Source organism: Seohaeicola nanhaiensis, assembly GCF_042654245.1.
GTDB classification, from domain to species: Bacteria; Pseudomonadota; Alphaproteobacteria; order Rhodobacterales; family Rhodobacteraceae; genus Seohaeicola_A; species Seohaeicola_A nanhaiensis.
This window is the reverse complement of the sequence record NZ_JBHSGI010000002.1, coordinates 441,574-670,833: the sequence shown is the minus strand read 5'-3', so window position 1 is coordinate 670,833 and position 229,260 is coordinate 441,574. Positions and strand designations below refer to the sequence as shown.

Below are 229,260 nucleotides of genomic sequence, written 5' to 3'. Positions count from 1 at the left end.
ACCCGCCCGATCAGCGGGACCATCCTGTTCCTGGCCCTGCTGTTCGTGGTCTGGACTTTGTGGGCTCCGATCACCTCGCTGCTTTCCCGGGTGAGCAGCTGGTGAAGCCATTCGTCGCCGTCCGGGCCATAAAAGGTCAGTCCGAACATCTTCGCTGATCAGGATGAAGAAGACGAAGATCGTCAACCGGCCGCGGCCGAACTCATCAAGGGAGCCATTGGTGGGAATGGCCCGATCCCGCGGCCACGGTTGAGTGCCCACATGCTTGCCGACAAAAACCCGCTCAGCATCCCTCAGCGCCAGTTCAAGCACATCCGGATCGACCAGCCTGTCAGAGAACAACAGGTCTGCACCGTGAAGGCGTTCAACCGCGCAATCACCCATTCATGCTCAGGAATGAGACTGAGGTTCCTCAAGCAGCTCGACCTCAATGAACGCGAATTCACCGTCGCTGCCATTGAACACATCGTGCTCCACACCGGCGCTCCGGAAGTAGGGCACGCCGGTTTTCAATTGGGATTTGGAAATATTCCCCTCAGCATCCGAGATTTCGAGGATGCCGTCCTGAATGGGAACCACGATGTAATCGTATTCGTGCCGATGCCACCCTGTATTGTCGCCGCGCTTGGCAAAGCGCCATTCGGTCACGCGCGTCCGAGCGTTTTCGACAAGCAGTGTGGGCTTTGCAGCCCCTCCAGTTCCGTCCGTGCACATCCCGTTTTCCCTCTATTTTTTCTGAAGTTCATATTTTTCAGGAGATGGCCATGCAAAAACTCGACCCTTCACGGCCGACCCCGGGAATGAGGATACATGGAAGCATGGCTAGCTCGCCCGGTGCGCAGCGTGATCTGCGAAGGCATCGTTCACTGCGTCCAGAAGAATTTGAGCTTCGGCCTGCTGAAGCACCATAGGCGGTCGGATCTTCAGGATATTGGCCCCTGGGCCAGAGGCGCTGATCAGCACGCCGTTCCGGCGCAGGTGGTTGACGACGCAGGCTGCGAGCGCCGCATCGGGAGCGTTCGTGTCCGGGTCGCTGACACATTCCACCGCGAGGAACAGACCGGCTCCGCGCACCTGGGCTATTGTGGCGTGGTGACGTGCGATCGCTTCCAGCCCGCTCTTGATAAAGGCGCCGGTGTGGCGGGCATTTTCCTGCAGCCCTTCCTCGTGGATGATGTCCATCACGGCCATACCTGCGGCGGCGGCCACCGGGTTGCCCCCGAAGGTATTGAAGTATCGCGCCCGCATGCCAAATTCCTGCACCAGTTCGGGCCGCAGTGCCAAGCCGGAGACGGGATAGCCGTTGCCCATCGGTTTGCCCATAGTGACCATGTCGGGTACGAGGTCGTGGCGCTGAAAACCCCAGAACGTGTCGCCTGTTCGGGCAAACCCGGGTTGGACTTCATCTGCGATGAACAGCCCGCCCTCGGATCGGATCAGGTCCACAGCGGGTTTCAGAAACCCCGCCGGGTCGGGATACAGCCCGTCGCTGGAGAAGATCGTATCGACAAGAAACGCCGCCGGTTCGATGCCATCGGCCCGCATTTCGGCGATGGCCTGTGCCAAGCCGGACGCCAGTTTGGCCCCCTGTTCGCCGGGAGAAACGCGCAGTCCGTTCGGCGCATCGATCAGGCGGACACGGGACGTGCGTGGCACGAAATCCCCGAGGGACGGTGAAAGTTCGGAGACCGACTCGGTGACGCCGTGATAGGCGAGCCGGGTAATGATCACCCCCTGCCGGCCGGTCACACTCCGGGCGATGCGCAGCGCCAGGTCATTCGCCTCGGAGCCGGTGCAGGCAAACATCATGTGCCCCAGCGCGTCGGGCATGGTGGCCAGAAGGCGTTCTGCATAGGTGACGATACCGTCATGCAGATAGCGGGTGTGGGTGTTCAGAACCGCGGTTTGCCCGGCAATGGCCTGTACAACGTGCGGGTGGCAATGGCCCATGGATGCGACGTTGTTATAGGCATCGAGATACCTGCGTCCCTGCTTGTCCCAGAGCCAGACACCTTTCCCTTCGACAATGTGAAGCGGCTCTTCGTAGAACAGGCGATAGGCCGGACCAAGCACCTTTTCGCGCCGGGCGATCAGGGCGCGGTCCTCGGGGGGGAGGCGATCGGCGCCGGATGGGTCGAAGGCATTGATCATGGTCATGTGATCTGTTCCGGGTGCAGAGAGGCCAGGACCGCAGGGTTGCCCGTCCGGTCCAGCGCGGTAAGTCCGCGCAGGGATGCCGCTGCATTGCGGCGGATGTAGGCAGCATTCTCGGGATAGCGGCGCGCGCGCCATGCTCCGACAACCAGCGTGGTGGCATGGCGCAGTCGCATCAGGTCGGGCAACAGAGCGAATTCTTCTTCGGTCAAGGGCAAATGGCTGCAGTATCCTGCTACAAGGCGGGCGACGGCGGCCATTGGATCCGGGCCGTCCTGCACATGATACGAACACGCCACGGCCAGGTCGCAGACAATTGGCGTCCGCACGATGTCGCCGAAATCGATCACCCCGGTCAGGCAGTTTGCGGCCGGGGTGTCGACCAACAGATTGTGGGGGTTGAAATCATTGTGGACCACCTGAGCGCGGAGGTCTTTCAGGCGTGGCGCGACTTCATCCTCGAACTGGTCGATCAGGCGCGTCAGGCGCTGGCGCAGATCAGTCTCCTCTACCGCATCAAGCATCGGACGCAGCCGGTGCGCCTGCTTTATGTCCCAGAGCAGAACGTGGTCGCTTGCGGGATGGCTGAACCCCTGCAGGCCGATGGTCAACCGCGCCAGCAGAGCCCCAATGCGAAAATGGAGGGCAGAGGCGGCCTTGGCCGAACTGAGCGTGGTCCCCTGGAGGAAGGTGAGCAGGCGCACCACATGCTCCCGCCCGTCGGACAATGTGACCAGTTGCGATGGCGCTCCGTTTCGGGCGGGAAGGACATGCGGTACGGGAAGGCCTGGATCGACCTGCGCCAAATGCATCAAGGCGGCGGTCTGCATCTCGGTTACCGCTCGATCCTCGGCGGCGTTGGTGATCTTGAGAAGAACCGGCGGGCCGCCCTCGGGCGTGATGCGGAAATTGGCATCTTTCTCTGCGTTGAGCCGATGCACCTCGCCTCTTACATCGAAAAGATCGTTGGCCAGTTCAGCCGCCTGTTCGGACGATATGTTCAGTGCGGCATGAGCCAGAAGATCGGACTGCACGTCCGGGATTACACCTGGAGGAGGACTCATCAGGACTCCACCGGTTCGACGCCGCACCATTCGGCGATGAACAGCGCCATGGCAGTCGTGATACGCTTGACCGACGACAGGCTTACGCATTCGTCGATCCCATGAATGTTGCGGGACACCGGGCCGTAGCAGAGTGCCGGGATCTTGTTGTAGAGCGCGTAGACGCGGGTATCGAGGTAGCCTGCCGTCATGAACGACTTGAGCGGGGAACCGACGGCGGCCTCATGGGCCCGGCCAAGCACGGCTTCCGCGTCACTGCCCGGCTCCAGCACATAGCCTTCGGCAAAGAACCCGTTGAACACCACCTGTGGCGGGTTGTTTGACAGGAACGCATCGCCCTGGGCGAAGGCGGCAATACGGTCCTGGATTTCCCGCGCCGCATCCTCGGCGCTGCGACCGGGATAGATGGATACGCGGCAGTCGATGTTGCACCAGCTGGGCACGGACGAGGCCCAGTCGCCGCCTTCGATCTTGCCGATATTGAGATTGATGGGGTGATCCTCGGCCTCGAAGTGGGGATGGTTGACCTTGTCGGCGTTCCAATCGGCTTCCAACTTGCGCAGGGCGGCCATCACGCGATTTGCGCCGTCGATCGCGTTGGCGCCTTCGCCCATTTCGCGCACATGCACTGGCACTCCGCGAACCTGCACCTGGAACCAGAGCACCCCGGTGTTGGCGCGCACCAGCATTTCGTCCTCGGGTTCGGGGATCAGCACCGCATCGGCGGTGTAGCCTTGCAGGAAGGTTTGAAGCGCGCCGTTGCCGGTGCTTTCCTCTTCCACGACGGATTGCACGTAGACCGTGGCAGCGGGTTGAAGACCGATGCTGCGCAGCGCATCGAGCGCGAAGATATTGGCGGCGGCTCCCGCTTTCATGTCTGCCGCGCCCCGGCCAAACATCCAGTCGCCGGCAATCTTGCCGGAAAAGGGCGGGTCGGACCACATGTCCGGCAGGCCTACGGGAACCACGTCGACATGCGCCTGAAGGATCAGCGAGCGGCCGCTTTCCTTGCGCGGCCGGTGGATGCCCACCACGATGGGGGCATCCGAATGGTCGTCCGAGAATTTCGAACCGCCCTCATGCGCAGCGATGGCAGTCCGGTCCATTCCGAAACGGTCCATTGCCAGGCCGCGCTTGCGCAGTTCCGAGAAAAGGAAATCCTGTACCGGATGCTCGCGCCCGCGCAGCGATGGCATCCTGACAAGCGCCTGCGTGAAAGCGACCTGGTCGTCAAACCCGTCCGAAACGGCTGTCTTGATACGGTCGCGCAGGGCAGGGTCGAGTGTCATGAAAGGTCCTTTGGACTGTCGTGTCAGATCACGGCTTCTATCAGGAAGGGGCCGGGTTCGGACATCGCGTGTTTCAGAGTGCGCATGAAGTCCTGCGCATCCTCTACCCGGCGTGCCGGAACGCCCATGCCCTTGGCGAGCGCCACGAAATCCAGCTCGGGCCGGTCGAGGTTGAGCATGCTCAGCGCGTCGGGGCCCGGTTGGGCGCCGACATTGTGCAGTTCGGCCTTCAGGATGTCGTACGCACGGTTGGCGAGGATCACGGTGGTCACGTTCGACCCTTCGCGCGCCTGCGTCCACAGGCCCTGCAACGTGTACATTGCCGATCCATCGGCCTGAAGCGTGATCACCGGGCGGTCGGGGCAGGCGATGGCCGCCCCCGCCGAAAGCGGAATGCCGATGCCGATCGATCCTCCGGTCAATGCCAGCCAGGAGTTGGGCGCCGCGCTGTCGCCGGACGGAAAGATGGTGCCGCTCGACGAGACGGCTTCGTCGATGACGATTGCGCCTTCGGGGAGAGTGTTGGACAGGATGGCGCCGATGATCTCGGCGGTGAGCTTTCCCGCCTGCGGTACGGGCGGCGGTGCCGCGTCGCGCGGGGTCACGGGGCGTGCGCCAAGCCGGTCAGCAAGCGCTGCGATGGCTTCCGGGCCATTGCCGTCAACATCCGCGAGTACCGTTATCCTGCAGGTTTCGGGCAGCAGCAGGCTGGGTTTGCCGGGATAGGCAAAGAATGCCACAGGTGGTTGGGTTTCGACCAGGATGGCGCGGCCATATGGGGCAAGCGTCTCAAGCGCTTCGTTGATCGGGTAGGGGATCTTCTTAACCGCCACCCGGCCGTGGCCACGCTCCATGCGCCGGTTCGCGGACGGGGCGAGAATATCGGCCCCGGTCTTTTCGGCGATGCCTTGCAGGAGCGCCAGCGCGACCGTGTCCTCGAGCACTGAAAAGCCAGCGATGATCACCGTCCGGTCATCGCTTTCCAACGCGGCGATGGCTCCGGACACCGCATCTTCGTCGAGCGGCGCTGCTGCCGCAGGTGTCACCGGCTTGGCAATCTTTCCGCCCGCATCCCATCCGATGTCTGCGGGTGCGATCAATGTGGCAATCCGGCCCGGCCTGCCCTTTGCGACCGCGAGGCCCTCCATCGCGTCGGCGGCAAAACTTGCTGCATCGCGGCCGGAACGAACCCAGTCGCTGAAGGGTCTGCAGGCACCTTCCACATCGGCCGAGAGCGGCGCGTCGTATTTCTGATGGCGAAGGGCATGATCCCCGACAAGGTTCAACATCGGCACCCGCGCTTTGCGCGCGTTGTGGATGTTGGCGGCGGCATTCGCAAAGCCGGGCGCGAGGTGCAGGAGGGTCACCGCCGGTTTGCCGGCCATGCGGGCATAGCCGTCGGCAGCGGCCGTCACCACGCCCTCGAACAGTCCGAGCACACAGCGCATCAGCCTGGTGCGGTCCAAAGCGTCGACGAACTGCATCTCCGAGGTGCCGGGATTGGCAAAACATACATCGACACCTTCGGCGTGAAGGCTGCGCAACACGCTTTCGGCGCCGTTCATGTCGTCGGGGTTCGAGGTCATCGAATTGCCTCGCGGAAGGTGGTGAGGAACGCGCGCGCGTTGTCGGACAGCGAGGGTCCCAAATAGCCCCCTTCCTGCACCAGCACGGTGGGCAGCTTCATTGCGGCCAGGCGCCGGGCCATCTCGGCAAAACCTTCCGGGTAGACGGCGACGGCGGCCAGCGGATCGTCGGCGGCCATGTCGAAGCCCAGCGAAACCACGAGCGCTTCGGCCCCGAAATCACGGATTGCGGACAGGCCCCTGTCCAGCGCGGCCAGGACATCGCTTTCGCTGGCACCCTTCTCCAGAAGAATATTCATCGAGGCGCCTTCACCTTCCCCTTCGCCGGTTTCGTCGGCATGGCCGAGATAGAACGTGGGATAGGTCCTGGGGTCCGGATGGAGCGAGCAGAAGAAGATGTCGCCGCGTTCGTAGAGGATGTCGAGCGAGCCGTTGCCGGTGTGCACGTCCACGTCGATGAGTGCCACTTTTCGGAACTTGCGCGTCAGATGATGTGCGGCGATGCAGGCGTTGTTAAAGAAACAGAAGCCGTTGGCGCCGTCGCGCATGGCATGATGTCCGGGCGGCCGGCACAGCGCATAGGCAGCGCGTGCGCCGGACAGGATCTCTTCGGCGCCTTCGATGGCGGTTTGGGCCGACCAGTATGCGGCATCCCAGCTGCCTTCGGTCAGCGGAGTCGAGGTGTCGGTCATCCACCAGCCCATCTGGCCGTGAATATCCTTCGGTTCCTTCCCGCGGCGGCGACCTGGATGGGCTGTAGGAATCGCAAGCGCATCCGGGCCGGCGTCGGCGACAAAACGGGCGTGGGCCGTAGGCAGGAAGTCGACGTAATCGGGGTCGTGCACTGCCTTGATCGGCGCCAACCCATGATCGCGCGGGGCGCTGATGCTGAAATTTTCGGCGATCAGCATGTCACGAAGCAATTCCGCCCGGCGGGGTTGTTCCTGATGTGGCATTGCAGCGCCGCGTCGGAAATAAATATTGGGTGCATGACCCAACTGGCGGGCATCGAAAAAGGCTTTCACGTTCAGACCTTCCCTGACTGTTCTTGGAAGTCGCGGCAGGCAGATTGATGTGCGCGCGATCAACTTCACCATCGCAGTTTTAGTTTGCGGCATCAACTCACATGATGCATGATGCATCAAAATTAGCGGCATAGGTCGTTCACCGTGAATGCGGGGGCCGAGGCGAACATGAAAGAGATCAGCAAGGACTCGCTGGGTGACGCGATCTATCGGCGGGTGTGCCAGGACCTGATGCGCGGCAAGTTGCGTCCGAATCAGAAGATTACAATTCGCGGGCTGGCTGACGCTCTGGGTACAAGTTCCACGCCCGTTCGGGATGCCGTGCAGCGGCTGCTGCGTGACAACGCGCTGGAACAGCGCACAGTGCGAGACGTGCGTGTGCCAGTGCTGTCAGTTGATGAATATCTCGAGATCTCGCGCATCCGCGCTGAACTTGAGGGACTGGCCACAGAGCGTGCCGCTGTGCTCGCGGGGGAGAAAGATGTTGCGCGGCTTCAACGCCTTGTGGAGCGGAACGCCGAAGCGATTGACGCCAGTCGGTGGTTGCAGGCGAACGAGCTGAACCAGCAGTTTCATTTCGCGCTTGCGGAAATCGCCAACATGCCGGTGCTGTTGAGCATGCTGGGGCAGCTCTGGCTCCGAATGGGGCCATTGCTGTCGGGCTATTACTCAACGGCGACGCAGGATATGGTCAAACGTCATCACATCATCGTCGCCGCTTGTGCGAACGGTGACTCCGAGCGCGCCCGCGATGCCATGCGGGAAGACATCATAACCGCAAGAGAGGGGATCGTCGCATATATCAAAACGCTGAACTGAGCCCGAAGCGAGCGTGACGACTCGTGAGCCTGGCACCGACTGCTTTGTCTGGTGCGGGTAGGGGCAACCGAATTCAATCAAAACCAACGACAGGGAAGATCAATGCTAAGAGAACTCAAGATTGCAATTGCGGCCGTGGTGGCGAGCTTTGTGCTGGTGGGCCCGATGGCTGCGCAAGACGGCACGCCGCAACCTGGCGGCACGCTGAACGTCGTTATCCAGCCTGAACCGCCAGGGCTGATGGTGGGTCTGGTTCAGAACGGCCCCACGCAGATGGTTGCGGGCGATATCTATGAAAGCCTGCTGCGATATGACTCGAACCTCACTCCGTCCGGGCAGCTGGCCGAGTCCTGGGAAATTTCGGAAGACGGCAAGACCTACACCTTCAAGCTGCGCAAAGGGGTCGTCTTTCATGACGGAACGCCGTTCACATCGGCGGATGTGAAATTTTCGATGGACACGTTCCTGCGGGAAACGCATTCCCGCATGCGGACCTACATGCAGCATGTCGAGAGCATCGATACGCCCGACGACCATACGGTTGTCTTCAATCTGAAGCAGCCCTTCGGGCCGTTCATCGGCATCTTCGAGCCTGGCACCGCGCCGATGATTCCGAAGCACATCTACGAGGGCACCGATTTCGCCGCCAATCCGGCGAACAACACGCCGATCGGCACAGGACCGTTCAAGTTCGACGAATGGGTCAAGGGCAGTTACATCCACCTGGTCAAGAACCCGGATTACTACATGGAGGGCAAACCCTATGTGGACGAGGTTTACTACCATGTGATTCCGGATGCCGCATCGCGTGCGGTGGCCTATGAAACCGGCAAGGTCGATGTGTTGCCGGGCGGGTCTGTCGAGAATTTCGATGTGCCGCGCATCCGCGACATGGAGAACACCTGCATCACCGACAAGGGCTGGGAGTATTTCGGTCCGCTGTCGTGGCTCTGGATCAACCTGAACAACAAGCCTCTGGACGATGTGAAGGTTCGCCAGGCGATGATGCACGCGCTGGACCGGGAATTTGCCAAGGACGCACTTTGGAACGGTCTGGGCAAGGTGGCCACCGGTCCGCTGTCGTCCTCGACGCGGTTCTATTCCGACTCTACGCCGGACATCTCCTATGACCCGGAAAAGGCGAAGAAGCTTCTCGCCGAGTCGAGCTATAACGGCGAAACCATCCGCCTTCTGGGCCTGCCCTATGGCGAAACCTGGCAGCGCTGGGCCGAAGCGGTGAAGCAGAACCTGACCGAGATCGGGATGAAAGTGGAACTGGTGCCCTCGGACGTTGCGGGTTGGAACCAGAAGGTCAGTGACCGCGACTTTGACCTCGCCTTCACCTACCTCTACCAGTACGGCGATCCGGCCCTTGGTGTCTCGCGGACCTACATGAGCACCAACGCCAAGGCCGGCAGCCCCTGGAACAACGTGGCCAATTACCAGAACCCCGAGGTCGACAAGATGTTCGACGAGGCGGCGCTGATGGCCAACCCGGACGACCGAGCGGCAGCCTACAAGGCGATCCAGGATAAGATCGTCAGCGACGTGCCCAACCTGTGGTTGCTCGAGTTGGGTTTCCCAACGATCTATCGCTGCAACATCAAAAATCCGGTCAACACTGCCTTTGGCGTGAATGACGGTTTCCGCGACGTCTGGATCGAGAAAGCGAAGTAAGCGCGACCTGCCCAACGGATCGGGCCGCCCGCGCGGTGGCCCGATCCAGGACAATAACAGCTGACAAGGCGGGACAGACAGCGTGACACGGTTCATCCTCGCAAGGCTGATCAAGGCGGGATTCATCCTCCTGGCCATCCTGATCTTCAACTTCTTGCTGATCCATGCCGCCCCTGGCGACCCGGCCGCCGTCATGGCGGGCGAAGCCGGCGCCGCGGACGAAAAATTCCTCGCGGACCTGCGGGAACGCTTCGGACTGGATCAGCCTCTCTACATCCAGCTCTGGACCTATCTGCAGGGCGCTGTGCAACTGGATCTGGGCTTTTCCTATCGACAGCAGATGCCTGTGGCCGAGCTGATCGCCGACAGGCTGCCTGCCACCCTTCTGCTGACCGGAGTGGCGTTCCTGCTCTCATTGGTGCTGGGTGTGGTGGCTGGGGTCGCCGCATCGGCGCGGCAGGGCAGCTGGGGCGACACGATCATCTCTACCCTGGCGCTGCTTTTCTATGCCACACCGCTCTTCTGGGTGGCTCTGATGGCGTCGCTGGTATTCTCGGTATGGCTGGGATGGCTTCCGGGCTTCGGTTATTCGACGGTCGGTGCGAATTATACCGGGCTTGCGCATGTGCTCGACGTTGCCAAGCACCTTGTCCTGCCGGCGACAACCCTCGGCCTGTTCTTCACCGCCATCTACATGCGCATGACCCGTTCCTCCATGCTTGAGGTCAGCCGTCTCGACTTCGTCAAGACGGCGCGCGCCAAGGGGGTGAAGCGCCGGGTGATCCTGCGTCGACACATCCTTCGCAACGCCTTGCTGCCGGTGATCACGTTGGCAGGCCTTCAGGCAGGTCAAATCTTCGGTGGTGCGATCCTGACCGAAACGGTGTTCGCCTGGCCTGGCATCGGGCGGCTGATGTTCGAAGCCATCAACCAGCGCGACTACGCCGTGATTCTTGGCGTCTTCTATATCTCGGGCGCCATGGTGCTGCTGTTCAACCTGATCACCGACGTCTTCTATGTCATCATTGATCCCCGCATAAGGCTCACAGGATGAAAGAGTTCTGGACACGTTTCCGATACAACCGCGGGGCAGTGATCGGGTTGGTCATCCTTGCCGTGGTGATCGCAACCGCGATCGCGGCACCCTTCCTGTTCCCGACAAGCCCTTGGAAGATGGTTCAGCGCCCGTTCCTGCCACCCTTAACGCAGGACGGCTTGCCCCTGGGCACCGATGCGCTGGGGCGTGACGTCCTGGCGGGGCTTGCACATGGCGCCTATGTCAGCCTGCTGGTCGGACTGGTCTCGACCGTGGTCGCGCTGGCAATCGGGGTGCCGGTGGGGGCCCTGGCCGGCTATTTCGTCGGACGGGTGGATGATGCGCTGATGCGCTTTACCGAGTTCTTCCAGACCATCCCCAGCTTTGCGCTCGCCATTGTGCTTCTGGCCATTTTCCAACCCAGCCTGATCTTCGTCATCATCGCCATTGCAATCGTGTCCTGGCCGCCCGTGGCGCGGCTGGTTCGGGGGGAGGTGCTGAGCCTGCGCACGCGCGAATTTGTCGAAGCGGCGACCCTCCAGGGCCTTGGGAACACGCAGATCATCCTGCGGCAAATCCTGCCCAACGCGCTGCCGCCGATCATCGTGCTGGCCTCGCTCATGGTGGCGCAGGCGATTCTGCTGGAAAGCTCGCTGTCCTTCCTTGGACTGGGCGATCCCAACATCATGTCCTGGGGATACATGATCGGTGCCGCGCGTACGGTGATCCGCACGGCCTGGTGGCTGTCCTTCCTGCCGGGCATGGCGATCCTTTTGACAGTGCTGGCGCTGAACCTGATAGGCGAAGGTTTGAACGATGCCTTGAATCCCCGTCTGACGAGGAAATCCGAATGAGCCTTCTGAGCATCCGCGACCTGTGCATAGCCCTGCCCGAGGGGGCAGACCGGAAATATGCCGCGAAAGATATCAGCCTTGATCTGGCCCCCGGCGAGATCCTGTGCATCGTGGGCGAAAGTGGTTCGGGCAAATCCATGTCCGCGAATGCGGTTATGGGGTTGTTGCCGCAGGGTGTGAAACCTGCCGGGGGCACCATCACCTTTGATGGGCAGGACGTGCTGGGCCTGTCGGAACAGCAGATGCAGGACCTGCGCGGCCGACGCATCTCGATGATCTTCCAGGAGCCGCTCAGCGCGCTCAACCCGCTGATGCGGGTCGGAGCGCAGATCGCGGAAGTGTTCGAGGCGCATGGCGAGCTTACCCCGCAGGCGCGGCGCAAGCGGGCGTTGAAGCTGCTCGAGGAGGTCGGCTTGCCCGACCCCGAATCCACCATCCGGGCCTATCCGTTCCAACTGTCGGGCGGTCAGCGTCAGCGGGTGATGATTGCGATGGCGCTGGCGCTGGAACCCGATATCCTGATCGCCGACGAACCCACGACTGCGCTGGATGTGACGACCCAGGCCCAGATCCTGAAACTGATCGAGAACCTGCGCCAGTCGCGCGGCATGGCGGTCATCTTCATCACCCACGATTTCGGGGTGGTGGCCGATATTGCCGACCGCGTGATCGTCATGCAAACCGGTGAGATCGTCGAAAGCGGGCCTGCGGACGAGGTGCTTCTTCGCCCACAGCACCCCTATACCCGCGCGCTGATCGACGCCATTCCTAGGCTGAACCAGCATGACGATGCAGAACAGCCGGCACGTCGGCCGGTGATGAGTGTCGCGGGGCTGAACAAGACGTTCGTCGTCGGGTCGGGAAAGCTTTTTGGCAAGCCGCGCGTCGTGAAGGCGGTGCGCGACGTCAACTTCGAACTCTACGCCGGTGAAACGATCGGGATCGTGGGGGAGAGCGGTTCCGGCAAGTCGACGGTGGCGCGGTGCCTGACCCGGCTGGTCAACCCGGAGGAGGGGCGCGTGATGATGGATGGTGCAGATATCGCCCATATGTCGGGGGCCGAGTTACGCGAGAAACGCCGCAGCCTTCAAATGATCTTTCAGGATCCGTATTCTTCGCTGAACCCGCGGGCTCGGGTCTCGCGTATCCTGACAGAGGGTCTGATCTCCTACGGGACGCCTCGATCCGAGGCCCTGGAGAAGGCCCGCAATCTCTTGGGATTGGTCGGGCTCGACCCTTCCGCGATGAACCGCTTTCCCCATGAATTCTCCGGCGGGCAGAGGCAGCGTATCGGCATTGCGCGGGCGCTGATGCTGGACCCATCTATCATCATCGCGGATGAAGCCGTGTCAGCGCTGGACGTGTCGATCCAAGCCCAGGTTCTGGACCTTCTCGCTGATCTGAAGACGCGGTTGAACCTGTCGATGCTGTTCATCACCCACGATCTGCGAGTCGCCGCGCGGATCTGTGACCGCATCATCGTCATGCAGAACGGAGCCATCGTGGAAATGGGGCCAACCGGAAAGGTTCTGCACGACCCCGATACCGACTACACGCGCAGCCTGCTCGACGCGATTCCGGGCCAGGAGTATGAACGCGCGCTCGCGGAGGCTGGATAACTTGGGCATCGAGGAGCAGGGCCGGAAAACTCTTCTGCTGACCGGGGCAAGCCGGGGAATTGGCCATGCCACCGTAAAGCGGTTTGCCCGTGAAGGTTGGCGGGTGTTGACATGTTCGCGGCAGCCTTTTTCTCCCGACTGCCCCTGGCCGGGCGGTGAGCAGGATCACGTGCAGGTCGACCTGAGCGACCCCAACAAGACCATGGAGGTGGTTGAGCAGATCAAGAAGCGGCTGGACGGCGCTGCGCTGCATGCCCTGGTCAACAACGCGGGCATCTCTCCCAAGGGTCCGGAGGGCGAACGGCTGACCACTCTCGACACCGACTTGCGGACGTGGGGGCAGGTGTTCCACGTCAACTTCTTTGCGTCCATCGTGCTGGCACGGGGGCTTCAGGAAGAGTTGTCGCGAGGGCGCGGATCAATCGTAAATGTCACCTCGATTGCGGGGGTGCGGGTGCATCCCTTTGCTGGCGCGGCCTATGCCACCTCCAAAGCGGCTCTGGCGGCATTGACGCGCGAGATGGCGCATGATTTCGGGCCGCTGGGGGTGAGGGTGAATGCCGTGGCTCCGGGCGAGGTCGAGACTGCCATCCTGAGCAAGGGCACGGACAAGATCGTGGAGAAGCTTCCCCTGCGCCGCATGGGTCAGCCCCACGAAGTGGCAGATGCGATCTATTTCCTGTGCTCCGATCAAAGTTCCTACGTATCGGGGGCGGAACTGGAAGTGAACGGGGCCCAACACGTCTGAGCGCTGCATGGGGCCCGTCGCTTTTGCAGGCGGAGGGCACGCCAATCACAATGGCCCGGATCAAGCCTGTTGACAGCAGCAGCTATGCGTCAGTAAAGTTTCATATATGAAACGGTGCGGGGCATGTTTCCGATGCAGGTCTTCTGGTCCGAACACCAGTTGCGCCACGAGGGCGCGCGATTCCTGAAGGCAGGACGGTTGATCGCCAGCCCAGAATCCCCCGCACGGGCGCGATCGATCCTTGCTGCATTGTCTGACGCGGACTTCAGGATCACCGAACCAGAAGACCATGGACTCGAACCGCTCATGCGGGTCCATTCAGCCGCCTATCTCGAATTCCTCCAACGTATTCACTCCCGTTGGATCACGGCTTTCGGTCATGATGCTGCGGTCCTGCCCAACGTGATGGCGGGAGTTCAGCGAAACCATGTGCCGGAGAGCCCGGTGGGCGCGCTGGGCTATTACGTGGGGGACCTGGCGGCAGAGATACGGGAAGGCACCTGGGCGGCCAGCTTTGCATCGGCGCAATGTGCGGTGGGGGCTGCCCGCTATATGGTAGCAACCGGAAATCCCGCATATGCGCTTTGCCGCCCGCCGGGGCATCATGCGGGTGCGGCGCGGGCCATGGGGTTCTGTTTCCTGAACAATGCGGCCATCGCCGCGGAAGAACTGCGCCAGCGCTTCGCGAAAGTGGCAATCGTCGATATCGACGTGCATTGCGGAAATGGCACGCAAAGCATTTTCTATGAACGATCAGATGTGCTTACCGCATCGATGCATTCAAATCCGTCACACTACTACCCCTTTCACAGCGGGTATGAGGACGAACAGGGCGCGGGCGAGGGCAGGGGCGCCAATACTAATGTCTGCTATTCGGCGGATGTGGATGACGCCGGATTTCTGGAGGCTTTTGCCAGGCTGACGGATGCAGTCGAAGCCTTCGCGCCGGAGGCGATCGTTCTGGCGCTGGGCGTGGATGCGCTGCGGTCCGACCCGCATGGTGGCCATCACATAACCCCTGACGCCTTTGTCGAAGTGGCGGCGCGCCTGCGCAGTTGGGGCCTCCCCACCATTTTCGTGCAGGAGGGCGGCTATGACAGCGATGAACTCGGGCCGACTGTTGCGCGCGTTCTGAGAGTATTCTCCGATGAATGAACCGACCCTGCTTATCCTGTCGGTCGGCGAACTGGGCACCAACGTGCTGGAGGCCGCGGCCCGCTCCGGACTGTTCGGCCGGATCATCATCGCCGGTCGCGATGGCGCCAAGGCCGGGGCGCGTGCCAATAGTACGATGATCGGAGCAGGCCTCGAGCGCCATTATCCTGTGATCGAGGGCATGGAGCTGGACATCAACTCCAACACCTTCGTTCCCCGGATCCGATCGATTGCGCCCGATATCGTTTTTACCACCGCCTCGTTGATGCCGTGGTGGCGGTTGGAAACGTCGAGCGCCCCGCGCCTGCCGTTCGGTGGATACTTGTCCCTCCACCTGAGTGTGATGAGCACATTCCGTGACCGATTGGCCGAAGCCGATCTGAACGGTATCTGGATCGGGGCATCCTATCCGGACGTGGTCAATCCGATCCTGCACCGCACCGGGTTTGGCCCGCTCTGCGGTATCGGCAACGTGCAGGAACCGATCCCCAAGATCGTCGCCGGGCTGAGCAGGCGACTGTCGTTGCCGCCAGATCAGATCAGGGTCAAACTGGTTGCGCAGCATGCTTTCGAATATGCTGTGCTGTCCGACGAGGTAACGGAAAATCTGCCGCCGTACCTTTTGCATGTCGAGGCAGGGGCGCGCGATGTTACGGAACAGGCCCGTCAGATACTGCTGGAACCGTTTCCCTTTACCTATGACCTGTTTTTCAATCGGATCACCGCGTCGGCCGCCATCGAGGCGTTCCGGGCGATACTCTCGCCCAAGCCTGCCGCGGTGCATCTGCCGGGCGTCAACGGGCTGATCGGTGGGTATCCGGTTGTGGTGCACGGCGGCTGCGCACGGCTGGACCTCCATTCCGATTGGACCGAGGCCCAGGCGATCGACACCAATTGTCGATCGCTCTGCCATGACGGGATCGAGGCGATCGACCCGGACGGGACCGTTCATTTTGCCGAAACCACGCAGAAGGCCTTTGTCGCGCTGCTCGGTCGCTCGGTTGCGCGTCTGGAGATCGGGGGCGCCGCGCAGCAGGCCAACGATATTCTCAATGCGCTCTGATCCCCCCTTCATGTTCAACCGAATGAGACATCAGCCATGAAAACCGACGCCTCTGCCCAGTTCTTCGACCGCGCCATGAAAGTTCTGGTCGAAGGATGTTCCTCCGCCTCGCGGGGACCGCTGAATTACAGCCCGCATCCGGCCTACTTCCGTAAAGGCAAGGGCGCGCGCATGTGGGATGTGGACGGGAACGAATTCATCGATTGGCAACTGTCTTTCGGCTGCCTGCCGCTCGGCCACGCCCACCCGCGTATTGTCGAGGTGATCCGCAGCGAGGTGGAAAACGGCACCCACTTCGCCACCGCGCTCGAGATCGAGGTGGAGGTGGCTGAAATGATGGTCGGCATGCTGGATCACGTGGACAAGGTTCGCTTTGCGAATACCGGGACCGAGGCCTGCATGACTGCCGTGCGCATGGCGCGCGGACTGACGGGCAAGCGCAAGGTGCTGAAATTCGAAGGCCACTATCACGGCTGGTACGATGGGCTTCTGGTCAGCTCGAACCCGCAGCCGGTGACCACGCTGGGGCATCCGAACGATCCCGTCCGCATTCCCGACAGTTCGGGACTGACCCCGGGGTCCTGGGAAGACACATTGGTGGCCGTCTGGAACGACATCGACGCTCTGGAACGGGTGCTGAAGCGCAGCGCTCATGAGATCGCCTGTGTCATGATGGAAGGGGTGATGTCCAACATGGGCGTCATCCCTCCGAAGCCCGGCTACCTTAAACAGGTGCAGGACCTGTGCCGCCAGTATGACGTGCTGTTTTATCTGGATGAAACCGTGACCGGCTTCCGCCTGGCGCCCGGTGGCGCGGCGGAACTCTATGCGCTTCGGCCCGATATCGTGACCTACGGCAAGGCATTGGGTCAGGGATTTCCAGTCGCCGCGATCGCAGGGCCATCACATGTCATGGACAGCATCGAGTATGGCAAGGTGCTGCATTACGGAAGTCAGAATGCGCCGCGACTGGGACTTTATGCGGTGAAGGTCATGCTTGAAGAAATGACGCGGGATAACAATGCCGGTTTCCGCAAGCTGACCGCTATCGGCAATCAGATGACCGAGCGGCTGAACGCAGCCGCGCGCGATGCCGGGCAAAACATGGTGGTGCAGAATGCCGGGTCGATGTTCCATCCGGTCTTTACTGATCTGGAACGGATTGACGGTTACCGCGCCTTCTGTGCCACGGCCGATCTGGCAAAATACTCGACCTTCGCGGCCGGGATGCGCGAACACGGAATCTTCTTCACGGGCAACAAGATCCTGCACAACCTCAGTTGCACGGCTCACACACAGGCGGACGTGGATCGGACAATCGAGGTTGCGACCCAGGTGCTGCACGAGATGCCGAATTAATACAAAACTGCGCTTACTCCAGCCAGACCCAGAGCAGCTTTGACAGTTCCGAAGTTCGGTTCACCACCAGGTGCGGCTTGTTGCTGTCGAAATAGACTGCGTCGCCAGGCCCCATCGCAATCCGCTCATTTTCGCCACACGTAAAGTCCACCGCTCCCGCCAGGACATAGAAGAACTCTTCGCCCTTGTGCGCGGCCGGGGCCTTGTTGCTCCTGCCGTCGGAGGTCACGGTCGTGACGAAAGGCACCATGCGCCGGTTCTGCAATTCGGAGAACAGAAACTGGAACCGGTATTGGGCGTCGTCCATCTCGATCCCCTGTCCGGTCCTCGTCAAGGAAAGGCCGATCTGACCTGGGGTGCCACTGGACAGCAGGACGGAGGTGGGAAGGCCGAGGCCCTGCGCGATTTTCTCCATCATTTCAAACGTGGGAGAGATCAGGCCGTTCTCTATCTTGGAGACGTTCGATTTCGACACACCCGAGGCTTTTGCCAAGCCGGAGAGAGACAGATTGGCTTCGGCCCTCAGCGTCTTTAGACGTGCGCCGATATCGAAGCGTGCAGAGGCTGGGTCGACACCCTCCTGCGTCGCGCCCACTGGCCCGCCGCCGAGCAATTCGCGCAGTTTTGATAGATCTGGCATGACGCTTCGTGCCGCCGAGCGTTTGGAACATATACCGTCAGCCTATCCGACAGCTTGTCCGGTTGGTAGCCGTAACGCCGAAGTCGGCTTGTTTCCATTTAAGAAAAAGAACTTCTCGGTTCTTCAGTTACTCCTCTCCAACTTTCTCTGGGAGGATGCAATTCCGTGCTACAGAACGACAAAGGGAAGCGCGGTTGATCCTCTCCAAGCGGATGATCCCCGGTTAGACCTTGAAAGGGCAACGGGCTGCAAGGCTTTATGCTGAGCAGCAGGTTTCGCCCCGCCCGAGCGTCGCTTATCCATTTGCTCAGAGACCACCCTCCAGCCTGCGCGGACTTCGGGGACAGACGACCTTCACAGATTTGCATCCAAAAAGCGTATCCCTCTTGCGCCCGCCCCCCGCTTTCCGATATCCCCGCCGGCGGAGAGGTGGCCGAGTGGTCGAAGGCGCACGCCTGGAAAGTGTGTAGGCGGGGAACCGTCTCGAGGGTTCGAATCCCTTCCTCTCCGCCAGACCCCGATTTTACCAGACTTCACGCAACCCCACAAAGCGGCGAACTTGCCTTGTTTTACTGGCGTTTTGGCCTCAAGCCGTTTGCACTGGCGTTCTTTCGATGGTGCCCATATTCTTACGTTGAGTGGTATGGAATGTGGTATCTAACATGGCAACGCTTACGGGAAAGCTGACGAAGAAGCTGGTCGAGAACGCCGGACCCGGACGCCACGGCGACGGGAACGGCCTGTATCTGGTGGTTGATCCCTCCGGCGCGCGGCGCTGGATTGTGCGCGTTGTGGTCAAGGGCCAGAAGAACCGTATGGGCGCACCCCTGCGCACCGACTTTGGCCTGGGCGGCGCGGATATCGTCACTCTGCATCAGGCGCGCGAACGGGCCTTGGAGTATCGCCGGATGGCCAAGCAGGGCCTGAACCCCCGATTCAACGCCCGGCAGGAAATACCGACCTTCGCCGAGATCGCAGAACAGGTGCACATCGACCGCCTGCCGACATGGAAGAACGCCAAGCACGGCGCGCAATGGATCAACACCCTGCGCGACTATGCCTTCCCCAAGATCGGCCGGATGCCGGTGGACAGCATTGGACAGCCCGAAGTGCTGATGTGCCTGTCGCCGATCTGGACCGAGAAGCATGAAACGGCAACGCGGCTGGCCCAGAGGATCAAGACGGTTCTGGACGTAGCCAAGTCCAAGGGCTTCCGCTCTGGCGAGAACCCGGTGACCGAGATCAAGGACGGCAAGGTGCTGCCCAAGGTGACAAAAAAACCCAAGCACCATGCGGCGATGCGCTGGCAGGACGTGCCCGCCTTCTTTGCCGATCTAGCGACCCGTGACGCGATGGCGGCAAAGGCGCTGATGCTTACCTGCCTGACAGGCTCGCGCACAAACGAGGTTCTGGGAATGCGCTGGGCAGAGATCGACGCCGACGCGCGCGTCTGGACTTGCCCAGCAGAACGGATGAAGACTGGCGAGGATCACAAGGTGCCCCTGACAGACGCCATGCGGGCGATCATCGAACCGCTGCGCGCAATGCAGTCCGACTACGTCTTCGAAGGTCAGAAGCGCCACAAACCGTTGTCCAACATGGCCATGCTCATGCTCTTGCGGAGGATGAGCGTCGAAGGCGTGACGGTTCACGGGTTCCGCAGCACCTTCCGGGATTGGGCCTCCGAAGTCGCCAACGCGCCGCGCGAGGTCGCCGAAATGAGCCTGTCGCACCGAATCGGTTCGGACGTGGAACGAGCGTATGCGCGCTCGGACTTGCTGGAAAAGCGGCGCGGCCTGATGGAGCGGTGGTCGAATTTTGTCACCGGCAATTCGGGCAAAGTGATTATTCTGGCCGAAAACAAAGGAAATTAATGCAGAAAGGTCGGTTGCGGCTGACCTTTTGAGCGGCAGTCCTACCCCATCATCGCCCTTGCCCCGCGAAAAGGTGCGTGCCACCCTGCCTTTATGCATCCTTTCTTGGTCAATCGCGAAGAAGTGGAAGAGCAGCTTCACCAGATTGTAGAGGTCATGCTGGGTGAAGCAGGCGTCCGAGATTATCAGCGCCCGATGCAGACCTTGTTGGGCCAGTCCGGCCCATTCGAGTATCAGCCCCCCAATGAGCATGACAGCAAGGCGTCTTTTCAGGCAGAACTGAAACTGGTCAAGGACCTCCTAAGGCATCTGCTTGCGCTTCAGGGACTTCTTGGCGTCGCCGCAAGCCAAGCGGATAGCAGCGTTGAAGCCGTCAGAATGCGTGTAAACATTGACTACAAGTTGTTTCGAAACGCACCGCGCGCATTCATTCGAAATCCAGTAGATTTGGTAAGGAAAAACATCGCCGATTCAGGTGGTTTCAACATCCTCGGTCCGGTTCTCGCGGACTATCAGGCCGCACTCGCAGATCGTCTGACAGAGTTAAAAAATCAGCAGGAAAAGTTCTGGAACCTAAAAGGCCGCGCCCCCGATCACTATGCGCGGGTGATAGCTTTGCATCTGGCGCGGCTCTATTCCTCCCATACTGGCCGTTTCCCGACCCTGGGGACGTCCGGTATAACGGGCGATCCGTCCACCGCTTACAGTCGCGCACTCAAAGCGGTTTTTTCCACGCTTCAGATTGAAACGCGGGTCCGAGGCCCGGCGTCTTGGGCGTTGAACCAATTGACCGAGGCCGATCTTGTCCGCCCGAAAAGTCAGTATCCCGGCACCCTCCCCCGTGGGATATCGCTCGGGCACTAAAGCCTGTTTTGACATAGGAGCTCGCGCCAAAAGCCCCGGGCAATAAGACCTTTTCGCACGCACCAATCTCCATTTTTACCGATCAGTCCCAATGTGATCGAAGTCCGTCACCTGCAACCGCACTGCAAAAGACGGAAATCGACACATGACAAACCTCTTCGACCAAAACCGCAACTACGTCCTCGGCGACCCAGAACTTGAGATCATCGGCGACCGCGACAAGCTGGCCCAATGGCGGCACAAGCGGACCGGCCCGGCCTTCTACAAACTCGGCCGCAAGATCGTCTATCGCGGCGCGGACCTGAACGCCTGGGCGGAGGCGAACCGGGTTGATCCCCGCAAAGGGGCGAACGGCTGATGGCCCGGCGTGTCAATGCCCGCCGGGTCAAGGTGCACCGCACCTACACCCTGGCCGAACTGGCGGACATTCTGGGCGTGACCATCGGTACAGTGCGCCGCTGGTGCAAGGATGGCCTGCCCTGTTTCAAAGACGCGCGGCCGTTCATCGTCCGGGGCTGCGACTTCAAGCAATTCCACGCTGACCGCCTTGCCCGCAAAACGACCAAGCTCAAGCCGCTGGAAGTCTTTTGCCTCGGCTGCAAAGCCCCGCGCCAGCCGCAGGCGGGCCTTGTGGATTTCGAGCATATGGACACCTCTCGGGTGCGCATCATGGCGATCTGCCCGACCTGCGAGGGCATGGCCCGTCGCATCATCGGCCGGCAGGATTTGCGGAAATGGGGGGTGAAATTCGGTTTCGCCACCAACATGCAGGAACACGCCTAAGCGAACCCCGCAACGTCAACTTAAACGATCACATCAGAGGGGGCCGGGATAATGGCCAAAACTACAGTCTCAAACACACGCATGAAGCACCGCTATCTGAAGTATCTGGTTCAGGCCCGAGGGCGGGACGAGAAGACGCTCGACAAGGTCGCAGCGGCCCTCTCCGACTTCGAACTGGCGCTGGGCGGAAAGGACTTCAAGCAGTTCAATCGCGGCTGGGGCGAACGGTTCAAGGCGCATCTGTCCAAGGCGCGCAGCCAGAAGACCCGGAAACCGCTCAGCCCGGCGACCATCGACGCCACCTTGGCGCAGGTCAAAGGCTTCATCCTCTGGCTGGCGGATCAGCCCGGTTTCAAATCCCGGGTCCGCTATTCCGACGCCGAATACTTCAACAACACCCTGAAAGGCGCGCGCATCGCCCATTCGGCGCGGCCCGTGCCTTATCCTTCTATGGAGCAGGCCTTCCACGCCTTTCAGGCCATGCCGCAGGGCGACAAATACGAGCGGCGCGACAAGGCGCTGTTTGCCTTCTTCATGCTCACCGGCGCGCGCGTTGGTGCCGTCGCAACCCTCATGCTCAAGCATGTCAACCTGTTTGATGGGCACATCTTCCAAGACCCGCGCGAAGTGGCCACCAAAAACGGCAAGCCAATCGACACGTGGTTTCTTCCGGTGGACCCCAGCTATCGGGAGTGTTTCGAGCAATGGGTGACCTACCTGCGCGAGGTCGAATTTTTCGGCGACACCGAAGCGCTGTTCCCCAAGATCGAGATAACCTGCAAGGACGGCAGGTTTGAGCGCACCGGCTTCGCCCGCACCGGCTACGCCAACAGCGGAAAGCTCAACTTTATCATCCGCGAAGCCTTCGCACGGGTTCAGCTGCCCCAGTTCACGCCCCACGCCTTTCGCAAAACCCTCGCCCGCTACGGCGACGCCCTGTGCGGCACGCGGGAACAGTTCAAAGCCTGGTCGATGAACATGGGGCACGAACACATGGCCACGACCATCGACAGCTATATCCCCGTCTCACGCGACCGGCAGGGCGAACTGATGAGAGGTTTAGTTGTCTCTCCTTCCGCGCATCGTGGCACTAATAAGCGCTGAAAAGGTTCTATAAAAAAACATTGGCTCAAGTCTCTCAGGTCCTGTCTCTTCCTAGAGACTTACTCTCTCTTCAGAGATGAGTGTCGAAAAGTGACCCAAGGTAATCAGCTCATATGACCGGCAGCGCATCTTGACTGACTGAAGGACGCTCGAGCGGAGGACGGCTCCATCGGACGATCCGCAATTTACATCTTGCGGGGCGTGCTGCTACACAAGCCGCAAGAACAAATTTTAGGGCGTTGGAGAGATGACACTGAACGGCGCAGTCGCGACATTAATGGAAGCGGACAGCGCGTTAGCCTTCAGAACGATCAGGGCAGAGCTTCTTGACGAGTATCGCCAGGATCACAATTACCCTTGGATTATTGGCTATTCGGGCGGCAAAGACAGCACCCTTGTTGCGCATCTCGTTATTGAAATGCTCATGGGCTTGCCACCAAGCGAAAGAAATCGCCCCGTCCATATTGTTGCCAATGATACACTGGTCGAAAGCCCGCTTGTCGTTCAGCATATAATAGACAGCGTTCAGGAGATCGAAAACGCCGCCATTGCTTTCGGCTTGCCTGTTCTCACCAAAATCACTCGGCCTGCGCCCGATCAGTCATTCTGGGTGAATTTAATCGGTCGCGGTTATCCGTCGCCAAACCGCTCTTTCCGTTGGTGCACGGACCGGATGAAAATTCTGCCGACCAGCCGCTACATCAAGAGCAAGGTGGATGAGGCCGGACAGGTAATCCTGCTCCTTGGCGTGCGCCGCTCGGAAAGCGCGACGCGCGCGGCTTCGGTTGGCCGCTACGACAACGGCGAACGCCTGAACAAGCATAACGACTTGGTCGGCTGCATGGTCTTCCGGCCTATTGTCGAGCTGCACACCGATGATGTCTGGGAGTTTCTGGCTCTCCATGAACCCCCTTGGGGCGGCTCGCACCTCAAGCTGATCGGTCTTTACCGCGAGGCCAGCGGCGGCGAGTGCCCCGTGGTCACGTCCAAAGAGGATGCCCCGTCCTGCGGCACCACTTCCTCGCGCTTTGGTTGCTGGACTTGCACGGTGGTCGAGAAGGATCGCAGCTTGGAGGGCTTTGTCGAGTATGGCTACACTGAGTTCGGACCCTTGCTCGACTTCCGTGACTGGCTTGTCACCATCCGCAATGACCCCGAGCGCCGTCAGGCGCGGCGGCGTGACGGGCGGATCACAATCACGGACGGCGGCACCTTCATCCCCGGACCGTTCACCTTCCAGACGCGGGCTGAAATCCTCGCCAAACTGCGGACACTGGAGGAAGAAACCGGACAAACCTTGATTTCAGAAGAAGAAATCGGCCTCATTCACGATATCTGGGCGGCGGAGCATGCATCTTACGCGACTGCCAGGCCCTTGAGCGTCCGTGAGGTGAGGAAGGAGAAATAAGATGCCTCGTAATGTTGTAGTCCTGCTCGACAACGCCGATGGACGGGCGATGATCAAGGATGCCTGCAAGGCAAACGGCCTTCTCTTCTCGGAATTTGTAGAGCTGGTGCAAGAGGAGGTCGAGCAAACGGGCAAGCAGCGCCGCGCAGGCCTTTGGGACTCGTTTGACGATATCCTAGACCGCATTCAGGTGGACGAATAACCGCGCATGTATATTTCTCAGATCACGCTCCGCGACTGGAAGGCCTACACGACATCGAGCTTCGATTTTCCCAGGCCATCGAACGGCAAGAATATCATCCTGATCGGCGCGCCGAATGGCTATGGCAAGACGAGCCTCTTTGAAGCCATTGTGCTCGGGATGTTCGGGCGCGACGGCCTACCGCTGATCGCGCGCTCGCCGTTTTCGGGCGGCGACAAAGAGCGCTTGGCCACATCCTACAAAAACTTCCTCGAAAAAGCCCTCCACCGTGGCGCAACGGCTGCGGGGCGCAATTCCTGCTCGGTGAAGCTCGTCTTTGTCGATGATGACGACGAACCGCTGGAAATCCAGCGCATCTGGCACTTCAACGATTCCGGAGTCTATCGCCCGCAAGATGAAGAGGTCCACATCTTCCAAGGCTCGACACGCAAGGCGGTCGGCCCCGGTGCCTTGCAGGGCACGGAGCGCACAGACTGGTTCCGTGACTACATCGCTGAAAACCTGCTGCCCTTCACGCTTGCCCATTTCTTCATGTTCGACGGCGAACAGGTGAGCGTCTTGGCCGAGCGCGAGATGTCGGCGCAGGTGCGCGCTGGCATCGAGGGCCTGCTCGGCATTCCGGTGCTGAAAACGCTGGCGCGGGACTTGCGCTCTTATGCCGAAGTGCGCCGTAAGGACTCGCCGAATGTCTCGGACAAGACGATTGAAAAGCTTGAGCTGGAGCGCCACCAGCTCACCTTCGAGCATGAGAAGAAATCCGAGCGCTACACCGAGGTCGAGCCATCGCTGGCCGAGCTTAAGGAAGAGCGCGAGCACCTGACGCGCGAGCTGGCCAGTTTCGGGGCGGGCTCGCAAGCCCTGCTGCAAGAGCAATTTGAGCAGATCAAGAATTATGAGCGCGCCATCGAGCAAGGCCGCGCGCAGCTCGAAGAGCTGATGATGAAGGATATCGCTCTGGCGCTCTCCGGCCTAGGGCTTCGCGAGGCCCTGAAAGCCCGTCTTGCCGGTGAGGGTGTACGCGAGCGCTGGGAGAGCGGGCGCAATCAGGGTGACAGCAATCTGGAGCGCTTCATCAGCGCTGTCGATAGCGGCATGGAAAGCATCGATCCGGCGCTGAGCAGCGCTCAGCGCGGCGCGGTACTGGATAGCGCCCGCAGTGCTTGGGAGAAGCTCTGGTTCCCGCCGCCGGATAACTGCGCGGACGACTATTTGCACCCTTATCTGAACGAAGTCGAGCGGGCGAAGGTGATCGACCGTCTCGATGAGCTGGACGAGCTGGGTGCGCCTGCGATTGTCGAGCTTCTGAATATGATCGCTTCGAACGAAGAGGCGCTCCGGCGCTTGCAGGAGGAAGTGACGCGGACGGAAGCCGTTGCCCCGCATGTGGATTCCAAGCGCGAGCGGCTATCGCAACTGAACGGGGAGATTCAAGGCCTCGATCAGGAAATCGGCGCGCTGAAGCGCGAGATGTCGGCGCTGGAAGCGCAGATCAACCAAAAGAACACCGAGCTGACAAAGCTGGCCGGACAATGGGACCAGGCCAAGCCTTCGGTGCGCCGCGCGATGCGGGCTCTGAAAGTGGCCTCCATGGTCGATGAGATTGTGGCCAGGGCCGTGCCTAGCCAGATCGAAGCGATAGCCTCGGCCATGACTAAGGCGCATCGCTCGATGGCACACAAGAAAGACCTCGTTGAGCGCATCGCCATTGACGAGAATTGCGATGTGAAGCTGCTGAACACGGACGGGATGGACTTGCGGGGCTACGACCTCTCGGCGGGCGAGAAGCAGATATTCACCCAAGCCCTGATTTCTGCGGTCTCATCGGTGTCAGGGCGCGGCTTCCCCATGGTGGTCGATACACCGCTCGGGCGGCTTGATATCGAGCACCGCAAGGGCGTGCTGAACCATCTTGTCCAGCGTGAGCATCAGGTGATCCTGCTCTCGACCAATACAGAAGTGGTGGGCGAATATTTGCGGGAAATCGCGCCGCATGTTCAAAAGAAATATCTGGTCCATTTCGAGCGGGTCGGCGATATAGGACAGTCCACTGCGCGCCCCGGCTACTTTGAAGAGACGGAGGCGCGGGTATGAGCCTGTCTCTGGTTGAAGTTGCGGGCGCGAATTTCCGCACCGATGAGCAAAGCGATACACTGAACACCGCCTTTATGGGGCGGCTCGGTATGAGGAAGCGCTATCTGCCAGCGCGTCTTGCGATCTCGCGCTCACTGGCGATTGCCGCTCAGCCGCCGCTCCTGAGCGATGAGCTTGACCCCGGCAAGGTCATCAAGGGCGATACACTCTTCGGCACGGGTACTGCGCTGTCGGTCTGGGTGGCGCTGATCGCGCAACGGGCTGGCCAGCCTGATCTGGACGTGCGGGGGCTGATCGCGCTGGTCGGCGCGCATTGGAAGCGCGGCCTTGGGCATCTCGATAAGGATTGGGAGCAATCCGGCCAAGACGTGACCAAGTTCATCAAGCGCCTCGTGGAAGTGGCCGAGCTGCCTATGGCAGCCGGATCACTCCCCGGCGTCGGCGGCACGGTCTCGGGCGCGACCTTCTCCAGCGGCCAGATCGAAGTGCCGATTGGCGAGATTGGCGAAGACGCCACCACGAAGGAGAAGGTGCTCTGGAACGTCAATGGCAAAGGCGGCTCTCCCCATAGCGCGATTATGGGTGGCAGCGGCTCGGGCAAGACCGTCATGGCGGCGGCTATGCTGCGGGCCGTGCGCGAGCAGGCATCCGTGCCGATGCTGGCGTTCGACTTCAAGGGCGATCTCTCAGACTTCTCAGGCACGCGGGGACAAACGCCGCTCGGCGAAGCCTTCGAAGCGCAAGTCATCGAGCCGCCGCGCATGCCGATCCCGCTCGATGTGCTACGGCTCACGGCCCGCGACCAGTACGGCATCGATGAAGCGGCGCTGCGTTTCCGCGAGTCTTTCTCGCGTCTGAAAGGCAGCCGTCTAGGCGACCGTCAACGATCTGCCGTCCATGAAGCGGCCAGCCGGGCGCTGATGAGCGAAGAGCCCTGCGAGCTGCACCACATCAAGGACCGCCTGCTGGAGGTTTATCAGGAACACGAGATGAAGGAGGACGGCGCAACGGCCAGCATGGAAGAGCTATGCCGCTTCCCGCTTTTCAAGCCAATGCTCTCCCCTGCCGAGTTCTTCCAGAAGAGCTGGATCATCAAGTTGCCGCCTAACGTGCCGGAAGACAGCCGGACGATTGTGGTCAATCTGCTGCTGGACGCACTGGATCAGTATCTGAACAGCCTCGTCGATGCCGCAAGCAGTTCGGACGGGGCGCGCGGCCTGCGCATCATCTGCATGATCGATGAAGCCCACCAGATTCTGAGCACCAAGCTGCCCTCCCTCTCGCGGCTCATTCGGATGAGCCGCTCGAAAGGCGGCGCGATCATGCTGGTCTCGCAATCGCCGGACGATTTCTCAGGCGAGGATGATGACTTCCTCGATCAGATGGGGCTTGTGGCCGCGTTCTCGACCAATGCCAAGCCCGGCAGCGCAGCGCGCGTGCTCGGCAAGGGTGTGAACCTGACCACATTGCAGACAGGCCAAGCCTATATCCGGCGACGCGGCGATCTGGCTGCGCGCAAGATCAAGGCCTGGTAGCCCAGATTAACTCTTGGATAAGGTAGCTATCAGCCAAACTGCCCGGAGAAAGCTCCAAATAACCTTCTTGGTTGGCTCGAACAGGCGTTCTTTTGGCCGCTCACCAGCGTTGTCCGGGGATTAACGTGGGTTGGCTTGAGTGCTTTGTCGGACAATCACGCATAAAGCATTGCGTCGAGGATACCGCGAAACGGATGTGAGCAAAATGCCTGCCGAGCAAGTGTCAGTTCTCCGAAGCCGAAATGCTCATGGCTACCCAGCGGATGTTGTTACGGCCTAACAAATCTGACTGCTCGTCCAGCTTCTCGGCCTTTAGCGAGGCTGCTGCGAGTTGGTCTTGTAGCGCCTCCACCGAGACACGGTATATGCCGCGCGTAGGCTCGGACGGGCCAATCCGCAAAGTGAGGTAAATCTGTCCGCCTGGTTTCAGGAGGCTGGCCAGCGTTTTGAGGGCGGGTTGTCGCTCATCTGGTTTGACGTGCATCCAGACAGCGCTAAGCATGATGAGGTCGAAAGTCTCGCCTGATGCGCGAGTTTCGGCTAGCATTGGAAGACTGTCCTGACGCCACTCAATTTTGGGCGAAGGATGGAGCCGCCTGCCGATTGTTTGCATGGCTTCCGAAGGCTCGACGGCCACGATCCGGTGGCCTTTCGCTGCAAACCAAGATGCATCGCGCCCAGTGCCCGCGCCGACATCAAGCACGGCAAGCGGACGGTTCTCGAATTGCCTATTGATGATGGTGAGCAACGCCGGGTGTGCGGTTTCCAGCGAAAGTGTCTCGTAGCCATCCGCGAGGCTGGCCGCATGTTGCTCATAGTAGGTCAAGGCTGGGTCTCGCGGCATGGTGCCAAACACCTCTCCTCGGCTGGTCCAGGCAGTTACGATCAATAGAAACAGACTTAGGCACGCTGCGAGGCATAGCATGAATTGGAACAGGGAACGAACAAGGAACGGCTTGCTATACCACTGCTTGCCCTTGGCGGAGACGTAGCCGGCTGGATAGGTTTTCTCCAGCCAGTCCAGATGCTGCTGCATAACGAATCGCATTCGCAAAATAATAATGAAGAGCGCGCCGTTTCCTGTCGCAGCCAGAAATAGCAGTGCCAACTGGAAGATCAGAAAATCCTCCACTCGCGAAACGCCGAACCACAGTCCACCTGTGAGCGTCATCGAGATTAGCGGAATTTGCCACATCTGCTGGTTGAGGGAGCGAAACGAGGCGTGATTCTGGTCGAAGGCCGCCTTGCGCATCTCGTGCTCAAATTCTTTCGGTGCCAAAGGTGCCTTTCCATGCTGGCTATTCTCGGCCCGAACACTAGCAGAACGCGGTGCAAGAAGCCAACTTGAAGCACTTGTGTTGACGGGGCGGGAGCAGCTCAAGCTAACATACGTCGCTGAGCGTGAAGGTGAACAAAACGAACGGCGACTACCTACAAATCCGAGATACCGAGTACGCGCGCGACGGTGGCATGCGCTCTGATGCCGATGCGGGATGGTTTATTGGAAATGCCAGAGCAATTGATTGGGGAAGGTAGCTCGAAGGAATGCAAAAGTTCACCACCAAAATCCACGTGGGGTATTTTTTGTGGTATGAGTTTCAAAATATTGAAATTTGTGTATTTTTTACAATGCATTAAGAGCCTATCAAGGCGGACTTCCTCTCCGCCACGCACCTTCGGGTCTTCCTTACATTCTGATGTTGCTCCGATTTCTGCCGGCAATTCCAGCGGTTTGCGACGCAGGTCAGTCAGCAGAGACGCCTTTCAGAGCAGATGAACGGCGCATTTCCGGGGCCAGTCTCTGCGGTCCAAATTCGGAGAGCGGGTTTTCTGTGCCGATCAGATTATCAGGGAATTTACAGGGAAAAACGAATCCTGAGCAGGGTTCTTGCCGGAGGCACAACCGTGCGAACGGCAGCGTCGGAGGTGAGAGCAAGACCCTGCAAAAGTGTTAAGGGCCGTTCCTTGGGGGAGAACCGGCCCGATGGTTTTGTCAGTTGAGATGGCGCTCAGTCTGCCAGCACCCGCAGAGCTTCTCCTGCTCTTCCCAGTCAAGCGGGAGGGAGCGGGAGAGCAGGCGCTTCAGGGTCAGGTCCGGCGGCAGGGTGCCGGCAAGGATGGCACCCTGCAGGCGCGGGGAGAGGAAGGCGAGCTGGGAGCGGGTGCGGATGTAGGATTCGGGGCGCTGTCAAGGGAACCTGACTTGAGGCGGAGGGATGGGCTGGGTAGCCTTTGGCCATGACCCAGCGCTCACCGTTCCGCTCCTTCAGCGTCGCCGCCGTCGCCGGAGATCATCCGGCTGGCGGTCATGATGTACATCCACTTTCCGCTATCGCTACGGAACGTCGAGGATCTGTTGCACGAGCGCGGCGTCGAGGTCAGCCACGAGACGGTGCGGTTTTGGTGGCACCGCTTCGGCCCGCTGTTTGCTTCGGAGATCCGGAAACGGCGCTTTGAGGGGATGCGGTCGAGCCGCTGGCGCTGGCACTTGGACGAAGTCTTCGTGAAAATCAACGGCGAACGGCACTACCTTTGGCGGGCGGTCGATCACGAGGGCGAGGTGCTCGAGAGCTTCGTGACGAAGACCCGGGACAAGAAAGCAGCGCTGAAATTCTTGAAGAAATCGCTGAAGCGGCATGGCCGCGCCGAAGAAATCGTGACCGACCGACTGCGGTCCTATGGTGCCGCCCTCGACGATCTCGGTATCCGGGACCGACAGGAGACAGGACGCTGGGCCAACAATCGTGCGGAGAACTCGCATCAACCGTTCCGAAGGCGCGAACGGGCGATGCGCCGCTTCCGCCGCATGCGAACGTTACAGTTGTTCGCCGCCGTCCACGCGTCGGTTCACAATCTCTTCAACCAGGAACGCAACCTCTCTTCCCGCACCATCTTCAAGCAGAACCGTGCCGCCGCTCTCGACGAGTGGCGCGGTCTCTGCGCGGAATAGGGACGCCTTCCTCCTGCGATGCGGAGACTGGTTCGCATTTGTCTGCCAGCACCCGCATGCATATTGTGGTCAAAGAAATGGTTGACTATCATCGGAGCCGCCTTCGTGTTGGCACCAAATTCAACTGCCACGAAGGGAGCAGAATTGTCGCAAGGGGCACGGTAACTAAGCTACGCGCTGTTTCACCCTAGCGGCAGCAAAGTCCGCCAAGCAGACCTTCTGCCGCCGAACCATGCCGCACAGTTTCATGTACGACGGCTTTGGGGAAGCTGTGTCGCAGCAACAACGACCTAGCGAAGATCGGCTTAGGGACGAGAACGTCTGAGCAGCCTTACTGGGTCGAGGTTCTGCCTGCGGCCCTCCAGTGTCCGTTGCGATACGTCATCGGTCGCAGGTGTCGCGAGAACAGGGCGTTTCATTGACGGGCCTGTTCCGAATGGGGGGAAGGGGTCGGTGCGAATGGCGGTTTCTTGCTCTAATCCCGTCAACTTTCGATCTCGTGCTGTCTCTCGGGTAGCGCGGGTTCAGTGTAAATTCGGCACTCGAGCGTTGACACACAGGTGACACGATCGGTAATTCCACCTCTGAACGGTTTCCATTCGGAATGAATAGGGAATCCGGTGATGCGGCCAAGGCCGCAAAATCCGGAGCTGCCCTCGCAACTGTAAGCGACCGTTTCATCTCGTGCGGCATCTGCCGCGGCCACTGCGCACGAGGCGTGGGAAGGTGGGGTGAAACCATGGTCGTGAGCCAGGAGACCTGCCGTTCCGGAACTGCATGCGCAGTTCTGACCTCAAAGCACAACCGGGCGAGGTGTCCGGGAAGGACGTGGCATGACCAATACACTCACCGTCGCGCGCGGCGCGGCGATCCTGCTTGCATTCATCACATCGGTGCCCCTGGCCCATGCGGAATCGGCCCCGGCGTTTGACGTCGAGATCGAGAATTGCGGCCGCACGGTGCATTTCTCGGAACCCCCGGAAAGGGCAGTTACCGTGGGGCAGGGCTTTACCGAGATCATGCTTCGGCTTGGCCTGAAGGATCGTATCGTCGGGACGTCGCTCTGGTTGGGACCGCTGCCGGAGGATCTCGAAGCGGAGGCGGCGAATCTGTCCCGGCTGTCCGACAATTCACCGGCCTTCGAGGCGGTCCTGAAGGTCCGGCCCCAGCTTGTCCTGACCGAGTGGAGCGACGATATCAACGATGACGGCGGCCGCGTCGGCAGCGTCGCCCAGTTCCGGGATTTCGGGATCGAGGTTTACACCGCCGCGTTGGAATGCGCCAAGGTCACGCCGACATCCGGCGACGGCGACGGCGCACGCGATCGGCCGTGGAGCGTGGACCTGCTGGAGCAGGATATCGCCGATCTCGCGCGGATCTTCGATGTCAGGGAGGCGGGAGAGGCGCTGATCGCCGTCAACCGCGGCCGGATCGAGGCCGCGGCGGCGGATGCGGCGACCCTTCAGGCGAAGGATGTCTCGGTTCTGTACTGGTTCTCGTCCCCCGCCGATGTCGAGGGCGAAGCCTATGTCGCCGGTCAACTGGGAGCGCCCGGTTGGATTTCCAATGTCGTTGGGGTGCGCAACGTCATTGTCAGCAACGACGAATGGCCCCTCGTGGGCTGGGAGACGATTGCCGCGCTCGATCCGACGGTGATCGTCCTGGCGACGATGGACCGGCGCAGGCAACCTGCCGACGACGTGGAGGTGCGGCGCCACTTTCTGATGACCGATCCCGTGGCCAGCCAGCTTACCGCGGTTCGAGAGGGGCATCTGATCGAGATGGATGCGCAATCGATGAACCCGACATTGCGCTCTGTCGACGGGGTCGAGACACTGGCCGAGGGGCTGCGTGCCCGCGGCCTGACAGAGTAACTCCCTTGCGCGGTGTCGTTAAGACCACCCCGGCGTTGCGGCGCCGGGGTCTGGGTCTGTTCCTGAGTGGCGGCGCCGTGGCGCTGCTGCTGTCGGCATGGGCGGCAATGACCATCGGCGATATCGAGACCACGGCAGGCGATGTGGCCAAGGTCCTGGCCAACCGGCTTTTTGGAGCGACATATAATGTCGATCCGGTCAGCGAGGGCGTTGTCTGGCATTATCGGCTTAGCCGCACGGTGGTGGCCGCTTGTGCGGGCGGCGCGCTGGCGCTGTGTGGCGTGGTCCTGCAAGCGCTGTTGCGCAACCCATTGGCCGAACCCTATCTGCTGGGCATCTCCGCAGGTGCCTCGACGGGGGCGGTACTGGTCATCGTGCTGGGCTTCGGGGTTGGCGGGCTGGGGCTGTCGGGCGGTGCCTTCTTCGGCGCGGCTGCTGCTTTTGCCTTCGTCATGATCCTGGCGCGAGGGGCAGGCGGTGGTGTTGACAAGGTCATCCTGTCGGGGATTGCCGGATCGCAGCTGTTCAACGCGGCGACCTCTTTCATCGTCACCACCTCCGCCAGTGCGGAGCAGACCCGCGGCGTCATGTTCTGGCTTCTCGGCAGTCTGGGCGGCGTGCGGTGGCCCGATGCCCTGCTCGCGGTGCCTGTACTGGTGCTGGGGGTGGCAATCTGCCTGTCCAAGGCCCGGGCGCTGGATGCGTTTGCCTTCGGCGAGGATGCGGCAGCTTCGCTTGGCGTCGAGGTCATGAAGCTGCGCATCGGCCTGTTTGCCGTGACGGCCTTGCTGACCGCGGCCGTGGTCAGCGTGGTCGGTGCGGTGGGCTTTGTCGGTCTCGTTGTGCCTCATGCGGTGCGCTTCGTCGTCGGCGCGGACCACGAGAGGTTGATCCCTGCGTCGGTTCTGTCCGGCGCCGTGTTCCTGGTTCTGGCGGACATCCTGTCGCGCGTGATCGTACCCGGACAGGTCCTGCCCATCGGCGTCGTGACCGCGCTGATCGGTGCGCCAGCCTTTGCGACGATCCTCTGGCAGTCGAGGCGGCGGTCATGACACTGGAGGGCAGGGACGTCACGTGGAAGGTGGATGGGTTGATTGTGGTCAACGGCGTCACCCTTTCCGCGCCGAAACACGGCATTCTGGGTCTGGTGGGGCCGAATGGCTGCGGCAAGTCGAGCCTGCTGCGGCTTCTGGCCGGGCTGCGCGAATGCCAAGGCGGGGCGGTGCTGCTGGACGGGGAGGTCATGGCCAGGGCGCCCCGGAAGCAGGTCGCGCGCCGTATCGCCTTTGTCGCCCAGCACGCCGAGACGCAAACCGCGCTCACGTCACGGGATGTGGTCAAGCTTGGCCGGACACCTCACCGTGGTGCCTGGGACGGGTGGAGCGACGCGGATGAGCTGGCCGTGATAGGTGCGCTGCGGCAGGTGAGCATGGAGCACAAGGCCGAGCAGGCATGGTCCACCCTGTCGGGCGGCGAACGCCAGCGCATCCAGATCGCGCGCGCACTGGCGCAAGAGCCGGAAATCATGCTGCTTGACGAGCCGACGAACCATCTCGACATACGCCATCAGCGCGACCTTCTGCGCCTGTTGCGCAAGCTCGAATGCGGAACGATCATCGCGCTGCACGATCTCGACCACGCGGCGGCCTATTGCGACAGGATTGCCGTCATGGAGAAGGGAAAGGTCATTGCGCAGGGACCGCCGGACGAAATCATCACGACGGAAATGATCGCAAGCGTGTTCGGCGTCGATGCCATCGTGCATCTGCGCAAGGACTCCGGCCGTCCACGGGTAGAGTTTTGCCTTTGACGCATGTGCAGGGATGGGAGTGGGCAAAACTTGGGGGTCATGCGGCTGCTCTCTGGTAAACGCCGGATAGTCGACCATCGAGAACGGCGGCGCGGACAACGGCCACGCGGTGGGCTCCCTTGGGCGGCCACCTCATGCGGCGGCGCTTTCCCATGCGCGTGTTGCCGATGTCGTCTACACAGCCCTCGGCCCGAGATGAAGAAATCGGAAGACCCGCGCGGTACCGCCGACCATAGTCGGTCAGGCTGTCCATGTTGTTCGCAAGGTGGGAATACAGATCCCGACACTGGGCTTGTACGCTTTGGGCTGCTTCAGCCGCCTTGCGCTCATCTGTATTCAGCCGCTCACAATCGACCATCAACCATCGCAGACTGGTCGTGGCCGTCATAACTTTCCCATGCCACAGGTACCATCGCAGCGTTTCGGCCGGACGCCTGAACAGTACCGGAATGCCGGAGAAGCCCCCGATCTGCAGCAGGCCCTTTACCGCGTTCTCGACGCGCTGAATACGCATCGAGATATGCCACCAGTCGAGGATGTGGCGGACCTTTCCACCGACGGCGTCGCACACGAGGTTTGGCAGGGCGGGCTCTCCGTCCGAAATCATCGTGACCACCTTTCTATGATCCCAACCGACAGCTCTCAAGTTCTGGCGAAGCTGGCAGGCTGGCGACAGCACCGCCTGCTGAACAAGGCCGAAACGGCGGCACTTGTTGTGGCTTTCGATCTTGCCGACCTCAACATCGAGGTGTCGTTTCTGATATTCCGGTCTGCATCGGATATGTGCGCCGTCCACGAAGACCGTCACCCCGGGCGCATCTTCGGTGGCCTCCGCGAGCACCGGCTCAGTCAGTTCGCTCTCGCAGATGTCCCGGGCGACTTTGCCAAGACGGTTCCGCACCGACGTGTTCATCTGCTTTGCACAAGGCAGAAAGATTTCCAGGATGCGCGCCGCTTCCCGGAAGGTATGTCGTGCCCCGAATTCAGCCTGAAGGCGTTGCAGTTCCGGGGTCGAGCGATCCGGGAAAAGTGAGCGAGAGGCGAAAGCGTCCCGCCCAGGACGCCGTCCGACCGAGTATTGCAGCCGCAGCGGCGAATGCGCGGGGCTTTGACCCGGAACCTGCCGAATAGCGTTTCGAGCACCCTCGACCGATAATCATGGATGGCCCGGACCTGATCGCAGTCAGCGCAGATCCTGCCGGCTTCAGAATTTTCTTCAATCTGGTCGAGCAGGATCGCATTCTGCAATTGTCCCAGGATCGTCTTCGCATCTTCGAGCAACAACCCAAATCCCTCAGGCTGCGTGCGCCGAAACGGGCGGGATAAACGGCCGAGACGATGCGTCCTTGTGGTACCGTTCTCAAACGTGGTGTCAACGATAATCCGCACGTCCATGGCAGTTCCCCTCTCAATGAACCACCAGCATACAAAGACACCCCCACGTTTTGCCCACTCCCTCGTCAGAATCGCGTGCGCGGCATCCGCCATGATCGCGGGCGTTCTGGACCGTGCGATGTATTCCGCACCGACCTCGAACTCAACCGCAGCGGTGGCGATGGTGGTGCGGGGCCAGAGCGTATTCACCGCAATCGGCATGCCGCGAAATTCCTCGGCCAGCCCCAGTGACATCAGCGTCATGGCATACTTCCTCGTCGTGTAGGGGATGTATGGGCCGAGCCACTTGGGGTCGAGATTGAGCGGTGGCGAGAGGCTCAGGATGTGTGTTTGATCCGACGCTTTCAGCCAGGGGAGCGCAGCCTTGGCCGTCGCTAGCAATGCACGCGTATTGATTTGATAGACCAAATCAAAACGGCGCATCTCGATCATTTCGGCAGGCTCGAGGCGGATCGCTCCTGCGTTGTTTACGACTGCATCGATGCCTCCGAATGACTCCGCGGCCCTGCTCACGGCGTCGGCAAGTGCCATGTCATCCCGAACGTCGACCTGCAGGGCTAGCGCCCGCCCGCCTGCGGTCTCGACCTCTTTTGCTACGGTATGAATGGTGCCTGGAAGTTTGGGGTGAGGCTCCGCCGACTTGGCGGCGATCACGACGTTGGCACCTTCTCGCGCGGCGCGCAACGCAATCTCTCGCCCGATGCCGCGGCTGGCGCCAGTGATAAACAGAGAGCGTCCGGCAAGCGATGCGGTCATGCGGGACCGTCCCCGGCGTTGAAGAGCGGCGCTGTCAATGCATCCATGGCTGCCCCCTGTAAGCTAGATTCACCTGAATTTTCTTAGGATGCATGGCGCGCGAGCGTCTTGTGTGGAGAGGCTGTCGTTCTGCTTTCTCGGACCTCCCGGAGTGCGGAGCATGAGAGGTCAGACCTCGTCGAAGTCCGGAGCGCGTTTCGCTGCAAAGGCGCTGATCCCCTCCGCCGCCGCGGGCCTGAGGGCGAAGCCGTGGAAAGCTTCGTCACCAAGACGCGGCACAAGAAGGCCGCCTTGAAATTCCGGCGCCGCGCTGAGGGAGATCGGAGCGGCTGATCGCCAAGCAACTGGCCGCTGGCTGAACAACAGGGCGGAGAACCCACACCAACCATTTCGACGAAGGGAGCGGGCGATGCTCCGTTTCCGGCGGATGCGAAGTTTGCAGAAATTCGCATCCATCCATGCTTCGGTCCACAACCTTTTCAACCAGGAACGCAGCCTCACCTCACGAGCCCATTTCAAGGCAAACCGCGCCGCCGCTCTCGCCGAGTGGCGCGGTCTCTGCGCTGAATAGAGAAACCTTCCTCTTGTGATGCGGAGACTGGTTCGCATTTGTCTGCCAGCACCCTTGTGGCCCTTCGCGGGCTTGCTGGTGTTGGGCTTCTGGTAGATCGGCATCAGACGCATCATCCGCCGGATGCGCTTCACGTTAACGGCGTGGCCCTCGTTCTGCAGGTGCCAGGTCATCTGCTGGACACCGTAGAACGGGGTTTTCAGAAACTGCCGGTCGATCAGCAGCATGAGCGTCAGGTTCATCTCGGTCTCGCCCAACGGTGCGTAGTAGAACGACGACCGCGAGATCGACAGCAGGCGGCATCCCGATCAGTATCAGATGCCTGATATGGCCTTGGTCGATCTGTTTTTTGCCGGTCGGTTGTCCGAGAACAGCCCGACCATTAGGCTACGGTGGACGGCGCGCTTAACCCATACTTGCTAGCGTGGACTCTCGAAACCAACTTACACTTGAGTGGAGGCTCACCAATGCGACGTGTTCTTCCGTCACTACCATCACTGACCGTGTTTGAAGCCTCGGCAAGGCACGGCAGCTTCACGCGGGCGGCCGAGGAACTGAACATGAGCCAATCTGCGGTCTCCAAGCGAATTGCCGGGCTCGAGGATTGGCTCGGCGCGCAGCTTTTCGAGCGGGTACGCCAGCGGATCGTGCTTACCGAAGCCGGTCAGCACTACCTGGAAAGGGTGCGTGAGGCACTCGAGATCATGGAAGAGGCGACTATGGAGACGCTTGCATTCCGACCGGGTGGCGGCACGCTGAACATCGCCACGCTCCCCTCGTTTGGAAATCATTGGCTCCTTCCTCGACTGCCTTTATTCGCAACGCGGCGGCCCGAGATCTCGTTGAACGTCATTTCCCGGAACTGGCCCTTTGACATGGTGCAGGAGAACGTCGACGTGGCGATTTTCTATGCCGAAGCGCCATGGCCAGGCGGTCCATCGATCCGACTGTTCGGGGAAGAGATGGTCCCGATTTGCCGATCAGGCCTGATTGCACCTGAAGACACGGCTCGCCTGAGCGAATTGCACCTGCTGCATCACCGGGCGAGACCGCGCGACTGGCAACGCTGGTTGGAGCTGAATGGGTTGAGCACCGAGAACGCCTTTCGCGGGAGTCGCTTCGAAACCTTCGACATGATCATCCGCGGCGCACGCCACGGATTGGGGGTCGGCCTCGTGCCTCGATTCATGGCCGAGGAGCATGTAACAGCCTGTGAGCTCGACTGTCCGTTTTCAGCGAGTATGCCCACCACGGGCTCCTATTTTCTGGTGTATCCTGAGCGTAAGCGCCTCGATCCTGCGGTCTTGACTTTTCGCGACTGGTTGGTTCAGGAAGCAGAACGGCCCACTCGCCTGAATGGTCATTCCCTCAAGGAATGAATTCACGCCCATTGACCCTTTTGGAGCGGCCACGACGTACCTTAGCCTGAAGGTACAAGACACGGCCCCTAGCTGCGCGTACTGCACTCCATACGCGCAGCAGTGGCGCCGAAAAAATGTCCTTCTCGACGTCCAACTGGAGACCAAACATGCCCCGTATGAACCAACGCCTGCCGGGTCGCACCTTGCTCCTTGGTGCGAGCACCGTTGCCCTGTTTTGCTGCGCTGCTGCGGCCTCGGCCCAGACCACCATCAACCTCGGGCGGACAACAGACGCCGATAGGTATGATCCCCACCGGTCGACTGCGCTGGCAGCCGCCGAAGTGCTCTATATGATGGGCGATACCTTGGTGACACTGAGCCACGACCTCCTCACTATCGAGCCGGCCCTGGCCAAAAGCTGGGACATTTCGGAAGACGGTTTGACATATACCTTCCAGCTGAAGGAGGGCGTGACCTATTGCGACGGGCGGCCATTTACGGCGCAGGATGTGGTTGGAAACATGGAGCGCTGGCTGACCCCGGACGGACCGTATGTGAGCCGCTGGAAGGCAGGGGATGTCGAGAGCGTCACCGCACCCGACAACCTGACCGTTGTCTACAAGCTCAAGTCCCCGAACTCGGGCCTGCTGTTCCAGATGGCGCAGTTCAACTTCATCATGATCGATCCCCAGCAGGCCGCATCGCTGGGCGAGGACTTCGGCGTCACCGCCTTCAACGGCACCGGACCATTCTGTTTCGACAGCTGGGCGCCGAACGACAGCCTCGTTCTGACCCGACACGAAGCCTATGATTGGGGCACGCCGGCGTTGGGCAACACAGGACCGGCCCAAGTGGACCGGATCGTTTGGAAAATCATCCCCGAGGAGGCAACTCTTGCGGCCAGCCTTCAGGCGGGCGAGATAGATGCGTCCTATTCGCTTCCAGCCTGGTCGATCGCGCAGTTCGCGGCCGATCCGACCATCGAACTGTTTCAGCCAATCGCGAGCTTCCGCACCCACTATGTCGGCATGAAGACATCGCGCCCGTTCATGGAAGACGTAAGGGTGCGCACCGCAGTTAGCCATGCGATCGACCAAGCAGCGATTGCCGAGGCGATCTTTTTCGGCACTGTCGAACCCACCTTCTCATACTACGCTGAAACCGCGCTGGACTTCGACCCCGCGACGGACACGAGCGCCTTTACTTACAATCCCGACAGCTCTCGCGCTCTGCTGGAAGAGGCCGGTTTCACGATGGGGGCTGACGGCTTCTGGGAGAAGGACGGGCAACGGCTGACGCTGACCTATTATGGCTTCAATACATCCCGTGAGCAGGCTGAGGCGATCCAGGGAGACCTGCGCAAGGCTGGGATCGACCTTCAGGTCGAACTCTACGATTCCACGGCAATCTGGGCCAAGCTGCGCGAGCAGACATATGACCTGTTCCAGATGGACTATCCATATCTCAATGCCGGCGACGCATTGAACCTCTACTTTGGCTCGGGCTCGATCCCATCGCCCAATCGAATGATGTGGAACGATCCCGAAACCGACCGGTTGCTTGCCGCCGGAAACGCTGCGATCAACGACGATGCACGGGCCGAAGCGTTCAAAGCGTTGGGCCGGCGGCTGCACGAGGCGGTGCTCTGGAAGCCGCTCTTGCTTGAAAAGCCGACGGTCGCTGCAGGATCGCGCCTGCAACCGTTCCAGCCCGCAGGGATTTCAGGAGCGGCCTTCGGTAACGGCTTGAACCTCGCAATCAAGTGACCACTGCTCAGAACAGGTTCTGCGGCCCCTTGGAGGGGCCGCGGATCGTGGGAGATCTTTGGCGATGACCAACACTCTGCTGCGTCGTCTCGGCGTCTCGATTGTGGTGCTTCTTGGGGTCTTGCTCATCGGTTTCACGATGTTGCAGGTGATCCCGGCGGATCCGGCCGTGGCCATCGCAGGACCACAAGGCACCGAAGAAGAAGTAGAGGCGATCCGTCGCCACCTCGGGCTGGACCAACCGGCTCCTGTCCAGTTCGTCTATTATCTCCAGCGCATTGCCGCGGGTGATATGGGCCGCTCGGTCATCAACAACGCCCCTGTCTTCGACGAGTTGTTGCGCGCTCTCGGTCCAACGATCGAACTGATGGCTGTTGCAATGCTCTGGTCGGTTCCTGTCGGACTGACATTTGGAATTCTTGCTGCACTCAATCGGGGCGGGGTTCTGGATCGAATTGTGATGGCAGTTTCGGTCATGGGTGTCTCGGTTCCGGTCTTCTGGGTGGGACTCCTTATGATTCAGTTGGCAGTGCAAACCCGCGCCTTTCCGATCCAGGGACGCGGCGGACCGTTGTGGACGTGGGATGGACTTTCTCACATCGTGTTGCCTGCAACAGCGCTCGGGCTGATCCTTGTCGGCCCGGTCGCGAGGATGACGCGAACCGCTCTGGCCGAAGCCTTGTACGCCGACCATGTGCGCACGGCACGCGCAAAAGGCGCGTCCGAAGGCCGGGTCGTCGTTCACCATGCCCTGCGGACGGCCCTGCTGCCGATTGTAACGCTCATCGGGCTGCAGGTCGGCACGCTGATGGGCGGCGCCGTCGTGACCGAGACGATCTTTTCCTGGCCCGGGGTTGGTCGGCTTGCAGTCGGGGCGATCGTTGCCGGGGACTATCCGATGGCACAGGGCGCCATCGTGTTTCTGGCAACAGCTTTCATTCTGGTGAACGTCCTCGTCGATATCCTGAATGAACTGGCTGATCCTCGCATCAGGAGCCGGACATGACCGATGTTCAAATGGCCGATTCAGGAGGAAGGGTTTGGCGACCCGCTGTCGTCATTCCCCTGGGTATCCTGATCGCGATCGCCGCGGCTGCCATGCTCGCCCCTCTCCTGACAGCGTTCGACCCTTACGAGACGGAATTGCGTCAGAGGCTACGGCCACCTGGCGAGGGAAATCTGCTGGGCACCGATAGCCAAGGTCGAGACTTGTTGACACGCCTGCTCTACGGCACGCGCACAACGTTGATGATCGGTTTCGCCGGCACGCTCTTCGGGGCAGCCCTTGGCCTGACTATCGGTTTGTGCGCGGCATTCTACAGGCGGCTCGACATGATCCTGATGCGGGTCATAGATGTGTTCCTGTCTTTTCCGTCCATCCTGTTCGGCTTGTCACTCGCTGCTATGCTGGGGCCTGGACTCGACAGCCTTATCTTCGCCGTCGGGTTGTCGGTGATGCCGGGTATCGCACGCATCTCCCGCGGTGCCGCACTCTCAATCATGGCACAGGACTACATGGCAGGGGGCAAAGTCATCGGCCTTCCGGACCGGCTTCTCCTCACGCGCTATCTTCTGGCCAATGCGTACCCACCCATACTGACATACACGATGCTCGCGTTCGGAGACGCGATCCTCTTGGCGGCGACGCTAGGCTTCCTCGGGCTGGGGCTTCAGCCCCCGACTGCGGAACTGGGTTCCATCGCCGCAGAAGGTCGATCGTTCCTGTTTATAGCACCGCATGTCTCGACAGCCGCATCTGCACTGATTTTCGCGATTGTGCTGTCGGCGAACATGCTGGGCGACGCGCTGCGCGATGCCGGCGACAGGAGAGCAACTTGAATCCGAACGCGACGATCATGCCCGAGGTGACACCGGCGCCGCCCCTGCTGAATGTGCGGGACCTGTCCGTGACCTTCTGCACCGCCGCCGGCCCACTGCCGGCACTCGAGGCCGTCAGTCTCGCGATCAGACCCGGAGAGACATTGGCCGTGGTCGGGGAGAGCGGTTCGGGTAAGTCGGTTCTCGCACTCGCTTTGATGGGACTTTTGCCTCCTGCTGCGCGCATCGAAGCGACCGAAATGAGCTTCGGCGGCACCGAACTGACCGCAATCGCGCAGGCCGCGCGCCGGCGCCTTCGCGGACGCGATATGGCGATGATCTTTCAGGAACCGGCCACGGCATTAAACCCCGTGCGCCGGATTGGCGATCAGCTGGTCGAGGCCATTCTTCTTCACGATCCGATGCCATTGGCCCGTGCGCGCGACCGTGCTGTCGCGGCGCTGGCTGCAACGCGCATCCCGGATGCCGAGATCCGCGCGCAGGCCTATCCACACGAACTCTCTGGCGGTATGCGCCAACGCGCCCTGATCGCAATGGCGCTCATCCATCGCCCACGTCTTCTGATCGCCGACGAACCGACGACAGCCCTCGATGTGACCGTGCAGGCGCAGATCCTCGACCTGATCCGGGATCTCGCGAACGAGACTGGAACGGCCACCATCTTCATTACTCACGACATGGGTGTAGTCGCCGAGATGGCCGATCGAGTGGCGGTCCTCTATGCGGGTCGGCTGGTCGAAACGGCGGCGGCGGCCGATCTCTTCGACTGCCCCGAACACCCCTATACGCTGGGTCTTATGGGCTCGCTTCCCGAGCTGACCCCTCGAGGGCGGCCACTCCTCTCGATCGCGGGCACTGTTCCAGATCTCCGAAGCCTCCCTTCTGGCTGTCACTTTCACCCGCGATGTCCTTTCGCGGACAGCCGTTGCGTCCAAGAACAGCCACGAATGCGTTTTTTGGAGTCCACGCGCGCTGTAGCATGCCACCACGCGCCTTTGATGACCATGCTGGGGTCGATGCCATGACGCTTCTGGAAGTCGAAGGAGTGTCGAGGGAGTTCCGGTTGCGCAATGGCCTGTTCGGCCCTGCCCACGTTCTCAAGGCGCTCGATGGCGTCGACCTGAAGCTGGACGCCGGCGAAACACTTGCGCTGGTTGGGGAATCCGGTTGTGGCAAGTCCACTCTGGGCCGCATCGTGGCAGGGCTCGACAAACCAAGTGCAGGAGGCCTGCGCGTCAACAATCGCCCTGCGCTTCGGGGCCGGGAAAGAGCCCGTCAGATCCAGATCGTGTTTCAGGATCCGTTCGGTTCGTTGAACCCTTCCATGACAGTTGGCGCGTTGATCGCCGAACCCGCTATTCTGCATGGTCTTGTCGAACGCCGTTGGGCAGGCGAAAGGGTCAGGTCTCTCCTCGAACGGGTCGGCCTTCGTCCTGAGCTGGCAACACGCTATCCGCACGCGCTGTCGGGTGGGCAAAGGCAGCGTGTTGCACTGGCACGCGCACTGGCGGCCGAACCCGAAATGATAGTGGCGGATGAGGCGGTCTCGGCGTTGGATGTCTCTGTTCAGGCGCAGATCGCCAATCTTCTCAGGGAGATCCAGACCGAAACGCGCATCGGGCTCCTGTTCATCTCGCATGGTCTGTCCCTGGTTCGCCACATCTCTGACCGCGTTGCAGTGATGTATCTGGGCAGGATCGTCGAACAGGGTCCAACAGAATCCGTGTTCGATACGCCACGCCATCCCTACACACGTGCATTGCTGGCGGCGACACCCCGGCCGTTGCCGCGCAGCAAAATGTCCAGCAAAACGGTGGAAGGCGAGGTTCCCAGTCCACTTGCCATCCCGACCGGATGCGGTTTTCGCACGCGATGCGCGCATGCAACCGATATCTGTGCCAAACGCCGGCCGCATCTGGAAGACATGCCACATTCCGCAGCGTGCTGGCGCGCGGGGGAATTGCCGCCGCCTGCCGTCGAAGAACTTCAGGCGCCACCACGACTATCTTCAGCACTGGAACTCTATCGCCGCGCCGCTGAAGGCCGCGTAAAGCTTGCCGAAGGAATGACACCATGACCACGCAGATGTGGGCAACCGTGGACTATGACCGCCCAGGCTTCCAGACCGGAGATATTTGCCTGCCCCATTCCGTTCATCGTTCTGCATATGGTGTTCTCACTATTCCAGTTGCTGTGTTGTCCGGCGGGCCCGGACCCACTGTGCTTCTGACCGGTGGCACGCACGGCGACGAATACGAGGGGCCGCTGGCAATCCGCCGGCTCTTGCGGACGCTGACCCCGGATCAGGTCCGAGGTCGGATCATCGCATTGCCAATGCTCAATTCACCCGCGTTTCGCGCTGGACTACGCACCTCACCCGAAGACGGCGGCAACCTCAATCGTGCCTATCCCGGCGATGCTTCGAGCGGACCTACTGCTGCCATCGCGCACTACGTTTCCACTGTGTTGCTGCCGATGTCGGATTTCTTCCATGATCTGCACGCTGGGGGGGCATCCCTGCAATATCTGCCTTTCGTCTCCATGCGCCGCAGCAATGACGCAGAGCTTGATGCTTCGTCACTGGAGGCTGCCCGGGTCTTCGGCAGCAATAGAATCCTTGTCTGGGATCATTCCCCCGACCCGCGTCTGTCGACAGCAGAGGCTAATCGTCAGCGCGTTCCATCGCTCGGTGGCGAGTTTGGCGGAGGCGGATCTGTGTCGCGTGCGGGAATCGAGATCGCGGAACGGGGGCTGCGGCGGTTGCTGGTTCATTGGGGTCTGCTTGGTGAGCCGCTAGAACAGGTGCCGCCCGGAAAGTGCTATCGTGTGGCCGGACGGGACGATTACGTCTACGCAACTTCTTCAGGCGTTTTCGAGCCTCTCGTCGATCTTGGAGACCGGGTCGCGGCCGGTGCGCTGTGCGGGCGGATCTGGAGCATTGATGACCTCGCCACCGTTCCGGTCGATCAGTTCTTCCGAAACGGCGGCACCGTGTTCTGTCTGCGTCATCCAGGGCTCGCACAGCGTGGCGATTGCCTTGCCCATCTCGCCTCGGAGTTTCCATCATGACGGACAAGACGAACCTGCAAGAGTTGCTGCTCGATCCGCATCTTTGCGAAGACCTCCCGAAGGGGCGGCCCAACGCAGCGCATCTCCACGCTGTCGGTTTTGCCGGCTCAGGGGGTATCGCGCGGGCGCTTCTGCGCAGGCGGCGAACATCGGAGATGCTGATGCTCGCAGAATGGACCTGCCAACCTCACGACAGGCTGGCGTTGGCGGACCGTGTGCAGGCCTTCGCTAAGGCCAGCGACGCCAGGCTGATCCGCGCGAACGAAGATCAGGCGGACGCTATCGACGCCCTTGGCCTGATCGACACAGGCCGCGGGTATGCGCAGCGTTGGATCGGCGACGCGATACGCAGCCAGCACCAGACCGGCCGCTTTATCCAGACCACCGGCTTCACCTGCGGCCCGGTCTCCATCGCAATGGCATTGGGCGAGTCTGTGACACGCATGCAGGAGATGACCCTATGGCGTGAAGCTACGACGGTGATTGGTTTGACGGGTCCTGGCGGGTGCGATCCCTATGGTCTCGCACTTGCAGCTGCACGGCAGGGTCTCAAGCCCGAGATATTCTTTGACAGCGAAGGTCCGATCCTGTTGGACCGGGCAGATACCGAGGCGAAACGGGATCTCATGCGCTTCGTCCAGACTGGTTTCAAGGAGGAGGCCGACCGAAGTCTGCCTGTGCATCGCCGCGCACTCTCGGCCGAGGAACTGACTGCCGCAGTCAGAAGCGGTGCACAAGTGGTGCTCTTGATTGATCAGTGCCATACCCATGATCATCACGCGCCACACTGGATACTTGTTCATGCTGAGCTGGATGGCGTGTTCCTCATCAACGATCCATGGGCCGAACCCGAGGATGACGAGACCGTGTGCGACGTAGATTGCATGCCGGTTCGGCTAGAGCGCCTTATCGAGATGGCTAGCTACGGGAACCCAGCTTACAGAGCAGCCCTGGTGCTTCATTCACGATGACGGCCCTGCCGTCCATGGCAAATCTGGGTGTTGTCAGAAGGATTCCGGTTGAGACGGGCATGGCGGCCACGTAGCGTCGGCACATGACCAAACCCAACCCGTTCAAGGGCTTTCGCAGCAGCCCCGAAGTTATCCGCCTGGCGGTGATGATGTACATCCGGTTCCCGCTGTCACTCCGGAACGTCGAGGACTGACCTGCCCCAATCGAGTGGTCCGGTTTCAGTCTTAGTGCATGACGGGTGGGGACCTAGTGTTTTGAGGCACGTAGAGTAGAGCTCGGATGCTGTCCGTAGCGTTCGCGATAAGCGGCGGCGAAGCGGCTCAGGTGGGTGAAGCCGCAATCGAAGGCGATCTCGGTGACGCTTCTCCCTTCATTGGGGTCCAGCAAGTGCATGCGTGCCGCTTCCATACGGGCGAGATTTAGCGCGTGGTATGGTGTCGACCCCGATATGCTGCGGAACACAAGCTGCAGACGGCGGACTGATATGCCCGCGCTCTCGGCGATTTCCGCCATTGTCAACGGGCGGGAGAAATTTGCGCGTATGAAGTCCTCGGCTCGCGCCTGTACACGTGCTCCGCCGCGCAAAGCCGGGAACCTCTTTGGATGGTCAGTTCGCCCAGTCGCATCCTCGAACAAGCTGAGGACATATTCTGCGTTGGCGGGGCCGCAGAATTTATGACGCTTGCCATATTCCACGCTGGAAAAGATGAGCCGGAGATGCACGTGCAGCTTGTCCAAACTCTCAGAACGGAGCGCCAGGTTGCGATCGATGATGCCGGTGTCGGCACCTGATGGGAGCAAACCAACCGGGAGCATCACGACATAGGCCTGATACGGCATCCTTGCATCGGCAATCACGCGCGTCTTGCGGTGGTTGGGCAAGATAAGGAGAGCGCCCGATGGGTTTGCGGACAGTCCCATTCCTCCAATGCCCACTTTGATTTCGCCTACGAAAGGCAGAATGAGGGTGACACGCTTGGACTCCGTCAGGGCGATGTCGTGACCAGTCGAGGTCACGCGGGATATACTCAGCCCCGCATCTTCGACCGAAAAGCTGTGGGTCTGAAGAACACCTTTCTCTGTGGCAAAGCTGAATGCGGTGGTTTCGCTAAACAGGTAGGACCGGGTCAAGGACTCGGGCGAACTGTTCCAGTCGAGTTGTCTGAATGAATATGGCATCTGGCTTGGACGACTGCTGGATACATATGCTTCAATCCTAGCCCAGGTGCGGTAACGAATTCAAAACTTTCGACTGCTGGCCATGCTACGTGGAGAAAACCAGGCAGAAAGTCACAGCGCTCGGAAGTTTCATAAATATCTCAGTGTGCTAGCTTTTATGCCGCCCCCAGGTGGTCATGTGGTCTGGTTCCTCTGTCGTTCATAGCCGGTAGGATAAATAGGCGGAAATCTGACGGATCGCGTCCCCGCGGCTTCCACGAGGTTGGGCTGCTTAGAAGGATCAGTATGCGCGATTCGCAATCTGGATAGACAGCCACCAAGTTGGATGGGAGCCTCGGGATGCAACTCCATTTGACCGGAGGTCACCATGTCACGTTTTTCCAACACCTGTCTCATTTGCATGACGCTGGCTGGGCAGGTCGGGTCGGTCATGGCGAACGAAACCTCAGACAACGCGGCGAAGGCCATTGCCGGAATCGTTGCTCTTGGAGTGATAGGCAACGCCAATGCCAAGCATCAGCACCAGCGGGGCTATGAGGAATACAAGCCACATCCCCAGGTCCACAGGGACGAGAATACCGTCGGCGCGTGTATCCACAACGGTGAGAGGATCGCCGCCAGGGCGGGCGGATGGGATTTCCGTCTTGAAGGAGTCCGCGAGGTCTACGTGCAGGGCGATATCACCCACGTCGTCTTCCATGGCACCGGCTACTACAGCTACGGTCACAACACGAGCCTCGTCCAATGCCCGGTGCGGCATGGGAAGGTCATACATTTCAATTATAGCTGAGCCGAGTTGAATGGTCCGTTTAACTATGATCGTCTCGAGTGCGATAGTCTGTACCGCGGGCTTTTCCTCAGCGCAGAATGTCTCGCCTTCACTCGATTGCGCCAAGTCGGACTGCGAAGCCGTGAGCGCGATCTGCCGGAACGACGGGCTGGCGGAACTCGACCTGGAACTGTCGCGGCTCTACGGATTGGCCCTGCGGGAGCCAAATGTCGACAAGCCGCGAGCGGAGGAACTCAGGTGCTCGGAACGGGCCTGGGTGCGTGACCGGCGTGACTGCTGGAAGACGATCGTCGGCTTGGAAACCTGTGTCGCCAACGCCTATGCGATGCGAATCCACGCGCTGTGCGATGGCTATTCAGACGCACGGTCCAACGACGGTGAAGGCACTAGCCTGGGGCCCGTGGCGTTCCGCTGCGAAGGATTGGAAGCGCTGGTCAGCGCGGTGTTCGTCAACGGCAATCTGCCGATGGTGTCGCTGCAATGGCTGGGCCGGGCGATGGTTCTGCCGGGCGCAGCGTCGGGGTGAGGCGGAATATACGAGACTGATGTCTGGGACAGTGGATCGTCGACCTTCTGGACTTCCTAAGGATTTGGTTCACGCAACTTCTGCTCAGATGTTATTGGAGAACCGACGACTCTTTACAAAAAGCTGTCTCGTTTCAAGCACCGCGCCGGATCAGTCGTACGATCAGGAGGATAACCACGGCTCCAATCACGGCGGCGATGATAGAGCCTACGGCGCTGTCCACACCGATCCCAAGCCGAGGCAACACGAAACCGGCTAGGAAAGCGCCCGCAATTCCGACAACTATGTCCCCGGCGAGGCCCAAGCCAGAACCTTTGACGACAAGACCCGCCAACCAGCCGACCAGCGCGCCGAACACAATGACAATGAGCAGGCCGACCAGCAGGCCCACGCCCGTTCCTACGGTCTGTTCCATTGTTTAATTCCTCCCGAGGATCAGCAATCCTGTGCCGGCAACATCACAACCGAGGAATACCGCCCGTCCGAAGTGGTGATCTGCGCGCAGGCGCCGGTTTCGCGGTTGAACCACCAAGTGGTCAGCCCCTTGGAGCGGATTGCGGTATATCCCAGTGCCTGGATGCCCATCTCCGCCTGTCCCGCACGCGCGCCCTGGAAGGCGGTCAGATCGGTTGAGCTGCCCACGGCGGGCATTCCGGCGGCAGGCTCAGAGTCTTCCAGGCAGCCCGACAGGGTGGCCGTGGCGAGGGCACAGGCAAAGAGCAGTCGATAAGTCATTTCCGGTTCCTTTCCAGTTTCGATCAAGAAGCCCTGCCGGATCGCGTGAGCATGGCGCAGATCACGCGGAGCAGGATGAGGTTGACAATCGGAGCCGCTGCGACGGCCCAGGCGAGAATAATGTCAGGCAGAAAGTCGAGCAGGTGGTTCCAAGGCAGGCCAAGTGGTATCAGGAAGACGCCCGAGAGAGGGTCCTTTTCCTGCCCGAACAGCCCGAAGGTGCCGACCAGAAACAAGGCTAACGCAAGAAAGTAGAGCAAAGCGAAGATCCAGAAAACGGCACGACAAAGGGTCATCGTCAATAAGCTTCGAGAGAGAGGGAAAACTCGGCCGCCGAGCCGCCGCGGTTAATGACCTCGATCACGTGGTCGCCGGATTGCCAGAGTTCTCCGCGGTAATCCTGCCCGCTCGGAACCTGGTCGAGGAGGAAGCTACGGTCTGGATTGAGGATTTGGTAAGACAGTCCGCTGCCGTATCCGTTGAGGCGCACGACCAGAGTCTGACGGTTCAGCGCGCCCAGGACATAGCGCAGCGACCCACCGGGTTCGAGCTTGCCCGAGTATACTGCGCCCGTAGTGCCCACCGCAAAACGGACACGGACGGTTCGCGTCTGCGGTTCGGTCGGGCGCGAAGGCTGTTGAACGGCCGAGCCGGGAGTAAGGTATCGTGCGTTGACCCAGCCTTGCGAGCGCATGTCATCCATCATCTGGATACGGCACCACGTGCTGCTGACTTTCCGGAAACACCCGAGATTGCGGACGGCGCTTCCGTTCGACAATGCTCCCACGATGCCATGATGCGTTGACGGTCCAGACCGGACATTTAGCACGTCATTGGAGGCGACTCCGGTCACGGTCAGAACCTGACCGCCGTGCCCGCCGGAAACCGGGCCTTTCGCCCGGTGCTCCGGCGCAAAAGGGGTTTGATACGCACCTTGAGCGAAAAACTCGGTCATATGCACGCCCGAAGCGTCCCAGCTGCAGGCGAAATCCTCGAAGCGGGTTTCGAGGAAGATGCGTCCGTTTATTGCATAGGTTCCATCCGTGCGCCGACCGTTGTCCTGCATCTCGGTGCGTGCTTCGAGATCCTGGAAATGTGTCTGCGCAGCGGCAGCGCATTGGTCGAGCATGTATCGGGCGGCCTGGGCGTGAAGCGCGGCTGCGCTCAGTACGCAGAACGCCGCGGCAGGTGGCAGATGGCAGAGGAAGGCAAGTCTCGGCATGGCGGATCCTGCGGCTGACCGGATGTAAAGCCCGACCCAGATGGTTTCATTCGATGGCGAAACGGACGGTATAGGCGGTGTCCTGCGACCCGGTGTTGATCACCTCGACGACGTGATCGCCGTTCTGCCAGAGCTGGCCGCGATAGGGCGTATCTGAACTGATCTGGTCGAGCAGGAAGGACCCGTCCGGGTTGAAGATCTGGTAGGTGATGCCGTCGCCCTGCGGGGCCACCGAAACATCGAGGAACTGGCCGTTCCTGGCGCCAAGCACGTAACGGACGGAGCTTCCGGGCGTCAGTCCACCATCGATTTCGGTGGAACTGCTGCCCGCAGCGAAACGAACCGTGTCAGTTGTCGTCGTCGGCTCCGAATTCGCACGGGCCATCGCGCCGCCGCCGTCGTCCGCGGCGTTGGTCACCGCCAGCTCTCCCACGGTGCCGTCATTGTAGCCGATGCAGCGCCAGACGGTTCCGCCGGAATCTCTCAGCATGACCAGCGTTCCGGCTTCGGAATACTCCGAGCTCAGGATCTCGCCGCCGTTCGCTGCGTCAGGCCCCCCAACCGTGCGGAGCTGGTCGATGCAGCCGTCGATGGCATCCTGTTCCGCGGCCACGGCGGGAGAGGCCATGACCAGTGCCGCGAGCAAGACGTATTTCATTGAACATACTCCTTTTTTGAAATCATCCGCCGAACAGGACGGAGTCGGGTATCTCGTAGCGTTCATCGTCGACCCGGATCAGCGACAGGTCGGCGTCTCGCGTGGAGGAGGAAGCGAAACCGCCGCCCGCCTGGCTGCTGTCCGCGCCACTGAAGGCGCCGTTTTCAAAGTAGAGCACCCGCTCCACTCCGTCCGGCTTTCGCACCACGACAACCGCCGATCCTCCCGGCCCGCGCACCACGCCGAAGGGACAACCGGTGGTCGGCGCGCCCTGGCCCTTGGCGCAGGGGATCTGGCTGGTGGCATCAAACGCGCCTTGACCGGCTCGCAGCGCTGCGCCGGCGGGTTCCAGGAATTCGGACGGGGCCCAGCCCACCGGCGCGCCCGAAAGCGGCGCGACGTTGCACCAACGCACCCCGCCATGGTCGGAACAGCCGAGGTTGCGCAGTACCGTGCCCGATTGCACCCCGGCAAGGGCAGGGGCATCACTTGAGGGTTTGGCTCGTATATCGAGCGGATCGGCAAGACCGAAAACCCCGAGGTAGGGCGGATCGCCCGCCGGCCGTTCCAGCCCGGCATTCGGACGCATGCCGCCATCATCCCATTCAGGCTGAGCCGCGGCGACCAGCGACAGGTCTCCGCGCGAAAGCACGAGTTCCCCGGTGAAGGGGTTGAGACTGACAATGACGCGGTCCTGCAGCAGGGCGACGATGGTGTCTTCCTGCCGTGTCACCTCGGTGCCGGGGCATGCCATGCGGGTCATCGCCAATGGCTTGTCGAATACGATGCCTGCGCCGTCAAAGACGGCCTGGCCCTGAAATCGGTTGCATCCGGTCGACCCCGAAACGCTGCCATCCGTCGCGAACGCGATCGTTGCGCTACCGCTTGCCTGCGTCGGGCCGACCAGCAGAACGGACCATTCGCCTGCCTGCATCGGCAGTGCGGAAATCGCCAACGCGGTTATGGATATCAAGATAGTCTGCATGGGCGAACCTCGTGGTTAACGGACATCACGTCCAGAGGAGAGAGCCGAGTGGCTTCGACCCGCGAGGTATTGGCACGGTCGCGGTGCTTGTCGGTGAGCTGTTCGCTCATCCGGGCCACGACAGAGCTCGGCGCAAGGACGCAGGAGAAATGACTTTGCCTGCTGGTCGCGGAATCCTGCGGCTGACCTGTCCCTGCCTGGTCAATCGGCCGCCGATAGCCGTTCCGACCGTTCCAACGAGAAGGCCTGCTCGAGCGTATCGGCTTCCGTGTCGCATACTCCGCGCGTTCGATCGGGGCACACCGGAGGGAACCTTGGGGATGGCCGGGGACCGAGCAAATGGCAGCCTTGTCTGTGCGGTTCAAGCGGGCGGTCCCCTTGTTGCCACCGACGGGCACGGGTACGAGGGCGTCCAATGAACTTCACCCAGACCCGTCGGCGAACCTTGGATATCCAATCAAGCGTTACTGTGCTGCGCTCCGCTTACCCAAAACTCTCGTCATTCTTCGGGAGGGAAGACAGTCAGTTCAAATATCGACCGCTCAACGGCTTTCTCTATCCAGATTGCGAATCTCGCGTTAAAAAATCTGCGCATTCCGGCAGAGGCTGCTGTCAAGGGAACCTGACTTGAGGCGGAGGGATGGGCTGGGTAGCCTTTGGCCATGACCCAGCGCTCACCGTTCCGCTCCTTCAAGACGTCGCCCGAGATCATCCGGCTGGCGGTCATGATGTACATCCGCTTTCCGCTATCGCTACGGAACGTCGAGGTTCTGTTGCACGAGCGCGGCGTCGAGGTCAGCCACGAGACGGTGCGGTTTTGGTGGCACCGCTTCGGCCCGCTGTTTGCTTCGGGGATCCGGAAACGGCGCGTTGAGGGGATGCGGTCGAGCCGCTGGCGCTGGCACTTCGACCAAGTCTTTGTGAAAATCAACGGCGAACGGCACTACCTTTGGCGGGCGGTCGATCACGAGGGCGAGGTGCTCGAGAGCTTCGTGACGAAGACCCGGGACAAGAAAGCGGCACAGAAATTCTTGAAGAAATCGCTGAAGCGGCATGGCCGCGCCGAAGAAATCGTGACCGACCGACTGCGGTCCTATTGGGCCGCCCTCGACGATCTCGGTATCCGGGACCGACAGGAGACAGGACGCTGGGCCAACAATCGTGCGGAGAATTCGCATCAACCATTCCGAAGGCGCGAACGAGCGATGCTCCGCTTCCGCCGTATGCGAACGTTACAGTTGTTCGCCGCCGTCCACGCCTCGGTTCACAATCTATTCAACCAGGAACGCAACCTCTCTTCCCGCACGATCTTCAAGCAGAACCGTGCCGCCGCTCTCGACGACTGGCGCGGTCTCTGCGCGGAATAGGGACGCCTTCCTCCTGCGATGCGGAGACTGGTTCGCATTTGTCTGCCAGCACCCGGCGCCGGGAAGACGACGATCCTGAACGGCGTGCTGGCAGGGGCGGGAGGGCAGCGGCTTGCGGTGCTGGTGAACGATTTCGGCTCGGTCAACATCGATGCCGCGCTGGTGCGTCAGCGCGGCCGGGACGTGGTCGAGCTGAGTAACGGCTGTGTCTGCTGCTCCATCGGCGACGATCTCGGCGCAACGCTCACCGCCATCGCGGCACGCCCCGAGCGGCCCGACCGCGTTCTGATTGAGGCGAGCGGCGTGGCGGGACCGGCGCGAATCGGTATGTCGGCGGGGCATTGGCCGGGCTTCGAGCTTGATGCCGTGCTCGTAGCTGCGGACGCCGAAACGATACGTCGCCGGGCAGGCGACAGGTTCGTCGGCCAGCTGGTCCGCAACCAGCTCGACATTGCGGATATCGTGCTGCTGACGAAGACCGATCTCTGCGAACCGGAGGACGTCCGCACGACCGAGGCCTGGCTGCACGCGCGCCGAAAGGGGGCGCGTGTGGCGCGCATCTCGCAGGGGCGCGTGCCGGCCTCGCTGCTTTTCGCCGCGAGCATCTGCGCGCCCGATTACGCCGGTTTCGCGTTGCCCAAAGCCCAGCGGGACTTCGTGACGCGGACCTGGTGCCCCACGGAGCCTGTCGACCTTGCCCGCCTCGAGGCGGCCTTCGCCACCCTGCCGGCGAGCGTTCACCGCGCCAAGGGGTTCGTCGCTGATGCGGCGACCGCAAGGCCGGCGCTGATCCAATGCGTCGGCAGCCGGACCAGGGTGACTCCGGCCGCGCAGGGAACCCCCGGAGTGGTCTTCATCGCTGTCGGGGATCCTGTCCCGCTCGAGGCCTTCTGCGCGGGGCTCGACGCGGCCCTTGCCCCCCTGTCCGGCAACCGTGAGCGGGGCCCGACCTCATCCTGATCAACCTTCCCGGAACATCCGAATGACCGGGTATTGCCTGACCGCGACCTGCCGCTCGACCCGTGGCATCGTCGCCGGAATCTCCACCTATCTTGCCGCCCATGGCTGCAACATCACCGACAGCACGCAGCAAGACGACCGGGAAACCGGCGACTTTTTCATGCGCACCGCTGGAAATCACCGCTGTAGTTGCTTGTCCCCATCTCAGCCTCCTTGCCTCTAAGTTAAGGGGCAAAGCGTCTGCAAATCTGGCGGCACCTCACATGAAACCGGCCGTGAGCGGGTCATTCAGGTGAGGCCCTGCAAAAGAGTGATCAGCTTCTGCGACTCCCTCTCGCCAAGCTGGCGCAGGATGCTGGCGTCCTGATCTTCGATTTCTGCCCGGATCTGCAGCATCCGCTTCAGTCCCAGAGGCGTGGGCAGCACATTGATCTTCCGGTGATCGTTTTGGGCGACCTGTCGATGGACCAGGCCGTCCGATACCATCCTGTCGACCAGTTTGGTCAGAGTCGGCGGATTCATGAGCACGATCTCGGCCAGTTCCCCCATGGTGTAACGCTGCCCCGAATCCAGAGCTTCGAGGAGCCGCCAGCCTTCGATCTGGATGTCATGCTTGCGGAGGCGGGCAGTAAGTGACGCATTGATGCGCCGGTGCGCGGCAGCCAGCGCATAAGAGACAAAATTGTTCATCGGGCTCTCTGACTGATCCATAGCGCCTGCCGCTCCACATTTTCCACAGATTTTAGTTGACTTGGAAAATAAACTCAAATGCAATGTGGAAATTCCCGATCCGCGCTGAAAGGGCGGGGTCTACATGAACAGGTTTGCTTCTGTGCCGTTCGTCCCGACCGAGCTGGACGAATTGCGTGACGGCCATATGGCCCCGGCTCGGGGCATATATCGCATCGCTCTCCTTATCCCGCTGTGCGGCTCTGCGGGCATCTGGGCGCCGTCCTGCATCTCGAGCGCGCAGGCGGCTGTGGAAGAGCTGAACCGGGCCAATGGCGTCAACGGGCGCAAGGTCCAGCTGATCATGATTGACTCGGCACAGGAATCCTCGCTGCCGATCGAGGAGACGGTGAACGACCTGATCGAAAGCGGCTCGATCGACGCCATTGTGGGGATGCACATCAGCGCAATCCGGCAGCGGCTGAGCAAAGTGGTCCGCCAGCGCATCCCCTACATTTATACGCCTCTCTACGAAGGCGGAGAAACGACCGCCGGCCTTTATGCCATTGGCGAGACGCCGGACGAACAGCTTGGGCCTGCCATGGAGACGCTCCAGAGCGAATACCGCCCTGGCAGTTGGGCGCTGATCGGTAATGATTATGTCTGGCCGCGTATCTCGCATCTTTATGCCAAGTCGAAGCTCAAGAAGATGTCGGTCAATCTGGCCTACGAAAGGTATCTTCCCTTCGGTCTGAGCAACATGGCGCGCCACGTCGAAGACATTGCCGTCTCCGGAGCAGAAGCCTTGCTGATTTCGCTTGTTGGTCAGGACGCCGTGTCATTCAACCGCGCCTTCGGGGCGGCGGGTCTGGACAGCAAGATCGTACGCCTGTCCTGCGCGATAGACGAGAACGCGCTCCTGGCCAGCGGTGCGCGGAATGCCAAACGCCTGTTCGTGGCCTCGGGATATTTTGGCGCCCTTCCGACCGAAGCGAATGCGGCCTTCAAGGAGTCCTACTATAGGCTTCACGGCGACCAGGCTCCGGTGCTCAACGCGCTAGGTCAATCGACCTACGAGGGTGTGCATTACCTGGCAGGCCTGCTTCAGGGGCACCCTGACACCTGGCGGACCGGAGGCGTGGGAAGCGCGCTGCCCGTGATCCACCGGAGCGCAAGGAAGCCGTTGGGAGCGTCGCGCGGACAACGTGCTCCAATCTATCTTGCCCGGGCGGATGGCTTGAAGATGGAAGTAATTAAGTATTTTAAAACATATAGTTAGAAGAAAAATGTTTCCATTTCAAGTTTTTACTTGAAATGGAAAATAAAATCTCCCACGATCCGGCTGTCGATAACCGCGCCCGAACCGAGGCCGGGACGAATGGAAAACGGGGAGTTAAACCTTGCTCTGGATCGCCCTTCTGGTGCTCGCGGCACTGATCTTGCTTGTCGGAATCTGGTTTCTTCAGCGTTACTACGCCAAGGCGACGCTCGACAGCGCGTTGGTCCGCACGGGCCTCGGAGGGCGGCGCGTGGTGATCGACGGCGGATGCCTTGCCTTGCCGATCCTGCACAAGGTTCAGCGTGTTTCGATGGGAGCGCTGAGTTTCCAGACCGCGCGGGCGGGACGCAACGCCGTGCTGACCCGCGACCAGATGCGAGCGGATCTCAGCTTTGATTGCGAACTCCGCGTGGCGCCGACCGAAGAAGGGATTGCTACGGCAGCGCAAGCTTTGGGACAGCGGATTGCACGGGGTGCGGACAGTCTGGAGGACGTGATGGCGGGGACGCTGGTCAATGCGATCCAGAATGCCGCGGCGAAGCGCACGCTGGAAGAGATCCATCTGGACCGCGCGGGGTTTGCCGAAGAGGTGGCTACGGCCATTGAGTTACAGGCCGCGCGTCTGGGCCTGACGCTGGTTGGTGCGTCGCTGATCCATGTCGATCAAAGCGACCTGAGCCAGTGGAACGAGAACAACGCCTTCAACGCGCAGGGCATGCGCCGTCTGGCGGAACTTGTGGCCGATCAGCGCAAGGCGCGGATCAAGATCGAGACCGAGGCCGATATCGCGGTGCGGGAAAGCCAGCTGGCGCAACACCAGCGCGCCCTCGAACTCAAGCGGTCCGAGCGCGAAGCCGATATCGCGCAGCAGGAGTTCCTTGTGAAACTGGAGGCCGAGGCGAAATCGCGTGAGGAACAGGCCCGCGATGAGGCTCGGCTGACGTTCGAGACGGCGCGCATCGCGAACGACGCCCGGGTCAAATCGGCCCAGGTGCAGAACGACGAGGCGCTGCGTCGGGCCGAGATGGCGGCGATCCTTGCGCTAGAGGAAACCAAGATCGCCAACGGCATCAAGCTGGCCCGTCAGCGTGCCGAGGAAACCGAGGCCAAGGCGGCCGAGGAAGAAGCGCGGGCCAAGGTCCTGCTCGCCGCGGAACATGTCCAGGCCCAGAAAGAGCGCGCCCAGGCCGAGCGCGAGCGCGAGATCGCGCGCCTGAAGCAGGAAAGGGACAGTGAGCTGGAAGAGTCCCGCGTCAAGCGCGAGGTCGAGACCCTGCTGGCCCGCGCCCAGGCCGAGGCGACGGCGGCCTCCAAGCAGGCCGAGACCGAGCGCGTTCGCATGGAGGCCGAAGCGGCCGGCCGCACAGCGCTCAACTCAGCCGAGAACACGCTGTCGGATGCCGTGATCCGGATGCGGCTGGAAGAACGCAAGCTCGACCGGATGCCGGAAATCATGACCCAGATGATGAAGCCGGTGGAAAAAATCGACTCGATCCGCATCAACCAGATCGGCGGAATGGGTCGCGGCGCAGGGGCGGGCGAAGGCGGCGTCGACGGTGCCTTTGGTGCGGCGATGGACCAGATCCTCGGGATGGCCGTGCGCCTGCCGGCGATGAAGCAGATGGGCGAGGAGATCGGTCTCGATTTCGACGCCAACCTGGCAGGCCGGACGGCGGATTATGCGAACCGGATCAAGGCCAAACCGGCGGGACAGGGCGGCGCGCCGCAGAAAATAGACCGTGACGACGACAAATGACCAAAAACCGCGGGGCCCGAAACCCGCGCAATCAAAGCAAAACTGACAACACGGAGGGAAGTGCAATGTCACTTAACAGACGGAAATTCATCGGCTCGACAGCGGCACTTGCCGGCGCGGCCATGCTGCCCAGGGCGGTTCTTGCCGCCGACACGATCAAGGTCGGCTCGATCCTCGATACCTCAGGCATCTTCGATGCCTATGGCAAGCCGATGGACATGGCCTTTCGGCTGGCGATCAACGAGATCAACGGCGCGGGCGGGCTTCTGGGCCGCCAGCTTGAGGTGAAGGCCTATGACACCCAGTCCGACATGGCGCTTTATTCCCAATACGCCCAGCAGCTTACCCGTCAGGACAAGGTGGATGTGGTGCATGGCGGCATCCTTTCGGCCTCTCGCGAGGCGATCCGACAGACGATGCGCAAGACGAACACGCTCTATTTCTACAACGTTCAGTATGAGGGCGGCGTCTGCGACCGGAACATCTTCTGCAACGGTGTAACCCCCGCTCAGCAGGCTGAAGTGCTGGTGCCGTGGGCGATGAAGGAAGCGGGCGGCAAGAAGGTCTACACGTTGGCCGCCGACTACAACTATGGCCAGATCACTGCGCGCTGGATCCAGAAGTTCGTGCAGGATGCTGGCGGCGAAGTGGTGGCGACCGATTTCTTCCCGCTAGATGTCGCCGATTTCGGCGCCACGATTGCCAAGATCCAGACCGCGGCACCCGATCTGATCGTCGCTCCATTGGTGGGCGGAGCACATCTGAGCTTCTTCCGGCAATGGGCGGCTTCGGGCATGAAGGACAAGATCCCGCTTGCCTCGACCACGCTCGGCGTCGGCAACGAGCACAAGGTCCTGACGCCCGAGGAAGGCGACGGTATCATGGTGGCCTATTCCTACAGCCAGGATCTCGACACGCCCGCCAACATCGCCTTCAAGGAACGCTGGAGCGCCGCATATGGCGACCCGTCCGCCCTGCACGAGCTTGCGGTTTCAACCTATTACGGCGTGCACACCTGGGCCAAGGGAGTCGAGTTGGCCGGATCTGTCGATCATGATGCCGTGGTAAAAGCGCTGGAGACCGGGATCTCGGTCGATGGTCCGGCGGGCAAATACACCGTCGATCCCAAGACCCATCACACTACAGTCGACGTGCATCTGATGAAGTTCAAGGACCAGAAGATGAACGTGATCGAAACGCTGCAGCAGCGCCCGCCGATCGACACCCAGGCGGTCTGCGATCTCGAAGCCAATCCCGACGACAACACCCAATACGAAATCCAGATCTGAAACGGTCGAATACCGGGGCGGTGTTGCGCCGCCCCGTCCCATCCTCCTCCGGTTCCGCCGGGGGGCTGCTTCCGCACGCGCGAAAAGACCGAAAGACAAGATGGACCTTTCATTCGTCATACTGGTGGAAATGCTCTACGCGGTTGCCTCGCTGATCCTGATCGGCGCCGGCCTGGCCGTGGTTTTCGGCATGATGAAGGTGATCAACCTGGCACATGGCGAGTTCATGATGATGGGCGGCTATGCGACGATCACCGCTGTCAACCTTGGCGTGAACGTGTTTGTCGCCATGCTGATCATCGCGCCTCTGATCGTCGGGCTGATTGGCCTCGTTGTCGAACGTTTGGTCATCCGTCATCTCTACGGCCGACTTGTCGATACCATGCTGGCGACCTGGGGGCTGAGCCTGTTCTTCATCGGGGCCACCACGATGATATTCGGCAATACCACGACGGGTATATCGACACCGATCACCGGGTTTGCGGTCGGCAGGTATCAGATCAACGGCTATAACTTCTTCATCATCGTTGTCGCGATCTTGCTGCTGGTCGGCATCCTGGCCGTCCTGAAGACCACCCGCGCCGGGCTGATCGCCCGCGGCGCCATGCAGCGGGCCGACATGGCGGCCACCCTTGGCTATTCGCCCGACCGCATCTACATGGCCACCTTCTTCTGCGGCTCGGCGCTGTCGGGTCTGGCTGGGGCCGTTCTTGCCCCGCTCGTCGGCCTCGTGCCAACATCGGGCGGCGCCTATATCGCCAAGGCCTTCATCACGGTTATCGCGGGCGGTCCGTCGCTGGTTGCCGGACTTCTGTCGAGCGCAAGCTTCTTCGGCGTGGTGAGCCAGTTCTTCACCTTCGCCATCTCGCCCGTGATTGGCGAGGTCGCGCTGCTGGTCGTTGCCGTGCTGCTGCTGCGCCTCTTGCCGCAGGGCATTACCGGCCGCTTCTTCAAGGGGAAGCTGTAATGGACGGCCGCCTGTCGCGCGACGTGATCGCAACCGTCATCGTAACAGCGGTGCTCATCTGGATCATGCCGCTGATGATCGGCACCTACACCCTGACGGTTCTCGTCATCTACGGGATGCTGGGATTGAGTCTGGGGCTGATCTGGGGATTTGGCGGCATACTCTGCTTCGGCCAGGCCGCGTTCTTCGGGCTGGGCGCCTACACCTACGCCATTGCCGCCATAAACATCGGAGAAAGCACTCTGCCTATGATCCTCGCGGTGCTGGTGCCGGCCGCGTTTGCCGCACTGCTTGGGGCGATGATGTTCTATGGCCGCCTGACCGATGTCTATCTCGGTGTCATCACCCTCGTCGTCACGCTCATCCTCTTCAAATTCATGAACTCCACCGCCGGGCCGCAGTACATGATCGGCACGGCAAAGCTTGGCGGGTTCAACGGAATCCCGGGCTTTCAGACGCTGAACGTACCGGGCGATCCCGGCGCTTATATCTGGGGCGACGCCTATTTCTATCTCTGCGCCGTGGCTCTGGCGATCGTCTTCCTGCTGGTCTCGCTACTGCTGAGATCGAGCTTTGGCCGGATTGCCGTCGGCATCCGCGAGAACGAGACAAGGCTGTCGCTGATGGGCTATGATGTGCGCGCCCGCAAGACGGTGCTATTTGCCATTGGTGCCGCAATAGCTGGACTGGCGGGCGCGTTGTTCGCCAATTGGGCGGAGATCGTCACCCCCAACCTTTTTTCGCTGAGCCAGTCCGCCGAAATCATCATCTGGTGCATCGTCGGCGGTCTTGGCACCCGCCTGGGCCCGATCCTCGGGGCGGCCGGGCTGGCCTATGTCAAGTTCCTGCTCGGCCAGCAACACATGATCGACAACACCCTGATCCTGGGGCTGATCCTGGTGATCTTCGTCCTGTTCCTCCCACGCGGCATTGTCCCGGCTCTCGTCTCGCTGTGGCGGGTGAGCTTTGGCCGTCGTCCGTTCGGGCGCATTCACCAGGCGCGCCGGTCGCGCACGCGGGAGCGGCTCCATGGCTGAGGTCGTTCTGGAAACCACCGCGCTCACGATGCGCTTTGGCGGGGTGACCGCGGCGGACAATGTGAACTTCAGGCTGCGCGCGCGCGAGTTGCGCTGTCTTATCGGTCCGAATGGCGCGGGCAAGTCTACGTTCTTCAAATGCCTCGCGGGACTGCAAGCGCCAACCGAAGGACAGATCTTCATGCGCGGCCACGAGACGACCCACTGGATGCCGCATCAGATCGCCTCTCTGGGTGTCGGCATCAAGATGCAGACCCCATCGGTCATGGACAACCTCACGGTCTTCGAAAACATCTGGCTGGCGGCGCGGCGGTTTCTATCGTCTTACGAAGCACGCCACAAGACAGCAGAGATGATCGAACGGCTGGCCCTTGGCCCGATCGCCCGCAATACGCTGGGCCAGCTCGCCCACGGCGAACGTCAGCGCGTTGAACTTGGACTGGTTGCGGTGGGCGATCCCTGGCTGGTTCTGCTTGACGAACCGGCGGCGGGGATGAGCGCCGAGGATGTCGAGCGGATGACCGGCATCATCCACGAACTGAACAAGTCCGCCGCCATCGTAATCGTCGAGCACGACATGCAGTTCATTCGCGCCATCGCCGAAACGGTGACGGTTTTTCACCAGGGCGCCGTTCTGATGGAGGATCACGTGGACCGCGTCATGGCCGATCCGCAGGTGCGCAATGTCTATCTCGGAAAGAAGGCCTGACATGGCGGAAGACAGGGCAGTCACACTCGACGTGAAGGGGCTCTCGGGTGGATACGGCAAGGTGCCGATCCTGCACGGTATCGATTTTTTGGTGATGGAAGGCGAGGTGGTTGGGGTCCTGGGCCACAACGGCATGGGCAAGACAACGCTTCTGAAGACTCTGATGGGGTTTCTGCCGGCCACCGCGGGCACCGTGCGTTTTCATTCCGCCGACATTACCCGAATGGCTCCGAATGAACGGGTCGGGCTGGGGCTTGGCTATGTGCCGCAGGGGCGCGGGATATTCCCGCAACTGTCGGTCCGCGACAACCTGCGCTTTGCCTGGCATGATTATTCGGGCGCCTCGGAGCAGGACACGATGGAAAGCGTCCTGGCCGATTTCCCGCGCCTGCGTCCTTTGCTGGAACGCGACGGCGGCGCGCTTTCAGGGGGCGAGCAACAGCTGCTCGCGCTGGCACGTTGCCTGATGGGCGACCCGGATTTCCTGCTGCTCGACGAACCGACCGAAGGCATCCAGCCTTCCATCATCGAGGAAATGGCTGAGACGCTGCTGAACTTGCGCCACGCCCGCGGGCTTTCCGTGCTGCTGGTCGAACAGAATTTCGATTTCATTACAGATCTGTCGGACCGGGTTCTGGTGTTGGAAAGGGGCCGGATCACCGGCGAACTCAGCCGAGCCGATCTCGCGGATCAGGCCAAGGTGAACCAGTTCCTCGGTTTCGGCGCGGCGCGCTCGACGCGGGGCGGGGGTACGCCTGCCACGCACCGGACCAAGGGAGTCGCCTCGGTCCAATCGGCTGGTCCGCGAACGGCCGCTCCTTCTTCCCAAAATCGTGCTGCCGCGTCGCAAACGGCCGTCGCAGCGCAATCAGCCCCGACTCCGCAGGTGAATAACATGACGATCAAACGGCCTTCGCTTTCGCAGATGCGCACGATGGCGCAGCGCTTCGGGATGAACCTTTCCGATGAGGACCTGTCAGAATTTCTGACGCTGATGGAGCCGAATTTTCAGTCCTACGACCGGCTGGATGCAATGCCGGATTACCTTCCGTCCGTGCGATATCCCCGCTCGCCTGGTCACTTTCCGGACTATTCCGAAAACCCGCAGAATGCCTGGTATGTGAAGGCCGAAGTCCGTGGGGCTCCGGACGGACCCCTGCGCGGCAAGCGCATAGTGCTCAAGGATACTGTCTGCCTGGCCGGTGTTCCGATGATGAACGGCTCGTCCATCATGGAAGGGTTCACGCCCGAGATCGACGCCACTATCGTCACCCGGATGCTGGATGCCGGCGCGACAATCATGGGCAAGTCGCATTGCGAGAACTTCTGCCTGTCGGGCGGGTCGCATACTGGAGCCAAGGGCCCTGTGCAAAACCCTTGGAAGCGCGGCTACATGGCCGGCGGCTCGTCCAGCGGGTCGGCGGTACTCGTGGCGACCGGCGAAGTCGATATGGCGATCGCGGGAGATCAGGGCGGCTCGATCCGTATTCCGTCCTCGAATTGCGGCGTCTACGGCATGAAGCCGACCCATGGGCTGGTTCCCTATACCGGGGTCATGCCGGTCGAGCAGACCATCGACCACGTGGGGCCGGTCACGAACAACGTCGCCGACAACGCCCTGCTGCTGGAAGTGCTGGCCGGCGAGGATGGCCTTGACCCGCGGCAATACAAGCCGCGCGTCTACCGCTATACCGAAGCCTTGGGCCGCGGCGCGCAGGGTCTGCGCATCGGTATCCTCAAGGAAGGGTTCAATCGGCCGGAAAGCGAGGCGGATGTCGACCGCAAGGTTCTGGCCGCCGCCGACCGCTTCCGCGATCTGGGCGCGCGGGTCGAGGAGGTCTCGATCCCCGAGCATCATCTGGCCATCGACTGCTGGACCGCGATTACACTGGAGGGGCTGCAGGACCACATGATGTGGGGCCATTCCGCCGGAACGAATTATCGCGGCCTCTTCCTGCCGTCGATGATGGATCATATGGCCCAGTGGCACGGTCGGGCCGATGAGCTGTCACACTCGCTCAAGGTCTCGATGTTCGTCGGCGAATATTTCCAGACACAGTATCGTGGCCGGTTCTACGGAAAAGCCCAGAACATCATGCGCAAGGTCGTGTCGAAATACACAGACGCGCTCAAGCAATACGACATGTTGCTGATGCCGACCGTGCCGATGAAGCCGCAGGAAATTCCGCCGCCCGACTGTTCGATCTCGCTCTACGTCCAGCGCGCCTTCGAGATGATCGGCAATACTGCACCCTTCAACAGCGCCGGCCTGCCCGCCATGAGCGTGCCGTGCGGGCTGAGCGAGGGATTGCCGATCGGGATGATGCTGGTCGGGGCGCATTATGGCGAACTGAAGATCTACCAGGCGGCGCACGCTTTCGAACAAGGCGGCGAATGGCGCGCCATGTAAGCCATTGGGCATGGAAGGGAGGCGAAGATGTCGATCCTGAGTGAGAGCCTGTCGAGCCGGATTTCCGGCTGGGACGCGGTGACCGAGGCCGCTCCGGCAAATCTCGGGCCCGAGGGCGGCATATCCTACATGCGCGGCCCCTCCGTGCCACCACTTGCCTATATCACGATCCCGCAGCTGCTGCGCGAGACGGTATCGCGCTTCGGCCCGCGCGAGGCGATGGTGTTCCTCGAGCAGGACGTGAGGCTCAGCTATTACGACCTCGACCGTGCGGTCGACGAACTTGCCTCGGGCCTGCTGGCGCTTGGCCTGGTCAAAGGGGATCGCGTCGGCATCTGGTCGCCCAACCGTCTGGAATGGGTGCTGACGCAGTTCGCGACGGCGCGGATCGGGGTGGTGATGGTCAACATCAACCCGGCCTACCGCCTGGCCGAGCTCGAATACGTGCTGAACAAGGTCGGCTGCAAGGCATTGATCAGCGCCCGATCGTTCAAGAGCTCGGACTATCTGGGCATGATCCGCCAACTTGCGCCGGAACTGGAGACTTGCAAACCGGGCAAGCTGAACGCCGTCAAGCTTCCTCAACTTCAGACCGTCGTTGTGATGGACAGCGACCCGGGACCCGGCGCGCTGACTTTCGAGCAGTTGCGCCAATTCGGCGGTCCGTCGCAGCTCTTGCGCCTGCCCTCCATAGATGCGGCTTTGAACCCCGACGAAGCGATCAACATCCAGTTCACGTCAGGTACGACCGGTGCGCCGAAGGGCGCGGTCCTGTCGCACTACAACATCGTCAATAACGCCCGTTTCGTGACCGACAGGATACATCTGACCGAGATCGACCGGCTCGCCATTCCGGTCCCGCTCTATCACTGCTTCGGCATGGTGATGGGGGTGCTGGGCGCGGTCAGCAAGGGGGCTGCGATGGTTTTCCCTGGCGAAGGGTTCGATGCCTCGGTAACGCTGGATGCCCTGGAGCGCGAACGCTGCACCGCGGTCTATGGCGTGCCGACCATGTTCATCGCCATGCTGGAAGCCGTGTCTTCCCGCCCGCGCGACCTGAGCGCCATGCGAACGGGGATCATGGCAGGCGCGCCCTGTCCGGTCGAGACGATGCGCAGGGTGAACCGTGACATGAACATGCCCGAAGTGACGATCTGTTACGGAATGACCGAAACCTCGCCCGTATCCTTCCAGAGTTTCGTTGACGACCCCACCGACAAACGCTGCGAAACCGTGGGGCGCGTCCATCCGCATCTCGAAGTCAAACTCGTCGGGCCTGACGGCGGGATCGTCCCGGCAGGCGAGACGGGCGAGTTATGCACGCGCGGTTACTCGGTGATGAAGGGCTATTGGGACGATCCGACCAACACGGCGGACAGCATCACCGATGGCTGGATGCATACCGGTGATCTGGCCACTTTCGACGCCGACGGCTTCTGCGCCATCGTCGGCCGTGTGAAAGACATGATCATCCGCGGGGGCGAGAACATATACCCGCGCGAGATCGAAGAATTCCTGCTGCGACATCCGAAGGTCAGCGACGTCCAGGTCTTCGGCGTCCCGGACGAGAAGTTCGGCGAGGAAGTGTGCGCCTGGGCCACGGCGCGTCCCGGCGAGGCACTGAACGTCGACGAATTGCGCGCTTTCTGCCAAGGGCAGATCGCGCATTACAAGATCCCGCGCCATTTCCGGGTGGTCAAAGAGCTGCCGATGACCATCACCGGCAAGGCGCAGAAATTCGTGATGCGCGAAAGGATGATACAGGAACTTTCGGAAAACCGGCAAGGCTGACCCGAAACGGCCGGGGTCACCCTAGCGTCCACTCCAAAGCGCCGGCGATCCTGCTGCCCTGCAAGAACCTCAAGCCCACTAGCCTGTTGGAAGGTTTGAACCAGGCGGCGACGCGCAAGCGGGTCCGCCATATGGTCCGGGCGTACCACGCAATCAGGTGTGGGCCCCACTGGAGAAGATTGGCGCCTTCCGCTATCCAGGCTTCAGGAAATACAACTGAGGATTGATTCCATGGCAAATGACGTGACACCAATAGTCCAAAGTGTCGTTTGCCCCTCTGTCACCGATGGGTCAAAGACGGTCGATGCGGCAGAGATGAGCCGCCGCGCCACCCTCATTCGCAATGCCATCATCGCGAAAGGCTATCCCAGGGGCGCGAGGATCGCTCTTTCGACGGCCAATTCCGCCGATGGGGTCGCTGCCTTTCTGGGGCTGATCGAAACCGGCCTCATTCTGGTTCCGATCAACACGACCATTCCCGATCCCGAGAAGCTGCACATACTTGCAGACGCCCAGCCTGTGGCGTTGATCACCGATCAGGACAGCCTGCCGCAGATGAAGGATCTGCACGCGCCGCCAGAGGTGTTGCGCCTGAGCGACCTTCTGGCGACGGACCCGCCTCCGGCGGCGCCGGTCGAGACGGCGGAGGATGAACCGATCCTGATCCTCTTCACTTCAGGTTCGACGGGTCGTCCCAAGGGTGTAAAGTTCCATAGAGGACGTCTGAATGGCAATGGCCGGCTCTTCGGCGAGGCGCTGTTTGCGGTTGGACCGGATGACGTGATGCTTTTGCCGATGGAGTTGTCCAGCATCATCTCGGTGACATTGCTGGTGGCGGCGCGTCACGTGGGGGCGACGCTCGCGATTGCCGCCGCTCCCCGCCCCGATGCGCTGCTTGGCGTGCTGCAGCGTGCGCGCGTGACCATGATGATGACCGTGACGACCGTAGCCGACTTGCTCCTCAGGCTGACCCAAAACACGCCGGATCCGCTGCCCGATCTGCGAACTGTGGTCATCGGCGGCAACCACGTCTCGGCCGAGCTGTCCGAGAGGCTGATCGCAGCCTTCGGTGCGCGTGTCGACGTGATCTATGCCACCACGGAATGCGCGCCCACCACCTATCTGGTCAATCGTCGCGATGTTCCGGATGGTGCGGTCGGTCCGGCCGCGCCGGGCGTCGATATCCTGATCATCGACCCGGACGGCAATCCTGTGCCGGACGGCGAGCCGGGCGAACTGGTGGTATCCGGACCACAGGTGGCGCTGGGCTATTGGACAGGCGAGGGCGGCACCTCGATGGATTTCGGCGACCGCTTTGCCACAGGCGATCTCGGGTATCGCGATGCATTGGGGCATTACCACATCATCGGCCGTTCGAAAGAGGTCATCAAAAGCGGGGGCCTTTCGGTCTATCCCCCTGAGGTGGAAACGGTGCTTTCCCGCCACCCGGACATTGCCGGTGTCGCGGTGGTGGGAAAGCCGCACCGCACCTTTGGCGAAATCGTCGTCGCCTTTGTTGTGCCCGAACCTGGCCAGTCGCCGAGCGCGGCAGAGATCATACGGTGGAGCAAGGCACATCTCGCATCGGGCAAATGCCCGCGAAGTGTCCGGTTCCTCCAGAAATTCCCGGAAACGACGACGGGGAAGATCGCAAAGACGGAATTACGGAAGCTGATTTGACGCAAGCCGGCACGCCGAATTCTGTCGATCCGAAAGACCTGCGCCAGAAACTGGCTGAACTGGCCGAAGCGGGCGCTTTTTCGGACATTCTGCGTCTGCTCGACGCACAGGGGGACGAACTGCCCAAAGGGATGGTTGGCTTCCACCGGGCCAATGCGCTGATCGCGCTGGGCCGTCCGGGTGATGCATTGACCCTTCTGGAGGCGCTCGATGCAGGCCGGGACAAGCCTGGGCACTGGCGCTTGCGGTTTTCCTGCTACCTCGCGCTGGATCGCCTTGAAGAAGCCGGCGCGCTTGCCGACGCGCAGGATCTGCCTGCCGAGCGCAAGCGCAACATTGCAGTGCGCTTGTCCCGCGCGGCCTTCGCCCAGGGCAGGTGGCAGTCCGCAGCGGACTGGGGTCTGCGCGCCCGTATGGCAATTGACGCTACCCCCGTTCCATTACCCTTCGTTTCGGACCTTGCCGCCCTGATGCTTCTGGGAGATGTCCAGGCCGTGCAGAGTCGCCTGACCTTGTGCGACCGCCCGAATTTGCGGCTTTTGGGCGAGGCGCTGCACGAGGCGGCGGATGCTCTTCTGGCGCGTTCTGAGCCGGACACCACAGCCGACTTGGCCCTTCTGGAACCTGTCCTCGACCTCGCGCCCGATCTGGAGGATCTGTGGGCCGTAAAGGCCGGAATCGACCGTCGACTGCCGGTGCCGCAGGCGCTTCTGGATTTGATCTGGTCCCGGCTGACAGTCAGTCGGTCCGCTACCGCTTCCCGCCCTTCAGCTTCCATCGCCGACGCGCCCGCCGCCCCCGAATTCGAGCGTGTCGCCGATTGGCTCGGCATCTTGCCAGCGGAACGCCCCGCCTGGCGGAGCCGACTTGCCGCCGCGCAACGCCTCAATCTCGAGTTCACCGTGGATCTGCTTGGGCAGGCCGAAACCCGTGATCGGCTTGCATGCACACTGCCACCCGTGGACTGGAGCGCGGTACGTCGGGTGCTGGACGAAGGTCGCGCGGTCATCCTTACCGCGAGTCACGCAAGCATGGCCTTTGCGATGCCGCTGGAGTTCCGGCGCAGCGGAATTGACGTGCGCATCATCGCCTCTCGCCGGTCTTTCGCCAATGTGCCGGAATACGATGCGATGCACTATACCGATCTCGACAGGCACGAGCCCAAACGGATGTCCCGCCGGGTTATCGAGAACCTGCGCGCGGGTGGCTGCGTCTTTATCGCCGCAGACGGGCAGGTCGGCGCGACGTCACACCTTTATCCCGACCTCGGTGTTCAGGCCCGCCTGCCCGGGGCTCTCTGGCCCATCGCCCGGCGCTATGACGCAGAACTCTTCTGGATGGAAACGTCCTGGACGGAGGGTCGCTTGTCCACTTCCCTCTCGCCCATGCCGCCACCGCCGGGTGTTGAAGATCCGGCAAAGCTCCAGGATCTTTGGTGTCGTGACGTCCTTGCCCGCCTGCGCGCCGCATGGGAACGGGACATCCGCAACATCCACATGAACGCGATCATCGAAAAGGTCTTCTGACCGGGCAGGGCCGCTAAATCCTAGCGTCCGGTAAGGCGCTCCAACTGGTCCCGGAACTTGTACCAGCCGGTCATCGCCGGCAGGAACCATGCCTTTTCGCGATAGAACGGCATGGTCGGAAAGCTCAGGTTCCAGAAGGCGGATCGCGCGCCCCCGGCCATTGCCTGCCCGGCCATGTGGCCAAGATAGCTTTGCATCGCGACGCCCGAGCCGTTGCAGCCCAAAGCGTAGACCAGGCCATTGTGTTCGCCCAGATGGGGTAGCAGGTCGAAGGTAAAGGCGATCTGGCCCGACCATGCGTAACGGATCGGGACGCCCTCCGTTTCCGGAAAGACCTGGTGCAGGCGCCGGGCCAGATCTGGCACCAGCAGCGCCGGATCCCGGATCCGAAGGCTGGCCCGACCGCCAAAAAGGATACGCTTGCGATCAGGAGTGGGGCGGAAATAGCTCAGCAGCCGTCTGCTGTCGACGGCGGTTCGCCCCTTCGGCAGCAGCCTGTCGATCAGCCCGTCAGGCAGCTGGCCGGTCACCACGATATAGCTTGCAGCGGGGATCACCCGCCGCCGTACCCAGGGAACAAGTCGGTCAGAATATCCGTTCGTGGCGAGCAGCACCTTGTCGCAGCGCACCTCGGAATCGCCGGCCGTCACCATCCACCCGGACCCCGCGCGACGCAGTTCCGTGACCGGCTTATTGTCGCAAAGGATGGCGCCTGATGCCTCGGCCAGATCGACGAGTCCCTGAAGGTAGAGTCCGGGGTGCAGCTGTCCGGCGCGGTCGATGGTCATGGCCCCATGGTAGTGATCCGAACCGATGACCTGCCTCTGCTGATCTCGGTCGTAGAGTGCGACGCCGTCACGCTCCATCTTTGCTGCTTTGCCCTTGATCGCCTCGTAATGGAGCGGCAGGGCGGCGCAGACCACTCGCCCGGACCGCCGATAGTGAACGTCCCGAGCAAGCTCCGCCGCGCGGGCCTCCACGAAATCGAACGAGGCCGCTGCCTCGTCCTTCAGTAGCTGGAAGATTCCCGCAGGCAGGCTCTGTTCCAGCGGCGACCGGACGTTGGAGGCCGATGCCGATTTGCCGAGATTGACCCCGCTTGAGACGTGGCCCGCATTGCGGCTGCTGGCGCCCTGGCCGAAATCTCCGGCCTCCAGCACGACCGCTTCGGCTCCGGCTCTGCGCAAGGCGACAGCGGCATTCAGCCCGGTATAGCCACCGCCCACAATGACCACGTCGGCCTTGGCCGGCGGTCGGTGGCCCAGTTTGCGCGGTGGCGCTTCATCCCACCAATAGGGTGCCAGGGTCAGGTCCATCAGTCTCGGTCCACAAAGAACTGTATCCCGATGACCCTGTCCAGGACGAAGACCATCAGTGAGGTAAAGAGAACGAGCGCCGCCGATACCGCGGCGATGATCGGGCTGGCGCTTTCCAGCACTTCCGAAAACACCTGTACGGGCAGGGTCATGACGAAGGGGCCGACCAGGAACAGCGTCACCGTCACCTCATCGAAGGAGATGATGAAACTGAACAGCAACGCGGTCACGAGCCCTGGCCGAACCGCTGGCAGCGACACTTGCCAGAAGGTCCGCCATGGCCGCGCCCCGAGGCTTGCCGCCGCTTCCTCGAGCGCCGGGTCCGCCTTGCGCAGCGCGGCGACGACCGGGCGATAGGCGTAGGGAATCGTGAGAATGCAATGCACCAGCACGAGCCCTGAAAACGTGCCCAGCCACCCCAGGCCCGAGAGAGTCATGATCATGATCACCCCGATGGCGGCATGCGGAAAGATCAGCGGGGTCAGGAGGATGGTTTCGTAGGTCGTACCAAACCGCATCCTGTGTCGCACCACGGCCCAGGCGGCGGCGAAGGACGCGGCCGTGCTGACCGTGGCGCCGATAAGGGCAAGAAGCGCCGAGGTGCCCAGCACCTTGAGCCAGTCGGCCGAGCCGAGGAACTCGGCATACCAGCGCAGAGAAAGGCCCTTGATCGGGAATGAAAGATACCCCGCTGACGTGAAGGATGACAGCACCACAATGACGATCGGCAGCGGCAGGAACAGCAGAACGGCGATGGCGATAATTCGGGTGATCATGGGGCGCTCCCGCCAGACAGGCGCCGGGAGAGCCAGCGCTCGATCATCTGGATCGGCAGCACGACCGCCAAGGCCGTCACCAGCAGAACCGTCGCCAGCGCGGCGGCCTTGGGGTAGTCGAAGAAATGCATCACTTCTTGAAAGATCTCCGTGCCCAGCATCGTGTCGCCCAGCCCGCCAAGCAGGAGCGGCGTGACAATGGCCCCGGTGGACATCAGATAGACGAGGGTTACTCCGGTCAGCACGCCGGGCAGGGAAAGGGGCAAAAGCACGGTGCGGAAACTGAAGGCGGGCCGTCCGCCCAGACTCGCCGAGGCCTCCTCAAGGTTGCGCGGAATCTGCATCAGAACAGAGAGGATCGCGATGATCATGAAGGGCAGGAGGACGTGCACCAGTCCCAGGATGACGCCGAAATCGTTATACATCAGCTTGAGCGGACGGCCGGTCATCCCGCCCCAGGAAAGCAGCCCGTTGATAAGCCCGCGCGGCCCCAGGATCACGACCCATCCGTAACTGCGCACCACGATGGAAACGAGCCAGGGGAAGATGACCAACAACAGCAGGACGTTCCGGTTGCCCTGATAGCGGGCCACGAAACAGGCGGTGGGAAACCCGAGCAGCAGGCAGAACAGCGTGGTCATCACGGCGATGCGCACCGTTCGACCCAGCATGGCGACATAGTCGGCCCGGCTGAAGATTGCCTCGTAGATCGAAAGATCGAAGTGTCCGTCGATGGTGAGCGATGACCCGATCAGCCTGAAGAGCCCGACCAGAAAGACACCCATAAGAAGTGCCGAGGGCAACAGCAGCAAGGCGATACGAAGAGATCGTGGCACAGGGCAGCTCCGATGCGTAGAAGGCCCCGCCGGTCTCGTCTGACACCGGCGGGAGTTGGCGACCCGGGAGTGCGGGCCGCGGGGGAGTGTCAGAGTGCGGCGAGCATCTGGTCGATCGCGGCCACCGTGTCCTTCTGGTGCTCGGCGATATATCCCCAGTCAGGCTGATAGAGCTTCGCGCGCAGTTCGCGATATCCCATGCCAAGCTTGGATCGGATGTCGTCGGTCGCCTCGGCCTGATCGTTGGCCGGAATATAGCCCGATATCGCCATTCCCCGCTCTTGCGGCGTGGCAGAGGCGATGTAGTTCAGCCACTTCGCCACCATCTCCCGGTCGTTCACGCCTTTTGGGGCGAAGATCGCATAGGGAAGGAGAAGGGCTCCCTCTTCCGGAATCACGATCTTGACGTAATCGACGCCTGCTTCGTTCAGCGACCAGACACGGACCGAATAGAACGGCATCGCGGCAACTTCGCCGCGCTCCAGCATGGTGTTTTGCTGGGCGAGCGAATTGGATACGTTCAACACGTTCTTCGCCATCCCCTTCAGCAGGTCCATGCCGCCGGCCGTATTGTATTCGTCGCCGCCAGCGGCTTTGGCCAGGATCGTCAGGTCATAGGTCGACAGATAGATCGGCCGGGTCATGCCCAGGCGGCCGTTCCACTTCGGATCGGCCAAGGATTTCCAGCTCTTGAAATCGTCGACCGAGGCCTCGTTGGTGTTCACAGCGATCCCGTAATAGGCGAAATAAGGGGTGACGCCGGCCAATCGACCGTCCTCCGTTTTCAGCCAGAACTTCTCGTCGATGTTCTTCATCGCCGGAAGTTCCTCGATGTCGAAGGTCTCCAGCATGTTATCCCGCATCAGGTTCACGCCCTGCACGAAGGTCCCGATGCCCGTGTGATACTGCGGGTTGCCTGCCTGCGCGCGAAACTGCGCTTCGGGGTTGGGCAGTTCGACAATCCGCACGTCGGTGCCCGTCTCGGCGCTATAGGGATCGGCAAATGCCTTGGTCCAGGTGTCGCCGACGCCGCCGCCCCAGGATGCGTGCAGAATTGGGCCGGTGCCGGCCATAAGGCGCGAGGGCAGGGCAAGCGTGGCGGCCGAGCCAAGAACGCCGGCAAGGGTCTGACGTCTGGAAAGTGTCATGAGTAGTCCTCCATGTCGGATTTACTGACCCGGTTGCTCCGGGATCACGGTTACGTCTGAACTGGCCCATCCCACTGACACATGGGCGCCCGATGGGCGGGGATGGCCCTGCCCGGGCTGGAACGGCACCTGAGCGAGAAGCCGGCCGATCGCGCTGTCCAGCGCATAGGTCACGGTCGCGCCCGAAAAACTGTGAGAGCGCACTGTGGCCTGCACGGGTTGCTCCTGGGGTTCGCCGATGGTCAGATATTCCGGCCGTATGGAGATCGCCACGCGATCTCCGGGTGCGACAGCCATGTCCGGCGCGAAGTGAACCGGGATCGTGCGCTCGACCCCCTCCAGCCGCAGATCCGCCCCGTCCGCACGGCGACCCGTCACGCTTGCCACAAGGAGGTTCGTCTCGCCGACGAACTGCGCGACGAAGCGGGTCCGGGGATGATGATACGTCTCGACCGCGGAACCGAACTGTTCGACCTGGCCTGCACACATGACGGCGATCCGGTCCGACATCGACAGGGCCTCTTCCTGATCGTGCGTGACGAAAATGAAGGTGATGCCGGTTTCCTTCTGGATGCGTTTCAGTTCAACCTGGAGCTGGCGACGCAGTTTCAGGTCCAGGGCCGAAAGCGGCTCATCCAGCAACAGCACATCCGGCGATGTCACCAGCGAACGCGCCAGAGCCACGCGCTGCCGCTGGCCGCCGGAAATCTCTCCGGTCCTGCGCTTTTCGAACCCCTCAAGCCCGACGAGCGCCAGCATGTCGCGGACCTTCCTGTCGAGCCCGTCGGTCCGGCGGCGCGCGCGCAATCCGAAGGCGACGTTGTCGTAGACGTTCATGTGCGGAAACAGCGCCAGGTTCTGGAACACCAGCCCGATCTCGCGGTCGTATGCGGGCTGTCGTGACATGTCCTTGCCGCGCATCAGGATCCGCCCCGATGTCGGGGTCTCGAAACCGGCCATCATCCGCAACAGGGTCGACTTCCCGCATCCCGATGGCCCGAGAAGCGTGACGAACTCCCCTTCGGCGACCTCCAGGCTCACGTCTTCCACGGCCTTTGCGCCACCAAACTCTTTGGTGACCTTCTCGATCTGCAGGATCGGCTGGGCGGATGGCTCTGACTTGGGCAAACGGTGGCTCCGGTCCTCTTGGGCGACATGGGCTGTATGGTCCTGGGACATAAGCCAGCATGCGGCCAGACCGGGGGGCCGAGTCAAATATCAAGTACCGCGAATATCATGCCGAAATCTCATGAACTTCCGCTCGGAAACGGTTTCGTGCAATTGCATGAAACTAAGAGATTTTTCCCGCCGACAGAAACATAACTTTTTGTAATAATTTACAGTTCATTCGCGATTTGCGGCGGGGATGCAGGGCTGTCTAGGTAGCCTGGACAGGGTGCGAACCACGCCCAAAAAACAAACTGCAGGACCGAATTCTTTATGACGCCCGTCCCTCTGACCACCCCGGATCAAACCCCTGATGAACGACGCGCCACTATCGAAGCCGCCCCTCTGCCCGCCAGCATTCCCGGCTTGCTTGAGGCCGCCGCACAGGATTGTCCGGACCAAACGCTCTGGGAGTTTTTCGACGAGGGCATGTCGGCGACCTATGCCGAGGTGAACCGGGACAGCCGGCGTATGGGCGCACTGCTGGCCGGCGAGGGTATCTGGCGTGGTGATCGTGTGGCGGTGATGCTGCCGAACGTGCCTGCAATGCCGCTGGCCTGGCTGGGTCTGGCGCGGATCGGGGCGGTCATGGTGCCCGTCAACACACGGTCTTCGGCCCGAGAGCTCGCCTATGCCATCCAGGATTCGGGCGCGCGCCTTCTCCTGATCCATGAAGAACTGGCGGCTATTCTCGAAGCCGGAGACCTCGACGTCAAAGTGATCATCGTCGGCACACCCGAGTGGGACAGACGGCTGGAACGTGCCCGCCCCGGGGACTGCCCGGACCCCGTGCTTGATCACGACACGCTAGTCAACGTGCAATACACGTCCGGTACCACGGGACTGCCAAAGGGATGTCTGCTCACCCATCGCTATTGGCTGACTGCCGGTTTGGTGAATGCCTGGCGCGATGGCCTGCGGTTCCGGCGGATCCTGGCCACCACACCCTTCAGCTACATGGACCCCCAGTGGCTGCTGATGATGACGCTCTATCAGCGGGGAACACTTGTCGTCGGACGCAAGCAGAGCGCGACCCGCTTCTCGAAATGGCTTGCCGACCACAGGATCGAATTCTGCCTCTTTCCCGAGGCGGCCAGCAAACAGCCATCGGCGCCTCATGATGCAAGCAACGTGGTCAGGCGGGCCAATATCTACGGCATTCGCGCCTCGGCGCACCGCGAGATCGAAGCGAGATACGGGTTCCGCGCCCGAGAGGCTTTTGGCATGACCGAGATTGGTTCGGGCATGTACATGCCCCTGGAAGCCGAAGACATGAACGGCTCGGGCAGTTGCGGAATTGCGGCACCGTTCCGCGAGACCAAGGTGGTGGACGACGCGGGAAAGGAGTTGGCGCCGGGCGAGACCGGCGAGCTGCTGGTGCGCGGAGCAGGAATCTTTGAGGGCTACTTCGGAAAACCCGAAGCGACCGCCAAGGCCCTGATCGACGGTTGGTTTCACACCGGCGACCTGTTCCGCAAGGACGAGCGTGGCTTTCACTATATCGTCGGGCGCAAGAAGGACATGATCCGGCGCTCGGGCGAAAACATCGCCTGCCGCGAGGTCGAAGGGGTGCTTCGGGACATGGATCAGATCGAAGAAGTTGCGCTGGTCCCGGTTCCCGACGACTTGCGCGGCGAGGAGGTCAAGGCCTTCGTCAAGCTTCAAGCCGGCCATCGCGGCGACGAGGCCCTTGTCGGGCAGATCGTTGCCTACGCCGAGAAGCGTCTCGCCGCGTTCAAGGTGCCCCGATATTTCGAATTCATCGACGATATGCCCAGAACGCCATCCTTCAAGGTGGCGAAAACAGAGTTGACCAGAAACCGCGTCGATCAGCGCCAGGGCGCGTTCGACCGGGTCGATCGGGTCTGGCGGTAGGAATTTCACATGATCATCGACTATGGCGCCACGCCGCCGATTCCCGAACTCTCGCTGCCGGATGGCAGTCACCTGGCCAACTATCGCCGCGTCTATGCGACGGCAGAGAAGGCAGCCGAGCGGGGAGAACTGACCCTCGACCAGTGGTTCGCCGTCGTGGACGAGGCCGGAATCGGACTGACCGTGATCAAGGCCCGCGATGTCGAGACGACGTTCGGCGGACGGGTGACAAACGAAGCTGTCGCCGATGTTGTGCGGGCCTATCCGGGCCGCTTCATCGGGTTTGCAGGCGTCGATCCGAACAAGGGCATGACCGCCCTGCGTGAATTGGAACACGCTGTCACCGAGCTGGGCCTGAAGGGCCTGAACCTGCAGTGCTTCGAGAACCGTCTCGCGATCGACGACCGCCGCATGTATCCGGTCTATGCCAAATGCATCGAGCTCGATATTCCGGTCAACCTCCATGTCGGGGTGAATTTCTCGCTCCGGTCAAATCCCGAATTCGGGCGGCCGATGTTGCTGGACAAGGTGCTCTGCGATTTCCCCGAACTGCGCATCTGCGCCTCGCCGCCCGGATGGCCTTGGGTCGAGGAACTTCTCGCCGTGGCCTGGCGTCATCCCAACCTGTCCATCGGGCTTGTCGCGATGCGTCCCAAGCTGCTTGGCGTCGAGAATTCGGGATATGGGCCGCTGCTGCAATACGGCCGCACGATCCTGAAGGATCGCATGATCGCCGGCACCGCCTGGCCAATGCTGCCGATGAGGCGCACCATCGAGGAAATCCGCGCCCTGCCGATCGAAGAGGATGTCGCCGACCGCTGGCTTGGTGGCAACGCCAGATCGTTCCTGCGCCTGTGAAGGGCAGACATTCGCGCAGACGCGCGCCACCATGGCCACCGGAAAGGAAACCAGAGCATGACCGACGACGACCTGTGCCGCATGTCCGCGACCGATCTTCTGCCTCGTCTGAAAAGCGGCGAGGTCAAGTCCGCCACGCTCATGCGCGCTGTGCTCGACAGGATCGAGCGGCTGGACAGCCAGACGAATGGCATTGTCCACGTCGATCCGGACGCGGCCATGGCGCAGGCCGAGGCGCTGGACAAGGCGCTTGCCGAGGGCCAGGCGCCGGGCGAACTGCACGGCATCCCGGTCACGGCGAAAGACCTGCTCAAGGTGAAAGGCCTGCCCATCGAGATGGCATCCTATGCCTTTCAGGGTGATGTCGCCGACACGGATGCCGAGGCCATCGCGCGCCTGCGCCGCGCCGGGGCGATCCCCTTCGCCAAATCCGCGACCCCCGAGTTCGGGCACAAGGTTCTGACCGACAGTCCGATCAACGGCATCAGCCGCAACCCCTGGGACCTGAGCCGCAGCTGCGGCGGTTCGTCCGGTGGGACCGGCATCGCGACCGCGATGGGCTTCGGCCCGATCCACATATCCTCCGATGGCGCTGGCTCGGGGCGGATCCCGGCCTCGGCCTGTGGCGTTGTCGGGCTGAAACCGACGTGGAGCGCGATTCCGCATGAGACCACTCCGGACGTTTTCGGATCGCTCACCGTGATTGGCGTCATGGCCCGGACTGTCCCGGATGTCGTGCTCGGTTTCAATGCGATGAAAGGGCCGGACCGACGCGATCCCATGTCGCTTGGCGGAAGCAAAACACCGGTTACCCTGCCGGATCCGAAATCCGCCCTGGATGGCCTGCGCATTCGGGTGGTGATGCGCACCGTGAACGAATGGGTCGATCCCGAGGTCGAAGCCGCGGTGCTGAATGCAGTGGCCCAGTTGAAGGATGCCGGCGCGCGGGACGTCGGCATGATCGACAACCCCGTTTACGATATCAACAACGCGTTGATCTTCATGCGCGGCTATCAATTCGCGCGATTTGGCCACCTTATGGAAACGCATGGCGACAAGCTTGATCGAACCGCGAGGATTTCGTTGAGCTCGGGGCCGCACCTGACCTACGAATCGCTGGCTCGGTCGATGAAGGCGCGGACCGCCATCTTCCACGAGATCGAACGTCAGTTCGACGGCGCCGATATCTACATCACCCCGACGATCACAACACCCTCGCTGCCCGCCGATCAGAAGCAGGACGAGCCGCTGATCGTCGATGGCGTCAATCACGGTATGCTGCGTGAGGCCTGGTATCCCTATACTGTTCCCCAGAATGCCAGCGGGCACCCGGCCATGTCGATCCCGGTCGGCATGTCGTCCAGAGGCATTCCCATCGGCATGCAGATCGTCGGCCCCTGGCACAGCGAGGCGCGACTGCTTGCTGTGGCGGCGGCGCTCGAGGCGATCATGCCCTGGGCGCATCGCTGGCCTCCGGCCGCCGCCTGAGACAGGCATCTTGCTCATCTGCCGGGAACTCCCGTTGTCTTTCAGGACATCGCCGGTAGGGTAGGGCAGGGAGTCCGCTCGGATGCGCATCACTCATCGCCAACTGGAAGCCTTCATCCAGTTCATGGAATCCGGCACGGTCACCGCCGCTGCCGACAGGATGCTCGTGACCCAGCCCGCGATGAGCAAGATGCTGGCAGGGCTGGAGATCGACCTGAACCTGTCCCTGTTCCTGCGCGAAAAGCGGCGGCTGATCCCGACCGACGAGGCGCGGCTGCTCTATAACGAAGTGCGTCGGCTCTTTGCCTCGCTCGCCGATGTGGAGCGCTTTGCGGAAGACCTGCGCACCTTTCGGACAGGCGAGTTGCGCATCATCACCGGCTCGACCCTTGGCCTGACCCTGGTCGCCGACGCGCTGGCCGAATTCTGCAAGGCCAACCCCGAAGTAGATGTCCTCATGGATATGTCATCGAATGTTGGGCCGGACGTTCTGACGGCCAATGTCGATATCGGCTTTTCCGTCACCCAGTTCCAGCATCCCTCCCTGAAGATCGAGCCGCTGTTCCACGTCAGTTCGGTCTGCATCGTGCACAAGAGCCATCCCCTGGCCAGTCGCAAGCGGCTGAGCCCCAGGGATCTCCAAGGCGAAGAGTTCATCTCTTTCTCGCGCGACACGCGGATGCGGCACATCACTGACGGCGTCTTCGAACAGCACCGGATCAATCGCAAGATGCGGATCGAGGTCTTTGCCTCTGCCGAGGCCAATGCGCTGGTGTCGCGCGGTGTGGGAGTGGCCATCGTCGAACCGCTGGGCGTGCGTCAGAACTTCTGGCCCGATGTGGTGGCCGTGCCCTTCGACCCGCCCATCGAATTCACCTTCTCGGCCTTCCGGCCGCGCGACCGTATCGCCTCGCCGCTGGCGAACCGCTACATGGAAATCCTTCGGCGCCACATCAGGATGATGCGCGAGGGCGAAAGCCACCTGCCCGAATGGATGGAGGTGCGTCTGCCGGGCGAGACCCGCGCGCCTTCGCCAATTGCCGATACGTCCTAGTCGGGCAGCTTGACCGGCCCCCACTGTGGATATGCGTCCGACGGCGAAGGGTTTTCGGGGAAGAAGCCGCCGCCCAGATGCCGGATGATGCCGGCCACGGCGTTGAGTGATGTCTGCACCGCTCCCTCGACCCAGGCGGGCGTCCAGCTGACCCCGTCACCGGCCATGAAGATTCCGCGTTCGTGCGGCGGCAGGTCATCCTGCATGAAGTGGCCGAACATCCGGTGGTTGTACCGATAGTGTCCGGGCAGCGCACCTTTGAACGCGCCGAGAAAATTCGGGTCCATCTCCCAGCTGACGGTGATGGGATCCCCCAGGATGTGGCTGCGGATATCGACGTCCGGGTAGATATTGGCCAGCGACGACAGGGCCAGTTCAACCCGCCTTTCCGCCGATAGCGGCAGCACCTTGAGCGCGTCGGTCATCCAGGAATAGCTCAGGCAGATCACCGAAGGTTTGTCCGGCCCGTTGTCGAACAGATAGGTCCCGCGCGTCATCCGGTCGGTCAGGGTCATCGACATGGTGTCGCGGCCCGTCACGGGGTTCTTGTCCTTCCAGAACGCGCGATCGACCATGACGAAGGTCTTGGCCGACTGCATATAGCGCGTGCGATCCAGCGCCATCCAGAGATCGTGGGAAAACAGTCGTTCCTCGGTGTCGATGACGGTGGAGAGCATGTGGCTCTGACAGGTGACCAGCACCGCGTCGAAATGTTCGGTGCGACGCCACTGGTCGGTCACGTCAAATCCCCCGTCCGCCCGTCGGCGGATGCGGATGGCTCCGGCTCGCGTGCCGCCTTCGTTGAGCCTGGAGAGGGTCGTGCCGGCGGGCCAGTGCACCAGCCGTTCGGGCGCGTGGTGCCACAGTCGCCGCGGCATCTGCGCGACGCCGCCCACCATATATCGCTGATGACTGTCGCATTCAGTGACATTCACCCGCAGGATTTCCAGCATCGAATTCGGGAAATCGGAATCCCATCCTCCGGTGCCGAATCCAACCTGACCAAAGGCCTCGCGGTGCCGGAACGACAGCGCCTGAAAGGCGTCAGAGGAGGCGACAAAATCATAGAATGTCCGCTCGTCCCAGGCCCGCACGATCGGATCCCAGATTTCCTTGATCCCGGCCCGATCCCGGTTCCGGATCGCGCGCTGCAGGGCCGAGAAGTTGGCGCCATCCTCGAGCGCCTTGTCATAGGCCTCTGCCACTTCGCGATACAGTGGTGGCAGATCGTCCAGCGTCACCGCGTAATGCGTCTGGCCCAGAAGGTCGATCACGGTCGATCCGGCAGCGGGCGTCAGCGGGTTCGGGAACGGCGCGCTCTCGATGCCCAGCTTGTCGATGTAGTGATAGAATCCGGTCGATGAGACCGGAAAGCGCATCCCGCCCAGTTCGGCGATGACGCCCTCGGCGCCTTCGAACGGCTGCGAGCGCAGCCGCCCGCCGAATTGTCCCGACTCGAAAAGGATCGGCAACGCGCCCAGTTTCATCAGCTCGTAACCGGCGATGACCCCGGCCGCGCCCGACCCGATGATGGCGACTCTGGCTCCGTGCGACGTCGCGGGCAGATAGCCCAGGCCCATGGGATGGGTGATCCAGTCGTCGTAGGCAAACGGGAAGTCAGGGCCAAAAACGGAGACGTCGTTCATTTGGGCAAGCTCTTGTTTGGGGGGCCATACAGGTCGGATCGGCGGTCGTCGATGTGGCCGTGGCGGGGGAGGGCCGCGCGGTCCAGTTCGGCGAAAATCAGCTCTACTCTACCGGTGTCCGCACGTGCCAGATCGTTGCCGTCCGGCCCGCAGATACAGGACAGCCCGCAATAGGTGAACGGCTCTTCCGTGCCGACGTAATTCGCATAGGCCACGAAAACGCCGTTTTCTTGCGCCCGTGTGGGCACCATGCGGGTCGCAACCGTATCAAAGGGCATCATGTTCGCCGTGGGGACAAGGATCAGCTCCGCGCCCTCCAGCGCGAGCGCCCGGGCGAGTTCCGGAAACTCGATGTCATAGCAGATCGCCAGGCCGATCTTCCAGCCGCCCATCTCGAAGGGCACGGACAGAGCCTTGCCGGGGGCGAACTGACAGGCATCCACCGAGCCAAACAGATGTGTCTTGTGATAGCGGGAGACCTCGCGGCCATTTCGATCCATGACGACCACGCCGTTGCGGGGTTTGTCTGCTCCCGCAAACGCCATACCTGCGGCAATGGCTACGCCATGTTGCCGTGCCAGCCTGGCGACGCCATCGGTCAGATCGTCGGCCCGGCCGGCAAGCCCGCGGATGGCATCTGGCCCGATGTTATAGCCCCCCAAGGCCATCTCAGGGGTCACCACAATCGCCGCCCCCTCGGCAGCGGCGCGGCTGCAGACTTCCGCCAGGTGTCCAAGCGCGAGATCGGCGTCGTGAATGGGCTGTGTCTGCCATAGGGCAATCTTCATGCGCGGCCTCCGGTTTGACCCATTCTCGCGCTTCCAGCATGCCGGGTGCAAGATGCCGCTGGAAGCCGATTTGCGTCAGCGTCCAGCGGTTTGACCGCCCGCTTCTGGTGGAATGGCTCGACACAAATGCCAGCGACATACGTTTGCCGCTTGGGGGACTCTTTCCTCAGCCGGCGGTCAGCCAGGCCGTGCCTTCCACCAGGATCGCCGGAAAGGCCATAAGGATCGCGCCGCAGAGAAGCAAAAGCGCGACGTAGGGCATGACCGAGCGATAAAGCTGAAGGATCGTCGCCTCGGGGCTGATCGTTTTCAGGTAGAAAATATTATATCCGAAAGGAGGCGTGATGTAGCCGATACAGAGGTTCACCTGAAAGATGATGCAGAACCAAAGAGGGTCGAACCCCAGCTGCACGACCACGGGATAATACATCGGCAGAACCAGCAGGATGATGCCCAGCGGATCGAGGAACATGCCGAGGATCAGAACCACCAGCTGCATCAGGATCACCAGCATCCAGGGAGACAGTTCCAGATCGGTCAAAAACGACTGCATGAAGGAAATACCGCCAGCCGCCGAATAGACAGAGACAAAGGCGGTCGCACCAAAGACGATCCAGATCACCATTCCGGTGGTCACCGCCGTCTCGAAGCACACCTCGCGCAGGAACCGGAGCGTGACCTCGCCCTGCATGGCCACAGCCAGCAGCACTGTAAACGCGCCGACCGCCGCCGCTTCGGTCGGCGTGGCCAGTCCCATGAAGATCGAGGCCAGGACCACTACAATGATCGTGACCGGGGCGAGCACCGAACGCAGCGAGCGCAGTTTTTCTGCCACCGAAACGCGGTGCCCGATGGCGGGCGCGGCACCGGGAAACTGCCAGGCGTAGACCACGACATAGGCGAGAATGGCCACCAGCATCAGAAGCCCGGCGATCAGCCCGCCCATGAACAGCCGGCCTATGGACAGGCCTGTGGTCATGCCGATGACGATCAAGGTGATCGAGGGCGGAATTATGATGCCTAGCGTGCCGGCCGCCGCGATCGTGCCCAGGGCAAAGCCGCGGTCATAGCCCAGCCGCTCCATCGCGGGCATTCCGATCTTGCCGGTTGTCAACGTCGACGCCGCGCAGCTTCCGGTCATCGCCGAGAGCACTGCGGCAAATCCGGCCGTGCCCAGCAGAAGGCCACCGTTCACGCGACCGGACCAGAGATAGAACGCCTGATAGAGATCGCGCGAAATGCGGGACTTGGACAGGGTGACACCAATGAAGATGAACAGGGGCACTGCCGCCAGAAGCACCGACCACATCGTCCCGAACACCGCCGACACCATCGGGAACAGGCCGTTGGAGCCGCTCAGGATCAGGGTAAAGGCAACGGCCACGCCGCCAAGGGCAAAGGACAGCGACACGCCGAAGACGATCAGCAGCACCAGACTGCCGAACATGCCAAGGGTCAAGAGTTCGGGGGTCATGCCGGGCTGCCTTCTTTCGAGTCATCAGGAGTGGGGCGGACCATGCGGCGTATCGCGTCCACCAGTTCGGCAAGGCCCTGCAGTGCGATCAGCACCACGCCGATGAACAGGGCAAGTTTCACCGGCCAGATCGGATGTCCCAGGGCACTGTCGTCGCGTTCGTTGAACAGCCAGGACATCTCCAGATAAGACCAGGCCTGATAACTCAGTGCCCCGGTCCAGAGTAGGAGCACGAGATAGTTCACGACGTCGAGAAAGGCGCGCCAGCGCGGGTATCGGTCGTTCAGCAGAAGATCAACGCGCACATGGCCCCGGTGGATCAGCGTATAGGCTCCCAGCAGAACGAAATATGCCCCGAAAATCCTTTGGGTATAGCCCTGCACCCAGACAGTCGGGGCGTTGAAGGCATAGCGCATGATCACTTCGTACACGATGATGATCATGCCGATCAGTATGGCAAAGCTGATCGCCTTGCCCAGCAGACTGTTTAGATACGTGATCAGCCGCACCATGCGCTTTTCCCTCACCCTGCATCCGGACCGAAAAGCGTGCCGGGATGTACCCGGCACGCATCGTCTGGTTCAGACTTTGCCGGTCTGCCGCATGAATTCATGCAGCAGTTCGCCGATGCGGCCGCTGTATTTGGGGTCCTGGGCCGAAATCTCGTCCACGACCTCCAGCGACTTCATCCGCATCTCTTCGAGAACCGAGGCCTCCATCATCGATATTTCGCCACCCGACTTGTTGACGAAGGTATCGATCCCATTGAGGTCGGCCTGCATGATGCGGGCGGTGTAGATGCCGGTGGTGGCGCGGACGGCGTCGTTGACCACCTGCTTGTGGTCTTCGCCCAGCTGGCTCCACTTGCCCGCGTTTACAAAGACTTCCAGATTGGTCGGGCTGACCAGATCGGGCTGGACGATGTATTTCGTCACTTCTTGGAAATTCATGCTCATACCGCCCGAGACGCTGCCCCAGTGCGCCGCATCCACGATCCCGGTCTGGAGCGCCTGATACAGCTCGCCGCCGGCGACAGAGACAGGAGCCGCGCCCATCTTCTCCAGCACGCGCGCCGCCGTGCCGGTCGTTCGGATCTTGTAGCCCTGGAAATCCGCTGCCGTGTGAATGGGGCGTTTGCCAAACAACGTGACACCGCCGCCGGCAACCGGACCAACCTGGTGGATGCCGCGCTCTGCATAGGCTTCGCGAATGATGTCCAGCGCGCCCATCTCGTACATGAAATACTCCATCTCGGTGTTGTTCGAGAAGGTCGCGAGATTGCCGTTCAGATGGCCCGCTGCCGGGATCTGGCCAACCCAATAAGCCGGGAAGGTGAAAGCGCCGTCCAGTGCCCCCTGCGCCGCCGCCATCAGGCTGTCGCCGGTCGAGACGATGGAGCCGGGCGCGTGGGTCTCGATCACCAGTTCGCCGTTGGTCGCCGTGGTCACGCGGCGGGCGAAATCCTGGAAGATGGCGTCATAATACCACGTGCCGGTCGGAAAATGCGTCTGCATCCGCCATGTGGTGGCCGAGCTTGCGGCGGCGATGGTCGCCGGGGCCGCCAGAAAGGCGCCTCCGGCAAGCGCGGGCGCACCTGACAGGATGCTTCTGCGGGTAATGGTCTTGGTCATGTCTTTTCCTCCATTGACATGTCGGGGCCGAAGCCCCTGCAATTTGGCCGTGGTGTGGGTTGGTTTCAGGATCAGGCGCCGGCCTCGACGACGAAGCTCACGATGGTGGTCGCACTGCCGCCCAGGTTCAGCGTTCCATACCGCCGGGCGCCATCGACCTGACAGTCCCCGGCCTGGCCGGTTACCTGACGGGCGGCATCCAGCACCATCCGCACGCCGGTCGCGCCTACCGGATGGCCGCCGCCGATCAGGCCGCCGCTGGCGTTCACCGGAATGCGGCCGCCCGGGGCGATGTCGCCGTTCTCGATGGCCCGCCAGCTTTCGCCGGGCGGGGTGATGCCGAAATGGTCAATTGCCATGTATTCCGTGGACGTGAAGCAATCGTGCGTCTCGATCCCGTCCAGTTCCGACACGCCGGAAATTCCGGCGCGGGAAAAGGCGCTCTGGATGGCGTCGCGGACGTGCGGAAAGATGTAAGGGCTGTTCTGGCTGTGCTCCAGCTTCTCCTGCAGACGCAGGTGCGCCGTGGTGTGTCCCCAGCCGGTGATCCGTGGCACCGCGTCCAGCGACAGCCCCCGCGCCTCGGCCCAGGCCTTGGCATAGCGCGCCGACGCCAGAATGACGGCTGCGGACCCGTCGGTGATCTGGGCACAATCCTGCCGGCGGATGATGCCCTCGATCACCGGATTGGCTTCGTCATCCGCTGTGAAGCTCTCGGGCGTATACTGCCAGTCCCGGGTCTGCGCCTTGGGATTGCGGCGCCCGTTGGCGATGTTCAGGCGGGCAATCTCGGCGAGATGGTCGTATTTCAGGCCATAGCGGCGGTCGTATTCCTCGGCGACACGGTGGAACATGAACGGCCAAGGATAGGTGGCTTCCTGCCCCTCGGTCCCGACCCACATGGCCGCACCCAGGTGCTGGGCCGCTTCCTTCCCCGAAACGTTGCGTTCCAGTTCCACACCGGAGACAAGAGCGCAGTCATACCGTCCGGCTTCGATTTCGGCCGTTGCGGCCAGCATTGCGATGGATCCCGACGCGCAGGCCGCTTCGTGCCGACCAGCCGGCCGGCCATACAGTGCAGGTTCTATGGCCGCAAACATACCCCCCAGCTGACCCTGACCGGCAAACAGTTCGCCGGTGAAATTGCCCACGTGACAGGACTCTATCTCGGACGCCTCAAGCCGCGCGTCCGACAGCGCGCCCTGCACCGCATCGCGCATAAGTTCGAAAAGCCCTTCGCCCCGGCGCGCGGCGGAAATGGCGAAATCGGTCTGATGCCCGCCAAGAATGAAGATCGGTTGGGTCATGTGCTTTCCTTCGGATTGTGCGATGCGGACCGCAGTTCGGCTTCGGCCCGGGCGCGCTCGCGCAAAGGCACCTTCGACAGCTTGCCATTCAGGTTGCGTGGCAGCGGATCCGGAGTTTGGGTGACGAAATCAGGCGTCTTGTAGTCAGCCAGGCGATTGCGGACATGAGCACGCAGGTCCTGAGCGTCGATCCGGCCGTTCGCATGGACAAAGACATGGACCCGCTCTCCCAGAACCGGGCAGGGAGCCCCGACGGCAGCCACCTCGATCACTCCGGGAAACTCGTGAATGACGTTTTCAAGCTCGACGCAATAAACCTTGAAGCCGCCGCGGTTGATCATGTCCTTGATCCGGTCGTGCACGCGCAGGTAACGCTTATCATCCACCGACCCGATATCGCCGCTGCGCCAGTATCCGGCGACGAACCCCTTCCGGGTTGCCTCCGGCTGGTCCCAATAGCCTGACGCATTGCCGGGGCTGCGGATCCACAACTCGCCGTTCTCGCCGGGCGGCACCTCGCGGCCCTCTTCGTCGAGCACGCGGATATCCACGCAGGGCAGAAGGGTGCCCACGCTGTCTAGATGTTCGTTCCGCCGCGAAGGTTCGGTCAGCGAGACGGCAGACGTCGTTTCCGTGCTGCCAAACCCGTTGAGCAATTGCAGGCTTGGCAACTTGGCGGCCAGTTTGGTGATCGTGACCTCGGCCATGGCGGCGCCGCCAAAATGGCCGACCCGCCAGGCGCCAAGATCGTGGCTCTCCAGATCGGGTTCCAGCAGCAGCAGATTGTACATCGCCGGCACGAGGATCGCGGCGGTGATCTTCTCGGCCTCCAGCACATCCAGCGCCGCCGCTGCCTTGAACGCACGCTCCAGCACCACCAGGCCGCCGACATTCATCATCACCGTCAGACCGGCCAGCAGGCCCGAGATATGCGTGATCGGGATCACGAGCAGCATCCGGTCCTGCTCGGTGTAGGCGAACCGGTCCCGATAATTGCGCGCGGTGTGCCAGAACCCGAGATGGGTCAGCACAGCCCCCTTCGGGCGCCCCGTAGTGCCGGAGGTATACATGATGCAGGCCGCATCCTCATCGCGTGCCGGCGAAGGTGCATCGCAGCGCGCGTCTCCGGCCAGGGCGTCGTGCGCAACGGCCCCCCGATCGGCAAGGACAGGTCTCTGAGCGGTATCTGAGCACTCCACCAGCAGACGCACGGCGGGAATGGCTGCGGCCGGCGGCACCCTGTCGGCGAGATCGCGTTCATGCACCAGCCCGACAGCGCCACATTGGGTCAGCATATAGGCCAGTTCGTCCGCCGTCTGCCGAATGCCCACCGGGACCGCCACAGCGCCAAGCCGCCAAAGGGCGAAGAGGGTGACAACAAACTCGGAGCGGTTGCCCAGAAACAGGACCACGCGATCCCCGGCGGAAATGCCGCGCGCGGCCAGTCCGGCGGCAATTAGCGCGACCCGGTCCGACAGTTCGGCATAGGTCATCGTCTGTCCGATGTCCTTCAGCGCCGGGCGCTCGCCGTGCGCCTCGGCCGTGGCTGCCAGCATCCGGTCCAGGTTTTCCGGGCAATCGTCATAGCATGGAACGATCCGGTCGCCATACAGCACGCGATTGCGGATCATTGCTCCGCCGCTCATGCCGACACGCCCCGCGGCTCGCGCATTCTCACGGCGCCGTCGATCCGCAGGACCGAGCCGTTCAGCATCTGGTTTTCCACGCAGGCCAGCACCAGATGTGCAAATTCATCGCCCCGGCCCATCCGGTTGGGGAAGGGCACATCCGCGACCAGCCGCTGGCGCGTGTGATCCGGAATGTCACCGATCATCCCCGTCTCAAAGGTGCCAGGTGCCAGAGCCACGACACGTATTCCATACCGGGCGAGTTCGCGCGCCAGGGGCAGGGTCATCGCCGCGACCCCCGCCTTGGAACTGCCATAGGCCGCCTGTGCCGAAAGCGCCTCATAGGCCGCGACCGAGGCGGTGTTGATGATCACGCCCCGATCCTCGCCGTCCAGCGCCACCTGTGGATTCCCCTTGGCAAGGCCGGCCGCGAACAGGCGCATCGTGTTGAAGGTGCCGGTCAGGTTCACGTCGATCACCCGGCGGAACCGATCCATCGCCCGGGGCGTTATCTGCCCTGTCTCACGGTCGATCTGGAAAACCCGCGCCGGTCCAAGGATGCCAGCGCAATTGACCAGGATCGTCGGGCAGCCCAACTCCTGTTCGACACGGGCAAAGGCAGTCTCCATCTGCGCGGCATCAACCACGTCGCCCTGAATCGCCATCGCCAGTTCAGGCAGGGCGGCAGGGTCGGTCCCGTCGCGCGGCGGCAGGTCGATCCCGACGACCCGCGCGCCGCGTTGTGTCAGGGCCTGCGCCACGGCGCGCCCCAACCCCGAGCCAGAGCCGGTGACGATCGCGATTTGTCCTTTCGGATCCATTCTGTTCCCCTGACCTAGAGGCGCGCGGGCATGCGCAGCCCGCCGTCCAGCCGGATGGTCTCTCCGTTGACCATCGGATTGCCGATCACAAAGCGGACGGCATCCGCGAATTCTTCGGCTGTCCCCGCGCGCCGGGGAAACGGCGGCAGGGCCGCAAAGACCACGTCACGGGATTTCTGCGGCAGACCTTCGGTCATCGGGGTTCGAAAGACACCTGGTGCGATGGCCGCAACGCGGATTCCCTGTTCGCCCAGTTCACGGGCCAGGGGAAGAACCATCCCGGCGACGCCGCCTTTGGACGCGGCATAGGCTGCCTGACCGACCTGACCGTCGAAGGCCGCAATGGACGAGGTAAGAACGATCGTTCCGGCCTCGGCGCCATCCGGCCCGGCGCGTCCGCGTCGGATCATCTGCGGCACGACGCAGCGGATGCAGTTCAGCGAACCCATCAGGTTGACGTCGAGAACGCGACGAAACTCCGCCAGGTCCATTGGCGCGCCGCGGCGCACGATGGACCCCGGCGTTGCGATCCCGGCGCAGCAGATCAGGATGGAAACGGGACCATAGGCCGCCTCGATCTCGTCGAAGCAAGCCTCGGCGGCGGCATCGTCGGAAACATCCAGCGCAAGCCCGTGCACCGCTTGTGCGGCCGCGGCGTCTGCGACCCGTCCGGCGTCGACATCCAGAATGACCACCGTCGCGCCGGCATCCCGAAGCATCCGCGCGGTGCCGAGCCCCAGCCCGGAAGCGCCCCCCGTGACCACCGCCACCCGGCCCGCAAGCCCGGCGGACATGCCTGTCCGGTCATTTCCCAAAGTCATCCCCCCGTGGCCGATCGGCCCGCTATTCGCTTGCGCAGACCCCTCCCGGCCTGTGACTGTTACTGGTGAGTAACAGCTGTTCCGGAACCTAGCCACAGAGCGTGAACCTGTCAACGCAACGTCGTATCGAAAGCCAAATGCGAAGGAAGGAATTGATTTTCCGAGGCTTCTTGGCGTTTACGTGTATCCGGGAGACGAGCTTTGCCGGCTTTTCCGCGCGCTGAGCCCAGATCAGGGGCGCGTGGGATGCTGCAATGGGGGAGAGGCATGGGCGATTCAGATACGAATTTCCGCGAGATGATCGCCGACGAATGGCGCGGCGCGCTGAACGATTCGGAGCGCAAACAGGAGATGCGGCGGCTGACTCTCGTCCGCGCTGCAGGGCGCGCCTTCGGCCGCAAGGGGTTTCACAAGACAACGCTGGACGAGATTGCAGCAGAACTGTCGGTGACCAAGCCGATGCTCTACCGCTATGTCAAAAGCAAACAGGAAATCCTGTACGAGTGCCACCAGATGGCAATCACCATGGCGGAAGAGGCTTACGAATCTGCCATGACGACCGGGCAAAGACCTCTGGAACGGATCGGCCTGTTTGCCGAGGACTATGTCGCCCGCATCACAAGCACGCTGGGTTCCTGCGTGGTTCTGACCGAATTCTTCTCGATGACGCATGAAGACACCATCCGCATCCAGACCCGGCGTGCCCGGCTGGACCGCCAACTGCGCAGTCTGGTTGCCGATGCGATAAAGCAGGGCGAGATTGCCCCCTGCGACCCCAAGATGGCGGTCTTCTTCTTCATGGGCGCCATCAACGGAATCAGCCGCTGGTTCATGGCGGATGGAACTTTGGAAGGCCCTGAAATCGCACGGATTTTTGCTGCACACATCACCGCCAGCCTGAACCCGATCGCGTTGCAATCCGCGGATCAGTAGCGCGACGCGTCTCCGATGAATGTGCGACTCCCCGAAGATCAGCCGCGTCGCACGGCCTCCTCGCCACTTCCGGCCGCCAGCACGCCGCGGGCCCGCAGGTCGGCTATGCGGGCGGCGGAATAGCCCAGGGCACTCAGGATGGCGTCGCCGTGCTCTCCCAACTCCGGCGCGGGGTGGCGGATATCGCAGCCATCCGGCGCCACCTTCACCGGAAATCCCAGCATCTGGACCGGCCCGTGCGCACCATGCGGCACTTCGAGCACCATGTCCCGGTGCCGCACCTGCGGATCCTCCAGCACCTCGGGCACCGTCATTACGGGCCCGGTCGGAACCCCGCCCTTGTTCAGTCGCTCGATCCATGTGGCCGAGCCTTCGGTCAGCAGGATCGGTTCGATCTCGGCGCGGATTGCCCGGCGGTCGGCCATCCGCTTTTCGTTGGTGTCAAAGCGCGGATCGGTCAGCAGATCCTCGCGGCCCAGCACCTTGAGAAGCCGGGCGTAGATCATGTCGTTGCTGGGGGCGATGGCGATGGGCGTATCGGCCGTCTGGAACAACCCGTAAGGCGCCACCAGTGGATGGTCGTTGCCGCTGCGTTCGGGCGGCTGGCCCGAGGCCAGCGTATCGCTGGCCATATAGCTCAGCAGGCTGATCAGGCTGTCGGTCAGCCCGACGTCGACGCTCTGAAACCGGCGGTTTTCGCGCGGACCCGCCAGTGTGGCCGCAACGCCGAGCGCCGCATAGAGACCGGCGACCAGATCGGAAATCGGCAGGCCGCTGCGCAGGGGTTCGTCGTCGCGGTTGCCGTTGACGCTCATGAATCCGCTCATCGCCTGGGCGATGAAGTCGAAGGACGGGCGCTGGGCATAGGGGCCATCCGCACCGAAGCCGCTGATGTGGCAGACCACCAGCCTCGGGTTGAGCGCCTCAAGCGCCTGGTCGGAAAAGCCCATGTCGGCAAGCACACCGGCGCGGAAATTCTCGACCAGAACGTCGGCATCGCGGACCAGATCGCTCAGCACTTCCAGACCCTCGGGGCTGCGCAGGTCCAGCGCCACGGATCGCTTGTTGCGATTATAGCTCGCGAAATACCAGCTCAGACCGTTCCGACCCTTGCCCTGGCGGCGCAGCGGATCGCCGGACGGGGTCTCGATCTTGATCACGTCCGCCCCGAAATCCGCCAGCAACTGGGTACAGAACGGGCCCGATATGATCCGGGTCAGGTCGATCACGCGGATGCCCTTCAGGCTCATGCCAATTCCTTCCTGCTTGGGTGGGCCTAGCCGGCCGCGCGTTTCATCTCGGCAAGGGCGGTGGTCGTGCCCACCGGACTTGCGCGCAGCAGATGCGCGGGCAACTTGCGGTCGAGCACGGTTTCGAACCAGTGCCCGGCTTCGATCAGCGCGCCAAGATCCAGCCCGGTGTCATGACCCTCCAGATGAAGGAAATGGACCAGATCCTCGGTCGAGACATTGCCCGTCGCGCCCGGTGCAAAGGGACAGCCCCCCACGCCGCCAAGGGCGCTTTCGTATCTGTCCACACCCTCGGCTATGCCGGTCAGCACATTGGCCAGCGACATGTCGCGGGTGTTGTGAAAATGCAGGACAAGTGTGGTGTCGGGCAGGGCGGAGCGCATCGCCCGAACCAGTTCGCGCACGCGCGAAGGCCATGCGGTGCCAATCGTGTCGCCCAGCTTGATTGTCTCGACGCCCATGTCCGTCATGCGCCGCGCAACCTCGACCACGCGCGTGACGGGCACGTCGCCCTCGAACGGGCAGCCGAAACTGGTTGCGATGGCGCCCACGGGCACGACGCCCTCTTGCCGGGCAAGGTCGATGACAGGTTTCAGCCGATTCAGCGCCTCCTGCGTGCTGGTGTTCGAATTGGCCTGCGAATGGCTCTCGCTGGCCGAAGCGAAACAGACCCACTCGTCCAGTCCAAGCGCGGCGGCGCGCTCGGCTCCGCGCAGGTTCGGCACCAGCGCCTCGACGATCAGGCCCGCGCGGTTGGGTAGACCTTTCACCACTTCCTCGGCATCGGCCAGCGCCGGCACCGCCCGAGGCGAAACGAAGGATGTGACCTCGAACCGCGTCATCCCCGACCGCGCAATACGGTCGATCAGTTCGATCTTCTGCGCCGTCGATACGGGATGGCTTTCATTCTGCAAACCGTCGCGCGAGGCGACCTCGGTGATTGTGACCTGCATGATCATCTCCTTGCGCAAAGGTGAGGGTGTGCCGCCCCGGTCCTCCGACGCCCGCCGCACTCTGTCCCGGTCAATGCATCACCTGCGGCAGGAAGGTGACGAGCGACGGGAAAAAGACGAGCAGGACCAGGGTCAGAAGGATCGGCACCATGAAGGGAAGAACCGAAATCACGACCTTTTCGAAGGGCATACCGGTCAGCTCCGTCAGCACGAACAGCACGTTCCCGAACGGCGGTGTGATGACGCCGATCGACAGGGTGATCACCATCAGAACGCCGAACCAGACCGGGTCGATGCCCAGCGACTGCACGGTCAGCATGAAGATCGGCGTGAAGATCAGAACCGCCTCGACCACGCTCATGAAGCAGCCGATGACCAGGAAGAACAGCAGGATCAAAAGCACCGCCTGGGTTTCGCCCAGGTTCATGTCCAGCAGCGCCATGGCCAGTTCCTGGGGAATCCGCAGGCGGACCAGCAGCCAGCCGTAGAAGGTCGCGATGGCAATGATGAACAGAATGACCGAGGTAAAGCGCACGGTGCGGCGCAGGGCATCGACAAATTCCAGCAATCGGACGTCGCGATAGATCACCGTTCCCAGCAGGAAGGCGTAAATGCAGGCGACCGCGCCGGCCTCGGTCGGCGTGAAGACGCCGGTCCAGATGCCGCCGATGATGATGAAGGGTGTCGTGAGCGGCGGGATGGCGCGCAGGAACAGGCGCAATACTTCGCTCCTTGGCACCCGGACGGTGCCCGGCAGGTCAAGCCAGTACGACGACAGGAAAACGGCAATCGACAGGCCGACGGCGATGATAAGTCCGGGAATGACCCCCGCCATGAACAGCGCGGCGATCGAAGTGCCCGACAGCCAGCCATAGACCACCAGCGCGACCGAGGGCGGGATCACCGGGCTGATGATCGACGTGGCGCCGGTGATGCCGACGGAAAACCGCTGCGGATACCCCCGCTCGCGCATCGCCTTCATCTCCAGCTGGCCGATTCCGGCGACGTCGGCGACGGCGGTGGCCGACATGCCCGCGAAGATAACGCTGGCCAGAACGTTGACATGCCCCAGACCACCGCGCAGAGGGCCGACCAGGGCGGTGGCAAAGTTGAAAATCCGCGCGTTGCTCGAGCCGGTATTCATCAGCGAGGCGGCCAGGATGAAGAAAGGCACCGCGATGATGGGGAAGTTGTTCAGCCCGCTCAGCATCTGCATGGCAAACAGCTCGGCCGGGATATGCGAAACCCCGCCCTGGGCGATCAGGACGACAAGGCACGTCAGACCGATTGAAATGGCAACCGGAACGCCAAAGGCGAACAGGAAGATCATCACACCCAGAAAGATCAGGAGGTAGTCCATTCGCTCTTCGTTTCCGTGTTGCTTAGAACCGCCTGTCCGTTCCGGACAAGCTGGAGCAGGTAGGCGATGCTGAAGGCGATCATGGCAACGGTGCCGACCAGCAGCGCGAGGTAAAGCCAGGTAAAGCTGATGCCGAGCGCAGTCGTGTGGTTGTTCGCGCTGGCGAACATCATGAAATAGGCGCCCTTGGCGATCACCGCGAAAAGCACAAGCGACGCAATTTCGATCACGATGCACAGGCCCACACGTGCCCGCAGCGGGATCCGGCGCAGTATGATGTCGATCGCAATATGCCGGCGCAGTCCCCAGGCTCCGGCCGCTCCCATCATGACGCTCCAGGCCAGAAGGGCGGCGGCGACTTCTTCCGCCCATGGCACCGAGAGCTTCAGCATCTCGCGCGCCACGACCGAATAGAAGACCGAGAGCACGAGGCCCAGCATCAGGACCATGCCCGCACCCTCGAAAACGCCCGCCCCCAGTTCAACCAGGGACGGGCGCCGATGTTCGCGCTTGGGCGTCATTTCGATGAGGCCGCGATGCTTGCCTTGATGTCATCCGCCACGGTGGGTGCCATGCCGGACATCGCCCGCTCGATGGCCGGTGCGGCCTTTTCGCGGAAGGGCGCCTGATCGACGTCGATGAACTCCATGCCCTTCTCGATCAGCGCGTCGCGATAGAAGGAGTCCTTTTCGGTCTCGACCTGTGTGCCATACTGCCGGGCTTCGGCCACCGCCTCCGAGATCGCGGTGCGCTGTTCGTCGGTCAGCCCATCCCACCATTGCGCCGAGGCGACCCAGTGCCAGGGGAACGACAGGTGCGAGGTTGTGATGATGAATTTCTGCACCTCCCACATCTGGCGGGTATAGGGCGATGCGAGGCTGTTCTCGTGCGCCTGCACCTGCCCGGTCCTCATCGCAAGGTAGATGTCCGAAGAAGGGATCACCACGGCCTGGATGCCCAGTTGTTCCCAGACGTCGATCCACACCGGGATCTTCGGCATCCGCATCGGCAGGCCCTCCAGATCGTCCGGGGTATGGATCGCCTTGTTCGATGTCATGTGCCGGAAGGCGCGCTTTTGCGGTCCGAGATAGACGAGATTGCCGCGTTCTCGGGCCAGCTCCTGCATCTTCTTACCGGATTCGGTGTCCATGATGTAATGTTCCACCGACTCCCAGTTGGGCAGGACGAAGGGCACGGAAACTGCGTTATACTCGGCGGCATACTGACCCATGAAGGCCCCGCCGGTGAGAGCCATCTGGGTCTGGCCGATATTCAGCAGTTCCAGCACCTCGGCTTCGCTGCCAAGCTGGCTGTTGAGGTAGATGTTGACCTCGAAATCGTCGCCCAGCTTGTCCTTGATCAGTTCCTGGAACTTGACCAGAGCGGCTTCTTCCGAACCGCCGGTGCCCATCGTGTTGTGAATTTCGATCGTTCCGGCCAATGCCGGCGCAATTCCGAATCCGATCGTTGCGGCAACGGCAAAGGCCGCACCCTGAACTAGTCGCGTGAACGCCATCCGCTGGCTCCTCCCCTTCATTTCCCTCGCCCAGACTCCGGGGCAGCCGACATGAGCATGCCCGGTGTTCTGGTCCGATGAGCGATAGGCAAACGACCCGCAGAGAGACCGGCAAAGGGGTCTCTTCACCGCAAGCCATTGAAACCTAACGCCTCGCTCCTCCACCACCGCATCGCGCAGGGCAGAGGCGGCAGCGTCTGACAGGCTAGTGGGCGGGGTTTCGGGCAACAAGTGCTGAATCCGGGCGGCTGTGTGCCGGAAATCGCAACACGGCAGGATCAGGCGAAGGAAGATACCGCTGCGGCACGGTCCAGCAGGAACGCGCGGAACAGCGCGGCGGTCTTCGACAGGGTAACATCCGTCCGCTGAATCAGGCTGATCTCGCGCTCGGCCCAGGTCTCCAGGATCGGGACCGCCACGATGGGCATGGCGCGCTCGTAGGGGCGCACGAACTGTTCGGGCAGGATCGCTATCCCATGCCCATTTGCCACCAGGATGCGCGCCACTTCGTTCGTGTTCGCCATATAGCGATAGGTGAACTCGCTGCTGCCCAAGACCGATACCCGCCGGATCAGCCGCGTCATCGAACTGCCCTCGATCACCCCGATGCTGGGATAGGACGACATGTCGGCAAGCGTCGCACCCGGCTGGCTCGCAAGGTCATGTCCCTGCGGGACCGCCAGGACCAGCCTGTCGGTGCAATAGCGCGTGCAGTCGATCTCCGTCGGCAGACGGAAGGTGCGCGAGATCAGTCCAAGCTCGGTCTGTTTGCTGACGACAGAGGCCACCACCTTCGGACTGATCTGTTCGAACAATTCGATTCCGATATGCGGATAGAGATCCGTGAATGCCTTCAGGTCCTGGGCCAATCCGTTGACGAATGCCGATCCGTTTGCGCTCAGCAGCAGGCTTCCGGCTTCGCCGCTGCTCAGGCGGTTGAGCTCGGCATGGGCGCCGCCGATCGCCGCGAAGATGTCGCGCGCCTTGGAGGCCATGACATGTCCCGCCTCGGAAACCTCGACACCGCGAGAATGCCGGATGAAAAACGGTTGTCCGAAATTGCTCTCGAGTTCTGCCAGCCGGCGGCTGATGGCCGAGGGCGACAGGTTCAGGCTTTCCGAGGCCGATCGGATACTGCCGGTGTCGATCACCGTCAAAAAGATGCGCAGGGTCGCCAGGTCGAACCGGGCGAGGGGGAAATCTGTCGGTTCCCTGTTCACGGCGCGCGCTCCCCTTCAGCCGGCTCACCCAGGCCGATGCGGCCGGCCCCGATTGCCTGCCGTTTCCACATGCGACCGGTCATAGCCGGAATGCGGGGGTCCGGACAACTGCAGGCGAGGCCGAACATCTGTGCGCTATCCAGGACGTCGCGGTTGTGACAAGAGGTGCAGCGAGCCGGGGCCAACGGATCCGGGCGCAAAAGTCGGAAGCAGGGTCGGACACGTGGGAAGCACTCGGGCATCGGAGGGCATAGGGCGCAATATCACCCTCTTGGTGCTTGCCGAGATTGGCGCGATGTCGCTCTGGTTCGTCTCGGCCGCCATCCTGCCGGAACTGACGAAGGAAATGGCGCTGGCGCCCTGGCGGGCAGGCCTGCTGTCGACGGCGGTACAAATCGGTTTTGTGCTCGGCGCCCTGGCGCTGGCGATCCACGGCACCTCCGACCGCTTCGACCCGCGCCGCGTCTTTGCGGTCAGCGCTCTTGTCGCCGCACTCTCGACCACTGCGCTGGTCGCGCTGCCACCGGGCAGTTTCGGCCAGATTGCGGCGAGGTCGCTCACGGGCTTCTGCCTCGCCGGCGCCTATCCGGTCGGCATGAAGATCGCCGTCGGCTGGACGGTGCGGAGGCGAGGCCTGATCGTTGGCATCCTCGTCGGCGCGCTGACGCTCGGCTCGGCCGCGCCACACGGTCTGGCGCTGCTGGGCGGGGCCGACTGGCGGATCACCGTGTTTCTCGCCTCGGGGCTTGCCACCGTGGGAGCGGGGCTGGTTCTGCTGATGAAGCTCGGCCCGCACCATGCCACCGCGCCAGCACGCTTCGATCCCGCGGCGCTGACGCTCGCCTGGCGCAGCCGCCCGGTGCGTCTCGCCTACGCCGGCTATCTCTGCCACATGTGGGAGCTCTACGCCTTCTGGGCCTGGATTGCGCTCGCCCTGAGGGCCTCTTTCCAGCTCGCGGGCCTGGCCGAAGCGGCCCAAACCGCGCGCCTGGTGGCCTTTGCGGCCATCGCGCTGGGCGGGCTGTTCTGCGTTCCTGCCGGCGCTCTGGCCGACCGGATCGGCAAGGCCCGGGTTGCCGGCGCTACCATGGCGATCAGCGGAACGCTGGCTCTGGCCACGGCGGTCAGCTTCGGCGGCGCGCCTTGGCTGACTGCGCTGCTGGCGATCCTCTGGGGCATCTTCGTGATCCCCGACAGCGCGCAGTTCTCGGCGCTCGTCGCTGACGCCGCGCCGCCTGACAGGGCTGGCAGCCTGATGACCTTCCAGACCGCGCTCGGCTTCCTGCTCACGGCAGTCACCATCCAGACCGCGCCGATCCTGGCCGGTGCCTTCGGGTGGCCCGTGGTACTGGCCGCCTTCGGCATCGGCCCGCTGATCGGGGTCGAGGCGATGCGGCGTCTCGACCATCTGCGCCGTGCTTCTCTGCTTCGCTGAAATCGAACGGAATAACCGGCGCGTTCAAGGCGTCGTCATCGGCCGGGATGATCCGCCGAGGCGCGACACTCAATAGACCGCTTCGAGTTTCGAAGTCATTTCCGGATGAAGGCGCACCTCCTCCACGCTCGCCCGCAGATCGCGCAGATAGTCCTCGCAGGCCTGTCCGTCATGCAGCATCGACAGCATCGCATGCATCCCGCGCGGCGCCTTGGTCAGGCCCGGCAGCCAGCCGCGCTCGACCATGCGGTCAGCCACCGCAAGGATGTTGAGGCTCTTCGATCCGAAGTTGATGATCGAGACATCGGGCTGCGCCCAAAGCTCCAGCCCTTCGATGGCCTCAATCCCCGCGCAATAGCGGTCAACCATCGCGGCAAGGCGGCGGGCGGCGTCGCGATACCCTTCCTCGCCCAGATAGTTCAGAACGGCCCAGGCGCCTGCGACCGCACCACCCGGACGGGTGCCCGCGAGGGTCGCCGTGGAAAACGACCCGCTGGGCCAGGCATCAGCCTTGAAGGTCGCACGGTCGAGATCGGCCTTGTCGCGATAGAAAACGGTCGAGGCCGGTTTCGGGCAGAACCCGAATTTGTGCAGATCGGCCGAAAGCGAACGCACCCCAGGGAAATGGAAATCGAAATCCGGCGTCGGCCTGCCGTTGCGCGTGAAGAAGGGCGCGATCCAGCCGCCCACGCAGGCGTCGACATGCAGCCATATCCCTTCGGCCAGCGCCAGGTCGCTCAACTCGCCGATCGGGTCGATGACGCCATGGGGAAAGCAGGGGGCCGAGCCGACCAGCAGGATCGTGCGCTCGTCGATCAGTTCTGCCATAGCTTCAACGTCGACGCGGCGATCCTCGCGCAGCGGTGCGCGGCGCATCTCGAGATCCATCCCATTCGCCGCCTTGTCAAAGGCCGGGTGCACGGTGATCGGCACAACGATATTCAGTGCGGTGCCCCGATCCGCGCCGGTGCGCGCCCGGTAGGCATCCCGCGCCGCCTTGACCGCGATGAAGATGCTCTCGCTGCCGCCTGACGTGAAAGCGGCGCCGGCGCCAGCGGGCGCACGAAACAGGTCGAGCCCGAAATCCAGAACATCCTTCTCCATCGAGCCGATGCCATGGAAGGCCCGCAGGCGGCCCAGCGCATTCTCGCTGAAGCACTCAAAAAACGCATCGCGGCCGACTTCATAGGTCTTCTGGTCGTTGCGGAACACGAACACCGGCGACCGTCCGTCCTTCCAGGCCACGTCCTTGGCGGATCGCGCACGTATCTCGGCCTGAAGCTCGCTCCAGCTGCGGCCGGTGGCAGGGAAGTGTCGGCGAGTGTCGGTCATTTTTCTTGTTCCTTGATTATCTGTTGTCGGAAGGCGCGGTGTGTCACTCGCCGGTTTCGAAATGGGCGATGATCCGGCGCGTTCCGTCCACCAGGTCGCGGGTGATGACCGCGCGGGCCTGCACCGGGTCCTGCGCCCGCAGCGCGGCGATCACTGCCTTGTGGTTTTCATAGCCCGCAAGCGACCTGCGATAGTTGTGCGACAGCCGGTTGCGCGTCGGCCCGGCCCTCAGCCAGAGCCGGTCAATAATACCCATCAGCGTGGGCTGATCGGACGCCCGGTAGAGCGTCAGGTGAAACTCTGAATCCAGCAACAGCGCATCGCGGAAGCGCTCTTCCCCTATCGCGGCGGCGAGGGCTTCGTTGACCTTCTCCAGTTGCTGAATCTGCGCCTTCTCGATCCGCGGCGCCGCGGCCTCGGCCGCCAGCGGTTCCAGCGCGATCCGGATCTTGGCGATCTCGCGATATTCGGCCAGCGTCAGCGTCGCGGCGGAAAAGGTCCGGTTCAGCGCCACATCCAGCGCGCCTTCGTTTGCCAGCCTTACCATGGCCTCGCGGGCCGGTGTCAGGCTCACCCCCAGGTCCTTGCAGATCCGCCGCGCGGTTATCTTTTCGCCGGGATCCCACATGCCCACCAGCAGACCGTGCCGCAGCCGGTCATAGACCTGCTCGGTCAGCGTCGACCCGCGTTCGATGGTCGGCAGGTCCGAGACCGGGGCCGCAGCTTGCAGCATCTGTTCCAGGTGCACGGCCATCTTTACTCTCCTTCCGTCAGCTTCAGCGCTTGTGTTGGCGCGCGCTGACAAACCGTTTTTCGATCCATCGCCCATACCACGATATGCCGCCGCACATGACCGCATAGATGAGCCCGGCAAACACATAGGCCTCGACATAGAAACCGATCCAGTCCGGGTCGGCGAGGGTCGCCTTGGTGGTCCCGAGCAAATCCATCATCGCGACGATCACCACCAGCGATGTCCCTTTCAGGGCGCTGATGATCATGTTCACGATGGCCGGCAGAACGATCACGAAAGCCTGGGGCAGCACGACCTTGCCCATCATCGGCGCATAGCGCATCCCCAGTGATCGGCAGGCCTCGTACTGACCGCGCGGGACAGACTGCAAGCCGCCCCGCAGCACTTCGGCCATGTAGGCGGCGAAGAAGATCACGATCCCGGTCAGGGCACGGCCGATACCGCCCGGCGTCAGCCCCTCGGGCAGGATCACCGGCATCACGATCGATGCCATGAACAGTACGCTGATCAGTGGCACGCCCCGGATCGCCTCGATATAGATCGTCGCTGCAATCCGGAAGACCGGCAGTTTCGAGAACCGCGCCAGCGCCACCGGAACCGACAGCACAAGGCCGAACCCGGTGCCGAAGACGGTCAGCAGGATGGTCAGCGGCAGCCCGCCCCAGTCGTTGCTATCGACCGGCGTCAGGCCCAGCACTCCGCCCGCCATCAGCAGGAAGTAGGCGGCCAGACCGACGGCCCAGGCCAGCGCCAGGCGCCGCCCCCAGAAGGTGGGCGTCAGCGAGGCGATGACCAGCGCGACCAGAAGCGCAGTGGCCAGCAGGGCCCGCCATTGCTCCTCGAGCGGAAACCGCCCGAAGATGATCAGCCGAAACTTGTCGCGGATGAAGGCCCAGCAAGCGCCGCTGCCCTGCGGGCAGGCGCTGCCGTTCTCTCCGGTCCAGACGGCGTCGATCAGGCCCCATTCCACCACGGGCTTCAGGATCGCCGCAAAGGCCAGCAGCGCCAGCAGGTTCAGAACTGCCGCCAGCGGCGAACGGAACAGGTTGCGCAGCGGAGCGATGACGGCGCTGGACATCACCTTTGCTCCAGCTGGACGCGCGCATTCACCAGATTGAGCAGCGCGGATATGATCAGGCTTAGGGTCAGATAGATGATCATGATCAGCGCGATGCATTCGATCGACCGGTTGGTCTCTGCCAGGGTGATATTGGCCACGCGCACCACCTCCGGATAGCCGATCGCCACGGCGAGCGAGCTTTCCTTGGTCAGGCTCAGATAGGAATTCGTCATCGGCGGCGTGATGATGCGCAGCGTCTGGGGAATGATGATCAGCCGCATGATCTTGCGCCGGTGAAGCCCCAGCGCATAGCCCGCCTCGGTCTGTCCGGCCGGAATGCCCTGAATGCCGGCGCGGATGATCTCGGCGTTGAAGGCTGCGGTGTAAAGCGTCAGCCCGATCAGCATCGCGGTAAACTCGGGCGACAGCGCCCAGCCGCCGCGGAAATTGAACCCCGCCAGCGCGGGCGTCTCGATGTCCAGCGGCGCCCCGAAGGCGAGGAAGACCACCGCGGGCGGCACCAGGATCAGCGCCATCTGCCAGAGCCCCGGGAAATCAACATACCTCCGCCGCGCGATCTTGCGCAGGATGACTGTCAGCACAGCCCCCGCCAACAGCGCCAGCCCGACCCAGGCATAGGCCGGATCGTAGCGTACCGCCGGAACAAAGAGACCGCGATTGGTCAGATAGACGCCCTCGACCGGTGACAGAGCCTGTTTGACCACGGGCAGGCCGCGCAGCAGGAAGGTGTGCCAGAAGATCAGCTGCAGCAGCAGCGGGATGTTGCGGAACACCTCGATATAGACCCGGCAGAACCGTGCCATCAAAACGCTGGGCGACAGTTGCCCCAGCGCAATGACAAGGCCAAGGAGGGTCGACAGCACGATGCCGCAGACCGCCACCTTGATCGTGTTCAGAAGCCCCACCAGGAAGGCGCGGAAATAGGTGTCGCCCGCCTTGTAGGGGATCAGGCTCTCGCCCAGTTCGAAACTGGCCCTCTCCCAGAGAAAGCCGAACCCGGACTGGGCGCTCTCGCGGCCCTCGATTCCGGATGCGACCTGCATCATGCCCCAGACCACGGCCGCAACCAGCGCGACGAAGGCGATCTGCGCCTGCACGTCACGCTGCCGCAACCTGGCCGAAAGGCGCATCCGAAGGGATGCGCCCCGGAAAAGGGCCGGTGTCTTCATTGCCAGCCGGGGGCCGTCATGGCACCGCCGTCACGCAGCAGTGCGTTCAGACCACGCGGCACCTTCAGCGGGCTGTTGGCCCCAAGGTTGTTGTCGTAGAACTCGCCATAGTTCCCTACGGCCTTGATGACATTCACCATCCAGTCGTTGCTCACGCCCATGTCCTGGCCGATGGTGCCTTCCACGCCCAGCAGGCGCTGCACCCGCGGATCGGTCGAATTGGCGACCATCTCGTCGACATTCGCCTTGGTCACGCCCAGCTCCTCGGCGGTCACCATGCCGAAATGCATCCACTGCAACAACTTGTAGAAGCGGGGCGAGCCTTCGCGGATCATCGGCGCCTCGTAGGACTTGGCGATCACGTCCTCGAAGATGACATGGTCGTCCGGGTTTTCCGCCTTCTGACGGCGGATCGCCAGATAGGGCGGCTCCATCGTCACCGCATCGCAGCGGTTGTCGAAATACATGGCGAACATCTGGTCGCTGTTCTCGGCGGCGACCGGCGTAAAGCTCATCTTGTTGGAGGTGAAATAGTCGGCCAGGTAGCGCTCGGTTACCGTACCTGCCAAAACGCAGATCGTGGCGCCGTCCATCTGGTCGTAGTCTGTGGCACTGGTCGACTTGTGGACCATCAGGCCCTGACCGGTCATCATGTTCGGACCGATATAGCTGAACCCAAGCGTCGTATCGCGCGAGATCGTGGCGGTGACGCTGCGCGACAGGATGTCGACCTCCCCCGATGCCAGCACCGGGAATTTCTGCGCACCGGTCACGGCAGTGAATTTCACCTTGTCCGGCGTTCCGAAAATGGCAGCCGATGCGGCCTTGCAGAAGTCGACGTCAAAGCCGCTCCACTTGCCCTGGTCATCGAGAAACCCGATGCCGGCCATATAGTCCATCGTGCCGCAGGTCAGCTCTCCCCGTGCCTTGATCTCATCCAGAAGGTCCGCTGCCATCGCTCCGCTGGCGCACAGGCCAACCACCGCGGCGACGGTCGAAAATAGACGCAGTCTCATTGTCAGTTCCTCTCTGCTGCGTGGCCGATGTTCTTGGTGGACGCCCCGGCCACCGGGACATGTGAATGGTCAAATTTGTGATATGTGAGATGTGATATATCACAAAGTCAACGATTCGATCCCCTGATCACTAGCTCTGCCAAGGCGGAGCAGGGGGCACAGGGCAGGATCAGTGATATGACGGTGAAGGAATATACAGGAAGTTCAGTGCGGCCTCGGCCTGCCCAGCCCCCAATCAGACTGATGCACCCGCTTGGAACGCTTGCGCTTCACAGGTCGGCGAGTTTTAAGCGCAACCGCCAAAGCAGCGACACAGCATAACGGCCACCCATCCTGTGCCGCCCGGATCGTGCACTCGTCAGGTCCGAGGCATGGGCCGCAGCCCGTCGATGAAGATGTCCAGCAGCCTCAGGATCTGCTCGCGCCATCCCGGACCCGGCGCGCGGGCATAACAAAGCGCATACATCGTCTGCATCAGGTCTTCTGCCGTCACGCCGTCGCGGACACGGCCTTCGGCGGCGGCGCGTGCAAGCAGACGGTTGATCGTCTTCGAAAGGCGCTCAGACAGTTGGGCATAGGTCTGTTTCGATTCGTCGGTCATCACCACAGAGAGGGCACCCAGCATGCCTCGCTTGGTTTCAACCAGCGCCACGTTAGAATGCAGCCAACGGCGCACGGCGTTCAAGGGATCGGCGTCGGCCTCCATCGCTTCCGCCGACTGCACGAGCGTTTCAAGGTCGTGGCTGAACACCGCGTGAAACAGAGCCTCGCGGGTCGGAAAGTGACGGTACAGCGTACCGATCCCCACGCCAGCCTGCCGCGCCACCGCCTCCAGGCTGGCATTCGGCCCGCCCTTTCCCAGAACCTCCCGTGCTGCACTGATCAGCAGTTCGCGGTTCTTCAGGGCGTCGGCCCGTGGTTTTCGCATACGCGGTTCGGCCAAGAGTTATTCTTCCTCTTGAAAAACGGAGGCATCCTCCGTATAAATGTATCTGTCGGGCGCGGAACGCTTTCGAACCGATCATACGGACTTATCCCACCGGGCGCGAGAGCCCGCTATTCACACCATCACACATGAAGGGGGGACATATGTCACTCTCCATTCGCTTGACGATCAATGGCGCGCCGCGTGACATCGAGCTGAACGATGCTCGCGTGACCCTTCTCGACCTGCTGCGCGAACGCCTGGCGATGCCCGGCACCAAGAAGGGCTGCGACCGTGGACAATGCGGCGCCTGCACGGTTCTGCTGAACGGGCGGCGCGTCAATTCCTGCCTGACGCTGGCCGCAACGCTGGACGGTGCCGAAGTCATGACCATCGAGGGGCTGGCCGACGGAGACCGGTTGCACCCCGTGCAGGCCGCCTTCATCGACCATGACGGTTTCCAGTGTGGCTATTGCACGCCGGGCCAGATCATGAGCGCGGTCGGGCTCATCTCCGAGGGGCGCGCGGGCGACGACCCCGACCGCATCCGTGAAGGGATGAGCGGCAATATCTGCCGCTGTGCCGCCTATCACGGGATCACACTGGCCGTGCAGGACGCGACCCGGCGCATGGCCGAGACCGACAGGGAGACCGCGGCATGAAACCCTTCGATTTCGTCCAGCCGGCCACCATCGATCAGGCCTTCGAGGTCTGGACCCCCGGCTCCGATTGGCTCGCCGGCGGCACGAATTTGGTCGACCTGATGAAAACCGGCGCCCGCTTGCCGGACAAGCTCATCGACATCACCCGCTTGCCGGGCCTGAGCGCGATCGAGACTTTACCCGACGGCGCAACCCGCATCGGCGCACTGGTACGCAATGCCGATCTTGCCGACGATCTCGCTTTTGTCCGCCGCTTTCCGATGGTGGCCGAGGCGCTGCTTTCCGGGGCCTCGGGCCAGTTGCGCAACGTGGCCACCGTGGCCGGAAACCTGATGCAAAGCACCCGCTGCGCCTGGTTTCAGGATCCGAACGCCGCCTGCAACCGCCGCGCCGCCGGGACCGGCTGCGATGCGCAGGGCAGCGCCGAGGACAACCTGGCCCTGCTCGGCTGGAGCGAGGGCTGCATCGCCACCAACCCTTCCGACTTCTGCGTTCCGCTCGTCGCTTTGGATGCGGTGGTAGAGGTCCGGGGCCGGAACGGCGAGCGCGACATTCCTCTCGCCGCGTTCCATCGACTTCCCGGCGACGCACCCCATCGCGAAACCGCGCTGGAGCCCGGCGATCTGATCCTCGCGGTGCGGCTGCCCGCCAGCGCCACCGCCTTCGCTGCCAACGCCCGCTACCTGAAGGTGCGCGACCGGACGTCCTTCGCCTTCGCCACGGCCTCCGCCTCCGCCGCGCTCACCTTCGACGGCCCTCGCATCGCCGAGGCGCGGCTTGCGGTGGGCGCCGTCGCGGCCAGACCCTGGCGCGTCGCCGAGGCCGAGGCGCTCCTGAATGGCCAGGCTCCCGACCCCGATCTCTTCGACCGCGCGGCCGCGGCGGCCTTGGCCGGTGCCCGCCCCTCCGCGCGCAACGCCTGGAAGATCGACCTCGCCCGCCGCACGGCCGTGCGGGCCCTGACCCTCGCTGCGGCCGGCACCCCCGCGCGGCTCCCCGCCTTTCCCGCCTCCGTCTTCGGCGGCCCTGACCGAGAACCCGCTCATGTCTGACACCCACGCCCGAACCATCCGCTTCGGCTCCAGCTCCGGCCAGCCGGTCTCGCGCCGCGACGGCATCGCCAAGGTCACCGGCGCCGCCACCTTTGCCGCCGACAACGCGCCGCCCGGCCTGCTCCATGCCGTCATCCTGCCCGCCACCATTGCCCGCGGCCGCGTGACCGCCCTCGACGTCGCGGCCGCTTCTGCCCATCCCGGCGTGGCCCAGGTGATGACCCCGCAGAACCGTCCGCCGCTCCAGGGCGATCCTTCGGAGAAGCCAACCATGTTCTCCTTCCGCATCGAGGTGCTGCAGGACGACACCGTCCGCTATGCCGGCCAGCCCATCGCCCTCGTCCTGGGCGAAACGCTCGAGGCCGCAACCGAAGGCGCGCGCCTGTTGAACCCGCGCTACGCCATGGACCCGCCGCGCACCGCGCTGGGCGACGCGCCTCCCGAGGCCATTGCACCCACCGGCTTCGGTACCCCTGCCGATACCACTCATGGCGATATCGAGGCCGGTCATGCCGCGGCCCGCCAGGCGATCGACGTGATCTACGAAACCCCCGCCCAGTATCACAACGCGATGGAAACCCACGCCGTCGTCGCCGCCTGGGACGGCGACTGCCTGACGCTGGACATGCCCAGTCAGGCCCTGAACCTGTCCTGCGCCGGATACGCCTATTTCTTCGGCATCCCGGCCGAGAACGTGACGGTCCGCAGCCCCTATCTGGGCGGTGGCTTTGGGTCCAAGGCCATCCCCACCGGACCGCAGGTGCTGGCGATCCTCGCCGCCCGACACACCGGACGCCCGGTCAAGCTGATGCTGACGCGCCAGCAGATGTTCGGCCCCGTCGGCCATCGCGGCGCCACACGGCAGCGCTTGCGGCTGGGCATCGACGAGGCCGGCGCACTGACGGTGATCGACCATGAAGGCCTCGCGGAAACCTCGACCTTCGACGACTTTCTCGAAGGTGCCGCCAATGCCGCGCACGGGCTCTATGCCGCCCCCGCGATCCGGTCGTCCCACAAGGCCGTGCGGCTGGACATCGGCACGCCCGGACCAATGCGCGCCCCGGGCGAGGCCTCGGGTTCTGCCGTGCTCGAATGTGCGATGGACGAACTGGCCTTCGCCGCCGGGATCGACCCGCTCGACTTCCGGCTCAGGAACTATGCCGAAACAGAACCCGGCACCGGGCGGCCCTTCTCGTCCAAGGCGCTGCGCGAATGCTATGCCAAAGGGGCCGAGCGTTTTGGCTGGGCCGGCCGTCCGCAGCAGCCGCGCCAGATGCGCGACAGCAATGGCCTGCTGACCGGCTGGGGGATGGGCACCGCGCTCTTCCCCTGCCCGATGTTCGGGGCCGAGGCGCGCGCCACATTGCGCCCGGACGGCACCGCGCTGGTCGAAACCTCTGCCGCCGACATGGGGCAGGGGTCGTGGACCTCGCTCGCCCAGATCGCCGCCGACAGCCTGGGCCTGCCGCTCGACAAGGTGGAATTTCACGCCGGGCATTCGGCGCTGCCCGACGGTGGGGTGGCGGGCGGCTCGGGCCACACGGCCACGGCCGGGAGCGCGCTGCACGGCGCCGGTCTCGACGTGATCCGGCAACTGGGCGAGATCGCCGCCGCCGATCCGGCCTCGCCGCTGCACGGCGCGGGCAATGCCACCCTTGTCGCACGGGACGGGTGGCTTCATGTCGATGGCGACAACAGCCGAAGGGACAGCTTCGCGGATATCCTTGCGCGCAACGGCGGAAACCCGTTGTCGGGCAAGGGCAACGGTTTTCGTTCGCCGGAAGACGCGGCCCGCCACGCGATGATGTCACACGGGGCGGTCTTTGCCGAGGTCAAGGTCGACCCCGATCTGGGTCAGGTGCGGGTCAGCCGGCTGGTCGGCGCCTTCGCGGCGGGGCGGATCATCAATCCGAAGCTGGCGGAAAGCCAGCTGATGGGAGGAATGATCTGGGGAATCTCCTTTGCCCTGCACGAGGCCGCGCGCCATGACCGGAAAACAGGGCGCATCCTGAACGCCGATTTCGCCGGTTACCATGTGCCGGTGAATGCCGATGTGAGCGGGCTTGATGTCCTGATGATCCACGAGGACGATCCGCATGTGAACGTGCTTGGCGTCAAGGGGGTGGGCGAGATCGGCATTGTCGGCACGGTCGGCGCTGTGGCCAACGCAATATGGCACGCCACAGGACAACGTGTCCGGCACTTCCCGATACGTATTGAGGACCTTTTGGCGGCCTGACGCGCCGTCCCGGACCGCAGCGGCTCAGGCCGCTCGGTTTCTGGCTCACGCTTTGGCAATCACCTGACACGATACGCCTTTCGCCCCTTGGACCTCGCTTCGCACTCCCGTATTCGGGCTGGGCAGGAAAGGGAAATTTGATGCGCAAGGTGTTATCGTGTCTGGCGGCGTGGCTTATGACGATAACGGCCGGCCCGCTTGCGGCGCAGGGCCGCGTGGTCTGCACCCTCGCCGTGGAAGTCGGATCATCAGCGCCCCTGATCCGCGACGGAACCTGCGACGAGCGGATCTCGGCGGCCTCGACCTTCAAGATCGCCATCAGCCTCATGGGGTTCGACAGCGGGATTTTCACCGCACCCGACGCCCCGGAATGGCCTTTCGAGGAAGGCTATGCCGACTGGAACCCGAAATGGCGCCAAGCCACCACGCCGGCAACCTGGATGCGCGACTCGGTCGTTTGGTATTCGCAGCAGGCCACGATGCGGCTGGGTGCCGAGCGTTTCGCGGCCTATGTGCGCGGATTTGACTATGGCAATCGGGATGTGTCGGGCGATTCCGGCAAGAACAATGGGCTGACGCACGCGTGGCTCAGCTCTTCGCTCCAGATTTCTCCGGTCGAACAGGTCGCATTCCTGACCCGCATGATCGAAGGGCAGTTACCTGTTTCGCCCGATGCGGTGGCGCAGACGCGGACGCTGATGTCGCTCGGCCGGCAACCGGGCGGCTGGGAGGTCTATGGCAAGACCGGCACCGGTCTTCCGTTTGGCCCGGACGGTGCCCTGCTGCGCGGCCAGCCCTTCGGCTGGTATGTCGGCTGGGCGGAACGGGACGATAGAATCGTCGTCTTCGCGCGGCTGATGCGCTTCGATTCACGCCCGAAGGTCTCTGCGGGTTTTCAGGCCCGTGACAGCCTGCTCGCGGATCTGTTCGGCGCGGGTGTCGGGTTGAACTGATCGGAAAGAGGCGCCCTGCCGGGGAACAGAATCCGAAAGCGGATCGTTCACTGGCGTCATCCCCATGGGTTTCAAGGAACGTCTTAAGGGTATGTTAGCGGTATCGGTATAAGTTTCAATAACTTGACCCCCCGTCCTAGCTGGGACGCTCCCTCTTGCCTCCCTTCCGGATCAGGTTCACAAATCCCTATGCTCACCTTCCGCGCCATATCCGAGGATCAGCCGGGCCCTAAATGGGCCGCCCTGTTCCGCGACTACTGGCCGGCCTACGCCCGCTGGTGGTCGCGCGAGGGCCTCTCGAACCGCCCGACCTATCACGAATGCCATCGCGCGCTGGCGCACCACATGCCCGAGCTGTCCCCCCTCTATGAAGCCCTCTGCGATCTCGTCGGCGGCGGCGACCTCGAGTCCCGCTTTCTGAGCTTCTACTGCCCGCCGGCCTACCTTTCGGGATGTTCCCAGGCCATCTGGCCGGGCAAGGAACCGCTGCTGGTGCGCAACTACGATTACGATCCCTCCGCCTTCGACGGGATCGTTCTGAAGACCGACTGGCAGGGCAGGGGCGTGATCGGCACCACCGACGGCCTCTTCGGTCTGGTGGACGGCATGAACGACGCGGGCCTCGCCGTCTCGCTGACCTTTGGCGGCCGGCGCGAGACAGGGCAGGGTTTCGGCGTGCCGCTGATCCTGCGCTATATCCTCCAGACCTGCACCACGACGGCAGAGGCCGGCGCAGCCCTCTCCCGCATTCCCTGCCACATGAGCTATAACGTCACCGTGGTGGATGCGCGCCGGCACTTCCTGACCGCCTACCTCGCGCCTGACCGACCCGCGGTGCTGACCAAGACGCCCGTGGCCACCAATCATCAGGAAAGGGTCGAGTGGTCCTCGCACGCCCGGCTGACGGCCACGGTGGAACGGGAACGCTATCTCCTCCAGCGTCTGACCCTGCATCCCGAAACGCAGGAAAAGTTCATCCGCACCTTCCTGCGCCCGCCCCTCTATTCCACGGCGTTTGCCGCGGGCTTCGGCACGATCTTCACAGCGGCCTATCGCCCGCGACAGGGCATCGCGGAATGGCACTGGCCCGGTCAGGTCTGGACGAAAGGGTTCGATGCCTTCACCGAGGACAGCGTCACGCTGACCTTTCCCGGTTCGGTTCCACTCTCGGCCTTTTAGCCGGGCTCCCGCATGTCGATCTGCGCCCAGGCCAGCTGATCGGCCACGTTGAACAGTGCCGCCTGACTCACCGTGCCTTCGATCTCGAACCGCGGCCCGACCGGAACGGCATAAAGACCAAGCCGTCGCAACCACCGTGACCACACGGCCGGAACGATTCCGATCACATGACGCGCGCCTTCGCCCGTGGCTGTCAGGATCATGTTCTGCATCAGCAGAAACTGTACCACACTGCGCCGCTGCGCGGCGACGTGATCGGTGATGAAGAGCCGGGACGCCTCCCAGATCTGGTCCTCGACCGGTGCCGGAAAGAACAGCACATCCGAAGGGATGCTTTCAAGAAGTCCATGCTGCGCGTCCCGCAACATATACGTGTAGGTTCCGCACCGGGCCGTCGTCGGAACCAGACGGATCCCTGCCAGAACCTCGCCGAATTCGTGGATGATCACCCAGCGACACAAGGGTGTATCGTATTGGTCGAATTCCATCCCATCGACATTTGGAAGGCTCCAGTGCAGCCGATCAATGAATACATCCTTGCGGGCCTTCAGATACCGCACCAGAAGCTCACCGTATGTATGCATGTTGGTGAAGGACAATGTGCTGGCGCGCGCGCCGCCCATTGCCTGTACAAACTGGCGGCGATCCACTTTCATCAGGCCTGGCAAAGCCGCTTTGGTTTCTGCAGCCGCACGCACTTGGTCGGCGTCGCCAGCAGGCGCCAAATCAGGAAATGCCGACCAAGCTGGTTCGGCCGGGACTGTGCTCCGGGAATGCTTCATTGACTGCCTCAAAGCATTTTTAAGGCGAAGCTAGCTATATTTTTGACAAATAGTCCACACAATCTCGCCACAATTTCAAAGCTGTTCCCGGTTTGCACCGCTCAGGACACATGTATCGCTACGTCAACCCGGGAAGGCGGCGCCTTGCTGACATCAGCAGGACGATGTTGGCGAGTTGTTTGGCCGGCATGCAATCTTTGCGCGAATCACCCTTGGCGGTTCGGGGCCGGCGAAATGTGCGGGTCAGGCAGCGCGCGCCTGATCCCAGATCTTTAGATCGATGAAGAAGGTCGTCCCGACACCCAACTCGCTGACGTAGTCGATCTGTCCGTCGTGCTGTTCGATGATCTTCTTGGAGATGTTCATCCCGAGCCCGGTGCCACCAAAGGCGCGCTGGTCGGTGGAATCCACCTGGGTGAACTTGCCGAATACCTTTTCGCGACTGTTTTCGGGAATGCCGACGCCCTGGTCTGAAACTTGAATACGAATCTTGTCGCCGATGCGTTCAAAGCCGACCGTCACCTTTCCGCCGGCATGCGAGAACTTGAGAGCGTTCGAGATCATATTGGACATGACCTGCATCAGGCGGCGTTCGTCCCCGCGAACGGGTGCCCCGTCCTTGCCATCGATATCGGCCAACAGGGTGATGTCCATCTTGTCGGCAAAGCCCTTGTTGGCCTCGACGGCTTCATCGATCAGGTCTTTCACGTCGATGGCCTTGAAGCGATACGAGATCTCGCCAGCCTCGATTTTCTGAAGGTCGAGAATGTCATTGATCAGGTCGCCCAGACGTTCCGCATTCCTGCCTGCGATACGCAGCACCGACTGAAACTGCTCCGGCACAGGCCCAAGTATGCCCGTGTTGATCAGGTCGAGTGATCCCTTGATCGAGGTGAGCGGCGTGCGCAATTCATGGCTGACGACCGAGACGAACTGGGACTTGGCGCGATAGGCCACCTTCGTTCGTTCGTGCTCTTCGCGAAGCACTTCCATCTGACGCAGGTTTTTTCGGTAGTTCTTGAGAAACACGAAAGAACAGTCGACGATGAAGTACATCGAGAACAGCACCGTAAAGAAGTGCAGCCAGTGGTCCGAACTCATCGGCGGGGATTCCCGCAGGATGTCCAGAAGGGCGATGAAGAGGAAGCTGGCCCCGTAGATCGCAAGGCGCACGGCCAGGGCGCTGACGATCTGGTGGTTGTTCATTGCGGCGAAGATGGCCGCTGACAGCAGGAAGAAAAGAGGGGTGAAGTGGCCTCCGGTCGGTTCCTGCAAGGCGATCATGATCGCAAAAAGGCAAATCGCGCACGAACTGAGGATCGTGGCGGCAATGATCCAGCCGCGAAAGCTGCGGGCCCTCGCGTCGTCTATACGTTGATGCTGATCGACCCGACGCGAAATGGCAAAGTCGATGACCTCGGTCAGCAGGACGGCGCCATAACACGCCATCGACTTGATTGGGTCGAAATAGAACATCGTCAGGACGGTTGCCGCAAAGAAGATTGCCTGGCGCTGCCAGACAAGGTTCTTTGACCCGTTATAATAGTCGCGGATCTGCTGCTCAGACGCTCCAACCGGCTCCTCGGAGACTTCTCCTTCGTTCAGCGTCTCGTCTACCGTCTTGATCATCGGGGCCACCGCTCAGATTTCCAATTCTTCAACTATTGCCTGAATCGGGAGGGAATAGGCACGAGGCGTGTCATATTTGAGGCAATTTCTACAAGTTGGTCGCTGCTGAAGCCGCAGACAGATCGGTTTGCCAAACGCAACAGGCCGGACCCATAAGGGCCCGGCCTGCTGTTCTCGAATTCGCTAAAACATCAGTCGTTGCGCAGCGATGGATCTTCTCGGAACAGGTCCCGCAGGACAGTTTCGTAGGCGCGTTTCTTCACGGTCTCGGATTCGACCGCTCCGCCAGGTCCGGACGCACGCCGTTTCATCGGTTCGGCCACATGCGCCATCTGATCGCGCAGTTCTACGTTCTCGATGGCACGGCTGATCGACATCAGTGAGCCTGATTTCGACAGCGAGCGCAGCGACACGCTGTCGCCCACGATCACCTGCGCCTCTGTGCGCGACTGGCGTTGCGTTTGCAGGGTGAGCAGAAGACGATTGAAGGCCTCTTCCTCCGGCGCGTCCTGGGCGGCGTTGCGTCCATGCTTGACCGTCAGGAAGACACCGTCGCCGCGATACGAGATGATATCGCCAGTCTTTTTGGTGGCCTTTGCGAGGCTCAGCGCAACGTCGCGCAAGAGCAGCTGAAATTCGTCTGCCGATAGGGCCTTGTGCAGTCGTTTGGCATCCACCAGCTTCACGGCGGTGGCGTGTGTGCTGAACAGGCGGCCCTGCGACAACTGCATGATGTAGTTGTCGAACTCGGCATATCGCAACACGCGGTCGATGCCGTCGATTGAAATCGGCTCATCCAAAGGGAATTTCGCTTTGGGGTCGGTGTTCTGGCTTTGCAGAGCATTGCTTTCGGCAATCCGGCGTTCCTGAACGAGACGCTGCGCCGCGGACATGCGGCTGCGCAGTTCCAGGAAGTCGAATGGCTTGGTGACATAATCCGTGGCGCCCGCAACAAAGGCGAGATCGACGTATTCCCGGTCGGACATCGCGGTCAGCATCAGAATGGGCGTATGCTTGTACTCGGGGAGTTTGCGGATTTCCTTCGCCAGCATGATCCCGTTCATGCCGGGCATCTGGATGTCCAGCAGGAAGCAGTCGAAAGGCTTTTCCTGTCTTGCGAGCAGCTTGAGCGTGTTGGCTGCGGAATCGGAGATCGAAATATCGAAATGCAATGCCGAAAGAGCGGTCTTCAAGAGTTGCAGAATGTTCAGGTCGTCGTCTACGGCGAGGACCCTGAGATCCTCCTGAAGGCGAGCTCGCCGGGTCAGCTTTTCTTGAAAAGAGCTGCCGATGTTGTTCTCAGCGTTCACCGATTTACTCCCATTGCCACAAACTGTCGATGGTTACGGATACTTAGGAATTTGGCCCAAAAAGTGGCAAATTGGCGGTACCCGGGGGGTTTTTCAGTGCATTTTCCGATCATTAATGACCTGATTTGTGTCAGAAGACACCCGTCATACAGGATTTTGACCCCGGTCCTCCGCTTGCGACAGCCTTGGTGTTTCCGTCTTCCCGCCAATGGATCGGCAGGGCCGGGATTCGGTGACAAAGCGTAAACTGGTGGGATTAGGCCCGCAGAAGAGGGGGTGAGCATTGCCATAATTTCTCCATGTTCCAGCGTTTTGGCTGCTGGAACGGTGTAGGTTGCGCCTTTCTGTCGTCGCAAGGCACGGCGCCCCGTTGCTGAAAAAATGTTAAGACATTGTATATTAATAATAAAATATGATCCAGTGTTTGGCCTATCGATTGGCCCGTTTCAAACAACTTCTTAACACAATTCGCTGCCAATCTGCTCGTGCCCGCGCGTGCAGGAAGTGGTCGCACAGCGTGGGTGCGTCTTTACTGGTTCAGATGGAAAGTTGCCGGCCTTGTTCGATAACAGCATTCTCGAAGAGGAGCGCCAGCAGGATGAACTGCCCGTCGGCGCTACCCTTCTGCTCGGCCAGTACCGGATCGAGCGCTACCTTGTACGTGGTGGCTTTGGCATCACGTATCTGGCCCATGATTCCCTCGACCGGCAATACGTCATAAAGGAATGCTTCCCCGGCGCACTTTGTGGCCGGTCGGCAGGCAAGGTTTATCCGCTGTCGTCCGAATGGGCCAATCAGTTCGCTTCCGTCCTCAAGCACTTTCTGAGCGAGGCCCGCCGCGTGGCGCGGCTTAGCCATCCCAACATCGTGCAGGTGCATCAGGTCTTCGAGGAAAACAATACGGCCTACATGGCGATGGCCTATGTGGACGGCGAAGACATGCTGAGCATATCGGACAACGAGCCTGAGAGGCTGACGCCGGACGTGCTCGGGTCCACCCTGCGGGATGCATTGAACGCGATCGATTACCTTCACGGAATCGGCATCCTGCATCGAGACATTTCTCCGGATAACCTCATGCTTGGGGCCGAGAACCATCTGACCCTGATCGACTTTGGCGCCGCTCGGGAGCAACTGGGGCGCGATAACCGGGCCCTTTCTGTATTATTGGCGGTCAAAGACGGCTATTCTCCACATGAATTCTATCTCAAGGATGTGGAACAGACGCCGGCGTCCGATCTCTATTCCTTGGGCGCGACGTTCTATCATTTCGTCACCGGTGCCGCCCCGCCCAACAGCCAGGACAGGGTTGCGGCCCTTGCTGCCGGCAGGCCTGACCCATACGTCCGGTTGATGGATGGCGATTGGGATCATGACGTGAACTTCCTGCTCGCGATCGACAGGGCATTGGAGGTCCTTCCTCAGGATCGGATTGGCACAGCGCGAGAATGGCTCGATCTGCTGGACGCGCCGCCTTGTGCCCGCCCCGAGCGCCCCACGCCTGCCGTCGACGGTGATCTGTCTGTTACTATTTCGCGTTTGGTCGAAACCACTAACCGGGAGGTCCAGCAAGGGATGCCCGGTTATGCCAAGAAGTTGGCCGACCAACGTCTGAAGAACCGGCGGCAGCGGGCGACGGATTATGGACAACAGGAAAAACCTGCTCAGCAGGTCGATATTTTCGGCAACCCCGTCGAAAATGTCGAAGCCTGGATGCGCGAACAGGATCGTGCGGTGCGCGGGCAGGCCAAGGCCGTGCGACGCGACGATAACGGTCGGGCTGAGCCCGCGAACAAGAAGGACACTGCTGGCGCAGAACGCCCAGTCTCACGCTCGACCATCGGAAGGTTCCTTGCGGCCTGCCTGCCCGGCCGCCGCGAATCCGATGCGTCGGCGCTCCAGAACTGAAGGAGAGGGACATGAAATTCATTCGTGACATCATTTCCGAAAAGCGCGCGCTGGCGCTCGGCCGCGGGGCTGAATCGCCCCGCGCATCGGCGCCTGAGTCGCCGCCGTTACCACAGGATGTTATCTCTGCCCCCCGTACGCCGATAACGTCGCCCGGCCCCAGGCCCACCTACCAGTTGCCGCTCACGTCGCTGGTGGACGATGACGCAGACATCCTCAACGTTCTGAACCCGATGGACGACGACGAAGCTGAAGGCAGCGCCTCCGCAATCGCGGCGGACGACTTCGAGTTCGGCTACGACATCCCCCCGCGCCACGGCAAACCGGCAATCGATGCGCCGGCGGACGAAGAAGACGAATCGGAGCTTCCGGTCGGGCAGCCGGAGCTGGACGTGCTGTCCGAGCCCGAGGACGACGAAGGTGCTGTAAATCCAGAAGGCGAGGGCGATCTCACCTTGCGCGCAGGCATCGGCGCCGCAATCGCCGCCGCCAGGACGGAAATGTCTGACAAGCCGGAGCGGGACTTTGAGCATGCGGCTCTTCGTGCAGAGGTATTCGAAGACGACGACGATATGGCCAACGACGACCTTGATCTGGCCGATCCGGATGAAGATGACTTTGACGATCTGAGCGTCGCGGCTGACGACGTCGAACCGCTGGAAGCGCCCAGCGTGTCTCGAAAAGGCCTGTTCTCTGCTATTGCCGCGGCCGAGATGGCGACGCCCGAAGATGATGACCCGGCGATGGCGGCAGGGCTATGGACAGGTGCGGTGCCGCAGGCCCGTTCCGACCGTGATGTGAATCCGCGCGAAGCGATCCGCGACCCTTCGCCGCCGCGCGCGGTCATGCCTCCTGCCGCCCCATATCGCCCGGCCATGTCACAGGCACCCCGACCGCCTATGCCCGCGCAAGCCGTTTCCGCACCTGCCCCGACAGGTCGATCCGCATCGGAAGATGCCGTCGACGTGCCCGCACCGGCCTTTGGACGAGGCAATCGTCGCGCCGGCCGGGTGAAAACGCGACTGCTCGGCTTCAACGGCGGTCAGACGCAGGTAGACCCGTTCGCAGCCGCTGCTCCGGCGCAGTCGGACGCGAACGAACAGGATTCCACGGCACCGGCTCCTGTCATGTTCCCCGTTGGTTGGCTAGTCGTGGTGGCCGGGCCAGGCACGGGCGCCTCGTTTCCGTTGCCGGCTGGCGTGGCGCAGATCGGACGGGGCGTGGGGCAGGCGATCCGGCTCGACCTCGGTGATACCTCTATCTCGCGCGAAAACCATGCCGCCATCGCATATGACAGTGAGCAGCGGAAATATTACCTCGGCCACGGTGGCAAGGCCAATCTGGTGCGCCTGAACAATCGCCCTGTCCTCAGCACAGAGGAAATCTTCACCGGCAACACCATCCGGATCGGCGAGACCACGCTGCGCTTCGTCGCGCTGTGTGGTGAGGCGTTCGACTGGTCACAGGTTTAGGACGCACGATGCACTCCCAGGCACAGATCAGATACGACGCCGCTTCGGCCTTGCATCAGGGCCGGCGCGAGTTTCAGGAGGATGCCGTGGTCACCGACTTCCCCGTCGGCGCGGGCATGGGGTTTGCGGTGCTGGCCGATGGCATGGGCGGACACGCCGCGGGCGACATCGCGTCGAAAATCGTCGCCACCGAAGTCTTCAGTGAACTGAAGATGCGGACGGGCGATCCCAATCTGCTCGAAACGGAAATCTCGTCCGTGCTGTTCGACGCAATTCACAGCGCCAATGACTGCATCCGCTTCCATGCTGAAACGCATCCCGACACACACGGAATGGGAACGACCCTCGTGGCGCCCGTGCTCATGGGCGCGAATCTCTATTGGATCTCGGTCGGGGATTCTCCCCTTTATCTGATGCGCCAGGGCGAACTGGTGCGGCTCAATCAGGACCATTCGATGGGTCCGCAGATCGAATATCTGGTCAATTCCGGCGCCATGAGCTGGGAGGCGGCGATGAACCATCCCGACCGCAACAGCCTGACCTCGGTACTGATCGGCGACGAGATCCCGCAGATCGATTGCCCGGCGATTCCGGTCCGGCTGCGCGCCGGCGACATCGTGCTGGCGGCCAGCGACGGGTTGCAGTTTCTCGCGGACGAAGAGATTGCCGAGGCGCTGCAGGCCAGCGCCGAATTGCCCTGCACTGAAATCGTCGGGGCGCTCCTGCGATGCCTGTCCGATCTCGATGACCCGGATCAGGACAACATAAGTATCTGTGTGATCAAGGTGGAATCCGACGATTGCGTGGCGCAGATCGGCACCGCGGGTACGCAGGTCTACGAAATCTTGCCGGCGCCGCCACGTAAACGGCAGTCCACGACATTCGTCGCAACCGCCTCGACCGCCAACGCGCGCGGCGGCAAGGGCATCACGTATCGCGTTTCCATGGAGCAATCTGCGTGAGCCTGGCAAATTCCATCGAACCCGTCGTCGACCGCCTGCAGACCGCGCTTGAACGGCAGTTGTTCCCCACCGAATGGCACCAGTGGGGCGCCCGTCTGCTCGATCACCTCAGGAAACCGGTTCAGGTGGCCATTGTCGGGCTACCGGGAAGCGGAAAGTCGTCTCTTATCAACATGATGTTTCCGCAGGTCTCCGTCACCGCCCTGGCGGGTATTCCGGTGGTTGAGATCGCGCACGGGCCCAAGGCGCGGACGTCTTTCGAACTGGAAGACGGTCAGTATCTGCGGCGTGGTGGTGTGCCCACCCCGCAGGATGTGCCGGCTGGGGCGGTGCGGGCGCGAATCGAGTTGCCGCACGAAGACCTGTTGCGCCAGAACTATATCGAAGTGTCCTTGAACGCGGGCTTCGGTCATCAGGTTTCGATGGTAAACTGGGTCGCGCAATGGGCGGACGTGGTTCTGTGGTGCAGCGAGGAATTCGATAGCTCCGAGCAAAAGCTTTGGTCCGGTGTGCCGGAGGAGGTAAAGGATCATGCCTTTCTGGTCCTGACGATGGCCGACCGCCAGATGATGCGTGGCCTGCTGAAGGAACGCATCGCCGCGCTTGGGCCTTTGGTGGAAGAAGAGTTTCTGGGCCTTTATCCCGTCGCAACGATTCAGGCGATCACAGCCCGCACCGCCGGGCCACAGGTCAACACGGCGCTTTGGCGGTCCAGCGGGGGCAAAGAGCTGTTTGACGGCGTGATGCGCCAGGTCGACAACGGGCGCACTGCGGACATGGATCAGGCGCAGATGCTTCTGAAAAAGTTCGCTCCGCAATTGGAATCTTCCTTCGTCAAGACCTACGCCGAAGCAGCGAATTCAGGCGATCTCCGAGGGCCATCCAAACCGGACCAGGTCGTGTCCAAAAACGATGGCGAGCAGGTTTTCGACAAGGCCATTTCTCTGTTGCAGGCGCAGGCAAATGACATCGTGGCTGGTTTGGCGGGCTCTTCCGGCCCCAAGCCGACCGATGTCCTCCAACGGTGCGTCGCGACGGCGAACCAGTTGGCCGAGCTGTTCCAGGCCGCGGGTGGCACCGATGGGTTCACGCGCAGTGTGCAGTCTGACACTCAGGAGGGCGCCGAGATGATGCTGCTCTTCCAGCTGGAAAAGAACGAAGACGCCGCTGTCGATGCCGTGACGCTGCTTCTGCAATTGAAAAAGGAAATCGGAGAGAAGACCGCGGCAGACCTGGGTCAGTAACGTGTACAGTGGCAACAGACAGCCCAACTTTGACCATATTTTTCGCCGAGTTTCGAGCGCGGCGACGGAAAGGTTTGGGCCTGCCGGAGGAACGTCCCAGACCAGGCAAAAATCAGTACGGAAGGCAAGACGTCATGACCATCGACGCTGACAAGGAGACCGCCACGCAGCTTCGGGCACCGGTTATGCCCTGCAATCTGGGCGCTGGTCTCGAGGGGATGGTCGAGTTTGCCGACCGGGTGGAGCATCTGGACAAGACACTCGAATCGCTCTGTTCCGTCACCGGCGAAAGCACTTCTCGTTCAGTTGAACGGCTGCGCAAATCTTTGGCCGAATACGAGCCGACAATCACAATCCTTGGCCAGGTGAAGTCGGGCAAGACATCCCTGGTGAATGCGATGGCCGGTTGGGCCGACCTTCTGCCCTCCGACGTGAATCCGTGGACATCGGTCGTTACCTCGCTACACCTCACGCCGGGCCGCAAACGCGCCGAGATTGGTGCTCGCTTCAAGTTCATGACCGAAAGGGAGTGGGACCGTCTTCTGACGAAGGGTGGCCGAATCGGCGAACTGGCGGGGCGAGCCGGTGCCGAAAGCGAGTTGGAAAAGATCCGCGAACAGATCGAATTAATGCGGGAAAAATCTCGCAAGCGGCTGGGCAAGAAGTTCGAGCTGTTGCTGGGTCAGGAGCATGAATACGGCTTTTTCGACAAGAACCTCGTCGAACGCTACATCTGCCTTGGCGACGAATTCGAGCTGGAAGGAGAGGCCGGAGGCTCGGAAGATCAGGGCCGTTTCGCTGACATAACTCGGTCGGCCGATCTGTACATGAATTGCCCCACGGTGCCTTTCCGGATGTGCCTGCGCGACACGCCCGGCGTTAATGACACCTTCATGATGCGCGAACAGGTGACCATACAGGCGATTCGTGAAAGCAGGATATGCGTTGTCGTCCTCTCCGCGCATCAGGCGCTCACCTCGGTCGACATGGGCCTCATTCGCCTGATTTCGAACCTGAAATCGCGTGACGTGCTGATCTTTGTAAACCGCATAGACGAGCTTGCCGATCCGCAGAACCAGATTCCCGAGATCGAAGAGAGTATTCGCCAGACGCTGATCGATCAGAACGGGCCCACGGGCGCGGCGATCATCTTTGGCAGCGCCTATTGGGCCAACAAGGTCCTTTCCGGCGGGATCGAAACGATGTCCGCAATGAGTTCGCATGCCCTGCTCGACTGGGCCGCCAATGCGTTGGCTGGATCCTCCCTTGGCGCGTCTGCCGCCGACATGGTTTGGGAGCTTTCTGGGCTGCCGAACCTGTTCCGCCATCTCAGCGAGCGGATTGTGGCGGATAGCGGCGAAGCGATCCTCAGCAAGATCGCAAACTCTGCGGTCACCATCGCGTCAAGCCAGAAGGTCGCCGAAAGCATCACGATAGAAGGGTCCGAGACATCGGAGGACCTGACGATGTACGATGTGCGGTCGCGCTTCGATCATCTGGCCGAGCGGCATCTGACCAAGTTGGAGGCCGACTTTGACGCATTGATCGCCGACTACCAGACACGGGCGGACCGAGCGCACTCTAACTTCATCGAGCGTGCGACCCACTCGCTCATCGAGCATCTTGAAACCTACGGCGAAGGCGAAGTCTGGGAATACAGCCCGACTGGGCTGCGTATGCTGTTGCGCTCGGCCTACAACGTCTTTGGTACAAGGGCGCATGCACTGGCGGTGAAGAGCTTTGAATCCGCGGTGACGGATCTGGCGGAACTCTACTACGCGGCGTTCGGGTCGGTGGTCGGGGGCATCCAGATCGGCCTGCCCATGGCGCCGGAGATTCCGTCGCCTGTCGCATTGGGGCAGACCATCGCTCTCGATTTTCGAGACGGGTGGTGGAAATCCTGGTGGCGCCGGACCCGAGGTTACAAGGCCTTCGCACTCAAGTTCCAGCGTCTGATCACGGCGGAAACCGAAGACTTCATGCATCAGTTGAAAGTCGTGCAAACTGCCGAAGTGAAAGAGGGTGCCTTGAGGGCGCTTACCGATTTCATGGATGAACAAAAGGACATCCTGCTGGAACTCGGCAGCCGCGCGGGCGCTGTTACGGATGTTCAGGAACTCTTCATCGACCGCAGCGAATTGGAGCGGCAGGGCGCGCTGCAGGATGCGCTCGAAACTCTGACACGTTACGCGGCATAAGGGAGAGTGGAAAGCATGAGCCAGGCGACCGGTCAGAAAAACGGCGAACTGCGCAAGCCGCGGCTTGCGCTGATGGGTGAGTTCAGCGCAGGAAAGAGCACCCTGTCCAACCTGTTGCTGGGTTGCGATCCGCTGCCCACACGCGTTACGGCAACGCGCCTGCCACCTGTCTGGATGTCTCACGGCGACGAAGCGGCCTTTGCCATTGGTCATGACGGCCAACAGGCACCCATCGAGCTTGCCGATATAGACCAGGTCGATCTCGCAGAAACGCGGCTGATCCGTGTTTTCCTTCGCTCGGAACTGCTGGAGCTCTGCGATCTGATCGATATGCCAGGCATCTCCGATCCGAACATGTCGCCGGAGGTTTGGCGTTCGGTTTTCGATTTGGCCGACAGCGTGATCTGGTGCACGCACGCGACCCAGGCATGGCGCCAATCCGAAGCCGCCACATGGGAAAACCTGCGTGCCCTGACCAGAGGCGACAACCTGCTCCTGATCACCCAATTCGACAAGCTGATCGCAGAGCGCGACCGCGCCCGGGTCCTCGCGCGCGTTCGAAAGGAAACGGACGGCCAGTTCAGCGCGGTCTATCCGGTCTCCCTGATGCGCGCATTGAAGGCGGGCGACGATGTGGAGGCTTGGGCCGCCAGCGGTGCGGCGGCCTTTACGAATCATCTGGTTGAATTGCTTCTCGCACAGGCACCCGAAGACGATGGCGGATTGGCGCGTCTCGATCTTCCGAGGGCGGATGACGTCAAGGCCGGCGACGCAATCGGCTCTTCCAATGCTGACGATGATCCCGACTCCGAGGCTGGGATGCAGTTTGATGCATTGCCGGATGCGGACAGAGTCATGCCCAAACGCGTGCAAGCGCGCGGCAATGGCCAGCGCACTGAAAGGCTGCCGAACCGACACGATGGCGCCTATGTCTGATCGCAACTTCAAGGAGACTGCCGTCACGCAAAGCGGCAGGTCGAGCACTACAGCAAAAGGGCCAGGTCCATGAGTATCGTAGACAAGCTGGATGCGTTGCGCGCTGCGGCCCCCGGCTGCAGCCTTGCTGCGTTTGGCGACCTGCACGCCCGCCTGGTGCTGCGCTCCAGTGCATCCCGCCACTGGCATCAGGAGCGGTTGGACGAGTTGTGTGCCCAGGCCGCACGCTGTTTTTCGGCTGCAGATGATCCTGCGCTCACCCATCACTTTGTGCCCGAAAAGGGGCGACTTGACGAAGCCATTCTCCTCGACCCCACGGATATTCGCCTGTTTCTTCGGTCCCCTCAGGACGAAGCGGACCTGATATGTGTCGTCGTCAACTCGGTGGAAGATTTCGAGCGGGTGGCCGGGCCGGCGCGTCAAACGGTTCAGAATCTCTGAGGCGGGCGGGATGAGAAAGGCAATGAAATTGCAGGCATCACGTGGAACGGCTGAGGGAGCACGTCTGGCTCACGTGATCGAGCGCTTCGCCGAGGAAAGCCCAGCACTCGCCCGGACGCGACGCGCGCGCGCTGGCGACGGCGAGAGCCTGATGGTCATGTTGTTGCGCGAAATCGACGAAACGGTTTTGCCTCGGCGGATCGTGTTGATTGCCGACGGGGTGGAGGTGGCGCAGATGGCCGTCTCCAACCGGCGTGTATCGGGGCTCAAAATCGTCGGTGAAAGGCCTACGACAGCACGACTCGAACCAGGAGATCCGGAGTCTGCTGCACGGCTCTACGCGCACCGCCTCCAGACGCTCTTCGAGCGGTCGGGCCGTATGCAATTGCGCGTGGATCGGAATATCGGTCCGATCGAGTCCGACAGCCTGTCCTGCTCCGCGCGCAATCTGGCCGCGTGCATCGGACTCAGCCTTGGCCCCTGCGGCGGTTCGGGGGATATCCGAGACTTTCTGCGGGGTATCGAGTCTTTTGCCTTGGCTTGGATGCTGCTTGTCAGTCGCACCGGCGAGGAACATCATCGCGGCCCGGACGATCTTGTGGCCGGGCTGCGTGCCTTCCGCACTTTGGAACAGAAGGCTGCATTGGCAAGCATCCGCGCGTCGCTGCCGGGCTGTCTGATGTTGCCCCTGCCGGATCAGCGGTTGCTCCTGAAAGCCACCGTCGGCATGGATCAGGCATTGGCTGTACTTCCGAAAGACGCGGCTGTGCCGGCCATGGACGCCTGGCGCAAGGTGTTTGGGGCTGCCCCCGGCTGATCGAGGCAATCCCCTCTTGCCAAGACAAGGGTGAATGCGGTTTGAAAGGCTTGACCGGTGAGGGGGCCAACTTGCAGACCGTAAAGAATTTCGACCGTATCGGAGAAGAAAATGCCTTTGCGGTTCTGGCGCGTGCCAACGCACTGGCGGCCAAAGGCGTCGACGTCATCAATCTCGGTATCGGCCAGCCCGACTTCCCGACGCCGCCGCATATCGTTGAGGCCGCAGTCAAGGCGCTGCGGGACGGCAGACATGGCTATACGGCTGCAACGGGCATTCCCGAACTGCGCGAGGCCGTGGCGGGGGACCTGCACCGCCGCTTTGCTGTCGAGGTGAATCCGGACAACGTCACCGTCGTTCCCGGCGGCAAAATCACGATGTTCGCCGCGATCCTGATGTTCGGCGAGCCGGGCGCCGAAATCCTGTACCCGGACCCTGGATTTCCCATATACCGCTCGATGATTGAATACACCGGCGCCACACCGGTGCCGGTGCCCATTCGCGAGGACAAGGGGTTCGCCGTTTCGGCTGACGAGACTTTGGCGCTGATCACGCCGAAGACGCGGCTGTTGATTCTCAATTCCCCGGCAAACCCCTGCGGCGGCGTGACCCCCAAAGCAGAGATCGACAAGCTGGTGGCGGGGCTGGAGAAACACCCGCACGTCGCTATCATGTCGGACGAGATCTACGACCAGCTGCTTTATGACGGGGAAGAGCATGTCACCCTGCTGGACTATCCCGCAATCCGGGACAGGCTCATTCTTTTGAATGGCTGGTCGAAGACCTATGCAATGACGGGCTGGCGGATGGGGTATTCTGTCTGGCCCGACGCGCTTTTGGACAAGATAAGGAAGTTGGCCGTCAATGCCTGGTCCTGCGTGAACACCCCATCGCAATACGCAGCAATTGCCGCGCTGACCGGCCCGCAGGATGCAGTGGCAGAGATGCGCGCGGCTTTCGACAAGCGGCGAAAAGTGGTCGTCGAGCTGTTGAATGAAATGCCCGGCGTCCGTTGCGTGGTGCCCAAAGGCGCCTTCTACGCTTTTCCCAACATTTCTGGCACGCGCTGGCAGTCCAAGAAACTTGCCGCCGACCTTCTGGAACAGACTGGCGTGGCAACGATCGGCGGCCCCGATTTCGGAACGCTGGGTGAGGGCTATATCCGCATCAGCTATGCGAACTCGGAAGAGAATATCCGCCGCGCCCTCGGGCGGATGCATGAATTCCTGTCGAAGTGATCACAACTCGTGACGCCAGGGCGGATTGGCCCCGGCCCGCGACACACTCACACCTGCAGCCGCAGCCGCGAAACTCAGGATTTCGCGGAGCGCATTTGGCGTAATGTTTTCCACGGCGTTACGAGACAGTAGCCCAGATTCCCAGGCCCCGACGATCATACCGGCAAGAAAGGTGTCGCCCGCGCCTACGGTATCCACCACCATGGTTGGCCTTGAAGCTACTTCTACATGCCACTTGTCGCGATGCATGGCGAGCGCGCCCTCACTGCCTCGCGTCAGAACCGCCAGCGCCGGCCCCAGAGCCAGCAGTGCGGTCAGCGCGTCCTCGGTTTCGGGCAACAGCCAATCGAGATCGTCCACCGATATCTTCACGATGTCGGCGACCTTCAGCATACCCATCAGTCGCGCCCGATAGGCCGCCTCATCCGTTACAAACCCGGACCGGATGTTCGGATCCATGACGATGCACCGGCGACCGGCCTCGCGACGGGCGAGCTGGGCGTAGGTATCGGCGGCGGGCGCATGGATCAGGCTGATCCCTCCGAAAACAAGGGTGTCGATGGATTGGGGCAGGTCTGGCAGGTCTTGCTCGGTCAACATGCGCCCGGCGCTGTTCTCGTCATGGAAGACATAACGCGCGTTCCCGTTGATCAGTTCGACAAACGCCAGCGTCGTGGGCCGGTCGCTACGGACGGCCAGCGAGATGTCGACCTTGCTCTCTTGCGCGGCGATCGCCAATTGCCGGCCAAACATGTCGTGGGAAAGACCGGTGAACAATCCGGCTGGAGCGCCCAGGCGCCCAATTGCTATAGCGACGTTGAGTGCGGCGCCACCGGCGTGCGGTATGAACGCTTCGAGGCCGTCGGGCAGTGAGGCCGGAATCATGTCGATCAAAGCTTCGCCGCAGCAGAGGATCATGGCTGTTTCTATCTCCGGTTCACCGCCTTCTCGCGTGCAAGTAGTTCTAATTCAAGCGAGCTCCCACAGCCCGGCTTGAAAAACCCGTTGCGCAGTCACAGGATCGCCTCGAGAAGCTAAGGACATACGACATGATCGCGAATGAAGCGCCGGTCATTGCCGACAGTTTGTGGTCGGCCACCGCAAATCCCGGACCTGACTGTCCGCCTCTGTTCGGCGAGGTCGAGGCCGACGTCGCGATCATCGGCGCCGGATATACCGGTCTGTCGGCTGCCCTGCACCTGGCCGAGGCTGGCCGACGCGTCGTTGTTCTCGAAGCGGAAAGCCCAGGCTGGGGCGCTTCCGGCCGGAATGGCGGTCAGGTGAACCCGGGCCTCAAGGAAGATCCGGACGCCATCGAGGCGCGTTACGGGGCCGAAATGGGCGGGCGGATGATCGCCGTGTCGGGCGGTGCCGGTAAGTCGGTGTTCGACCTGATCGACCGCCACGGCATTCAGTGTGACGCGGTGCGGTCGGGGTGGATACGCGCAGCGCATAACGATCGCGGGCTTGATGCGCTGAAAACGACTGCCGCTCAATGGCAGGCGCGAGGCGCACCAGTGCGCGTTCTGCAACGGGACGAAATTGCTCAGATGATCGGCACTGAATCCTATGTCGGTGGTCTGATCGACCCAAGAGGCGGGAACCTCCATCCGTTGAACTACGCGCTGGGCCTCGCGACGGCGGCACAGGCGGCCGGTGCGAATGTCCATGGTCAAAGCCGGGTGCGCAGCCTGTCGCCCGAACGTGGCAGTTATCGCGTTGCGACTGTCCGCGGTACTGTCAGGGCGCGCCGTGTTCTTGTCTGCACCAATGGTTATTCCGGCGAGCTGATACCGGACCTCGCGCGGTCTGTGGTGCCGGTGCGGTCGGTTCAGGTGGCAACGGCACCGCTTGGCGCCAACGTCCTGACCGCCATCTTGCCCGGCCGGCAAGCTCCGTCCGACACGCGGCGTCTGCTTCTCTACTATCGACTTGATGCAAAGGGACGATTCATCATGGGCGGCCGCGGGGCCTATGATGACGCCGGTACCCGGCGGCAATTCGAGGCGTTGCGTCATGCCAGCGAACGCATGTTTCCAGAACTCGGGCCGGTGAACTGGGTACACGCCTGGGGAGGCTTCGTGGCCGTCACGGTGGATCACTATCCGCACCTCAACAGGATTGATGAGGGAATTTTTGCCGGCCTGGGCTACAACGGCCGCGGTGTGGCAATGGCCACGGTCATGGGCCGTGTCATGGCGGACTGGGCGATGGGCAGACCCGAGTCTGAACTCGATTTTCCAGTGACGCCGCTGCGCCCGATCCCACTGCATCGATTGCGGCGCCTCGGGGTCAGCGCTGCCGTCGCGAAAAACCGGTTGCTGGACGGGTTGGGGCTCTGAACGGGGAGCGCGCTCAGGCGGTCCATAGACCGAAAACGATTGCCCAGGCAGTCATCAGGACGGCGGATACCAGGAAATAGATCCCGTTCCACCGGGTGCCGACTTCGAAGGCGCTGACGCCGGCAAATGACCCGATCAACAACGTTGTCGCGGTAAAGGGCGAGGTGATGCCGCTGAGGGCCCAGCCGCTGGTCAGTGCGACGACGATGGCGGTCGGGTTGACTCCGAGCTGGTCCGCCGACGGGATCAACGGCGCCAGAAGGGTGACGCAAAGGATCGGGTTCATGCCGATCTGTCCGGCGATGGGAACGATCCACACCAGCACGGCCAGAACCAGCCATCCCGGAAGTCCCGAAGCATCAAAGCCGGAGGCGGTGACAAGCGGCAGCAGCAGAGCCGCGCCAACCGTTCCGATGTATCCGGCCATCATCAGCAGGACGAGTTCCAGACGATATGCCGGCAGCTCTTCGGTCACGTAGTGACGGATGTGGCTAAGGGTGCCACGCAGCGAACGGGTCTGGAGAATGATCCAGCCCAGTGCGATCGCGGGCACGACTGGCATGACGACGCCCACCACGCGGATATCCGTTACGAAGTGTAGAACGGAAACAAGCCCGACGAGAATGACCAGCAGCAATCCGAGCGGCAGAAGCTGGCGCCAGGTGCCCTCCGGCTTGAACTCTGCCGGCGCACCACTTCGTCTTGGCTTGAACATCCGGTCGAGAGCCCAGCCGGCTGTTGTCAAAAGCGCCGAGCTGATCAATCCGGGCACGACCAGTTCGGACCAGGCCGTGCCCGGAATGACTGCAGTCGAAATGGCGACAGCGAAGGACATCGGAGACCAGGGAAGCGTCGATACGAACCCCCGCTGGATCGCGAGCAGCATCCGGCGGGTCCGGATGCGGCGGATTTCAAGGTCGGGCTCCGACTTGGCGCTGGCCGAGGCGAGCGTGCCGAGCAGCGCGATGGCACCGTAGTTCAGCAGGAGCGCGAACATTGTTCCGCCGGAAGACAGCGCAATATAGCGCCGGCCCGGCGGCTGGCTGGCCAGATAGCGGCCGGTAGCACGGATCGCGGGCGAGGTCTGCGCAACACTGCGTAGCGAAGACAGCGCGGTAAAGAAGCCGGCGATGAAGGCGGCCGTCCCAAGCCCGCGTTGCACGATGGCGAGCCAGTCGGGCACACGCAGGGCCAGCGCTGCAGTCAGGACAAGGGCGACGATGAGAAAGGCGGCGCGGCTGCCGTGCGCCTTGATTGCCAGTAGTGCAACGACGACCAGAACCGCCACGGCAGCGCCCGAACTGGCCCAGCCGGCAAGACCCCATTCATCGAGTATGACGACGCAGGTCAGCACGACCAACGCCGTTCCCAGTGTCCGGTTGAGGAATGCGCCGTCGATCATAGTCGGTCCATCACGCCAGTTTCCGTCGGCTCCCCGGAGGTCAATTGACCGCAATGGGGCCAGAGAGGCAAGGCGAGGAAACGGATGAGCTTCGCTTTACAGGCCCGCGATCGAACGGAAGTTCGGAACACATCGGTAAGCGGGCGGCGCGATCCAAGCGATGTTCGCGCAAACACAAACGCCTGGGCTGTTACAAAATCGTTACAAAACGCCTTGCTGCCCCGAAAGCGCAGGCGCAAGATGGCCTGCAGTCGTTCTGTTTTTGAAAGGCGTTATATCCTGCTCCTGTTGTTGCTCAAGCTCGCCGGCGTCACTGCATTGCTGATCTGGTCGGTTCGTCTGATCCGTACCGGTGTCGAACGCGCCTATTCGGTGCCCCTCCGGCGGATCATGCGGCGCGGTGGGGAAAACCGCGTGACTGCGGCATTCGCGGGGTTCGGCGCGGCACTGATGCTGCAAAGCTCCACAGTCGTCGCGATGCTGGCCGCGGGGTTCGCCGCTTCGGGAGTGCTGAGTGGGACGGCGGCGTTTTCGGTCCTGCTCGGGGCCGACGTCGGATCGGCCGCCGTTGCCGGGCTGCTGACCGCGCGGGCCGGATGGCTTGAACCGCTGCTCTTGCTGACCGGCGTCACGTTGTTCTTGCGCAGCCAGACGCGGCAATGGAAACAGACGGGACGTATTCTGGTTGGCGTCGGGCTGGTCTTCCTGTCGCTGGACCTGATCGGGCAGGCCACCGCCCCGTTGCGCGATAACGCGGGCGTGGGCGTGGTGATGCGCTACCTCGGCAGCGATCTGGCGACCGCCTTTCTTTTGGGGGCGATTTTCACTTGGGCGATCCACTCTTCCGTGGCCGCCGTGCTCTTGTTCGTCACCCTGAGTGCACAGGGGCTTATGAACGCCGAAGCGGCGGCCTCGTTGACCCTGGGCGCGAATTTCGGCGGCTCCATCATCGCCTTTTACCTGTCCTTCGGCAGCATCCCTGTGGCTCGCCGGGTGGTGCTGGGCAACCTCATGCTCCGTGGCGGCGGCGCGCTGATTGCATTGCTATGCCTCCTCGCCGGCATCCTGCCGCTCGACATGCTCGGATCAACCGTGTCCCGCCAGGTCATCGGGCTGCATTTGCTTTTCAATGCGACGGTCCTGGTCGTGGGTCTGCCGCTGGTTCCGTTGGTCTCACGGCTATGCCTCTGGATTATGCCCGATGCTACCCAGACCCACCCCCCGCGGGTGACGGCCCTGAACGAGGCCCTGCTCGACCGCCCCGAACAGGCGCTGACTGCCGCCGCGCGGGAGGTTCTGCGCATGGGCGAGGCAGTCGAGGCCATGCTGGCGCCTGCAATGGGTCTCTACACGACCTGGGACGATGCGGTGGCCGAAGCGATCCGCACCCGCGAGGCCGAAGTCAACACGACCAATTTCGACATCAAGCTTTACCTCGCGAAGGTCAAGCAGACGCGCGAACTGACGCCGGAACTGGCACAGCGGGCGACGGAACTGGCCCAGTTTGCGGTCAGTTTCGAAGCGGCGGGCGATCTTGTCGAAAAGAACCTTCTGGGAATGGCACGACGGATGCACCTCAGGCACCTCACGTTTTCAGCCGCGGGCGCGCAGGAGCTGGCCGATTTTCACGATCGAGTGCTGGCTTCGGTTCAGCTGGCGCTGAACGTGATGATGTCGAGTGATCTGGAGGCGGCGCGGCAACTGGCCGAGGAAAAGGACAAGGTGCGTGGGATCGAGCAACGCCTGCATGCCGCGCATCTCGAACGTCTGGGGCGCGGCGCGGCCGAAACCGTAGACACGTCGAACATCCACCAGGAAACCATTCGCGTGTTGAAGCAGATCAACAACGCCTTCGCAGTCGTGGGCCATCCGATCCTGGCCGAGACAGGCGAATTGCTGCCCAGCCGTCTCGCCGGCTTTGAGGACGCGAACTGACGCTAGTAATGCGGCGGCCGCTCGTCGCCCAGAATGATGCCTCCATCCGTTTCCCGCTGCGCTTCACGGTCGATCAGGAATTGCACCTGACGCAGCAGACGATTGATCTCGGTCTGCTGCTGCGTGACCACCTCGTTCAGGTCGTCGACAGTGCGCGTCAAATGGGCGATCTGTTCTTCAAGATGCTGCATCGGTCGACTCCTTTGTCACGGGAATAAAACTCAATTCGACGCATGAAAACCTGTTTTGCGCCGCAACGTCATTCGCGGGACGACTTGGCGGACTTGTGCGCTGGGCGCAAGCTGGTTCCAGGGAGGCAAAGCAATGACAGTGACAGTCGAAACTCATGCGCGCGTGTGCACGATAACTCTCGTACGGCCCGAAGCGCGCAATGCGGTGAACCCGGAAACGGCCCAGGCGCTATACGCTGCTTTTCGGGCATTTGAGGAAGACGATGACGCGGATTTGGCGGTGCTGACCGGCGCCGGAGATGCGTTCTGTTCCGGCTTCGATCTGAAATCGGCAGCCAGCGGTATGGCGTCAGAATGGATTGCTTCGGTCGACATTCCCGAGGACTGGTCCGATCCCGTGGCGCAACCCTTGCCCGGTCCGATGGGCCCGTCGCGCCTGATGCTGTCCAAGGTGGTCATTGCCGCAGTGGAAGGCCCGGCGGTGGCGGGTGGCATGGAACTGGCGGCATGGTGTGATTTGCGGGTGATGGCGCAGGGCGCGGTGACAGGGGTGTTCTGCCGCCGGTGGGGTGTGCCGCTGATCGATGGAGGCACAGTGCGCCTGCCGCGCATTATTGGGCAGGGCCGGGCGAATGACCTGATCCTGACCGGTCGCCCGGTCGACGCGGAGGAGGCTCTGGCTCTGGGGTTTGCCAGCCGGATTTGTGCGAAAGGAGAGGCGCTGGCCACAGCACAGGCGCTGGCGCAGGACCTGATCCGCTTTCCACAGGGCTGCTTGCGTGCCGATCACCTCTCGGCAAGGCTTTCGCCGGACGATCTCGCCGAAGCGCTGCGACGGGAATGGCGCTCGGTGAGCCTCTTCAGCGCGGAGGGCGCATCAGGGGCTGCGCGCTTTGCTGCCGGAAAGGGCCGGGGTGGCAGCCTGGACGATTTCTGAGCCCTACGCGGGCTCAGCCATCAGGGGCTCCCGCACCGGGTGATAGCATTCCACCCTGCCGCCATATTGGCGGGGCTGGACAGCGGGACGCACGCGCAGGCACTCTTCCGTTGCCTGCGTACAGCGCAGATGGAAGGCACATCCCTTCGGTGGCGAAAGCGGGCTTGGCGGTTCACCGGCGCTGGCTGTGCGCCGACGGCGCGGATTGGCGATATCCGGGATGGTTTCGAGCAACAGCCGTGTGTAAGGATGCTCAGGCGCTTTGAACAGCGCTTCTGTCTCGGCTTCTTCGACAATGCGCCCCAGATACATGACCGCGATCCGGTCAGCCATGTGCCGCACCACGCTCAGGTCGTGGCTGATGAACAGATAGGTCAGTCCGAACTCGTCCTGTAGGCGCCGCATCAGGTTCAGGATCTGCGCCTGCACCGAAACGTCCAGCGCCGAGGTCGGCTCGTCGCAGACCAGGAACTCGGGTTCCGAGGCCAGCGCCCGGGCGATCGATATCCGCTGCCGCTGTCCGCCGGAAAATTCATGCGGGAACTTCGACGCGTCATCCGGCGTCAGGCCCACGGTGCGCAGCAGCTCGGCGACACGCGCGTCGGTCTCGGCCCCGGTCGGGCGCAGTTTGCCCTCTCGGATCGGCTCGGCAACCACATCGCCCACGCGCCAGCGCGGGTTGAGACTTGCATGCGGATCCTGAAAGATCATCTGCACCGTCTGCGCCGAGCCATCCCGGGCCGGCGCCACGTCAATGGTCCCGCTGGTGGGGGCATAGAGACCTGTCACCAGGCGCGCGATGGTCGACTTGCCACAACCAGATTCGCCGACCAACGCGAGGCATCCGCCCTTTTTCACTTTGAAACTGACGTCATCCACCGCGCGGACGAACTGGCGCGGTTTGCCTTCGATCATTCGGTTCAGCCAGGGCGGTGACACGTCGAATGTGCGTGTCAGGTTGTCGACCTCCAGGGCGTTGCGTTCGTCCTTCATGCCATGTCTCCCTGTTGATGCAACCAGCACGCCGCCTGACCATCACCAGCCGCAATCAGATCAGGCCGCTCGTGCCGGCACCGATCAAAAGCCTGCGCGCAGCGCGGATTGAAGGCACAGCCCCGGGGTATGGCGTTCAGTCTGGGCATCGAGCCGTCGATCTGGGTCAGTCGCGCCACCCGCTTGCCCAGCGCGGGGATCGACCCCATCAGGCCACGCGTATAGGGATGCTGAGGACGCCGCAGGACATCCTCCACCCGTCCAATCTCGACCACGCGGCCGGCATACATGACGGCAACACGATCCGCGGTCTCGGCGATCACGCCCATATCATGGGTCACCAGCATGACGCCTGCGCCGTGGTCGTCGCACAGCCGGCGCAGCAGGGCTGTGATTTGCGCCTGAATCGATACGTCCAGTGCCGTGGTCGGCTCATCTGCGATGATCAGCTTGGGTTCTGCCGCCAGGGCCAGTGCGATGACGACCCTCTGGCGCATACCGCCGGAAAACTGGTGGGGGTAATGGTCTACCCGTTCTTCCGGTGCCGGAATGCCGACCTCGCGCAGAAGCGCGATGGACCGTTCGCGCGCGGCTCCACGCGAAAGTCCGAGGTGCAAGCGTATGGTTTCGCTCAGCTGCGTGCCTACCGTGAACAGAGGGTTCAGCGAGGTCAGCGGGTCCTGGAAGATCGCGCCAACCTTGCGGCCGCGCACCTTGTTCATCTCGGCATCGCTCAACGTGTCGACTCGCTGACCGGCGATATGGATGCGCCCTGCCGCCAGGCGCCCCGGCGGTTCCAGCAGTCCCAGCACGGCCAGGCCCGTCATAGACTTCCCGGCGCCGCTTTCCCCGACCACGCCCAGAACCTCGCCCGGAGCGATCTGCAGCGAGACATCCGAAATGGCCGTCAGTGTCCCGCGGCGGCCCGGAAACTCGACAGTCAGCCCGCTGACTTCCAGGGCCGGCGGCGTAGTGGTGTCCGGCGTGTTCCGGGACAGAGTCGGATCGTGCATCACGGGTCTCATCCTTCCATCAGGGGATAGCTCGGCGGAAAAATCTCGGCGACATCGGGGTGCCCAAAGGTGCGCTCGGGATATTTGGCGACCAACCCATCGAACTGCGCTTGGGCGCGGGCCTGCGCGGCTTGCAGGTCGATGCCGGCAACCTGACCATCCCGCATCGACAACCGCCCATCCACGACAGTTGCTCGGGTGACGCGCCCGCTCGCGCCAAGGATCAGAGTGCGGACAGGATCGACGCGCGGGGTCATATGAGCATCGTTCATCGCGAAAACGGCAATATCGGCCTTGGCGCCTGGGGTCAGTCGCCCCAGATCGCTGCGGCCCACCGCATCTGCTCCGCCCATCGTTGCCGCGTTATAAATGTCGGCCGCAGAAACGGCAGCTGTGTCGCCATCGGCCACCCGTGCGAGGATCGCGGCCACGGCCATGTTCAGAACCATGTCGGGTGGCGCCGTATCGGTACCCATCCCGATTCGGATGCCCATTGCGCGAAGGCGGGCGAAAGAGCGGAGTAATCCGCCGTGACGCCCCGAGACGAGGGGGCAATGCGCGACCGTCACACCTGTCGCGGCATATCGCGCCAGGTCGTCGTCGGTGGCGACAGTCGCGTGAGGCGCAATCAGGCGGCTATTCAGAAGCCCAAGGCGATCGAGCCAGGCCGGCGCGGTGGCGCCGTGCAGGCGCTGCACGGTGTCTCGCTCCATGACGCCCTGTGCCATGTGCATCCGAACCGGGCAATCCAGATCGTCAGCTGCTGCCATCGTCGCCCGAAGCAGGGCTTCGGTGCAGGTCTCTACCCGGTCAGGTGCGAGCATAGCGCTGACCAGCCCGCCCTGCGTGCCGTGGTGTGTCTGAGCAAAGGCGATGGCGTCGGCCAGTCCGGCCAGTCCGCGCGCTTCGTCGAACACCGGCTCCAGCACGCCCGGTGCCTCGCAGACCATGCCACCTGAACGGTAGGCGGGTCCGATCCAGACGCGCAGGCCCAACTCGCCCGCGGCTTCTGCCGCGGCGGCGAATTCGCCCGGTGTCTCGCCCCATTCGCGGTAGAAGAGCGATGCGATGGGCAGGGCCGAGGTGATCCCGTTGAGCAAGAGCTGTGCGAAGGCAAAGCGCTTCTGAAATGCCAGCTCTTCGGGACTGTACATCTCGTACGGTCCGTTCTCGACATAGGAACGCGGCCAGACCCGCCCCTTGGCCCAGGCGGGCTGGGCGTCAAATCCCAATACGGTCGTGTCCAAATCCGACAGCGCATCGAGGTCAACGAACCCGGGCCCGATCAGAGCTTCGCCCATGTCGTATCGCGCTACCACCTCGCCCGGAAAGCGCGGGCCGGTATAGATCACTCGATCGGCCTCGACGACCACCTCACCATGCTCAACCAACCGCCGCCCCTGTGCAGTGTCAGCCACGATCCAACGGGCCGACAGTGCCCAACGGCCATGCGGACGCTTGCCAAGAGGCAGCGCCGCAAAGGCGCGATCTGTGACTGAAAAAGTCACGGCGCTTTCCGCAGCGTCTCGCCGTCGCGGGCGACGACCTTTCCGCCGCGCACGACCAGAGGACGGACCGCATGGCGGCTCACTGCATCAGCCAGCGCTGCGCCTTCGACCACCACCACATCGCCAAGGCCCCCTTCGGTCAGTCCGTAATCTTCGATGGCCATGACTTCGGCCCCGCCGGTGGTGCAGATCGCGAGGGCGCGTTCCACTTCAACGTCCCGGCGGAAGTTGTTGCGCATCCCGACGAACATCGCACGTTCCAGCATGTCGCCCGACCCGTACGGCCCCCATGTGTCACGGAATCCGTCGTTGCCGGCGCCGACCTTTACCCCCGCTGCATCCAGTCGCTTGATCGCAGGCACGTCGCGCGATGCAGGGGCGGTGGTCAGGATCGCCACGCCCAGTTCGGCGCAACGGTCGATCAGGCCTTGGGTGCGGTTCCAGTCGTTGGCTCCAAGGCAGAAGGCATGGCTGATCGCGACACGGCCTTCCATTCCCAGTGCTTCGATGCGCTCGAAGATCATCTCCATCGAGAAGGCACCGAGCTCGGCCGGCTCGTGCAGGTGGATGTCCATCGGTTTTCCATGCTTTTCAGCCAGTGCAAAAATTGCATCCAGATGGCCTTTGGGATCCCTGTCGATCCCGCAGGGATCGAGGCCGCCGACCATGTCGGCACCCATCGCCATCGCCTGATCCATCAGTTCCAAGGTCCCCGGACGCCGCATCAGGCCCGACTGAGGAAAGGCGACAATCTCGATGTCGACGGTGCCCGCCAACTCTGCCTTGGCCCGCATCACACCTTCAACCGCCGAAACGCCGCCGTCGGTATCCACGTCCACATGGCTCCGGATATGCGTGGTGCCCCAAGACAGCGAAAGCAGTGATTGCCGCATGGCCTGCGTGTAGGGATCAAGCTTCAGGGCTTTTTTTACCGCCCGCTCGTTGTCGATCTTGTCGAGCAGGTTCGGACCAACGTCGTTCCGATACCAGGGATGCCCCAGCAAGGCCTTGTCGAGATGCGTATGGGTATCGACCAGACCCGGGATCGCAATCCGTCCACCGGCATCCTCTTCCGCGACTCCGGGCGCATCCGTCACGGTTCCGATATGCGCGATCCGGCCATTCCGTATCAGGATGTCCGCCGTGTCGCCTCCGTTCGGCCGACAGTTGCGAATGATGAGATCGGACACGTTGGTTCTCCTAACGAAGTTTGGGATTGAGGGCGTCCCGCAGCCAGTCGCCGAGAACGTTCACCGAGACCACGAGAAGCGAAAGCTGAATGGCGGGAAACAGGACAATCCACCAAAGGCCCGAAAACAGATACTGGTTGCCGATGCGGATCAGCGTGCCGAGTGAAGGCTCGGTCGGCGGCATGCCGACGCCCAGGAAGGACAGTGTCGCCTCGATCAGGATGGCAAGGCCGAAATTCAGCGTGGCGGCGACCAGGATCGGAGTCATCGTGTTCGGCAAAATATGCTTTGCCATGATCCGACGCGCGGGCACCTTGATCAGCCGTGCCGCCTGCACATATTCCTTTCGCCGCTCCACCATCGTCTGTGCCCGGACCGTGCGGGCATACTGTACCCAGGCGGTCAGCGAGATCGCCAGAACGAGAACGGCTGCGGAACCCGCCTCGCGCCAGCCGAGTGGCAGCAGTTCCCGCGCCACGGCGCTGACAAGAATGGCGATCAGGATCGTTGGGATCGATAAAAGCACATCGCCGATGCGCATGAGCACGTTGTCCATCCACCCTCCGAAATAGCCGGAGATCAGCCCAAGGCTCAGCCCGACCGCCAGCGACACCGCCACCGAGGCCACGCCGATCATGATCGAGACCCGCGAGCCGTAAAGAATGGCCGACAACAGATCCCGCCCCTGCACATCGGTGCCAAGAACATAGGGCCACTGGCCTCCCTCCAACCAAATGGGCGGCAGTTCCGAGTTCCAGAGTTCGAGTGCTGCCATGTCGTAGGGATTTTGCGGCGCAAAGAGGGGGGCCAGAACTGCCGTAAGGATCAGGACCGTCAGCGCGATGGCCGCACCGACCGCCGAAGGGCTGCGGCGAAAACTGTACCAGATGTCACTGTCGCGAAGGCGCTCGAAACGGCTGCGACGAACAGCAGGGATGGGTTGTGCGACGTCGGTCATGTTGTGCTCCTCAGGCCTGCTGAGCCCGCAGCCGCGGGTCGATGATGGCATAGGCAATGTCGACCAGCGTATTCAGCACCACGAAGATCAGCGAGACGACGCAAAGGTAGGACGCCATGACCGGGATATCGACGAAGGTCACAGCCTGAATGAATAGCAGGCCCATGCCGGGCCACTGGAACACCGTCTCGGTGACCAGCGCAAAGGCGATCAGGTTGCCGATCTGCATGGCGGTCATGGTCACAACAGGCATGAGGCAGTTGCGCAGTGCATGACGGAAGTGGACCGTGCGGGCCGGAATGCCTCGGGCCCGGGCGAATTTGATGAAGTCGGAGCGCAGGACTTCCAGCATTTCGGCTCGGACCAGGCGCATGACCAAGGTGATCTGAAAGAGAGACAGGGAGAGGGCCGGAAGGATGATCGCTGCGCGACCTGAGGGCGTCAGCAATCCGGTCGTCCACCAGCCCAGGGACACGGTTTCGCCGCGCCCGAAGGCCGGAAACCATCCCAGCGTGACCGAGAATATCAGGATCAATACGATTCCGACGACAAAGCTGGGGAGCGATACGCCGATGATGGATGTGAACTGGAAACTTTCGGAAAGCCATGAACCCCGCCGGATCGCCGTGTAGACGCCCATAGGAATTCCGACCGCGAGCGAAATCACCGTGGCCACCAGCACCAATTCCATGGTCGCCGGGAAGCGTTCGGCGATCAGGCCGATCACCTCTTGCTGGTTGCGGTAAGAGATCCCGAAATCGCCTTGGGCGGCATTTGTGACAAAGCGCGCGAATTGAAGCGCCACGCTCTCGTTCAGACCCAGCCTCTCACGGAGCGCTTCGCGGTCGGATTGCGTCGCCTGTTCATTCAGCATCATCTCGACCGGATCACCGACAAAGCGGAAAATCAGGAACGCGCACAGCGCCACGGCCAGCATCACCATAACCGCGTTGGCGATCCGCTTGAGAAGGAATGCAATCATCGGAAGTCTCCCGTGGTCAAAGGCCGGGCGCGGAACGCCCGGCCCGTCGGCCTCACTTCATCTTGACGAACCAAAGGCGCGGCTTGTTGTCCGGAAACTGCGGCATCTCGGCGACTTTGCCCGAGGTGGCCCAGCTCATCGGTTGCTGGTGCAACGGGATGGCCAGAACCGCGTCATCGACCATCTTGAGCGCCTCCGTCTGCAGGGCCATCCGCTTGTCATAGTCCAGTTCGACCCCGGCCTGGCCGATCAACTTGTCGATGTCCGGATAGGACCAGCCGCCCCAGTTGAAGACACCTGAATTGCCGTCCTTGGTGTGGATGATCTGGAGCAGCGGGGAATAGCTGTCGAGCATCGGCAGTGTCGCCCAGCCCAGAGTCCAGACATCGGTTTGCCCGCCGGTCCGCTTCGGCGTTTGTACCGCGCGAGGGGCGACATCCAGCTTGGCCTCGATCCCGATGCGGGCCCACATCGACGTGATCGCCTGACAAATCTGCTCTTCGTTCACATAGCCATCGGACATACAATTGAAGACAAAAGAGAAACCGTCCTTGAATCCGGCTTCGGCCAGCAGCGCCTTGGCGCTTTCCGGGTCATAGTCGGGGCGGTCGTCCAGCTTTTCGGTAAAGCCCGGAATCTCCGGTGCGATGATCGTGCCAGCAACCCGCGACTTGCCGCGCATCACCTTCTGTTGCAGCAGGTCAAGGTCGATGGCCTGATACATCGCCTCCCGCACTTTCAGCTCGTTCAGCGGGTTGGCACCGCCGCCCGCCAGCTCCGGTCGGCGGTTGAACATCAGGAAGATGGTGCGCAGGTCGGTGCGCTCCAGCACGTTCACGTCGGGCGAGGCGGCCAGGCGCGGCAAATCCTGAACCGGTGCATTGTCGGTAAAGTCGATCTCGCCGGAAAGCAGTGCGGCCACCCGGGTTGCCGCCGAAGTGACAGGCTGAAACTCGATCCGGGTCAGGTTATGCTGGGGCGTGTCCCACCAATTGGGGTTCACAACAAAGACCGTTTTTGCTTCGGGCTGACGGCTTTCCACAATGAAGGGTCCGGTGCCATTGGCATTGAAGGTGGCGTAACCTTCGATCCCCGCGGCGATGTCCGTTGGCTCCTCCGAATTGTTCTCCTTCAGCCATTCCGCGTCGAAGATGTGAATATTCGTCAGGTCGTTGAGCAAAAGCGGGTAGGCGCCTGTGAGTTCGATGTCGACGGTGTAGTCGTCAACTTTTGTGGCGGATTTGTATGCAGGAAGGTTGCCCTTGAGCGGCGAGTTCGGGTGACTCACGCGGGTCAGTGATGCAATCACGTCGTCCGCGGTGAAGGGATTGCCGTTGTGGAAGGTCACGCCCTCGCGCAGCTTGAAGCGCCAGACCGTGGGCGACACGATTTCCCACGAGGTGGCCAGCGCCGGTTCCAGTTTCAGGTCGCGGTCATATCGAACGAGAGCTTCATACACGTGGTTCATCACGTTGATCGTGAAGCTGTCTCCATAGGAATAGGGGTCTAGCGAACCAATGTCGCGCCCCGCGCCCCATCTGAATGTTTCGGCAGTCGCGCCTTGGGCAAGCAGAAGTGCCGTGGCGCAGGCGAGGGCGGTTGTCAGATGTCTTGCCATGGAAGTTGTCTCGGTCCCTGTCTAGAGTTGTATCCAAAATACTGTGCGGCCCGACCTGTCGTTTGCCCACTGCTAATGGGTCATTCGTATACGATCTTCTGTTTGTTTACCCGTGGGTGAGGCCGCGATTCGTCAGTGATTCTGTCCGAAGCCTATCCGAAATTGTAACTCTGTGGCAACAAAATCGTATACATCTTGACGAGACACTGGATACTTAGGTAAAAGTGCCCAGAGGTTAGGAGGACGAAAGCATGTCCACGCAACAGACGCGCGGCGACGCGATCTATGCGTCGCTCCGGCGCGCAATCATCGAGCAGGCGCTCAAGCCGGGCACCAAGCTGCCCGAGGATCAGATCGGCGACACTTTTGGGGTGAGCCGCACCAGCGCGCGTGCTGCCTTGATCCGACTGGCGTCCGAGGCCCTGGTGGAGATGCGCCCGAACCGGGGCGCCTCGGTGGCTGTGCCGAGCCTCGAGGAAGCCCGAGATGTCTTCGACATCCGCCGCACGCTGGAACGTGAGGTGGTTTCGCGGCTCTGCCGGCGGATGAACAAGGACTCGATCGACATGCTCTCATCCCATATCCGCGAAGAGCGCCGCGCCATGGCCTCGGCCGGAGCAACTTCCATCCGGCTGGCGGGAGAGTTCCATATCCTGTTGGCCGAATTGACCGGTTCCAAGACACTCACCGACTACGTCAGTCAGATCGTATCGCGCTCGTCGCTGATCCTTGCTCATTTCGGCCGCCCGCATTCGGCCGAATGTGGCGTCGATGAACACTTGGCCCTGCTGGAAGCGCTGCGCGAACAGGACGCCGACAGGGCCGCCGCAATCATGGAAAAACACCTCGGGGCCGTGCAGGCGCGGGCGCAACTTACCGAAGAGTCCGACGAGCCGGATGTCGGCGCGATCCTCAGCCGTTACGCGAAGGATCTTGGATGATGTCCGGTGACGGCCGAACCGGTTTCGACTTTCGCAGCCTTGGGCCGCGCGAGCGATACAAGCTGTTGATCGGTACGGTCGTGCCGCGCCCGATTGCCTGGATCACGACGGTCGATCCGAACGGCCGCGTCAATGCGGCGCCCTTCAGCTTTTTCAATGTCCTAACTGCCGACCCGCCCATTCTTGCCGTCGGAATTGAGAACCATGCCGACATGCGCATGAAGGACACTGCCGAAAATATCCGGCTGACTGAGCAGTTTACCGTCAACATCGTCGACATGAAGACGGTCGAGGCGATGGACAACACCGCAATCGCCTTTCCGCCCGAGGTCAACGAGGTCGAGGCGGCGGGTCTTGCCACGCGCCCCGGTGTGTCGGTCATCAGCCCCTGGATCGCCGAGGCTCCGGTTGCCCTGGAATGTCGTCGCCATATGACTCTGTCACTCGGCCGCTCCCGCGAAATCGTTCTGGGCGAAGTGCTGCATCTCCATATGCGCGCCGACCTTGTGAATGATCGACTGCATGTGGACCAGGCCGGCCTGGACGCAGTCGGGCGCATGGGCGGTCACAGCTATTCGTCAACGCGGGACCTCTTTGACCTCGTCACACCCAGCCTGGCACAGTGGACCGCGCGACTGGCCTCCGAATGAAACGCGTGCTGGTCGTCAATCCCAATTCCAGCGAAGAGATGACCAGCCGTATTGATATGGCCGCCCGATTGGTGGCGCCCAACGGTTTCGACCTTACCGTATGCGGAAATCCAGACGCGCCCGAGGCCATCGAGGGCGCGCTCGATGGTGCCCTCGCCGAGAAAGGCGTGATCCGCATCCTGGACGCTGCGAAGTTCGAGGCCGCGCTGATCGCGTGCTTTGACGATACCGGGGTCGATGCAGCCCGTGGGCGCTTCAGCCAGCCGGTAATCGGAATTGGAGCCGCGGCCTGTCACATGGCCGCTCTGTCGGCACGCAGGTTTCTTGTCGTTACTCCTGCCGATGCTTCAGTGCCGGTGCTAGAGGAAAACCTGAGGCACGCGGGCCTTGACCGTCAGTGCTTGGGCGTCTTTGCCGCCGGAGTGCGCGTGCTCGATTTCGAAGAAGACCGGGCGCATGCCTTTGCCCGTGTCGCGCAGGTCGTACGCGAGCGTCTGGGCGAAGCCGACGCGGTGGTGCTGGGATGCGCGGGAATGACGGGCGGGGCCGCTGCCATGTCCCGCGCGCTGGGCGTGCGCGTGATTGATCCGGTCCAGGTTGGTGTTACACTTGCCTGCGCCCTGGCGCAAATGGAACAGGGGCAGCAGGCTCTCGTCTGACGTTGCATGTTGTTACTCGTCAAGTGTCCCCTGCCCAGGTGATGGCAAAAACGCTGCCTCCACCCGGCCGGTCGCTGACCGAGGCCGTCGCGCCGTGCGCCCGAGCGACCGACTCGACGATCGCCAACCCGATGCCCGACCCTTGGTTGGGCGAGGCAGACGGCCCGCGGTTGAACCGCTCGAAAAGGCGCGTTTTCAAAGCATCGGGGACGCCGGGACCGGAATCGAGAACGCGGATGGCCGGTGGTTCAGCCACTACCTCAATCTCGACTTCGCTGCCTTTCGGCGCATAGTGCAGCGCGTTTCGCACAAGGTTGTTCACCGCGATGCCCAAAAGCCCGGCATGGCCTGTGACGATGCAGTCCGTGTCCCCGTTGATGGCCAGACGTCGCCCGGCCTTCACGGCTTCTGAGCCAAGTTCCACCGCCTGTTCCATGACGACGGAACGCAAATGCACGGATTCGAAACCCGACCCGCGCGAGGCGTCGGCACGGGCCAGATCGATCAATTGTTCGAAGATGCGGTCCAGCCGCGACAGGTCTTCCGCAAGGCTCGCTTGTATGCCGGCGTCGGAAATCCGGTCGATGCTTGACCGAAGGACCGCCAGGGGAGTCCGAACCTCATGTGCGACGTTCGATGAAAAATCGCGCTGCGCGTTCAATCCCTGTTCCAACCGGTCGAAGGCACTGTTCACGGCCTGGATCATCGGTCGAATCTCAGTCGGCACGTTCTGTTGGGATAGCCGCTTGTCCGTGTCCTGCGGGCCAATCCGATTGGCTTGCTGCGAAAGCTCTTCAAGGGAAGCAACCGTGCCACGAGTCGACAGCCAGGCGGCAGTCAGGATCAGGACAAATCCGGTCAAGACCCACCAAAGCTGCTCGTTCACCTCGTGCATCAGCTGATGCAACTGCGAGCCGCCTGTGCCGGGCGGCAAGGTGGAGGCCATTACATAGATTTCTGTGCCTTGCACTTGTTCCCGGATTGCGCCGCCCACCCGGCCCCCCGGCAGGTCGATTTCCATTGCCTGGCCTGGCCGCATCGATGCCAATTGCGCCTGGATATCGCGCGAGGTCTCGCCTCCCGCAATCACGCCGCGCGATGCGTCAAAAACCGTATAGCGGTAGGCGCCCGTTTCGCCGCGAAACCTCAGCGCGCTTGGGTCTAGTCCAAGGTCGGGCGCAGACGGGTCGATTTGGCCCAGGATCTCGCGCGCTTCGAGGAAAAGATTGTCGCGTGTGGACTCTTCGATGTGCTCGAAAAACTCCGAGATCAGCACGGCGGCGGCCAGCAGCATGCTTACAAACAGAGCCAGAACGATATTGATGGTCAGCCGGCGACGAAGCGACTGTGCCGGTCCGACCAGTTGTGCGGCAAAGCTCATTGTTCGACGTTCTGCAGAATATAGCCGATCCCGCGAAGGTTGTGGATCTCAGCCGTTGCACCGTGATCGGCCAGTTTCTTCCGAAGCCGGTGCGTCAAAACTTCAATCGCATTCATCGTCGGGGGCTCGTCGAAACTATAAAGCGCATTTTCGATGGCGTCCTTCGACAGGACACGGCCTGACCTACGCATGAACAACTCCAGCAGCGCCAATTCGCGGCGCGTGAGTTTGACGGTCTCGCTGTCGATCTGCACCGTTCGGTCGACCGTGTCGAAACTGATGTTGCCGGCTGTGATCGTTACGCCATGCGCCTGACCGGGCCGGCGCATCAGCGCCTTGATCCGGGCCACCAGCTCTGAAGCAGCGAAGGGTTTGACAAGATAATCGTCCGATCCGGCATTCAACCCCTCGATCCGGTCATCCAGCGTGTCGCGAGCGGTGCAAATGATCACTGGAATCTGCGGCTTGTCCCGTTTGATTGCGTCCAGCAACGAAAGGCCATCCACATCCGGCAGGCCTCGGTCCAGAACGATCGCATCGTAGTCATAGGTACGCGCAGCGTGAAGTGCGTCCTGGCCGGTACATACGACATCCACGGCAAATCCATTGTCCCGCAGGCTGGCGCTGGTGTTCAGCGCCAGCTTTTCATTGTCTTCCACATAGAGGAGCCGCATGGGCCAGAGCCTCGTTTGCCTGCGCAGGTCAATCTTAGTTGACACATCATCGGCCGCGAGGGCGGCGGGCGCAAGTTTGCCGTGACCAACAATACGCACATCGGGGCAGTCTGACAGGATAGAAATTCAGGCGGCGGTTTTCAGACACCTGCTTCTTCGGCCTCGAAAGCCTGCCAGCCATCTTCGAGCGCGGGAAGAATGGCGACGAATTCGAAGTAGGGCACTGAAAATAATGGGGTGTCGCGCAAGCGTTCCATCGCGGTGTTGATTGACCGCGGAGTTGCGCCCTCAATCATCCAGATATCGGAACACATGGCAGAAAACGCCTCTGTGTCGAACTGGCGGAAGGTCAGCCCTTCGGGCAAAGTGGCGAGTGCGGCACCGCCGATTTGGCGACGTTCGGCGCGGGACAGCGCCAGCCAGGCGGGTAGGGCGCGCACCAGCACGAACAGGCTGAGCGGAGGGGAGAGGGGTGTCATGTCGGTTTCCAAAACATCGGGGTTGCTGATAATCCAAGAATCCGAGTATTTGCTCAATTCGGCAACTCGCATCCGGATCCCATGGCCGAAGTCCCGGAAAACCCCCGAAAGACACCGCGTCAGGCGCGGTCGCGCGCGACCTGCGAGGCCGTGGTCGAGGCAGCGGCTCGCATTCTGGAGACGGAAGGCGCCGAGGCGTTCAATACCAATTCCATCGCACGGCGCGCCGGCGTCAGCATCGGCACGCTGTATCAATATTATCCCGACAAGCAGTCGATTCTGGCCGAGTTGATCCGTCGCGAGCGGGCATTGCTGCTTGCGGATTTTCACGCGATCCCTGAACATTCTGCCACCCCCCTCGCCGATATGGTCGCCGCCTCCATCCGGCACCAGTTCGCCCGGCCCGCACTGGCATTGGCGCTTGAACGGCTGGAACGCGGCCTGGATCTGGATGCAGAAACCATGGCGTTGACCCGCGAGATCGCCGCAATCGCCGAACGCCTGCTGGAAGGTGCCTTTGGAAAGCTCGATCTGACATCAAGACTCGATGCCATCGCCATTGCCCGAGCGCTGATCAATGGGGCCGCCGAGGGCGGTCTGCCGGTGGAAGGGCTGGCTGAGCGAGTGCTACGGGCCGTCGGCGCCTATCTCTCCGCTGCGCCATAAGACCGCCTGTCGCTTGCCCCGCGCCGGGCCATGGGCTAGAGACGCGCGGCGAATTGATGCGCAAGGACCCCGTCATGGCCAAGGAAAAGAAGCAGCCCCGCCCCAAGGCGGAGACGCCGAAAGGCTTCCGCGACTACTTTGGCGCCGAAGTGACGCATCGCGCCGAGATGCTGCGCACCATCGCGTCGGTCTATCATCGCTACGGCTTTGACGCTTTGGAATCCTCAGCGGTCGAGACGGTCGAAGCGCTGGGCAAATTCCTTCCCGACGTGGACCGCCCCAACGAGGGCGTCTTCGCCTGGCAGGAGGCCGAGGAAGGCGACAAGAAGGGCGACTGGCTGGCGCTGCGATATGACATGACGGCGCCGCTGGCGCGCGTCTATGCCCAGCACAGGAACGACCTTCCGACGCCCTACCGCCGCTATACGATGGGGCCGGTCTGGCGGAACGAAAAGCCGGGTCCGGGGCGGTTCCGGCAGTTCTATCAGTGCGACGCAGATACAGTCGGCACCGCCTCGATGGCAGCGGACGCCGAGATCTGCGCTATGCTGGCGGATACTCTGGAAGCGGTGGGGATCGCGCGCGGCGACTATCTGATCCGGGTGAACAACCGGAAGGTGTTGAACGGGGTGTTGGAGAGCATGGGCCTTTCCGACGAACACCAGCGCGCGGCCGTTCTGCGCACCATCGACAAGTTCGACAAGGTTGGTGAGGCCGGCGTGCGCGAGCTGCTCGGCAAGGGCCGGCTCGACGACTCCGGAGCCTACATCGACGGTGTGGGACTGAGCGCATTACAGTCGGATCCGGTGGTCGCTTTTCTGACCTCCAAGGGGTTCGACAATGGGTTCACGCTCGCCAACTTGCGCAGGGCCGTCGGCGGCAGCGAGATCGGGGCGGCCGGGGTGGATGAACTCGATCAAATCTCCACCCTCCTCGCGGCGCAAGGCTACGGCCCCGATCGCATCGTCATCGATCCCTCGGTCGTCCGGGGCCTCGGCTATTACACCGGCCCGGTCTTCGAGGCCGAGCTGACCTTTGAGATCCTCGACGAAAAGGGCCGCAAGCGCCAGTTCGGATCAGTTGCCGGGGGCGGGCGGTATGACGATCTGGTCAAGCGCTTCACCGGGCAGGAAGTTCCGGCCACGGGCATTTCGATCGGGGTCGATCGGTTGTTGGCGGCACTGCATGCCAAGGGGCGAATGTCGACGGTCGAACATGGGCCAGTCGTCGTGACCGTGATGGACCGCGACCGCATGGCCGACTACCAGGCGATGGTCGCCGAACTGCGCAACGCCGGTATTCGTGCCGAGGTCTATCTCGGCAACCCGAAGAACTTCGGCAACCAGCTCAAATACGCGGACCGTCGCAACAGCCCGGTCGCAGTTATTGCCGGGGGTGATGAATTTGATGCCGGCAAGGTGCAGATCAAGGACCTGATCCTCGGCGCGAAGATCGCCGAGAACGCCACGCTGGAAGAATGGAAGGACCGTCCGAGCCAATACGAGGTTCAGCGCTCGGAGCTGGTTGAAAAGGTCCGCGCAATTCTGGACGGGCAGGACGGATGACAGCGCGCGCCGAGGTCCTGGCGCGCGCGGCGGCCCTGCGCGAGCGCTTCGAGCGAGAAGGCGCGCTGACGGTCGAGACGCCGATCCTGCAGCCCGCTGAACTGCTGCTCGACCTGTATGGCGAGGATATCCGCGCCCGCGCCTATGTCACATCTGACGCGCTGCGCGGCGAACAGATGCTGCGCCCGGACTTCACTGTGCCCGTCGTTCAGATGCATATGGCACAGGGGGCAGAACCAGCGCGCTATACCTATGCCGGCGAGGTTTTCCGCCGGCAGGAAACCGACGCCGATCGTGCCAACGAGTACATTCAGGTCGGCTACGAGGTTTTCGACCGTACCGACACCGCCGCAGCCGATGCCGAGGTCTTCGCGCTGTTTGAAGAGGTGCTCAGGGGCCTGAACCTGCGCGCTGCAACCGGCGACATTGGGATCCTGATGGCTGCTGTTGCCGGTCTTGACACCACCGACGCGCGCAAGGCTGCCCTGATGCGCCACATCTGGCGGCCGAGACGCTTTCGCGCGCTGCTGGATCGTTTCGCCGGTCGCACCCCAATACCGCCGACGCGGTCCGCCCTGTTGTCTGCTGCCAATCCTTTTGCTGACGTCGGCCCGGAAATCGGCGTGCGAACCCGTGACGAAATCGAACTCCGCATTGCTGCCCTGCGAGAGGATGCGGTGTCCCCGCCGCTGGGCGGAGCGCAACTGGCCGCGCTCGAGACGCTTGCCAGGGTTCGTGGGCCGGCGCCGGAGGCGCTTGACCAGATAGAGACACTGTCTGGCGACCTTCCTTCGATCCGTCCCGCGCTGGACCGCACACGCGCGCGCCTTGCCGCCCTCGACGTTCGCGGCATCGACACGGCGACACTGGAGTTCGAGGCGAGTTATGGGCGAACCTCGATGGAATATTACGACGGCTTTGTGTTCGGCTTCTACGCGCCGGGCCGCGACGATCTCCCTGCGGTCGCGACCGGTGGACGTTATGACGCCCTGACACGCAGGTTGGGCAATGGCTCGGAAATCCCGGCGGTTGGGGGCGTTCTGCGCCCTGGCCTGATGCTGCAGCTGGAGGCGCGCACATGACCCTCAAGCTGGGCGTGCCCTCTAAGGGCCGTTTGATGGAAAAGACCTTCGACTGGTTCGCCGACCACGGGATCGCTCTGTCGCGCACCGGATCCGACCGGGAATACGCCGGCGCGGTAACGGGGGTTGACGGTATCGCCCTGGTGCTTCTCTCGGCCGGCGAAGTACCGCGCGAGCTGGCAGCCGGACGCATTCACCTTGGTGTCACCGGCACCGACCTGATCCACGAGAAACTTGCGCTCTGGCGGTCGCAGCTGGTCGAGCTTGCGCCTCTGGGTTTTGGCCATGCCGACCTGGTGCTGGCCGTGCCGCGTCTGTGGGTCGATGTCGATACGCTCGACGATCTTGATGCGGCTGCCGCGGCCTTCCGCGCCCGGCACGGCTATCGCCTGCGTATCGCGACCAAATATCACCGGCTGACCCGCGAATTCCTGCAGCGGGCAGGGGTGGCGGATTACGCGCTGGTCGACAGCCAGGGCGCCACAGAGGGCACGGTGAAGAATGAGACCGCAGAAGCCATCGCGGACATTACGTCCTCGGGCGAAACGCTGCGCGCCAACCATCTCAAGATCCTCACCGACGGCTTGATCCTGCAGAGTCAGGCAACCCTGTGGCAAAGTCGAAGCGCGTTCTACACGTCCGAAGACGAGACAGCCCTCGCCCAACTTCTGGCGCGTATCGGGGAGACGCCGAACGGCTGAGAACCGGCTGCGCGAAGAGGCCGCACCTTCGCTGTTGCGGTGTGCCGTTAACACTTCCTAAACACTTGGCCCGCTACTGATGGACGCGTTAACCACATTCGTGGAGCAGGAATGGTCGCGCGTGCCTATACGGTCGCCTTCCAGGGCGTGCAGGCGCGGCTGGTCGAAGTGCAATGTGCAGTCGCTCCGGGTTTGCCCGCCTTCACTGTCGTCGGCCTTCCCGACAAGGCCGTATCCGAGGCGCGCGACAGGGTGCGCAGTGCCCTGAACGCGCTGGCCGTCGCGCTGCCCTCCAAGCGCATCACGGTGAATCTCTCTCCGGCCGATCTGCCCAAGGAAGGCAGTCATTTCGATCTGCCTATTGCCCTTGCCCTGCTTGCGGCGCTGGACATCGTGCCGCCCGACGCGGCCGAGGCCACTGTGGCGCTGGGCGAACTCTCTCTAGACGCCTCGCTGGTCCCGGTGCTGGGAGCGCTGCCCGCGGCGCTTTGCGCGGCCGAGGAGGACCGCATTCTGCTCTGCCCCCGCGCCTCGGGGGCAGAGGCCGCTTGGGTCGGCGCCACCCAGGTGATTGCGGTCGACTCGCTGGGCGATGTCGTGCGCCATTTTACGGGCCAGGCTGTGGTGCCTCCGGCCGAGCCGGGAGAGGTGGTCGCCACGTATTCCGGCCCCGATCTGCGCGACGTGAAAGGGCAGGAACGCGCCAAGCGGGGGCTGGAAATCGCGGCCGCCGGACGACACCACCTGATGATGGTGGGCACCCCCGGCTCGGGGAAATCCATGCTGGCCGCGCGCATTCCGGGCATCCTGCCGCCTCTGACGGCGGCGGAAGCGCTGGAAACATCGATGATCCAATCCCTCTGCGGGCTGCTGGACGAAGGGGGCATCAATCGAACCCGCCCGTTCCGGGAGCCGCACCACACTGCCTCTATGGCCGCCATAGTCGGCGGCGGGCGCGGCGCGCGTCCGGGCGAAATCAGCCTGGCACACAACGGGGTACTGTTCATGGATGAATTCCCCGAATTCCCGCGCACCGTCCTCGAAACGCTGCGTCAACCCATAGAGACAGGGGAGGTGGTGGTCGCTCGAGCCAACGCCCATGTGAAGTATCCCTGTCGCTTCATGCTCGTGGCGGCCGCGAATCCGTGCAAATGCGGCTACCTCTCCGATCCGGCGCGGGCCTGTGCGCGGGTACCGGCCTGTGGCGAAGATTACCTTGGCCGCATTTCCGGGCCGCTGATGGACCGTTTCGACCTTCGGCTCGACGTGCCGCCAGTGGCCTTCACGGACCTTGACCTTCCCGCCACTGGCGACACATCGGCCATGGTTGCCAGTCGCGTCGCCGCCGCCCGCGCGGTGCAGGCGCGTCGCTATGCTGATCATCCCGGAACATTCCAGAATGCTGATGCAGAGGGCGAACTGCTGGAGGCAATCGCCGCGCCGGACACCGAAGGCCGCGCGCTGCTAACCAAGGTGGCCGAACGCTTCGGTCTCTCGGCGCGCGGGTATCACCGGGTGCTGCGCGTCGCGCGCACCATCGCCGACCTTGCAGGCGAGGAGAGGGTGCGTCGGCCCCATGTCGCCGAGGCTCTCAGCTTCCGCCTCGCGCAAATGGCCCTGTAAGGTCAGGATTCTGAAGACGACTGCATCATTGCCCAGCCGACGCTGAAGCCGTGAAGGATGGTCGAGATCAGAATCACAAGGGCGACCAGAGACCACAGAGACGGCTCATCCATGAACTCCATGTGCGATCCCGCGTAGCAGAGGTAATAGATCGATCCGATGCCCCGGACGCCGTAAACCGCGATGATCGCGCGGTCTGCCCGATTCATTCCGAGGCCGGCCAGCGCGATCCACCCCGATAGCGGCCGGATCACCAGAAGGAGCATCACCGCCATGAGGACATGCGACCAGGCCAAATCCTGAAACAGAAGGGGCATCACAGACCCAAGCGCCACAAGCAGACCCGCAGTCGCCGCGTGCTCGACCGATTCCGAGAAATCATGCAGCCGGCGGTGAAACTTGTGCTCGTGTTCGACCCGGCGAAGGGTCAATCCCAGCATCGCCACTGCGATGAAACCGTATCCTTCCGCCAGCTCTGTTGACCCATAACAAAGGAATACGCCGGCAATGGCGATGACACCGGAACCGGTTTCGGCCAGCGCAGCGTCCTTTGGGATGCGGAACAGGACATATCCCAGAGCCTTGCCGCCAAGCCACCCCATGACGGTTCCGACAACAATGCGATAGATGACGTCCAGCGCCAGCCAATCCACGAACCAATGGCTCGGTGCAAATCCCTGTGCCGCGACAATCAGGCCGAGATAGACGAAGGGGAAGGCCAGTCCGTCATTCAGCGCGGCCTCGGTGGTGAGGGTGAAGCGCACAGGATGCTCCTTGCCTTCCTGAGGGGGGCCAACCTGCACGTCAGCGGCCAGGACCGGATCGGTTGGGGCCAGAACCGCCCCGAGCAGGATCGCGCCGGCGATGGTCATGCCAGCGATGCCGGAACCGAGCAAAGCCAGAGATCCGATGGTCAGCGGCATCGCGATGACCAGCATCCGAAAGGTGGGGCGCCAGGTCTTCCAGTTCTGGAGATCGTCGATTCGCATCCCCGAGCCGAACAGCGCCACGATGACGGCAATCTCGCTGACCAGTTCCCAAGGGTGCGGATGCTCTCGCGGGTCCGGCAGAAGTTGGATATCGGGAGCCAGAAGTCCCAGTGCAGCCCCGAAGATCAGCATCAACGGCGCCGCCGCTGGCTCCCTGTTCGATACCAGGCGCGGCAACCATCGCGCGAGGATGATGATCATGCCAATCGCGGCCAGGAGAAAATGGTAGGAACTGAGCCCAAAGAAGGGTTCGTCGGACATTCAGAGGGATCTCCTGGCTGTATGGCTGAGATATGGAGGCCCAGAGGGCGTGACGGCACGACGTAAACTGATTGGGCGGAAGGTAAAGGCGATCCCGCTGCCAATCCAGTGCGTTGCGTGATGCCTGCCTAAATGAAAACAACGCCGCGCACAGCGCGGCGTTGCAGGGCGGGCCAGTGTTTTGGGTGCAGCAAACCGGTCAGGCCACTTTCTCCAGCCGCGCACGCGGAACGATCCCCAGCGCGTGACAGACGTCCCGGGTCATCTCGGGGCGGTTCAGGGTATAGAAGTGCAGCGACTCCACTCCTTCCTCCAACAGGTCCGAGCAGAGTTCCGTGCATAGCGACGTGGCCAGCAGGTCGTGCCGGTCGTCGCGTATCGCCTTCTCGAAAGCCTCTTCCACCCAGGCCGGGATCTTTGTGCCGCAGCGGCGGGCAAAGTTAGACGCGCCTTTCCAGTTCTCGATCGGCAGGATGCCTGGAGTGATCGCCTTGTCGATCCCGGCCTTGGCGCAGGCATCGCGAAACCGGAGGAAGGTTTCGGCCTCGAAGAAGAACTGGGTCAGCGCCTCGGTTGCGCCGGCGTCCAGCTTCGCCTTCAGCCAGTCGATATCGGACTGGGCATTCGCTGCTTCGGGATGCGGATCCGGATAGGCACCGACACGAATGGTAAAATCACCACTGGCCGCCAGCGCGCGGATCAACTCGACGGAATTGGCGAAACCGTCGGGATGCGCGACAAAGCCGCCCGAACCCTTCGGCGGGTCGCCGCGGAGTGCCACGATTTCCTTCACCCCGGCCTCGGCGAAGCCTTTCGCAATCGCCAGGGTCTCCTCGCGCGAAGCGTTTACACAGGTCAGATGGGCCGCCACATTCAAACCCGAGGATTTGTGCAGCGTCGCCACAGCGTCGCGTGTCAGGTCCCGTGTCGTGCCACCGGCGCCGTAGGTCACTGAAACGAAACGGGGATCGAGGGGAGCAAGTGTCTGCACGGTATCCCAGAGGCGGAACGACGCTTCGAGCGTCTGGGGCGGGAAGAATTCGAAGGAAACGGCGGGCGTGGTCATCGTGAACAGATCCTTGAGATTTGATCCCTTGTTGCACGTGCTTTCGTGTGAGACAATTTCATAATACTCAAGAACAACATGAGGAGAGCTGCAGGATGCACCTCGAATTCCGCCATCTGCGCACCATAAAGGCCATTCACGAGGCCGGTGGGCTGGCGCGGGCCGCCGATCAGTTGAACATCACCCAAAGCGCGCTTTCCCATCAGATCAAGGGCCTGGAGGAACAGGCGGGGGTCGAACTTTTCGTCCGACGGTCCAAACCCATGACTCTTTCGCCCGCAGGATACCGTCTGCTGCGTCTGGCCGAACAGATTCTGCCCCAGGTCGAGGCGACCCTGGCCGAATTTTCAAACCTGCGCGACGGAAAGACAGGTCGGATGCATATCGCAATCGAATGCCACGCCTGCTTCGAATGGCTGTTCCCGGTGCTCGAAGGGTTCCGGAAGAGCTGGGCCGATGTAGACGTCGACATTCGCCCCGGCCTTGCCTTTGACGCCTTGCCGGCGCTGCAGAAGGAAGAGGTGGATCTTGTCGTCTCTTCCGACCCCGAGGAATTACCGGGTATCGAGTTCATCGAACTCTTCGACTATGCACCCGTTTTTGTCGCCTCGTCACATCACCCGTTAGCGGCAAAGCCATTTGTCGAAGCGGCGGATTTTCGGGGCGAAACTCTGATCACCTATCCGGTCGAGCGCACCCGCCTTGACGTCTTCAGTCAGCTGCTGATTCCCGCCAAGGTGGAGCCGGCCGCGATCCGCCAGGTGGAACTGACTGCGGTGATCCTGTTATTGGTGGCCTCGAACCGCGGTGTCGCGGTGCTACCCGACTGGGTGGTGCGGGAGGTCAAGTATTCCTCGGACTATGTGACCCGACCGCTAACGGAAAAAGGGATCATGCGGCGCCTCTATGCGGCGATCCGCAGCGAGGACAGGGAGAAGCCCTTCATGAAGGAACTGATCGGTTTGGCACGCACCGAAGCGCGCAAGTTGCAGGCCGCTTGATGCGAATCGTGATCGTGGGGATCGGAGCCGTAGGCGGCACGCTGGCGGCGGGGCTGTCGCTGGCCGGGATCGAGGTCGCAGGAATCGCGCGTGGCGCACAGCTCGCAGCCATCCGCGCCAACGGGCTGCACCTGCGCACGCCCGACGGCTCGCATTTCGCGCATTTCCCCTGTTATGCCGACCCTTCAGAAGCCCAATTGCGCCCCGACGACCTGGTCGTGCTCACGGTCAAGTCGCAGGACAGCGCATCAGCCCTGTCGCAATTGCGCCTTGCTGGGATGACCGATCAGCCGCTGTTTTGCGCCCAGAACGGCGTCGCCAACGAGCAGCTTGCGGCGCGCAGTTTCCCCAATGTGCATGGCATCACGGTGATGATGCCAGCCGATTACTTGGTGCCGGGTGAAACCGTTGTTTTCGGCGCCCCGCGATGGGGTATCTTCGATATCGGGCGCTGGCCGGCCGGACATGACGAGGCAGATCAGGCGCTGGCCGAAGCGCTGAACACGGCAAATTTCGCAGCCTTTGTGAGTGACGACGTGATGGGTAGCAAATACGGCAAGCTGCTTCTGAACCTTCACAACGTCCTTGAGGCCGCGATCGGGCGCGGCGCGCTGTTCAAGCGGATCGCGCCGCTCCTGAAGGCCGAGGGCGAAGCCGTTCTGAAGGCCGCCGAAATAGGCTGGCGCGATGTCTCTGCCTCGGACACGCGCCGCGAGGGGCTGATGCAGATCACCGACGTTGCCGGCGCACGGCGCGCCGGCAGTTCGACGTCGCAAAGTCTGGCGCGTGGAACGGGATCGGTCGAGACCGATTATCTTAACGGCGAAATCGTCATGCTTGGGGCGAGGCACGGCGTCCCGACTCCGGTGAACAGCTGGTTCTGCCGTCTAGCCGACCGGCTGCTTCGCGAGGGAAAGGCGCCAGGCCATCTTGAAGAGGCTGAAGTGGCCCGGGCGCTGGGGCTGTGACCGTGGCGGCTCCCCTATGGAAGCCGCCAGGAAACGTGACCGCTCAGATCACCTTGACGATCTGTTTGCCCATATTCCCGCCTTTGAGCATCGACATGAAGGCCGCCGGTGCATTTTCCAGGCCCTCGGCGATATCTTCGACATAGGCGATCTCTCCGCTTGCAACCTTTGGCGCCACCTGGGTCATGAACTGGGGGAAGCGGTCGAAATGGTTCGAGATGATAAAACCATTCACTGACAGAAACTTGACCAGGATGTTTCGCCAGATGGCGGGGGCCGTGATGTCTGCGTCTGCCGCACCGGCGCCTAGGCCTCCGGCGTTGTACCACGAGATCATGCCACAGATCGGGATGCGCGCATGAGGGTTCATCAGCGGCATCACTGCCGCCAGCACCTTGCCACCCACATTCTCGTAATAGACGTCGATCCCCCTGGGGCATTCGGCGGCCAGCGCCTCCCTCAGGTCCCCTGCCGTCGCATACGCGCGGTGATCGAGACAGGCGTCGAACCCGAAGGTTTCCACCGCGAGTTTGCATTTGTCTCCTCCGCCCGCGATGCCGACGGCGCGCAGCCCCAGGCTCTTTGCCACCTGACCGACCATCGATCCGACTGGTCCTGTGGCGGCAGCAACCACCAATGTCTCTCCGGCCTTGGGACGTCCGAATTCCGTCAGGCCGAACCAGCCGGTAAAGCCGGGCATACCCAGAACGCCAAGCGACGTGGTGATGGGAAGCTGCGCGGGATCCACCTTGCGCAACAGGTTGGCCTTGAGGCATCCGTGCGTCGCCCATCCGAACATCCCAAACGCGTATTCTCCAGGTTTGAAGGCCGGGCTGTTCGAGGCAATCACCTCTCCCACCGCACCGGCCTCCATCGTGCCGCCCACGGGAACCGGCGCGGCGTAGGATTTTGCGTCATCCATCCGTCCGCGCATATAGGGGTCGAGCGACATGTAATGCACGCGGACCAGAACCTCGCCGTCGGCGGGTTGGGGAATCGAAGCGCTTTCAAGGCGGAAGTTGTCCGCCGTTGGTGCGCCATCCGGGCGGCTCGCTAGAACAATACGCTGCATCTGTTCCGACATCGGGGGGGTCCTCCTACTGCTTCGTACGGACCCTGAAGACTTGGATCACGCTTGGCAAGCCCGGGGGCGGCGCGGCGAGGAAGCCACCAGCCGCGGCGAGGTTGATTCGCCCTTGCAATTCGGACCTCCCTTCCACACGGCCTATGGCTATTGATCGATCCCAGCCGTCTCCAGAAGGCGCGCCGCCTCTTCTGCAAGCAATCGCTCTTCGGCGGCGCCCGCGACCGGGACTTTGCCGATTTCCAGCAGCATGGGGGCGGCCAACGGGGTGACCCGATCGACCTGCACATGGTCGATGCGCGTGCCGACGCGAGTCAGCATCTCTTCGATGCGGCCGAAATCAACCAGTCCGCGCAGAGCCTCCTCACGCGTGATCTGCATCAAGAGATGGTCGGGATCGTATTTCTGAAGTGTGTCGTAGAGAATATCCGACGAGAAGGTCGCCTGCCGGCCAGTCTTGCGCCCGCCAGGGCGGTTGCGATCAATCAGCCCGGCGATAATGGCAGACGCCTTGAATGTGCGTTTCATCACCGCATTGCCGGCAAGCCATGTGCCAAGCCCGTCCCGCAAAGCCTGCGGGTTTAGCAAAGGGCGAGGATCGTCGAGCGGATCCAATCCCCAGATCAAGGTCGCATAGTCTGTTGCAACGAATCCGAGAGGGTGCAGGCCCATCTGCTCCATTCGGTTGGTCAGCAGCAAGCCCAGGGTCTGCTGCGCATTGCGCCCGGCAAAGCCGTAAAGGCAGGTATGGGCCCGCCCGTCGAAGGGAAAACTCTCGACCAGCAGGCGACCCCGCTCCGGCAACCGCGACACCTCGCGCTGAAGCGCAAGCCATTCGGCCGTGTGACCCGGCAGTTGCGGCCAGCTGGATTGCCCGAAAAGCGCGAGGATTCGGTCGGAAAGCTGGGTCGACGTCGCAAATTTGGTGCCCATGAAGGTGGCAATGCGCGGCTTCTTTCGGGCATCTCGGCTGACCTCAACCGTCATTTCGCGCAGGCCTTCGTATTTGACGATCTGGCCACCGATCAAAAAGGTATCCCCAGCGGTGAGCGTCGCTGCAAACCCTTCTTCGATTTCGCCAAGCGGTTTGTTGCCTCGGCTTCGGCGCAAACGCACCTGCAGGGTGTCGGTGTCCTGAATGGTGCCAATGTTCATTCGGATATTGGCCGCAGTACGCGGATCGCGCAGTTGCCACAGCCCATCGGGCCGACGCAGTAACCTCTTCCAGCGATCATAGGCCGCCAGAGCATACCCACCCGTCGCGCAGAAATCGAGGCAGGCATCGAACTGGGAACGGGTGAGCGCACTGTAGGGGCCTGCCGTGATCACCTCGGCGAAAAGCTCATCGGCATCGAAGGGACCGGAACATGCGGTGATCAGGATCTGCTGGCAGAGCACGTCGCGCGGGCCCGGGCCACGCGGCTCGCCATCCAGGGCTCCTTCGCGCACCGCCTCAAGCGCTGCGACGCATTCGACCACTTCGAACCGATTGGCAGGCACCAGCAACGCCTTTGATGGCGCATTATATCGGTGATTGGCGCGTCCGATTCGCTGGACCAGACGTTTGACGTTCTTCGGCGCCCCGATCTGTATGATCAGATCGACATCGCCCCAGTCGATCCCCAAGTCGAGCGTGCCGGTACACACGATGGCACGCAACTCGCCCCGGACCATTGCGGCCTCGACCCGCTGACGCTGGGTCCGGTCGAGCGAGCCGTGGTGGATGCCGATCGGCAATCCCTCGTCATTTTCCAGCCACAGGTTGTGGAAGAAAATCTCGGCCTGGGCGCGGGTATTGTGGAAGATCAACGTCGTTTTGTGGGCCTTCACCTGCGCCAGAACAGCCGGAATGGAATAGGCCGCGCCGCCCCCCGCCCAAGGCGGGCGCTCGTCAGTCTCCAGCATGGCAATGTCTGGCGGTGGACCTGGATCGGCCGTCAATATTGCGCAGGGGTCGGGGTGCCGCGCCAGCAGATGGGCAATCGAGGCCGGGTCCTCGACCGTGGCGGAGAGGCCAACGCGGCGCAAGCCCGGGCAAAGGTTCTGCAGCCTTGCAAGGCCGAGGAAGAGCTGGTCGCCGCGCTTGCTTTCCGCCAGAGCATGAATCTCGTCCACCACCACGCGTTGCAACCCCGCGAATATCCGGGGTGCATCTTCGTAGGACAGCAAGAGGGCAAGGCTTTCCGGGGTGGTGAGCAGGATATGCGGCGGGTCGGCCCGCTGGCGCCGTTTCTGTGTGGCCGAGGTGTCTCCGGTGCGGTCCTCGATGCGGATGGCCAAACCCATTTCTGTGACAGGGCTGGTCAGGTTGCGCTTTATATCCGCCGCCAGTGCCTTGAGCGGCGAAACATAAATGGTGTGCAGTCCCTGATGCGGGGCAGCGGACAATTCGGCAAGCGTCGGCAGAAACCCGGCCATGGTCTTGCCACCTCCGGTCGGTGCGATCAGCAGGGTGGCCGGATCCTGCGCCCGTGCAAGCATTGCCAACTGATGCGGATGGGGCGCCCAGCCGCGAGTTGCAAACCAGTCGGTGATCACCTTCGGCAGAGAGCTCATAGTGCAGATGTAGGTCCGGCGAAACGAAAAGGGAACATGCCGGGGCGCGTGGTGCGAAAACTTTTAATCGCGCAGCCGGGCCCGCGGCGTCAGAGTGCGAAGACGGTTCTGCACGGTCTCCAGCAGCCTAAGATCTGCCCCTTCCGGCGCGGCGTCGCGCGCGCTTTCGACATCCTTTACCAGGATTCCGATGGTATTCTCCGGGTCAAAGCCATCGCGCGAAAATTCGATGCTGTCAAAGCCAGAGGCAAACCAGTTTTGGCCCGACGATGTGGCGATCAACGTCAGCAATTCAGTTTCGTCCAGACCTGCCTCATCCGCCCAGTCGAGCACCAGCCGCGTCATCGCCGTATGCGCCGCGGCAAGAAGGTTGTTCAGCACTTTCGCCTGCATCCCGGCGCCATAACCGCCCATCCGGTGGAAATGGCGCCCCATGGCAGCGAAAAGCGGCTGCGCCGCGTCGAGATCGCTGTCGGTGCCGCCCAGCATGAAGGACAACCTGGCCTCTTCGGCGGCAATCTGCGCTCCGGACATCGGTGCGTCGATCACTGTGACATGGGCTGGCACACGGCCGCGCAGGGAGCGCACATAGCGGGGCGACAGGGTCGAACTGATGATGATGCGCTCCAGACTCGCCCCTCTGGCAAAGCCTTGAGTGCCGAACAGCACCTCTTCCGTCTGGGGGATGTCGCGAACAACGCTGATCAGCGTGCGGAGACCGAGTCCAAAGTCGGCGGCGTCGTCGGATACGAAAGCGGCCAAGGCACCGAATGTCTCTGGCTTGCGCACGTCAAATCCACGGGCATCAAATCCGTTCCGTCTGAGCGCTGCGAGCATACCCGCGCCCATGCGGCCGCATCCGGCCAATCCGATTCCGTCCAACGTCATGCCGCTCTCCCCCTGTGCGAGGAAATCACGCGGCCGGGACGGACGGAAGCCCGTTATTTCACGATCTTCTCGTCCTTGACGAACATGTTCGCCCAGGCGCGGTCGATGAGCGCAGGGGTCATCTGATATGGGATGCCCTCGAACTCGCAGATGGCGATCATTTGGTCGATCAGGAACACGGGCTGATAGTTGGCGTATATGTTGTTGATGGTCGGATACTTGACCTTGAGCAGATGAACCAGCGACGCCTCGTCGAGCGGCATTCCCTTCTTGCGGGCGACGAGCGCGAAAATCTTGAGATAGTCTTCCTGGCTTGGGCCGTCGATCTTGATCTTGAAGAAGATTCGGCGTAGCGCGGCCTGGTCGAAGATCTCATTCGGGTGGAAGTTCGTCGAAAAGATCACAAGGGTGTCGAATGGCACTTCGAACTTCTCGCCCGATTGCAGCCCTAGGATGTCCTTGCTTTCTTCCAGCGGCACGATCCAACGGTTGATCAGCGCCTGGGGCGGTTCCTCCTGACGGCCAAGGTCGTCAACGATGAAGATACCGCCGGTCGACTTCAGCTGCAGCGGCGCCTGATAGGTGCGTGCGGTCGGATTGTAGACGAGATCCAGCATCTTCAGTGACAGTTCGCCCCCGGTCACCACGGTCGGCCGCTCGCAGCAGACATAACGGCTGTCAAACCGCTTGGCGCGGCGCAGGGAATGGGGGTCGTCCTGCACCTTCTCGACGGCATTGTGGACGATCGGATCGTAGACGGTGATCACCTGACCCGAATATTCGATGGCGCGCGGCACATAGACCCGGTCGCCCAGGGCGTCGCGGATGCCGTTCGAGATCGAGGACTTGCCGTTGCCGGGCGGCCCATACATCAGGATCGAGCGCCCCGCACTGACAGCCGGGCCGAGATGGTCCAGCAGCGAGGGCGGCAGCACGAGGTGACCCATCGCGCGGGTGAGCTGTTCCCGGGTGATCTGGATGTTGCGGATCGATTGGCGCTCCACCTGCTCGCGGTAAATTTCCAGCGGCACCGGCATGGCGCCGAAATATTCGGACTGCGCCAGCGCATCGAGGGCACGGGCCTTGCCCTGATCCGTCAGCTGATAGCCCATCTCGTTGCCGGAGTTGGCGTTCAATGTGCCTGTCGCCTCAAGCAGACGTTGCTCGCGCGCCATGTCCACCAGTTCCTGTGTCACCTGGATCGGCAGACAAATCGCTTCGGACAACTCGCTGACGACGGTTATGTTCTTTCGGAAAATCGTCTTCAGGAGAATGTCGCGCATCATGACGATGGGCAGCTTCATCTCGTCCAGCGTGCGGGGGGCAGGAGGGGCCATCACTCCGGTGGGCTGCATGTTCATGAATCAGGACCTGTGCGGCGGGCGTTTCAAGACCAGCGCTTGTCGCAGGGATTTGCGGCGATTTTGTGCCCGACTGGCGGCTTTCGCGCCCGCTCAGGCGCCTCGGAATGCGCCGAGGATCAGATAGATCGCCAGGGTGCCGCCGAGCGAGAGACCCATCGGAAATTTCCAGCCCATGCTCCAGCTTTTCCAGCCGGGAGCGATGCGGCGGAGCGGCGTGTATTTCGCCAGTCGGTGCGTAAAGAAGGCCGCCAAAAGATTGGCGGCAAAGATCGCCAGCAGATAACGCGCATCTCCGCCCGCGATGAACGGTGCAGCGGCGGCCGCGAATTTGGCATCGCCCGCACCGATGGCGCGCCCGGCATTCAGTGCGAACCCTGCAACAAGCACCGCCACCATCTGCACCAGCCGCCACCCGTACTCGGGCAGGGGCAGGGCGATAAGGCCGACAACCACAAAAATCGCAGCCAGAAGAATCACCGCCTGATTGGTGATCCGCATCTCGCGCAGATCGGTAAAGCAAACGTAGAGACAGACGGGCAGCACGAAGGGCAGGAACCACCACGCCGACGACGCGGTGATCGCCATTCGTTCAGGCAGGAACCAAAGATCGCCCGGCTCCATCCTCTCAGGCCGTTTCGAGCGCCTGCAACGATCGTACCGCTTCTTCGAAGTGCTGAGGATGAGTTGCGATGGCGTCGCGCAGCAGCCCCTTGGCAGTTTCGGTATCGCCCTGCTTGACCGCCGCCAGCGCCAGCGTGTGCAGCAACTGCGCGCGCTCGACCTGCGTCATCGGAACGACCGGCATGGAATAGTTGCGCTGGGCGCCGCGGGCGAGCACGAGGTTGTTCTTGGCCGTAAACAGCGACTGATCCAAACGGATCGCCTCGCCGAACAACCGTTCCGCTTCGGCATAGTCGCCCCGGGTCAGCTTGGAATATCCCCAGTTGTTCATCACCCCGGCCGGCGCCGTGGTCAGCCCGACTGCGATTTCGTAGAAACTGTCGGACTTCTTCCATTGCTTGTTGGCATCCGCGACCATCGCCTCGAGCCGGTAGCGCTGGAAGGTCTCATAGGTCGGCGGGATCGTGTCGAGAGTCGATTTCGCCTGAGCCCATTCGTTCGTACGAATCTGCGCGTCGGCCAGTTGAACCCGGTCTTCGTTTGTCGCTCCGGTCATGGAGACAACCTTGGTCCAAGCCGCCACGGCTTCGGTGTTGCGCTTTGCGCGCACCAGCGATCCCGCCAGACCACGCTGAAGGTCGATCCGGTCGGGGTTTGCCTTTGTCGAACGGGTGAAATAGGTCACCGCCTCGTTCGGATCCGCGACGGTCAGCATCACGTCGTTCAAGTTGGATTCGTCGATAACGTTGACGTCCTGGAAGGCGCGTTCGACCGTCTGCTCGCCGGATTCGGCGCAGGCGGACAGGACGAAAACCCCTGCAAATACTGCGGGAATCGAGAAAAAGTGGCGCATTCTTGCGTCCTTTGCTGCTCTGCCTCGTCAGCGGTTCTTACGGATCAGGAAATCTGCGTTCCCCCGTTGAACCACTTTATATTCGTAGTTTTGTGCCACAGTTTTATCAGGATTTGCGGATTTTTCGAGGGCCAGCCTCAAATTGTCCCGAATTGAGTCACTTTCGCCATTGTCCAGCGCGTAGGCCCGATGAAACATCTGCCCGGCCTCCGTGACCTTGCCGCGTTCCATGAGCACCACACCCAGGTTGTTCCAGGTTTCCGGCCGGTCTTCCTCTTCCTTCAGCGCGCGACGCAATAGGTCCTCGGCCTGTCCCAGGCGGCCAAGGCCGAGATTGGCAGTGCCCATAGCCGTCAGAATTTCCGGTGTCAGCCCTTCGGACAATGCCGCACGGGTGAAGGCCTCGAGCGCCAGTTCATGCTGCCCCGCGGCCATCAGACGGTTGCCGACCTCAACGCCGTCCTCGGCTTCCTTGCGATGATCAATGCCCGGGGCGAAAGGGCCGTCCTTGAGCGCAGGAATTCTGTCCGGAACGCAACCAGCCACCGCCGCTGCAGCGACGACGGCCATGAGAATGTTCAGGAACGGTGTGCGCTGCTCTTTCACACCCGGTTCAGTCCTGTCAGTGTTTGCCCATCGCACCCAGATTGGCGATGCCATTTGCCGATGGACCCACAAGGATGATCAGCAGAGGTGGCACCGTCAGACCCATTGTCGCAAGGGTCATCTTGGTTGGCAACTTGTTTGCGGCCTCTTCGGCACGCATCACGCGTTTGTCACGCATTTCCGCTGCGAATACGCGAAGCGCTTCCGAAATCGAGGTGCCGAAGGTGGCGGACTGGATCAGCACGGTCACGAAGGACGACACGTCCTGCACGCCACATCGCTCTCCGAAGTCGCGCAGGACCTGGCTCTTTTCTTTGCCCGCCTTCATTTCATAGGCCACGACGTCGAATTCGTCCGCCAGTGCCGGATACGAGGCCCGAAGTTCCCGCGCGACGCGGACGATCGACTGATCGAGCGACTGGCCAGCTTCCACGCAAACCAGCATCATGTCGAGCGAGTCCGGGAAGCCGCGGGTTATGGCTTCCTTGCGCTCTTCGACCCGTCGGGTAACCCAATATTTCGGCAGATAATACCCGACCCCTCCGGGGCCGATGACATACATCGCCATTTGCTGGGTGTCGAATTCCTGTCCGGCTTTCACTACGGTGATATAGACAAAACCGGCGATCAGCCCGAGAATCCCCAGGATGAGCTGCGCGAAGTGATAAAATCGCACCGCATCCTTCGACTGGTAGCCCGCCTGGCGCAGTGTCAGCTGCATCTTTGACAGCTGTTTCTCGTCCTGCGGTTCCAGGAAGGTTGCGAACTTCTGCAGCTGTTCGTTGCGCCCCCCTTGGCGCAACCGCTCTTTTTGCGGCTTGGCCTTGGAGGATTCATTCAGGCTGCGCTGCAGCTTCTTCATCGGGTCTTCGGGCTGATTCATCATCAGCGGGATGACCAGCAGAATCATGAAAACGCCCAGCCCGCCCACCACGATGAGGGGGCCGAACTCTCCAAGCTGATCGGTCAACAATGCATTGATCTGTTCGAGAAATTCCATTGGCCGACCTCCTCAGACCTTGATGTTGGTCAGAACGCGCATGACGATCAGGTTCATCCCCAGTAGGATCCCCACGACGAAACAGGCGGGGATGAAATACGGGTGATCGATCACCTCGTCGTAGTATCCCGGATCGTTAACCATGATCGCGCCGAGGCAGAAGAGTGGAAAGCCGGACAGGAACTTGCCCGACCACTGCGCTTCTGCCGTGATCGCCTTGACGCGGCGGAACAGGCGGAAGCGGGCACGGATCACCTTGGCCAGACCTGAGAGGATCTCGGCGAGGTTGCCGCCCGATTGTTGCTGAATGGTGACGGCGACCGAAAGGAAGCGCAGATCCTGCATGTCGAGCCGTTCAGCCATGTCCTTAAGTGCCTCGCCGATGTCACGCCCATAAGCGGATTCGTCAGCAATAATTCCGAATTCGGTGGCCAACGGGTCTTCGATCTCTTTCGAGACGATCGAGATCGCCGAGCTGAAAGGGTGCCCGACCCGCAGCGATCGCACCATAAGCTCCACGGCATCCGGCAGCTGCTCTTCGATCATGGCCATACGCTTCTTGGCCTTTGAGTTGATCCAGAAATAGACGCCTCCGACCCCGATGCTGACCGACGCCACCGCGCGCAGAGCAGGGTCTGCCTCGGTTCCGATCGTCAGGCCGACAAAGGCGAAGGCGGCAAGCCCGATCATGATCATGACGAGCTGGCGAGGGGTGAAGGCGATGGCTGCTTTCTGGGCCCGGTCGGCAAGCAATGAATACAGCGGGATCGACCGCGACTTCATGTGCTGCTGCATCTCCTTGCGGAGCTGTTCCAGCACCTGTTCGCGCCCGGTACCCTTGTCGAGCATTTCCAGCCGGCGGTTCACCCGGCTGTTGAGGCTGATGGATTTGCCGAAGGCGACGAGATAAAGACCCTCGACCAGGACGACGACGCCGACGAAGATCAGGCCATAGATGATCGGTTCTGCGCTCAGCTGCATTATCTGGTACTCACCACAGTGGGTTCATAGATCGAGGCAGGCAGCTCGAAGCCCCACATGCGGAACCGTTCCGAAAAGTGGCTGCGCACGCCGGTCGCCGTGAAATGGCCGATGATCTTGTTGTCGGGTGTCAATCCCACGCGCTGGAATTTGAAAATCTCCTGCATGGAGATCACGTCGCCCTCCATGCCGGTGATCTCGGTGATCGAGGTCATCCGGCGCGAACCGTCCTGCAGGCGGCTGGCCTGGACGATCAGGTTCACGGCGCTGGAAATCTGGCTGCGCATGGCCTTCAGCGGCATTTCAATGCCGGCCATCGCGATCATGTTCTCCAGGCGCGAAATGCCGTCGCGCGGATTGTTTGCGTGGATCGTGGTCATCGAGCCGTCGTGGCCGGTGTTCATGGCCTGCAGCATGTCGATCACTTCCTCGCCTCGGGTTTCGCCGACGATGATGCGGTCGGGGCGCATCCGCAAAGCGTTCTTGAGACAGTCGCGCGGCGACACCTCGCCCTTGCCTTCCACGTTCGGCGGGCGGCTTTCCATACGACCCACGTGGATCTGCTGCAGCTGAAGTTCTGCGGTGTCCTCGATCGTCAGGATACGTTCGGAGTTGTCGATGAAGGAAGACAGCGCATTCAGCGTCGTCGTCTTGCCCGAGCCCGTTCCGCCGGACACGATGATGTTCAGCCGGGTTGCGACAGCCGCCTGAAGATAGGCCGCCATTTCCTCGGTGAAGGCGCCGAAGGCAACCAGGTCGTCGATGCCCAGCTTGTCCTTCTTGAATTTCCGGATTGACACAAGCGACCCGTCCACCGCCACGGGCGGAACCATCGCGTTGAAACGCGAGCCATCGGCGAGGCGGGCGTCGACATAAGGGTTTGATTCATCGACGCGCCGGCCGACGGCCGAGACGATCTTGTCGATGATCCGCTGAAGGTGCTTCTCGTCCTTGAAGGTGACGTCTGACAGTTCAAGCTTGCCCTTGCGCTCGACAAAGACCTGGCGCGGACCGTTGACGAGAATATCGCTGACCGTGTCATCCTGAAGCAGGGTTTCGAGCGGACCGAGACCCGTGACTTCGTCGTAAAGTTCCTTGTTGAGGGTCTGTCGGTCTTCGCGGTTCAGCACGATGCCCCGCTCGTCCAGCAACTCGCCGGCGATGGTCGCGATTTCAGCCCGCAGGTCTTTTTCGGTCGCATGTTCCAGCGCGGCGAGGTTCAGGTTGTCGAGAAGCGCGCGGTGCATCTCGATCTTGATCTCGCTCATGCGCTCCTTGCGCTTGCGTTCCCGGTCCATCGCCGTGGTTTCCGCCGGCTTGACCGCGAGAGGTTTTCGCAACGATGACGCCAGGGGCTGTAGCTCTGGTTCGCCAACGGCTGCCGCCGGTGCCGGTTCGATGGACTTGGTCTTGGGCCGGGCGGCAGCTTCGTCCGGCTTGTTGAAACGCTTGAACATGTTCGACTACACTCCGGAAGAGGTCAGGCGGCCTGAGCGTCGCTCTGACCAAGTTCGTACAGGGACTGCGCCAGCTTTGCGATTTCCTTGCGCAGCGGATTTTTCGCGGCGGAAGAAGCCAGCGGAATTCCGTGATCGGCGCACTGGGCCACCTGCTTGCCCCCATCGGGCAGTTGCAGGTCGATCGAAATCCCAAGGCTTTCGGCCATTCGCTTCACCCGCGCCTTTCCAGACAGATCCGTGAAGCCTGGCGCCCGGTTCAGAGCGAAACGCAGCTTGTTGAAGGGAAGATCTTCCGACTGCAGGGCCCGCTTGAGCCGCAAGGCGTTCTGTGCGGATCGCATATCGAGTTCCAGCACAGCAAAATAGACATGCGCGGCCTGAAGCACGGTTTCGGACCAATGTACCAGCGTCGAGGGCATATCTACGACAACAAAGTCGAAGTGCGCGCGCGCCATCTCGATCACGCGCTGGATGTCGGTCGGCGTGAAAATGTCGAGCGGCACGATATCCGAAGGCGAGGTCAGAACTTGCAGCTTGTCCTGGAACGGCGTCAGCGCTGCGGCAAAGACGTCCTTGTCGAGATTTTCGGTGTCCGACAGCATTTCAAAGACGATCTCGCGCCGCGGTAGGTCGAGATAGGTGGAAACCGAGCCATACTGCAGGTCCAAATCCAGTAGGCAGACACTGGGGGCGTCGGTCTTCGAAATGTTCGCCAACTCCCAGGCGAGATTGACCGCCAGCGTGGTCGATCCGGCGCCGCCCGCGAGCCCCTGGAACACGAGCAGCGCGCCTTCTTTGGCCGACCCCCCGGCAAGCGAGGCACGCGGATGATTCGCGTCCACCGCGGGGGCGGACCGCGTCTGGCGGAGGCGCTCGATGGCAGACTGCAATTCCCGTTCCGGGAGCGGGTAGGGGACGAATTCATCGGCCCCCTTGCGCAAGAGCTGGTGCAGCGACGCGGGCGTGACGTCTTCTGCAATGAGGATGACACTGATCTTGCGCGCCTTGGCCTGGGCGATGATTTCGCCCATCATCATCAGATTGTCCTCGTCCTCGCCGTCGATGGCCAGGGCGATGAATTCCAGGGTTTCCGCTTCGGGCTGGCTGAAAAACGCCAGTGCCTCGGCAAACCCAAGGTCACCCCAGCTCTCACCAAGGTTCGCTTCCATATCCTCGATCAGGAGGTCGAAATTCTGAACGTCGCGGCTGACCGTGCAGGCCACAATCGGATTGGTCTCGGGTTGCGGCGTTGCGCTGCTCATTGCCTTCATCCTCTTTGCGGGCCTGGCAGCATCAGGGGGCGGGTGGCCGCCGGACCCTGATGACATCTGCTCTGCCGACGTGTCTCCTTCACCCGGAATACACGTCGCCCTTTGAGGACACTCTGTCGGGAAATGTGGGCAATAATTGGGCCAAAAAAACCCAATTGTAGGGAGCCGGGCGACGATCGCCGCCCGGCACTCTTATTGTTCTTGCGTGAAACCGCCGGTGTTCTCGCGCCCGGTCAAACCCGAGGGAGGCACGGCGCTGGCGATGTATTCCCGATAGATGATCTGCGCATATTTGCCATCAAGAACCGTCGGGTGGCGTTTGACGAAGCCCGAAACCTCGGTGACCGTGCGTCGGTTCTGCCGTTCCCGGTCTTGAGTGTTGATGACGGGGCGTGTCTCGCCGTAGGAAACCAGCGCTTCCAGCCGTGACCGGCTAATTCCGCGCGCCGCGAGGTAGTTCACCACCGCGACGGCGCGGCGTTTGCCGAGGCCATAGTTGTAGCTGGCCGATCCCACCTTGTCTGTGTGACCGTAAACGCGGAACCGAACTTCGGGGAACTGGCGAATCCAGTTGGCCTGCTGATCGAGTATCTGCATCGACGCCGGGTCCAGCCGCGCGCTGTCGAACGCAAAGGTGACGGTCGTTGGCACGTCGCTTGCAAAACGGTTGCCAAGGCTGATCGCGTAGTCAAGCTCGCCACGCATGACCAGTTCGTTGGTTTGGTTGGCATTGCCCAACGATCGCGAACCCGGTTCGAGACCCGCTTCCTGGGAACAACCGGACAGCCCGAGGCCGATCATGAAGGTCGTAGCATACTTCCACATTTTCCCGATCCTCCGATCAGTCCAGGACATATCCGTAGGAACCGCTGAAGTCCTGCTTGGCGACTTCGTTAGCGGCAGCGTTGCCGGATTTGGCGCGGCTGGTCTTGCCATAGAGGAACAGCGATTTCTCGCTGGGCGGGATCACCCGGTCGGTGGGCAGGGCAAAAGCCTCGCCGCGCGTCGGGGTCACCAAATGGGCGGTGATGATGATCACCAGCTCGGTCTGTTTGCGCTGATAGGAAGAACTGCGGAACAGGGCTCCCAGAACCGGAACGTCCCCGATCCAGGGAAGTTGCCCGACACTGTCCAGAAAGTCATCCTGGATCAGGCCGGCAATGGCAAAACTCTCGCCGTCCCGCATTTCGACGGTGGTCGACGTCTCGCGCCGGCTGAAGGCGTCGATCTGGAAGCCGTTGAAGTTCACGCCGTTGTTCGGATCGATGGCCGAAACAGCCGCCATCAGCTCGAGGTTGATCACGTCCTGATCGACCACGCGGGGTGTGAAGTTCAGCTCGATACCGAATGGTTTGAACTCGACCGAGATCGCGCCGTTATCCTGTGCCACCGGAATGGGATATTCGCCGCCGGCAAGAAACTTGGCTTCCTGGCCGGAAAGTGCGGTGAGGTTCGGTTCCGCAAGGGTCCGCACGACGCCCTTCTGTTCCAGCGCTTCCAGCAACAGGCCAACTTGCAGCGAGCCCGCGTTAAATCCAAAGAGTACGGCACCGTTGTTGTCATTCACGGCTGGGATGTTGCCGCCCTGCGAACTGGTGACAGCTGGCTGGTTGTTCAGGGTATTGGTGCCACCGGTGAGGCCGGCGTTGTTTCCGAATACGCTGCCGGAAAGGCTGAGCGACGAACTGAGCGACTTGGAGACGGCGCGCTGCATCTCGGCGAAGCGGACCTTGAGCATGACCTGCTGGACGCCGCCGACGCTCATCAGGTTCGAAACGCGGTCGGGCGCATAGCGCTCGGCGAGGTCGAGCGCCCGTTGCAGGCGTTGGGAACTGGACACGACACCGGAGAGGACGATGCCGTCATTGGCGGTGCGCACCTCGATCCTCTCGCCGGGAAGAATCTGCCCAAGGCGTTCCTTGAATTCGGTGACATCCGCCGAGACGCGCACTTCGACGTTGGTAATCAGCCGCCCGGCCGCGTCCAGAAGCGTGAGCGTGGTCATCCCCGGAGACTTGCCCAGCACATAGATCGTGCGGTCCGACAAGGAGGAGATATCCGCGATGCCCGGATTGGCGATGCTGAGTTCGGAAAAGGAGACGTCGCTTTCGACCACGATGGCCCGGTTCATCGGAACATCAAGCGTCGCGGCGCTGCCCTTCTTGACGACCGTCAATGTTTCGGCCTGGGCGCCACCCACGAAGGGCGCAAACGCCAGAGCAAGCCCCATGAGGGCTGCCTTGAGTGAATCATGAAATGTCATGTGACCTGCCTCTCCGATCACGCCTCATTGTCGGGTCTTTGTCGCCCGGTCTGAAGGTGACTGTGCGGCAGTTCGTGATTTATTGCAATAATCAGAGGTTTCCGGGCCCCTCCTTATGTGGACAACCGGCAACAACGAAAAAACGGGGCGTGTTGTCCACACGCCCCGTTGTTCCTGGAAAACTGTTTCAGTTCATCAGTTTGTGCAGGGAATTGGCAGATCCACCACTTCGGCGCCGCGCCGGGTGCGGATCGTGCAAACCTGTTCTTCGGCCTTGGCCGGGGCGGCCTGAATTTCGCTGATGCCAAGCAGCGACCGTTGGTTGACTTCGATGGCAGCTGCAATCGTATCGTCCGCCGCGCCGACCAGCGACAGGGACAGTTTGCCGCTCGACCGGGCCTGGGCCAATGCCGCGACCTGCTCGGGGCTGACCGCCACGGTCACGGTCCGCGCAATCGTTCCAGCTTCGATCTCGCCATTGGCGGACTGGTCGATGGCGATCACCTTGACGCCGGCTTCGATCATCTTGGTGAAATCGCCCGCGGCGTTGTCAGTCAGCCCACGCAGGCTGCCGGTCCAATAGACATCAACGCGGTCACCCGGCCGCAGGAAGCCAGACACACCCGAGGCGACATCGACGGGAATCGCGAAGGCCCGCATCCCGCGCTCGAGGCGCGAGTTGATGCCGGCATCCTCTCCGGGCGCGGTGACCTTGAGGACCATGATGGCTTCGTCTTTTTCCATCGCACGCAAGACATAGCGCTTTTCGACCACATCGGGCGGGAACAGGACGGCGAGATCGGTGAAGGCGCCTTCGGGAACCGCGTTCACCGGCCACTTTACGGCGCGGATCGCATCCTCGGTCAGCGGTTCACCGTATTTCAGTTGACGCGTGGCAACGTAGACCGGCACTGTGGGCACAATCGCCTGACGCGCCGCGCGCTCGCGATTCAGTTCGGCCTGATATTCGCCGATATATTTCTTGGCCATCATGACAGCGCCCCCAGCGAGGGCGATGCCGACGATCAGAACCAGTCCGAAAACCGCACGCATTCCGTGACTTCTCCATGGTTGAACCACCGATACCCTGGCGGCGAGTCATTGGACTCGGATGTGTTGACTGTTCTGAGGGTAGCCCCGGATTGTGGCCAAAAATGGGAGGACCGGTGGCGCGGCAAAGCTAGATGCAACGCGTATCCCTGCGAAGGTCGGGATCAGTTCCCGACTTGTTTCGCCGAAAGATACTCGCCAACCCCGTTGCCCACCCCACCGGAAGCCGTTTGGATCGACGTGTAGGCAACACCGGCCAGCGCAACAACCGCTGCAGTCAGGACAACCCAATCCACTGTGACAGCGCCACTTTCTCTACGAAGAAATTTACGAATTTGATTGCGCATTTTTAACCTCTCAGGAATGTCCTTGGGTCTTTTGGGCGAGGGCCACATCTTCGGTGAAAGACATGGCCCTCCAGCAAACCTACGTCTGCACGAGTCAATCGGACGGAGCTTTTCCTTCAATGTAGGCACCGGTTTCCGAGGTCAGTTTCTCGGCGCCGGTCTGAATCGACGAATAGGCAGCACCGGCCAGGGCGACGACAGCTGCCGTCAGAACGACCCAGTCGACCGTGACGGCCCCGTTTTCGTCTTTGCGGAAATTCTTCACAAACTTCATCATGTTTGGTCCCTCCATAGGATCACGTGGTCACATCCTCGCCGGTCTCATGACCAATGAACTGGTCTCTCCGTCGTGGCATGTGCCTAATTGGCCGTTCGATTGGGGCAGCATTGGGGCGGCTTTATTGAATTTTAGTGCTTCGTCGCCGGCTTTTGGCAACAGTCGCAACACCTTTGTGAAATAATCCAGAGGACTTAATGGTGTACAGGGAACGCTCAATCTGGGTGTCGCGAAAAGCTGAAAGGCCGCGCTCTGTCGAGCGCGGCCCTAGACCATCGATCTTTTACAACCGTATCAGTCGCTGGGAGCTTTTCCTTCAATGTAGGCACCGGTTTCCGAGGTCAGTTTCTCGGCGCCGGTCTGGATCGACGAATAGGCCGCACCGGCCAGGGCGACGACGGCTGCGGTCAGAACGACCCAGTCCACCGTGACGGCGCCGTTTTCGTCTTTGCGGAATTTCTTCAGAAATTTCATCATAACATGTCCCTCCAAGGATCATGGGTTGTCACTCAGCACGCAACGTCCGGGTCGGAACCACACTCTCTCTTCGGTTCCAGTCCGTCGCGATGGGCATTTGTTGCCGAACCACATGGCAGGAATTGGGCCAAAAGCGGGAATTTTTGGTAAGAACTCGGGTTTCATGGGGTTATGTCATAACTCATTGACAAAAATAAGAAAATTAATGATTTTCCGCCCCTTCCAGCCCGGCTGGCAGATGCAATTTGGATCCATAAAGCGAAAAAAGCCGCAGTTCGGACGCTATTATGTGGAAATCTTCGCAGCTACCGCCAAAGATCCCGACCAAAGAAAACAAGGTTCGAGCAGTCGAGACCTGACATGAAGATTTTGACCCGATCGGCCGCTCTAACGGTCATGACGCTGTTTGCGCCCTCCTTCGTTCTCGGAGAGGCGCCCCAGCCGTTCCCCGAGTTCGCGGCCAAGCGGATCAAGGTGCCGGGCGCAGCCACCGCGGTACCTGCCAACCCGCAACGGCCGCGCATCACCGTCCAGATCGACCCGGTCGAGCAGGCGGCCCTTCTTGCGGCGCGGCCGCCCATGCAAAAGGCCACAGGCGAAGCAGACGACGACGATGCCGCCCCAAAGGCCGCTGGCGGTTCCTATGACTGGTTCTGGAGCGAGGTCTCGCCCGCGCTGACGGGGGCTGGGCCGGGCCGTCTGGCCCAGGCGATGCGCGCGCTCCAGAACTCCGATAAGGTCTCGGCGCCCCGGCTGCAGACCCTGCAGGAGATTGCCCGGGCACAGGGGGCACCAATCCTCAGATCGACCGTGGGCACGTCGGTGTCTCCGGCACTAGTACTCGCGGTGATCGCCGTCGAATCCGCGGGCCGCAGTGACGCGATAAGCGGGGCAGGGGCGGCCGGCCTGATGCAGCTGATGCCGGACACGGCCACACGTTTCGGCGTGATCGACCGTCTGGCCGCCGATCAGAGCATCGCTGGCGGTGTCAAATATCTCGACTGGTTGATGAAGGAATTTGACAACGACCCGATTCTGGCGCTGGCCGGCTATAACGCGGGCGAGGGCGCCGTGAAGACCCACAAGGGCGTTCCACCCTACGCGGAAACGCGTGACTATGTACCAAAGGTGCTGGCGGCCTGGAAAGTCGCCAGCGGGCTGTGCCGCACGCCGCCCGAGCTGATTTCGGACGGTTGCGTTTTCGTGGCGATGAACTGACCTACTCCGAAAACACGTCCGCCCATTCCGGATGCTTGCGTCTTTGGGCGTTCACGAAGGGACACAGCGGCACGATTTTCCAGCCGCCGGACCGGGCATCCTCGACCAGTCGCTCGGCCAGCAGCCTGCCGGCCCCCGTGCCGCGCATCGAAACCGGCACGCCTGTGTGATCTGCAATGACAAGCTGGGGCGAAACTATGGAGTAGGTCAGCTCTGCCTCGGCGCCATCGCGCCTCAGGACATAGCGCCCCTTCGTTTCGCCCCTTTCATGAACAATGGCGTCAGACAAGCGTCGCCTCGGTCGCGGCGCGCAACTCTGCCTCGCTGACGCCATCAGCCAGTTCCACCAGCTTCAGCCCGCCCGGCACCACGTCAAGCACGCCGAGGTTGGTGATGATGCGATCGACCACGCCCTTGCCGGTCAGCGGCAGGGTGCAAGCTTTCAGAACCTTCGATTCACCGGCCTTGTTGGCGTGGTCCATCACGACGATCACCTTGCCGACACCGGCCACGAGATCCATCGCTCCGCCCATGCCCTTGACCAGCTTTCCCGGAATCATCCAGTTGGCGAGGTCGCCGGTCTCGGAGACTTCCATCGCCCCAAGGATCGCCGCCGCGATCTTGCCGCCGCGGATCATGCCGAAGCTGGTGGCGCTGTCGAAATACGAGGTGCGCGACAGTTCGGTGATCGTCTGCTTACCGGCGTTGATCAGGTCAGGGTCCTCTTCGCCCTCGAAGGGGAAGGGGCCCATGCCCAGCATCCCGTTCTCGGATTGCAGGGTGATGTCCTTGTCGCCGACATAGTTCGCCACCAGCGTCGGGATCCCGATGCCAAGGTTCACGTACATTCCGTCTTCGAGTTCCTCTGCCGCCCGAGCGGCCATCTGGTTGCGGTCCCAGGGCATGTCGTCCTCCAATCGGATGCAAAACCGGCAGCAAAGTCACCGCCGGTAGGGGTCAATCCCGCTTGATGCGGGGTATTCTCAATGTCACAACGCTGCCGCGCGGCCCGCTGGCCATGCGGAGCGTACCGTCCATGCTCTTGGCAAGCTGCTGGATAATGCGCCCGCCAAGGCTTGAATTGTTAGGCCATTCCGCATCTTTCGGCATGCCTACACCGTCATCGGCCAGTTCGACGCGCATATCGCCTGCGTTGTTCTCGTGCACGCTCAGGCGAATATGTCCCGCCTCGCGGCCGACAAACGCATGTTGCATCGCATTGGTCGTCGCTTCCGAAATGATCAGCCCGCAATTCACAGCAACCTCCAGAGGAACCGTAAAGCTGTCGATGTCGAGATCGACCAGCAGGCTCCCGCCGCCTCCCAATTCGGACAGCGAATTGACGATGCGGCTGAGGTACCCGCCAAGGGCCACCGCGTCGCGATTCTCGCCGCCACTGGCGTTGAGTTCTTCGTAGAGCAGCTGAAGGGTTTCCACCCGACGGGCCAGCTTCTCGAAAGCTTCTGCCGGAACATCCTCGCGCGAATGCAGGCGGATCAGGCCCACCACCATCATCAGATGGTTCTTCACCCGGTGCTGGATTTCGCGCAGCATGAAGTTCAGCTTCTCGTCGGCCTCTGCCTCGGGCGGCTCTCCAAGCACCTTCTGCACACCGAAGAAATACTGCACTTCACCTTGTTCGTTGCGGAGCGGAGCGATCAGCAGACGGTTCCAGAACGGCGACCCGTCCTCGCGACAGTTCAGGATATCGGCTGAAACCTCTTCTCCCTTCGCGATGCCATCCCGAATCCTCTGAACGGTTTTGGGATCGGTTTTCGCGCTCTGAAGGAACCGGCAGTTGCGCCCGATGGCCTGAGCCGCCGAATAGCCGGTGGCCTTTTCAAAGGCCCGATTCACGAAGACAATCGGATTGTCTTCCAGGCGCGGGTCAGTCAACACCATCGGAAACGGGGCCGAAAGGACGATCTGCACGGCGATCGACGCGCCGTTTTCCGTCGGAGGGCCAGCGATGTCTTCCATGCGTCAGGCGACCTCGCGCTTTCGAACGGTACGTTGTTCGATGCGCTTCTCGTGCTCCCCCTGAATCAGGCGGTGGACGTAGATGCCTGGCAGGTGAATCATGTCAGGGTCGAGGCTGCCGCGCGGCACGATCTCTTCGACTTCGGCCACGCAGATCTTGCCGCACATGGCGGCCGGCGGGTTGAAGTTGCGGGCAGTCTTGCGGAAGACGAGGTTGCCGGTATCGTCGGCCTTCCAGGCCTTGACGATGGAGAGGTCGGCGAAGATGCCCTTTTCCAGGATGTAGTCCTGGCCGTCGAAATTCTTCACTTCCTTGCCCTCGGCGATCACCGTGCCAACACCGGTCTTGGTGTAGAAACCTGGGATCCCGCAGCCGCCAGCGCGCATCCGCTCGGCCAGGGTGCCTTGCGGATTGAACTCAAGTTCGAGCTCGCCGCTCAGATACTGGCGCATGAACTCGGCGTTTTCGCCGACGTAGGAAGACATCATTTTCTTGACCTGCTTGGTCTGCAGCAGCAGGCCCAGTCCGAAATCGTCGACCCCGGCGTTGTTGGAGGCCACGGTCAGGTTCTTTGTCCCGGCATCGCGGATCGCCGCGATCAGCAGCTCGGGAATGCCGCAGAGACCAAAGCCGCCGGCGGCGATGAGCATGCCGTCGAACAGAACTCCGTCCAACGCCGCGGCTGCGGACTCGTAGACTTTTTTCATTCGGATTGCCTCCATCCTGTACGGAACTTTGATGCCGCGCTGCGGCAGCAGAGTCAACGGAGGGCAATCCGCGTCAGCGTCGGAGCGCCGGGTTCGAACTGGCGTCAGATCACCCGAACCTGCGCCCCGATGGGAGTGATCTCGAAGACCTCAGCAATCATCTCGTTATACAGGCCGATGCACCCGTCAGAACTGCGCCGTCCGATTTTCCGCGTGTCGTGCGTGCCGTGGATGATATACGCGGGCCAGGCCAGATACATCGCATGGGTACCCAGCGGATTCTCCGGACCCGGGGGAATCGGCTTCCAGTCCGGATAGCGCTCCATCTGGCTGGCCGTGGGCGTCCAGGACGGCCCGACCTTCTTGCGCACGATCTCGGTGTAGCCGCGCTTGGTCAACTCGTCCGTGCGGGGCACGGACGTGGGGTAAACACGATAATCGCTGCCATCCGCGCTCCACCAGTGCAGGGCGCGCGACACCGTGTCGGCCACGATGCTCACCTTGCCTGGCGTCTGGAAGTGATCCTCCCAGCGCTGGTTGGAAAAGCTCGAAATGTTATGGCGGCTAAAATCCTCGTGCTCCGGCTCAACGGTCTGGGCGCGGAGAATCGCGGGCGCGGCAACGAATGCAACGGAAGCGGTCAGAAGGCCGCGGCGGGATATCTGGGACATGGGTTTGCCTGTGGTCGTGCTTTTTCTTCTGCTTTTATCCAATCAGGACGGTGCACAAAACAGAAATCACATATGGTTGAACCTGAATATGTGGGCGGAAAGGTCACAACAGTGACCTCACCACGCTATTCGGCCTGATGCCCTACTCAGACGCCACCTTTTTCGCCGGGGCCTTCTTGGCCGCAGGTTTCTTGGTCGCGGTCTTCTTCGCGGCAGGCTTTTTTGCCGGCGCCTTCTTGGGGGCGGCTTTCTTCTTGCCGCCCTTAGACCCCTTCTCGGAAATCAGAACCAGCGCCTGTTCCAGCGTGACCGTTTCGGGCTCGACCTCCTTGGGCAGGGTGGCATTCACCTTTTCCCATTTGACGTAGGGCCCATACCGGCCCGGCATCACCAGCACCGGCCCACCATCGGGGTGATCGCCGAGCTCTTTCAGCGGTTTGGCCGCCGCCCCGCTGCGCCCGCCCCGGCTCGCGGCCTTGAGCGCCAGAACCTCGACGGCACGGTTCATGCCGATCTCGAAGACCTCTTCGACGCTCGGCAGGTTGGCGTAAATCTTGCCGTGCTTCACGTAAGGCCCATACCGGCCGATGGCCGCTTCGATCATCTCGCCGTCCTCGGGATGCGGACCCACCTCGCGCGGCAGACTCAGCAGTTGCAAAGCCTTGTCGAGGTCCAGGCTGTCGATCTCCCAGGTTTTCGGCACCGAGGCGCGCGGCGGTTTCGGAACCTCTTCGGTTGCCTCGCCCCGCTGCACATAGGGACCAAACCGCCCCGAGCGCAGCGTGATCAACTCGCCCTGATCCTCGCCCAGAACCTTGCCGTCGGGCGAGACCTGATCGGTTTCTGTCCCCGGGGGGCCGAAGGGGCGCGTGTATCGGCATTCGGGATAGTTCGAACATCCGATGAAGGCCCCACCCGAGCGCGCGGTGCGCATCGAAAGCCTTCCTTCACCGCAGTTCGGGCATCGCCGGGGGTCGCTGCCGTCTTCGGTTGGTGGGAAAAGGTGCGGCGCCAGCACCTCGTTGATGGTTTCCAGCACATCGGTAATGCGCAGTTCGGCGGTTTCCGCCACGGCTGCCGAGAAATCGCGCCAGAACCGCGACAGCACGGTCTTGTAGTCCGCCTCACCCGCGCTCACGTGGTCGAGATCGTCCTCCAGCGAGGCGGTGAAATCGTAGCCGACGTATTTCTGGAAATAGTTGATCAGAAAGGCCGTCACCAGCCGCCCCTTGTCCTCGGGGATCAGCCGGTTCTTGTCCTTGCGAACATATTCGCGTTCCTGAATCGTCGTGACCACGCTGGCATAGGTCGAAGGCCGGCCGATTCCCAGCTCTTCCATCTTCTTGACCAGAGTCGCCTCAGTATAGCGCGGCGGCGGCTGGGTGAAATGCTGCTCTGGGCTAACCGATCGTTTCTCCGCCTTCTCGCCCTGCGCGATCTGCGGAAGGCGCTTGTCGTCCTCGTCTGGGACCTCGTCGCGGCCTTCCTCATAGACCTTGAGGAAGCCGTCGAACAGAACCACCTGGCCCGTGGCGCGCAATTCGACCTGGCCGTCGCGGCTGCCCACATCGACCGTTGTCCGCTCCAGGCGCGCGGATTCCATCTGGCAGGCCAGGGTGCGCTTCCAGATCAGATCGTAAAGCCGCGCCTGGTCGGAATCCTTCAGCTTCAGCTTATCCGCATCGGCGGCCATTTCGGTGGGCCGGATGCATTCATGCGCCTCCTGCGCGTTCTTCGCTTTGTTCTTGTAGATGCGGGGCTGGGCCGGCACGTATTCCTTGCCGTATCGCGCACCGATCGCCTCGCGCGCCGCCGCGACGGCCTCCGGCGCCATGTCGATGCCGTCGGTCCGCATATAAGTGATGTGACCGGCTTCATAGAGCCGCTGCGCCGCATTCATGCACTGGCGTGCACCCATCCCGAATTTGCGGCTGGCCTCCTGCTGAAGTGTCGACGTCATGAACGGCGGAGAGGGGTTGCGGCTGGCGGGTTTCGCCTCGACCGATGTGACCGTCAGGTCCCGGCTGTTAACCGCCTGCACCGCAAGCTCGGCCTGGGTAGCGTTTTCGATGTCATAACGGTCCAGCTTCTTCCCCGCCAGAACCGTCAGCCGCGCCTCGTACTCCTGTCCGCGCGGCGTGGTCAGAAGAGCCTTGACCGTCCAGTATTCCCGGGCGCGAAAAGCCTCGATCTCCATCTCGCGTTCGACGATCAGACGCAGGCAGACCGATTGCACCCGCCCGGCCGATTTGGCACCAGGCAGCTTGCGCCAGAGCACCGGCGACAGGGTGAAGCCGACCAGATAGTCCAGAGCGCGGCGCGCCAGATAGGCCTCGACCAGCGGCATGTCGACCTGGCGCGGGCTCTTCATCGCTTCCGCAACGGCGGTCTTGGTGATCGCGTTGAAGGTAACGCGGCTGACCAAGGTATCCTTCTTGATCGACTTCCGCTTCGTCAGCGCCTCCTGAAGGTGCCAGGAAATCGCTTCGCCCTCGCGGTCAGGGTCAGTGGCCAGGATCAGTTCACCATCCTCGGCCAGCGCGTCGGCAATCGCCTTGACGTGCTTCTTGCTGTCGTTTCCGATCTCCCAGGTCATGGCGAAATCGTGGTCCGGATCGACCGATCCATCCTTCGGCGGAAGGTCGCGAACGTGGCCATAAGACGCCAGAACCGTGTAACCGGGCCCGAGATACTTGTTGATCGTCTTGGCTTTTGCAGGCGATTCCACAACAACTACGGGCATTTAGCGACAGACCTCTCGAACAAGCGCAGGGCGGCTCTATGGCGGGGCAACATGTGGGGTGCAAGTGCTGATTGTCAATCTGCGCGGTTTGGGCACAGGATGGCCGCCGCGTCGGCCCTCTATTTCCAAGGGGATTTAGAGAGCCGCCGCACATCCTGATCCGTGGGAACCATCGTCCGGGGCTGGCCGAAACCAGGGCGGGGAACGGCGCTCCGAGCCGGGATGAAGGATACCATCCGTCCGAGCATGGAACGGCGGCCGGGCGCTACGGTCGGATCTGTCATCCGTGCCCCTCGGAGGGCGGACGTAGCCGCATCCGCCAAGCTCTCGCAGCAGAGGCTTCCGTGATTGGGCTTTACCAATCCGCCGCCTAGCGGCACGGCGTCCTGGCGCCGGACCAGTGGGACGGAGCCTGAGTGCAGCCGATGTTCTGGCGATCAGGTCCGACGAGGGTGGCCATGCACGGGATCTTGGCGCGGGACGTTGTCTGATACTCCGACGCGAAATACTGCGCCTCAGGGTGGGCCATCAGTCTGATAGCTTGTCCGCCCTTGCGATCTGACCTCCAGTAGAGGATTTCTGGCGAAGGCGCAGAATGCCTGCATCCCGCCTGGTCTTCATCCGTCAGTTCACGCGGGACAACAGGCCACCGGACTGGCGGGCGATGCGACCATCGAGTTCAAGGTCGATCAGCGCCGGGCCGACCTGATCCGCCGTGGCGGCGAGATCGCGAATCAGCTGATCCTCCGCAATCGGACTCGGCCCAAGTCGATCGAGGATGCGCCGATGCAGCGCAGCCGTCTCGCGCAGGGTGCGGGCTGGTGCGATGGTATCCTGCGCCGGAGGAGTGGATTGCGCCGGCGTTTGGGATTCGTTGCCAATGGCCAGCAGGACGTCGTCGGCGTTTCGGACAAGCACTGCGCCGTCGCGTATCAGCAGATTACATCCTGCGGCGCGCGCATCGAAGGGGTGCCCCGGCACCGCCATCACCTCACGGCCCTGATCGAGTGCGTCTCGCGCGGTGATGAGGCTGCCCGATTTGGACGCGGCTTCGACAACGACCACGGCCCGTGCAAGCCCGGAAATGATGCGGTTGCGGGCCGGAAAATGCCGCGCCTGCGGAACAAGTCCCATCGGCTGTTCGGACAAGCACAGCCCGGTTTCTGCGATTCGTGCGGCAAGCTTGGCGTTTTCGCTGGGATAGACCACGTCGACGCCCCCGGCCATCACGGCAAGTGTTCCGGTCGAAATCGCCCCTTCATGGGCGGCAGTATCGATTCCGCGTGCAAGGCCCGAGGCGACGACCAAGCCCGCTTGCCCCAGTCCGGCTGCCAGCGCGCGGGCCATCCGTATGCCAAGGGAAGAGGCATTTCGCGCGCCGACCAGCGCGATGGCGGGATGGTTCAGCCACGACAACTGGCCAACCGCCCAAAGGATCGGCGGTGCATCGGCAATCGAGGCAAGTTGGGAGGGGTAATTCGGATCGCCGAGGCACAAAAGCCGCGCACGCGCGGCCTTTGCGGCCTTCATCTCGGCTTCTATCACGCGGGGCGGACAGGGTTCATAGTCCTCCACCCCGGCGTTGCGCGCCACTTCGGGCAGCGCGGCCAGCGCGTTCTGCGCTGTGCCATGCTCGGCCAGGAGCCGGTGGAAGGTTGCCACACCGACCCGCCGAGAGCGCAACAGACGGAGCCAGGAAAATCGATCGTCTTCCGTGGTGGGTGGGAGTGGGGGGTGAGTGGAAGAACTAATGTCCTCGGTCATCCTGCGCTCCGCCATGTTGCAAAAACAGGTCTAGCGGAGAACCGGTTAACAGGAAGTGAATCAAAAGGGGTTTTTCGCAGGGCGACGACAGTTTTTTTGAGGGTTGCGCTGGCTCCCTAACGGTCGCCAGTGCTTCCTGTCGGAAAATTGCCTGATTCCGCGCTCGTCAAGTTGCCGAGCCACCTACAGTGAGACCGTCGATTAACACGGTCGGTTGGCCTACCCCGACCGGCACCCATTGACCGTCCTTGCCGCAATTCCCCAGGCCGGGGTCCAGCGCCATGTCGTTGCCGAGTCCGCGAATGCGTTTCAGCGCATTTGGTCCGTCGCCGATCAGCGTTGCACCTTTCACCGGGGCGCCGACCTTGCCATTTTTCACCCGATAGGCCTCGGTGCACGAGAATACGAACTTGCCGTTGGTGATGTCGACCTGTCCGCCGCCGAATCCGACTGCCCAGATGCCGTCCTTGATATCCGCCACCAGGTCGGCGGGATTCGCCTCGCCCCCCAGCATGATCGTATTGGTCATCCGCGGCATCGGCTTGTGCGCATAGCTCTGCCGCCGGCCGTTTCCGGTGGGCGCGACGCCCATCAGCCGCGCGTTCTGGCGGTCCTGCATGAAACCGGTCAGCATGCCGTCCTCGATCAGAACCGTGCGCGAAGAGGGGGTTCCCTCGTCGTCCACTGCGATCGACCCGCGACGATCGGGCAGGGTGCCGTCGTCCACCACCGTGACGCCCCGCGCCGCAACCTGCTGGCCCATGAGCCCGGCAAAGGCAGAGGTGCCCTTGCGGTTGAAGTCGCCCTCCAGACCGTGTCCGACCGCCTCGTGCAGCAGGATGCCGGGCCAGCCGGGTCCCAGCGCAACCTCCATCACGCCGGCGGGCGCAGCTTCGGCATCGAGATTGACCAGCGCGATCCGCAGCGCTTCCTTTGCCTTCGCCTGCCAGTCCACCGGGTCGATCAGACCATCCAGCCCGATCCGACCGCCGCCGCCGGCGGTCCCGGTCTCGCGCCGACCGCCCTGTTCGACGATGACCGACACGTTCAGACGGGTCATCGGGCGCACGTCGCGCACCCGCACACCGTCCGGGCGCAGGATCTCGACCTCCTGCAACGAGGCGGCAAGCATCGCCGAGACTTGCACCACCCGGGAATCAAGGCCGCGCGAAAAGGCGTCGATCTCGCGCAGCGTGTCGATCTTGACCGGAAACGGCACGCCGCCGATGGGATCGGCTTCGGTATAGGGGCGCCGGTTGGAGGCGCGCGGCGCCTCGGAAAGGGTTCCACCGCCGTCGCCCACGGCCAGGCGCGCGGTCTCTCCCGCCCGTTTCAGCGCGGCGAGGGTCAGCTCGGTCGAATGGGCGTATCCCGCCACGTCTCCGCGCACGGCGCGCAGCCCGAACCCTTCGGCCGCATCATAGCTGGCACTTTTCAGACGACCGTCGTCGAATGTCAGCGCTTCCGAACGTCGGCGCTCGACGAACAGTTCGCCATCGTCGGCGCCATGCGTCGCGTTTTGCAGTTCGGCGAGGGCGGCATCCAGCGGAAGCACGGTCTCGAAGGGGCGGAACGGGGTGTCGTCCATGGAGTTTTCAGGCCTTTCCTGCCTCTGACGGGCAAAAAGCGTCCGTTTGACGCAAGCTGATGGCTTTATCTGTCAGTCGGAATATGGTTTCTAGCGGCAACGAACACAACGGGGCTCCCGCGCGGATCTAACACGCGCGACAGTCTCATCGGACGAAGCGCGATCAACCGATCAGGACATGATATGAAGACAGCATTCACGATTTCGGGGCTGCTTGGCGGGTTTGCCGCCCTGCCGGCCATGGCACAGGACAAGCTCGAGATCGTCGGCAGGCCGGTGTCGGGGGGCATGTCCTTCCAGCCGGCTGCGACCAGCCTGGCGCACGAGCAGCAGTGGCTCGACCACATGATTCTGATCATCATCACCGTGATCTGCGTCTTCGTGACCGGCTTGCTGATCTACGCGATCCTGCGATTCAACCGCCGCGCCAATCCGACCGCTGCAACCTTCACGCATAATTCGCCGCTGGAAATTGCCTGGACCATCGTCCCGGTCTTCATCCTGGTGCTGATCGGTGCCTTCTCGCTGCCCGTGCTGTTCGATCAGCAGGAAATCCCCGAGGCCGACATCACCATCAAGGCGACCGGAAACCAGTGGTTCTGGTCCTATCAATATGTCGATCACGACTTCGGCTTCGACAGCTACATGATCGGCCAGCCGGCCACCGGCGGCAACTATGTGCTCGATGACAACGTCATCAAGATGCTCGAAGACGCCGGCTACAGCCGCGACGAATATCTGCTCGCCACCGACACGGCCCTGGTTCTGCCCGTGGGCAAGACCATCGTGGTGCAGGTTACCGGGTCCGACGTGATCCACTCCTGGACGATTCCGGCCTTTGGCGTGAAGCAGGACGGCGTTCCCGGTCGTCTGGCGGAACTCTGGTTCAAGGCCGACCGTGAAGGCATCTACTTCGGCCAATGTTCGGAACTTTGCGGCAAGGACCACGCCTATATGCCGATCACGGTCAAGATCGTGAGCGAGGCAGCCTACGAAGAGTGGCTGAAGGGCGCAATCGCGCAATACGCTGGCACGCCGCTTGACGTGAAAGTCGCTCAGGCCGACTGAAAGACCCGCGTGCGCGCGACACTGCGCGCACTCCACTTCAACTCCGGAAGGGGCGCGGCGACGCGCTCTGCATGGCAGGCAGTATGACCGACGCGAGCCTTCAGACGCAAGCCACGGTGGGTGACGCCGGATTCGGCGACTACTTCGCGCTGCTCAAGCCGCGTGTCATGTCGCTGGTGGTGTTCACCGCCATGGTGGGCCTGGTTGCCGCGCCCATCGACGTGCATCCTTTCATCGGCTTCTGCGCGATTCTGTTCATCGCTGTGGGCGGCGGTGCCTCTGGCGCGCTGAACATGTGGTGGGACGCGGATATCGACGCCGTGATGCGCCGTACACGCGGCCGTCCGATCCCCGCGGGGCGGGTCGAAGCGGGCGAGGCGCTGGGGCTGGGCATCGCGCTGTCTGGCTTCTCGGTAGTGCTGCTTGCGCTGGCAACCAATATCCTTGCCGGGGCGCTGCTGGCCTTCACCATATTCTTCTACGTCGTCGTCTACTCGATGTGGCTCAAGCGTTCGACGCCGCAGAACATCGTGATTGGTGGCCTTGCCGGTGCGTTCCCTCCGCTGGTGGGCTGGGTTGCCGCGACCGGCTCCATGGCGATCGAGCCCTGGCTGATGGTCGCGCTGACCTTTCTTTGGACGCCGCCGCACTTCTGGGCGCTGGCCCTTTTCATGCGCTCCGACTACGACGATGCCGGAGTGCCGATGCTGACCGTGACCCACGGCCGCCGGACAACCCGCGCCCATATTCTCGCGTATACCGTTGTTCTGGCCATCTTCGCGCTGGGTGCGGCCTTCACCGGTATCGGCGGACCTATCTACCTCACTGTTTCAGCGGTCCTGAACGCGCTGTTCCTCGCCGGGGCCTGGCAGATCTGGCGCCGCGACGAGGCGATGGCAGAGGCCGATAATTTTGCCACCGAACGGCGTTTCTTCCGCCTTTCGCTGCTCTATCTCTTCCTGCACTTCGGCGCGATTCTGGCGGAAGCGCTGTTGCGTCCCTATGGCCTCGGTGGCTGGTCATGAGCCTGCGTCCCGTCCACGACCTGCATCGGCGCCGGTTCGGTCGAAACCTGGGCCTTGGTCTGGTGCTCGCGGCGTTTGTCGCGCTGGTATTTGGCCTCACTGTGGTCAAGGTGACGAGCGGCGATTTCGAGACCCCGGCAACGGAGAGCAAGAAATGACACCGGCAAACAAGACACTTGTCAAGCTTCTGAGCGTCGTCCTTCTCATGGGTGGCCTGTCCTGGGCATCGGTGCCGTTCTACAACTGGTTCTGCCGGGTGACCGGTTTCGGCGGCGTCACCGGCACTGCCGACGCCGGATCGGATACGGTTCTGGACAAGACCATCAAGATTCGCTTCGACGGATCGCTTGATCGCGACATGCCCTGGACGTTCAAGCCGGTAGAGCGCCAGGTAGAGATTAAGATCGGCGAAACGGGTCTGGCATTCTACGAGGCCCACAATCCGACCGACCGGCCTGTGGCCGGCCGGGCAAGCTACAACGTCTTCCCTTACGAGGCAGGCAGCTTTTTCATCAAGATCCACTGCTTCTGTTTCGACGAACAGGTTCTGGCGCCGGGCGAAACGGTGCAGATGCCGGTCAGCTTCTACGTCGACCCGTCCATCGTCGACGACCTAGACGCGAAATACATCCACAGCATCACGCTGTCCTACACTTTCCACGAGATCGACCTGCCCGAGGGCTATGCCGCCCTTGACACCGGCGCAGGCGCGGCTACGAACTGAGGCCCTAAGGCGAGGGACACCTGAATGGCACACGCAAAGAACCACGACTTCCATATCCTGCACCCATCGATCGAACCGCTTCTCGGCTCGGTGGGCGCCTTCGTCATGCTGTTCGGGGCCGTGCTCTGGATGCATGGCGGGACCCCCTGGGTGTGCCTGATCGGCCTGGTGATCGTGCTCTACACGATGTTCGTGTGGTGGAAGCATGTTGTCGAAGAAAGCCACGTCGGCGATCACACACCGGTGGTGCGGATCGGCCTGAGATATGGCTTCATCCTCTTCATCATGTCCGAGGTGATGTTCTTCTTCGCCTGGTTCTGGTCGTTCTTCAAACACCAGATCTACCCGATGCAGGAATACGTCGGCTCGGAATATGTCGCGCCGGTCATCCACGCCATCGACCCGTTCCACCTGCCTCTCATCAACACGCTGATCCTCTTGCTGTCGGGTTGCGCGGTTACCTGGGCGCACCACGCGCTGGTCCATGGCAACGACCGCAAGGCATTGGTGCAGGGCCTGGCCATCGGTATCGTGCTGGGCATCGCCTTCACGGCGCTTCAGGCCTACGAATACGGCCTCCTTTTGACCCACGACGGTTGGGAATTCGGCGGCGACCAGTTCTTCTCGAACTTCTTCATGGCAACCGGCTTTCACGGCTTCCACGTGATTATCGGTACGATCTTCCTGACGGTCTGCCTGATCCGTGCGATCAAGGGTGACTTCACCCCGGAGCGCCATGTCGGTTTCGAGGCGGCAGCCTGGTACTGGCACTTTGTCGACGTGGTCTGGCTGTTCCTCTTCTTCGCGGTCTACATCTGGGGCACGTCGCATCTGGGTTGATCCGGCTGGCGGCCCGACCGCCCGCGCCACTCTGCAAACAAGGCGCGCACCCGTTGCGCGCCTTTTCACGTCCGACCGAAAGCGCGGCATGAAACGCCTTCTCTTCCTCCTCATCATCGGCCTGGCCGGTGCCGTGACACTGGTGTGGCTCGGCGTCTGGCAGATGAACCGGCTGGAGGAGAAACAAGGGTTCCTGGCCGAGATGCAGGCCCGGATCGACGCCGACCCGGTTGAACTTCCAGCCAATCCCGACCCGGAACGCGATCGGTATCTGGCGGTGAAAGTGAGCGGGGCCATTCTGCCGCGCGAGCTGCATGTCCTCGTGTCGCAGAAACAGGTCGGCGCCGGTTACCGGATTATCGCCCCCTTCCAGACCGACGACGGACGGCGCATCCTGCTCGACCGTGGCTTCGTCCCGGTTGATGCCCGCGACAATGTGCGCCGCATCGGTCCGGCCGAGGTGTCCGGCAACCTGCATTGGCCGAATGAGACCGACACCTACACGCCCAAACCGGAACGCGGCACCGAAACCTGGTTTGCGCGTGATGTGGACGCAATGGCGCAGGTGCTCGACACCGAACCCGTCATGCTGATTGCAGCCACCGACCTTGATCCCGGCGTTTCCCCACTACCGGTGGACACGGCCGCCATCCCCAACGATCACTTGCAATATGCCATCACCTGGTTCTCCCTTGCCGTCATCTGGATCGGCATGACCGGGCATTTCCTCTGGCGCACCCGCGCCCGCAGACAGACCTGAGGCCCATGAAATATATCTCGACCCGCGGGCAGGCGCCCGAACTGACCTTCGAAGAGGCGATGCTGACAGGGCTTGCGCGCGACGGCGGGCTTTATGTCCCGGCCACTGTGCCGCAAATGAGTGCCGTCGACATTGCCGCATTGGCTGGCCTCCCCTACGAAGAGGCCGCCTTCCGGGTGATGCGACCCTTCATTGGCGACAGTTTCAGCGATGACGAATTCCGCGCCATCATTGCCCGCGCCTATTCCGGCTTCGGCCATGCCGCCCGCGCGCCGCTGAAGCAGCTCGATTCGGGCCATTTCCTGCTCGAGCTGTTCCACGGGCCGACGCTGGCCTTCAAGGACTTCGCGATGCAACTGATCGGCCAGCTGTTCCAGACCGCATTGGATCGCAGGGGCGAACGCGTCACGATCGTCGGGGCCACCAGCGGTGACACCGGCAGCGCAGCGATCGAGGCCTTTCGGGGCCTGAAGAACGTCGACGTCTTCATCCTCTACCCGCATGGCCGGGTATCCGAGGTGCAGCGCCGCCAGATGACGACCCCGAGCGAAAGCAACGTTCATGCACTCGCGCTGGACGGAGATTTCGACGACTGCCAGGCGCGGCTCAAGGACATGTTCAACGATTTCGACTTCCGCGATGGGGTACGGCTGGCGGGCGTCAACTCGATCAACTGGGCGCGGGTTCTGGCGCAGGTGGTTTATTACTTCACCGCGGCCGTCTCGCTGGGCGCTCCGCACCGCAAGGTCAGCTTTACCGTGCCAACCGGCAATTTCGGTGACATCTTCGCCGGCTACATCGCCAAGCGGATGGGCTTGCCGATTGACCGGCTCGTCGTGGCCACCAACCAGAACGACATCCTGCACCGCTGCCTCAGCGGGCAGGGGTATCATAAGGGGCCGACCCATCCCTCGATCAGCCCCTCCATGGATATCCAGGTCTCGTCAAACTTCGAACGCGCGCTGTTCGACGCCTACAACCGCGACGGCCGGGCCGTCTCTCAGCTGATGGAAGAGCTCAAGGCCGGCGGTTTCGACGTCAGCCAGGGCGCTATCGAGGCCCTGCGGGAAACCTTCGATTCGGGCCGCGCCTCAGAGGAAGAGACGCTCGCGACGATCAAGACCACGCTCGCCAACAGCGCCGAGCTGATCTGCCCGCACACCGCCGTCGGCGTGAAGGTCGCCAACGAACAGCGTGTGGCCGATGTGCCCATGATCACGCTGGCCACTGCGCATCCGGCCAAATTCCCGGCCGCGGTCGAGCAGGCAAGCGGCATTCATCCGCCTCTTCCCCCGCGCATGTCCGATCTGTATGACAGGCCGGAACGGGTGACGCGGATCGCCAACGATCTCGCCACTCTCGAAACCCACATCAAGGGGCACATCGGCGCGTGACTGTTCAGCAAGCACAGCTCTCCAACGGCTTTCGCATCGTGACCGAGCACATGCCTGGCCTGCAATCCGCTGCAATCGGCATCTGGGTCACGGCCGGCGGCCGGCACGAACGGCTCGAGCAGAACGGCATCGCGCATTTTCTCGAGCACATGGCCTTCAAGGGCACAAAGCGGCGCAATGCGCTTCAGATCGCCGAGGCGATCGAGGATGTGGGCGGCTATATCAATGCCTATACCAGCCGCGAGGTGACCGCCTATTACGCCCGCGTGCTCGAAAACGACGTGCCTCTGGCGATGGACGTGATCGGCGACATCGTTATGAACCCTGTCTTCGATCCCAACGAGATCGAGATCGAGCGGGGCGTGATCCTTCAGGAGATCGGTCAGGCGCTCGACACCCCCGACGACATCATCTTTGACTGGCTGCAGGAAGAGAGTTACCGCGACCAGCCGCTCGGCCGAACCATCCTTGGCCCCTCGGAACGGGTCAGCGCATTCGACCGCGCCGATCTGGAAACCTTCATCGGCGAACACTACGGCCCCGTCGAACTGATCCTTTCGGCCTGCGGAGCCGTGGACCATGACGCCATCGTGCGCGGGGCCGAGGCGATGTTCGGGCATCTGGAGCCGCGTTCCACGCGCTCTGTTCCTCCCGCCACCTTTACCGGTGGCGAGTTCCGTCGCGAGAAGGCGCTGGAGCAGGCACATTTCGCGCTCGCTCTGGAAAGCCCCGGCTATCGGCACGAAGACATCTATACCGCACAGATCTACGCCAGCGCGCTGGGGGGCGGGATGTCCTCGCGCCTGTTCCAGGAAATTCGCGAAAACCGGGGGCTTTGCTATTCGATCTTTGCCCAGACCGGCGCCTATGCCGATACCGGCACCACCACGATCTACGCGGGCACTAGTGGCGCCCAGGTCGGTGATCTGGCTCGTATCACCATCGACGAGATGAAGCGCGCTGCCGAGGACATGACACCGGCCGAGGTGGCCCGCGCCCGCGCACAGATGAAGGCCGGTATGTTGATGGGGCTGGAAAGCCCGTCAAACCGCGCCGAACGTCTGGCCCGGCTTGTGCAAATCTGGGACGTGGTTCCGACCCTCGAAGAGACCATCGAAAAGATTGACGCGGTCACCACCGGCGACGTGCGCGAATTCGCGGCCGAACAGGCACACAAGGCACCGGCCGCGCTGGCGCTCTATGGTCCGGTTGAAGGTGCCCCGACCCTGCCAGAACTTCAGGAGAGGCGAGCCGCCTGAGACCTCCCGGATGCTTCTGGCCAAACGTAAGCTCAAGCTCGAAACCGAACGGTTGACGCTGCGCCCGCCATTGCATGGCGATTTCCGGGCATGGGCGGCCCTGCGCAGCGACAGCGCCGATTTCCTGAAGCCATGGGAGCCGAGCTGGGCCGCCGATCATCTGACCCGCCGGGCCTTCACCAATCGCGTCTACTGGGCCCAGCGGTCGGTCACCAACGGTTCGGCGGTGCCGCTGTTCCTGATCCGCCGCTCTGACGATGCGCTGGTCGGCGCGATCACTCTGGATAACATCCGTCGCGGTCCGGCCCAGTCGGGAACGCTGGGCTACTGGACCGGTCAGCCCTTCGCCCGCCAGGGCTTCATGCGCGAGGCAATCGGCGCGCTGGTCCATCACGCCTATACCAAGCTTGATCTCAGCCGGATCGAGGCAGCCTGTCTGCCGGAAAACGCCGCCTCTCGGGGGCTGTTGGAAATCGCCGGGTTCAAATACGAGGGTGTCGCCCAGTCCTACCTGCAGATCGCCGGGCGGTGGCGCACGCATGTGCTCTACGCCGCCCTGCGCAGCGACCGGCGCGGCCGCACCGAGACAGGCTGACCGGCTACTTGCGCGGCACCCTCGGCACGCTCGAGCGGGCAAAGTCATAGTCGGCGTCAGGATGCGGCGGGTGACCGTGTGTACGGTTCCAATATTTCGAGGCTCCACGGCGGATCCAGACCGGTATCGTCAACACCAATCCGATCAGGAACCCGCCGGTATGGGCCCAATAGGCGATACCTCCGTCATCAGGGCCCGATCCGAGGCTTCCCAGGAATTGCAGTCCGAACCAGATGGCTAGCATCATCCAGGCGGGGATCGCGATGACTCGAAAGAAGATAATGAAGATCAACAGGATATCGACCTTCGCCTTCGGGAACATCAACAAATATCCACCCATCACCCCCGCAATAGCGCCCGACGCGCCGACCGTTGGAACCAGCGAGTTTGGGCCAGTCATCACATGCACCAGTCCGGCACCGATGCCGCAGACAAGATAGAACAGCAGGAACCCGAGATGTCCCATCTGGTCTTCCAGATTGTCTCCGAAAATCCAGAGGAACAGCATGTTTCCGGCCAGGTGCATGAATCCGGCATGCAGGAAGATCGACGTAAACAGCCCGGAATACCCATGTCCCTCGGTGATCGCGCGCGGCACGATCCCCCACTCCATGAAGAACCGCCACAACGCGCGCTCGTCGCCCATCAGGTTCAGATAGCCAAGAAAGCACAGCACGTTCACCGCGATGAGCGCGTAAACGACGAAGGGTGTACGCCCGGATGGGTTATGGTCGCGGATCGGGAACATTCCGCGCAAGCTGCTGTCAAAGCGCGCGCCGGTCAAGCGAAATGCCAGCACTCTCATGTTGGGTGACGCGCATTGGCGTCACACCTCGGACAAGATTGAGCCCTATTTTAAGGGGAGCATTGTGTAAGAAAAATAAATCCAGGGGAGAGTGCGATCATGTCACGACATTTGGCAAGGTTCCGAAACGAAGAAGACGGCGCCGTCACCATTGATTGGGTGGTTCTGACGGCGCTCATCGTGGCGCTCGCGACCGCCGCCTTCTCCGGTGTCGAAGGCGGCGTCTCTGCGCTGACAGCGTCAATCGCCCAATATCTCGCGGGATTGTTGTCGGCCTGATTCTGAAACCTTCTCTCGGCCACTCAGCAGGCGCATGGCCGAGAAAGGAGGCTCAGCAAGCGGCTACTACGCAGTCTATAGCTCGATGGCCTCCATCAGGCGGGGTTCCACGACATCGACTCCCGGCAATCCGTCGCGCAGCACCTCGGCCGACTGCGCCAGGATCGGGAAGGTCTTGTAGTGGCCCGGGATGACTGTCTTGAAGTTGAAGTATTTCTTCGCCGCCCAGGCGGCGGCTTCCATATCCATCGTGAAATGGCCGCCTGCCGACAGGATCCCGATATCGGGGTTATAGTATTCCCCGAACCAGGCCATGTCGGCCATGATATCCGTATCTCCGCTGAAATAGACCGTCTTCCCCTCCAGACGCAGCATGAAGCCCACCTCGCTTCCGCCGGCCCTCGGGCCATCGGGCGAGCCGAAGGTCGAGGAATGCTCGGCCTTTACCATGCTCACGCGGATGCCTCCGCCGATATCAACGGTACCGCCCTTGTTCATCCCGATGGTTTCGATGCCCTGGGTCTCGCCCCACCACGACATGACGTCATACTGTCCTACCACAGGTGCCTTCAGACGCTTGGAGAGCGCCACGACATCGGCCGAATGATCGAAATGCGCGTGGGTCATCAGGATCGTGGTCGCGTCCTTCACGGCGGCATCATGCTGATCCTCGGACAGCACCGGATTTCCCGTCAGCCAGGGATCGATCAGGATGACCTTTTCGCCCGATTCGATGCGGAAGCTGCCGTGTCCCAGCCAGATGATCTTCATGGTATTCTCCCTTTAGGTTGCACCACAGCCTAGCATCCGATCGCCGAAAATCCATGCCCAGCGGCTGGGATGCAGGTTGCGGAGGCCGTCGTACAGGGCGCAATCGTGGCAAAACGGTGGCGAATTTATTTGTCTGCCCCAGACCCTTGTCCTACCCTGTCGGCAGGAGGTAAGGCCACAAATGAGAGGTCATGTTCAACCCTCTGCTGGATAACGGAAATCCAGTGCCAGAAAGCCTGAAATATAGCAGGCAGGCAAAATTCCGAAACGAGGCGAGATACAGGCCAGGCCGAGATTCGGGTGTTTGGCGGATAACAATCCGTTGTGTTCGAAGGGTTTGTGTAAGTGTTGTCAACATTTGGTAAATCGGCTGCGCAGTTCCGCGCGCAGCTGGGACTGACAGAGCAGGAATTCGCCGCACTGGTGGGATTAAGCGTCGGGGAGGTCGAAGATCTCGAGCACATGCGCGCGCATTGCAGCTCCGAGATCGTCGGCCGGTATGTTCGCGTTCTTGGCCTTCAACCCGGCGCCGCGCCGGCTCTGGCCCTGATCGCAGCGGCCGAGGACTCAAATCGCCGACGGGTCGAAACGCGCCGTTATCTGGGCGATGACCGCCTCATGGCTCTGCTGGCGCGGCACGGCAACGAGCTTTCCGACGCGGTCAAGGCGCAGATCAACCGGATCGTTGCGGAAGAGATCGCCGCAAAGTCGCGCGTCATCAGGCACCGCGATGACCGCGCAGATTCTCCACCAGCGCCCTTGCGGCCGCGACTGACCCCGGCCCGGCTCGCCGAACTGGTGCTGCTCTCCGAGGAGGTCCGCGCCCGCCACGTCCGTCCGGAAGAACGGCTATCGGCCACCGCCTTCCTCGAAGACGAGTTCGAGCGCGATCCCCGGCTCGAGATCGAACTGGTAACTGAAATGCCGCTCTTCGCGCCCGACTCGGGCGCAGCGATTGCACAGACGGTCGATGGCCATATCCTTCACGTCAATGCCGGCTTCTGGACCGATTGCGCCGCCGGCTGCCGGAACGTGGCCAGCCACGTCCTGCTTCACGAATACGCCCATCATATCCTGCATGGCGCCTATATCGCGCAGGGGGAAGGGTTCCTGCCGCCGCACCGCCTTGCCTCTCTCGAAATGGGCGATGCGCGCGAGGCCGTCACGGTCGGCGGTTATGACAGCGCCGACACACTCGATCTCGAGGCGGATTTCTTCGCCGTCCTTCTGACCGTCCCCTGGACCCGTCTCGCCGAGGTTGCCGTCGAGGATTACAAGGCCCGTTTCCTCGTGCGAAAGCTGGCGCGCGACTATGGTGCCTTCTGGCCGGTGATGGACAAGCTGGTGCGTTACATGCGCATGGGAGTCGCCCGTGACCGCATCCGCGAGGCGCTCTACCGGCAGAACCGCATCGACCATCCCTTCCTGCTTCTTCTCTGACGGTCCCGGCCCTCGGCCGAACCGAAGCGGAAAAACAAATCATCCGCGCGCTTGCTGATCAGCGCGCGGATGCAAGACGGCGCGCCGCGCAATCAATAGAATTTTCCAAAATTGCGCCTTAGTTTGGGCAGGTTCTGACGCTTTCATCTCGCCATTCAAACCCGTGGAGAGGCAGGACATGCGCATCGATCCAACGGACCTTGCCCGCCGAGGTCTTGGGATGAACAAGGCCCGCGTCGCCTGATTGGCACCCCGCCGCGGTTCCGTGACCCCCGGCGCTGGCGTATTTCTGACCCCGAGCAGCACACCTCATGAACACCGACAACGGCACATTTTCCCTTTTTCGAACCGGCGGCTTTGCCGAACTCGACAGCTTCTGGCGCCGGTTGCAGCGCGCCGAAAAAGCTGCCGCCGTGCTGGCCGAAAACCCGTTGCCCTTCGTGCAGACCGCGGTCGAAGAGCTTCAGGATCAGATCCTCTCCTTCGAACCTGCAGTCAGCATCATTGGCCAGGTGAAGGCCGGGAAAAGCACGCTTCTGAACGCGCTGATCGGCGAAACCGATCTGCTGCCGTCGGACGTCAATCCCTGGACCTCGGTGATCACCGCCATTCACCTTAATTCACGCCGTCGCCCGCCAAATACCCGGGCCTTGTTCCGATTTTTCGACGAACTCGAATGGGACCGGCTCGTCGACACCGGTGGTCGCCTCGGAGAAATGGCCCATCGCGCCGGCTTCGAGACCGAAGCGGCGGCGGTTCGCGCGCAGGTCATGAAGATGAAGCAGACGACCGAGGCGCGGCTGGGTGATGATTTCGCCCGCCTTCTGGGCAGCAGTCACGCGTTCGAGACCGTCGAAAAGAAGATCATCGACAGGTATATCTGCTACGGCGATCCGGATGATCAGGCGCTCGGCGAAGGAGTTTACGCCGATGTCACCAAGCTCGCCGACATCTTTGTCGATATCCCCAGCTATCCGACCGGTCTCTGTCTGCGCGACACGCCCGGCGTGAATGACACCTTCATGATGCGCGAGCAGATCACCCTGAACGCCATCTCCGACAGTCGGGTCTGCATCGTGGTTCTCTCGGCGCATCAGGCTCTGTCCACGATGGACATGGCGTTGTTGCGGATCATCTGCAACGTCGAGGCGCGCGAGGTGGTGATCTTTGTAAACCGCATCGATGCGCTTGCTGATCCCGTCGAAGACACGCGTGAGATTCGCGCCAGTATCCGTCAGACCCTGAAAAAGGCGGGTGTCTCGGACAAGATCGACATCCTGGTCGGCTCCGGTTATTGGGCGACATGTGCGATCGGCGACACCTGCGGAACCATGATGCCGGCCAGTCGCGGCGCACTTGAGAAATGGGTCGATGCCGGTGCAGGCGAACTGGACGATCCCGTGACGCTGCGCCAGGTGGCCTTTGACGCCTCGGGCGTCGGCGACCTGCACCGCGCCATCTCCACCCGCATTGTCGAGGGGCCTGGGCAGATGCTGCTCGACCAACTGGCGGCCGACATCGAGAACCTCGCCAGGATGATCGACACGGTCAATCAGGTCGCTGCCCGGTCGGCGGGCCCGGCCGCCGCGCTGGTCGACGTGAACGGTCAACGCGATGCCATCCGCTGCGCAGCGTTGGTCCGTTTCGAAGGCATGGCTGACGAACGCCGGCGGCAGTTGTCCGACCGGCTTGTCCGAGCGGGCGAGAGCTTTGTCGACTCGGCACTTTCCGCGCTGGACGCTCATCTTAAGACCGTCGGCGCCTGCGATACTTGGACATACGAGGCGATCAGCCTGCGCATGAGGATGCGCAGCGCCTTCCTTGCCGCTTGCAGATTGCTCAGGAAAGGCACAGTGCAGGGGCTGGATGACGCCCTGCGCGATGTCAGCGATTTTCTGGAAGACCATTTCGCCCTTGCTGCGCATCACGAGGATATCGATCTCCCGTTGCCGCCGCCGCCCGCCGCGCCAACGGCCTTGGCCCGCACCCTGTCGCTCGACCTGAATTCCAGCTGGTGGCGCCGCTTCTGGCGGATCGGGAGCCTCAACAGCCCGTCCCGTCGCTATGAGGCGGCGATACGCGCCGAAATCGAAACGCTGATCGCGGATCTTCTTTCACGCCACTTCGATCCGTATATCGAGCAGAATCGTGATATCCTCGAAAAGTTCCTGAAGGACGAGGACCGCTTTATCGAGACCATCGTCGGCTGTGTTCGCGAAAAGCAGGAATTCGACCGGGCGGGCAGGAGGAGCGGCTCTTGCGAGCAGGAGAAGGTGGCGTGAACGACAAGAACTCCTCGGACACGACAAGGCGTCCGCGAATTGTCATCGCAGGTGAATTCAGTGCCGGTAAAACGCGGCTGCTGAACGGCATTCTGGGGCAAACCATCCTACCCTCACATGTGGTGTCCACCTCGCTTCCGCCGATGTGGCTTTCATCAGGCGATGGCGACCCGCTGCGCCTTGACGTCTCAGGGTCCTGGCATGAATTGACCGATTTCGACGCGATCGACGTGATGACGACTCGCTTCTGCGTGCTTCAAACCCGGTCTCCGGCGCTAGACCATATGGATTTGATAGACACCCCCGGCAACTCCGACCCAAACATCCCCCCGGAATGCTGGGAGCGGATGATCCCCTACGCCGATATGGTCGTCTGGTGTTCCAACGCGAACCAGGCCTGGCGGCAAAGCGAGAAGGCCGTATGGGAGGAAATGCCCGACCATCTGTGCGGAATCAGCGTGATGGTTCTGACCCATGCCGACCTGATCCCGGACGATATGGCACGTGCCAAGGTGCGTCGTAGGGTCGAACGCGAGGCGGGCGGGTTTTTTCAGCATATAGAGATGGTCTCAGCGCTCGACTCCGCCCAGGTCGCCGACTTCGCCGCGCGTCTGGTGGACATGGCGCGGAACTTGACTACGCTGGGGGGAATCGCTGCACCCGACTTCAATCCGGACCGGATTCTCCCCGAGGTTCTGTCCTCGGCCCGCTCAACCCGGCGTCCACGTGGCAAGGTCATCGTGCCGCGCCGTCTGATGCCGGCAGGCGATGGCGCCAGTCCATCCGCCCGTCGCGTGCCCTGAGAACTCGACCCGCTGCCGGATCGGAGAGCGCCAATGCAGATCGCCAGAAGCCAACGCAAGGAAATCGACGCCCTTCGCGACACGCTGCTGAGCATCGAAGGCGTTGCAGGCCGCCCGGCGCGCGACACCTTCGCGCAACTGCGCGTGCGCCTCGACAACTGGGCGGCACGTGTCGCGGTGATCGGCCAGGTCAAGGCCGGTAAGTCGAGCTTTCTCAACGCCTTCCTCGGACAACAGGATTTCCTGCCGTCTGACGTCAATCCCTGGACGTCTGTTGTGACCAACCTCCGCATCAATCTGGCGGGCGATCCCGAAACCGGTGCACGTTTCGAGTTCTTCGACGAAACCGCCTGGGACGAGATCGTCAACGGTGGGTCCGAAGTGCGTCGCCTGACCGAACAGCTGCTTCCCGGATTCGATGCCGATCTTCTGCGCGCACAGACCGAGGCCATGAAGACCCGCGCGCAGGAACGGCTTGGCGCCTATTACCAGACGCTGCTGGGAACTCACCACGATTATGACGTTCTGACGCCCGAGCTGCTGCAGCGCTATGTCTGCGCGGGTCACGGAGACGAAGGCCCGGGCGGCCGTTCCGAACCGGGCCGCTATGCGGCGATCACCCGCGTCGCAAATCTCTACTTCCGCCGTCCCGAGTTTGCCGTGCCGACGGTTCTTACCGACACGCCCGGGGTCAACGATCCCTTTCTCGTCCGCGACGAATTCACCTGTCGCAGCCTCGACAAGTCGGATGTGTTCATTGTGGTCCTCTCCGCCCATCAGGCGCTGACCGAGGTTGACGTGGCCCTAATGCGGATCCTCGCCCAGCAGGACGACAAGGACGTGATCGTCTTCATTAACCGCATCGACGAGCTCGACGATTTCGACACCGATGTTCAGCGTGTGGTGGGGGATGTCTCCCGCCGGTTGCAAGCAGCCATTCCTGATGTCGAGTTCACCATTCACGCGGGCAGCGCCTGGTTCGCCGACCTGGCCCTGCGCGGCGACGATGAGGCCGCGTTGATGCGCGAGGCGCTCGACGACGAACACCTGCATTCGTACCTGCACAGCGCCTACGGCTTTGTCCCGGCGACCGAACGCGAACGCTTTCTGCTGGCTTCGGGGCTCGAGGATGTGAAGCGCACGCTGTCTATGGTGATCGACCACGGCATCGGCAGCCAGCAGATCGCGCAACTGGTCGAGGACGCCCGCGCCGAAATCGCCGCGCTGCAATCCGCGACCCGGCGCGAACGCGACTCGATCCAGATGCAGGTCGAGCGGATGAGCGCGAACAACGCGCAGGCCGCCTTCAATGCGCTGGAGCGCGAACTTGAACAGCTGGAAGGCATAGCCACGAAGGTGGAAGCTGCCTGCGCCACCGCGGTAAAAGAGATCGACGGGATCATGAGCCGGTCCACAACCGCTCTCACTTCCGCACTGGACAAGGCAATTGCCGACTTCATCGGCGAACAGCAGGAGCATATTGCGACGCGGCTGTCGGAAAGTGCCACCGCCGGAGCACCGCCAACCCGAATGGAAATCGACCTTCTGCCCCTGCGCGCCCACTTGGAGGAAGCCATCACCGCCCGCTATGCCGCTGCCCGGGCCGAGATCGACAAAGTGCTGGACAACGGGCTCGCCGGCACCAAGGCTGCCGCAGCCGGCGCGTTCGAGTCCGAAACCGATGGCATCACGATGGAGGGTCTTCCCGGGGACGATTTCGCCTCGACACTGACCCTCGCGCGCAAGCGCATCGACCTCGGCCTGATCACCGCCCGCACCTGGGCCTTCTGGCGCCGCCGCGAAATCGACCTGGCCAAGACCATGGATGCCCTGCGCCAGATCACCGCGGCCGACCTGCGACCGGCGATCCAGACGATTGTCACCGCCTTCAGCGAGGCGCTTGCCGCACGTGCGGTTGCCGGACAGAATCGGATGCAGGTGATCCGACGCATGATTGAAGGCGCGACGGAGGAACGCAGCCGCCGTCTGCGCTCTGACAAGGCAAGAATGGAGCAGATCGCCCGCGATCCGGAAGAATTGCGCCGGATGGTGCATCGTTTGCACGGACAGCTTGAGGTCCTCGAGCGGCGCATCCAATATCTTGCTGTAAATGACAACACGCTGTGTCGCACCACCCTGTCGCGCGCGGCCTGAGGACAAAAGCATGAATGCCCGGACGCTGAATCTCACCTCCCTGAAGGTCGAGCCATCCGCTCGCCGGCCGGTGCGAGTTGCGGTCTGCGGCGAAGTGAATTCGGGCAAGTCCAGCGTGATCAACGCGATGGTGCGCCAGGTCGTCACTCCCGACCTGTTCGGTCAGGATCATCGCCCGGTCTTCCACATCCGCCACGGCAGCAAGCCGCACGCGCTGGTCAATTTCGACACCGGCGAAAGCGAGCTCTACGACCGTATCGACCGCTGTCCCGATCTTGTTCATGCCCTGTCCTGCGAGATTGTGGTCAATGCGCCGCAACTGGCCGGTCTCGAACTGATCGAGGTGTCCTTGCCGGAAGACGGAATGATTCCGCCGCCGACGCAGACGCTGCTCGCCAATGCGGACCTGCTGGTCTGGACCACCATCGCCAGCCAGGCGTGGCGGCTCAGCGAACGCACTCTCGTGGCTCGTATGCCTCGCTCTCTGCATCAGCGTGCCACGCTGGTCGTGACCCGCAGCGACAACATCAAATCCCGCGACGATCTGCGCCGCATTCACAGGCGCCTCGTTGCCGAAACCTACGAATTCTTCGATGACATCGTCTTCCTGCGTGCGGCCCGGAAACTTATCGGTGCCTCGACCGAGTCCGACCTCGCCTTCGAACGTTCGGGCGGGCGCGAGCTCTGTGGCGTGATCGGCGAATTTGCAGGTGAAATCGCCGCTATTCCCGGCCGGCTCGATTTGCCCGCGCCGCGCCGTCGCCCGGCCACAGCCCTGCCGACCGAACCCGCCACTGATCCGGACGCGGCCGCCCCCCATTCAGCCACATTGCGCGAACTGCGCGAAATGGCCGGCGGGATGAACGGGCTACTTTCGGCGGGCATCGCCCACGACGCTGGCCTCAATCGCCTGGCCGGAGGCTCCGGCCTGGCCGAATCCACCGCCGCGCTGTGCCGCGACCTCTGGGCACGGCCTCTTGCCGAGGGCGGTATCGCCGTTGCCCCGGAGGACGGTCCGGCCCTGATTGAAATGGACGGGCATTACCTGCTGATCCAGCCGGCGGCGGATGGGGCCGGGCTGCTGTTTCTGCTCTGTTATTCAGGCAAGATTACCCGCGGTCTGGCGCGCAACGCCCTGCTGCGCATGACACGGATCTGGGACCGGCGGCGTTGAGCCGCCGCCGCCATCACGACCGGGATTGCGCAACGCGCGCGCCAGTCGCGCTGGCCGCGTCCATGAACCCCTCGATGATCATGTCCGCGACTTCGATGTCATAGTGCTGCGTCCAGTTGCGCGTTGCTTCCATATCGACATAGGTGATGAAGTCCTGCATCGCCTCGTTGTCGATCAGCGCATCCGGGAGATCGTCGTTCTTGATACGGTCCGCCACGCCCGGAGTTTGACACAAGACCTCGGCTAGTTCGACCGTGTCGCCCTTCATGGCACGCTGCACGAACCAGTTTTCGCCCTGCCGCCGGCGATAACCATAGCTCACTTCCGAGCGGAGTTCGGTCAGCAGAACGCCAATCGCAGTGCGCTGTTCGGTATTCAGAATTTCATCGCTCATTCCGGCATCCTCGGTTACTCTCGGCCCTCACGCAAAAAGGGCTACCGTTTCGGCCGGAACGCCCGGACCGACCCGGGTCTTCGCCGGCAAAAGACGACGCCCGCAGCGGGCGCGCTTTGCCGTATCGCGAGTCCCTGCCGCCGGATTGCCCGACGGACGAGTCCCACGCTCGGCATTTGCCAGCAAAACCTGTCGAAACTTGGGCGATGGTTGGTAAACAAGAGATTGTCTTTGCGGCAGACTGGTAAAGCCTCCGGACCGGCAACAATCGCTGGTCACGCCTGGTTGATTTCTTCCTCCCGCCACGCACCGTCACCCGCGCCTTGGACGTTGCCGTAATGTCCTGCACTCGCTAATCAAGTCTGGCCGAATGGGGGAGCATGCAAGGTGCAGGCACGATATCTCGTGGTCGCGGGCGCATGCCTGACCCAATTCACCGTGATAGGGCTGCTGTTCTCCTTCGGCCTCTTCTTCAAGGTCTTCGAAACCGAGTTCGGTTGGTCCCGCACACTGTTCTCGGCCTGCTCGTCCCTGGCGTTCTTCATGATGGGCCTTTTGGCGATGGTCGGTGGACGGCTGACCGACAGCTTCGGCCCGCGCAGGGTGCTTGCGGCAACAGGTCTGGCCTATGGCCTCGGCTACGCCCTGATGTCACAGGTCAGCGCGCCATGGCAGATGTTCGCGATTTTCGGCACCCTGATCGGCCTCGGTCTTGGCACCCATGATGTGGTAACGCTGTCCACCGTCGCGCACTGGTTCGGTGAACGGCGTGGTTTGATGACGGCAGTGGTCAAGGTCGGCACGGCCCTGGGCCAGATGGTGCTGCCCCTCATTGTCGCACTGTTGATCGCAGGCGTCGGGTGGCGCGTCACGGTGATCGCCATGGGGGCGCTCGCCGCAATCGTGCTCTTCGGGGCCGCGCAGGCGATGTCGCTCCCGCCCGTAGCGAGAGAGACTCCGGGGGCCACGCAGGTCGACCAGCCAGTCGCGGGCAACCGCCGCACTTTGCTGATCCTTTGCGCGATCCAGGCCTGTTTCGTGCCGACCCTCCTGACCGTGCCGCTCCATCTGCCGGCACATGGCGCCGATCTCGGCCTCTCGGTTCCCGGCTCGGCAGGACTGGTCTCCATCGTCGGCGGCGCCAGCGTTGCCGGCCGTCTCGTGCTGGGCCGTGCCCTGGATGCCATCGGCGGGCGCAACGCCTATCTCATCTGCCTTGCCGGGATGGTCGTCGCCCTGGCCGGCTTGGCCGGTTTCCGGAACCTTGCCCTTCTGTATCCCACAATTGCGCTCTACGGCTTCTGCCACGGTGCGCTTTTCGTCGTCGTCTCACCTACCGTGGCCGAATATTTCGGCCTCTCCGGCCATGGCGCCAAGTTCGGCCGGGTGCTGTTCGCCGGCAGTTCCCTGGCCTGGCTCGGTCCCATCCTTGCGGGCACCCTGTTCGATACGACAGGCAGCTATTTCTGGGCCTTCATCGCGCTCCTGGTGCTGACACTCCTCGCCTTCGCCCTGACATTGTCCTTGCCGCGCCGCCGCCACGCCTGATCCCAAAAAGCGCCGCAAGGCCCCTGTATTTCGTCTGAGGGCGCCATAAATCCCTTTCAGGACAGGGCGCGCACTGCAGGGAAAGGCGTCATGACTGCCCGCAACGATACCGTGATGGACCGATTTCTCGACTGGTTCGGTCGTCGCCTCTCGGCCAAGCTGAACCGCCCCAGCCCCGGTTACCGCCCCTATACGCCTTCAGATTTCGACCGCCTTCAGACCATCCTGCGCCCCGGTGACGTCCTGCTGGTTGAAGGCCACGAGCGGATTTCGGTCGGGATCAAATATCTGACCCAGTCCACATGGTCGCATGCGGCCATGTATGTCGGCGATGCTTTGCCCGTACCGGCGGATGGTTCGGAACGTCCCCGCCTGATCGAGGTCAATCTGGGCGAAGGCTGCGTTGCCGCTCCGCTGTCGAAATACCGCTCCCACAACACGCGCATCTGCCGTGCGCCGGGGCTGAGCGATGCCGACCGTATTGCCCTTGTCACTTTCATGAAAGAGCATCTCGGCACGCGATACGACCTGCGCAATATCATCGACCTTTTGCGATTTTTCTTTCCCACGCCACCGGTTCCGGTGCGGTGGCGGCGGCGGATGCTGCATCTCGGGTCGGGCGATCCGACACGGGCCATTTGTTCCTCGCTGATCGCGCAGGCCTATCAGGCGATCAACTATCCGATTCTGCCGAAAATCCGGGTCGAAGGCGAGGAGGGCGATTTCATCCGCCGCGAGGTCTTCCTGATCCGGCACCACTCGCTTTATACCCCACGCGATTTCGACCTTTCGCCCTTCTTCGAGGTTGTCAAACCCACGCTGGCCGGTGGCTTCGACTATCACGAGGTGATCTGGGATACGTCAGTCGGGGCCACACTCTAGTCCGCTGCCGCGTCCACCTGGTGCACCTCGATCACATTGCCGTCGGGATCGTAGAAGAAGATTTGTCGCCAACCCGCAACCGCGCGCTCGCCCCAGTCGGAATAGGGAACGCCTTGCCCGTCGAGATGCGCCTTGAACGCATCGAGGTCATCAGTGCGATAGGCGATATGGCCGTGACTGACCGGGTTGACGATCTGCCCGGTTCGAAATCCCGCCCGCACGTCCTTCTGCGCCAGATGGGTCTGGATCGCCCCGTCGGTCACGAAGGCCACGTCGCCGGCATAGCCCTTTGTCTTCTCGAGCACCGGCAGCCCCTCGGTCTCGCGTTCCAGGCCCAGCACGTCCCGGTAAAAGGCGTCGAGCCGTTCGACGTTTTCGGTCACGACATTCACATGGTGCAGGGTAAGCTTCATACCGGTCTCCTGTAATTGAGGGTCAGCAACGTCTTTGGAGGATTTTCGTCCGTTTTCCTGCGCGGACAGCCGGCCGTCTCATAGCCTTGAAATCGGCGTTCCCATTTTTCGTACTGAGGACATATCACCGGTCGCCCCCGTCGCCGCCTTGTCCATCTCGAACTGCCCGGCCTTTGACGACCTTTTGTGTCGCCGGACCAAGATCCTCCATGATGCCGCGATCCTGTGCGCCGCCGCGCTTCGGGGCAAGCCGGAATCGATCGGACAGGCAAGGCGGCCTTGAAGGCAGAGGCGCATGGCGGTAAACGGCGCGGGACCGTTCGGAGATGACCCATGTCGATTGACGAAACCACTGCCGCCCGCGTGGCCAAACTCGCGCGGATCAAGGTCGAGCCCGAGGCCTTGCCGGGCCTCGCCGCCGAATTCAATACGATCCTCGGCTTCATCGAACAGCTGAACGAGGTGAACGTCGATGGCGTCGAGCCGATGACCTCGGTCACGCCGATGAAGCTGAAACGACGTCAGGATCAGGTTACCGACGGCAACCAGCAGGGCAGGGTCCTGTCGAACGCGCCCGATGCGCGCGAAGGTTTCTTTGCAGTCCCGAAGGTGGTGGAATGAGCGCGCTGAACACGTTGACGCTGGCCGCCGCGCGCGACGCCCTGCGCAAGAAAGAGACCACCTCGGTGGAATTGACCGAGGCCTGCCTCAAGGCCATCGACGACGCCAATGCGCTCAATGCCTTCGTCCACAAGACCCCCGATATCGCGCTGGAGCGCGCCAAGGCTGCCGACGCGCGTCTGGCGCAGGGCGATGCGCCTGCCATGTGTGGCCTGCCCATCGGCATAAAGGATCTCTTCTGCACCAAGGGTGTGCCAAGCCAGGCCGCCAGCCGTATTCTCAATGGCTTCAGACCGGAATATGAATCGACGGTCAGCCAGAACCTCATCGATGCTGGCGCCGTCATGCTCGGCAAGCTCAACATGGACGAATTCGCGATGGGCTCGTCAAACGAAACCTCCTGCTATGGCAATGTCGTGAACCCCTGGCGGCGCGGCAACGATGACGCCGCGCTGACCCCCGGCGGCTCTTCGGGCGGCTCGGCCTCCGCCGTCGCGGCCGACCTGTGCCTTGCGGCCACCGGCACCGACACCGGCGGCTCGATCCGCCAGCCCGCTGCCTTTACCGGCATCACCGGCATCAAGCCGACCTACGGGCGCTGTTCGCGCTGGGGCATCGTCGCCTTTGCCTCCTCGCTCGACCAGGCCGGCCCGATGACCAAGGACGTCCGTGACGCGGCGATCATGCTCGAAGCGATGTGTTCGTCGGACCCCAAGGACAGCACCTCCGCCGACCTGCCCGTGCCGAACTTCGAGGCCATGCTGACCGGCGACATCCGCGGGAAGACCATCGGCATTCCCAAGGAATACCGGATGGACGGAATGCCCGACGAAATCGAGGCGCTCTGGACCCGCGGCGCCGAGATGCTGAAGGACGCTGGTGCGAAGATTGTCGACATCTCGCTGCCGCACACCAGATACGCCCTCCCGGCCTATTACGTGATCGCGCCGGCCGAGGCTTCGTCGAACCTCGCCCGTTATGACGGCGTGCGCTATGGCCATCGGGCGAAGCTGTCGCAGGGCGACGGCATCACCGAGATGTACGAAAAGACCCGCGCCGAAGGTTTTGGCAAGGAAGTACAGCGTCGCGTGATGGTTGGCACCTATGTCCTTTCCGCCGGCTTCTACGACGCCTATTACAACCGCGCCCGCAAGGTGCGGACCCTGATCAAGAAGGATTTCGAGGATGTGTTCGCCCAGGGCGTGGATGCGATCCTGACGCCCGCCACCCCTTCGGCTGCCTTCGGTCTGGGCGAGATGCAGGATGCCGATCCAGTGCAGATGTATCTCAACGACGTCTTCACCGTGACGGTCAACCTTGCAGGGCTGCCCGGAATTGCGGTGCCCGCCGGACTGGACCGGCAGGGTCTGCCGCTGGGGCTCCAGCTGATCGGCCGCCCGTGGGAGGAAGGCGATCTGCTCAATACCGCCCTTGCGCTGGAAACCGCCGCTCAGTTTGTGGCCAAACCGGCGAAATGGTGGTAAAAACGGCCTCAATCAATAAGAACATCGAGGCGTGTGTAATGCGGGTACCCCTGATCCTGATCCTCGCAGGCGCGTTGGGCGCCTGCTCAACGCAAGTGCCCGACTCGGGTTACGATGAAATGAGCGGGCAGGCTCCCAGCGCGGCCTCTGCCGCAAACGGCCTGTTCATTCCGCCGTCCGCTGTGTCCGGTGAGGCGCTGCCGCCCGCGCCGGCTGGCGTGGCATCCGCTGCCTCCGTGGTGCCGAACGGACCCGCACCGGCGACGGCGCAGACCACAGACAGCTTCCTGGCCAATGCGTCGAGCGATGCCGATCTTGCGGCCGAAACCGCCGCCGCCCTGGCCGCGTCCAGCTCCAATTCGGGCGTGGCGCCGGTGGTCGCCAGCCCTTCGAACCCTGCGCCGGAGATCCAGGTTCCCGCACCTGTGGTCGAGGCTCCTGCACCTGCGGTCGAAAACTCCGCCGGCCTGTCGACGGAAAACGACTTCAAATCCGTCGCCAACTCCCGCACCATCGAAAGCGACGCGGAACGCATCGCCCGAAACCGGCAGCAATACCAGCTGATCCAGCCGACCGCGCTGCCGACGCGTGATGGCTCGGCCGGCCCGAACATCGTGACCTTCGCGCTGGAAACCACGCACGAACGCGGAACTCAGATGTACAATCGCAGCGGACTGAGATTGCCCGGCCACACTGAACGAGCCTGCGCTCGTTATCCCTCCGCGGATCAGGCGCAGATCGACTTCCTGGCCAGCGGAGGCCCCGAGCGTGATCGGCGCGGCCTCGATCCCGATGGCGACGGGTTTGCCTGCGACTGGAACCCGGCGCCCTTCCGCACGGCGACAAAGCACTAGACCTTGCCGCCGCGCTGGCATCCGTCTCCGAATTTCGGCCCGCGGCGCGACGGTCTGCGCCCGTCCCTGGTGGTGCTGCACTTCACGGCCATGCGCGATGCGCTGTCCGCGCTGAACCGTCTTTGTGACCCCGAGGCGGAGGTCTCGGCGCACTATCTGATTGGCAATGACGGCACAGTCTGGCACCTCGTCCAGGAAGAAATGCGTGCCTGGCACGCCGGCGCGGGCGAGTGGGCAGGGCAGGGGGACATCAACTCGCGCTCCATCGGGATCGAGCTCGACAACACCGGGACACATCCCTTCTCGGAACTGCAGATGGCGGCGCTCGAACCCTTGCTCGAGGGCATCCTGTCCCGCCATGGCATTCGACCGGAAGGCGTGATCGGGCATTCCGACATGGCGCCCGGCCGAAAGACCGACCCCGGACCGCGCTTTGACTGGGCGCGGCTCGGACGTCTGGGACTTGCTGCTGCCCCGATACAGTCATCCATCGTTCCGGACGTCTCGCCTGCCGCCTTCCGCGATCTCGCCCGCAGCGCAGGTTTCACCGCACCGGTCGACGACGCCCTGCTGCTGGCCAACGTTCGCCTGCGCCTGCGCCCCTGGGCTCGGGGGCCTCTCACGGCAGAGGACCTGGCTGCCGTCGCAGGAATGCCGGCGGCGGGCGACCTCGCCTGATCGGCCCATCGCTTTCGGGCTGGCGGTTCGGTTCAGGCTTTTATCGCCCCGCCATTCCCGATAGGTCGCATGGCAGAACAGTCTGAACGGAGAGATCCTCGAAATGCACGTCGGTATCATCGGTGTCGGCCTCATGGGCCACGGAATCGCCCGCAACGTTCTGTCGCGCGGCGGCTTTGCGCTCAGCTTTCTCGACCACCCCGGCAACCAGCCGACGGACGAAATCCGCGCGCTCGGCGCCACCGCCTGTGCGACCCCCGCCGAAGTGGCCGCGGCTTCCGACGTGATCCTTCTTTGCGTCACCGGCTCGCCTCAGGTCGAGGCGGTGATCACCGGAAAGGACGGAATTGCCACAACGATCCGGGCGGGCACCGTGGTTGTCGATTGCTCGACCGCTTTGCCCGAGTCGACGCTGCGCATGGGCGAAGTCATCCGCAAGGCCGGCGGCGACTATATCGACGCGCCGATGACCCGGACAGCAAAGCACGCTCATGAAGGGACGCTGAACCTGCTTGCCGGCGGCCCGGCCGAGGTGCTCGAACGGGTGCGACCGGTGCTAGCCTCTTTCACCGAAAAGGTCGATCACGTTGGCCCGCTCAGCCATGGCCACCGGCTCAAGCTCCTGCACAACTATGTGTCTATCGGCTTCATGACCCTGCTGGCCGAGGCCGCTGCCCAGGCTGGCGATGCCGGAGTCGACCCGCAGGTGTTCGTGGATGTGCTGGCCGGCGGCGGCGGGGCCAGCGTCGCACTCGACCGTCTTGCCCCCTACATCGTCTCGCAGAACCGCGACGGATTGCCGTTCTTCGTCTCCAACGCCTTGAAGGACATCGACTATTACCGCAGCATGTCCGAGGCTTCGGGCGCGCAGAAAACGGTCGCAGATGCGGTGTCCGCCGCCCTCTCGGGAGCGGTGGCGGAGGGGCACGGCGATGCCTATGTCCCGGAGCTTGTCCGCCTGTTCCGAACGGCGCCCGAGGCCTGAACGGGCGCTTGGCCAATCCCTCGCTCCGAGGGGTTGCCTCCGAAAATTGCCTTGTGTAGCAACGATGGACCTTTAAAGGGAGGAATTCCATGACTTTCGTAACCCGCGGCCTGGCTTCTGCCGGCGTTCTTCTTGCAATGGGCCTGCCCGCGCTCGCGCAAACCGAAGTGAAGATCGGATATGCACTGGCGCCCGACAGCCACTACGGTGTCGCCGCAGCGAAACTTGAAGAAGTCGTTAAGGCGGAAACCGGCGATGCCTTCGAGTTCAAGCATTTTCCGTCCTCCGGTCTCGGCGGCGAGCGCGAAGTGATCGAGGGCCTGCAACTGGGCACCGTCGAGGTGACCATCGTTTCCTCCGGCACCCTGGCCAACTTCGTGCCCGACACTGGCGTCTTCGACATCCCCTTCCTCTTCCGTGACCTGGCCCATGCCCGCGCCGTGCTGGACGGGCCCATCGGACAGGATATCCTGACCAAGTTCGATGATGTCGGTCTGCACGGTCTAGCATGGGGAGAGCAGGGCTTCCGCCACATCACCAACAACCGCAATCCGATCCACACGCCGGCCGATGTGGAAGGCCTGAAGATCCGCACGATGGAGAACCCGGTTCACCTGGCGGCCTTCAACGCCATGGGTGCGGCGCCGACCCCGATGGCCTGGCCGGAAGTCGTCTCGTCGCTGCAGCAGGGCGTGATCGACGGTCAGGAAAACCCGCTCTCGGTGATCGTTTCGGTAAAGCTCAACGAGGTCCAGAAGTATCTGACCCTCTCGGGCCACGTCTATTCGCCGGCCATGCTGCTGGTGTCCAAGCCCTTCTGGGATGGTCTGACCGACGAACAGAAAGCCGCCTTCGAGAAGGCCGGCAAGGAAGCGGTCGCCGCAATGCGCGGCTATGTCGACAATGTCGAGAAGACCGGCGTTGAAACGCTCAAAGAGCGCGGCATGGAAGTCAACGAACTGTCGGCCGAACAAAAGGCCGAATTCCAGGCGTCGATCGCCTCTGCCTACGAAGGGTACTACAACACTTATGGCAAGGACCTCGTCGACTCGATCGTGAACTTCAAGTGAGACCTGCGCACCGGCGCCCAGGGGGCGCCGGTGCATCTTCCGGGGGCGCCCTGTGAAACGGCTCGAGCAGACCTTCGTCGTCCTGAACGGCTGGGCATTGATCCTGATGTTGTCGGGCATGGCCATCGTCGTCGGCGCCAATATCTCCCTTCGCTACCTCACGTCCCATTCGCTGCCCTGGGCGGACGAGGTGGCGCGCTATCTCATGATCTGGCTGACGTTCACCGGGGCCGGGCTGATCCTGCGCATCGGCGGTCATGTGGCAATCACCAACCTGCAGGACAGTCTGCCCAAGACCGGGCAGAAGCTGCTCCGCGCGGCCATCGTGCTGATCCTGCTGGTCTTCTTCGCCTTCATGGTTCAGGTCGGCTGGCAATACGCCCAGCGGATGCAGTATCAGGTCACCCCCGCCCTGCGGCTTCCCTTCCTTTACGTCTATGCGGCGATGCCGGTCGGTTTTGCGCTGCTGATCGTGCATCTGCTGCTGATCGCGCGCCCCTTCATCCTTGCCGGTGACTACAAGCACCTTGGAGATTCCGGCACCGATCACGGCGCTCTGCCGGGCGGCGCCAATGGCTGAGATCCTCTTTCCCGCCCTTTTCCTGCTTCTGGCGCTTGGCCTCCCGGTGGCTTTTGCCATGGCCATCGCGGTCTTTGCTGCGATCAGCCTCGCGTCGACCTATCCGCATCTCGTCGTCGTGAAAGAGATGTTCTCGGGCCTCGACAGCTTTCCGCTGCTCGCGGTGCCCTTCTTCATTCTCGCTTCCGAGATCATGACCGGCGGCGCCGTGACCCAGGCCATCCTTCGCCTGGCGCAATCGCTCGTCGGCCACATGCGCGGCGGTCTCGGCCATGCCAACGTCATCAGCTCCGCGATGTTCGCAGGCATTTCCGGCAGCGCGCTGGCAGATGCGGCAGGCCCTGGCACGATGATGATCCGCATGATGGAAAAGGGGGGCTATGACCGCCCCTATGCCGGCGCCTTGACCATTGCCAGCGCGGTCGTGGGGCCGATTATCCCCCCGTCGATCACCATGATTATCTACGCGATGCAGGATCAGCAGGTGTCGGTCGGCTCTCTGTTCATGGCCGGTGTCCTGCCGGGTCTGCTGATCACCCTGATGGTCTTGGTGGCCAATGCGCAGGTCAGCAAGCGGCGCAACTACGCCTCGGGAGAGCCGATGCCGGCTCTGGCCGAGATTGTGAAAATCGCCATCTATGCGGTGCCCGCGCTGCTCCTGATCGTGCTGATCGTCGGCGGCATCCGCTTTGGCGTCTTCACACCGACCGAGGCCTCGGTCATCGCGGTCTTCTACGCCCTTCTCGTCGGCATGTTCGTCTACCGTTCCCTGCGGCTGCGCGATCTGCCCGGCATCGTGCTGCGCGCGGCTCTGACCTCGGGAGCGGTGCTGCTGATCCTCGGAGCGGCGCGCGCCTTCGCCTGGGTCCTGATCATCGAGGGCGTGCCGCAATTCCTCGCCGAGACGATCATTTCCTGGGACCTGTCGCCGATTGCCTTCCTGCTTGCGGTCAACGTGCTCCTGCTCGTCTTCGGCCTGTTCATGGACCCTCTGCCGGGTGTGATGATCCTCGTTCCGATCCTCGCGCCGATCAGCCTGGCGCTTGGGATCGACCCGAACCATTTCGCGATCATTGTGATCGTCAACCTGACGCTCGGCCTGACAACGCCACCGGTCGGGAGCCTGATCTTCGTCGTCTCCTCGACTGTCGGACTGAAACCCTCGACCCTGATCCGCGAGATGCCGCCGTTCTTCCTGGCGCTCGCGGCCGCCCTGCTGACGATCACCTTCGTGCCGTTTCTGTCGACCTGGCTGCCGAAGGTAAGCGGCTTCTAGGATTTCACTCAGACGACCTTTGCGCGGCGTAGCATGTCAAACTGCTCGCGCGACACGCCGGCTGCCTGCAAGACGGCCTCCGTATCCGCGCCCAGGGTGGGAGGCGGCAAGTCCGGTGTGGAAATCCGGCCATTCGCCTTGAAACTCATGGCCGGAATGTGAACAGGCGCGTTATGGCCCTCTACCCGGATTTCATGCGTCAGCCCACGCACGGCAATCTGCGGCTCGGCCAGAATCTCATCCATGCCGCGCACCCGGCCAGCGGGCACAGCGGCGGTGGCCAGGATGTCTTCCCATTCGGCCGCGGGTCGGGTGCGGAAAGTCTCTTCCAGCGTTTCGCGCAGGTCCTTCCAGTTCTTGTGACGATCTGCCGGCGTGTTCCATCGGGGGTCGCTCAGGATGTCGTCCCGCGCGATGGCACGGCAAAGGTTGCGGAACTGGATGTCGTGATTGGCAGCCAGCATCAGCACACCCTCCGCCGTGGCAAAGGCCCCGGAGGAGGGGCTGGCGCTCCAAGCCTCGTTTCCGTTCTGAACCGGTTTCCACCCGGTGGTCAGATGCGTGCTCATCAGCGAGGCCATGAGCATCAGGGACGTATCCAGCATGGCGACGTCCACCTGCACCGCCGCCCCGGTGCGCTCGGTCTCGCGCAGACCCGCCAGGATCGCGAAAGCTGCATTCATTCCGGTGGCATAGTCGATATAGGGCGCGCCCACCTTGACCGGGCCGTCTCCCGGCTTGCCGGTGGTCAGCATGATGCCGCACATGCCCTGGATGACATGGTCATAGGCTGGACGGTGGCTGAATGGACCATCCTGGCCAAAGGCAGAGATCGAACAGAACACGAGTTTCGGGTTGATCTCTTTCAGTGCCTCGAACCCCAGGCCCAGCCGCTCTGCGACTCCGGGCTTGAAATTCTCGACAAAGATATCGGCGCTGGCGACCAGCTGCCGGACCAGTGCAATGCCTTCCGGTGTCTTCAGATCGACCGTGACGGATTTCTTCCCGGCATTGTGACCGAGGAACCCCAGTGCCATGCGGCGTTCCGCCAGATCGGGCAGCGGTCCGCCGACACGTGTCCAGTCGCCCTCTCCCGGCTTCTCGATCTTGATGACCTCGGCCCCCAGAAGGGCAAGCTGGTAGGTGGCATAGGGTCCGGCCAGGACTTGGCTCAGATCGATCACGCGAACGCCTTCAAGCGGCTTGAACATGGGTCGCCTCTTTGTCGGGAGTGTATTTTGGAAAGGGCGGACCGGAAGGGCCGGTCCGCCAGACAGATGTCAGGACAAGGCCGCCGTCACTGCGGGGTGATGCCGGCGGCCTCGAAGATCGCCTTGTTGCTTTCATAGCTCTGCTGCATCTCGGCCGTGGCCTCATCCAGATCTTTGTAGAGAATCGGGATTTCCGCGGCGCCGACGATCTTGGCGAAATCGGCGTCGGTCTCGGCGGCCTTCAGGGCGTTGCTCAGCCGTTCCAGCACCGCCCGCGGTGTGCCTTTGGGCAGCATGAGCGTGGTACGCGAATCCATCCCGAGCTGATAGCCGGCCTCGTTGATCGTCTCGACATCGGGGGCCGAGGGATGGCGGAAGGTGGTCAGCGCGGCGATGGTCTTGAGCTGATCGGGATATTTGTAATGAATGCCTCCCGACAGAACCAGGGCGACCTGATTGCCAAGAAGCGCGTTCATCATGTCCCCGCCGCCCTTGAGGGGCACGATATTGACATCAAGTCCCTCCTGCTTGGCGAGCACTTCCATGGTCATCCGAGCCGTAGGACTCAGCGATCCGAAGCTGAACCCGGGATTTTCCTTCGCCCATGCGACAAACTCCGCCACGGTATCGTAGGGGGCGTCCTTCTGGGTCGCCAAACCCACCTGGTAGGCGGTGATCATCCCGGCATACTCGAAATCGTCAGGCTTGAACGTCACACGTTTGAGCATGAAGGGCTCGGAGTTCACCACGCTGTTGGAGTGAAACAGAACGGTATAGCCGTCGGGTGCGGCCTTCTGCAGTTCATGGGCGGCCAGGATTCCGCCTCCGCCGGGTTTGTTGACCACGTTGACCGGAACGCCCAACTGCTCTGACAGTACCCGGGCCACACCGCGTCCGACCAGATCGGTCTGTCCTCCGGCCTTGTAGCCCACGAACATGGTGATCGGGCGGTCCGGATAGTCTCCGGCAAGGGCGCTTCCAGCAGCCAACCCTGCCAATGCCAGCAGGGCGGCGCTGGCGGATCCGATGAATGTTCGTCTCTTGGTCTTGTGCATGTCTTTTTCTCCCGTTTTCAGATCTGCGTATGTTCGGTATTGGCGGTCCGGTCGGTACGGCTCGCGCTGGAGCCGGCTTTCGATGCTGCGGCGCGCATGTTGCTGTGGTTGATCCAGAGGACGGTCGCGACCGTCAGCGCGCCGAAGACCAGCGCGATGGGATGGCCGGGCAGGCGCATCAGATCGTGGTCGAGAATTTGCAGCGACTGGCGGAAGGTCAGCTCAAGATTTGGTCCGATCACGAAGCCGATCAGGAAGGTGACAAAGGAGAACTCGAGCTTGCGCGCGAAAAAGCCCAGCAGCGCAAAGGCCAGCATCACATAAATGGAGAACAGGCTGTTGGTTTCCATATAGGCGCCGATGCAGCACAGGAACAGGACCACCGGAATGATCAGCCGGACCGGCACCCGGATGACCTGTGCAAATATCCTCTGGCCGGCATATCCCACGATCAGCAGGATCACGCTGGCGCACAGCATGGCGGCATAGAGATCGGCCACCAGTTGCGGCTGCTCCACAAACATCATTGGGCCCGGGGTCATTCCATGCAGGGTCAGGGCGGCAATCAGGATGGCAGCGATCACGCTGCCCGGAATCCCCAGCGCGAACAGCGGGACAAAACTCGACGGAACCACAGCATTGTCTGCGCTTTCGGCGGCGGCCACACCTTCTATCATGCCGGTGCCGAAAGCCTCGGGCGTTTTGGAGGCCCTCTGTGTCGCACCATAGGACAGGAATGAACCGACGCTGGCCCCCAATCCGGGCAGGATCCCCACAATACAACCGATCAGCGTGCCGCGCCCGATGACCGGCAGACAACGGCGCCATTCGGCCGGTGTCACCCGACGGTCGTCGGGCGAGGCGCCATCGGTGATCGCCGTGGCCTCCCTGTCGATCTTTTGCGCGTTGCCGGCCTGTAGGATCATTTCAGCGACAGCCAGCATGCCAATGGCCATCGGTACCAGCGAAATCCCGTCGTCAAGTTCCAGCAGTCCGACGGTCAGCCGCGGGATGAAGGTCTCGGTCTCGATCCCAACCGTCGCGAACAGCACGCCGAAGGCGGCGGCAATCAGCCCCTTGAGCATCGAGCGTCCGGCCAGGCCACCGATGAAGGTCAGCGAGAACAGAAGTATGCTGCACAGTTCCACCGGCCCGATCAGCAGGGCGTAATGTGCCAGTGGGGCGGCCAGCGCGATAAGCACGATGGTCGACAGGAAATCTCCTATCACCGAGGCGAACAGCCCCATCTTGAGCGCCTTCTGTGCCTTGCCCTGACGTGCCAGCGGATATCCGTCCAGCGCGGTCGGCGCCGATGAGGGCTCGCCGGGTGTATTCAGCAGGATCGCCGAAACCGCGCTCCCTGCGGCGCTTCCCTTGGCGATGCCAATCAGCAGCGCGATGGCCGCGACCGGAGCAAGATAGAATGTCATCGGTATGGCGACCGCAATTCCGGTCGCCTTGCCCAGCCCAGGCAGCGCCCCCAGCACATACCCAAGCGTAACGCCAACCGTCACCCAGAACAGGGTTGAAGGCGTCATGACGTTCTGAAATCCGACGATCAGTTGCTCCATGACAGGCTCACACGATCGGGCTGCCGAGCAGCTTGTAGAACAGCGCCCAGACGGCCAGCATAAGGCTCGCCGGCATCAGAAACAGAATTGCAGGGCGACGTTCGCCGAGAAGTACGAGCGTTCCCAGGATCAGAAGGATCCCGGCCAGAAGCGACGAACCCAGAATGAAGGCGGTCAGACTGATCGCGAACACGGCAGCGATCTTGATCAGCGCAACCATCTCGCCGCGCGAAAAGACGCCATTCGGCCCTGTCCCGCCGTCCCTGGTCGGGCGCAGGCTCTTGATCACCAGCAGCAATGAAAGCCCGACGATCAGGATCAGGGCGATATTAGGCACGAGGCGCGGCGAGACATAGCCGTCTGGCGCCGCTTCGATCTGTGCGGGCACCACGAAGATCAGCATTACCAATCCGAATGCCGCCAGCAGCGCCCCCGAGACGAGGTTCGCTCGTTTCATGCCTGTCCTCCCGTCTGCCAACCGCACAGGCAGGGCCAATCAGACCGGCCGGCGCGCTTCTCCTCTGCCAGCTTCGGGAAACGCCCGATGCCGCATTCTCCTCCGCGTCAGGCCTACTGACACCGAGCGAAAAGGAATAGTCGAAAGATTCTTGAATGTGATAGGTATTCCTTATGCTTCAATCGTCTCCCCATCTCGATCATCTGCGGTTGCGCCAGCTCCGCCTTTTGGAACTCATCGACCGCCACAAGTCCCTGCGCGCCGTGGCCGAGGCGATGAACCTCACCCAACCGGCTGTCTCGCAAATGTTGAAGGATCTCGAATATGCCTTCGGTGCGACCCTCGTCGAGCGGTCTGTGCGCGGGGCGGTGCTGTCCCCCGTCGGCAGGGTGGCCTTGCAGCGGGCGAAGGCAGGCCTCGCGATCTTCGACCAACTCGCCTTGGAATTGCGCACGGACAAGCCCACGGTCGTACGGGTCGGCACCAATCCGGCCTGTCTCTACAAACTCATCCCCTCCGCCTTGCGTCACTTGAGCGTCTCCGACGCGGATATCCGGGTGAGGCTTGCCGCGGGAACGGTCGGAACGATGGTCTCCGGGCTGCTGGACGGGGAGCTGGACTGCTACGTGGGACGCGTCGATTGGGCGACGATGCCGGTGCCAATCGCCGATCTGCTGCGATACGAACCGCTGACCGAAACCGGTCTGGTCGTGGCCTGCTCAGTCGATCATCCGCTGGCGTCGCGCCATCAGGTTTCGGCTGCGGAACTTGCCGGATGGCCCTGGGCGCTTCCCTCCGCAGAAACGAACAACCGAAGCTCGATCGAAACGGCCTTCCGCAATTGCGGGGTGCCTGCACCGCTGCCAGCCATAGAGGTCGGCGCCGATCCGATTTCGCAGCTCTGTCTGGCTGTAGAGACCGGCGTATTGATCTGCGTGCCGCGAGTGCTGCTGGAAACAGAGGTCGCCGGAAACAGGATCGTTCCGCTTGTGACACCGGATTTGTCGCTGCCGCCGATCCGGATATGCTTCGTCACCCTGCACGAGAGCGATCACTTGCCGGCCATCCATCATTTGCGCAGCGCCTTGATGGCGGTATGCGAGGGCGACAGTCAGGGGGCGCGCAGCGACGGAAGGGCAACCATCATCGCAGGGGACGCCGATTCACCCTGAGCCAGGCAGGATCTCCGGATCACGGGTCACGCCGGATCTGCGGTCTCAGTGGCGGCGCACCTTCGGGACACGGCTTTCAGAAAGCCTTTCGCCGCTGCCCGTCGGTGCCGCGCCGCCGCGGCCGGCCATCGCGCGCAGCGCTGCGACCCGGTTCTCGGTCGCCGGATGGGTCGCAAAAAGGTTGTCCCGCTTGTGTACATGCAGCGGATTTATGATGAACATATGCGCGGTGGCCGGATGGCGCTCGGCGGTATCGTTGTCGATACGCGCGGCACCCATGGCGATCTTCTCCAGCGCCGAGGCCAGCCAAAGGGGCTGCCCGCATATCTCGGCTCCGGCCTTGTCAGCCGCATATTCCCGCGTCCGGCTGATCGCCATCTGAACGAGCGCCGCAGCCAGCGGGGCCAGAAACATCATCAGGAGCGAGCCCAGTACGCCCATCCGTTCGCGCGATCCGCCAAAGAACATGGCGAAATTGGCAAGCATCGAGATCGCACCGGCAAATGTGGCGGTCACGGTCATGATCGCCGTGTCATGGTTGCGGATATGCGCCAGCTCGTGCGCGATCACGCCGGCCAGCTCCTCCCGCGACAGGCTGCGCACAAGGCCCGACGTGATGGCGACGGCGGCATTGGATGGGTTGCGACCGGTGGCAAAGGCATTGGGCTGGGGCGTGTCGATCAGATAGACCTTGGGCGCAGGCAGGCCCGCATTGCGCGCCAGGTTTGCCGTAAGGGCATGCAGACCCATGCGATCGTTCGGTGCCAGGGGCTGCGCATTGTGCATCCTCAGCACCATGCGGTCCGAGTTCCACCAGGTCATCGCGTTCATGGCGGCGGCCACCACGAGCGCCATAACCGCGCCGCCCGATCCGCCCAGCAGATATCCGACACCCATGAAGAGCGCCGTCATCGCCGCCATCAGCATCGCTGTCTTCACATAGCCCATGCTTGTCTCCGAAACCCCTATTGGCGGTCACCGATGAGATATGGATCTGTCAAGGATATCTGCAAGGGCGTGCGCCGTGCTCTGGTGCTTCAGCGTCCGGGGCGCAGGCGCCTTCCGTCTTCTGCAAAGTCGAATTCGCGCGTTTCGTCCCAGGTCACGGCACAGGCCCCGCCTTCCTCAGGCAGCGGCGCGGTGCCGTCCTGCCGCACGGTAAACATCTCTCCTCCGGCAAGCCTGAGGTGCAGCAGGGTCTCGGCTCCAAGGGCCTCGGCAAAGATCAGGGTGCCGTCGATCCGGCCCTGTCCTGCCCCGGTCACGCTGGCATGTTCGGGCCGCACGCCGATCCGCGCCACGCCTGAGCGACCCAGCGCCGCTCCGAGCAGGAAATTCGTCGCGGGCGAGCCGATGAACCCCGCGACGAATTCCGTGGCGGGGTCGGCATAAACTTCGAGCGGCGCACCGATCTGGTCGGCGCGCCCGGCATTCATCACGATCATCCGGTCGGCCAGGGTCATCGCCTCGACCTGATCGTGGGTGACATACAGCGAGGTGATCCCAAGCCGTTTCTGCAGCTCCTTGATCTCCAGTCGCATCTGAACCCGCAGTTTGGCGTCCAGGTTCGACAGCGGCTCGTCGAACAGAAAAACCGCCGGCTTGCGCACGATGGCCCGCCCCATGGCGACGCGCTGCCGCTGCCCGCCGGACAACTCGCGCGGCTTGCGCGCCATGTAAGGCTCAAGCTGCAGCATCTGCGCGGCCTGCGCCACGCGCTCCTCGATCTCGGGTTTCGCGGTCCCGGCGATCTTCAGCCCATAGGCCATGTTGTCGAAGACGCTCATATGCGGGTAGAGCGCGTAATTCTGGAACACCATCGCAATGTCACGGTCCATGGGCTCGACATCGTTCACGCGCCGTCCGGCAATGGAAATCTCGCCCGATGTGACCGTCTCCAGCCCCGCCACCATGCGCAGCAGGGTGGACTTGCCACAGCCCGAAGGCCCGACGATCACGATGAACTCCCCGTCGGCCACGTCGATCGACACGCCGTGGATCACCTCGGTCTTGCCAAAGGTTTTCGTCACGTTGGAAATCGTCAGGGTTGCCATCGATTATTTCTCGCTGTCGACAAGGCCGCGGATGAAAAGCTTCTGCATCGACACGACGACAACCACGGGGGGCAGCATCGCCAGGATCGAGGTCGCCATGATTACCGGCCACTCGGCCACATCGTCGCCCGCAGGGAACATCTGCTTGATGCCCATGACAATCGTATTCATGGACGGATCGGTGGTGATCAGCAGAGGCCAGAGATACTGGTTCCAGCCGTAGATGAACAAGATCACGAAAAGCGCCGCGATATTGGTCCGGCTCATCGGCAGGAGGATGTCCCAGAAGAACCGCATCGGGCGGGCGCCGTCCACCCGGGCGGCCTCGGCCAGCTCGTCAGGCACCGTCATGAAGAACTGGCGGAACAGGAAGGTCGCCGTCGCCGAGGCGATCAGCGGGAAGATCAGGCCGGAATAGCTGTTCAGCATCCCGAACCCGGCGACCACCTCATAGGTCGGCACGATCCGCACCTCGACCGGTAGCATCAGGGTCAAGAAGATCAGCCAGAAGAACAGCTTGCGGCCCGGAAAACGGAAGTAGACGATGGCAAAGGCCGACAGCAGCGAGATCACGATCTTCCCGACGGCGATGCCGACGGCCATGATCAGGGAATTGAGCAGCATCAGCGCCACCGGCGCGTTGATCCCCGACACCAGCGCCTTGCGATAGTTTTCCAGGAACTGGTCGCCCGGCCAGAGCGGCATCGGCGGGCTGACAATCTCGGGCTGGCTGACGGTCGAGGCGACGAAGGCCAGCCAGATCGGAAAGAAGATCACCATCACGCCGACGATCAGTCCGAAGTGGGTGAACCACAGCCCGGCTCCGCGCTTTTCGACCATACCGTCACGCATCAGTAATGAACCCTTCGCTCGATAAAGCGGAACTGGATCACCGTCAGCGCGCCGACCAGCAGCAGCAGGATGACCGATTGCGCCGCCGATCCGCCTAGATCCTGACCGACAAAGCCGTCCTTGAAGACCTTGTAGACCAGGATGGTCGTGGCCTGCTGGGGCCCCCCGCTGGTGATCGTGTGGATCACCCCGAAGGTCTCGAAGAAGGCATAGACAACGTTGACGACCAGCAGAAAGAAGGTCGTCGGCGACAGCAGGGGCCAGACGATCGTGCGGAAGCGGGTCCAGAACCGGGCACCATCGATCGCCGCCGCCTCGATCACCGACCGCGGAATCGCCTGCAGCCCGGCAAGGAAGAACAGAAAGTTGTAGCTGATCCGCCCCCAGGCCGAGGCCACAACGACCAGGCCCATCGCTTCGCCCTCGTTCAGGACGTGGTTCCAGTCATACCCAAGCAGCCCGAGATACCAGGCCACCACGCCGACGCGCGTGTTGAACATGAACATCCAGAGTACGCCCGCGACCGCCGGGGCTACCGCATAGGGCCAGATCAGAAGAGTTCGGTAGGTGCCGGATCCCTTGATCAGACGGTCGGCGAGGACCGCAAGGTACAAGGCGACGCCCATCGAAACGACTGTGACCAGCCCCGAAAACACGGCCGTTGTGACAAAGGAGGCTCGATAGTAGGGGTCGCCCAGCAGATACTCGAAATTGCCGAGCCCGACAAAACGCGACGACAGCCCGAAAGGGTCCGGAATGAACAGCGACTGCCAGACCGCCTGTCCGGCCGGGTAGAAGAAGAACACGGCCGTAACCGCCACCTGCGGCAGCAGGAGCAGCAGGGGCACCAGCCAGCCCTTGAAGGTTACGCGCTTTTCCATGTGAAACGGCGGGGGCCTACGCCCCCGCCATCGGTCTCAGCGGTTGGCTTGCTCGAACCGGCGCAGCAGTTCGTTGCCGCGCTGAACCGCGGTGTCCAAGGCCGCCTGCGCGTCCTTGTCGCCGGCCCAGACCGCTTCCAGTTCCTCGTCGATGATGCCGCGGATCTGGTCGAAGTTGCCCAGCCGGATGCCTTTGGAATTGGCGGTCGGTTCCTTGGCGGTCATCTGTTTCACGGCGATATCCGTGCCGGGATTGGCCTCGTAGAAGCCCTGTTCGCGGGTCAGCTCGCCGGCCGCCACCGTGATCGGCAGATAGCCGGTGTCCTGGTGCCACTTGGCCTGCACCTCGGGCGAGGAGAGATAGTTGAGGAAGGCCGCGACGCCCTTGTAATCCTCGGCCTCATGCCCGGTCATTACCCAGAGCGAGGCACCGCCGATGATGGTGTTCTGAGGCGCGCCTTCCGTGCCTTCCCAATAGGGCAGGGGCCGCACGTCAAAGGCGAACTTCGCTTCCGACTTGATCCCCGCGTAGCCGGCCGAGCTTTCGGTGAACAGCGCGCAGGTGCCGGCGCGGAAGTCCGCACCGCCCTCGTTGCGGCGGCCCTTGTAGATGAACTTGCCGTCCTTGGCCCAGTCGCCCATCGTCTGGATGTGCTTGACCTGAAGCGGCGCATTGAACGCCAGTTCCGCATCCAGCCCGCTGAATCCGTTGTCCTTTGTGGCGAAAGGCACGTTGTGATAGGCCGACAGGTTCTCAAGATGGATCCAGCTCTGCCAGGCGGTGGTCAGCGGACAGGCGTGGCCCGAGGCCTTCAGCTTGTCCAGAACCTCGCCAACCTTCTCCCATGTCGACAAATCGACCGCCGGATCGATCCCCGCCGCCGAAAGCGCGTCCTTGTTGACCCACAGCACCGGGGTCGACGAATTGAACGGCAGCGACAGCATCTGCCCGTCGGCCGAGGTGTAATAGCCCTTGACCGAGCCGATATAGGCATCTGCGTCGAACTCCGCGCCGGACTCCGCCATCACTTCATAGATCGGCTTGATCGCCCCTTTGGCGGCCATCATCGTGGCGGTGCCAACCTCGAAGACCATCAGGATGTGCGGCTGTTCCTTGGCGCGGAACGCCGCGATACCGGCATTCAGCGTCTCTGAGTAATTCCCCTTGAAGTTCGCCACGACAGAGTAATCGCTCTGGGACGCATTGAAGCCTTCGACCTGCGCTGCGACCAACTCGCCCAGACGCCCGGTGAAGGCGTGCCAGAACTGGATTTCCGTCTGCGCCCAGGCGCCTGTGGAAAGAGCCATGGCCGCTGCTGCAGCTCCGGCGAATGTCTTGATCATGATGTAGTCCTCCCTGAAGTCCTTATAGGACGATATCTTGCGGGTTGCGATTCTTGCAAACTGCAACAGCAAGATGAAAGGCGCGTGACAAAATCGGTCGGCGAGTACTCTGTTCTCCGCCTCCCTGCGCCGGAAGACGCTTTCGGCAATGGCGTTGTCGTGACTATTGCCACGACGGCTCATGCTGGGGGCGAGGGCGTGTTTGTGAATAAACGTCTGCCACGCCCGGCTGGCGAACGGGGAACCGCGGATCGGACGTCACCATGACCGCTTCGCTGACGCCCGAACGCCACGAAACGTCCCGAACCGCATGGCCCCGCAATCTGCAGCGCCTCCATCCGCAGGCGCTACGGTTCTTCTCTCTCGCTCGCGGCGCGACAATAAACTTGTTGAAAGCGGTCAACCGCCCGCCTTCCCCGCCACTTGACGTCCTGGGAGAGGTGAAATACTTCATGGCTCACAGAGCGGGCGTTGTGTAATGGTAAGACCTTAGCCTTCCAAGCTAAAGACGCGGGTTCGATTCCCGCCGCCCGCTCCAAATCCATTCGGTCGTCGAGATAGGTGATGGCACCCACCCTCGGGGGTTCCATCACCTCGGTATATGGCGCGGCATTTGCCGTCGGAAAATCCTCCGAATCCAATCAAACTGTACATCCTGATGCCAGGCGAACACCCGCTTCGGCTAGATCGCGGCCGAGATCGCCAGGGCCAGCTTGTCCGTCAGCTCGTCCAGCTGGTCATCCTCGATGATGAAGGGGGGCGCTAACAGGACGTGGTCGCCGGACTTGCCGTCAATCGTCCCCGACATCGGATAGCAGATCAGTCCCGCCTCGAAGGCCGCCTTCTTGATCTTGCCGGCCACGCCTTTTGACGGATCGAACGGCGTCTTGCTGTCGCGATCGGACACCAGTTCGATGCCGCGGAACATGCCCCGCCCGCGGATGTCGCCCACATGCGGGTGCTGCCCGAACCGTTCGGTCAGCTTGGCCATCAGCTTCTCGCCCTGCGTCGCCGCCCGGCCTACCAGCCCGCGATCCAGCAGCGCCCGCACCACGGCCAGCCCGGCTGCCGTCGCCACCGGATGGCCGATATAGGTGTGCCCGTGCTGGAAGAAGCCCGTGCCGTTGGCGATGGTGTCGTATATCTCGCCCGAACAGAGCATTGCGCCCACCGGCTGATAGCCGGCGCCCAGACCCTTGGCGATGCACAGGATATCGGGTGCCACACCGTCCTGCTCGCAGGCGAAAAGAGTTCCTGTCCGTCCCATGCCGCACATCACCTCGTCCAGGATCAGCAGCACCCCGTATTTGTCGCAGATCTCGCGGATCCGCTTGAAATAGCCCGGCGCCGGCGGCACCGCCCCTGCCGTCGCGCCCACCACGGGTTCGGCGATGAAGGCCATCACCGTCTCGGCGCCCAGCCTCAGGATTTCGTCCTCCAGCGCCTGCGCTGCGCGCAGACCATAGGCCTCGGCGCTCTCGTCCTCGCGCCGCAGGCGATATTCGTAACACGGGTCGATGTGGCTGACGTCCAGCAGCAATGGCCCGAACTGCGCCCGCCGCCAGGCGTTGCCGCCTGCGCTCAGCGCGCCGATGGTATTGCCGTGATAGCTCTGCTTGCGCGCGATCAGCTTGCCGCGCTCCGGTGCGCCTTTTTCGACAAAATACTGCCGCGCCAGCTTGATCGCTGCCTCGGTCGCTTCTGATCCGCCAGAGACGAAATACACCCGGTCCAGTCCTTCGGGGGCATGTTCGATCAGCAGGTCGGCCAGCGCCTCCGCCGGTTCAGAAGTGAAGAAACCGGTATGCGCGAAGGCCAGCTTGTCGATCTGCGCCTTGATCGCCTCGGCGATTTCGCGGTCGCCATGCCCAAGGCACGACACCGCCGCGCCGCCCGATCCGTCAAGATAGCGCTTGCCCGTCGAATCGATCAGATAGCAGCCCTCGCCGCCAACGGCGACAGGCGGGTTCAGCTTGGAATGGCGGGGAAAGACATGGGACATCGCGGGTCTCCTTTTTCCGGCCGACAGTAGTCCTGGCGCGGGGCGGTGTTAACCCCATTTCCGCCCCGACGTGCGGGGCAGGGCGCCTCGCGTCTGGGTCTTCCTCTTGCGTCACAAATCCCGTGGTAAACCCCGCGCTGAACGTCTCCCGCTCCGGAGGTGCTAACGGTCCGCCGCAGGGTTCTGCGCGACGAAAAAAAGGGCGCCCGACAGGGCGCCCTTCCGGTTCGTCACTCTGGAGCCTTACTCGGCTGCCAATTTCTGCTCGGCGGCAATCGCGTCCGCCAGAGCGGCCTCGAAGATCGCCATGCCTTCCTCGATGATCGCGTCCGGCGCGGTGATCGGGACCATGATCCGCACGGCATTGCCATGCATCCCGCAGGACAGCAGGATCAGCCCGCGCTTCAGCGCGTTTGCGATCACGGACTTGGTCAGCGCGGCATCGGGCGTCGCGGTGTCGAAGTCGGTCACGAACTCGACCGCCAGCATCGCGCCCAGCCCACGGATGTCCCACATCCGGAACGGCGCGACGCGGGCGCCCATCTCCGAGAACCGTGCCCGCAGCGAGTCACCGATTGCGGTCGACCGCGCCAGCAGCCCTTCGGTCTCGATCGCCTCGATGGCGGCGAGCGCGGCGGCGCAGGCCACCGGGTTGCCGCCATATGTTCCACCCAGCCCGCCGGGGGCGAGCGCATCCATAACCTCGGCCCGGCCGATAACGCCGGCAATCGGATAGCCCCCGGCCATCGACTTGGCGACCGTGATCAGGTCGGGCACAACGCCGGAATGCTGGATTGCGAACCAGGCGCCGGTGCGGGCGAAACCCGACTGTATCTCGTCAGCGATCAGCAGGATGCCATGCTTGTCGCAGATCGCCCGCAGCGCCTGCCACATCTCGGTCGGAACCGGATGATAGCCGCCTTCGCCCAGCACCGGTTCCAGGATGATCGCGGCGATGCGCGACGGGTCGGCATCCGTCAGCATCAGCATGTCCAGCGCCTTCAGCGCGTCTTCCACCGTCACGCCGTTGCGGGCATCCGGGAAGGGGGCGCGGAAGATGTCGGACGGGAAGGGGCCGACATCCTTCTTGTAGGGCGTCACCTTGCCAGTCAGTCCCAGTGTCAGCAGCGTGCGGCCATGATAGCCGGCGCTAAAGGCGATCACGCCGGGCCGACCGGTATAGGCGCGGGCAATCTTCACGGCGTTTTCCACCGCTTCGGCGCCGGTGGTGACCAGCAGAGACTTCTTGGCGAAATCGCCGGGCGCCAGCGCGTTCAGCTTCTCAGCCAGGGCGACATAAGGCTCGTAGGGCACAACCTGGAACGAGGTATGCGTATAAAGATCCTCTTGCGCTTTCGCGGCGGCGATCACGCCGGGATGGCGGTGACCGGTGTTCAGCACCGCAATGCCGCCGGCGAAGTCGATGTAACGTTTTCCTTCGACATCCCACAGTTCGGCATTCTCGGCCCGACCGGCAAAGATCGGCGCGGCCGAGGCCACGCCACGGGCCACGGCGGCCTCGCGGCGCGCGAGCAGGGCTGCATTGCTGCCCGGTGCAGCAGCTGCCATCGGGGCGGCTGCGGCCATTGCGGCGGCGGTTTTTGCGGGGGCAGACTTTCTGGTCTTGGCCTTCGCGGGCATCGGGAGATCCTTTCTGTACGAGTCTCAGCGAGCGATTAGAATAATCATATTGATGCTTAGTTTTCTTGTCAAAGATTTTGCATCTCAGAGCCGCTGCACGAAAAACACGCAGGATAATTGAACTATTTGAGATAGTTCCGCGAATGGGGCTTGACGGTACGGATGGCGCCGGTGAGTATTTCAAACACCTGATGAGAGGACTGCCCTTGGACATCGGAGGCCGACTCAAAGCCGTGCGCGAGACCCGCGGGCTGTCGCAACGCGATCTCGCCGGACGGGCGGGGCTGACCAACGGGGCAATCTCTCTGATCGAGCAGAACAAGTCCAGCCCATCGGTTGCCTCGCTGAAGCGGCTGCTCGACGCGATCCCGATGACGATGTCCGAGTTCTTCTCCGAGGTCGAGACCGCCGAGGTCCCCAAGTATTTCTACAGCGCCGGCGAATTCACCGAACTCGCGCCACAGTCCATCGGCCTCGGCAACGGCGCCAAGGGTGTCTCGTTGCGTCAGCTCGGCGACGCCTCGCGCCATTCGCTGATGGTGCTCCACGAAACCTATCCGCCGGGGGCGGACACCGGTCCCGACATGCTCAGCCACGAAAGCGAAGAGGCCGGGATCGTCGTTTCGGGGATTGTCGAGGTGACTGTGGGCGATCAGGTCCGCGTGCTTAATCCCGGCGACGGCTATCTCTTCGACAGCCGTCTGCCGCACCGGTTCCGCAACATCGGCGAGACGGATTGCGTCGTCGTCAGCGCCTGCACCCCACCCACATTCTGACATGCGACAAGGCTCTCACATATGAGCAAAGCGCATGTCTCTTTTCGCCGATCCGTGTCGTTTTCGACCTGCTGGACGGCCGATTTCGCCAGTCGGTTGTGTCAAGAGCCGAATCTGTTAGGGTCAAGTCATTCAATTGCGCCATTCCTTTTGGTTTCGGCGCTGGACGAGACAATAAATCGCGATATGTTTCAATTAATCGCAAAATGAAAGGGAGAGACGCATGAAGTTTCTGAATATGACCGGCCTTGCGCTGGCTGCAACGCTCAGCACGCAGGCCGCCTCGGCCGAAGAGAAGTTCATCACCATCGGCACCGGCGGTCAGACGGGTGTCTACTTCGTCGTCGGGCAGTCGATCTGCCGCCTGGTGAACCGTGAAACCGAAAAGACCGGGCTGAAGTGCACCGCCCCGTCCACCGGTGGGTCGATCGCCAACATCAACGCGATCAAGGCGGGCGACATGGACATGGGCGTCGCCCAGTCCGACTGGCAATACCACGCCTACAACGGCACCTCGCAGTTCGAAGGGCAGAAATTCGACAAGCTGCGCGCCGTCTTCTCGGTGCATGGTGAACCCTTCACCGTGGTCGCCCGTGCCGATTCCGGCGTGAATACCTTCGAGGATCTCTTCGGCAAGCGCGTGAACGTCGGCAACCCGGGCTCGGGCCAGCGCGCTACCATGGACGTCGTGCTGAACGCGATGGGCAAATCCGACAAGGACTTCGCCCTGGCCTCCGAACTCAAGCCCGCCGAACAGTCGGCCGCGCTGGGTGACAACAAGGTCGATGCGATCATCTACACCGTCGGCCATCCCAACGGGTCGATCCAGGAGGCCACCTCCACCGTCGACGCCAAGCTGATTCCCGTGACCGGCGAAGCGATCGACAAACTTGTCGCTGACAATCCGTACTACGCCAAGGCGGTGATCCCCGGCGGACTCTACAACGGTACCGCGGACGATGTGGAAACCTTCGGCGTGAAGGCCACGTTCGTGACGTCCGCGGATGTGCCAGATGACGTGGTCTATACCGTGGTCAAGGCGGTCTTCGACAATTTCGACCGCTTCAAGGGCCTGCATCCGGCCTTCGCCAACCTCAAGGAAGAGGAAATGATCAAGGACGGTCTGTCCGCTCCCCTGCATCCGGGGGCCGAGAAGTATTACAAGGAACGCGGCTGGATCAACTGACCCGGCCTGAACGGACCTGACAAGACCGGCGGTTCCGTCCCGGCGGGACCGCTCCACTAAAAGGCGCAGCCGGCCGAAGAGCACGGCAAATGACGTCACAACAGGGAACAGTGGGGACCGATCATGAGCGACAACGACCAGTTTCAGGCGGCCGCGGTTGAAGCCGAGGCCGCGGGCAAGGGGGGACTCAGTCAGTCGGAACTCGACGAACTCGTCGCGTCCTCAGATACCGGCGGGCGCAGTCCCACCGGCGCCGTCGGGCTTCTGCTCCTTGTCGTGGCGCTTTGCTGGTCCCTGTTTCAACTCTACATCGCCTCGCCCTTCGGGCTCTTCAACGATACTCTGGCCCGTTCGATCCATCTGGGCTTTGCGATCTTCCTCGGCATCATCGCCTTTCCTGCCGCGCGCAGCACCTTCCAGATCGCTCTGGGCGTCATCGTTCCGCTGGCACTCGCGGCGCTCTTCATGATCTCTGCCAAGGACGGCACGCCCATCTGGTGGATCCCGCTTCCCGCGCTGTTCGTCGTGGCGACCGTCCTCCTCGGTTCGCCAAAGGATCGTGTGCCCGTCTGGGAATGGGCGCTCGCCATCGTCGGAGCGCTGTCGGCGCTGTATCTCTTCTTCTTCTATCGTGACATCGCGAACCGCGTCGGCGCTCCGATCACCCAGGATTACGTTGTCGCCGTCATCGGCATCCTGATCCTGCTCGAAGCGACCCGCCGGGCGCTTGGCCCCGCGCTGATGATCGTCGCCTCGATCTTCCTGCTTTACACCGTGCTCGGGCCATGGATGCCCGACATCATCGCCCACAAGGGCAACTCGCTCTCCGAGATCGTCAACCACCAGTGGATCACGACCGAAGGCGTCTTCGGCATCGCGCTGGGCGTCTCCACCTCCTTCGTCTTCCT

At 62.3% G+C, this 229,260-nt stretch carries 208 protein-coding genes, 2 tRNA genes, 7 pseudogenes and 1 riboswitch (2 of these 218 cut by a window edge); of the genes and pseudogenes, 114 read left to right on the top strand and 103 right to left on the bottom strand.

The window, feature by feature from the left end:
- A pseudogene (locus ACFO5X_RS03395) lies at positions 1-105 on the top strand (tripartite tricarboxylate transporter permease); it begins 1,395 nt to the left of the window's first position.
- Between the two features lie 285 nt (positions 106-390).
- Here ACFO5X_RS03395 and ACFO5X_RS03390 read toward each other — a convergent pair.
- The 6 genes from ACFO5X_RS03390 to ACFO5X_RS03365 form a co-directional block, all read right to left on the bottom strand.
- On the bottom strand, positions 391-714 hold the full coding sequence (locus tag ACFO5X_RS03390) for a cupin domain-containing protein (RefSeq protein ID WP_380715814.1): 324 nt from the start codon (positions 712-714) through the stop codon (positions 391-393).
- Between the two features lie 108 nt (positions 715-822).
- On the bottom strand, positions 823-2,157 hold the full coding sequence (locus ACFO5X_RS03385) for an aspartate aminotransferase family protein (RefSeq protein ID WP_380715813.1): 1,335 nt from the start codon (positions 2,155-2,157) through the stop codon (positions 823-825).
- Positions 2,154-3,308, bottom strand: a complete 1,155-nt coding sequence (locus ACFO5X_RS03380) for a phosphotransferase (protein ID WP_380715812.1) — start codon at positions 3,306-3,308, stop codon at positions 2,154-2,156. The genes ACFO5X_RS03385 and ACFO5X_RS03380 overlap by 4 nt, the downstream gene beginning before the upstream one ends.
- Complete coding sequence (locus ACFO5X_RS03375; RefSeq protein WP_380715811.1) at positions 3,218-4,507, bottom strand: ArgE/DapE family deacylase; 1,290 nt, start codon at positions 4,505-4,507, stop codon at positions 3,218-3,220. Before ACFO5X_RS03375 ends, ACFO5X_RS03380 begins: the two co-directional genes overlap by 91 nt.
- Positions 4,508-4,530: 23 nt before the next feature.
- Positions 4,531-6,093, bottom strand: coding sequence for an acetolactate synthase large subunit (locus ACFO5X_RS03370; RefSeq protein ID WP_380715810.1), 1,563 nt, complete (start codon positions 6,091-6,093; stop codon positions 4,531-4,533).
- On the bottom strand, positions 6,090-7,118 hold the full coding sequence (locus tag ACFO5X_RS03365) for a histone deacetylase family protein (RefSeq protein WP_380715808.1): 1,029 nt from the start codon (positions 7,116-7,118) through the stop codon (positions 6,090-6,092). Before ACFO5X_RS03365 ends, ACFO5X_RS03370 begins: the two co-directional genes overlap by 4 nt.
- A gap of 168 nt (positions 7,119-7,286) precedes the next feature.
- Between ACFO5X_RS03365 and ACFO5X_RS03360 the strand changes: the two genes are divergently transcribed.
- The 9 genes from ACFO5X_RS03360 (at position 7,287) to ACFO5X_RS03320 (ending at position 17,448) form a co-directional block, all read left to right on the top strand.
- Entirely contained in the window at positions 7,287-7,937 is a 651-nt protein-coding gene (locus ACFO5X_RS03360) for a GntR family transcriptional regulator (protein WP_380715807.1), read from the top strand.
- A gap of 102 nt (positions 7,938-8,039) precedes the next feature.
- Positions 8,040-9,614 (top strand): ABC transporter substrate-binding protein, encoded by a 1,575-nt coding sequence (locus ACFO5X_RS03355; RefSeq protein WP_380715806.1) that lies wholly within the window; start codon positions 8,040-8,042, stop codon positions 9,612-9,614.
- 82 nt (positions 9,615-9,696) lie between these two features.
- A complete protein-coding gene (locus ACFO5X_RS03350) occupies positions 9,697-10,668 on the top strand; it encodes an ABC transporter permease (protein ID WP_380715805.1) in 972 nt (323 codons plus the stop codon).
- On the top strand, positions 10,665-11,504 hold the full coding sequence (locus ACFO5X_RS03345) for an ABC transporter permease (RefSeq protein WP_380715804.1): 840 nt from the start codon (positions 10,665-10,667) through the stop codon (positions 11,502-11,504). The genes ACFO5X_RS03350 and ACFO5X_RS03345 overlap by 4 nt, the downstream gene beginning before the upstream one ends.
- A complete protein-coding gene (locus ACFO5X_RS03340) occupies positions 11,501-13,123 on the top strand; it encodes an ABC transporter ATP-binding protein (protein ID WP_380715803.1) in 1,623 nt (540 codons plus the stop codon). Before ACFO5X_RS03345 ends, ACFO5X_RS03340 begins: the two co-directional genes overlap by 4 nt.
- 7 nt (positions 13,124-13,130) lie before the next feature.
- Positions 13,131-13,871, top strand: a complete 741-nt coding sequence (locus tag ACFO5X_RS03335; protein ID WP_380716370.1) for an SDR family NAD(P)-dependent oxidoreductase — start codon at positions 13,131-13,133, stop codon at positions 13,869-13,871.
- A 159-nt stretch (positions 13,872-14,030) separates the two neighbouring features.
- On the top strand, positions 14,031-15,026 hold the full coding sequence (locus ACFO5X_RS03330) for a histone deacetylase family protein (RefSeq protein WP_380715802.1): 996 nt from the start codon (positions 14,031-14,033) through the stop codon (positions 15,024-15,026).
- Positions 15,019-16,089 carry a hypothetical protein gene (locus ACFO5X_RS03325; protein ID WP_380715801.1) on the top strand — a complete coding sequence of 357 codons (1,071 nt, stop codon included), beginning with the start codon at positions 15,019-15,021 and terminating at the stop codon, positions 16,087-16,089. Before ACFO5X_RS03330 ends, ACFO5X_RS03325 begins: the two co-directional genes overlap by 8 nt.
- 36 nt (positions 16,090-16,125) lie before the next feature.
- Positions 16,126-17,448 carry an aspartate aminotransferase family protein gene (locus ACFO5X_RS03320; protein WP_380715800.1) on the top strand — a complete coding sequence of 441 codons (1,323 nt, stop codon included), beginning with the start codon at positions 16,126-16,128 and terminating at the stop codon, positions 17,446-17,448.
- 13 nt (positions 17,449-17,461) lie between these two features.
- On the opposite strand, the gene ACFO5X_RS03315 is transcribed toward ACFO5X_RS03320, so the two are convergent.
- Positions 17,462-18,088 carry a helix-turn-helix domain-containing protein gene (locus ACFO5X_RS03315; RefSeq protein ID WP_380715799.1) on the bottom strand — a complete coding sequence of 209 codons (627 nt, stop codon included), beginning with the start codon at positions 18,086-18,088 and terminating at the stop codon, positions 17,462-17,464.
- A gap of 423 nt (positions 18,089-18,511) precedes the next feature.
- Between ACFO5X_RS03315 and ACFO5X_RS03310 the strand changes: the two genes are divergently transcribed.
- The 10 genes from ACFO5X_RS03310 to ACFO5X_RS03265 all read left to right on the top strand — a co-directional run bounded on the left by ACFO5X_RS03310 (position 18,512) and on the right by ACFO5X_RS03265 (position 27,949).
- A tRNA-Ser gene (locus ACFO5X_RS03310) sits at positions 18,512-18,601 on the top strand.
- 149 nt (positions 18,602-18,750) lie between these two features.
- A complete protein-coding gene (locus tag ACFO5X_RS03305; RefSeq protein ID WP_380715798.1) occupies positions 18,751-19,962 on the top strand; it encodes a tyrosine-type recombinase/integrase in 1,212 nt (403 codons plus the stop codon).
- A gap of 105 nt (positions 19,963-20,067) precedes the next feature.
- On the top strand, positions 20,068-20,826 hold the full coding sequence (locus tag ACFO5X_RS03300) for a hypothetical protein (RefSeq protein WP_380715797.1): 759 nt from the start codon (positions 20,068-20,070) through the stop codon (positions 20,824-20,826).
- Between the two features lie 145 nt (positions 20,827-20,971).
- Positions 20,972-21,184, top strand: a complete 213-nt coding sequence (locus ACFO5X_RS03295) for a MerR family transcriptional regulator (RefSeq protein ID WP_380715796.1) — start codon at positions 20,972-20,974, stop codon at positions 21,182-21,184.
- Entirely contained in the window at positions 21,184-21,609 is a 426-nt protein-coding gene (locus ACFO5X_RS03290) for a helix-turn-helix domain-containing protein (RefSeq protein ID WP_380715795.1), read from the top strand. Before ACFO5X_RS03295 ends, ACFO5X_RS03290 begins: the two co-directional genes overlap by 1 nt.
- A gap of 81 nt (positions 21,610-21,690) precedes the next feature.
- Complete coding sequence (locus tag ACFO5X_RS03285; RefSeq protein ID WP_380715794.1) at positions 21,691-22,713, top strand: site-specific integrase; 1,023 nt, start codon at positions 21,691-21,693, stop codon at positions 22,711-22,713.
- A 247-nt stretch (positions 22,714-22,960) separates the two neighbouring features.
- Entirely contained in the window at positions 22,961-24,121 is a 1,161-nt protein-coding gene (gene dndC / locus ACFO5X_RS03280) for a DNA phosphorothioation system sulfurtransferase DndC (protein WP_380715792.1), read from the top strand.
- A gap of 1 nt (position 24,122) precedes the next feature.
- On the top strand, positions 24,123-24,323 hold the full coding sequence (locus ACFO5X_RS03275; protein WP_380715791.1) for a hypothetical protein: 201 nt from the start codon (positions 24,123-24,125) through the stop codon (positions 24,321-24,323).
- 6 nt (positions 24,324-24,329) lie between these two features.
- Entirely contained in the window at positions 24,330-26,414 is a 2,085-nt protein-coding gene (gene dndD, locus ACFO5X_RS03270) for a DNA sulfur modification protein DndD (protein ID WP_380715790.1), read from the top strand.
- Entirely contained in the window at positions 26,411-27,949 is a 1,539-nt protein-coding gene (locus tag ACFO5X_RS03265; protein WP_380715789.1) for an ATP-binding protein, read from the top strand. The genes dndD and ACFO5X_RS03265 overlap by 4 nt, the downstream gene beginning before the upstream one ends.
- 223 nt (positions 27,950-28,172) lie before the next feature.
- On the opposite strand, the gene ACFO5X_RS03260 is transcribed toward ACFO5X_RS03265, so the two are convergent.
- On the bottom strand, positions 28,173-29,228 hold the full coding sequence (locus ACFO5X_RS03260; RefSeq protein WP_380715788.1) for a class I SAM-dependent methyltransferase: 1,056 nt from the start codon (positions 29,226-29,228) through the stop codon (positions 28,173-28,175).
- A 1,029-nt stretch (positions 29,229-30,257) separates the two neighbouring features.
- On the opposite strand from ACFO5X_RS03260, the gene ACFO5X_RS03255 reads away from it, so the two are divergent.
- From ACFO5X_RS03255 to ACFO5X_RS03240, 4 genes are all read left to right on the top strand, one after another.
- Positions 30,258-30,899: an IS6 family transposase gene (locus ACFO5X_RS03255; protein ID WP_380715787.1), complete on the top strand. Its 642-nt coding sequence runs from the start codon at positions 30,258-30,260 to the stop codon at positions 30,897-30,899.
- A 572-nt stretch (positions 30,900-31,471) separates the two neighbouring features.
- Positions 31,472-31,680: riboswitch (cobalamin riboswitch) on the top strand.
- A 52-nt stretch (positions 31,681-31,732) separates the two neighbouring features.
- Positions 31,733-32,773 carry an ABC transporter substrate-binding protein gene (locus tag ACFO5X_RS03250; RefSeq protein WP_380715786.1) on the top strand — a complete coding sequence of 347 codons (1,041 nt, stop codon included), beginning with the start codon at positions 31,733-31,735 and terminating at the stop codon, positions 32,771-32,773.
- Positions 32,774-32,808: 35 nt separating this feature from the next.
- Positions 32,809-33,825, top strand: a complete 1,017-nt coding sequence (locus ACFO5X_RS03245; protein WP_380716369.1) for a FecCD family ABC transporter permease — start codon at positions 32,809-32,811, stop codon at positions 33,823-33,825.
- Positions 33,822-34,583 (top strand): ABC transporter ATP-binding protein, encoded by a 762-nt coding sequence (locus ACFO5X_RS03240; protein WP_380715785.1) that lies wholly within the window; start codon positions 33,822-33,824, stop codon positions 34,581-34,583. Before ACFO5X_RS03245 ends, ACFO5X_RS03240 begins: the two co-directional genes overlap by 4 nt.
- A 37-nt stretch (positions 34,584-34,620) precedes the next feature.
- Here the strand turns inward: ACFO5X_RS03240 and ACFO5X_RS03235 are convergent.
- Together ACFO5X_RS03235 and ACFO5X_RS03230 are read right to left on the bottom strand one after the other, a co-directional pair.
- A pseudogene (locus tag ACFO5X_RS03235) lies at positions 34,621-35,978 on the bottom strand (ISKra4 family transposase).
- 42 nt (positions 35,979-36,020) lie between these two features.
- Positions 36,021-36,734: pseudogene (locus ACFO5X_RS03230) on the bottom strand (SDR family oxidoreductase); the annotation flags it as partial.
- Between the two features lie 237 nt (positions 36,735-36,971).
- Here ACFO5X_RS03230 and ACFO5X_RS03225 point away from each other — a divergent pair.
- Positions 36,972-37,305, top strand: a pseudogene (locus tag ACFO5X_RS03225) (DDE-type integrase/transposase/recombinase); the annotation flags it as partial.
- 98 nt (positions 37,306-37,403) lie between these two features.
- Here ACFO5X_RS03225 and ACFO5X_RS03220 read toward each other — a convergent pair.
- Positions 37,404-37,532: pseudogene (locus ACFO5X_RS03220) on the bottom strand (IS3 family transposase); the annotation flags it as partial.
- 240 nt (positions 37,533-37,772) lie between these two features.
- Here ACFO5X_RS03220 and ACFO5X_RS03215 point away from each other — a divergent pair.
- The 9 genes and pseudogenes from ACFO5X_RS03215 to ACFO5X_RS03175 all read left to right on the top strand — a co-directional run.
- Positions 37,773-38,684, top strand: a complete 912-nt coding sequence (locus ACFO5X_RS03215; RefSeq protein WP_380715784.1) for a LysR substrate-binding domain-containing protein — start codon at positions 37,773-37,775, stop codon at positions 38,682-38,684.
- Positions 38,685-38,833: 149 nt separating this feature from the next.
- Positions 38,834-40,432 carry an ABC transporter substrate-binding protein gene (locus tag ACFO5X_RS03210; RefSeq protein WP_380715783.1) on the top strand — a complete coding sequence of 533 codons (1,599 nt, stop codon included), beginning with the start codon at positions 38,834-38,836 and terminating at the stop codon, positions 40,430-40,432.
- 64 nt (positions 40,433-40,496) lie between these two features.
- A complete protein-coding gene (locus ACFO5X_RS03205; protein ID WP_380715782.1) occupies positions 40,497-41,438 on the top strand; it encodes an ABC transporter permease in 942 nt (313 codons plus the stop codon).
- The gene (locus ACFO5X_RS03200) at positions 41,435-42,271 is read left to right on the top strand and encodes an ABC transporter permease (protein ID WP_380715781.1); all 837 of its coding nucleotides are present in this window, start codon (positions 41,435-41,437) and stop codon (positions 42,269-42,271) included. Before ACFO5X_RS03205 ends, ACFO5X_RS03200 begins: the two co-directional genes overlap by 4 nt.
- Positions 42,268-43,296, top strand: a complete 1,029-nt coding sequence (locus ACFO5X_RS03195) for an ABC transporter ATP-binding protein (RefSeq protein ID WP_380715780.1) — start codon at positions 42,268-42,270, stop codon at positions 43,294-43,296. The genes ACFO5X_RS03200 and ACFO5X_RS03195 overlap by 4 nt, the downstream gene beginning before the upstream one ends.
- A complete protein-coding gene (locus tag ACFO5X_RS03190; RefSeq protein ID WP_380715779.1) occupies positions 43,293-44,348 on the top strand; it encodes an ABC transporter ATP-binding protein in 1,056 nt (351 codons plus the stop codon). Before ACFO5X_RS03195 ends, ACFO5X_RS03190 begins: the two co-directional genes overlap by 4 nt.
- A complete protein-coding gene (locus ACFO5X_RS03185; protein WP_380715778.1) occupies positions 44,345-45,340 on the top strand; it encodes a succinylglutamate desuccinylase/aspartoacylase family protein in 996 nt (331 codons plus the stop codon). Before ACFO5X_RS03190 ends, ACFO5X_RS03185 begins: the two co-directional genes overlap by 4 nt.
- Complete coding sequence (locus tag ACFO5X_RS03180) at positions 45,337-46,311, top strand: peptidase C39 family protein (RefSeq protein WP_380715777.1); 975 nt, start codon at positions 45,337-45,339, stop codon at positions 46,309-46,311. Before ACFO5X_RS03185 ends, ACFO5X_RS03180 begins: the two co-directional genes overlap by 4 nt.
- Positions 46,312-46,394: 83 nt before the next feature.
- Positions 46,395-46,502 (top strand): annotated as a pseudogene (locus ACFO5X_RS03175) (IS6 family transposase); the annotation flags it as partial.
- 56 nt (positions 46,503-46,558) lie between these two features.
- Here ACFO5X_RS03175 and ACFO5X_RS03170 read toward each other — a convergent pair.
- Positions 46,559-47,443, bottom strand: a complete 885-nt coding sequence (locus ACFO5X_RS03170) for a helix-turn-helix transcriptional regulator (protein WP_380715776.1) — start codon at positions 47,441-47,443, stop codon at positions 46,559-46,561.
- A 415-nt stretch (positions 47,444-47,858) separates the two neighbouring features.
- On the opposite strand from ACFO5X_RS03170, the gene ACFO5X_RS03165 reads away from it, so the two are divergent.
- Together ACFO5X_RS03165 and ACFO5X_RS03160 are read left to right on the top strand one after the other, a co-directional pair.
- Entirely contained in the window at positions 47,859-48,281 is a 423-nt protein-coding gene (locus ACFO5X_RS03165) for a hypothetical protein (protein WP_380715775.1), read from the top strand.
- Between the two features lie 121 nt (positions 48,282-48,402).
- Positions 48,403-48,807: a lysozyme inhibitor LprI family protein gene (locus tag ACFO5X_RS03160; protein WP_380715774.1), complete on the top strand. Its 405-nt coding sequence runs from the start codon at positions 48,403-48,405 to the stop codon at positions 48,805-48,807.
- A 133-nt stretch (positions 48,808-48,940) separates the two neighbouring features.
- Here ACFO5X_RS03160 and ACFO5X_RS03155 read toward each other — a convergent pair whose 3' ends face one another.
- Genes ACFO5X_RS03155 through ACFO5X_RS03130 form a run of 6 tightly spaced genes read right to left on the bottom strand, consistent with a single transcriptional unit; the run spans position 48,941 to position 52,407 of the window.
- The gene (locus tag ACFO5X_RS03155; protein ID WP_380715773.1) at positions 48,941-49,222 is read right to left on the bottom strand and encodes a GlsB/YeaQ/YmgE family stress response membrane protein; all 282 of its coding nucleotides are present in this window, start codon (positions 49,220-49,222) and stop codon (positions 48,941-48,943) included.
- 20 nt (positions 49,223-49,242) lie between these two features.
- Positions 49,243-49,542, bottom strand: coding sequence for a hypothetical protein (locus ACFO5X_RS03150; RefSeq protein WP_380715772.1), 300 nt, complete (start codon positions 49,540-49,542; stop codon positions 49,243-49,245).
- A gap of 23 nt (positions 49,543-49,565) precedes the next feature.
- Complete coding sequence (locus ACFO5X_RS03145) at positions 49,566-49,838, bottom strand: hypothetical protein (protein WP_380716368.1); 273 nt, start codon at positions 49,836-49,838, stop codon at positions 49,566-49,568.
- A gap of 2 nt (positions 49,839-49,840) precedes the next feature.
- Positions 49,841-50,764 carry an SH3 domain-containing protein gene (locus tag ACFO5X_RS03140; protein ID WP_380715771.1) on the bottom strand — a complete coding sequence of 308 codons (924 nt, stop codon included), beginning with the start codon at positions 50,762-50,764 and terminating at the stop codon, positions 49,841-49,843.
- Between the two features lie 46 nt (positions 50,765-50,810).
- Positions 50,811-51,422 (bottom strand): hypothetical protein, encoded by a 612-nt coding sequence (locus ACFO5X_RS03135; RefSeq protein ID WP_380715770.1) that lies wholly within the window; start codon positions 51,420-51,422, stop codon positions 50,811-50,813.
- Positions 51,423-51,444: 22 nt separating this feature from the next.
- Positions 51,445-52,407: an META domain-containing protein gene (locus tag ACFO5X_RS03130; RefSeq protein ID WP_380715769.1), complete on the bottom strand. Its 963-nt coding sequence runs from the start codon at positions 52,405-52,407 to the stop codon at positions 51,445-51,447.
- Positions 52,408-53,069: 662 nt separating this feature from the next.
- Here ACFO5X_RS03130 and ACFO5X_RS03125 point away from each other — a divergent pair.
- From ACFO5X_RS03125 to purU, 3 genes and pseudogenes are all read left to right on the top strand, one after another.
- Positions 53,070-53,774 (top strand): IS6 family transposase, encoded by a 705-nt coding sequence (locus ACFO5X_RS03125; protein WP_380716367.1) that lies wholly within the window; start codon positions 53,070-53,072, stop codon positions 53,772-53,774.
- 18 nt (positions 53,775-53,792) lie between these two features.
- Positions 53,793-54,734, top strand: coding sequence for a CobW family GTP-binding protein (locus tag ACFO5X_RS03120; RefSeq protein ID WP_380715768.1), 942 nt, complete (start codon positions 53,793-53,795; stop codon positions 54,732-54,734).
- 22 nt (positions 54,735-54,756) lie between these two features.
- A pseudogene (gene purU, locus ACFO5X_RS03115) lies at positions 54,757-54,900 on the top strand (formyltetrahydrofolate deformylase); the annotation flags it as partial.
- A 122-nt stretch (positions 54,901-55,022) separates the two neighbouring features.
- Here the strand turns inward: purU and ACFO5X_RS03110 are convergent.
- A complete protein-coding gene (locus ACFO5X_RS03110) occupies positions 55,023-55,424 on the bottom strand; it encodes a MarR family winged helix-turn-helix transcriptional regulator (RefSeq protein WP_380715767.1) in 402 nt (133 codons plus the stop codon).
- A gap of 124 nt (positions 55,425-55,548) precedes the next feature.
- Here ACFO5X_RS03110 and ACFO5X_RS03105 point away from each other — a divergent pair, with 124 nt between their 5' ends.
- From ACFO5X_RS03105 to ACFO5X_RS03060, 10 genes are all read left to right on the top strand, one after another.
- Complete coding sequence (locus ACFO5X_RS03105) at positions 55,549-56,682, top strand: substrate-binding domain-containing protein (RefSeq protein ID WP_380715766.1); 1,134 nt, start codon at positions 55,549-55,551, stop codon at positions 56,680-56,682.
- A gap of 121 nt (positions 56,683-56,803) precedes the next feature.
- Positions 56,804-58,438, top strand: coding sequence for a flotillin domain-containing protein (locus ACFO5X_RS03100; RefSeq protein WP_380715765.1), 1,635 nt, complete (start codon positions 56,804-56,806; stop codon positions 58,436-58,438).
- Between the two features lie 65 nt (positions 58,439-58,503).
- Complete coding sequence (locus ACFO5X_RS03095; RefSeq protein WP_380715764.1) at positions 58,504-59,727, top strand: urea ABC transporter substrate-binding protein; 1,224 nt, start codon at positions 58,504-58,506, stop codon at positions 59,725-59,727.
- A 100-nt stretch (positions 59,728-59,827) separates the two neighbouring features.
- On the top strand, positions 59,828-60,694 hold the full coding sequence (locus ACFO5X_RS03090) for a branched-chain amino acid ABC transporter permease (protein ID WP_380715763.1): 867 nt from the start codon (positions 59,828-59,830) through the stop codon (positions 60,692-60,694).
- Complete coding sequence (locus tag ACFO5X_RS03085; RefSeq protein WP_380715762.1) at positions 60,694-61,731, top strand: branched-chain amino acid ABC transporter permease; 1,038 nt, start codon at positions 60,694-60,696, stop codon at positions 61,729-61,731. The genes ACFO5X_RS03090 and ACFO5X_RS03085 overlap by 1 nt, the downstream gene beginning before the upstream one ends.
- Positions 61,724-62,440, top strand: coding sequence for an ABC transporter ATP-binding protein (locus ACFO5X_RS03080; RefSeq protein ID WP_380715761.1), 717 nt, complete (start codon positions 61,724-61,726; stop codon positions 62,438-62,440). Before ACFO5X_RS03085 ends, ACFO5X_RS03080 begins: the two co-directional genes overlap by 8 nt.
- Before the next feature lies 1 nt (position 62,441).
- On the top strand, positions 62,442-64,850 hold the full coding sequence (locus ACFO5X_RS03075) for an amidase (RefSeq protein WP_380715760.1): 2,409 nt from the start codon (positions 62,442-62,444) through the stop codon (positions 64,848-64,850).
- A gap of 27 nt (positions 64,851-64,877) precedes the next feature.
- A complete protein-coding gene (locus tag ACFO5X_RS03070; RefSeq protein ID WP_380715759.1) occupies positions 64,878-66,641 on the top strand; it encodes an AMP-binding protein in 1,764 nt (587 codons plus the stop codon).
- A gap of 231 nt (positions 66,642-66,872) precedes the next feature.
- Positions 66,873-68,321 (top strand): class I adenylate-forming enzyme family protein, encoded by a 1,449-nt coding sequence (locus tag ACFO5X_RS03065; RefSeq protein ID WP_380715758.1) that lies wholly within the window; start codon positions 66,873-66,875, stop codon positions 68,319-68,321.
- Positions 68,204-69,847 carry a lysophospholipid acyltransferase family protein gene (locus ACFO5X_RS03060; protein ID WP_380715757.1) on the top strand — a complete coding sequence of 548 codons (1,644 nt, stop codon included), beginning with the start codon at positions 68,204-68,206 and terminating at the stop codon, positions 69,845-69,847. The genes ACFO5X_RS03065 and ACFO5X_RS03060 overlap by 118 nt, the downstream gene beginning before the upstream one ends.
- Before the next feature lie 20 nt (positions 69,848-69,867).
- Here ACFO5X_RS03060 and ACFO5X_RS03055 read toward each other — a convergent pair whose 3' ends face one another.
- The 5 genes from ACFO5X_RS03055 to ACFO5X_RS03035 all read right to left on the bottom strand — a co-directional run bounded on the left by ACFO5X_RS03055 (position 69,868) and on the right by ACFO5X_RS03035 (position 75,051).
- Positions 69,868-71,163, bottom strand: a complete 1,296-nt coding sequence (locus ACFO5X_RS03055) for an NAD(P)/FAD-dependent oxidoreductase (RefSeq protein ID WP_380715756.1) — start codon at positions 71,161-71,163, stop codon at positions 69,868-69,870.
- On the bottom strand, positions 71,163-71,939 hold the full coding sequence (locus tag ACFO5X_RS03050; protein WP_380715755.1) for an ABC transporter permease: 777 nt from the start codon (positions 71,937-71,939) through the stop codon (positions 71,163-71,165). The genes ACFO5X_RS03055 and ACFO5X_RS03050 overlap by 1 nt, the downstream gene beginning before the upstream one ends.
- Entirely contained in the window at positions 71,936-72,775 is an 840-nt protein-coding gene (locus ACFO5X_RS03045) for an ABC transporter permease (RefSeq protein ID WP_380715754.1), read from the bottom strand. Before ACFO5X_RS03045 ends, ACFO5X_RS03050 begins: the two co-directional genes overlap by 4 nt.
- An 89-nt stretch (positions 72,776-72,864) precedes the next feature.
- Positions 72,865-73,923, bottom strand: coding sequence for an extracellular solute-binding protein (locus tag ACFO5X_RS03040; protein WP_380715753.1), 1,059 nt, complete (start codon positions 73,921-73,923; stop codon positions 72,865-72,867).
- A 21-nt stretch (positions 73,924-73,944) separates the two neighbouring features.
- On the bottom strand, positions 73,945-75,051 hold the full coding sequence (locus tag ACFO5X_RS03035; protein ID WP_380715752.1) for an ABC transporter ATP-binding protein: 1,107 nt from the start codon (positions 75,049-75,051) through the stop codon (positions 73,945-73,947).
- Between the two features lie 312 nt (positions 75,052-75,363).
- Here ACFO5X_RS03035 and ACFO5X_RS03030 point away from each other — a divergent pair, with 312 nt between their 5' ends.
- From ACFO5X_RS03030 to ACFO5X_RS03015, 4 genes are all read left to right on the top strand, one after another.
- Complete coding sequence (locus ACFO5X_RS03030) at positions 75,364-76,965, top strand: class I adenylate-forming enzyme family protein (RefSeq protein ID WP_380715751.1); 1,602 nt, start codon at positions 75,364-75,366, stop codon at positions 76,963-76,965.
- Between the two features lie 9 nt (positions 76,966-76,974).
- Positions 76,975-77,823 (top strand): amidohydrolase family protein, encoded by an 849-nt coding sequence (locus tag ACFO5X_RS03025; RefSeq protein WP_380715750.1) that lies wholly within the window; start codon positions 76,975-76,977, stop codon positions 77,821-77,823.
- A 57-nt stretch (positions 77,824-77,880) separates the two neighbouring features.
- Entirely contained in the window at positions 77,881-79,311 is a 1,431-nt protein-coding gene (locus ACFO5X_RS03020; RefSeq protein WP_380715749.1) for an amidase, read from the top strand.
- An 82-nt stretch (positions 79,312-79,393) separates the two neighbouring features.
- The gene (locus ACFO5X_RS03015) at positions 79,394-80,365 is read left to right on the top strand and encodes a LysR substrate-binding domain-containing protein (RefSeq protein WP_380715748.1); all 972 of its coding nucleotides are present in this window, start codon (positions 79,394-79,396) and stop codon (positions 80,363-80,365) included.
- On the opposite strand, the gene ACFO5X_RS03010 is transcribed toward ACFO5X_RS03015, so the two are convergent.
- The 9 genes from ACFO5X_RS03010 to ACFO5X_RS02970 form a co-directional block, all read right to left on the bottom strand.
- Complete coding sequence (locus tag ACFO5X_RS03010; RefSeq protein ID WP_380715747.1) at positions 80,362-82,011, bottom strand: flavin monoamine oxidase family protein; 1,650 nt, start codon at positions 82,009-82,011, stop codon at positions 80,362-80,364. The two genes, ACFO5X_RS03015 and ACFO5X_RS03010, sit on opposite strands and share 4 nt — an antisense overlap.
- On the bottom strand, positions 82,008-82,799 hold the full coding sequence (locus tag ACFO5X_RS03005; protein WP_380715746.1) for a carbon-nitrogen hydrolase family protein: 792 nt from the start codon (positions 82,797-82,799) through the stop codon (positions 82,008-82,010). The genes ACFO5X_RS03010 and ACFO5X_RS03005 overlap by 4 nt, the downstream gene beginning before the upstream one ends.
- 166 nt (positions 82,800-82,965) lie before the next feature.
- Positions 82,966-84,273 carry a TRAP transporter large permease gene (locus ACFO5X_RS03000; protein WP_380715745.1) on the bottom strand — a complete coding sequence of 436 codons (1,308 nt, stop codon included), beginning with the start codon at positions 84,271-84,273 and terminating at the stop codon, positions 82,966-82,968.
- On the bottom strand, positions 84,270-84,785 hold the full coding sequence (locus ACFO5X_RS02995) for a TRAP transporter small permease subunit (RefSeq protein ID WP_380715744.1): 516 nt from the start codon (positions 84,783-84,785) through the stop codon (positions 84,270-84,272). Before ACFO5X_RS02995 ends, ACFO5X_RS03000 begins: the two co-directional genes overlap by 4 nt.
- Positions 84,786-84,854: 69 nt before the next feature.
- On the bottom strand, positions 84,855-85,904 hold the full coding sequence (dctP, locus tag ACFO5X_RS02990; protein ID WP_380715743.1) for a TRAP transporter substrate-binding protein DctP: 1,050 nt from the start codon (positions 85,902-85,904) through the stop codon (positions 84,855-84,857).
- 71 nt (positions 85,905-85,975) lie between these two features.
- Positions 85,976-87,211 (bottom strand): acetyl-CoA acetyltransferase, encoded by a 1,236-nt coding sequence (locus tag ACFO5X_RS02985; protein WP_380715742.1) that lies wholly within the window; start codon positions 87,209-87,211, stop codon positions 85,976-85,978.
- Positions 87,208-88,857 (bottom strand): class I adenylate-forming enzyme family protein, encoded by a 1,650-nt coding sequence (locus ACFO5X_RS02980; RefSeq protein WP_380715741.1) that lies wholly within the window; start codon positions 88,855-88,857, stop codon positions 87,208-87,210. The genes ACFO5X_RS02985 and ACFO5X_RS02980 overlap by 4 nt, the downstream gene beginning before the upstream one ends.
- On the bottom strand, positions 88,854-89,660 hold the full coding sequence (locus ACFO5X_RS02975; protein ID WP_380715740.1) for an SDR family NAD(P)-dependent oxidoreductase: 807 nt from the start codon (positions 89,658-89,660) through the stop codon (positions 88,854-88,856). The genes ACFO5X_RS02980 and ACFO5X_RS02975 overlap by 4 nt, the downstream gene beginning before the upstream one ends.
- A gap of 14 nt (positions 89,661-89,674) precedes the next feature.
- A complete protein-coding gene (locus ACFO5X_RS02970; protein WP_380715739.1) occupies positions 89,675-90,454 on the bottom strand; it encodes an SDR family NAD(P)-dependent oxidoreductase in 780 nt (259 codons plus the stop codon).
- A gap of 294 nt (positions 90,455-90,748) precedes the next feature.
- On the opposite strand from ACFO5X_RS02970, the gene ACFO5X_RS02965 reads away from it, so the two are divergent.
- A complete protein-coding gene (locus ACFO5X_RS02965) occupies positions 90,749-91,414 on the top strand; it encodes a TetR/AcrR family transcriptional regulator (protein WP_380715737.1) in 666 nt (221 codons plus the stop codon).
- A 38-nt stretch (positions 91,415-91,452) separates the two neighbouring features.
- On the opposite strand, the gene ACFO5X_RS02960 is transcribed toward ACFO5X_RS02965, so the two are convergent.
- The 6 genes from ACFO5X_RS02960 to ACFO5X_RS02935 form a co-directional block, all read right to left on the bottom strand.
- Positions 91,453-92,664, bottom strand: a complete 1,212-nt coding sequence (locus ACFO5X_RS02960; protein ID WP_380715735.1) for a CaiB/BaiF CoA transferase family protein — start codon at positions 92,662-92,664, stop codon at positions 91,453-91,455.
- 26 nt (positions 92,665-92,690) lie between these two features.
- Positions 92,691-93,617, bottom strand: coding sequence for a hydroxymethylglutaryl-CoA lyase (locus tag ACFO5X_RS02955; protein WP_380715734.1), 927 nt, complete (start codon positions 93,615-93,617; stop codon positions 92,691-92,693).
- A gap of 70 nt (positions 93,618-93,687) precedes the next feature.
- On the bottom strand, positions 93,688-94,977 hold the full coding sequence (locus ACFO5X_RS02950; protein WP_380715732.1) for a TRAP transporter large permease: 1,290 nt from the start codon (positions 94,975-94,977) through the stop codon (positions 93,688-93,690).
- Positions 94,962-95,426 carry a TRAP transporter small permease gene (locus ACFO5X_RS02945; RefSeq protein WP_380715730.1) on the bottom strand — a complete coding sequence of 155 codons (465 nt, stop codon included), beginning with the start codon at positions 95,424-95,426 and terminating at the stop codon, positions 94,962-94,964. The genes ACFO5X_RS02950 and ACFO5X_RS02945 overlap by 16 nt, the downstream gene beginning before the upstream one ends.
- A 68-nt stretch (positions 95,427-95,494) precedes the next feature.
- Complete coding sequence (locus tag ACFO5X_RS02940) at positions 95,495-96,493, bottom strand: TRAP transporter substrate-binding protein (protein ID WP_380715728.1); 999 nt, start codon at positions 96,491-96,493, stop codon at positions 95,495-95,497.
- 278 nt (positions 96,494-96,771) lie between these two features.
- The gene (locus ACFO5X_RS02935; RefSeq protein WP_380715726.1) at positions 96,772-97,713 is read right to left on the bottom strand and encodes a LysR family transcriptional regulator; all 942 of its coding nucleotides are present in this window, start codon (positions 97,711-97,713) and stop codon (positions 96,772-96,774) included.
- A 223-nt stretch (positions 97,714-97,936) separates the two neighbouring features.
- On the opposite strand from ACFO5X_RS02935, the gene ACFO5X_RS02930 reads away from it, so the two are divergent.
- Positions 97,937-99,148 (top strand): MFS transporter, encoded by a 1,212-nt coding sequence (locus tag ACFO5X_RS02930; protein ID WP_380715724.1) that lies wholly within the window; start codon positions 97,937-97,939, stop codon positions 99,146-99,148.
- Between the two features lie 69 nt (positions 99,149-99,217).
- Here the strand turns inward: ACFO5X_RS02930 and ACFO5X_RS02925 are convergent, their stop codons facing one another.
- The 6 genes from ACFO5X_RS02925 to ACFO5X_RS02900 form a co-directional block, all read right to left on the bottom strand.
- On the bottom strand, positions 99,218-100,480 hold the full coding sequence (locus ACFO5X_RS02925; RefSeq protein WP_380715722.1) for a pyridoxal phosphate-dependent decarboxylase family protein: 1,263 nt from the start codon (positions 100,478-100,480) through the stop codon (positions 99,218-99,220).
- Positions 100,481-100,523: 43 nt separating this feature from the next.
- Positions 100,524-101,234 (bottom strand): GntR family transcriptional regulator, encoded by a 711-nt coding sequence (locus ACFO5X_RS02920; protein WP_380715721.1) that lies wholly within the window; start codon positions 101,232-101,234, stop codon positions 100,524-100,526.
- Between the two features lie 22 nt (positions 101,235-101,256).
- Positions 101,257-102,312 carry an amino acid ABC transporter permease gene (locus ACFO5X_RS02915; RefSeq protein ID WP_380715719.1) on the bottom strand — a complete coding sequence of 352 codons (1,056 nt, stop codon included), beginning with the start codon at positions 102,310-102,312 and terminating at the stop codon, positions 101,257-101,259.
- On the bottom strand, positions 102,312-103,445 hold the full coding sequence (locus ACFO5X_RS02910; protein ID WP_380715717.1) for an amino acid ABC transporter permease: 1,134 nt from the start codon (positions 103,443-103,445) through the stop codon (positions 102,312-102,314). Before ACFO5X_RS02910 ends, ACFO5X_RS02915 begins: the two co-directional genes overlap by 1 nt.
- A gap of 35 nt (positions 103,446-103,480) precedes the next feature.
- Entirely contained in the window at positions 103,481-104,500 is a 1,020-nt protein-coding gene (locus tag ACFO5X_RS02905; RefSeq protein WP_380715714.1) for an amino acid ABC transporter substrate-binding protein, read from the bottom strand.
- A gap of 358 nt (positions 104,501-104,858) precedes the next feature.
- A complete protein-coding gene (locus ACFO5X_RS02900) occupies positions 104,859-105,443 on the bottom strand; it encodes a TetR/AcrR family transcriptional regulator (RefSeq protein ID WP_380715711.1) in 585 nt (194 codons plus the stop codon).
- A 146-nt stretch (positions 105,444-105,589) separates the two neighbouring features.
- Here ACFO5X_RS02900 and ACFO5X_RS02895 point away from each other — a divergent pair, with 146 nt between their 5' ends.
- The 5 genes from ACFO5X_RS02895 to ACFO5X_RS02875 all read left to right on the top strand — a co-directional run bounded on the left by ACFO5X_RS02895 (position 105,590) and on the right by ACFO5X_RS02875 (position 111,510).
- Entirely contained in the window at positions 105,590-106,087 is a 498-nt protein-coding gene (locus tag ACFO5X_RS02895; protein ID WP_380715710.1) for a (2Fe-2S)-binding protein, read from the top strand.
- Positions 106,084-107,139, top strand: a complete 1,056-nt coding sequence (locus ACFO5X_RS02890) for an FAD binding domain-containing protein (RefSeq protein WP_380715708.1) — start codon at positions 106,084-106,086, stop codon at positions 107,137-107,139. Before ACFO5X_RS02895 ends, ACFO5X_RS02890 begins: the two co-directional genes overlap by 4 nt.
- Positions 107,132-109,378 carry a xanthine dehydrogenase family protein molybdopterin-binding subunit gene (locus ACFO5X_RS02885; protein ID WP_380715706.1) on the top strand — a complete coding sequence of 749 codons (2,247 nt, stop codon included), beginning with the start codon at positions 107,132-107,134 and terminating at the stop codon, positions 109,376-109,378. Before ACFO5X_RS02890 ends, ACFO5X_RS02885 begins: the two co-directional genes overlap by 8 nt.
- A gap of 176 nt (positions 109,379-109,554) precedes the next feature.
- Positions 109,555-110,331, top strand: a complete 777-nt coding sequence (gene blaOXA / locus ACFO5X_RS02880) for a class D beta-lactamase (protein WP_380715704.1) — start codon at positions 109,555-109,557, stop codon at positions 110,329-110,331.
- A gap of 189 nt (positions 110,332-110,520) precedes the next feature.
- Entirely contained in the window at positions 110,521-111,510 is a 990-nt protein-coding gene (locus tag ACFO5X_RS02875) for a C45 family autoproteolytic acyltransferase/hydolase (protein WP_380715702.1), read from the top strand.
- Here the strand turns inward: ACFO5X_RS02875 and ACFO5X_RS02870 are convergent.
- The 3 genes from ACFO5X_RS02870 to ACFO5X_RS02860 form a co-directional block, all read right to left on the bottom strand.
- A complete protein-coding gene (locus tag ACFO5X_RS02870; RefSeq protein WP_380715700.1) occupies positions 111,507-112,292 on the bottom strand; it encodes an acyl-homoserine-lactone synthase in 786 nt (261 codons plus the stop codon). The two genes, ACFO5X_RS02875 and ACFO5X_RS02870, sit on opposite strands and share 4 nt — an antisense overlap.
- Before the next feature lie 243 nt (positions 112,293-112,535).
- Positions 112,536-113,921 (bottom strand): sensor histidine kinase, encoded by a 1,386-nt coding sequence (locus ACFO5X_RS02865; protein ID WP_380715698.1) that lies wholly within the window; start codon positions 113,919-113,921, stop codon positions 112,536-112,538.
- A gap of 191 nt (positions 113,922-114,112) precedes the next feature.
- Positions 114,113-115,231, bottom strand: coding sequence for a response regulator (locus ACFO5X_RS02860; protein WP_380715696.1), 1,119 nt, complete (start codon positions 115,229-115,231; stop codon positions 114,113-114,115).
- A 558-nt stretch (positions 115,232-115,789) separates the two neighbouring features.
- Between ACFO5X_RS02860 and ACFO5X_RS02855 the strand changes: the two genes are divergently transcribed.
- From ACFO5X_RS02855 to ACFO5X_RS02815, 9 genes are all read left to right on the top strand, one after another.
- Positions 115,790-117,139 carry a serine/threonine protein kinase gene (locus ACFO5X_RS02855; protein WP_380715694.1) on the top strand — a complete coding sequence of 450 codons (1,350 nt, stop codon included), beginning with the start codon at positions 115,790-115,792 and terminating at the stop codon, positions 117,137-117,139.
- Positions 117,140-117,150: 11 nt separating this feature from the next.
- Positions 117,151-118,611, top strand: a complete 1,461-nt coding sequence (locus ACFO5X_RS02850) for an FHA domain-containing protein (RefSeq protein ID WP_380715692.1) — start codon at positions 117,151-117,153, stop codon at positions 118,609-118,611.
- 8 nt (positions 118,612-118,619) lie between these two features.
- The gene (locus tag ACFO5X_RS02845) at positions 118,620-119,573 is read left to right on the top strand and encodes a PP2C family protein-serine/threonine phosphatase (protein WP_380715690.1); all 954 of its coding nucleotides are present in this window, start codon (positions 118,620-118,622) and stop codon (positions 119,571-119,573) included.
- Positions 119,570-120,817, top strand: a complete 1,248-nt coding sequence (locus tag ACFO5X_RS02840) for a hypothetical protein (protein WP_380715688.1) — start codon at positions 119,570-119,572, stop codon at positions 120,815-120,817. The genes ACFO5X_RS02845 and ACFO5X_RS02840 overlap by 4 nt, the downstream gene beginning before the upstream one ends.
- Positions 120,818-120,951: 134 nt before the next feature.
- The gene (locus ACFO5X_RS02835) at positions 120,952-123,015 is read left to right on the top strand and encodes a dynamin family protein (RefSeq protein ID WP_380715686.1); all 2,064 of its coding nucleotides are present in this window, start codon (positions 120,952-120,954) and stop codon (positions 123,013-123,015) included.
- 15 nt (positions 123,016-123,030) lie between these two features.
- Positions 123,031-123,951 (top strand): dynamin family protein, encoded by a 921-nt coding sequence (locus ACFO5X_RS02830; protein WP_380715684.1) that lies wholly within the window; start codon positions 123,031-123,033, stop codon positions 123,949-123,951.
- Between the two features lie 69 nt (positions 123,952-124,020).
- The gene (locus ACFO5X_RS02825) at positions 124,021-124,392 is read left to right on the top strand and encodes a hypothetical protein (protein ID WP_380715682.1); all 372 of its coding nucleotides are present in this window, start codon (positions 124,021-124,023) and stop codon (positions 124,390-124,392) included.
- A gap of 10 nt (positions 124,393-124,402) precedes the next feature.
- A complete protein-coding gene (locus ACFO5X_RS02820) occupies positions 124,403-125,209 on the top strand; it encodes a hypothetical protein (protein ID WP_380715680.1) in 807 nt (268 codons plus the stop codon).
- Positions 125,210-125,280: 71 nt separating this feature from the next.
- Positions 125,281-126,447: a pyridoxal phosphate-dependent aminotransferase gene (locus tag ACFO5X_RS02815; RefSeq protein WP_380715678.1), complete on the top strand. Its 1,167-nt coding sequence runs from the start codon at positions 125,281-125,283 to the stop codon at positions 126,445-126,447.
- Here the strand turns inward: ACFO5X_RS02815 and ACFO5X_RS02810 are convergent, their stop codons facing one another.
- The gene (locus ACFO5X_RS02810) at positions 126,448-127,365 is read right to left on the bottom strand and encodes a carbohydrate kinase family protein (RefSeq protein WP_380715676.1); all 918 of its coding nucleotides are present in this window, start codon (positions 127,363-127,365) and stop codon (positions 126,448-126,450) included. It abuts the gene before it with no gap.
- A 131-nt stretch (positions 127,366-127,496) separates the two neighbouring features.
- On the opposite strand from ACFO5X_RS02810, the gene ACFO5X_RS02805 reads away from it, so the two are divergent.
- Positions 127,497-128,789 (top strand): NAD(P)/FAD-dependent oxidoreductase, encoded by a 1,293-nt coding sequence (locus ACFO5X_RS02805; protein WP_380715675.1) that lies wholly within the window; start codon positions 127,497-127,499, stop codon positions 128,787-128,789.
- 13 nt (positions 128,790-128,802) lie between these two features.
- Here the strand turns inward: ACFO5X_RS02805 and ACFO5X_RS02800 are convergent, their stop codons facing one another.
- Positions 128,803-130,191: a hypothetical protein gene (locus ACFO5X_RS02800; protein ID WP_380715673.1), complete on the bottom strand. Its 1,389-nt coding sequence runs from the start codon at positions 130,189-130,191 to the stop codon at positions 128,803-128,805.
- A 240-nt stretch (positions 130,192-130,431) separates the two neighbouring features.
- Between ACFO5X_RS02800 and ACFO5X_RS02795 the strand changes: the two genes are divergently transcribed.
- Positions 130,432-132,126, top strand: coding sequence for a Na/Pi cotransporter family protein (locus ACFO5X_RS02795; protein WP_380715671.1), 1,695 nt, complete (start codon positions 130,432-130,434; stop codon positions 132,124-132,126).
- A 2-nt stretch (positions 132,127-132,128) separates the two neighbouring features.
- Here the strand turns inward: ACFO5X_RS02795 and ACFO5X_RS02790 are convergent, their stop codons facing one another.
- Positions 132,129-132,317, bottom strand: a complete 189-nt coding sequence (locus ACFO5X_RS02790) for a SlyX family protein (protein WP_380715669.1) — start codon at positions 132,315-132,317, stop codon at positions 132,129-132,131.
- A gap of 55 nt (positions 132,318-132,372) precedes the next feature.
- Between ACFO5X_RS02790 and ACFO5X_RS02785 the strand changes: the two genes are divergently transcribed.
- Positions 132,373-133,254 carry a crotonase/enoyl-CoA hydratase family protein gene (locus ACFO5X_RS02785; protein ID WP_380715667.1) on the top strand — a complete coding sequence of 294 codons (882 nt, stop codon included), beginning with the start codon at positions 132,373-132,375 and terminating at the stop codon, positions 133,252-133,254.
- Positions 133,255-133,257: 3 nt separating this feature from the next.
- Here ACFO5X_RS02785 and ACFO5X_RS02780 read toward each other — a convergent pair whose 3' ends face one another.
- From ACFO5X_RS02780 to ACFO5X_RS02750, 7 genes are read right to left on the bottom strand one after another with little or no spacing between them, the layout of a single operon-like run.
- Positions 133,258-134,247: an ABC transporter ATP-binding protein gene (locus ACFO5X_RS02780; RefSeq protein ID WP_380715665.1), complete on the bottom strand. Its 990-nt coding sequence runs from the start codon at positions 134,245-134,247 to the stop codon at positions 133,258-133,260.
- Entirely contained in the window at positions 134,244-135,260 is a 1,017-nt protein-coding gene (locus ACFO5X_RS02775) for an ABC transporter ATP-binding protein (RefSeq protein WP_380715663.1), read from the bottom strand. Before ACFO5X_RS02775 ends, ACFO5X_RS02780 begins: the two co-directional genes overlap by 4 nt.
- An 8-nt stretch (positions 135,261-135,268) precedes the next feature.
- On the bottom strand, positions 135,269-136,768 hold the full coding sequence (locus ACFO5X_RS02770) for an amidohydrolase family protein (protein WP_380715661.1): 1,500 nt from the start codon (positions 136,766-136,768) through the stop codon (positions 135,269-135,271).
- Positions 136,765-137,958, bottom strand: coding sequence for an amidohydrolase family protein (locus ACFO5X_RS02765; protein ID WP_380715659.1), 1,194 nt, complete (start codon positions 137,956-137,958; stop codon positions 136,765-136,767). The genes ACFO5X_RS02770 and ACFO5X_RS02765 overlap by 4 nt, the downstream gene beginning before the upstream one ends.
- Before the next feature lie 10 nt (positions 137,959-137,968).
- Complete coding sequence (locus ACFO5X_RS02760) at positions 137,969-138,916, bottom strand: ABC transporter permease (protein ID WP_380715658.1); 948 nt, start codon at positions 138,914-138,916, stop codon at positions 137,969-137,971.
- 10 nt (positions 138,917-138,926) lie between these two features.
- On the bottom strand, positions 138,927-139,898 hold the full coding sequence (locus tag ACFO5X_RS02755) for an ABC transporter permease (RefSeq protein WP_380715656.1): 972 nt from the start codon (positions 139,896-139,898) through the stop codon (positions 138,927-138,929).
- A gap of 52 nt (positions 139,899-139,950) precedes the next feature.
- The gene (locus ACFO5X_RS02750) at positions 139,951-141,516 is read right to left on the bottom strand and encodes an ABC transporter substrate-binding protein (RefSeq protein WP_380715655.1); all 1,566 of its coding nucleotides are present in this window, start codon (positions 141,514-141,516) and stop codon (positions 139,951-139,953) included.
- Between the two features lie 251 nt (positions 141,517-141,767).
- Between ACFO5X_RS02750 and ACFO5X_RS02745 the strand changes: the two genes are divergently transcribed.
- The 3 genes from ACFO5X_RS02745 to ACFO5X_RS02735 are packed head-to-tail and all read left to right on the top strand — an operon-like array spanning position 141,768 to position 143,766.
- A complete protein-coding gene (locus ACFO5X_RS02745) occupies positions 141,768-142,457 on the top strand; it encodes a GntR family transcriptional regulator (RefSeq protein ID WP_380715653.1) in 690 nt (229 codons plus the stop codon).
- The gene (locus ACFO5X_RS02740) at positions 142,457-143,107 is read left to right on the top strand and encodes a flavin reductase family protein (RefSeq protein WP_380715651.1); all 651 of its coding nucleotides are present in this window, start codon (positions 142,457-142,459) and stop codon (positions 143,105-143,107) included. Before ACFO5X_RS02745 ends, ACFO5X_RS02740 begins: the two co-directional genes overlap by 1 nt.
- Positions 143,104-143,766, top strand: a complete 663-nt coding sequence (locus ACFO5X_RS02735) for an aspartate/glutamate racemase family protein (RefSeq protein ID WP_380715650.1) — start codon at positions 143,104-143,106, stop codon at positions 143,764-143,766. The genes ACFO5X_RS02740 and ACFO5X_RS02735 overlap by 4 nt, the downstream gene beginning before the upstream one ends.
- Before the next feature lie 19 nt (positions 143,767-143,785).
- On the opposite strand, the gene ACFO5X_RS02730 is transcribed toward ACFO5X_RS02735, so the two are convergent.
- From ACFO5X_RS02730 to ACFO5X_RS02720, 3 genes are all read right to left on the bottom strand, one after another.
- Positions 143,786-145,147: an ATP-binding protein gene (locus tag ACFO5X_RS02730; RefSeq protein ID WP_380715648.1), complete on the bottom strand. Its 1,362-nt coding sequence runs from the start codon at positions 145,145-145,147 to the stop codon at positions 143,786-143,788.
- Positions 145,144-145,821 (bottom strand): response regulator transcription factor, encoded by a 678-nt coding sequence (locus ACFO5X_RS02725; protein ID WP_380715646.1) that lies wholly within the window; start codon positions 145,819-145,821, stop codon positions 145,144-145,146. Before ACFO5X_RS02725 ends, ACFO5X_RS02730 begins: the two co-directional genes overlap by 4 nt.
- Before the next feature lie 140 nt (positions 145,822-145,961).
- Positions 145,962-146,372, bottom strand: coding sequence for a darcynin family protein (locus ACFO5X_RS02720; RefSeq protein WP_380715645.1), 411 nt, complete (start codon positions 146,370-146,372; stop codon positions 145,962-145,964).
- 9 nt (positions 146,373-146,381) lie between these two features.
- Here ACFO5X_RS02720 and ACFO5X_RS02715 point away from each other — a divergent pair, with 9 nt between their 5' ends.
- The 5 genes from ACFO5X_RS02715 (at position 146,382) to ACFO5X_RS02695 (ending at position 151,937) form a co-directional block, all read left to right on the top strand.
- Positions 146,382-146,966 carry a TetR/AcrR family transcriptional regulator gene (locus tag ACFO5X_RS02715; protein ID WP_380715643.1) on the top strand — a complete coding sequence of 195 codons (585 nt, stop codon included), beginning with the start codon at positions 146,382-146,384 and terminating at the stop codon, positions 146,964-146,966.
- A 74-nt stretch (positions 146,967-147,040) separates the two neighbouring features.
- The gene (gene hisS, locus ACFO5X_RS02710; RefSeq protein WP_380715641.1) at positions 147,041-148,531 is read left to right on the top strand and encodes a histidine--tRNA ligase; all 1,491 of its coding nucleotides are present in this window, start codon (positions 147,041-147,043) and stop codon (positions 148,529-148,531) included.
- A complete protein-coding gene (locus tag ACFO5X_RS02705; protein WP_380715639.1) occupies positions 148,528-149,613 on the top strand; it encodes an ATP phosphoribosyltransferase regulatory subunit in 1,086 nt (361 codons plus the stop codon). The genes hisS and ACFO5X_RS02705 overlap by 4 nt, the downstream gene beginning before the upstream one ends.
- Positions 149,610-150,314 carry an ATP phosphoribosyltransferase gene (gene hisG / locus ACFO5X_RS02700; protein WP_380715637.1) on the top strand — a complete coding sequence of 235 codons (705 nt, stop codon included), beginning with the start codon at positions 149,610-149,612 and terminating at the stop codon, positions 150,312-150,314. The genes ACFO5X_RS02705 and hisG overlap by 4 nt, the downstream gene beginning before the upstream one ends.
- 111 nt (positions 150,315-150,425) lie before the next feature.
- Positions 150,426-151,937, top strand: coding sequence for a YifB family Mg chelatase-like AAA ATPase (locus ACFO5X_RS02695; protein WP_380715635.1), 1,512 nt, complete (start codon positions 150,426-150,428; stop codon positions 151,935-151,937).
- Positions 151,938-151,939: 2 nt separating this feature from the next.
- Here the strand turns inward: ACFO5X_RS02695 and ACFO5X_RS02690 are convergent, their stop codons facing one another.
- A complete protein-coding gene (locus ACFO5X_RS02690) occupies positions 151,940-153,187 on the bottom strand; it encodes a cation:proton antiporter (RefSeq protein ID WP_380715633.1) in 1,248 nt (415 codons plus the stop codon).
- A 199-nt stretch (positions 153,188-153,386) separates the two neighbouring features.
- On the bottom strand, positions 153,387-154,253 hold the full coding sequence (gene metF, locus ACFO5X_RS02685; RefSeq protein WP_380715631.1) for a methylenetetrahydrofolate reductase [NAD(P)H]: 867 nt from the start codon (positions 154,251-154,253) through the stop codon (positions 153,387-153,389).
- Positions 154,254-154,348: 95 nt separating this feature from the next.
- Between metF and ACFO5X_RS02680 the strand changes: the two genes are divergently transcribed.
- Both ACFO5X_RS02680 and ACFO5X_RS02675 read left to right on the top strand, forming a co-directional pair.
- Positions 154,349-155,254 (top strand): LysR family transcriptional regulator, encoded by a 906-nt coding sequence (locus tag ACFO5X_RS02680; RefSeq protein WP_380715630.1) that lies wholly within the window; start codon positions 154,349-154,351, stop codon positions 155,252-155,254.
- Positions 155,254-156,222, top strand: a complete 969-nt coding sequence (locus ACFO5X_RS02675; protein ID WP_380715628.1) for a ketopantoate reductase family protein — start codon at positions 155,254-155,256, stop codon at positions 156,220-156,222. The genes ACFO5X_RS02680 and ACFO5X_RS02675 overlap by 1 nt, the downstream gene beginning before the upstream one ends.
- A 43-nt stretch (positions 156,223-156,265) precedes the next feature.
- Here ACFO5X_RS02675 and ACFO5X_RS02670 read toward each other — a convergent pair whose 3' ends face one another.
- The 17 genes from ACFO5X_RS02670 to ACFO5X_RS02590 form a co-directional block, all read right to left on the bottom strand.
- Positions 156,266-157,306: an NADP-dependent oxidoreductase gene (locus ACFO5X_RS02670; protein ID WP_380715625.1), complete on the bottom strand. Its 1,041-nt coding sequence runs from the start codon at positions 157,304-157,306 to the stop codon at positions 156,266-156,268.
- A gap of 147 nt (positions 157,307-157,453) precedes the next feature.
- Entirely contained in the window at positions 157,454-159,862 is a 2,409-nt protein-coding gene (locus ACFO5X_RS02665; RefSeq protein ID WP_380715622.1) for a ligase-associated DNA damage response DEXH box helicase, read from the bottom strand.
- 63 nt (positions 159,863-159,925) lie between these two features.
- Positions 159,926-160,750 (bottom strand): NAD(P)-dependent oxidoreductase, encoded by an 825-nt coding sequence (locus tag ACFO5X_RS02660; RefSeq protein ID WP_380715621.1) that lies wholly within the window; start codon positions 160,748-160,750, stop codon positions 159,926-159,928.
- Positions 160,751-160,803: 53 nt separating this feature from the next.
- Positions 160,804-162,111 (bottom strand): P-loop NTPase family protein, encoded by a 1,308-nt coding sequence (locus tag ACFO5X_RS02655; RefSeq protein WP_380715619.1) that lies wholly within the window; start codon positions 162,109-162,111, stop codon positions 160,804-160,806.
- Between the two features lie 93 nt (positions 162,112-162,204).
- Entirely contained in the window at positions 162,205-162,735 is a 531-nt protein-coding gene (locus ACFO5X_RS02650) for a prepilin peptidase (RefSeq protein ID WP_380715617.1), read from the bottom strand.
- A gap of 4 nt (positions 162,736-162,739) precedes the next feature.
- On the bottom strand, positions 162,740-163,588 hold the full coding sequence (locus tag ACFO5X_RS02645; protein ID WP_380715615.1) for a tetratricopeptide repeat protein: 849 nt from the start codon (positions 163,586-163,588) through the stop codon (positions 162,740-162,742).
- A 27-nt stretch (positions 163,589-163,615) separates the two neighbouring features.
- Complete coding sequence (locus ACFO5X_RS02640; RefSeq protein ID WP_380716366.1) at positions 163,616-164,158, bottom strand: tetratricopeptide repeat protein; 543 nt, start codon at positions 164,156-164,158, stop codon at positions 163,616-163,618.
- 52 nt (positions 164,159-164,210) lie between these two features.
- Complete coding sequence (locus ACFO5X_RS02635) at positions 164,211-165,194, bottom strand: type II secretion system F family protein (RefSeq protein ID WP_380715614.1); 984 nt, start codon at positions 165,192-165,194, stop codon at positions 164,211-164,213.
- A 12-nt stretch (positions 165,195-165,206) separates the two neighbouring features.
- The gene (locus tag ACFO5X_RS02630) at positions 165,207-166,175 is read right to left on the bottom strand and encodes a type II secretion system F family protein (protein WP_380715612.1); all 969 of its coding nucleotides are present in this window, start codon (positions 166,173-166,175) and stop codon (positions 165,207-165,209) included.
- A complete protein-coding gene (locus tag ACFO5X_RS02625; protein ID WP_380715610.1) occupies positions 166,175-167,632 on the bottom strand; it encodes a CpaF family protein in 1,458 nt (485 codons plus the stop codon). Before ACFO5X_RS02625 ends, ACFO5X_RS02630 begins: the two co-directional genes overlap by 1 nt.
- 23 nt (positions 167,633-167,655) lie before the next feature.
- On the bottom strand, positions 167,656-168,897 hold the full coding sequence (locus tag ACFO5X_RS02620) for a CpaE/TadZ family protein (RefSeq protein WP_380715608.1): 1,242 nt from the start codon (positions 168,895-168,897) through the stop codon (positions 167,656-167,658).
- 201 nt (positions 168,898-169,098) lie between these two features.
- Positions 169,099-169,731 carry an OmpA family protein gene (locus ACFO5X_RS02615; protein ID WP_380715606.1) on the bottom strand — a complete coding sequence of 211 codons (633 nt, stop codon included), beginning with the start codon at positions 169,729-169,731 and terminating at the stop codon, positions 169,099-169,101.
- Between the two features lie 16 nt (positions 169,732-169,747).
- A complete protein-coding gene (locus ACFO5X_RS02610) occupies positions 169,748-171,169 on the bottom strand; it encodes a type II and III secretion system protein family protein (RefSeq protein ID WP_380715602.1) in 1,422 nt (473 codons plus the stop codon).
- Between the two features lie 195 nt (positions 171,170-171,364).
- A complete protein-coding gene (gene cpaB, locus ACFO5X_RS02605; protein WP_380715600.1) occupies positions 171,365-172,222 on the bottom strand; it encodes a Flp pilus assembly protein CpaB in 858 nt (285 codons plus the stop codon).
- 161 nt (positions 172,223-172,383) lie between these two features.
- Positions 172,384-172,566, bottom strand: a complete 183-nt coding sequence (locus ACFO5X_RS02600; RefSeq protein ID WP_380715599.1) for a hypothetical protein — start codon at positions 172,564-172,566, stop codon at positions 172,384-172,386.
- 94 nt (positions 172,567-172,660) lie between these two features.
- Positions 172,661-172,843, bottom strand: coding sequence for a hypothetical protein (locus tag ACFO5X_RS02595; RefSeq protein WP_380715597.1), 183 nt, complete (start codon positions 172,841-172,843; stop codon positions 172,661-172,663).
- Between the two features lie 294 nt (positions 172,844-173,137).
- Positions 173,138-173,320: a hypothetical protein gene (locus ACFO5X_RS02590; RefSeq protein ID WP_380715595.1), complete on the bottom strand. Its 183-nt coding sequence runs from the start codon at positions 173,318-173,320 to the stop codon at positions 173,138-173,140.
- Between the two features lie 25 nt (positions 173,321-173,345).
- On the opposite strand from ACFO5X_RS02590, the gene ACFO5X_RS02585 reads away from it, so the two are divergent.
- Both ACFO5X_RS02585 and ACFO5X_RS02580 read left to right on the top strand, forming a co-directional pair.
- Positions 173,346-173,684, top strand: a complete 339-nt coding sequence (locus ACFO5X_RS02585; protein ID WP_380715593.1) for a hypothetical protein — start codon at positions 173,346-173,348, stop codon at positions 173,682-173,684.
- Positions 173,681-174,538, top strand: a complete 858-nt coding sequence (locus ACFO5X_RS02580) for a lytic transglycosylase domain-containing protein (RefSeq protein ID WP_380715591.1) — start codon at positions 173,681-173,683, stop codon at positions 174,536-174,538. The genes ACFO5X_RS02585 and ACFO5X_RS02580 overlap by 4 nt, the downstream gene beginning before the upstream one ends.
- Before the next feature lies 1 nt (position 174,539).
- On the opposite strand, the gene ACFO5X_RS02575 is transcribed toward ACFO5X_RS02580, so the two are convergent.
- From ACFO5X_RS02575 to tldD, 8 genes are all read right to left on the bottom strand, one after another.
- Entirely contained in the window at positions 174,540-174,827 is a 288-nt protein-coding gene (locus tag ACFO5X_RS02575) for a GNAT family N-acetyltransferase (RefSeq protein WP_380715589.1), read from the bottom strand.
- A complete protein-coding gene (locus ACFO5X_RS02570; protein ID WP_380715586.1) occupies positions 174,820-175,443 on the bottom strand; it encodes a CoA transferase subunit B in 624 nt (207 codons plus the stop codon). Before ACFO5X_RS02570 ends, ACFO5X_RS02575 begins: the two co-directional genes overlap by 8 nt.
- Before the next feature lie 52 nt (positions 175,444-175,495).
- Entirely contained in the window at positions 175,496-176,518 is a 1,023-nt protein-coding gene (locus ACFO5X_RS02565; RefSeq protein WP_380715584.1) for a PAS domain-containing protein, read from the bottom strand.
- A 3-nt stretch (positions 176,519-176,521) separates the two neighbouring features.
- A complete protein-coding gene (locus ACFO5X_RS02560) occupies positions 176,522-177,226 on the bottom strand; it encodes a CoA transferase subunit A (RefSeq protein WP_380716365.1) in 705 nt (234 codons plus the stop codon).
- Positions 177,227-177,330: 104 nt separating this feature from the next.
- Positions 177,331-177,897, bottom strand: coding sequence for a L,D-transpeptidase (locus ACFO5X_RS02555; protein ID WP_380715582.1), 567 nt, complete (start codon positions 177,895-177,897; stop codon positions 177,331-177,333).
- A gap of 142 nt (positions 177,898-178,039) precedes the next feature.
- The gene (gene topA / locus ACFO5X_RS02550; RefSeq protein WP_380715580.1) at positions 178,040-180,640 is read right to left on the bottom strand and encodes a type I DNA topoisomerase; all 2,601 of its coding nucleotides are present in this window, start codon (positions 180,638-180,640) and stop codon (positions 178,040-178,042) included.
- Positions 180,641-181,264: 624 nt separating this feature from the next.
- Entirely contained in the window at positions 181,265-182,404 is a 1,140-nt protein-coding gene (gene dprA, locus ACFO5X_RS02545) for a DNA-processing protein DprA (protein WP_380715577.1), read from the bottom strand.
- 166 nt (positions 182,405-182,570) lie between these two features.
- Complete coding sequence (tldD, locus tag ACFO5X_RS02540; protein WP_380715574.1) at positions 182,571-183,992, bottom strand: metalloprotease TldD; 1,422 nt, start codon at positions 183,990-183,992, stop codon at positions 182,571-182,573.
- A gap of 183 nt (positions 183,993-184,175) precedes the next feature.
- Between tldD and coxB the strand changes: the two genes are divergently transcribed.
- The 9 genes from coxB (at position 184,176) to ACFO5X_RS02495 (ending at position 191,657) form a co-directional block, all read left to right on the top strand.
- On the top strand, positions 184,176-185,060 hold the full coding sequence (gene coxB / locus ACFO5X_RS02535; protein ID WP_380715570.1) for a cytochrome c oxidase subunit II: 885 nt from the start codon (positions 184,176-184,178) through the stop codon (positions 185,058-185,060).
- Positions 185,061-185,143: 83 nt separating this feature from the next.
- Positions 185,144-186,085, top strand: a complete 942-nt coding sequence (gene cyoE / locus ACFO5X_RS02530; RefSeq protein ID WP_380715568.1) for a heme o synthase — start codon at positions 185,144-185,146, stop codon at positions 186,083-186,085.
- On the top strand, positions 186,082-186,243 hold the full coding sequence (locus ACFO5X_RS02525; RefSeq protein ID WP_380715566.1) for a hypothetical protein: 162 nt from the start codon (positions 186,082-186,084) through the stop codon (positions 186,241-186,243). Before cyoE ends, ACFO5X_RS02525 begins: the two co-directional genes overlap by 4 nt.
- Positions 186,240-186,809 (top strand): cytochrome c oxidase assembly protein, encoded by a 570-nt coding sequence (locus tag ACFO5X_RS02520; protein ID WP_380715564.1) that lies wholly within the window; start codon positions 186,240-186,242, stop codon positions 186,807-186,809. The genes ACFO5X_RS02525 and ACFO5X_RS02520 overlap by 4 nt, the downstream gene beginning before the upstream one ends.
- Positions 186,810-186,833: 24 nt before the next feature.
- Positions 186,834-187,649: a cytochrome c oxidase subunit 3 gene (locus ACFO5X_RS02515; protein ID WP_380715562.1), complete on the top strand. Its 816-nt coding sequence runs from the start codon at positions 186,834-186,836 to the stop codon at positions 187,647-187,649.
- 88 nt (positions 187,650-187,737) lie between these two features.
- Positions 187,738-188,409 (top strand): SURF1 family protein, encoded by a 672-nt coding sequence (locus ACFO5X_RS02510; RefSeq protein ID WP_380715561.1) that lies wholly within the window; start codon positions 187,738-187,740, stop codon positions 188,407-188,409.
- A gap of 5 nt (positions 188,410-188,414) precedes the next feature.
- Entirely contained in the window at positions 188,415-189,803 is a 1,389-nt protein-coding gene (gene thrC / locus ACFO5X_RS02505; protein WP_380715559.1) for a threonine synthase, read from the top strand.
- Positions 189,800-191,062 (top strand): M16 family metallopeptidase, encoded by a 1,263-nt coding sequence (locus tag ACFO5X_RS02500; RefSeq protein ID WP_380715557.1) that lies wholly within the window; start codon positions 189,800-189,802, stop codon positions 191,060-191,062. The genes thrC and ACFO5X_RS02500 overlap by 4 nt, the downstream gene beginning before the upstream one ends.
- A gap of 10 nt (positions 191,063-191,072) precedes the next feature.
- Positions 191,073-191,657 carry a GNAT family N-acetyltransferase gene (locus ACFO5X_RS02495; RefSeq protein ID WP_380715555.1) on the top strand — a complete coding sequence of 195 codons (585 nt, stop codon included), beginning with the start codon at positions 191,073-191,075 and terminating at the stop codon, positions 191,655-191,657.
- Positions 191,658-191,661: 4 nt separating this feature from the next.
- On the opposite strand, the gene ACFO5X_RS02490 is transcribed toward ACFO5X_RS02495, so the two are convergent.
- Positions 191,662-192,405, bottom strand: coding sequence for a rhomboid family intramembrane serine protease (locus ACFO5X_RS02490; RefSeq protein WP_380716364.1), 744 nt, complete (start codon positions 192,403-192,405; stop codon positions 191,662-191,664).
- Between the two features lie 156 nt (positions 192,406-192,561).
- Here ACFO5X_RS02490 and ACFO5X_RS02485 point away from each other — a divergent pair, with 156 nt between their 5' ends.
- Positions 192,562-192,741 (top strand): Flp family type IVb pilin, encoded by a 180-nt coding sequence (locus ACFO5X_RS02485; protein WP_380715552.1) that lies wholly within the window; start codon positions 192,562-192,564, stop codon positions 192,739-192,741.
- A gap of 75 nt (positions 192,742-192,816) precedes the next feature.
- On the opposite strand, the gene ACFO5X_RS02480 is transcribed toward ACFO5X_RS02485, so the two are convergent.
- Positions 192,817-193,512, bottom strand: a complete 696-nt coding sequence (locus ACFO5X_RS02480; RefSeq protein WP_380715550.1) for a metal-dependent hydrolase — start codon at positions 193,510-193,512, stop codon at positions 192,817-192,819.
- A gap of 345 nt (positions 193,513-193,857) precedes the next feature.
- On the opposite strand from ACFO5X_RS02480, the gene ACFO5X_RS02475 reads away from it, so the two are divergent.
- From ACFO5X_RS02475 to ACFO5X_RS02455, 5 genes are all read left to right on the top strand, one after another.
- Positions 193,858-194,952, top strand: coding sequence for a helix-turn-helix domain-containing protein (locus ACFO5X_RS02475; RefSeq protein ID WP_380715549.1), 1,095 nt, complete (start codon positions 193,858-193,860; stop codon positions 194,950-194,952).
- Positions 194,953-195,263: 311 nt separating this feature from the next.
- Entirely contained in the window at positions 195,264-197,234 is a 1,971-nt protein-coding gene (locus ACFO5X_RS02470; RefSeq protein WP_380715547.1) for a dynamin family protein, read from the top strand.
- Entirely contained in the window at positions 197,231-198,037 is an 807-nt protein-coding gene (locus ACFO5X_RS02465) for a dynamin family protein (protein ID WP_380715546.1), read from the top strand. Before ACFO5X_RS02470 ends, ACFO5X_RS02465 begins: the two co-directional genes overlap by 4 nt.
- 33 nt (positions 198,038-198,070) lie before the next feature.
- Complete coding sequence (locus tag ACFO5X_RS02460) at positions 198,071-200,191, top strand: dynamin family protein (protein WP_380715544.1); 2,121 nt, start codon at positions 198,071-198,073, stop codon at positions 200,189-200,191.
- A gap of 10 nt (positions 200,192-200,201) precedes the next feature.
- Positions 200,202-201,365, top strand: coding sequence for a P-loop NTPase family protein (locus ACFO5X_RS02455; RefSeq protein WP_380715542.1), 1,164 nt, complete (start codon positions 200,202-200,204; stop codon positions 201,363-201,365).
- 13 nt (positions 201,366-201,378) lie between these two features.
- Here the strand turns inward: ACFO5X_RS02455 and ACFO5X_RS02450 are convergent, their stop codons facing one another.
- The gene (locus ACFO5X_RS02450) at positions 201,379-201,759 is read right to left on the bottom strand and encodes a hypothetical protein (protein ID WP_380715541.1); all 381 of its coding nucleotides are present in this window, start codon (positions 201,757-201,759) and stop codon (positions 201,379-201,381) included.
- 387 nt (positions 201,760-202,146) lie between these two features.
- On the opposite strand from ACFO5X_RS02450, the gene ACFO5X_RS02445 reads away from it, so the two are divergent.
- Positions 202,147-203,307 carry an MFS transporter gene (locus ACFO5X_RS02445; protein WP_380715540.1) on the top strand — a complete coding sequence of 387 codons (1,161 nt, stop codon included), beginning with the start codon at positions 202,147-202,149 and terminating at the stop codon, positions 203,305-203,307.
- A gap of 90 nt (positions 203,308-203,397) precedes the next feature.
- Positions 203,398-204,189, top strand: coding sequence for a C40 family peptidase (locus ACFO5X_RS02440; protein WP_380715538.1), 792 nt, complete (start codon positions 203,398-203,400; stop codon positions 204,187-204,189).
- Here the strand turns inward: ACFO5X_RS02440 and ACFO5X_RS02435 are convergent.
- Entirely contained in the window at positions 204,186-204,602 is a 417-nt protein-coding gene (locus ACFO5X_RS02435) for a VOC family protein (RefSeq protein WP_380715537.1), read from the bottom strand. The two genes, ACFO5X_RS02440 and ACFO5X_RS02435, sit on opposite strands and share 4 nt — an antisense overlap.
- Before the next feature lie 333 nt (positions 204,603-204,935).
- Between ACFO5X_RS02435 and gatC the strand changes: the two genes are divergently transcribed.
- The 8 genes from gatC to ACFO5X_RS02395 all read left to right on the top strand — a co-directional run bounded on the left by gatC (position 204,936) and on the right by ACFO5X_RS02395 (position 212,150).
- Positions 204,936-205,223, top strand: coding sequence for an Asp-tRNA(Asn)/Glu-tRNA(Gln) amidotransferase subunit GatC (gene gatC / locus ACFO5X_RS02430; RefSeq protein ID WP_380715535.1), 288 nt, complete (start codon positions 204,936-204,938; stop codon positions 205,221-205,223).
- Entirely contained in the window at positions 205,220-206,707 is a 1,488-nt protein-coding gene (gene gatA / locus ACFO5X_RS02425; RefSeq protein ID WP_380715534.1) for an Asp-tRNA(Asn)/Glu-tRNA(Gln) amidotransferase subunit GatA, read from the top strand. The genes gatC and gatA overlap by 4 nt, the downstream gene beginning before the upstream one ends.
- The gene (locus ACFO5X_RS02420; RefSeq protein ID WP_380715532.1) at positions 206,698-207,561 is read left to right on the top strand and encodes a hypothetical protein; all 864 of its coding nucleotides are present in this window, start codon (positions 206,698-206,700) and stop codon (positions 207,559-207,561) included. Before gatA ends, ACFO5X_RS02420 begins: the two co-directional genes overlap by 10 nt.
- 3 nt (positions 207,562-207,564) lie before the next feature.
- On the top strand, positions 207,565-208,239 hold the full coding sequence (locus tag ACFO5X_RS02415) for an N-acetylmuramoyl-L-alanine amidase (RefSeq protein WP_380715531.1): 675 nt from the start codon (positions 207,565-207,567) through the stop codon (positions 208,237-208,239).
- Between the two features lie 103 nt (positions 208,240-208,342).
- A complete protein-coding gene (locus tag ACFO5X_RS02410; RefSeq protein WP_380715529.1) occupies positions 208,343-209,224 on the top strand; it encodes an NAD(P)-dependent oxidoreductase in 882 nt (293 codons plus the stop codon).
- Between the two features lie 89 nt (positions 209,225-209,313).
- Positions 209,314-210,294: a TRAP transporter substrate-binding protein gene (locus tag ACFO5X_RS02405; RefSeq protein ID WP_380715527.1), complete on the top strand. Its 981-nt coding sequence runs from the start codon at positions 209,314-209,316 to the stop codon at positions 210,292-210,294.
- Positions 210,295-210,346: 52 nt separating this feature from the next.
- Entirely contained in the window at positions 210,347-210,874 is a 528-nt protein-coding gene (locus tag ACFO5X_RS02400) for a TRAP transporter small permease (RefSeq protein WP_380715525.1), read from the top strand.
- On the top strand, positions 210,867-212,150 hold the full coding sequence (locus ACFO5X_RS02395; RefSeq protein ID WP_380715524.1) for a TRAP transporter large permease: 1,284 nt from the start codon (positions 210,867-210,869) through the stop codon (positions 212,148-212,150). The genes ACFO5X_RS02400 and ACFO5X_RS02395 overlap by 8 nt, the downstream gene beginning before the upstream one ends.
- An 8-nt stretch (positions 212,151-212,158) precedes the next feature.
- Here the strand turns inward: ACFO5X_RS02395 and ACFO5X_RS02390 are convergent, their stop codons facing one another.
- The 4 genes from ACFO5X_RS02390 to ACFO5X_RS02375 form a co-directional block, all read right to left on the bottom strand.
- The gene (locus ACFO5X_RS02390; RefSeq protein ID WP_380715523.1) at positions 212,159-213,361 is read right to left on the bottom strand and encodes a CaiB/BaiF CoA transferase family protein; all 1,203 of its coding nucleotides are present in this window, start codon (positions 213,359-213,361) and stop codon (positions 212,159-212,161) included.
- 86 nt (positions 213,362-213,447) lie between these two features.
- Positions 213,448-214,416 carry a Bug family tripartite tricarboxylate transporter substrate binding protein gene (locus ACFO5X_RS02385; RefSeq protein WP_380715522.1) on the bottom strand — a complete coding sequence of 323 codons (969 nt, stop codon included), beginning with the start codon at positions 214,414-214,416 and terminating at the stop codon, positions 213,448-213,450.
- A 17-nt stretch (positions 214,417-214,433) separates the two neighbouring features.
- Positions 214,434-215,987, bottom strand: a complete 1,554-nt coding sequence (locus ACFO5X_RS02380) for a tripartite tricarboxylate transporter permease (protein ID WP_380715521.1) — start codon at positions 215,985-215,987, stop codon at positions 214,434-214,436.
- A gap of 7 nt (positions 215,988-215,994) precedes the next feature.
- Positions 215,995-216,444: a tripartite tricarboxylate transporter TctB family protein gene (locus ACFO5X_RS02375; protein WP_380715519.1), complete on the bottom strand. Its 450-nt coding sequence runs from the start codon at positions 216,442-216,444 to the stop codon at positions 215,995-215,997.
- Between the two features lie 173 nt (positions 216,445-216,617).
- Between ACFO5X_RS02375 and ACFO5X_RS02370 the strand changes: the two genes are divergently transcribed.
- A complete protein-coding gene (locus tag ACFO5X_RS02370) occupies positions 216,618-217,616 on the top strand; it encodes a LysR family transcriptional regulator (RefSeq protein WP_380715517.1) in 999 nt (332 codons plus the stop codon).
- A gap of 45 nt (positions 217,617-217,661) precedes the next feature.
- Here the strand turns inward: ACFO5X_RS02370 and htpX are convergent, their stop codons facing one another.
- The 5 genes from htpX to ugpB form a co-directional block, all read right to left on the bottom strand.
- On the bottom strand, positions 217,662-218,564 hold the full coding sequence (gene htpX, locus ACFO5X_RS02365) for a zinc metalloprotease HtpX (protein WP_380715514.1): 903 nt from the start codon (positions 218,562-218,564) through the stop codon (positions 217,662-217,664).
- Between the two features lie 89 nt (positions 218,565-218,653).
- Positions 218,654-219,670 carry a sn-glycerol-3-phosphate ABC transporter ATP-binding protein UgpC gene (gene ugpC, locus ACFO5X_RS02360; RefSeq protein ID WP_380715513.1) on the bottom strand — a complete coding sequence of 339 codons (1,017 nt, stop codon included), beginning with the start codon at positions 219,668-219,670 and terminating at the stop codon, positions 218,654-218,656.
- Positions 219,671-219,673: 3 nt separating this feature from the next.
- Positions 219,674-220,510 (bottom strand): sn-glycerol-3-phosphate ABC transporter permease UgpE, encoded by an 837-nt coding sequence (gene ugpE / locus ACFO5X_RS02355; RefSeq protein WP_380716363.1) that lies wholly within the window; start codon positions 220,508-220,510, stop codon positions 219,674-219,676.
- An 11-nt stretch (positions 220,511-220,521) separates the two neighbouring features.
- A complete protein-coding gene (gene ugpA, locus ACFO5X_RS02350; protein WP_380715511.1) occupies positions 220,522-221,403 on the bottom strand; it encodes a sn-glycerol-3-phosphate ABC transporter permease UgpA in 882 nt (293 codons plus the stop codon).
- Positions 221,404-221,439: 36 nt separating this feature from the next.
- Complete coding sequence (ugpB, locus tag ACFO5X_RS02345; protein WP_380715509.1) at positions 221,440-222,747, bottom strand: sn-glycerol-3-phosphate ABC transporter substrate-binding protein UgpB; 1,308 nt, start codon at positions 222,745-222,747, stop codon at positions 221,440-221,442.
- A 464-nt stretch (positions 222,748-223,211) separates the two neighbouring features.
- Here ugpB and ACFO5X_RS02340 point away from each other — a divergent pair.
- Positions 223,212-223,285 (top strand) — tRNA-Gly (locus ACFO5X_RS02340).
- Positions 223,286-223,429: 144 nt separating this feature from the next.
- Here the strand turns inward: ACFO5X_RS02340 and ACFO5X_RS02335 are convergent.
- Both ACFO5X_RS02335 and gabT read right to left on the bottom strand, forming a co-directional pair.
- Positions 223,430-224,749: an aspartate aminotransferase family protein gene (locus tag ACFO5X_RS02335; protein WP_380715507.1), complete on the bottom strand. Its 1,320-nt coding sequence runs from the start codon at positions 224,747-224,749 to the stop codon at positions 223,430-223,432.
- A 243-nt stretch (positions 224,750-224,992) separates the two neighbouring features.
- Positions 224,993-226,336: a 4-aminobutyrate--2-oxoglutarate transaminase gene (gabT, locus tag ACFO5X_RS02330; RefSeq protein WP_380716362.1), complete on the bottom strand. Its 1,344-nt coding sequence runs from the start codon at positions 226,334-226,336 to the stop codon at positions 224,993-224,995.
- A 260-nt stretch (positions 226,337-226,596) separates the two neighbouring features.
- Here gabT and ACFO5X_RS02325 point away from each other — a divergent pair, with 260 nt between their 5' ends.
- From ACFO5X_RS02325 to ACFO5X_RS02315, 3 genes are all read left to right on the top strand, one after another.
- Positions 226,597-227,166, top strand: coding sequence for a cupin domain-containing protein (locus ACFO5X_RS02325; protein ID WP_417765071.1), 570 nt, complete (start codon positions 226,597-226,599; stop codon positions 227,164-227,166).
- A 223-nt stretch (positions 227,167-227,389) separates the two neighbouring features.
- Positions 227,390-228,352, top strand: coding sequence for a TAXI family TRAP transporter solute-binding subunit (locus tag ACFO5X_RS02320; RefSeq protein WP_380715504.1), 963 nt, complete (start codon positions 227,390-227,392; stop codon positions 228,350-228,352).
- Positions 228,353-228,475: 123 nt separating this feature from the next.
- Positions 228,476-229,260 carry the 5' end (the start) of a TRAP transporter permease gene (locus ACFO5X_RS02315; RefSeq protein ID WP_380715502.1) on the top strand. 1,957 nt of this gene lie beyond the right edge of the window, so 785 of the gene's 2,742 nt are visible here — the first part of the coding sequence; the start codon lies at positions 228,476-228,478; the stop codon falls past the right edge of the window.

Excerpts from the sequence above, each read along its gene's own strand:
- ACFO5X_RS03390 (WP_380715814.1), bottom strand. The coding sequence starts at position 714 with ATGTGCACGGACGGAACTGGAGGGGCTGCAAAGCCCACACTGCTTGTC.
- ACFO5X_RS03385 (WP_380715813.1), bottom strand. The coding sequence starts at position 2,157 with ATGACCATGATCAATGCCTTCGACCCATCCGGCGCCGATCGCCTCCCC.
- ACFO5X_RS03380 (WP_380715812.1), bottom strand. The coding sequence starts at position 3,308 with ATGCGTAAGCCTGTCGTCGGTCAAGCGTATCACGACTGCCATGGCGCT.
- ACFO5X_RS03375 (WP_380715811.1), bottom strand. The coding sequence starts at position 4,507 with ATGACACTCGACCCTGCCCTGCGCGACCGTATCAAGACAGCCGTTTCG.
- ACFO5X_RS03370 (WP_380715810.1), bottom strand. The coding sequence starts at position 6,093 with ATGACCTCGAACCCCGACGACATGAACGGCGCCGAAAGCGTGTTGCGC.
- ACFO5X_RS03360 (WP_380715807.1), top strand. The coding sequence starts at position 7,287 with ATGAAAGAGATCAGCAAGGACTCGCTGGGTGACGCGATCTATCGGCGG.
- ACFO5X_RS03355 (WP_380715806.1), top strand. The coding sequence starts at position 8,040 with ATGCTAAGAGAACTCAAGATTGCAATTGCGGCCGTGGTGGCGAGCTTT.
- ACFO5X_RS03345 (WP_380715804.1), top strand. The coding sequence starts at position 10,665 with ATGAAAGAGTTCTGGACACGTTTCCGATACAACCGCGGGGCAGTGATC.
- ACFO5X_RS03340 (WP_380715803.1), top strand. The coding sequence starts at position 11,501 with ATGAGCCTTCTGAGCATCCGCGACCTGTGCATAGCCCTGCCCGAGGGG.
- ACFO5X_RS03325 (WP_380715801.1), top strand. The coding sequence starts at position 15,019 with ATGAATGAACCGACCCTGCTTATCCTGTCGGTCGGCGAACTGGGCACC.
- ACFO5X_RS03320 (WP_380715800.1), top strand. The coding sequence starts at position 16,126 with ATGAAAACCGACGCCTCTGCCCAGTTCTTCGACCGCGCCATGAAAGTT.
- ACFO5X_RS03315 (WP_380715799.1), bottom strand. The coding sequence starts at position 18,088 with ATGCCAGATCTATCAAAACTGCGCGAATTGCTCGGCGGCGGGCCAGTG.
- ACFO5X_RS03305 (WP_380715798.1), top strand. The coding sequence starts at position 18,751 with ATGGCAACGCTTACGGGAAAGCTGACGAAGAAGCTGGTCGAGAACGCC.
- ACFO5X_RS03295 (WP_380715796.1), top strand. The coding sequence starts at position 20,972 with ATGACAAACCTCTTCGACCAAAACCGCAACTACGTCCTCGGCGACCCA.
- ACFO5X_RS03290 (WP_380715795.1), top strand. The coding sequence starts at position 21,184 with ATGGCCCGGCGTGTCAATGCCCGCCGGGTCAAGGTGCACCGCACCTAC.
- ACFO5X_RS03285 (WP_380715794.1), top strand. The coding sequence starts at position 21,691 with ATGAAGCACCGCTATCTGAAGTATCTGGTTCAGGCCCGAGGGCGGGAC.
- dndC (WP_380715792.1), top strand. The coding sequence starts at position 22,961 with ATGACACTGAACGGCGCAGTCGCGACATTAATGGAAGCGGACAGCGCG.
- ACFO5X_RS03275 (WP_380715791.1), top strand. The coding sequence starts at position 24,123 with ATGCCTCGTAATGTTGTAGTCCTGCTCGACAACGCCGATGGACGGGCG.
- dndD (WP_380715790.1), top strand. The coding sequence starts at position 24,330 with ATGTATATTTCTCAGATCACGCTCCGCGACTGGAAGGCCTACACGACA.
- ACFO5X_RS03265 (WP_380715789.1), top strand. The coding sequence starts at position 26,411 with ATGAGCCTGTCTCTGGTTGAAGTTGCGGGCGCGAATTTCCGCACCGAT.
- ACFO5X_RS03255 (WP_380715787.1), top strand. The coding sequence starts at position 30,258 with ATGATGTACATCCACTTTCCGCTATCGCTACGGAACGTCGAGGATCTG.
- ACFO5X_RS03250 (WP_380715786.1), top strand. The coding sequence starts at position 31,733 with ATGACCAATACACTCACCGTCGCGCGCGGCGCGGCGATCCTGCTTGCA.
- ACFO5X_RS03240 (WP_380715785.1), top strand. The coding sequence starts at position 33,822 with ATGACACTGGAGGGCAGGGACGTCACGTGGAAGGTGGATGGGTTGATT.
- ACFO5X_RS03215 (WP_380715784.1), top strand. The coding sequence starts at position 37,773 with ATGCGACGTGTTCTTCCGTCACTACCATCACTGACCGTGTTTGAAGCC.
- ACFO5X_RS03210 (WP_380715783.1), top strand. The coding sequence starts at position 38,834 with ATGCCCCGTATGAACCAACGCCTGCCGGGTCGCACCTTGCTCCTTGGT.
- ACFO5X_RS03205 (WP_380715782.1), top strand. The coding sequence starts at position 40,497 with ATGACCAACACTCTGCTGCGTCGTCTCGGCGTCTCGATTGTGGTGCTT.
- ACFO5X_RS03200 (WP_380715781.1), top strand. The coding sequence starts at position 41,435 with ATGACCGATGTTCAAATGGCCGATTCAGGAGGAAGGGTTTGGCGACCC.
- ACFO5X_RS03190 (WP_380715779.1), top strand. The coding sequence starts at position 43,293 with ATGACGCTTCTGGAAGTCGAAGGAGTGTCGAGGGAGTTCCGGTTGCGC.
- ACFO5X_RS03185 (WP_380715778.1), top strand. The coding sequence starts at position 44,345 with ATGACCACGCAGATGTGGGCAACCGTGGACTATGACCGCCCAGGCTTC.
- ACFO5X_RS03180 (WP_380715777.1), top strand. The coding sequence starts at position 45,337 with ATGACGGACAAGACGAACCTGCAAGAGTTGCTGCTCGATCCGCATCTT.
- ACFO5X_RS03165 (WP_380715775.1), top strand. The coding sequence starts at position 47,859 with ATGTCACGTTTTTCCAACACCTGTCTCATTTGCATGACGCTGGCTGGG.
- ACFO5X_RS03155 (WP_380715773.1), bottom strand. The coding sequence starts at position 49,222 with ATGGAACAGACCGTAGGAACGGGCGTGGGCCTGCTGGTCGGCCTGCTC.
- ACFO5X_RS03150 (WP_380715772.1), bottom strand. The coding sequence starts at position 49,542 with ATGACTTATCGACTGCTCTTTGCCTGTGCCCTCGCCACGGCCACCCTG.
- ACFO5X_RS03145 (WP_380716368.1), bottom strand. The coding sequence starts at position 49,838 with ATGACCCTTTGTCGTGCCGTTTTCTGGATCTTCGCTTTGCTCTACTTT.
- ACFO5X_RS03140 (WP_380715771.1), bottom strand. The coding sequence starts at position 50,764 with ATGCCGAGACTTGCCTTCCTCTGCCATCTGCCACCTGCCGCGGCGTTC.
- ACFO5X_RS03135 (WP_380715770.1), bottom strand. The coding sequence starts at position 51,422 with ATGAAATACGTCTTGCTCGCGGCACTGGTCATGGCCTCTCCCGCCGTG.
- ACFO5X_RS03130 (WP_380715769.1), bottom strand. The coding sequence starts at position 52,407 with ATGCAGACTATCTTGATATCCATAACCGCGTTGGCGATTTCCGCACTG.
- ACFO5X_RS03125 (WP_380716367.1), top strand. The coding sequence starts at position 53,070 with ATGACCCAGCGCTCACCGTTCCGCTCCTTCAAGACGTCGCCCGAGATC.
- ACFO5X_RS03120 (WP_380715768.1), top strand. The coding sequence starts at position 53,793 with ATGCGGAGACTGGTTCGCATTTGTCTGCCAGCACCCGGCGCCGGGAAG.
- ACFO5X_RS03110 (WP_380715767.1), bottom strand. The coding sequence starts at position 55,424 with ATGAACAATTTTGTCTCTTATGCGCTGGCTGCCGCGCACCGGCGCATC.
- ACFO5X_RS03105 (WP_380715766.1), top strand. The coding sequence starts at position 55,549 with ATGAACAGGTTTGCTTCTGTGCCGTTCGTCCCGACCGAGCTGGACGAA.
- ACFO5X_RS03095 (WP_380715764.1), top strand. The coding sequence starts at position 58,504 with ATGTCACTTAACAGACGGAAATTCATCGGCTCGACAGCGGCACTTGCC.
- ACFO5X_RS03090 (WP_380715763.1), top strand. The coding sequence starts at position 59,828 with ATGGACCTTTCATTCGTCATACTGGTGGAAATGCTCTACGCGGTTGCC.
- ACFO5X_RS03085 (WP_380715762.1), top strand. The coding sequence starts at position 60,694 with ATGGACGGCCGCCTGTCGCGCGACGTGATCGCAACCGTCATCGTAACA.
- ACFO5X_RS03080 (WP_380715761.1), top strand. The coding sequence starts at position 61,724 with ATGGCTGAGGTCGTTCTGGAAACCACCGCGCTCACGATGCGCTTTGGC.
- ACFO5X_RS03075 (WP_380715760.1), top strand. The coding sequence starts at position 62,442 with ATGGCGGAAGACAGGGCAGTCACACTCGACGTGAAGGGGCTCTCGGGT.
- ACFO5X_RS03070 (WP_380715759.1), top strand. The coding sequence starts at position 64,878 with ATGTCGATCCTGAGTGAGAGCCTGTCGAGCCGGATTTCCGGCTGGGAC.
- ACFO5X_RS03065 (WP_380715758.1), top strand. The coding sequence starts at position 66,873 with ATGGCAAATGACGTGACACCAATAGTCCAAAGTGTCGTTTGCCCCTCT.
- ACFO5X_RS03055 (WP_380715756.1), bottom strand. The coding sequence starts at position 71,163 with ATGGACCTGACCCTGGCACCCTATTGGTGGGATGAAGCGCCACCGCGC.
- ACFO5X_RS03050 (WP_380715755.1), bottom strand. The coding sequence starts at position 71,939 with ATGATCACCCGAATTATCGCCATCGCCGTTCTGCTGTTCCTGCCGCTG.
- ACFO5X_RS03040 (WP_380715753.1), bottom strand. The coding sequence starts at position 73,923 with ATGACACTTTCCAGACGTCAGACCCTTGCCGGCGTTCTTGGCTCGGCC.
- ACFO5X_RS03030 (WP_380715751.1), top strand. The coding sequence starts at position 75,364 with ATGACGCCCGTCCCTCTGACCACCCCGGATCAAACCCCTGATGAACGA.
- ACFO5X_RS03025 (WP_380715750.1), top strand. The coding sequence starts at position 76,975 with ATGATCATCGACTATGGCGCCACGCCGCCGATTCCCGAACTCTCGCTG.
- ACFO5X_RS03020 (WP_380715749.1), top strand. The coding sequence starts at position 77,881 with ATGACCGACGACGACCTGTGCCGCATGTCCGCGACCGATCTTCTGCCT.
- ACFO5X_RS03015 (WP_380715748.1), top strand. The coding sequence starts at position 79,394 with ATGCGCATCACTCATCGCCAACTGGAAGCCTTCATCCAGTTCATGGAA.
- ACFO5X_RS03010 (WP_380715747.1), bottom strand. The coding sequence starts at position 82,011 with ATGAACGACGTCTCCGTTTTTGGCCCTGACTTCCCGTTTGCCTACGAC.
- ACFO5X_RS03005 (WP_380715746.1), bottom strand. The coding sequence starts at position 82,799 with ATGAAGATTGCCCTATGGCAGACACAGCCCATTCACGACGCCGATCTC.
- ACFO5X_RS03000 (WP_380715745.1), bottom strand. The coding sequence starts at position 84,273 with ATGACCCCCGAACTCTTGACCCTTGGCATGTTCGGCAGTCTGGTGCTG.
- ACFO5X_RS02995 (WP_380715744.1), bottom strand. The coding sequence starts at position 84,785 with ATGGTGCGGCTGATCACGTATCTAAACAGTCTGCTGGGCAAGGCGATC.
- dctP (WP_380715743.1), bottom strand. The coding sequence starts at position 85,904 with ATGACCAAGACCATTACCCGCAGAAGCATCCTGTCAGGTGCGCCCGCG.
- ACFO5X_RS02985 (WP_380715742.1), bottom strand. The coding sequence starts at position 87,211 with ATGACCCAACCGATCTTCATTCTTGGCGGGCATCAGACCGATTTCGCC.
- ACFO5X_RS02980 (WP_380715741.1), bottom strand. The coding sequence starts at position 88,857 with ATGAGCGGCGGAGCAATGATCCGCAATCGCGTGCTGTATGGCGACCGG.
- ACFO5X_RS02975 (WP_380715740.1), bottom strand. The coding sequence starts at position 89,660 with ATGGATCCGAAAGGACAAATCGCGATCGTCACCGGCTCTGGCTCGGGG.
- ACFO5X_RS02970 (WP_380715739.1), bottom strand. The coding sequence starts at position 90,454 with ATGTCCGCCGGGCTTGCGGGCCGGGTGGCGGTGGTCACGGGGGGCGCT.
- ACFO5X_RS02965 (WP_380715737.1), top strand. The coding sequence starts at position 90,749 with ATGGGCGATTCAGATACGAATTTCCGCGAGATGATCGCCGACGAATGG.
- ACFO5X_RS02960 (WP_380715735.1), bottom strand. The coding sequence starts at position 92,664 with ATGAGCCTGAAGGGCATCCGCGTGATCGACCTGACCCGGATCATATCG.
- ACFO5X_RS02955 (WP_380715734.1), bottom strand. The coding sequence starts at position 93,617 with ATGCAGGTCACAATCACCGAGGTCGCCTCGCGCGACGGTTTGCAGAAT.
- ACFO5X_RS02950 (WP_380715732.1), bottom strand. The coding sequence starts at position 94,977 with ATGGACTACCTCCTGATCTTTCTGGGTGTGATGATCTTCCTGTTCGCC.
- ACFO5X_RS02945 (WP_380715730.1), bottom strand. The coding sequence starts at position 95,426 with ATGGTCCTGATGCTGGGCCTCGTGCTCTCGGTCTTCTATTCGGTCGTG.
- ACFO5X_RS02940 (WP_380715728.1), bottom strand. The coding sequence starts at position 96,493 with ATGGCGTTCACGCGACTAGTTCAGGGTGCGGCCTTTGCCGTTGCCGCA.
- ACFO5X_RS02925 (WP_380715722.1), bottom strand. The coding sequence starts at position 100,480 with ATGACCGACACTCGCCGACACTTCCCTGCCACCGGCCGCAGCTGGAGC.
- ACFO5X_RS02920 (WP_380715721.1), bottom strand. The coding sequence starts at position 101,234 with ATGGCCGTGCACCTGGAACAGATGCTGCAAGCTGCGGCCCCGGTCTCG.
- ACFO5X_RS02915 (WP_380715719.1), bottom strand. The coding sequence starts at position 102,312 with ATGTCCAGCGCCGTCATCGCTCCGCTGCGCAACCTGTTCCGTTCGCCG.
- ACFO5X_RS02910 (WP_380715717.1), bottom strand. The coding sequence starts at position 103,445 with ATGCGCCTTTCGGCCAGGTTGCGGCAGCGTGACGTGCAGGCGCAGATC.
- ACFO5X_RS02905 (WP_380715714.1), bottom strand. The coding sequence starts at position 104,500 with ATGAGACTGCGTCTATTTTCGACCGTCGCCGCGGTGGTTGGCCTGTGC.
- ACFO5X_RS02895 (WP_380715710.1), top strand. The coding sequence starts at position 105,590 with ATGTCACTCTCCATTCGCTTGACGATCAATGGCGCGCCGCGTGACATC.
- ACFO5X_RS02890 (WP_380715708.1), top strand. The coding sequence starts at position 106,084 with ATGAAACCCTTCGATTTCGTCCAGCCGGCCACCATCGATCAGGCCTTC.
- ACFO5X_RS02885 (WP_380715706.1), top strand. The coding sequence starts at position 107,132 with ATGTCTGACACCCACGCCCGAACCATCCGCTTCGGCTCCAGCTCCGGC.
- blaOXA (WP_380715704.1), top strand. The coding sequence starts at position 109,555 with ATGACGATAACGGCCGGCCCGCTTGCGGCGCAGGGCCGCGTGGTCTGC.
- ACFO5X_RS02875 (WP_380715702.1), top strand. The coding sequence starts at position 110,521 with ATGCTCACCTTCCGCGCCATATCCGAGGATCAGCCGGGCCCTAAATGG.
- ACFO5X_RS02870 (WP_380715700.1), bottom strand. The coding sequence starts at position 112,292 with ATGAAGCATTCCCGGAGCACAGTCCCGGCCGAACCAGCTTGGTCGGCA.
- ACFO5X_RS02865 (WP_380715698.1), bottom strand. The coding sequence starts at position 113,921 with ATGATCAAGACGGTAGACGAGACGCTGAACGAAGGAGAAGTCTCCGAG.
- ACFO5X_RS02850 (WP_380715692.1), top strand. The coding sequence starts at position 117,151 with ATGAAATTCATTCGTGACATCATTTCCGAAAAGCGCGCGCTGGCGCTC.
- ACFO5X_RS02845 (WP_380715690.1), top strand. The coding sequence starts at position 118,620 with ATGCACTCCCAGGCACAGATCAGATACGACGCCGCTTCGGCCTTGCAT.
- ACFO5X_RS02835 (WP_380715686.1), top strand. The coding sequence starts at position 120,952 with ATGACCATCGACGCTGACAAGGAGACCGCCACGCAGCTTCGGGCACCG.
- ACFO5X_RS02830 (WP_380715684.1), top strand. The coding sequence starts at position 123,031 with ATGAGCCAGGCGACCGGTCAGAAAAACGGCGAACTGCGCAAGCCGCGG.
- ACFO5X_RS02825 (WP_380715682.1), top strand. The coding sequence starts at position 124,021 with ATGAGTATCGTAGACAAGCTGGATGCGTTGCGCGCTGCGGCCCCCGGC.
- ACFO5X_RS02820 (WP_380715680.1), top strand. The coding sequence starts at position 124,403 with ATGAGAAAGGCAATGAAATTGCAGGCATCACGTGGAACGGCTGAGGGA.
- ACFO5X_RS02810 (WP_380715676.1), bottom strand. The coding sequence starts at position 127,365 with ATGATCCTCTGCTGCGGCGAAGCTTTGATCGACATGATTCCGGCCTCA.
- ACFO5X_RS02805 (WP_380715675.1), top strand. The coding sequence starts at position 127,497 with ATGATCGCGAATGAAGCGCCGGTCATTGCCGACAGTTTGTGGTCGGCC.
- ACFO5X_RS02800 (WP_380715673.1), bottom strand. The coding sequence starts at position 130,191 with ATGATCGACGGCGCATTCCTCAACCGGACACTGGGAACGGCGTTGGTC.
- ACFO5X_RS02795 (WP_380715671.1), top strand. The coding sequence starts at position 130,432 with ATGGCCTGCAGTCGTTCTGTTTTTGAAAGGCGTTATATCCTGCTCCTG.
- ACFO5X_RS02790 (WP_380715669.1), bottom strand. The coding sequence starts at position 132,317 with ATGCAGCATCTTGAAGAACAGATCGCCCATTTGACGCGCACTGTCGAC.
- ACFO5X_RS02780 (WP_380715665.1), bottom strand. The coding sequence starts at position 134,247 with ATGAAGGACGAACGCAACGCCCTGGAGGTCGACAACCTGACACGCACA.
- ACFO5X_RS02775 (WP_380715663.1), bottom strand. The coding sequence starts at position 135,260 with ATGCACGATCCGACTCTGTCCCGGAACACGCCGGACACCACTACGCCG.
- ACFO5X_RS02760 (WP_380715658.1), bottom strand. The coding sequence starts at position 138,916 with ATGACCGACGTCGCACAACCCATCCCTGCTGTTCGTCGCAGCCGTTTC.
- ACFO5X_RS02755 (WP_380715656.1), bottom strand. The coding sequence starts at position 139,898 with ATGATTGCATTCCTTCTCAAGCGGATCGCCAACGCGGTTATGGTGATG.
- ACFO5X_RS02750 (WP_380715655.1), bottom strand. The coding sequence starts at position 141,516 with ATGGCAAGACATCTGACAACCGCCCTCGCCTGCGCCACGGCACTTCTG.
- ACFO5X_RS02745 (WP_380715653.1), top strand. The coding sequence starts at position 141,768 with ATGTCCACGCAACAGACGCGCGGCGACGCGATCTATGCGTCGCTCCGG.
- ACFO5X_RS02740 (WP_380715651.1), top strand. The coding sequence starts at position 142,457 with ATGTCCGGTGACGGCCGAACCGGTTTCGACTTTCGCAGCCTTGGGCCG.
- ACFO5X_RS02735 (WP_380715650.1), top strand. The coding sequence starts at position 143,104 with ATGAAACGCGTGCTGGTCGTCAATCCCAATTCCAGCGAAGAGATGACC.
- ACFO5X_RS02730 (WP_380715648.1), bottom strand. The coding sequence starts at position 145,147 with ATGAGCTTTGCCGCACAACTGGTCGGACCGGCACAGTCGCTTCGTCGC.
- ACFO5X_RS02725 (WP_380715646.1), bottom strand. The coding sequence starts at position 145,821 with ATGCGGCTCCTCTATGTGGAAGACAATGAAAAGCTGGCGCTGAACACC.
- ACFO5X_RS02720 (WP_380715645.1), bottom strand. The coding sequence starts at position 146,372 with ATGCGAGTTGCCGAATTGAGCAAATACTCGGATTCTTGGATTATCAGC.
- ACFO5X_RS02715 (WP_380715643.1), top strand. The coding sequence starts at position 146,382 with ATGGCCGAAGTCCCGGAAAACCCCCGAAAGACACCGCGTCAGGCGCGG.
- hisS (WP_380715641.1), top strand. The coding sequence starts at position 147,041 with ATGGCCAAGGAAAAGAAGCAGCCCCGCCCCAAGGCGGAGACGCCGAAA.
- ACFO5X_RS02705 (WP_380715639.1), top strand. The coding sequence starts at position 148,528 with ATGACAGCGCGCGCCGAGGTCCTGGCGCGCGCGGCGGCCCTGCGCGAG.
- hisG (WP_380715637.1), top strand. The coding sequence starts at position 149,610 with ATGACCCTCAAGCTGGGCGTGCCCTCTAAGGGCCGTTTGATGGAAAAG.
- ACFO5X_RS02695 (WP_380715635.1), top strand. The coding sequence starts at position 150,426 with ATGGTCGCGCGTGCCTATACGGTCGCCTTCCAGGGCGTGCAGGCGCGG.
- ACFO5X_RS02690 (WP_380715633.1), bottom strand. The coding sequence starts at position 153,187 with ATGTCCGACGAACCCTTCTTTGGGCTCAGTTCCTACCATTTTCTCCTG.
- metF (WP_380715631.1), bottom strand. The coding sequence starts at position 154,253 with ATGACCACGCCCGCCGTTTCCTTCGAATTCTTCCCGCCCCAGACGCTC.
- ACFO5X_RS02680 (WP_380715630.1), top strand. The coding sequence starts at position 154,349 with ATGCACCTCGAATTCCGCCATCTGCGCACCATAAAGGCCATTCACGAG.
- ACFO5X_RS02675 (WP_380715628.1), top strand. The coding sequence starts at position 155,254 with ATGCGAATCGTGATCGTGGGGATCGGAGCCGTAGGCGGCACGCTGGCG.
- ACFO5X_RS02670 (WP_380715625.1), bottom strand. The coding sequence starts at position 157,306 with ATGTCGGAACAGATGCAGCGTATTGTTCTAGCGAGCCGCCCGGATGGC.
- ACFO5X_RS02665 (WP_380715622.1), bottom strand. The coding sequence starts at position 159,862 with ATGAGCTCTCTGCCGAAGGTGATCACCGACTGGTTTGCAACTCGCGGC.
- ACFO5X_RS02660 (WP_380715621.1), bottom strand. The coding sequence starts at position 160,750 with ATGACGTTGGACGGAATCGGATTGGCCGGATGCGGCCGCATGGGCGCG.
- ACFO5X_RS02655 (WP_380715619.1), bottom strand. The coding sequence starts at position 162,111 with ATGAACATGCAGCCCACCGGAGTGATGGCCCCTCCTGCCCCCCGCACG.
- ACFO5X_RS02650 (WP_380715617.1), bottom strand. The coding sequence starts at position 162,735 with ATGGAGCCGGGCGATCTTTGGTTCCTGCCTGAACGAATGGCGATCACC.
- ACFO5X_RS02645 (WP_380715615.1), bottom strand. The coding sequence starts at position 163,588 with ATGCGCCACTTTTTCTCGATTCCCGCAGTATTTGCAGGGGTTTTCGTC.
- ACFO5X_RS02640 (WP_380716366.1), bottom strand. The coding sequence starts at position 164,158 with ATGGCCGTCGTCGCTGCAGCGGCGGTGGCTGGTTGCGTTCCGGACAGA.
- ACFO5X_RS02635 (WP_380715614.1), bottom strand. The coding sequence starts at position 165,194 with ATGGAATTTCTCGAACAGATCAATGCATTGTTGACCGATCAGCTTGGA.
- ACFO5X_RS02630 (WP_380715612.1), bottom strand. The coding sequence starts at position 166,175 with ATGCAGCTGAGCGCAGAACCGATCATCTATGGCCTGATCTTCGTCGGC.
- ACFO5X_RS02625 (WP_380715610.1), bottom strand. The coding sequence starts at position 167,632 with ATGTTCAAGCGTTTCAACAAGCCGGACGAAGCTGCCGCCCGGCCCAAG.
- ACFO5X_RS02620 (WP_380715608.1), bottom strand. The coding sequence starts at position 168,897 with ATGAGCAGCGCAACGCCGCAACCCGAGACCAATCCGATTGTGGCCTGC.
- ACFO5X_RS02615 (WP_380715606.1), bottom strand. The coding sequence starts at position 169,731 with ATGTGGAAGTATGCTACGACCTTCATGATCGGCCTCGGGCTGTCCGGT.
- ACFO5X_RS02610 (WP_380715602.1), bottom strand. The coding sequence starts at position 171,169 with ATGACATTTCATGATTCACTCAAGGCAGCCCTCATGGGGCTTGCTCTG.
- cpaB (WP_380715600.1), bottom strand. The coding sequence starts at position 172,222 with ATGCGTGCGGTTTTCGGACTGGTTCTGATCGTCGGCATCGCCCTCGCT.
- ACFO5X_RS02600 (WP_380715599.1), bottom strand. The coding sequence starts at position 172,566 with ATGCGCAATCAAATTCGTAAATTTCTTCGTAGAGAAAGTGGCGCTGTC.
- ACFO5X_RS02595 (WP_380715597.1), bottom strand. The coding sequence starts at position 172,843 with ATGATGAAGTTTGTGAAGAATTTCCGCAAAGACGAAAACGGGGCCGTC.
- ACFO5X_RS02590 (WP_380715595.1), bottom strand. The coding sequence starts at position 173,320 with ATGATGAAATTTCTGAAGAAATTCCGCAAAGACGAAAACGGCGCCGTC.
- ACFO5X_RS02580 (WP_380715591.1), top strand. The coding sequence starts at position 173,681 with ATGAAGATTTTGACCCGATCGGCCGCTCTAACGGTCATGACGCTGTTT.
- ACFO5X_RS02570 (WP_380715586.1), bottom strand. The coding sequence starts at position 175,443 with ATGCCCTGGGACCGCAACCAGATGGCCGCTCGGGCGGCAGAGGAACTC.
- ACFO5X_RS02565 (WP_380715584.1), bottom strand. The coding sequence starts at position 176,518 with ATGGAAGACATCGCTGGCCCTCCGACGGAAAACGGCGCGTCGATCGCC.
- ACFO5X_RS02560 (WP_380716365.1), bottom strand. The coding sequence starts at position 177,226 with ATGAAAAAAGTCTACGAGTCCGCAGCCGCGGCGTTGGACGGAGTTCTG.
- ACFO5X_RS02555 (WP_380715582.1), bottom strand. The coding sequence starts at position 177,897 with ATGTCCCAGATATCCCGCCGCGGCCTTCTGACCGCTTCCGTTGCATTC.
- topA (WP_380715580.1), bottom strand. The coding sequence starts at position 180,640 with ATGCCCGTAGTTGTTGTGGAATCGCCTGCAAAAGCCAAGACGATCAAC.
- dprA (WP_380715577.1), bottom strand. The coding sequence starts at position 182,404 with ATGACCGAGGACATTAGTTCTTCCACTCACCCCCCACTCCCACCCACC.
- tldD (WP_380715574.1), bottom strand. The coding sequence starts at position 183,992 with ATGGACGACACCCCGTTCCGCCCCTTCGAGACCGTGCTTCCGCTGGAT.
- coxB (WP_380715570.1), top strand. The coding sequence starts at position 184,176 with ATGAAGACAGCATTCACGATTTCGGGGCTGCTTGGCGGGTTTGCCGCC.
- cyoE (WP_380715568.1), top strand. The coding sequence starts at position 185,144 with ATGACCGACGCGAGCCTTCAGACGCAAGCCACGGTGGGTGACGCCGGA.
- ACFO5X_RS02525 (WP_380715566.1), top strand. The coding sequence starts at position 186,082 with ATGAGCCTGCGTCCCGTCCACGACCTGCATCGGCGCCGGTTCGGTCGA.
- ACFO5X_RS02520 (WP_380715564.1), top strand. The coding sequence starts at position 186,240 with ATGACACCGGCAAACAAGACACTTGTCAAGCTTCTGAGCGTCGTCCTT.
- ACFO5X_RS02515 (WP_380715562.1), top strand. The coding sequence starts at position 186,834 with ATGGCACACGCAAAGAACCACGACTTCCATATCCTGCACCCATCGATC.
- ACFO5X_RS02510 (WP_380715561.1), top strand. The coding sequence starts at position 187,738 with ATGAAACGCCTTCTCTTCCTCCTCATCATCGGCCTGGCCGGTGCCGTG.
- thrC (WP_380715559.1), top strand. The coding sequence starts at position 188,415 with ATGAAATATATCTCGACCCGCGGGCAGGCGCCCGAACTGACCTTCGAA.
- ACFO5X_RS02495 (WP_380715555.1), top strand. The coding sequence starts at position 191,073 with ATGCTTCTGGCCAAACGTAAGCTCAAGCTCGAAACCGAACGGTTGACG.
- ACFO5X_RS02490 (WP_380716364.1), bottom strand. The coding sequence starts at position 192,405 with ATGTTCCCGATCCGCGACCATAACCCATCCGGGCGTACACCCTTCGTC.
- ACFO5X_RS02485 (WP_380715552.1), top strand. The coding sequence starts at position 192,562 with ATGTCACGACATTTGGCAAGGTTCCGAAACGAAGAAGACGGCGCCGTC.
- ACFO5X_RS02480 (WP_380715550.1), bottom strand. The coding sequence starts at position 193,512 with ATGAAGATCATCTGGCTGGGACACGGCAGCTTCCGCATCGAATCGGGC.
- ACFO5X_RS02470 (WP_380715547.1), top strand. The coding sequence starts at position 195,264 with ATGAACACCGACAACGGCACATTTTCCCTTTTTCGAACCGGCGGCTTT.
- ACFO5X_RS02460 (WP_380715544.1), top strand. The coding sequence starts at position 198,071 with ATGCAGATCGCCAGAAGCCAACGCAAGGAAATCGACGCCCTTCGCGAC.
- ACFO5X_RS02455 (WP_380715542.1), top strand. The coding sequence starts at position 200,202 with ATGAATGCCCGGACGCTGAATCTCACCTCCCTGAAGGTCGAGCCATCC.
- ACFO5X_RS02450 (WP_380715541.1), bottom strand. The coding sequence starts at position 201,759 with ATGAGCGATGAAATTCTGAATACCGAACAGCGCACTGCGATTGGCGTT.
- ACFO5X_RS02440 (WP_380715538.1), top strand. The coding sequence starts at position 203,398 with ATGACTGCCCGCAACGATACCGTGATGGACCGATTTCTCGACTGGTTC.
- ACFO5X_RS02435 (WP_380715537.1), bottom strand. The coding sequence starts at position 204,602 with ATGAAGCTTACCCTGCACCATGTGAATGTCGTGACCGAAAACGTCGAA.
- gatC (WP_380715535.1), top strand. The coding sequence starts at position 204,936 with ATGTCGATTGACGAAACCACTGCCGCCCGCGTGGCCAAACTCGCGCGG.
- gatA (WP_380715534.1), top strand. The coding sequence starts at position 205,220 with ATGAGCGCGCTGAACACGTTGACGCTGGCCGCCGCGCGCGACGCCCTG.
- ACFO5X_RS02420 (WP_380715532.1), top strand. The coding sequence starts at position 206,698 with ATGGTGGTAAAAACGGCCTCAATCAATAAGAACATCGAGGCGTGTGTA.
- ACFO5X_RS02410 (WP_380715529.1), top strand. The coding sequence starts at position 208,343 with ATGCACGTCGGTATCATCGGTGTCGGCCTCATGGGCCACGGAATCGCC.
- ACFO5X_RS02405 (WP_380715527.1), top strand. The coding sequence starts at position 209,314 with ATGACTTTCGTAACCCGCGGCCTGGCTTCTGCCGGCGTTCTTCTTGCA.
- ACFO5X_RS02395 (WP_380715524.1), top strand. The coding sequence starts at position 210,867 with ATGGCTGAGATCCTCTTTCCCGCCCTTTTCCTGCTTCTGGCGCTTGGC.
- ACFO5X_RS02390 (WP_380715523.1), bottom strand. The coding sequence starts at position 213,361 with ATGTTCAAGCCGCTTGAAGGCGTTCGCGTGATCGATCTGAGCCAAGTC.
- ACFO5X_RS02385 (WP_380715522.1), bottom strand. The coding sequence starts at position 214,416 with ATGCACAAGACCAAGAGACGAACATTCATCGGATCCGCCAGCGCCGCC.
- ACFO5X_RS02380 (WP_380715521.1), bottom strand. The coding sequence starts at position 215,987 with ATGGAGCAACTGATCGTCGGATTTCAGAACGTCATGACGCCTTCAACC.
- ACFO5X_RS02375 (WP_380715519.1), bottom strand. The coding sequence starts at position 216,444 with ATGAAACGAGCGAACCTCGTCTCGGGGGCGCTGCTGGCGGCATTCGGA.
- ACFO5X_RS02370 (WP_380715517.1), top strand. The coding sequence starts at position 216,618 with ATGCTTCAATCGTCTCCCCATCTCGATCATCTGCGGTTGCGCCAGCTC.
- htpX (WP_380715514.1), bottom strand. The coding sequence starts at position 218,564 with ATGGGCTATGTGAAGACAGCGATGCTGATGGCGGCGATGACGGCGCTC.
- ugpC (WP_380715513.1), bottom strand. The coding sequence starts at position 219,670 with ATGGCAACCCTGACGATTTCCAACGTGACGAAAACCTTTGGCAAGACC.
- ugpE (WP_380716363.1), bottom strand. The coding sequence starts at position 220,510 with ATGGTCGAAAAGCGCGGAGCCGGGCTGTGGTTCACCCACTTCGGACTG.
- ugpA (WP_380715511.1), bottom strand. The coding sequence starts at position 221,403 with ATGGAAAAGCGCGTAACCTTCAAGGGCTGGCTGGTGCCCCTGCTGCTC.
- ugpB (WP_380715509.1), bottom strand. The coding sequence starts at position 222,747 with ATGATCAAGACATTCGCCGGAGCTGCAGCAGCGGCCATGGCTCTTTCC.
- ACFO5X_RS02335 (WP_380715507.1), bottom strand. The coding sequence starts at position 224,749 with ATGTCCCATGTCTTTCCCCGCCATTCCAAGCTGAACCCGCCTGTCGCC.
- gabT (WP_380716362.1), bottom strand. The coding sequence starts at position 226,336 with ATGGCCGCAGCCGCCCCGATGGCAGCTGCTGCACCGGGCAGCAATGCA.
- ACFO5X_RS02320 (WP_380715504.1), top strand. The coding sequence starts at position 227,390 with ATGAAGTTTCTGAATATGACCGGCCTTGCGCTGGCTGCAACGCTCAGC.